The 219,352-nt window shown below is 62.4% G+C and carries 238 protein-coding genes, 1 tRNA gene and 3 riboswitches (1 of these 242 cut by a window edge); of the genes, 126 read left to right on the top strand and 113 right to left on the bottom strand.

The window, feature by feature from the left end; translation table 11 throughout:
• The first annotated feature begins 44 nt into the window (after nucleotides 1-44).
• The 8 genes from IEV58_RS06290 (at nucleotide 45) to IEV58_RS06255 (ending at nucleotide 4,256) form a co-directional block, all read left to right on the top strand.
• Nucleotides 45-121, top strand: a tRNA-Pro gene (locus tag IEV58_RS06290).
• 119 nt (nucleotides 122-240) lie between these two features.
• On the top strand, nucleotides 241-738 hold the full coding sequence (locus tag IEV58_RS06285; RefSeq protein ID WP_188408803.1) for a DNA N-6-adenine-methyltransferase: 498 nt from the start codon (nucleotides 241-243) through the stop codon (nucleotides 736-738).
• A complete protein-coding gene (locus IEV58_RS06280; RefSeq protein WP_188408802.1) occupies nucleotides 731-1,462 on the top strand; it encodes a hypothetical protein in 732 nt (243 codons plus the stop codon). The genes IEV58_RS06285 and IEV58_RS06280 overlap by 8 nt, the downstream gene beginning before the upstream one ends.
• A 218-nt stretch (nucleotides 1,463-1,680) precedes the next feature.
• Complete coding sequence (locus IEV58_RS06275; protein WP_188408801.1) at nucleotides 1,681-2,034, top strand: hypothetical protein; 354 nt, start codon at nucleotides 1,681-1,683, stop codon at nucleotides 2,032-2,034.
• Nucleotides 2,027-2,278, top strand: a complete 252-nt coding sequence (locus tag IEV58_RS06270) for a hypothetical protein (RefSeq protein ID WP_188408800.1) — start codon at nucleotides 2,027-2,029, stop codon at nucleotides 2,276-2,278. The genes IEV58_RS06275 and IEV58_RS06270 overlap by 8 nt, the downstream gene beginning before the upstream one ends.
• A 189-nt stretch (nucleotides 2,279-2,467) precedes the next feature.
• Nucleotides 2,468-3,037, top strand: coding sequence for a hypothetical protein (locus tag IEV58_RS06265; RefSeq protein WP_188408799.1), 570 nt, complete (start codon nucleotides 2,468-2,470; stop codon nucleotides 3,035-3,037).
• Nucleotides 3,037-3,204 (top strand): hypothetical protein, encoded by a 168-nt coding sequence (locus tag IEV58_RS06260; RefSeq protein ID WP_188408798.1) that lies wholly within the window; start codon nucleotides 3,037-3,039, stop codon nucleotides 3,202-3,204. Before IEV58_RS06265 ends, IEV58_RS06260 begins: the two co-directional genes overlap by 1 nt.
• A complete protein-coding gene (locus IEV58_RS06255) occupies nucleotides 3,201-4,256 on the top strand; it encodes a hypothetical protein (protein ID WP_188408797.1) in 1,056 nt (351 codons plus the stop codon). Before IEV58_RS06260 ends, IEV58_RS06255 begins: the two co-directional genes overlap by 4 nt.
• On the opposite strand, the gene IEV58_RS06250 is transcribed toward IEV58_RS06255, so the two are convergent.
• Entirely contained in the window at nucleotides 4,225-4,464 is a 240-nt protein-coding gene (locus IEV58_RS06250) for a DUF982 domain-containing protein (protein ID WP_188408796.1), read from the bottom strand. The two genes, IEV58_RS06255 and IEV58_RS06250, sit on opposite strands and share 32 nt — an antisense overlap.
• Before the next feature lie 86 nt (nucleotides 4,465-4,550).
• On the opposite strand from IEV58_RS06250, the gene IEV58_RS06245 reads away from it, so the two are divergent.
• Both IEV58_RS06245 and IEV58_RS06235 read left to right on the top strand, forming a co-directional pair.
• Entirely contained in the window at nucleotides 4,551-4,838 is a 288-nt protein-coding gene (locus tag IEV58_RS06245) for a hypothetical protein (RefSeq protein WP_188408795.1), read from the top strand.
• Between the two features lie 298 nt (nucleotides 4,839-5,136).
• Nucleotides 5,137-5,511, top strand: coding sequence for a thermonuclease family protein (locus IEV58_RS06235; RefSeq protein WP_188408793.1), 375 nt, complete (start codon nucleotides 5,137-5,139; stop codon nucleotides 5,509-5,511).
• Here IEV58_RS06235 and IEV58_RS06230 read toward each other — a convergent pair.
• From IEV58_RS06230 to IEV58_RS06045, 38 genes are all read right to left on the bottom strand, one after another.
• Complete coding sequence (locus tag IEV58_RS06230; protein WP_188408792.1) at nucleotides 5,499-6,005, bottom strand: hypothetical protein; 507 nt, start codon at nucleotides 6,003-6,005, stop codon at nucleotides 5,499-5,501. The genes IEV58_RS06235 and IEV58_RS06230 overlap by 13 nt on opposite strands.
• A gap of 172 nt (nucleotides 6,006-6,177) precedes the next feature.
• Complete coding sequence (locus tag IEV58_RS06225; protein ID WP_188408791.1) at nucleotides 6,178-6,468, bottom strand: hypothetical protein; 291 nt, start codon at nucleotides 6,466-6,468, stop codon at nucleotides 6,178-6,180.
• Entirely contained in the window at nucleotides 6,468-6,719 is a 252-nt protein-coding gene (locus IEV58_RS06220) for a hypothetical protein (RefSeq protein WP_188408790.1), read from the bottom strand. The genes IEV58_RS06225 and IEV58_RS06220 overlap by 1 nt, the downstream gene beginning before the upstream one ends.
• A 120-nt stretch (nucleotides 6,720-6,839) precedes the next feature.
• A complete protein-coding gene (locus IEV58_RS06215; RefSeq protein WP_188408789.1) occupies nucleotides 6,840-7,097 on the bottom strand; it encodes a hypothetical protein in 258 nt (85 codons plus the stop codon).
• On the bottom strand, nucleotides 7,094-7,936 hold the full coding sequence (locus IEV58_RS06210; RefSeq protein ID WP_188408788.1) for a glycoside hydrolase family 19 protein: 843 nt from the start codon (nucleotides 7,934-7,936) through the stop codon (nucleotides 7,094-7,096). Before IEV58_RS06210 ends, IEV58_RS06215 begins: the two co-directional genes overlap by 4 nt.
• A 64-nt stretch (nucleotides 7,937-8,000) precedes the next feature.
• Nucleotides 8,001-8,579 (bottom strand): formyltransferase family protein, encoded by a 579-nt coding sequence (locus tag IEV58_RS06205; protein WP_188408787.1) that lies wholly within the window; start codon nucleotides 8,577-8,579, stop codon nucleotides 8,001-8,003.
• A gap of 29 nt (nucleotides 8,580-8,608) precedes the next feature.
• A complete protein-coding gene (locus tag IEV58_RS06200) occupies nucleotides 8,609-9,085 on the bottom strand; it encodes a hypothetical protein (protein ID WP_188408786.1) in 477 nt (158 codons plus the stop codon).
• 6 nt (nucleotides 9,086-9,091) lie between these two features.
• Nucleotides 9,092-9,568 carry a hypothetical protein gene (locus IEV58_RS06195; RefSeq protein ID WP_188408785.1) on the bottom strand — a complete coding sequence of 159 codons (477 nt, stop codon included), beginning with the start codon at nucleotides 9,566-9,568 and terminating at the stop codon, nucleotides 9,092-9,094.
• On the bottom strand, nucleotides 9,568-10,836 hold the full coding sequence (locus IEV58_RS06190; protein WP_188408784.1) for a hypothetical protein: 1,269 nt from the start codon (nucleotides 10,834-10,836) through the stop codon (nucleotides 9,568-9,570). The genes IEV58_RS06195 and IEV58_RS06190 overlap by 1 nt, the downstream gene beginning before the upstream one ends.
• A complete protein-coding gene (locus IEV58_RS06185; RefSeq protein WP_188408783.1) occupies nucleotides 10,833-11,174 on the bottom strand; it encodes a hypothetical protein in 342 nt (113 codons plus the stop codon). The genes IEV58_RS06190 and IEV58_RS06185 overlap by 4 nt, the downstream gene beginning before the upstream one ends.
• Nucleotides 11,171-11,998, bottom strand: a complete 828-nt coding sequence (locus IEV58_RS06180; RefSeq protein ID WP_188408782.1) for a hypothetical protein — start codon at nucleotides 11,996-11,998, stop codon at nucleotides 11,171-11,173. The genes IEV58_RS06185 and IEV58_RS06180 overlap by 4 nt, the downstream gene beginning before the upstream one ends.
• A 2-nt stretch (nucleotides 11,999-12,000) precedes the next feature.
• Nucleotides 12,001-12,609 (bottom strand): hypothetical protein, encoded by a 609-nt coding sequence (locus IEV58_RS06175; protein ID WP_188408781.1) that lies wholly within the window; start codon nucleotides 12,607-12,609, stop codon nucleotides 12,001-12,003.
• A gap of 610 nt (nucleotides 12,610-13,219) precedes the next feature.
• Nucleotides 13,220-14,902 carry a hypothetical protein gene (locus tag IEV58_RS06170; RefSeq protein WP_188408780.1) on the bottom strand — a complete coding sequence of 561 codons (1,683 nt, stop codon included), beginning with the start codon at nucleotides 14,900-14,902 and terminating at the stop codon, nucleotides 13,220-13,222.
• Nucleotides 14,899-16,593 (bottom strand): hypothetical protein, encoded by a 1,695-nt coding sequence (locus IEV58_RS06165; protein ID WP_188408779.1) that lies wholly within the window; start codon nucleotides 16,591-16,593, stop codon nucleotides 14,899-14,901. Before IEV58_RS06165 ends, IEV58_RS06170 begins: the two co-directional genes overlap by 4 nt.
• The gene (locus tag IEV58_RS06160) at nucleotides 16,593-17,303 is read right to left on the bottom strand and encodes a hypothetical protein (protein ID WP_188408778.1); all 711 of its coding nucleotides are present in this window, start codon (nucleotides 17,301-17,303) and stop codon (nucleotides 16,593-16,595) included. Before IEV58_RS06160 ends, IEV58_RS06165 begins: the two co-directional genes overlap by 1 nt.
• A 180-nt stretch (nucleotides 17,304-17,483) precedes the next feature.
• On the bottom strand, nucleotides 17,484-18,929 hold the full coding sequence (locus IEV58_RS06155; protein ID WP_188408777.1) for a packaged DNA stabilization protein: 1,446 nt from the start codon (nucleotides 18,927-18,929) through the stop codon (nucleotides 17,484-17,486).
• Nucleotides 18,917-19,282 carry a hypothetical protein gene (locus IEV58_RS06150; protein ID WP_188408776.1) on the bottom strand — a complete coding sequence of 122 codons (366 nt, stop codon included), beginning with the start codon at nucleotides 19,280-19,282 and terminating at the stop codon, nucleotides 18,917-18,919. Before IEV58_RS06150 ends, IEV58_RS06155 begins: the two co-directional genes overlap by 13 nt.
• A 4-nt stretch (nucleotides 19,283-19,286) precedes the next feature.
• A complete protein-coding gene (locus IEV58_RS06145) occupies nucleotides 19,287-19,616 on the bottom strand; it encodes a hypothetical protein (protein WP_188408775.1) in 330 nt (109 codons plus the stop codon).
• Between the two features lie 69 nt (nucleotides 19,617-19,685).
• On the bottom strand, nucleotides 19,686-20,924 hold the full coding sequence (locus IEV58_RS06140) for a P22 phage major capsid protein family protein (protein WP_188408774.1): 1,239 nt from the start codon (nucleotides 20,922-20,924) through the stop codon (nucleotides 19,686-19,688).
• Nucleotides 20,925-20,950: 26 nt separating this feature from the next.
• Nucleotides 20,951-21,772, bottom strand: coding sequence for a hypothetical protein (locus IEV58_RS06135; protein ID WP_188408773.1), 822 nt, complete (start codon nucleotides 21,770-21,772; stop codon nucleotides 20,951-20,953).
• An 84-nt stretch (nucleotides 21,773-21,856) separates the two neighbouring features.
• Nucleotides 21,857-23,734 (bottom strand): hypothetical protein, encoded by a 1,878-nt coding sequence (locus IEV58_RS06130; RefSeq protein ID WP_188408772.1) that lies wholly within the window; start codon nucleotides 23,732-23,734, stop codon nucleotides 21,857-21,859.
• Complete coding sequence (locus tag IEV58_RS06125) at nucleotides 23,734-24,000, bottom strand: spike base protein, RCAP_Rcc01079 family (RefSeq protein WP_188408771.1); 267 nt, start codon at nucleotides 23,998-24,000, stop codon at nucleotides 23,734-23,736. The genes IEV58_RS06130 and IEV58_RS06125 overlap by 1 nt, the downstream gene beginning before the upstream one ends.
• Before the next feature lie 12 nt (nucleotides 24,001-24,012).
• Entirely contained in the window at nucleotides 24,013-26,112 is a 2,100-nt protein-coding gene (locus tag IEV58_RS06120; protein ID WP_229729209.1) for a portal protein, read from the bottom strand.
• Entirely contained in the window at nucleotides 26,112-27,341 is a 1,230-nt protein-coding gene (locus IEV58_RS06115; RefSeq protein ID WP_229729255.1) for a PBSX family phage terminase large subunit, read from the bottom strand. Before IEV58_RS06115 ends, IEV58_RS06120 begins: the two co-directional genes overlap by 1 nt.
• Before the next feature lie 20 nt (nucleotides 27,342-27,361).
• A complete protein-coding gene (locus IEV58_RS06110) occupies nucleotides 27,362-27,733 on the bottom strand; it encodes a hypothetical protein (protein ID WP_188408768.1) in 372 nt (123 codons plus the stop codon).
• A 221-nt stretch (nucleotides 27,734-27,954) separates the two neighbouring features.
• On the bottom strand, nucleotides 27,955-28,152 hold the full coding sequence (locus IEV58_RS06105) for a hypothetical protein (RefSeq protein WP_188408767.1): 198 nt from the start codon (nucleotides 28,150-28,152) through the stop codon (nucleotides 27,955-27,957).
• Between the two features lies 1 nt (nucleotide 28,153).
• Complete coding sequence (locus IEV58_RS06100) at nucleotides 28,154-28,414, bottom strand: hypothetical protein (RefSeq protein WP_188408766.1); 261 nt, start codon at nucleotides 28,412-28,414, stop codon at nucleotides 28,154-28,156.
• A 567-nt stretch (nucleotides 28,415-28,981) separates the two neighbouring features.
• Nucleotides 28,982-29,551, bottom strand: a complete 570-nt coding sequence (locus IEV58_RS06095) for a hypothetical protein (protein ID WP_188408765.1) — start codon at nucleotides 29,549-29,551, stop codon at nucleotides 28,982-28,984.
• A complete protein-coding gene (locus IEV58_RS06090) occupies nucleotides 29,544-29,966 on the bottom strand; it encodes a hypothetical protein (RefSeq protein ID WP_188408764.1) in 423 nt (140 codons plus the stop codon). The genes IEV58_RS06095 and IEV58_RS06090 overlap by 8 nt, the downstream gene beginning before the upstream one ends.
• Nucleotides 29,963-30,814: a DNA cytosine methyltransferase gene (locus tag IEV58_RS06085; protein WP_188408763.1), complete on the bottom strand. Its 852-nt coding sequence runs from the start codon at nucleotides 30,812-30,814 to the stop codon at nucleotides 29,963-29,965. The genes IEV58_RS06090 and IEV58_RS06085 overlap by 4 nt, the downstream gene beginning before the upstream one ends.
• 10 nt (nucleotides 30,815-30,824) lie before the next feature.
• Nucleotides 30,825-32,642 carry an AAA family ATPase gene (locus IEV58_RS06080; protein ID WP_188408762.1) on the bottom strand — a complete coding sequence of 606 codons (1,818 nt, stop codon included), beginning with the start codon at nucleotides 32,640-32,642 and terminating at the stop codon, nucleotides 30,825-30,827.
• Nucleotides 32,642-33,352 (bottom strand): hypothetical protein, encoded by a 711-nt coding sequence (locus IEV58_RS06075; RefSeq protein WP_188408761.1) that lies wholly within the window; start codon nucleotides 33,350-33,352, stop codon nucleotides 32,642-32,644. The genes IEV58_RS06080 and IEV58_RS06075 overlap by 1 nt, the downstream gene beginning before the upstream one ends.
• Before the next feature lie 3 nt (nucleotides 33,353-33,355).
• Nucleotides 33,356-33,580 (bottom strand): hypothetical protein, encoded by a 225-nt coding sequence (locus IEV58_RS06070; protein ID WP_188408760.1) that lies wholly within the window; start codon nucleotides 33,578-33,580, stop codon nucleotides 33,356-33,358.
• Entirely contained in the window at nucleotides 33,577-33,918 is a 342-nt protein-coding gene (locus IEV58_RS06065) for a RusA family crossover junction endodeoxyribonuclease (protein ID WP_188408759.1), read from the bottom strand. The genes IEV58_RS06070 and IEV58_RS06065 overlap by 4 nt, the downstream gene beginning before the upstream one ends.
• Nucleotides 33,915-34,463 carry a helix-turn-helix domain-containing protein gene (locus tag IEV58_RS06060; RefSeq protein ID WP_188408758.1) on the bottom strand — a complete coding sequence of 183 codons (549 nt, stop codon included), beginning with the start codon at nucleotides 34,461-34,463 and terminating at the stop codon, nucleotides 33,915-33,917. Before IEV58_RS06060 ends, IEV58_RS06065 begins: the two co-directional genes overlap by 4 nt.
• A gap of 24 nt (nucleotides 34,464-34,487) precedes the next feature.
• A complete protein-coding gene (locus IEV58_RS06055) occupies nucleotides 34,488-34,874 on the bottom strand; it encodes a hypothetical protein (RefSeq protein ID WP_229729208.1) in 387 nt (128 codons plus the stop codon).
• A 297-nt stretch (nucleotides 34,875-35,171) separates the two neighbouring features.
• Nucleotides 35,172-35,357 carry a hypothetical protein gene (locus tag IEV58_RS06050; RefSeq protein ID WP_188408756.1) on the bottom strand — a complete coding sequence of 62 codons (186 nt, stop codon included), beginning with the start codon at nucleotides 35,355-35,357 and terminating at the stop codon, nucleotides 35,172-35,174.
• Nucleotides 35,354-35,551, bottom strand: coding sequence for a hypothetical protein (locus tag IEV58_RS06045; RefSeq protein WP_188408755.1), 198 nt, complete (start codon nucleotides 35,549-35,551; stop codon nucleotides 35,354-35,356). Before IEV58_RS06045 ends, IEV58_RS06050 begins: the two co-directional genes overlap by 4 nt.
• Nucleotides 35,552-35,638: 87 nt before the next feature.
• Between IEV58_RS06045 and IEV58_RS06040 the strand changes: the two genes are divergently transcribed.
• From IEV58_RS06040 to IEV58_RS05940, 21 genes are all read left to right on the top strand, one after another.
• A complete protein-coding gene (locus IEV58_RS06040; RefSeq protein WP_188408754.1) occupies nucleotides 35,639-36,379 on the top strand; it encodes a S24 family peptidase in 741 nt (246 codons plus the stop codon).
• The gene (locus IEV58_RS06035) at nucleotides 36,379-36,858 is read left to right on the top strand and encodes a hypothetical protein (protein WP_188408753.1); all 480 of its coding nucleotides are present in this window, start codon (nucleotides 36,379-36,381) and stop codon (nucleotides 36,856-36,858) included. The genes IEV58_RS06040 and IEV58_RS06035 overlap by 1 nt, the downstream gene beginning before the upstream one ends.
• 404 nt (nucleotides 36,859-37,262) lie before the next feature.
• Nucleotides 37,263-37,691, top strand: a complete 429-nt coding sequence (locus IEV58_RS06030) for a hypothetical protein (protein WP_188408752.1) — start codon at nucleotides 37,263-37,265, stop codon at nucleotides 37,689-37,691.
• 4 nt (nucleotides 37,692-37,695) lie between these two features.
• Nucleotides 37,696-37,956, top strand: a complete 261-nt coding sequence (locus IEV58_RS06025; protein ID WP_188408751.1) for an XkdD/Y8K6 family phage-associated protein — start codon at nucleotides 37,696-37,698, stop codon at nucleotides 37,954-37,956.
• A gap of 111 nt (nucleotides 37,957-38,067) precedes the next feature.
• Nucleotides 38,068-38,778 (top strand): ERF family protein, encoded by a 711-nt coding sequence (locus IEV58_RS06020; RefSeq protein ID WP_188408750.1) that lies wholly within the window; start codon nucleotides 38,068-38,070, stop codon nucleotides 38,776-38,778.
• The gene (locus IEV58_RS06015) at nucleotides 38,778-39,410 is read left to right on the top strand and encodes a lambda exonuclease family protein (protein ID WP_188408749.1); all 633 of its coding nucleotides are present in this window, start codon (nucleotides 38,778-38,780) and stop codon (nucleotides 39,408-39,410) included. The genes IEV58_RS06020 and IEV58_RS06015 overlap by 1 nt, the downstream gene beginning before the upstream one ends.
• 3 nt (nucleotides 39,411-39,413) lie before the next feature.
• The gene (locus tag IEV58_RS06010; protein WP_188408748.1) at nucleotides 39,414-39,812 is read left to right on the top strand and encodes a recombination protein NinB; all 399 of its coding nucleotides are present in this window, start codon (nucleotides 39,414-39,416) and stop codon (nucleotides 39,810-39,812) included.
• On the top strand, nucleotides 39,809-39,970 hold the full coding sequence (locus tag IEV58_RS06005) for a hypothetical protein (RefSeq protein WP_188408747.1): 162 nt from the start codon (nucleotides 39,809-39,811) through the stop codon (nucleotides 39,968-39,970). The genes IEV58_RS06010 and IEV58_RS06005 overlap by 4 nt, the downstream gene beginning before the upstream one ends.
• Nucleotides 39,967-40,137 carry a hypothetical protein gene (locus IEV58_RS06000; RefSeq protein ID WP_188408746.1) on the top strand — a complete coding sequence of 57 codons (171 nt, stop codon included), beginning with the start codon at nucleotides 39,967-39,969 and terminating at the stop codon, nucleotides 40,135-40,137. Before IEV58_RS06005 ends, IEV58_RS06000 begins: the two co-directional genes overlap by 4 nt.
• Complete coding sequence (locus tag IEV58_RS05995; RefSeq protein WP_188408745.1) at nucleotides 40,134-40,466, top strand: HNH endonuclease; 333 nt, start codon at nucleotides 40,134-40,136, stop codon at nucleotides 40,464-40,466. Before IEV58_RS06000 ends, IEV58_RS05995 begins: the two co-directional genes overlap by 4 nt.
• Before the next feature lie 4 nt (nucleotides 40,467-40,470).
• Nucleotides 40,471-40,983, top strand: coding sequence for a hypothetical protein (locus IEV58_RS05990; RefSeq protein WP_188408744.1), 513 nt, complete (start codon nucleotides 40,471-40,473; stop codon nucleotides 40,981-40,983).
• Nucleotides 40,984-41,138: 155 nt separating this feature from the next.
• Complete coding sequence (locus IEV58_RS05985; RefSeq protein WP_188408743.1) at nucleotides 41,139-41,456, top strand: hypothetical protein; 318 nt, start codon at nucleotides 41,139-41,141, stop codon at nucleotides 41,454-41,456.
• Nucleotides 41,457-41,459: 3 nt separating this feature from the next.
• Complete coding sequence (locus IEV58_RS05980; protein ID WP_188408742.1) at nucleotides 41,460-41,606, top strand: hypothetical protein; 147 nt, start codon at nucleotides 41,460-41,462, stop codon at nucleotides 41,604-41,606.
• Between the two features lie 206 nt (nucleotides 41,607-41,812).
• Complete coding sequence (locus tag IEV58_RS05975) at nucleotides 41,813-42,994, top strand: tyrosine-type recombinase/integrase (protein ID WP_229729207.1); 1,182 nt, start codon at nucleotides 41,813-41,815, stop codon at nucleotides 42,992-42,994.
• A gap of 626 nt (nucleotides 42,995-43,620) precedes the next feature.
• The gene (locus tag IEV58_RS05970) at nucleotides 43,621-43,785 is read left to right on the top strand and encodes a hypothetical protein (protein ID WP_188408741.1); all 165 of its coding nucleotides are present in this window, start codon (nucleotides 43,621-43,623) and stop codon (nucleotides 43,783-43,785) included.
• A 115-nt stretch (nucleotides 43,786-43,900) separates the two neighbouring features.
• On the top strand, nucleotides 43,901-44,830 hold the full coding sequence (locus IEV58_RS05965) for a SctD/MshK family protein (protein WP_188408740.1): 930 nt from the start codon (nucleotides 43,901-43,903) through the stop codon (nucleotides 44,828-44,830).
• A 56-nt stretch (nucleotides 44,831-44,886) separates the two neighbouring features.
• Nucleotides 44,887-45,252 (top strand): hypothetical protein, encoded by a 366-nt coding sequence (locus tag IEV58_RS05960; protein ID WP_188408739.1) that lies wholly within the window; start codon nucleotides 44,887-44,889, stop codon nucleotides 45,250-45,252.
• Nucleotides 45,249-45,590, top strand: a complete 342-nt coding sequence (locus tag IEV58_RS05955; protein WP_188408738.1) for a tetratricopeptide repeat protein — start codon at nucleotides 45,249-45,251, stop codon at nucleotides 45,588-45,590. The genes IEV58_RS05960 and IEV58_RS05955 overlap by 4 nt, the downstream gene beginning before the upstream one ends.
• Entirely contained in the window at nucleotides 45,587-47,689 is a 2,103-nt protein-coding gene (sctV, locus tag IEV58_RS05950; protein ID WP_188408737.1) for a type III secretion system export apparatus subunit SctV, read from the top strand. The genes IEV58_RS05955 and sctV overlap by 4 nt, the downstream gene beginning before the upstream one ends.
• 227 nt (nucleotides 47,690-47,916) lie before the next feature.
• The gene (locus tag IEV58_RS05945; RefSeq protein WP_188408736.1) at nucleotides 47,917-49,128 is read left to right on the top strand and encodes a type II and III secretion system protein family protein; all 1,212 of its coding nucleotides are present in this window, start codon (nucleotides 47,917-47,919) and stop codon (nucleotides 49,126-49,128) included.
• Between the two features lie 26 nt (nucleotides 49,129-49,154).
• On the top strand, nucleotides 49,155-49,547 hold the full coding sequence (locus IEV58_RS05940) for a hypothetical protein (RefSeq protein WP_188408735.1): 393 nt from the start codon (nucleotides 49,155-49,157) through the stop codon (nucleotides 49,545-49,547).
• Here IEV58_RS05940 and IEV58_RS05935 read toward each other — a convergent pair.
• Entirely contained in the window at nucleotides 49,525-50,313 is a 789-nt protein-coding gene (locus tag IEV58_RS05935; protein ID WP_188408734.1) for a tetratricopeptide repeat protein, read from the bottom strand. The two genes, IEV58_RS05940 and IEV58_RS05935, sit on opposite strands and share 23 nt — an antisense overlap.
• Nucleotides 50,314-50,445: 132 nt before the next feature.
• On the opposite strand from IEV58_RS05935, the gene IEV58_RS05930 reads away from it, so the two are divergent.
• The 16 genes from IEV58_RS05930 to IEV58_RS05855 all read left to right on the top strand — a co-directional run bounded on the left by IEV58_RS05930 (nucleotide 50,446) and on the right by IEV58_RS05855 (nucleotide 61,795).
• Entirely contained in the window at nucleotides 50,446-51,492 is a 1,047-nt protein-coding gene (locus tag IEV58_RS05930; RefSeq protein WP_188408733.1) for an EscU/YscU/HrcU family type III secretion system export apparatus switch protein, read from the top strand.
• 228 nt (nucleotides 51,493-51,720) lie between these two features.
• Nucleotides 51,721-52,296 carry a type III secretion protein gene (locus tag IEV58_RS05925; RefSeq protein ID WP_188408732.1) on the top strand — a complete coding sequence of 192 codons (576 nt, stop codon included), beginning with the start codon at nucleotides 51,721-51,723 and terminating at the stop codon, nucleotides 52,294-52,296.
• Nucleotides 52,297-52,329: 33 nt separating this feature from the next.
• On the top strand, nucleotides 52,330-52,494 hold the full coding sequence (locus IEV58_RS05920) for a hypothetical protein (protein WP_188408731.1): 165 nt from the start codon (nucleotides 52,330-52,332) through the stop codon (nucleotides 52,492-52,494).
• A 34-nt stretch (nucleotides 52,495-52,528) separates the two neighbouring features.
• A complete protein-coding gene (locus tag IEV58_RS05915) occupies nucleotides 52,529-53,257 on the top strand; it encodes a hypothetical protein (protein WP_188408730.1) in 729 nt (242 codons plus the stop codon).
• A 40-nt stretch (nucleotides 53,258-53,297) separates the two neighbouring features.
• Complete coding sequence (gene sctJ / locus IEV58_RS05910) at nucleotides 53,298-54,062, top strand: type III secretion system inner membrane ring lipoprotein SctJ (protein WP_188408729.1); 765 nt, start codon at nucleotides 53,298-53,300, stop codon at nucleotides 54,060-54,062.
• Nucleotides 54,059-54,682: a SctK family type III secretion system sorting platform protein gene (locus tag IEV58_RS05905; protein WP_188408728.1), complete on the top strand. Its 624-nt coding sequence runs from the start codon at nucleotides 54,059-54,061 to the stop codon at nucleotides 54,680-54,682. The genes sctJ and IEV58_RS05905 overlap by 4 nt, the downstream gene beginning before the upstream one ends.
• 12 nt (nucleotides 54,683-54,694) lie before the next feature.
• Complete coding sequence (gene sctL / locus IEV58_RS05900) at nucleotides 54,695-55,396, top strand: type III secretion system stator protein SctL (protein WP_188408727.1); 702 nt, start codon at nucleotides 54,695-54,697, stop codon at nucleotides 55,394-55,396.
• Nucleotides 55,393-56,742, top strand: a complete 1,350-nt coding sequence (locus tag IEV58_RS05895; protein ID WP_188408726.1) for a FliI/YscN family ATPase — start codon at nucleotides 55,393-55,395, stop codon at nucleotides 56,740-56,742. The genes sctL and IEV58_RS05895 overlap by 4 nt, the downstream gene beginning before the upstream one ends.
• The gene (gene sctO, locus IEV58_RS05890; RefSeq protein WP_188408725.1) at nucleotides 56,739-57,233 is read left to right on the top strand and encodes a type III secretion system stalk subunit SctO; all 495 of its coding nucleotides are present in this window, start codon (nucleotides 56,739-56,741) and stop codon (nucleotides 57,231-57,233) included. The genes IEV58_RS05895 and sctO overlap by 4 nt, the downstream gene beginning before the upstream one ends.
• Before the next feature lie 89 nt (nucleotides 57,234-57,322).
• Nucleotides 57,323-58,339: a type III secretion system cytoplasmic ring protein SctQ gene (gene sctQ, locus IEV58_RS05885; RefSeq protein ID WP_188408724.1), complete on the top strand. Its 1,017-nt coding sequence runs from the start codon at nucleotides 57,323-57,325 to the stop codon at nucleotides 58,337-58,339.
• A complete protein-coding gene (gene sctR / locus IEV58_RS05880) occupies nucleotides 58,329-58,985 on the top strand; it encodes a type III secretion system export apparatus subunit SctR (protein WP_229729205.1) in 657 nt (218 codons plus the stop codon). Before sctQ ends, sctR begins: the two co-directional genes overlap by 11 nt.
• Nucleotides 58,986-59,021: 36 nt before the next feature.
• Nucleotides 59,022-59,291, top strand: a complete 270-nt coding sequence (locus tag IEV58_RS05875; RefSeq protein ID WP_188408723.1) for an EscS/YscS/HrcS family type III secretion system export apparatus protein — start codon at nucleotides 59,022-59,024, stop codon at nucleotides 59,289-59,291.
• Between the two features lie 13 nt (nucleotides 59,292-59,304).
• Nucleotides 59,305-60,120: a type III secretion system export apparatus subunit SctT gene (gene sctT, locus IEV58_RS05870; protein ID WP_188408722.1), complete on the top strand. Its 816-nt coding sequence runs from the start codon at nucleotides 59,305-59,307 to the stop codon at nucleotides 60,118-60,120.
• 138 nt (nucleotides 60,121-60,258) lie between these two features.
• On the top strand, nucleotides 60,259-60,537 hold the full coding sequence (locus tag IEV58_RS05865; protein WP_188408721.1) for a hypothetical protein: 279 nt from the start codon (nucleotides 60,259-60,261) through the stop codon (nucleotides 60,535-60,537).
• Nucleotides 60,538-60,605: 68 nt separating this feature from the next.
• Nucleotides 60,606-60,797 carry a hypothetical protein gene (locus IEV58_RS05860; RefSeq protein WP_188408720.1) on the top strand — a complete coding sequence of 64 codons (192 nt, stop codon included), beginning with the start codon at nucleotides 60,606-60,608 and terminating at the stop codon, nucleotides 60,795-60,797.
• Between the two features lie 89 nt (nucleotides 60,798-60,886).
• The gene (locus tag IEV58_RS05855; RefSeq protein WP_188408719.1) at nucleotides 60,887-61,795 is read left to right on the top strand and encodes an MBL fold metallo-hydrolase; all 909 of its coding nucleotides are present in this window, start codon (nucleotides 60,887-60,889) and stop codon (nucleotides 61,793-61,795) included.
• 3 nt (nucleotides 61,796-61,798) lie between these two features.
• Here the strand turns inward: IEV58_RS05855 and IEV58_RS05850 are convergent, their stop codons facing one another.
• Genes IEV58_RS05850 through IEV58_RS05840 form a run of 3 tightly spaced genes read right to left on the bottom strand, consistent with a single transcriptional unit; the run spans nucleotide 61,799 to nucleotide 64,767 of the window.
• Nucleotides 61,799-62,560, bottom strand: a complete 762-nt coding sequence (locus IEV58_RS05850) for a DUF1499 domain-containing protein (RefSeq protein WP_188408718.1) — start codon at nucleotides 62,558-62,560, stop codon at nucleotides 61,799-61,801.
• Nucleotides 62,560-63,654: a M48 family metallopeptidase gene (locus tag IEV58_RS05845; protein WP_188408717.1), complete on the bottom strand. Its 1,095-nt coding sequence runs from the start codon at nucleotides 63,652-63,654 to the stop codon at nucleotides 62,560-62,562. Before IEV58_RS05845 ends, IEV58_RS05850 begins: the two co-directional genes overlap by 1 nt.
• A gap of 3 nt (nucleotides 63,655-63,657) precedes the next feature.
• Nucleotides 63,658-64,767 (bottom strand): YjgN family protein, encoded by a 1,110-nt coding sequence (locus tag IEV58_RS05840; RefSeq protein ID WP_268235564.1) that lies wholly within the window; start codon nucleotides 64,765-64,767, stop codon nucleotides 63,658-63,660.
• A 207-nt stretch (nucleotides 64,768-64,974) separates the two neighbouring features.
• Between IEV58_RS05840 and IEV58_RS05835 the strand changes: the two genes are divergently transcribed.
• On the top strand, nucleotides 64,975-66,333 hold the full coding sequence (locus tag IEV58_RS05835) for an aspartate aminotransferase family protein (protein WP_188408715.1): 1,359 nt from the start codon (nucleotides 64,975-64,977) through the stop codon (nucleotides 66,331-66,333).
• A 33-nt stretch (nucleotides 66,334-66,366) separates the two neighbouring features.
• On the opposite strand, the gene IEV58_RS05830 is transcribed toward IEV58_RS05835, so the two are convergent.
• Nucleotides 66,367-66,957 carry a L,D-transpeptidase gene (locus IEV58_RS05830; protein ID WP_229729204.1) on the bottom strand — a complete coding sequence of 197 codons (591 nt, stop codon included), beginning with the start codon at nucleotides 66,955-66,957 and terminating at the stop codon, nucleotides 66,367-66,369.
• A gap of 92 nt (nucleotides 66,958-67,049) precedes the next feature.
• On the opposite strand from IEV58_RS05830, the gene IEV58_RS05825 reads away from it, so the two are divergent.
• The 6 genes from IEV58_RS05825 (at nucleotide 67,050) to IEV58_RS05800 (ending at nucleotide 75,678) form a co-directional block, all read left to right on the top strand.
• Nucleotides 67,050-67,946: a metallophosphoesterase gene (locus IEV58_RS05825; RefSeq protein WP_188408714.1), complete on the top strand. Its 897-nt coding sequence runs from the start codon at nucleotides 67,050-67,052 to the stop codon at nucleotides 67,944-67,946.
• An 89-nt stretch (nucleotides 67,947-68,035) separates the two neighbouring features.
• Nucleotides 68,036-69,961, top strand: coding sequence for a 1-deoxy-D-xylulose-5-phosphate synthase (dxs, locus tag IEV58_RS05820; protein WP_188408713.1), 1,926 nt, complete (start codon nucleotides 68,036-68,038; stop codon nucleotides 69,959-69,961).
• Between the two features lie 148 nt (nucleotides 69,962-70,109).
• Complete coding sequence (locus IEV58_RS05815) at nucleotides 70,110-71,135, top strand: TadE/TadG family type IV pilus assembly protein (protein WP_188408712.1); 1,026 nt, start codon at nucleotides 70,110-70,112, stop codon at nucleotides 71,133-71,135.
• 105 nt (nucleotides 71,136-71,240) lie between these two features.
• Nucleotides 71,241-71,984: a TlyA family RNA methyltransferase gene (locus IEV58_RS05810; RefSeq protein WP_188408711.1), complete on the top strand. Its 744-nt coding sequence runs from the start codon at nucleotides 71,241-71,243 to the stop codon at nucleotides 71,982-71,984.
• On the top strand, nucleotides 71,965-73,227 hold the full coding sequence (locus IEV58_RS05805; protein ID WP_229729203.1) for a class I SAM-dependent RNA methyltransferase: 1,263 nt from the start codon (nucleotides 71,965-71,967) through the stop codon (nucleotides 73,225-73,227). Before IEV58_RS05810 ends, IEV58_RS05805 begins: the two co-directional genes overlap by 20 nt.
• Nucleotides 73,228-73,338: 111 nt before the next feature.
• Nucleotides 73,339-75,678 carry a putative bifunctional diguanylate cyclase/phosphodiesterase gene (locus tag IEV58_RS05800; protein WP_188408709.1) on the top strand — a complete coding sequence of 780 codons (2,340 nt, stop codon included), beginning with the start codon at nucleotides 73,339-73,341 and terminating at the stop codon, nucleotides 75,676-75,678.
• An 8-nt stretch (nucleotides 75,679-75,686) separates the two neighbouring features.
• On the opposite strand, the gene IEV58_RS05795 is transcribed toward IEV58_RS05800, so the two are convergent.
• From IEV58_RS05795 to IEV58_RS05780, 4 genes are all read right to left on the bottom strand, one after another.
• Nucleotides 75,687-76,259 carry a histidine phosphatase family protein gene (locus IEV58_RS05795; protein WP_188408708.1) on the bottom strand — a complete coding sequence of 191 codons (573 nt, stop codon included), beginning with the start codon at nucleotides 76,257-76,259 and terminating at the stop codon, nucleotides 75,687-75,689.
• A gap of 4 nt (nucleotides 76,260-76,263) precedes the next feature.
• Nucleotides 76,264-77,088: an enoyl-ACP reductase FabI gene (gene fabI / locus IEV58_RS05790; protein ID WP_188408707.1), complete on the bottom strand. Its 825-nt coding sequence runs from the start codon at nucleotides 77,086-77,088 to the stop codon at nucleotides 76,264-76,266.
• 142 nt (nucleotides 77,089-77,230) lie between these two features.
• Nucleotides 77,231-78,199, bottom strand: coding sequence for a DnaJ C-terminal domain-containing protein (locus IEV58_RS05785; protein ID WP_188408706.1), 969 nt, complete (start codon nucleotides 78,197-78,199; stop codon nucleotides 77,231-77,233).
• A gap of 78 nt (nucleotides 78,200-78,277) precedes the next feature.
• On the bottom strand, nucleotides 78,278-78,751 hold the full coding sequence (locus tag IEV58_RS05780) for an RT0821/Lpp0805 family surface protein (protein ID WP_188408705.1): 474 nt from the start codon (nucleotides 78,749-78,751) through the stop codon (nucleotides 78,278-78,280).
• Nucleotides 78,752-78,865: 114 nt separating this feature from the next.
• Here IEV58_RS05780 and pdxH point away from each other — a divergent pair, with 114 nt between their 5' ends.
• Nucleotides 78,866-79,504, top strand: a complete 639-nt coding sequence (pdxH, locus tag IEV58_RS05775; RefSeq protein ID WP_188408704.1) for a pyridoxamine 5'-phosphate oxidase — start codon at nucleotides 78,866-78,868, stop codon at nucleotides 79,502-79,504.
• Between the two features lie 12 nt (nucleotides 79,505-79,516).
• On the top strand, nucleotides 79,517-80,251 hold the full coding sequence (locus IEV58_RS05770; RefSeq protein ID WP_188408703.1) for an SDR family NAD(P)-dependent oxidoreductase: 735 nt from the start codon (nucleotides 79,517-79,519) through the stop codon (nucleotides 80,249-80,251).
• A 9-nt stretch (nucleotides 80,252-80,260) separates the two neighbouring features.
• On the opposite strand, the gene IEV58_RS05765 is transcribed toward IEV58_RS05770, so the two are convergent.
• The 6 genes from IEV58_RS05765 to IEV58_RS05740 are packed head-to-tail and all read right to left on the bottom strand — an operon-like array spanning nucleotide 80,261 to nucleotide 86,344.
• Nucleotides 80,261-81,241 (bottom strand): magnesium transporter CorA family protein, encoded by a 981-nt coding sequence (locus IEV58_RS05765; protein ID WP_188408702.1) that lies wholly within the window; start codon nucleotides 81,239-81,241, stop codon nucleotides 80,261-80,263.
• Nucleotides 81,242-81,244: 3 nt separating this feature from the next.
• Nucleotides 81,245-81,493, bottom strand: coding sequence for an exodeoxyribonuclease VII small subunit (locus tag IEV58_RS05760; protein WP_188408701.1), 249 nt, complete (start codon nucleotides 81,491-81,493; stop codon nucleotides 81,245-81,247).
• Between the two features lie 19 nt (nucleotides 81,494-81,512).
• A complete protein-coding gene (locus IEV58_RS05755; protein WP_188408700.1) occupies nucleotides 81,513-82,442 on the bottom strand; it encodes a histone deacetylase family protein in 930 nt (309 codons plus the stop codon).
• Between the two features lie 60 nt (nucleotides 82,443-82,502).
• The gene (locus IEV58_RS05750; protein ID WP_188408699.1) at nucleotides 82,503-83,663 is read right to left on the bottom strand and encodes a sensor histidine kinase; all 1,161 of its coding nucleotides are present in this window, start codon (nucleotides 83,661-83,663) and stop codon (nucleotides 82,503-82,505) included.
• A 27-nt stretch (nucleotides 83,664-83,690) separates the two neighbouring features.
• On the bottom strand, nucleotides 83,691-84,551 hold the full coding sequence (locus IEV58_RS05745) for an SDR family oxidoreductase (RefSeq protein ID WP_188408698.1): 861 nt from the start codon (nucleotides 84,549-84,551) through the stop codon (nucleotides 83,691-83,693).
• A gap of 20 nt (nucleotides 84,552-84,571) precedes the next feature.
• Nucleotides 84,572-86,344, bottom strand: a complete 1,773-nt coding sequence (locus IEV58_RS05740) for an acyl-CoA dehydrogenase family protein (RefSeq protein ID WP_188408697.1) — start codon at nucleotides 86,342-86,344, stop codon at nucleotides 84,572-84,574.
• A 146-nt stretch (nucleotides 86,345-86,490) separates the two neighbouring features.
• Here IEV58_RS05740 and IEV58_RS05735 point away from each other — a divergent pair, with 146 nt between their 5' ends.
• From IEV58_RS05735 to IEV58_RS05670, 14 genes are all read left to right on the top strand, one after another.
• Nucleotides 86,491-87,453: an L-threonylcarbamoyladenylate synthase gene (locus tag IEV58_RS05735; protein WP_188409104.1), complete on the top strand. Its 963-nt coding sequence runs from the start codon at nucleotides 86,491-86,493 to the stop codon at nucleotides 87,451-87,453.
• 26 nt (nucleotides 87,454-87,479) lie between these two features.
• A complete protein-coding gene (locus IEV58_RS05730) occupies nucleotides 87,480-88,886 on the top strand; it encodes an FAD-binding oxidoreductase (protein ID WP_188408696.1) in 1,407 nt (468 codons plus the stop codon).
• A 114-nt stretch (nucleotides 88,887-89,000) separates the two neighbouring features.
• A complete protein-coding gene (locus IEV58_RS05725) occupies nucleotides 89,001-89,513 on the top strand; it encodes a hypothetical protein (RefSeq protein WP_188408695.1) in 513 nt (170 codons plus the stop codon).
• Between the two features lie 57 nt (nucleotides 89,514-89,570).
• Nucleotides 89,571-89,954 (top strand): TIGR02301 family protein, encoded by a 384-nt coding sequence (locus tag IEV58_RS05720; RefSeq protein WP_188409103.1) that lies wholly within the window; start codon nucleotides 89,571-89,573, stop codon nucleotides 89,952-89,954.
• A 91-nt stretch (nucleotides 89,955-90,045) separates the two neighbouring features.
• On the top strand, nucleotides 90,046-90,306 hold the full coding sequence (locus IEV58_RS05715; RefSeq protein ID WP_188408694.1) for a hypothetical protein: 261 nt from the start codon (nucleotides 90,046-90,048) through the stop codon (nucleotides 90,304-90,306).
• 57 nt (nucleotides 90,307-90,363) lie between these two features.
• Nucleotides 90,364-90,972, top strand: coding sequence for a hypothetical protein (locus IEV58_RS05710; RefSeq protein ID WP_188408693.1), 609 nt, complete (start codon nucleotides 90,364-90,366; stop codon nucleotides 90,970-90,972).
• Nucleotides 90,973-91,022: 50 nt separating this feature from the next.
• Nucleotides 91,023-91,487, top strand: a complete 465-nt coding sequence (locus IEV58_RS05705) for a CoA-binding protein (protein WP_188408692.1) — start codon at nucleotides 91,023-91,025, stop codon at nucleotides 91,485-91,487.
• An 84-nt stretch (nucleotides 91,488-91,571) separates the two neighbouring features.
• Nucleotides 91,572-92,408 carry a CAF17-like 4Fe-4S cluster assembly/insertion protein YgfZ gene (gene ygfZ / locus IEV58_RS05700; protein ID WP_188408691.1) on the top strand — a complete coding sequence of 279 codons (837 nt, stop codon included), beginning with the start codon at nucleotides 91,572-91,574 and terminating at the stop codon, nucleotides 92,406-92,408.
• Nucleotides 92,405-93,010: a DNA-3-methyladenine glycosylase I gene (locus tag IEV58_RS05695; protein ID WP_188408690.1), complete on the top strand. Its 606-nt coding sequence runs from the start codon at nucleotides 92,405-92,407 to the stop codon at nucleotides 93,008-93,010. Before ygfZ ends, IEV58_RS05695 begins: the two co-directional genes overlap by 4 nt.
• Nucleotides 93,010-93,609, top strand: coding sequence for a YfbR-like 5'-deoxynucleotidase (locus IEV58_RS05690; RefSeq protein WP_188408689.1), 600 nt, complete (start codon nucleotides 93,010-93,012; stop codon nucleotides 93,607-93,609). Before IEV58_RS05695 ends, IEV58_RS05690 begins: the two co-directional genes overlap by 1 nt.
• A 73-nt stretch (nucleotides 93,610-93,682) precedes the next feature.
• The gene (locus IEV58_RS05685) at nucleotides 93,683-94,639 is read left to right on the top strand and encodes an NUDIX hydrolase (protein ID WP_188408688.1); all 957 of its coding nucleotides are present in this window, start codon (nucleotides 93,683-93,685) and stop codon (nucleotides 94,637-94,639) included.
• Between the two features lie 72 nt (nucleotides 94,640-94,711).
• Nucleotides 94,712-97,363 carry a DUF2339 domain-containing protein gene (locus IEV58_RS05680; protein ID WP_188408687.1) on the top strand — a complete coding sequence of 884 codons (2,652 nt, stop codon included), beginning with the start codon at nucleotides 94,712-94,714 and terminating at the stop codon, nucleotides 97,361-97,363.
• 68 nt (nucleotides 97,364-97,431) lie between these two features.
• Nucleotides 97,432-98,403 (top strand): D-2-hydroxyacid dehydrogenase family protein, encoded by a 972-nt coding sequence (locus IEV58_RS05675; RefSeq protein WP_188408686.1) that lies wholly within the window; start codon nucleotides 97,432-97,434, stop codon nucleotides 98,401-98,403.
• A gap of 92 nt (nucleotides 98,404-98,495) precedes the next feature.
• The gene (locus IEV58_RS05670) at nucleotides 98,496-99,383 is read left to right on the top strand and encodes a LysR family transcriptional regulator (protein ID WP_188409102.1); all 888 of its coding nucleotides are present in this window, start codon (nucleotides 98,496-98,498) and stop codon (nucleotides 99,381-99,383) included.
• Between the two features lie 2 nt (nucleotides 99,384-99,385).
• On the opposite strand, the gene IEV58_RS05665 is transcribed toward IEV58_RS05670, so the two are convergent.
• The 10 genes from IEV58_RS05665 to IEV58_RS05620 form a co-directional block, all read right to left on the bottom strand.
• Nucleotides 99,386-100,420, bottom strand: coding sequence for a cell wall hydrolase (locus IEV58_RS05665; RefSeq protein WP_229729202.1), 1,035 nt, complete (start codon nucleotides 100,418-100,420; stop codon nucleotides 99,386-99,388).
• A gap of 187 nt (nucleotides 100,421-100,607) precedes the next feature.
• Complete coding sequence (locus tag IEV58_RS05660; protein ID WP_229729201.1) at nucleotides 100,608-101,312, bottom strand: EF-hand domain-containing protein; 705 nt, start codon at nucleotides 101,310-101,312, stop codon at nucleotides 100,608-100,610.
• An 11-nt stretch (nucleotides 101,313-101,323) separates the two neighbouring features.
• A complete protein-coding gene (ppdK, locus tag IEV58_RS05655; RefSeq protein ID WP_188408683.1) occupies nucleotides 101,324-104,002 on the bottom strand; it encodes a pyruvate, phosphate dikinase in 2,679 nt (892 codons plus the stop codon).
• A gap of 142 nt (nucleotides 104,003-104,144) precedes the next feature.
• Nucleotides 104,145-104,462: a hypothetical protein gene (locus IEV58_RS05650; protein ID WP_188408682.1), complete on the bottom strand. Its 318-nt coding sequence runs from the start codon at nucleotides 104,460-104,462 to the stop codon at nucleotides 104,145-104,147.
• A 60-nt stretch (nucleotides 104,463-104,522) separates the two neighbouring features.
• Nucleotides 104,523-104,672 (bottom strand): hypothetical protein, encoded by a 150-nt coding sequence (locus IEV58_RS05645; protein WP_188408681.1) that lies wholly within the window; start codon nucleotides 104,670-104,672, stop codon nucleotides 104,523-104,525.
• A gap of 15 nt (nucleotides 104,673-104,687) precedes the next feature.
• Nucleotides 104,688-104,825: a DUF3096 domain-containing protein gene (locus tag IEV58_RS05640; RefSeq protein ID WP_188408680.1), complete on the bottom strand. Its 138-nt coding sequence runs from the start codon at nucleotides 104,823-104,825 to the stop codon at nucleotides 104,688-104,690.
• Nucleotides 104,826-104,932: 107 nt separating this feature from the next.
• On the bottom strand, nucleotides 104,933-107,008 hold the full coding sequence (glyS, locus tag IEV58_RS05635; protein ID WP_188408679.1) for a glycine--tRNA ligase subunit beta: 2,076 nt from the start codon (nucleotides 107,006-107,008) through the stop codon (nucleotides 104,933-104,935).
• Nucleotides 107,008-107,931 carry a glycine--tRNA ligase subunit alpha gene (locus tag IEV58_RS05630; RefSeq protein WP_188408678.1) on the bottom strand — a complete coding sequence of 308 codons (924 nt, stop codon included), beginning with the start codon at nucleotides 107,929-107,931 and terminating at the stop codon, nucleotides 107,008-107,010. Before IEV58_RS05630 ends, glyS begins: the two co-directional genes overlap by 1 nt.
• 95 nt (nucleotides 107,932-108,026) lie before the next feature.
• Nucleotides 108,027-108,230 carry a hypothetical protein gene (locus tag IEV58_RS05625; protein ID WP_188408677.1) on the bottom strand — a complete coding sequence of 68 codons (204 nt, stop codon included), beginning with the start codon at nucleotides 108,228-108,230 and terminating at the stop codon, nucleotides 108,027-108,029.
• A 21-nt stretch (nucleotides 108,231-108,251) separates the two neighbouring features.
• Nucleotides 108,252-109,127 carry a S49 family peptidase gene (locus IEV58_RS05620; RefSeq protein WP_188408676.1) on the bottom strand — a complete coding sequence of 292 codons (876 nt, stop codon included), beginning with the start codon at nucleotides 109,125-109,127 and terminating at the stop codon, nucleotides 108,252-108,254.
• 89 nt (nucleotides 109,128-109,216) lie between these two features.
• Here IEV58_RS05620 and IEV58_RS05615 point away from each other — a divergent pair, with 89 nt between their 5' ends.
• Nucleotides 109,217-110,995 (top strand): SLC13 family permease, encoded by a 1,779-nt coding sequence (locus IEV58_RS05615; protein ID WP_188408675.1) that lies wholly within the window; start codon nucleotides 109,217-109,219, stop codon nucleotides 110,993-110,995.
• A gap of 7 nt (nucleotides 110,996-111,002) precedes the next feature.
• Here the strand turns inward: IEV58_RS05615 and IEV58_RS05610 are convergent, their stop codons facing one another.
• Nucleotides 111,003-112,088 carry a 2'-deoxycytidine 5'-triphosphate deaminase gene (locus IEV58_RS05610; RefSeq protein WP_188409101.1) on the bottom strand — a complete coding sequence of 362 codons (1,086 nt, stop codon included), beginning with the start codon at nucleotides 112,086-112,088 and terminating at the stop codon, nucleotides 111,003-111,005.
• 195 nt (nucleotides 112,089-112,283) lie between these two features.
• Nucleotides 112,284-112,361: riboswitch (SAM riboswitch) on the top strand.
• Nucleotides 112,362-112,404: 43 nt separating this feature from the next.
• On the opposite strand from IEV58_RS05610, the gene metZ reads away from it, so the two are divergent.
• From metZ to IEV58_RS05595, 3 genes are all read left to right on the top strand, one after another.
• On the top strand, nucleotides 112,405-113,595 hold the full coding sequence (gene metZ / locus IEV58_RS05605; protein ID WP_188408674.1) for an O-succinylhomoserine sulfhydrylase: 1,191 nt from the start codon (nucleotides 112,405-112,407) through the stop codon (nucleotides 113,593-113,595).
• A gap of 73 nt (nucleotides 113,596-113,668) precedes the next feature.
• On the top strand, nucleotides 113,669-114,061 hold the full coding sequence (gene apaG / locus IEV58_RS05600) for a Co2+/Mg2+ efflux facilitator ApaG/CorD (protein ID WP_188409100.1): 393 nt from the start codon (nucleotides 113,669-113,671) through the stop codon (nucleotides 114,059-114,061).
• A 6-nt stretch (nucleotides 114,062-114,067) separates the two neighbouring features.
• Entirely contained in the window at nucleotides 114,068-115,519 is a 1,452-nt protein-coding gene (locus tag IEV58_RS05595; protein ID WP_188408673.1) for a TrkH family potassium uptake protein, read from the top strand.
• 2 nt (nucleotides 115,520-115,521) lie between these two features.
• Here the strand turns inward: IEV58_RS05595 and IEV58_RS05590 are convergent, their stop codons facing one another.
• The gene (locus IEV58_RS05590; protein WP_268235563.1) at nucleotides 115,522-117,300 is read right to left on the bottom strand and encodes a TadE/TadG family type IV pilus assembly protein; all 1,779 of its coding nucleotides are present in this window, start codon (nucleotides 117,298-117,300) and stop codon (nucleotides 115,522-115,524) included.
• 184 nt (nucleotides 117,301-117,484) lie between these two features.
• Between IEV58_RS05590 and IEV58_RS05585 the strand changes: the two genes are divergently transcribed.
• Entirely contained in the window at nucleotides 117,485-117,775 is a 291-nt protein-coding gene (locus tag IEV58_RS05585) for a hypothetical protein (protein ID WP_188408671.1), read from the top strand.
• Here the strand turns inward: IEV58_RS05585 and IEV58_RS05580 are convergent.
• The gene (locus IEV58_RS05580) at nucleotides 117,760-118,542 is read right to left on the bottom strand and encodes a tRNA1(Val) (adenine(37)-N6)-methyltransferase (RefSeq protein WP_188408670.1); all 783 of its coding nucleotides are present in this window, start codon (nucleotides 118,540-118,542) and stop codon (nucleotides 117,760-117,762) included. The two genes, IEV58_RS05585 and IEV58_RS05580, sit on opposite strands and share 16 nt — an antisense overlap.
• Nucleotides 118,529-118,759 carry a putative signal transducing protein gene (locus tag IEV58_RS05575; RefSeq protein ID WP_188408669.1) on the bottom strand — a complete coding sequence of 77 codons (231 nt, stop codon included), beginning with the start codon at nucleotides 118,757-118,759 and terminating at the stop codon, nucleotides 118,529-118,531. The genes IEV58_RS05580 and IEV58_RS05575 overlap by 14 nt, the downstream gene beginning before the upstream one ends.
• A gap of 185 nt (nucleotides 118,760-118,944) precedes the next feature.
• Between IEV58_RS05575 and IEV58_RS05570 the strand changes: the two genes are divergently transcribed.
• Nucleotides 118,945-119,880 carry a polyprenyl synthetase family protein gene (locus IEV58_RS05570; RefSeq protein ID WP_229729252.1) on the top strand — a complete coding sequence of 312 codons (936 nt, stop codon included), beginning with the start codon at nucleotides 118,945-118,947 and terminating at the stop codon, nucleotides 119,878-119,880.
• Between the two features lie 5 nt (nucleotides 119,881-119,885).
• Here the strand turns inward: IEV58_RS05570 and IEV58_RS05565 are convergent, their stop codons facing one another.
• The 3 genes from IEV58_RS05565 to IEV58_RS05555 form a co-directional block, all read right to left on the bottom strand.
• A complete protein-coding gene (locus IEV58_RS05565; protein ID WP_188408667.1) occupies nucleotides 119,886-120,764 on the bottom strand; it encodes a 4-(cytidine 5'-diphospho)-2-C-methyl-D-erythritol kinase in 879 nt (292 codons plus the stop codon).
• A 17-nt stretch (nucleotides 120,765-120,781) separates the two neighbouring features.
• The gene (locus IEV58_RS05560) at nucleotides 120,782-122,746 is read right to left on the bottom strand and encodes a tetratricopeptide repeat protein (protein ID WP_188408666.1); all 1,965 of its coding nucleotides are present in this window, start codon (nucleotides 122,744-122,746) and stop codon (nucleotides 120,782-120,784) included.
• Nucleotides 122,747-122,848: 102 nt separating this feature from the next.
• Nucleotides 122,849-124,534, bottom strand: coding sequence for an electron transfer flavoprotein-ubiquinone oxidoreductase (locus IEV58_RS05555; protein ID WP_188408665.1), 1,686 nt, complete (start codon nucleotides 124,532-124,534; stop codon nucleotides 122,849-122,851).
• A gap of 284 nt (nucleotides 124,535-124,818) precedes the next feature.
• Between IEV58_RS05555 and IEV58_RS05550 the strand changes: the two genes are divergently transcribed.
• From IEV58_RS05550 to IEV58_RS05540, 3 genes are read left to right on the top strand one after another with little or no spacing between them, the layout of a single operon-like run.
• Nucleotides 124,819-125,976, top strand: coding sequence for an acyltransferase family protein (locus tag IEV58_RS05550; RefSeq protein ID WP_188408664.1), 1,158 nt, complete (start codon nucleotides 124,819-124,821; stop codon nucleotides 125,974-125,976).
• 58 nt (nucleotides 125,977-126,034) lie between these two features.
• Nucleotides 126,035-126,850, top strand: coding sequence for a uracil-DNA glycosylase (locus IEV58_RS05545; RefSeq protein ID WP_188408663.1), 816 nt, complete (start codon nucleotides 126,035-126,037; stop codon nucleotides 126,848-126,850).
• On the top strand, nucleotides 126,850-127,773 hold the full coding sequence (locus tag IEV58_RS05540; protein ID WP_188408662.1) for an NAD-dependent epimerase/dehydratase family protein: 924 nt from the start codon (nucleotides 126,850-126,852) through the stop codon (nucleotides 127,771-127,773). The genes IEV58_RS05545 and IEV58_RS05540 overlap by 1 nt, the downstream gene beginning before the upstream one ends.
• Here the strand turns inward: IEV58_RS05540 and IEV58_RS05535 are convergent.
• Nucleotides 127,770-128,990: an O-antigen ligase family protein gene (locus IEV58_RS05535; RefSeq protein WP_188408661.1), complete on the bottom strand. Its 1,221-nt coding sequence runs from the start codon at nucleotides 128,988-128,990 to the stop codon at nucleotides 127,770-127,772. The genes IEV58_RS05540 and IEV58_RS05535 overlap by 4 nt on opposite strands.
• 194 nt (nucleotides 128,991-129,184) lie before the next feature.
• Here IEV58_RS05535 and IEV58_RS05530 point away from each other — a divergent pair, with 194 nt between their 5' ends.
• From IEV58_RS05530 to IEV58_RS05515, 4 genes are read left to right on the top strand one after another with little or no spacing between them, the layout of a single operon-like run.
• Nucleotides 129,185-131,134: a polysaccharide biosynthesis protein gene (locus tag IEV58_RS05530; protein WP_229729199.1), complete on the top strand. Its 1,950-nt coding sequence runs from the start codon at nucleotides 129,185-129,187 to the stop codon at nucleotides 131,132-131,134.
• A 38-nt stretch (nucleotides 131,135-131,172) separates the two neighbouring features.
• Nucleotides 131,173-132,537 carry an MBOAT family O-acyltransferase gene (locus IEV58_RS05525; RefSeq protein ID WP_188408660.1) on the top strand — a complete coding sequence of 455 codons (1,365 nt, stop codon included), beginning with the start codon at nucleotides 131,173-131,175 and terminating at the stop codon, nucleotides 132,535-132,537.
• 24 nt (nucleotides 132,538-132,561) lie between these two features.
• Entirely contained in the window at nucleotides 132,562-133,716 is a 1,155-nt protein-coding gene (locus IEV58_RS05520; protein WP_188408659.1) for an SGNH/GDSL hydrolase family protein, read from the top strand.
• A complete protein-coding gene (locus tag IEV58_RS05515; RefSeq protein ID WP_188408658.1) occupies nucleotides 133,713-134,762 on the top strand; it encodes an MraY family glycosyltransferase in 1,050 nt (349 codons plus the stop codon). The genes IEV58_RS05520 and IEV58_RS05515 overlap by 4 nt, the downstream gene beginning before the upstream one ends.
• Nucleotides 134,763-134,776: 14 nt before the next feature.
• Here IEV58_RS05515 and IEV58_RS05510 read toward each other — a convergent pair whose 3' ends face one another.
• From IEV58_RS05510 to IEV58_RS05480, 7 genes are all read right to left on the bottom strand, one after another.
• Nucleotides 134,777-134,974 carry a hypothetical protein gene (locus tag IEV58_RS05510; RefSeq protein ID WP_188408657.1) on the bottom strand — a complete coding sequence of 66 codons (198 nt, stop codon included), beginning with the start codon at nucleotides 134,972-134,974 and terminating at the stop codon, nucleotides 134,777-134,779.
• Nucleotides 134,971-135,516, bottom strand: a complete 546-nt coding sequence (locus IEV58_RS05505; protein ID WP_188408656.1) for a superoxide dismutase family protein — start codon at nucleotides 135,514-135,516, stop codon at nucleotides 134,971-134,973. The genes IEV58_RS05510 and IEV58_RS05505 overlap by 4 nt, the downstream gene beginning before the upstream one ends.
• A gap of 65 nt (nucleotides 135,517-135,581) precedes the next feature.
• Nucleotides 135,582-136,166: a hypothetical protein gene (locus tag IEV58_RS05500; protein ID WP_188408655.1), complete on the bottom strand. Its 585-nt coding sequence runs from the start codon at nucleotides 136,164-136,166 to the stop codon at nucleotides 135,582-135,584.
• A gap of 8 nt (nucleotides 136,167-136,174) precedes the next feature.
• On the bottom strand, nucleotides 136,175-137,077 hold the full coding sequence (gene ppk2, locus IEV58_RS05495; RefSeq protein ID WP_188408654.1) for a polyphosphate kinase 2: 903 nt from the start codon (nucleotides 137,075-137,077) through the stop codon (nucleotides 136,175-136,177).
• A 511-nt stretch (nucleotides 137,078-137,588) separates the two neighbouring features.
• Entirely contained in the window at nucleotides 137,589-139,463 is a 1,875-nt protein-coding gene (gene asnB / locus IEV58_RS05490) for an asparagine synthase (glutamine-hydrolyzing) (RefSeq protein ID WP_188408653.1), read from the bottom strand.
• A 15-nt stretch (nucleotides 139,464-139,478) separates the two neighbouring features.
• Nucleotides 139,479-140,486, bottom strand: a complete 1,008-nt coding sequence (locus IEV58_RS05485) for an SDR family NAD(P)-dependent oxidoreductase (protein WP_188408652.1) — start codon at nucleotides 140,484-140,486, stop codon at nucleotides 139,479-139,481.
• A 41-nt stretch (nucleotides 140,487-140,527) separates the two neighbouring features.
• Nucleotides 140,528-141,466, bottom strand: a complete 939-nt coding sequence (locus IEV58_RS05480; RefSeq protein ID WP_188408651.1) for an aldo/keto reductase — start codon at nucleotides 141,464-141,466, stop codon at nucleotides 140,528-140,530.
• Nucleotides 141,467-141,615: 149 nt separating this feature from the next.
• On the opposite strand from IEV58_RS05480, the gene IEV58_RS05475 reads away from it, so the two are divergent.
• The 26 genes from IEV58_RS05475 to IEV58_RS05350 are packed head-to-tail and all read left to right on the top strand — an operon-like array spanning nucleotide 141,616 to nucleotide 169,144.
• Nucleotides 141,616-142,758 (top strand): DegT/DnrJ/EryC1/StrS family aminotransferase, encoded by a 1,143-nt coding sequence (locus IEV58_RS05475; RefSeq protein WP_188408650.1) that lies wholly within the window; start codon nucleotides 141,616-141,618, stop codon nucleotides 142,756-142,758.
• Complete coding sequence (locus IEV58_RS05470) at nucleotides 142,758-143,327, top strand: PglD-related sugar-binding protein (protein ID WP_188408649.1); 570 nt, start codon at nucleotides 142,758-142,760, stop codon at nucleotides 143,325-143,327. The genes IEV58_RS05475 and IEV58_RS05470 overlap by 1 nt, the downstream gene beginning before the upstream one ends.
• A 7-nt stretch (nucleotides 143,328-143,334) precedes the next feature.
• Complete coding sequence (locus IEV58_RS05465) at nucleotides 143,335-144,372, top strand: N-acetylneuraminate synthase family protein (protein ID WP_188408648.1); 1,038 nt, start codon at nucleotides 143,335-143,337, stop codon at nucleotides 144,370-144,372.
• Nucleotides 144,369-145,046 (top strand): acylneuraminate cytidylyltransferase family protein, encoded by a 678-nt coding sequence (locus IEV58_RS05460; protein WP_188408647.1) that lies wholly within the window; start codon nucleotides 144,369-144,371, stop codon nucleotides 145,044-145,046. The genes IEV58_RS05465 and IEV58_RS05460 overlap by 4 nt, the downstream gene beginning before the upstream one ends.
• Nucleotides 145,043-145,948, top strand: a complete 906-nt coding sequence (locus IEV58_RS05455; protein WP_188408646.1) for a glycosyltransferase family protein — start codon at nucleotides 145,043-145,045, stop codon at nucleotides 145,946-145,948. Before IEV58_RS05460 ends, IEV58_RS05455 begins: the two co-directional genes overlap by 4 nt.
• On the top strand, nucleotides 145,945-146,574 hold the full coding sequence (locus IEV58_RS05450; protein WP_188408645.1) for a class I SAM-dependent methyltransferase: 630 nt from the start codon (nucleotides 145,945-145,947) through the stop codon (nucleotides 146,572-146,574). Before IEV58_RS05455 ends, IEV58_RS05450 begins: the two co-directional genes overlap by 4 nt.
• A 19-nt stretch (nucleotides 146,575-146,593) precedes the next feature.
• On the top strand, nucleotides 146,594-148,084 hold the full coding sequence (locus IEV58_RS05445) for a hypothetical protein (protein ID WP_188408644.1): 1,491 nt from the start codon (nucleotides 146,594-146,596) through the stop codon (nucleotides 148,082-148,084).
• On the top strand, nucleotides 148,081-149,142 hold the full coding sequence (locus tag IEV58_RS05440) for a sugar phosphate nucleotidyltransferase (RefSeq protein ID WP_188408643.1): 1,062 nt from the start codon (nucleotides 148,081-148,083) through the stop codon (nucleotides 149,140-149,142). Before IEV58_RS05445 ends, IEV58_RS05440 begins: the two co-directional genes overlap by 4 nt.
• Nucleotides 149,139-150,977, top strand: a complete 1,839-nt coding sequence (locus IEV58_RS05435; RefSeq protein WP_188408642.1) for an ABC transporter ATP-binding protein — start codon at nucleotides 149,139-149,141, stop codon at nucleotides 150,975-150,977. Before IEV58_RS05440 ends, IEV58_RS05435 begins: the two co-directional genes overlap by 4 nt.
• 8 nt (nucleotides 150,978-150,985) lie before the next feature.
• Nucleotides 150,986-152,005: a UDP-N-acetylglucosamine 4,6-dehydratase (inverting) gene (pseB, locus tag IEV58_RS05430; protein WP_188408641.1), complete on the top strand. Its 1,020-nt coding sequence runs from the start codon at nucleotides 150,986-150,988 to the stop codon at nucleotides 152,003-152,005.
• Between the two features lie 11 nt (nucleotides 152,006-152,016).
• Nucleotides 152,017-153,204, top strand: a complete 1,188-nt coding sequence (gene pseC, locus IEV58_RS05425) for a UDP-4-amino-4,6-dideoxy-N-acetyl-beta-L-altrosamine transaminase (RefSeq protein WP_188408640.1) — start codon at nucleotides 152,017-152,019, stop codon at nucleotides 153,202-153,204.
• On the top strand, nucleotides 153,201-154,202 hold the full coding sequence (locus IEV58_RS05420) for a methionyl-tRNA formyltransferase (protein ID WP_188408639.1): 1,002 nt from the start codon (nucleotides 153,201-153,203) through the stop codon (nucleotides 154,200-154,202). The genes pseC and IEV58_RS05420 overlap by 4 nt, the downstream gene beginning before the upstream one ends.
• A complete protein-coding gene (gene pseG, locus IEV58_RS05415) occupies nucleotides 154,199-155,239 on the top strand; it encodes a UDP-2,4-diacetamido-2,4,6-trideoxy-beta-L-altropyranose hydrolase (RefSeq protein ID WP_188408638.1) in 1,041 nt (346 codons plus the stop codon). The genes IEV58_RS05420 and pseG overlap by 4 nt, the downstream gene beginning before the upstream one ends.
• Nucleotides 155,236-157,101, top strand: a complete 1,866-nt coding sequence (locus IEV58_RS05410) for a hypothetical protein (protein ID WP_188408637.1) — start codon at nucleotides 155,236-155,238, stop codon at nucleotides 157,099-157,101. The genes pseG and IEV58_RS05410 overlap by 4 nt, the downstream gene beginning before the upstream one ends.
• Entirely contained in the window at nucleotides 157,098-158,120 is a 1,023-nt protein-coding gene (locus tag IEV58_RS05405) for an N-acetylneuraminate synthase family protein (RefSeq protein ID WP_188408636.1), read from the top strand. Before IEV58_RS05410 ends, IEV58_RS05405 begins: the two co-directional genes overlap by 4 nt.
• Entirely contained in the window at nucleotides 158,117-159,145 is a 1,029-nt protein-coding gene (locus IEV58_RS05400; protein ID WP_188408635.1) for an ATP-grasp domain-containing protein, read from the top strand. Before IEV58_RS05405 ends, IEV58_RS05400 begins: the two co-directional genes overlap by 4 nt.
• Nucleotides 159,142-161,190: an aminotransferase class III-fold pyridoxal phosphate-dependent enzyme gene (locus IEV58_RS05395; protein WP_188408634.1), complete on the top strand. Its 2,049-nt coding sequence runs from the start codon at nucleotides 159,142-159,144 to the stop codon at nucleotides 161,188-161,190. Before IEV58_RS05400 ends, IEV58_RS05395 begins: the two co-directional genes overlap by 4 nt.
• Nucleotides 161,187-161,660: a GNAT family N-acetyltransferase gene (locus IEV58_RS05390; protein WP_188408633.1), complete on the top strand. Its 474-nt coding sequence runs from the start codon at nucleotides 161,187-161,189 to the stop codon at nucleotides 161,658-161,660. The genes IEV58_RS05395 and IEV58_RS05390 overlap by 4 nt, the downstream gene beginning before the upstream one ends.
• Nucleotides 161,657-162,334 carry a PIG-L deacetylase family protein gene (locus tag IEV58_RS05385; protein ID WP_229729198.1) on the top strand — a complete coding sequence of 226 codons (678 nt, stop codon included), beginning with the start codon at nucleotides 161,657-161,659 and terminating at the stop codon, nucleotides 162,332-162,334. The genes IEV58_RS05390 and IEV58_RS05385 overlap by 4 nt, the downstream gene beginning before the upstream one ends.
• A gap of 3 nt (nucleotides 162,335-162,337) precedes the next feature.
• Nucleotides 162,338-163,996, top strand: a complete 1,659-nt coding sequence (locus tag IEV58_RS05380; protein ID WP_188408632.1) for an asparagine synthase-related protein — start codon at nucleotides 162,338-162,340, stop codon at nucleotides 163,994-163,996.
• Nucleotides 163,993-164,715 (top strand): polysaccharide deacetylase family protein, encoded by a 723-nt coding sequence (locus IEV58_RS05375; protein ID WP_188408631.1) that lies wholly within the window; start codon nucleotides 163,993-163,995, stop codon nucleotides 164,713-164,715. The genes IEV58_RS05380 and IEV58_RS05375 overlap by 4 nt, the downstream gene beginning before the upstream one ends.
• Nucleotides 164,694-165,143 carry a GNAT family N-acetyltransferase gene (locus tag IEV58_RS05370; protein WP_188408630.1) on the top strand — a complete coding sequence of 150 codons (450 nt, stop codon included), beginning with the start codon at nucleotides 164,694-164,696 and terminating at the stop codon, nucleotides 165,141-165,143. Before IEV58_RS05375 ends, IEV58_RS05370 begins: the two co-directional genes overlap by 22 nt.
• The gene (locus IEV58_RS05365) at nucleotides 165,140-165,832 is read left to right on the top strand and encodes a WbqC family protein (protein WP_188408629.1); all 693 of its coding nucleotides are present in this window, start codon (nucleotides 165,140-165,142) and stop codon (nucleotides 165,830-165,832) included. Before IEV58_RS05370 ends, IEV58_RS05365 begins: the two co-directional genes overlap by 4 nt.
• An 8-nt stretch (nucleotides 165,833-165,840) precedes the next feature.
• The gene (locus IEV58_RS05360; RefSeq protein ID WP_188408628.1) at nucleotides 165,841-166,980 is read left to right on the top strand and encodes a glycosyltransferase family 4 protein; all 1,140 of its coding nucleotides are present in this window, start codon (nucleotides 165,841-165,843) and stop codon (nucleotides 166,978-166,980) included.
• A complete protein-coding gene (locus IEV58_RS05355) occupies nucleotides 166,980-168,071 on the top strand; it encodes a glycosyltransferase (protein WP_229729250.1) in 1,092 nt (363 codons plus the stop codon). Before IEV58_RS05360 ends, IEV58_RS05355 begins: the two co-directional genes overlap by 1 nt.
• Nucleotides 168,068-169,144, top strand: coding sequence for a glycosyltransferase (locus IEV58_RS05350; protein WP_188408626.1), 1,077 nt, complete (start codon nucleotides 168,068-168,070; stop codon nucleotides 169,142-169,144). Before IEV58_RS05355 ends, IEV58_RS05350 begins: the two co-directional genes overlap by 4 nt.
• A 73-nt stretch (nucleotides 169,145-169,217) precedes the next feature.
• Here IEV58_RS05350 and IEV58_RS05345 read toward each other — a convergent pair whose 3' ends face one another.
• On the bottom strand, nucleotides 169,218-169,937 hold the full coding sequence (locus IEV58_RS05345) for a TerC family protein (protein WP_188408625.1): 720 nt from the start codon (nucleotides 169,935-169,937) through the stop codon (nucleotides 169,218-169,220).
• A gap of 434 nt (nucleotides 169,938-170,371) precedes the next feature.
• Here IEV58_RS05345 and IEV58_RS05340 point away from each other — a divergent pair, with 434 nt between their 5' ends.
• On the top strand, nucleotides 170,372-171,427 hold the full coding sequence (locus tag IEV58_RS05340) for an ABC transporter substrate-binding protein (RefSeq protein ID WP_188408624.1): 1,056 nt from the start codon (nucleotides 170,372-170,374) through the stop codon (nucleotides 171,425-171,427).
• A gap of 44 nt (nucleotides 171,428-171,471) precedes the next feature.
• On the opposite strand, the gene IEV58_RS05335 is transcribed toward IEV58_RS05340, so the two are convergent.
• A complete protein-coding gene (locus IEV58_RS05335) occupies nucleotides 171,472-172,344 on the bottom strand; it encodes a D-alanyl-D-alanine carboxypeptidase family protein (RefSeq protein WP_229729197.1) in 873 nt (290 codons plus the stop codon).
• A gap of 183 nt (nucleotides 172,345-172,527) precedes the next feature.
• Here IEV58_RS05335 and IEV58_RS05330 point away from each other — a divergent pair, with 183 nt between their 5' ends.
• Nucleotides 172,528-174,036: a helicase HerA domain-containing protein gene (locus tag IEV58_RS05330; RefSeq protein ID WP_188408623.1), complete on the top strand. Its 1,509-nt coding sequence runs from the start codon at nucleotides 172,528-172,530 to the stop codon at nucleotides 174,034-174,036.
• 10 nt (nucleotides 174,037-174,046) lie between these two features.
• On the opposite strand, the gene IEV58_RS05325 is transcribed toward IEV58_RS05330, so the two are convergent.
• The 9 genes from IEV58_RS05325 to IEV58_RS05285 all read right to left on the bottom strand — a co-directional run bounded on the left by IEV58_RS05325 (nucleotide 174,047) and on the right by IEV58_RS05285 (nucleotide 181,271).
• The gene (locus IEV58_RS05325) at nucleotides 174,047-174,982 is read right to left on the bottom strand and encodes a ring-cleaving dioxygenase (RefSeq protein WP_188408622.1); all 936 of its coding nucleotides are present in this window, start codon (nucleotides 174,980-174,982) and stop codon (nucleotides 174,047-174,049) included.
• Nucleotides 174,983-175,035: 53 nt separating this feature from the next.
• Nucleotides 175,036-175,656: an alpha/beta hydrolase gene (locus tag IEV58_RS05320; protein ID WP_188408621.1), complete on the bottom strand. Its 621-nt coding sequence runs from the start codon at nucleotides 175,654-175,656 to the stop codon at nucleotides 175,036-175,038.
• A gap of 136 nt (nucleotides 175,657-175,792) precedes the next feature.
• Nucleotides 175,793-176,311: a hypothetical protein gene (locus tag IEV58_RS05315; protein WP_188408620.1), complete on the bottom strand. Its 519-nt coding sequence runs from the start codon at nucleotides 176,309-176,311 to the stop codon at nucleotides 175,793-175,795.
• A 123-nt stretch (nucleotides 176,312-176,434) separates the two neighbouring features.
• Nucleotides 176,435-177,418, bottom strand: coding sequence for a DUF808 domain-containing protein (locus IEV58_RS05310; RefSeq protein ID WP_188408619.1), 984 nt, complete (start codon nucleotides 177,416-177,418; stop codon nucleotides 176,435-176,437).
• Between the two features lie 13 nt (nucleotides 177,419-177,431).
• Nucleotides 177,432-178,553 (bottom strand): DegT/DnrJ/EryC1/StrS family aminotransferase, encoded by a 1,122-nt coding sequence (locus IEV58_RS05305; protein ID WP_188408618.1) that lies wholly within the window; start codon nucleotides 178,551-178,553, stop codon nucleotides 177,432-177,434.
• Complete coding sequence (locus IEV58_RS05300; protein ID WP_188408617.1) at nucleotides 178,550-179,143, bottom strand: acyltransferase; 594 nt, start codon at nucleotides 179,141-179,143, stop codon at nucleotides 178,550-178,552. The genes IEV58_RS05305 and IEV58_RS05300 overlap by 4 nt, the downstream gene beginning before the upstream one ends.
• On the bottom strand, nucleotides 179,140-180,090 hold the full coding sequence (locus IEV58_RS05295) for a Gfo/Idh/MocA family oxidoreductase (protein WP_229729196.1): 951 nt from the start codon (nucleotides 180,088-180,090) through the stop codon (nucleotides 179,140-179,142). The genes IEV58_RS05300 and IEV58_RS05295 overlap by 4 nt, the downstream gene beginning before the upstream one ends.
• Nucleotides 180,091-180,111: 21 nt before the next feature.
• A complete protein-coding gene (nusG, locus tag IEV58_RS05290; RefSeq protein WP_188408616.1) occupies nucleotides 180,112-180,618 on the bottom strand; it encodes a transcription termination/antitermination protein NusG in 507 nt (168 codons plus the stop codon).
• Nucleotides 180,615-181,271 (bottom strand): winged helix-turn-helix transcriptional regulator, encoded by a 657-nt coding sequence (locus IEV58_RS05285; RefSeq protein WP_188408615.1) that lies wholly within the window; start codon nucleotides 181,269-181,271, stop codon nucleotides 180,615-180,617. Before IEV58_RS05285 ends, nusG begins: the two co-directional genes overlap by 4 nt.
• A gap of 83 nt (nucleotides 181,272-181,354) precedes the next feature.
• Between IEV58_RS05285 and IEV58_RS05280 the strand changes: the two genes are divergently transcribed.
• Both IEV58_RS05280 and IEV58_RS05275 read left to right on the top strand, forming a co-directional pair.
• Nucleotides 181,355-182,515, top strand: coding sequence for a glycosyltransferase family 4 protein (locus IEV58_RS05280; RefSeq protein WP_188408614.1), 1,161 nt, complete (start codon nucleotides 181,355-181,357; stop codon nucleotides 182,513-182,515).
• A 37-nt stretch (nucleotides 182,516-182,552) separates the two neighbouring features.
• A complete protein-coding gene (locus IEV58_RS05275; protein WP_188408613.1) occupies nucleotides 182,553-183,833 on the top strand; it encodes a nucleotide sugar dehydrogenase in 1,281 nt (426 codons plus the stop codon).
• Nucleotides 183,834-183,870: 37 nt separating this feature from the next.
• Here the strand turns inward: IEV58_RS05275 and IEV58_RS05270 are convergent, their stop codons facing one another.
• Complete coding sequence (locus IEV58_RS05270; protein WP_188408612.1) at nucleotides 183,871-186,288, bottom strand: membrane-bound PQQ-dependent dehydrogenase, glucose/quinate/shikimate family; 2,418 nt, start codon at nucleotides 186,286-186,288, stop codon at nucleotides 183,871-183,873.
• Nucleotides 186,289-186,593: 305 nt separating this feature from the next.
• Nucleotides 186,594-187,142, bottom strand: a complete 549-nt coding sequence (locus IEV58_RS05265; protein WP_188408611.1) for a regulatory protein RecX — start codon at nucleotides 187,140-187,142, stop codon at nucleotides 186,594-186,596.
• Between the two features lie 100 nt (nucleotides 187,143-187,242).
• Between IEV58_RS05265 and ypfJ the strand changes: the two genes are divergently transcribed.
• Nucleotides 187,243-188,112, top strand: coding sequence for a KPN_02809 family neutral zinc metallopeptidase (gene ypfJ / locus IEV58_RS05260; RefSeq protein WP_188408610.1), 870 nt, complete (start codon nucleotides 187,243-187,245; stop codon nucleotides 188,110-188,112).
• 3 nt (nucleotides 188,113-188,115) lie between these two features.
• On the opposite strand, the gene IEV58_RS05255 is transcribed toward ypfJ, so the two are convergent.
• Nucleotides 188,116-188,556: a Crp/Fnr family transcriptional regulator gene (locus tag IEV58_RS05255; RefSeq protein ID WP_188408609.1), complete on the bottom strand. Its 441-nt coding sequence runs from the start codon at nucleotides 188,554-188,556 to the stop codon at nucleotides 188,116-188,118.
• Nucleotides 188,557-188,652: 96 nt separating this feature from the next.
• Between IEV58_RS05255 and moaB the strand changes: the two genes are divergently transcribed.
• The 4 genes from moaB to rnhB all read left to right on the top strand — a co-directional run bounded on the left by moaB (nucleotide 188,653) and on the right by rnhB (nucleotide 191,616).
• Entirely contained in the window at nucleotides 188,653-189,192 is a 540-nt protein-coding gene (gene moaB / locus IEV58_RS05250) for a molybdenum cofactor biosynthesis protein B (RefSeq protein WP_188408608.1), read from the top strand.
• A 122-nt stretch (nucleotides 189,193-189,314) separates the two neighbouring features.
• Complete coding sequence (locus IEV58_RS05245) at nucleotides 189,315-190,424, top strand: PA0069 family radical SAM protein (RefSeq protein WP_188408607.1); 1,110 nt, start codon at nucleotides 189,315-189,317, stop codon at nucleotides 190,422-190,424.
• A 14-nt stretch (nucleotides 190,425-190,438) separates the two neighbouring features.
• Nucleotides 190,439-190,894, top strand: coding sequence for a VOC family protein (locus IEV58_RS05240; RefSeq protein ID WP_188408606.1), 456 nt, complete (start codon nucleotides 190,439-190,441; stop codon nucleotides 190,892-190,894).
• Nucleotides 190,895-190,977: 83 nt separating this feature from the next.
• On the top strand, nucleotides 190,978-191,616 hold the full coding sequence (gene rnhB / locus IEV58_RS05235) for a ribonuclease HII (protein WP_188408605.1): 639 nt from the start codon (nucleotides 190,978-190,980) through the stop codon (nucleotides 191,614-191,616).
• A 47-nt stretch (nucleotides 191,617-191,663) separates the two neighbouring features.
• On the opposite strand, the gene IEV58_RS05230 is transcribed toward rnhB, so the two are convergent.
• The 8 genes from IEV58_RS05230 to IEV58_RS05195 all read right to left on the bottom strand — a co-directional run bounded on the left by IEV58_RS05230 (nucleotide 191,664) and on the right by IEV58_RS05195 (nucleotide 199,183).
• Nucleotides 191,664-192,149, bottom strand: coding sequence for a F0F1 ATP synthase subunit B family protein (locus tag IEV58_RS05230; protein WP_188408604.1), 486 nt, complete (start codon nucleotides 192,147-192,149; stop codon nucleotides 191,664-191,666).
• Between the two features lie 11 nt (nucleotides 192,150-192,160).
• Nucleotides 192,161-192,766, bottom strand: coding sequence for a F0F1 ATP synthase subunit B (locus IEV58_RS05225; RefSeq protein ID WP_188408603.1), 606 nt, complete (start codon nucleotides 192,764-192,766; stop codon nucleotides 192,161-192,163).
• Nucleotides 192,767-192,815: 49 nt separating this feature from the next.
• Nucleotides 192,816-193,043, bottom strand: coding sequence for a F0F1 ATP synthase subunit C (locus IEV58_RS05220; RefSeq protein WP_131003327.1), 228 nt, complete (start codon nucleotides 193,041-193,043; stop codon nucleotides 192,816-192,818).
• Between the two features lie 50 nt (nucleotides 193,044-193,093).
• A complete protein-coding gene (locus tag IEV58_RS05215; protein WP_188408602.1) occupies nucleotides 193,094-193,843 on the bottom strand; it encodes a F0F1 ATP synthase subunit A in 750 nt (249 codons plus the stop codon).
• A gap of 9 nt (nucleotides 193,844-193,852) precedes the next feature.
• Nucleotides 193,853-194,251 carry an AtpZ/AtpI family protein gene (locus tag IEV58_RS05210; protein ID WP_188408601.1) on the bottom strand — a complete coding sequence of 133 codons (399 nt, stop codon included), beginning with the start codon at nucleotides 194,249-194,251 and terminating at the stop codon, nucleotides 193,853-193,855.
• A gap of 135 nt (nucleotides 194,252-194,386) precedes the next feature.
• The gene (locus tag IEV58_RS05205; RefSeq protein WP_188408600.1) at nucleotides 194,387-197,791 is read right to left on the bottom strand and encodes a chromosome segregation SMC family protein; all 3,405 of its coding nucleotides are present in this window, start codon (nucleotides 197,789-197,791) and stop codon (nucleotides 194,387-194,389) included.
• Between the two features lie 123 nt (nucleotides 197,792-197,914).
• Nucleotides 197,915-198,574 carry a DsbA family protein gene (locus IEV58_RS05200; RefSeq protein ID WP_188408599.1) on the bottom strand — a complete coding sequence of 220 codons (660 nt, stop codon included), beginning with the start codon at nucleotides 198,572-198,574 and terminating at the stop codon, nucleotides 197,915-197,917.
• Between the two features lie 90 nt (nucleotides 198,575-198,664).
• Complete coding sequence (locus IEV58_RS05195) at nucleotides 198,665-199,183, bottom strand: DUF721 domain-containing protein (RefSeq protein WP_188408598.1); 519 nt, start codon at nucleotides 199,181-199,183, stop codon at nucleotides 198,665-198,667.
• A 137-nt stretch (nucleotides 199,184-199,320) separates the two neighbouring features.
• Here IEV58_RS05195 and mutY point away from each other — a divergent pair, with 137 nt between their 5' ends.
• The gene (gene mutY / locus IEV58_RS05190) at nucleotides 199,321-200,382 is read left to right on the top strand and encodes an A/G-specific adenine glycosylase (RefSeq protein ID WP_188408597.1); all 1,062 of its coding nucleotides are present in this window, start codon (nucleotides 199,321-199,323) and stop codon (nucleotides 200,380-200,382) included.
• An 86-nt stretch (nucleotides 200,383-200,468) separates the two neighbouring features.
• Here the strand turns inward: mutY and IEV58_RS05185 are convergent, their stop codons facing one another.
• Complete coding sequence (locus IEV58_RS05185) at nucleotides 200,469-201,596, bottom strand: site-specific DNA-methyltransferase (protein WP_308790899.1); 1,128 nt, start codon at nucleotides 201,594-201,596, stop codon at nucleotides 200,469-200,471.
• 464 nt (nucleotides 201,597-202,060) lie between these two features.
• Here IEV58_RS05185 and IEV58_RS05180 point away from each other — a divergent pair, with 464 nt between their 5' ends.
• Together IEV58_RS05180 and IEV58_RS05175 are read left to right on the top strand one after the other, a co-directional pair.
• Complete coding sequence (locus IEV58_RS05180) at nucleotides 202,061-202,648, top strand: HPF/RaiA family ribosome-associated protein (protein ID WP_188408595.1); 588 nt, start codon at nucleotides 202,061-202,063, stop codon at nucleotides 202,646-202,648.
• Nucleotides 202,645-202,836, top strand: coding sequence for a hypothetical protein (locus tag IEV58_RS05175; RefSeq protein ID WP_188408594.1), 192 nt, complete (start codon nucleotides 202,645-202,647; stop codon nucleotides 202,834-202,836). The genes IEV58_RS05180 and IEV58_RS05175 overlap by 4 nt, the downstream gene beginning before the upstream one ends.
• 6 nt (nucleotides 202,837-202,842) lie before the next feature.
• Here the strand turns inward: IEV58_RS05175 and gcvPB are convergent, their stop codons facing one another.
• The 5 genes from gcvPB to IEV58_RS05150 all read right to left on the bottom strand — a co-directional run bounded on the left by gcvPB (nucleotide 202,843) and on the right by IEV58_RS05150 (nucleotide 208,251).
• A complete protein-coding gene (gene gcvPB / locus IEV58_RS05170) occupies nucleotides 202,843-204,420 on the bottom strand; it encodes an aminomethyl-transferring glycine dehydrogenase subunit GcvPB (protein WP_188408593.1) in 1,578 nt (525 codons plus the stop codon).
• On the bottom strand, nucleotides 204,417-205,763 hold the full coding sequence (gene gcvPA / locus IEV58_RS05165; protein ID WP_188408592.1) for an aminomethyl-transferring glycine dehydrogenase subunit GcvPA: 1,347 nt from the start codon (nucleotides 205,761-205,763) through the stop codon (nucleotides 204,417-204,419). Before gcvPA ends, gcvPB begins: the two co-directional genes overlap by 4 nt.
• A gap of 70 nt (nucleotides 205,764-205,833) precedes the next feature.
• Entirely contained in the window at nucleotides 205,834-206,205 is a 372-nt protein-coding gene (gcvH, locus tag IEV58_RS05160; protein ID WP_188408591.1) for a glycine cleavage system protein GcvH, read from the bottom strand.
• An 18-nt stretch (nucleotides 206,206-206,223) separates the two neighbouring features.
• Nucleotides 206,224-207,354, bottom strand: coding sequence for a glycine cleavage system aminomethyltransferase GcvT (gene gcvT / locus IEV58_RS05155; protein ID WP_188408590.1), 1,131 nt, complete (start codon nucleotides 207,352-207,354; stop codon nucleotides 206,224-206,226).
• Nucleotides 207,355-207,410: 56 nt separating this feature from the next.
• Nucleotides 207,411-207,510, bottom strand: a riboswitch (glycine riboswitch).
• Between the two features lies 1 nt (nucleotide 207,511).
• Nucleotides 207,512-207,604: riboswitch (glycine riboswitch) on the bottom strand.
• A 35-nt stretch (nucleotides 207,605-207,639) separates the two neighbouring features.
• Nucleotides 207,640-208,251: a hypothetical protein gene (locus IEV58_RS05150; protein ID WP_188408589.1), complete on the bottom strand. Its 612-nt coding sequence runs from the start codon at nucleotides 208,249-208,251 to the stop codon at nucleotides 207,640-207,642.
• Between the two features lie 92 nt (nucleotides 208,252-208,343).
• Between IEV58_RS05150 and ispH the strand changes: the two genes are divergently transcribed.
• From ispH to rnhA, 3 genes are read left to right on the top strand one after another with little or no spacing between them, the layout of a single operon-like run.
• Nucleotides 208,344-209,309: a 4-hydroxy-3-methylbut-2-enyl diphosphate reductase gene (ispH, locus tag IEV58_RS05145; RefSeq protein WP_188408588.1), complete on the top strand. Its 966-nt coding sequence runs from the start codon at nucleotides 208,344-208,346 to the stop codon at nucleotides 209,307-209,309.
• Between the two features lie 5 nt (nucleotides 209,310-209,314).
• A complete protein-coding gene (locus IEV58_RS05140; RefSeq protein ID WP_188408587.1) occupies nucleotides 209,315-210,280 on the top strand; it encodes a homoserine kinase in 966 nt (321 codons plus the stop codon).
• Nucleotides 210,277-210,735 carry a ribonuclease HI gene (rnhA, locus tag IEV58_RS05135; protein WP_188408586.1) on the top strand — a complete coding sequence of 153 codons (459 nt, stop codon included), beginning with the start codon at nucleotides 210,277-210,279 and terminating at the stop codon, nucleotides 210,733-210,735. Before IEV58_RS05140 ends, rnhA begins: the two co-directional genes overlap by 4 nt.
• Nucleotides 210,736-210,743: 8 nt before the next feature.
• On the opposite strand, the gene IEV58_RS05130 is transcribed toward rnhA, so the two are convergent.
• Both IEV58_RS05130 and IEV58_RS05125 read right to left on the bottom strand, forming a co-directional pair.
• Complete coding sequence (locus IEV58_RS05130; protein ID WP_188408585.1) at nucleotides 210,744-211,232, bottom strand: peroxiredoxin; 489 nt, start codon at nucleotides 211,230-211,232, stop codon at nucleotides 210,744-210,746.
• A 43-nt stretch (nucleotides 211,233-211,275) separates the two neighbouring features.
• A complete protein-coding gene (locus IEV58_RS05125; protein ID WP_188408584.1) occupies nucleotides 211,276-212,076 on the bottom strand; it encodes a protein-disulfide reductase DsbD domain-containing protein in 801 nt (266 codons plus the stop codon).
• A gap of 108 nt (nucleotides 212,077-212,184) precedes the next feature.
• Here IEV58_RS05125 and IEV58_RS05120 point away from each other — a divergent pair, with 108 nt between their 5' ends.
• Entirely contained in the window at nucleotides 212,185-212,802 is a 618-nt protein-coding gene (locus IEV58_RS05120; RefSeq protein ID WP_188408583.1) for a YqgE/AlgH family protein, read from the top strand.
• 27 nt (nucleotides 212,803-212,829) lie between these two features.
• Here IEV58_RS05120 and IEV58_RS05115 read toward each other — a convergent pair whose 3' ends face one another.
• The 4 genes from IEV58_RS05115 to thrC all read right to left on the bottom strand — a co-directional run bounded on the left by IEV58_RS05115 (nucleotide 212,830) and on the right by thrC (nucleotide 219,187).
• Nucleotides 212,830-215,757 carry an EAL domain-containing protein gene (locus IEV58_RS05115; RefSeq protein ID WP_188408582.1) on the bottom strand — a complete coding sequence of 976 codons (2,928 nt, stop codon included), beginning with the start codon at nucleotides 215,755-215,757 and terminating at the stop codon, nucleotides 212,830-212,832.
• A 144-nt stretch (nucleotides 215,758-215,901) separates the two neighbouring features.
• On the bottom strand, nucleotides 215,902-216,489 hold the full coding sequence (locus IEV58_RS05110) for a GNAT family N-acetyltransferase (protein WP_188408581.1): 588 nt from the start codon (nucleotides 216,487-216,489) through the stop codon (nucleotides 215,902-215,904).
• A 17-nt stretch (nucleotides 216,490-216,506) separates the two neighbouring features.
• Nucleotides 216,507-217,772 carry a M16 family metallopeptidase gene (locus IEV58_RS05105; RefSeq protein WP_188408580.1) on the bottom strand — a complete coding sequence of 422 codons (1,266 nt, stop codon included), beginning with the start codon at nucleotides 217,770-217,772 and terminating at the stop codon, nucleotides 216,507-216,509.
• Nucleotides 217,769-219,187, bottom strand: coding sequence for a threonine synthase (thrC, locus tag IEV58_RS05100; RefSeq protein ID WP_188408579.1), 1,419 nt, complete (start codon nucleotides 219,185-219,187; stop codon nucleotides 217,769-217,771). Before thrC ends, IEV58_RS05105 begins: the two co-directional genes overlap by 4 nt.
• A 126-nt stretch (nucleotides 219,188-219,313) precedes the next feature.
• Between thrC and IEV58_RS05095 the strand changes: the two genes are divergently transcribed.
• Nucleotides 219,314-219,352, top strand: the 5' portion of a protein-coding gene (locus tag IEV58_RS05095; protein WP_188408578.1) for an aldo/keto reductase. It continues 909 nt past the right edge of the window; 39 of the gene's 948 nt are visible here — the first part of the coding sequence; it begins with the start codon at nucleotides 219,314-219,316; its stop codon lies beyond the right edge, outside the window.

The raw sequence follows: 219,352 nt of genomic DNA, 5'->3' as shown, positions 1-219,352 counted from the left end.
TTGCCGGTTCAAATCGCCATCGCTATAAGCACGGGCACTGGTGACGGAGTGTAGCGCAGCCTGGTAGCGCACCTCGTTCGGGACGAGGGGGTCGTAGGTTCAAATCCTATCACTCCGACCAGTCAGAATTCAGCGAAACCCGGCGCTGACTTTTCCACCGAAAATCTTGCACCGAATACTTCACCGAAAGGTTCGGATGCAACCGCCCTTCCTTCCGCACCCGTGATGGGAGCGTAGGCGATGGGGTATTGGGACAAGCCCGGCGCTTCCGATGAATGGTACACGCCGCCGCACATCTTCCAGGCTCTCGGGTGCCGGTTCGATCTGGACCCTGCCAATGCTGCCATTGGCGGGGCACATGTGCCTTGCGCGATGAACTACAGCGCCGACGGCCTCGATAAGCCTTGGCATGGCTTTGTCTGGCTCAATCCTCCATTCGGAGGGCGCAACGGCATCGTGCCGTGGCTCAACAAGTTCTTCGAGCACGGCAACGGCATTGCCCTGACGCCGGATCGCACGTCAGCACCATGGTTCTGGGATGCTTGGCACAAGGCCGAGTTGGCGCTGTTCACGCGCAAGATCCGGTTCATTCGTCCGGATGGCTCAGAAGGCAAGTCACCGTCGAACGGCACCGCGCTTTTCGCTGTCGGGCACGAGGGCTGCGAAGCTCTCCGGCGCGCCTTTGCTGCTGGTCTCGGCATCCTCGCCACCCCCACCCCCGGAGGCTCCAATGACTGAGAGCCAGGTGAAGTGGACGCGGTGGGCCGTCGAGCGGCCGGCTGACACCAAGGCTAAGTATCGGTGGCGGATTGAGCCTAGAGAGATACTTGGCATGCTGCTTCGTCCTGAATGGACGGACAAGCTCGCGCTCTGCGGCATGGGTTACGCCGACGCTGAGTGGTGGCCCTCGTTTTCGGATTGGAACGGATACCGGCGGTCGGTTCACCCGACACTTGAGTGGCGTCTGACAGAGGATGACGAAACGGACACCTATTGGGGCGGTCTGGAGCTTCTTCCGTCTCCGTTCACGGGCAAGCCTCCCGTGGTATCGGCATCTACGCGTTACATTGGTGCGCCAGAGTATTTGGTCGAAAGCCTCAGTCTATCGAGTTTCATGGTCAAGTCGCATGGTTGGAGAGATGCCGCCGCCATGCAGCGGGCCTGGAACACCCGCTCTGCCCTTCTCCCCACCACCCGCGACACGGAGGGCCAGATGTGGCGCTCGATTGATACCGCACCTGAGGATGAGCACGTCATCCTTGCGACGACTGGCGATCACGTTGGTGAAGCTCTGATGCTGATCGACAAGGACACCGGCCAGCAGAAATGGACTTGGGCTGGTGGCCCTGTTTCTAAGTTCCACATCCCGCTCGGCTGGCAGCCGATGCCTTCCGCCATCACGAAGCCTGTTCCTAGCGATAATCGCGCTGGCGGCTTCGATGGACCGACAGGAGCCGATTAAATGGCGATACCAAAAGACGTTATAGGTCGTCTCCCCAAGGCCGAAATACTATGGGTGCGGTGGAATACATGGTCACATTACACGCGCTGGTATGTCGCCCGGTTCAGGCTGGCGAATGCTGTCCGCTACGATATCGGGCCAATCACTATACTTCATCGCGCGCCGTGGCTTGAGGAGTCGGCTCGCAGCCTTCACCCGCATTTATTTGAGGGCGCGCTATGAGCATCACAACCACAACTCGCAGCGCCAGCGTTGACGAGATCGCGGCGGAAATGGATCGGCGTGGTCGTGTCATCGAAGAATTGGAGGCGAAGCTCACCACCCGCGACAGCCTCTTGGATGACATGGCGAAGGCGTTGGCTCTGCATAAGGCTTGGGCTGATAACGAGCGAGACGGGCCTAACTACGGCGGCCTAACGCGCGACAGCCACCCTGATGGCGAGCGGATATGGCGTCAATGGTGGGATGGCAACCTCGATCTCTGCGATCGTGCAAATCGCGCGACTGACGCAGCCCTCACCCGCTACAAGAACGAGGTGTCCGGCACCTCTCAAGGAGGCTCACATGACTGAGCTGACAGAGGGGGAGAAGGTCAAGCTGACGGCGGCGCAGAAGCGATACGGGGAGCGTCTGGTAGAGCATGGATTCGTCGAGCACCAAACAGGTTTTGGAACGTCTCAGTCTAACCGCTGCGGTTGGGCGCTCGTAAATCTCGGCCTGGCCGAATTTGATTGGGGCCCGAAAGGCAGCTTCCTTCAAACGCAAGGCTTTGTTCCGACCGAAGCCGGCCGCCGTGCTCTCTCAGGGGAGGCGTGAATGGAGCCAACCAAGCCAAAATCGCTTCTAACCGCACTTCCTGGATACCCTTGGCTGCCTTGCCCGATCTGCGTTGCCGAGGGCTTCGACGGCGTTGGTAGCTGCGATCATGCCGTCTCAGAAAGAGCCATGAGGGCGCACCCGACCTTGGTCCTGCCCAAGCCCGAGCAACGTGAAGGGGAGGCGTGAATGGAGAAGGTGACGGACATTGTTTCTGACGCCGAAATCGAGCGGGTTCACGGTGGCAACTTCGGTTCAATGACCAAGCGCGAAGTGGTCGATGAGGGAGTGCTGCAACACGCTTTCGGCTACTCCACCGGATACACCATGACGTGCATCCTCCTTGGGCATCGGCTCATCTGCCATACCGCTCCCGGAATGGGCAGCCGGGGCCTTACGCGGAAGGGCTTCCGCTATCTGCGCGCGATGAAAGCCGGAACGCCACTCCAGGCCATCCTCGATCTTTTCAAGGAGCCCCCAGCCATGACCATGGAAAAGGCCGTGGAGGCGGCCATGGCCAAACTGTTCGAGTTCGGACGCGTCGACAAGTTCTCGATGCATGCAGCCCTCACCGCCGCTCTCCCCGCCCTCATCAGTGATGCGAAGGCCGAGGCGTGGGAGGAAGCGGCGAACCGTATTCGGTTACATCGGAACCTCCTGAACGCGCAGTTCGAAGTCATCGATATCAGCCGCGAGGATGCGGTCTATCGGATTTGCGAAGACGCCATCCGCGCCCTCGCAACCAAGGAGCAAGGCTGATGGGTGACGGCCACGACAAGCTCGATCCTAACTGGCTGGCGGTCGAACTCGCCAGCGTTGTCGAAGACATAGCCAACTGGTCGCCGGGACTGCGCGAGAGCTACGAGAGCCTTTTCGGTCCGCTCGACCTCGACGCCCGCGCCCTCAACAAGGAACAGACATCATGACACTAGAACGTGCAGCGAAGCTTGAGAGGCTCGATATCATATCGGCGGTTCGCGAAGCGCTTCTGACCAGCGGCCTGTCCCAAGAGAGCGTCATCATTGCGGATGAAGCGGCAACTCGCGCCATCACCGCCTACCTATCCGCCTCCAAGCCTGCCGGGGACGTGGAGGCGCTCCCTGACCGCGAAGAGATCATTTTCAAAGCTGTTGGCCTGTGCAACCGGATACCCGGCGCAACGCATTGGAACGCTGCTGAGTTTGCCTACGACGCTATTGCCGCCGCCCTCGCCTCACAAGCAGTGTCTGAGCCATCGCCTCGCGTGGACGTGAGGAAGGAATGCGAGACCTGTACCGGGACCGGCGTCGTGGAAAATACGCGGGCCTATTCGGGAAGCAACGGTGGCTTTGACCCTTGCCCTGATTGCTCATCGCCTCGCGCGGATGATACGCAAGCGCATCGTGTGAATGCGGAGGTAGCGGGGCTGGTGGAGTTGGAAAGGGAAGTCAGGTCTTGGCTTCTACCCGGCATCCAAATCAGTGGCGCTTTGCGGAGCACATTGGAGGATGTTGCCGCCGCACTCTCACGCCTCGCAGCGCAAGAGCCGTTCATGTGGGTTCGTCATATCGCCGACATAGGACCAAAGGCGTATTTTCAATGCTGGAAGGACGACTTCGGCGCATTTCCCCTCTTCGCCCAACCACAGCCCGCGCTGGACGTGGAAAAGATCACCAGGGAACGGGATGAGTGGAAACAATGGGCCGAAGACTGGCACAGCATCTCGGAAGCAATTTGCACGATACTGGGGCTCGGTCAGCCAGACGCGGAGGATGTGGTAAGTCTCGTTCGCGGCAAGTTCGAAGCCGCCGAAGCCAAAGTGGAGAGGCTGGAGAAGGCGTTGGAGGCTAAAAGCTCGGCATTGCGGATGGCAGAAGGCGCGCTCCGGCACAGCCAGCCCAAGCACAAGCTCGACCCTCAGGCCAAAGAGAACCACGCTCGCGCCCTAAAGGACGTGCAGTCCTCCCTCACCGCCTCGGCCTCGGATCATCAGCAATGAACACGCCTGACGCTTTGGCGGCATGCACCAGGGCGAGCCTCGCAAGTTCAGGAGGCTCTTTCCCTTCCAACACCTCGCGGCAGATCAGTTCCGCCGCTTGCCGCTCGTCCGTCTGCTCGCCGGGCCATTCGTCGGTGAGGAAACGCAACGCTCTTACTGTATCGGCGATGACCAGATATCGGCCGATCTGGCGGGTCTGTAACGTCACGTCTCTGAATGGCTTTGTGTCCATTCAGGTGAGTCTAGGATTCGGGTTAGGATAGGGAATGGGACGCGAACTCAGGAGCAAGAAGGATGGGTGAGGAGGCACTGCGCCGGGAAAACGAGCGCCTGTGGCGGCAGATCATCGCCTTCAACGACGCTTTGATTGATTTGCCAGAAGTCCCGCCCGTTGCCGTTCTCGATCTTCTCTCCGATGCAGGTGCGCGAGGGCATATGCTTCAACCGCCGAAGAACTTTGGCGCGGCGGGCAAGATGATGCAGCGGCAATACGGGCTTGATGCGATCCCGCCGAACAGCGAATGCGAAGCTGGCGCAGGCTATTGGAAGCATCTTCGAGAGCGCCTGCTACGTCCCGATTGACTCTCTCCCCGCCATGAGAACAAATATGGAACATGGCAGGGATAGAGAAAACACGAATGAAGCGGGTCTACATCGTCAAGCAGGGCGATACTCTCAGAAGCATCGCATCTGATCTTCTTGGGGATTCCGCGCGGTCGAAGGAAATTTATGAGGCCAATAAGAGGGCTATCGAGGCAGACTTGGACCACCGCCGAAGGCACGCTAACAAGCTGGTGCGAAGCGTTTTGCCCCGAATGTCGGCAGGGTATTGGGTTGGACCTGGAACGGTGTTGGAGATCCCCGAGAAATGAGAACATGCATGGTAGTGACCCTGGCATGCATGCTGGCGTCACCGGCGCTCGCCCTGGAAGGGATCGTCACCCACATCCGCGACGGCGACACGTTCGTGCTTGAACAGCAGCCAGTACGCATCTGCGGCATTCAGGCCCCGGAAAGCCACCACAGGGCAGGACCGGCATCAAGCCGCGCCCTCTATCGCATGATCATGGGCAAGCGCGTGAGGTGCATCCCGGTCAGCCAAGGAAGCGTCTGCGATGGTCGCTCACCGAAGCGCAGCCGGGACCGTATCAATGCGCAATGCTTCATCGGCGGGAAGGATATCGCCGCTGAGATGGTACGGCTAGGTCAGGCGAAGGATTGGGCTCGGTTCTCCGGCGGGTATTATCGCCAGTAGCCCGACAGATCGGGCAGCGGCGGCACATCAGGAGCTGCCGAGGCCACGACGTAGCCCGCCAGAAACAGCATGACGCCCGCTAGAACCGTGAACCAGAAGCGACGGCGCGGAAGGGCTGACAACGCATCCTGCGGGCTCGAACACACAAGATAGAACCCGCACGCCTGCAATGCCTGATGGATAGGCCAGACCTGATATTGCGTCCACAACGGAGGACGGCCGGCCATGTTGAAGACGAGGCTGTAGAAGCTCGCGAAAGTCGCTCCTGCCGCGATCAGAAACAGCCCCAGGACTGCACGCCGCGCAGGGTCTATCTTGCCTTCCTTGACGACGCGGAAAGCGCCCTCCGACCACAACACAGCGGCAGCGGCGGCAAAGATCGCCATGGGGGAGGCCATCATAGCCCGGAACAGATCGGGCGGGATAAGAAGGCTCAGCACGACATAAGCGAAGATGAGCACTGACGCCCCGAGGAAGATCGGGTTATTCATCATCGCCGGACACTCCGAAACTGTATGGCTTCCGCCATCATGTTGATGCGGTCTTCAGCGGCCTTGCGCGCCTTGTCGTTCACAGCGGACGCAGCTTCTCGATATTCACGGCTCAGCCGTTCGGCCTCGTCCTTGGGGCTCTTCTTTGGCGATGAAAACCAGTCCCGAAGACCCATCATCGTCTGCGCCCCAAATCGCGGAGGGCATCGTCCATATCGCGCAGGCGGCCTTCGATTTCGCGCAAGCGCCCGTCCTGGCTGTCCAGCTTCAGGTTGTTCACCGTCATTTGCAGATCCAGCGATTTGAGCGTTTCGGTTCCGGCCTTCAGGTCTGTGATGCGCGCTTCCTGTGTCTTGTTCGATCCACGCCATAGGGCCACCACGCACGCGAGCAGGATCAGGATGGCGGCGCCAAGGAGCCCTTGGTCTAGGAATTGTGCTGCTGCCTTTCCCGCCAGTGCCTCCATCAGCGGTCACACCGCGCCTGGTGCGTCAGCCACTCCCCCCCCTTCCCGTGGCAAAGGTCTATAGCGTCCTCGGCTCGCCGTGCCGCTGCATAGGCGGTCTTGTTCTCGTCCGCCGTCTTGATCGCGCCTGCCTTGAAGCCTTCCCGATAGACCGCACGACGCTCTTCTAGGGATTCGCCGCGAGGCACACAGGCGATGACCAGACCGCACAGAAAGGTTGCCGCCACTCCGATGATGATAAGCGGCCTCATGGCTTCCACCCGCAGACTTTTGAGCCTTGCTGATTATGAGCGAGGATCTGAGCGACCAAGCCATCGGAGACATGATCAACATCGTCAGCCGTTGGGCGGATTGGCCTCCACCCGTCGCAGCTACTGCTTGCCGTCTGACACCCAGCCACGAAGACGCTCACGGCGCTGATCAGGAGAAAGGCGCGAAATCTCATCATCGGTTTTCACCCGTGTGCGGAGGTTTTCGAGGGACTGCTGGATTTGCTTGGCGGCTTCGGCATTCTTGCCCGCGGCGAAGATGCGCCACACGGCAACGGCGACGACCGCCGCGATGAGAAGGCCAGAAGCGACATACCGCCCGACAGTCGATCCGGTCAGCCAAGCGATGATCGCCGTCATATCGCGTGGCTCCGCTTGATCTCGATCCGGCCGGAAGCCACCAGCCAGACACCGACGCCGATCACCAGCACGAGCGGGATCATGATGGCCGCCAGGGAGAAGGCATTATCGACCTGCGTCAGGGCGCCCGCCCCTGCCGTCGCCACACCCCCGGCCATGGTCCACAGGGAGCCTGACCGAGAGGGTTTCACGTCATCGGGCTGCGCCAGCCCCGGAGAAACATCAGTTGGCTGCGGCGTGCTTGTTTCTGCGGCTTTGAGTGCGCCAAGGAACTGCTCGTAATAGCCGGCGATCAGCTTGGCCTTGTCGGTGCCGTTGATGATCTTCCTGGCACCCACGGGATTGGTCACAGCGGAGGGGCCAAAATAATCCGACAGCTTCTTGCCGGTGAACCATCCCTCAATCATGCCATCGTGCAGGATCTTGGATGCAATGTCCGGCTCCATGGCCCGATCCGGTTTCTTGATCAGGTCAACGCCGACGACCTGGGACGCCCGCTGATAATTGGCGCGCCCCGTGAGCTGCACATAGCCCCGCCCCGCGTATTTGGCCCCATCGCCGGGCGTCAGGTTGCCAAGCTCTTTGGCCTTCGCCGGCCGCTGGCCTTTAATGTCATACATCCGTGTGAAATAGGCGGTCCCACCGCGCTCCTTGATCGGCTGCATCGTCGCTGCCGTCTCATGGAACGCTGTCGCCATGGCATAGGCGGTGTATTCCATCGGCTCGTTCTCGAAGGCATCAAGAATAACCTCGACGCCTTCAACCTGCGCCTGTGTGAGCTTCCCGCCGAACGGAGCACGGCGGAGATAGGTGAACAGCGTCGTTCGGTTGATGCCCATTTGGCAGGCTCCATGAATCAAAAAACCGCCCGGAAGCGGATGTTGTGGCAAAGAAAAACCCGCCTCAGAGGGCGGGTTGTGCTGTCTTGAAGTGGGCTTCAAACCCCTTGAACGCTCGTCGTCGTCTTTGAACTTCGTCCGGCGGAAGGCCCGCGAAATCGAACATGGCCAGCATGTGCGATCTGGCTCGCTTAATCGGTCCCCATTGCATGCCTGTGGGAGCTAGCTCACCGCGCGCCATGGCTGGCGCAAGATCCGCGAACAGCTTGGCAATCGTCCTTTCGCCCACGGCCCGGTAATCATCGGGTGTGGCTCCGGCTGGCACATCTTCCAGCAGCGTTCCGACGATAGGCCCGTCATCTACCAGGGCCGTCATGACATGCGCAGTGGCCCCGAACTGAGTGGCACCCTCATAAGCGGCCCAATGGTGCGGATCTCGACCTGGAAAGCTGGGAGACGCGCCGTGGAGGTTATAGGCTCTCTTATATCGTGCCAGCACGTCGGGCGGGACAATTACGCCCGTCCCGTAGGCGATCAGACATTCTCCGCCAGTCAGGTCTTTGATGCCCTCCACAAGCTGCGCAGAAGGGAGTGCGGCATGAATGACGGCCCGGTGTTTGGGCTTGGACAGGACAGTTACCATTCTCCAATCATAACAGGCTGACAGAAACTTCAAGCGGTGATCTGCGCTGCCGCCGTGAAGAGATCATCGACTTCTTGGTCGGATAACCCGAGGGTTGCAGCCATGCTGGCGATTGTCGGACTGTCACGGCGAAATTCAACCGCGTATTCCCAGGCGTCCTGGGTTTGCTCATCGGCTGAGTTTATGGCCGTTTCTACGGCATCTAGAAGGCCTGCGAGGCGCAGGGCAGAGCGAGCCTGGAAAGCAGACACGCAGTCCGGCGCCGGTGCGTCGGCAAGATCCAAAACCTGCTCCGGGCCGTCTTCCCCCATGACGAAGGTGTAGCCAGTCACGATCTTGCCATCTGGCACTTTGGCTGGAGAGACGCGCCAAACATTGATGGCCTCCAATTCGTCGTCGGGCCATAGTTCAGTTATCATCCATGGATGCCGCGCGCCGCTAGACGTGATGGTGCTGCCCGGCTGAATCTCGACAAGTGAGCCGGCCTGATTCTGAACGATGAACATGGCGCCTCACGGAATGAAATGAATACGGAGGATTGGGTTCTTCATCGTCGTGTCTGTGTCCTCGGTCCATCCAGTCGTATTGCCTGACTGATCTCCAACTTTGCGGCCGTTTGCGACCTGTATGGTTGGGGAGTTAACTGAAATTCCAGAGGATGAAACATAGACGCCCGGATAGTAGGTGTCTGAGGACCCTACGAGATAGGGCGCAGTCAACTCAAAACGCTGCCAGCCTGCCCCCGCATGGGAAAATGCTTGGCTCAGCATAATCTCATACTGCCCGGCGGCCACTCGACGGGCGATCTTGAGAGAACCTGTTGTTGCGGCACTCGCATAAACGCTGATCGCCAAGATCTGTGCATTGTTCGGGATCGACCAGCCACGGCTGAAGGTGGTGAAGTTGACGTTGTTGCCAGCCTGCGGTGTGTAACCTCCGTCTAGCTCCCTCTCCAACATTGTGTGGATGGGCATGATTCCCGGCAGCATCAGGCTACTGCCTTGAGGATTCCGGTGATCACGGCGACCGTGGACGACCTGAAGAACCCTACAATGTAATCTTGCGCGTTTGCTGCGGTGGACAGAGCCGGCAGCACCGCTCCCGGTGCTTTCCAGTTGGTGCCATAGGAGATCGTCCGGCTGCCCGTGGCGTCCTGCTTGATCGCGATGATGAAGACCTGCCCCGGCTTACCGTTGGAGGGGTTTGCCAGCGTGAAATTGCCCGTCACCGGGTCGACGGATTTGTTGAAGTTGCCCGTTCCGAAATCGAGCGTGATGGTTGCGGCATAGGCTACGGCTTCAAAGTCCGCCTCGGTCCACACGACATCGGTGGTCAGGATGCGATCAGGCGTGTTCCCGATCCACTGGACTGCTGTCGCCTCTTTGGCCGTAAGCCCAGCCGGCGTAACGGCTCTTGTTGTGTCCGTGCCGGTCTGCACCTCCGCATTGGTCGCCAGTTCAACAACGCCCGTCGCTGAGGTCGTCGCGGGCTGCTTCAGAGCGGTGAAAGCGTCCGGTGCGGACGTAGCTCCAGTGCCACCGTTGGCGATATTCAGTGTGCCGGCTAGCTCGATGGTGCCTGTCGATGTGATCGGCCCGCCGCTCGTGGTTAGGCCCGTCGTGCCGCCTGAGACATCGACGCTGCTCACGTCGCCAGAGCCGGGAGGCCCCTGCGGTCCTTCTGGCCCTTCTGGCCCAGCACGTAACGTGAAATCAAGGATCGCATCGCCCGCCGTGCCGACATTCACGACAGCGGCTTGCCCCTCGTAATCGACGTCGGTGACCGTGCCAATGGAAACCGTTGCTGTCTGCCCGATGCCTACGGGATACCATGCGATCGCGAGAATATCGCCATCTTCAAAGTCCGCGCCACGGGCGATGAGGCTCACCGGAACCTTGCGGTAGGTTGCGCCAGACGTGACGGTGCTCGTTACCTGCACCCGCAGCCATTTGGCGGGATTGGTGGTGTCCTGAAGATGAAGTTGACCCCGGTTATCGGTGTTGCCCGTGTCATCGAGGCCGTCCCATATGGCCGAAACGACGGCACCGCTTTCCTCCAGGTCATCGAAATAAAGATACGCGATCGCGGCGAGGTTGGTGGTGTTCGCCGCCACATGAGAGCCGCCTGGATCCGCGTCCGTGACAGCCGCGGCGTTCCATATCTGGCTGATCGTTGCGGCCCGGCCCGGCACGCCGGCTGCTCCGGGCAAGCCACGACGACCCGTGGAGAAAGACAGGCGCAGATTATGAACGCTCATCGCGGGCCCTCGAAAATGGGAAGATCGCCCTCGTAGGGCTGGCTGGTGTCGGCGCCGTCCTTGAAGACGATGGCGAGGCGATAATTGCCCGGTTGAAGGCAGGCCAAGGCGTCGGCGCGGATGGTGATAGAGAACTCGCCATTTTCGGGAACCTCCTTCACCACGCGGCCATCAGAGGTTGATGCCTGAACCCTGGCGCATCCCAGATGATCCGAGAGGGTGACGAAGATCTGGCTATCGGTAATGTCGAGCGGCGTGCCGTCATCATTCGCAGCATCAACCGTCATGATGAAATCGGCGCGGTTCGACTGAGGAGGGAGCGGGCCGAACTGCGTCATGACGCATTCACGCTGTCGACGTAGCCGCTGCATGAGAGGATAGATGCAATGGTGCTGCTCGTCGGTACGTTGGAAGCGTAGTACAGATTGCCGTCTTCTATAGGGAAATCGAATGGCACAGCGTTGACGCCATAGCTTGTGCCGCCTGATCCTGACACAATGCACGGTGGATAATTCACCCCGGTATCTGCCGAACCGTAGCCGCTGTTGGGGGCGACCACACCGGCCTGGTTGGTGGAGAACGCCATCACGCGCAACGTTCCAAGAACCCTCTGCGCAGTTGTGGGGATAACCCCAGACAGTGAAATAGTTGAGAAGGTTGGTGTTGCGATGCTGCCTTGGGCACCGCTCGTGAGCTGCCTCATCAGTCCGAACCGGGCGACATTCCCGCGCTGTACATATTTGGAGAAGTTGCCAGATGCGTCGGTTTTCGCGGCTCCGACCCGAAGAAGATGGGTGTACCCACTCGGCAGCGTTGGTGCCGTAGGCGAAAGGCTGGACAGCCCTGCAACATCCTGCCCATCCCCCCAGATCAGAAAGTGGTGATACCAGGTGTTGCTGGCCCTGGCGCCCTCGTCCAGGCCGTTGACGCCGGTTGTGGTCGTGTTGATGGTTAGATCAACCCCTGAGAACAGGGCACTGAGGCCAGAGGTTGCCGTTGGTGCATCCCCCAGCAAAACGGCATAATCCGCCACGATATCGACGCTCGTGTTTGGCGTGCTGGCATTGTTGCGGACGACAAGACCTTTAGCTGCGGGAAGCAACGCCATCGTGTCCCGGAAGGTCTGCAAGTCAATCACATGGTCGGGTAGTATCTTAGGCATGATCAGACCTTCACATAGATGGGGCCGATGGCGCTGTAGTCCGGCAACGTAAGAGGCTTGTTGGCGCTCCAGTCAGCATCCGCCGTGGCGCCACGCCCGCCGATCACCTCAAGGGGCGTTTCGTCTGCCGATGAATTGTTCCAAAGGAACTTGTAAAGAGCCTCATAGGAAGCATTGGCACGATCAGCGCCGGAGCTTGCCGAGCCGATAGTGGAGCCGTCCAGCAGGACGCGGCCGACAATGGTTGCGGTCGAGTAGACCAGAACGATATCACCGGTCGCCAGCAGCGCCCCATCAGGGATATCTCCGCCACCTCCGCCGCTATCCGTTCCCTCCTGATCCGTGTAGATGATCGGATAGTCTTCCAGAACGACGCCGTTGCTGTCCTCGACACGAAGACGATAGGTATCGTTCTCCGCGAGATAGATCGCCGGAACCACGCCATAAGCGTCCGCAAGGACAGGATGGGTATGAGGAACCGTCAGCGCGTCGTCGGTATAGACGGCCTTTGGCGTTCCAGTATTGGCAAGGAAGAACGACAACCGAGCACCGGGGACATACTGCCCCTGCTTGGTGATCTGTGTTCCTGCCCTGGGGAAGAGATAGGCCATGGCGGCTCCATAGAAAAAGCCCCGGTTCTGGCCGGGGCTCGACTCTTATTTCTAAGGCTGATGTGATGTTCCCCTAACTAGCTGGGGAAGAATCAAATGGACGAGATTGAAGAACAGGCGAAGACCATCTGTGCAGAAAGAGCACGCCGTCTTGGCCCAGTAGACCACCAAGGAAACCCTTGGATCTGGACGCGAGAGCTAGTCGATGAATTGACTAGAATACGGCTGGAGCTGACCGCTCTTCGGCAAGAACGCCAGAAGGGCTGACTGCCCAATCCTCGACAATCCTCGCCGCCATCTGCAAGACTCTGCGTCCGGAATCGCGGTCATAGGCGAGTTCGGACGCTATTTTAAGGGCCTTCTGGCGTTCGCTCTGTGATATTAGATGGGCGATACCTTCCATGATATGCTCCTGTTTTTGGGGGGATGAATGCAGGCTCTTCACTACATCGCTCAGATTGCGATCTTTATCGGGTCCTCGTATTTCTATTACCGAGACATGCTCGATAATGGGTATCCGGCAGATGGCATGACCGCCGGCGCCTCCTTTATGGGCGCCACCCTCACCGTTCTGGCCTTTGCGACCGCCACTATGTGGATCAGCCGAGGACTATCGGCGCTCTCGCGTCGTCGTGGGGAGCGTCACGAGATTCCGCGTAAGGTCCTCAAGCGATAGTGGTGCAGCCTGGTTCTGGAGGACCTGATTGCCGAGATATTGGCGTCCGAGGTTTGACAGTGCGCCGCGCCCCACAGCCCATGGGATAGCCGCGCCAGCCAATGCGCCGGCAACGTACCCAGGACCACCGGCAATATGCCCGCCAACGCCTGCACCTGCGACTGACGCAAGCGTTGTTCCAAGGTTCTGCGCCCGCGTCCTCACCGAGGTGCCGCTGTCCGCCAGCGGCTTCATGACGACGGTTCCCGCTCGCGCCAACTCATTGAAATCACCCTTGCCGCGAGCGTAGTTGCGCTTGTTCCCCTTTGCCGCCGCAGCGCGTAGGGCCTGCGGGGTGATTAGGCCTTCCGCCGCTTGGGCACCCGCGCGAGATACGGCGTCCTCAATGACGCTCAGGTTGGCATACTCCCGCCGCGCTTCGCGCCACGCGCCCATGTCCTGCCGGTTCGTTCGGTAAATCGAGCGCTCCATTCCATCATCCAGCGCATCGCGGACCTTTCGGAGTGCTTGGGACAGGCTGGGATCCGACATTTTGAGAGCCTGAACATCCTTGGTGAGATCAGACCGAAGGCTCTGGTAGAAAGCGCCAGGGATGCCCTGTCCGTTGTTGGCTGCCGTGGATGCCGCAGTGACGATATCATTCAGGGTTTCGCTCACCACGGGTGACTGACGGCTCGCCGCGACCTTCTTCCCATACTCCTGCAGCGAGTCCGCAAGCTGTTTGGACAGCTTGTTGTCCACGAGCAACTGGTTACGGGCGGAAAGGTCCGCGAACTTCTGCCCGACAGCGGTAAAGGCGGCATCGATCACCTCAGGCGTGGCGCGCGGGGCATTGATCCCAGCCCTTTTCAACGCCGCTTGCGTGAATTGCTCTGCCTGCCTCTCCATGAAGTTTGCGCCAGCGGACCCGCCTAACTCGCTTTCGATGGCCTGAAGATTGCGGCTTCCCGTGCGCTGTCCCGCCGTTACTTCCACGCCCTCTTTGGCGAGCGTATTGACCATTGCCTCCCGTGCCGGGGACGATGGCGCGGGCGTAATTGCCCGAGATCCTGCCGCAGCCGTGACACCTCCGGCAATCCCCCCGAGGAAGCGCGCCCACGGTTCAAGATCAGTGCCTTTGGTCAGTTGCCCTGCCGTCTCGGACCCGATGGCAGGCGCGGCGACCTGAGTGACCGCCCTGCCGGCAAGGCTCGTGCCTCCACCAAGAAGGCCGGGGGCGAACTCGCCGACTGTACGGGCGTACTCGCCCACCGTGGTTTCAGGCTTGTGCAGGGTGGCGTCCATGGTCTGTCGGGCGCTGTCCTGAATACCTGTCAAAGCTTGGGTGACTGGCGAAGCCTGCTCAAGGAGCGCTTTTGTTTCGGGCGTGACAATGCCGACCGCCTCTCCTGCGCGATCGATCTGACGCTGCAAGAACCGCCCCGCCGTCACCGGAAGCATGGCGAATTCCGCAGCGCCTCGCACGAGACCAGAGCCGAACGACTGGGCCACGTCCTGCCCGGTGCTGGTTTCCTGCGGGCCGCCGAACTGCTTGCGCATCACGCCTGTGATCGTGGCATTGTCCGTTCCGTCCGGGAACTCGACAACCGTTCCGTCAGGACCCTCTACCTCGATCATTCAAGCGCTCCCGTTGCGGGATTGTATCGCAGCCTCTTCGGCGCCTGCTGTGACTGTGCCGCTGGCTGCTGCCCGGCGCGCTGCTGGGCTCTTGCTTTGCTTGCCTGAACGATGTCTCGCAGCTCTTTGAGCGCTGCGCGGTAGTCCTCTGCGCGCTGCGAGGTGCTGAGGCGGCCAATTGCCTGAGTAGCCTTCTGGCCTTCAACTTCCGTGATTTGACCGCCACCCTTCAAGCTCTCGAATGCCTGTAGGAACGCCTGCCCTTCCAGCATACGGGCGCGCTCGCCAAACCGATAAGCCTCAGTGCCGGGAACTGCCTGCCGCCAGGACATGATACCTGTGGCGCTCGACAATGCTGGGTCGTTCAACACACCGTCGATGGTGGAGATCATGTTGTCAGCGGTTGCTAAAGTGCTCGGGAGATTGGCCGTAGCCTCGCCTTCGGCCTTGCCCTCAGCCTTAGCCCGCTCCGCACCCGCGAGATCCTTTTGAACCTGCCCGATGGGCTGCCGCGATATGGGATCGAGGAGAACGAAATGCGTTCCCGCATCGAGCCGGATCGGCTCTTTGGACAGCGTGACCCCTTCCGGGAGCTGCGTCTGAACCGCGGTTCCATCGGCGCCGAGCTGCAGAAGAACAGGATTTCCGTTCGCATCCACCCCATATTGTGGATTGAGGCCACGATTGACATTGCCACCATTTGCGCCGGCGCTATGAGCAACCGTCACTGAGCCATCCCGGCCAATGCGCAAAAGGTCATTGCCCACCACCTTGTAATCAGCCTGGCCGCCGCGCATGTCCTTGAGGATTCCCATCGCCATGGCACGTCCGGATGGACCCATGTTGCCGAGCTCAATCAGTTGTTCACGGGTGACGCGGGGAGCCTGAGCGGCGATCTCCATGACCTGGGTGTTTGAAACCGGAGAGGCCGTGGTCATGCTGCTTGCGTTTGGGTCGATGCCAAGCAAGCGCGCCGCCTTCTGTCTATGGCCCGCCATCTGCTGGTTGACCTTATCGGCCACAGTCCCAGGAGCCCCGCCATTGTTCGCATCGGAGGCGTTGTACCGACCTACCCTGCCGGCATTGATGGCACTGTAGATATCGAGGAGTCCCATCCCGGGCTTTACGCCAGTCGCATCAAGATAACGCCCGATGGCACCATTTGCGCCGAGCTGGCTGTCAACTGGGTTGCTCCAGTCAACACCGTATTGTTTCGCTTGAGGTTCACCAAACTGAATGAACCCTCGATGCCTACCATACTGAGTGGTAGGGCCCGCTTTGGTTGGGTCGAAGGTGCCGCCTGTCTCATACGAAATGGCTGTAGCCATATCCAGAGGATCGAGCCCACGAGACTGGGCAAGTTCCATGATCCCCCTGGCGATGGCCGAATTGCTGACCATCTGCCCCCCTTGCGGCTGCGCAAAGGCCGCGTGGGCCGTGTTAACGCGCTGCTGCGGCGTGGGCGTTTCGGTGGTCAGTGACGCGGGGACAGCCGTTCCGAGATCTGCCAGCGGCGATGTCGAGATCGCTTGCTGCTCTGGGAGGAAGTAGTCCACGCCCTTGGCGAAGGCATTGCGGGCTTGGCGTTCATCTCGCCATCCTTTGATGCTCCCGCCCAGGGTTGCCCCGAGGTTCGCCAGTGGGCTGAAGTCAACGGCGGGAGGTCCGAAGTTGGGAACGCTTATGTTCATCACCGACCCCCAAAAGCGCCGGTCGGAGAAAACATGCCAGCGCCGCCCTGGCCTCCGAACATTCCCATAGCCAGATTGCCCAGCCCGGTCAGCGCGCTCATGCCGAAGTTAAGGCGGTTCGCCGCTGCCTGCTGACCTGCCATGAGACCTGCAGCACCTGCCTGGCCGACGCCTTGCGCAACCTGGAGATCCTGATTGCCCTTCTGAAGCGCGATATTGGCTCCGAGACCGGCAAGACCCGTATCAAGCCCGGCCTGCTGTCCGGCGACTTGCGCACCCATTGAGGTCAGGCCTGACATCCGGTTGAGCCAGTCGTCATATTCCTGATCAGCGATGCCCTGTGATCGATCAGCAAGAGCGATCATTGCGTTCCCGCTGTTCAGCATCCCGCCCGCACTTGCGGCTCGTGCTCCCGCCTTTGCGGCTGCGTCCTGCGCGAACTCGTACCCCGGCCCGGTCTGAAACGCGGCTACTGCCCTCTCGTTGCCACCAGGGCCATTAAGCCCCATGGCATCGCCGTAGATCCCCGCCGCCTGCGTTCCAAGCCCAGCAAAGGGCGAAAACCGCTCTTGGGCATCCCCATAAAGCCCCTCGGCCGTGGAGTAGGCATCATCGAGATACTTCCGGGCGCTGTTCCCGGCTGTGCCAAGCTCTGCGGCAAGGAAGTTGGCCGCCTTACGACCCGCCGTGCCAGAAAATGGAGATGCCATGTCAGGACGTCCTTTAAGGAGTAGGTTCTTCTTCAGGTGGCGGCGTCAGCGCAGCGACGGCCGCCTGCAGCTCACGGATGCGACGCTCAACGCTCGCGATGTACTTCAGAAACTCCGGCGTCTGCCTTCCTTCGCTATCGACAATGGAGGCGGAGGAATGAGGAGGAACGGAATCGAACATCACGCACCCAATTCAACTGGATCGGTCACGCCGCCGAAGACGCTGAAATAAACCGGGTCGGCATTCGCAAGGCGCCAGACGCGGCCCTTGCCCTTGGTCTTCCCGCACATCGCGACCATGACGCGCCTGGAGTATTCGCCTTGCTTTCCGATGGAGACGCGACGGGGCGGATTGAATGTGTTGCCGCCATCGTCAGACCAAGACACATCCATGATGGGGTTGGTCTCGATAGGGACTTGCCCGCCGGCCATTCCCTGCCCGGTTCCGATGTCGAAGTGCGCGCTCGGGAACAGCAGGTTTGACGGGAACGAGTGCTGAGGGGCGCTCTCGACAACGCCGACGATCTGCTCGCCATCCTCGGAGAAGACGGCATCGTTCACGAAATAGAGCTTGTCGCCATAGGCATCGCCCACGATCCAGCCATCAAATGCCTTGGCGCTCTGCGATGCCCGCCAGCGCGGCAGACCATAGCTGTGCCGCTCATGCCATTTCTGCGTGGTCAGGTTGAATTGGAAGGTCCAGTCCGGCGACGAAAGCGACCAGATGGCATGCGGTCCATGCGAGAACACCGCCGCCTCAAGTGTCGCCTTATCGCCCACCCTCTCGATAAGACGCGATAGAAACGGCGGCGAGATCCGAACCGGCGTGTTTCCATTCAGGATGTAGACGTTGTTATCGTCTGCGACCCAGATAAGTTCGTTCGTCCATCCGTTCTCATATCCGGCGACCGCATAGGGTCCCGCGAGACCACGAGGGATGACAGGACCGGCAGAGAACGGGAAGCCTTCGGGATTACCCGTGTTCTGATAGAACTGGATGGAGTTCTGCCCCATGAGGGCGAGGCGATCCCCAATGAACACCCCACGCAACAGGCCGTCCGGCCGCGCGTCGGCGGTCGTGAAATCAAGAGCATTCACCGTCACATCGTTGATGCCCGACGCGAAGCAGCGGCCGTCGCGAATGGTCCAGAAGAAGAACCCCGCCCCGTAAGTCACCGAATTTGTTTGCGGCAGGTTCTCCGGGTTCAGTTCCGTGACACTCGTAAGCGTCAATTGGTAGTCGCCAGACTCGCAGGTCAGGACCACATCAGGCGTTGGAGCCTTGTTGTTCCGCGAGATGAACACCTTGTCGGTGCCGGGGACAATCCCTTCAATTTCCGGCGCCCCGCCGTCAAGGATCGTGATGGAGTAGCCGCCGTCCGCCGAGACGATATAGATCGCCTTCTGGCCGAACACGCCAAATAGCCCGCCGTTCACCTCCAGAAGCCCCCGGCAAGGCCCATGCCCCGTTGCAAGGGCCCTCAGAAGGCCAGGAACGCGCCTCCGCAGCCACGACCAGCGGGCGCCCTCCTGAAGCTTCTCCGCATACATATTGATGAGGCGGCCGGCGCTCTCGTGCGGGCGCTCACCCGGCGCTGTCTCGATGGGGAAGATTATATCCGCCATCGGCAGTTCCCCCACCAGGGTTCAATGGTGAGATTCCGCTTGCCGGACTTGGCGCGCGCCGCACGGCGCAAGGCGGCCTCGGAACCGTCTTTCGTGACGCCCTTGGCCGCCAGAACCGTCAGCGGCATGGAGAACGGAGCCGCCGCATTGATCGCGATGCGCTGCGCCAGGGGGATGAACACCGCGTCATCAAAGCTTTCGGTGCTCGCCAGGGAAATCACGTTATCGGTGTTGAGGGTGGCAATGGTCGGGTTGATCTGCTCCTCAATGGCCTCACTCTCTTCAGCCGACAGGGTGCCCGCGCCGAACATCAACTCGTAAACATGCTTGATCAACTCGGTGCGGGTTTTCATGGGGTCAGCCCTCGGCCTTGATCAGGCGGATTGCATCTGGCTTGTTCTTCGGCGTCTCGCCGGTGCGGCCGATGCAGAGCTTCTTGAGGGCAAACCAGGGCAGGTCTTCCCACTTCTCGGGAAGTTCCGCCGTGTTCTCATCGATGCGAGGCGGCACGCGGTCAGGGTCGATATCCTCGCCCCGTTCCTTGGTCGCCTTCTCGTCCTTGGTGTCGTAGTGCGCCGGGCTGTCTGCATAGCCCGCCGGCAGCTTCTCGCCTTCCTTCAGGTGGAACAGCTTGGCTGTCCCGTCCTTGGCATAGCCATAGGTCGGCGTGGTCTTTTCCTGTGCCATGTCGGGGTTTCCTTCTGTGGCTGGATTAAAAAAGGGGCAGCAGATGCCGCCCCTTCGCTAATTCTCCACTCAGGCCGTGCCGCTAAGGCGGGTAGCCAGACGCCGGTCAATGGTCTTCTTGCCGTAGAGGATATCCAGGCGCCACGAGGACACATCGTTCACGCCGTCATAGACAGGGATGACGCGAACATTGAGACCCTTGTAGCTCTGCCGGCCCACATCGACCGCGCCCGGAGGCGAGACGAGCGGAACGGCAACCATTGCGAAGGCGTTCTTGTGGAACACCATGTTCTGACGATAGCCGGTCGATGCAGTGCCCATGAAGGTGAGCGCGGCATTGTCAGCCGGAGCGGCAGAAACGTTCTGGAATGCACCAGAGGCGACGATCGCGGGCGCAATCGTAATCGTCGCATTGCCCGAGCCATCAGAAGACGCGGCATTGACCACCGTGAACTTCTTCAGGAAGGGCAGAACCGCCTTGGTGACCGGGTTCACGTCATAGACGCCGTTGATGGTGAACACATCACCGGCATTGACGCGAGCGGCCGCAGCAGCCGTCCAGCCATCGGTCACGAGCGTCTGAACGCCTGTGTCCTTCACGCTGGCGTAGGTCACATCCTGATCCGCGCCGTTTACCAACGGAGTGCCACCAAGCGGGCCGACAACATGCGTCGGGACGTTCTGCGACATGTAGGTGTCGACGTCACCGATCATGCCGATGGCGCCACGGCGGTATGCCTGACCGTTGATGCTGTTGTTGAACAGCGCGGTCTGCGATCCAGCGAGTGCCCAGTGATCCGAAGGCGACAGGACGGAGTTGCGCGAGTCCTGCGGAACCGCGATTTCGTCCAGTCGCTCAGGACCCTTGGAGAAGTCGCTGAAGCTGTCGATGGTCTGGCCCGGCGTGCCGACCCAGTTGGGGACGTCCTTGTAAAGGGACATCAGATCCACATCGACCGCATTTGCCAACTGGATCATAGCCGGCCGGATCACGCGCTCGGACAGTTCACCGATGTTCAGGGTCAGTTCCTGCGAGGTGAACTTGAAGTCAACGCCCTTGCGCTGGTCGATGGTGAGGGAGGTCTTGCCTTCCGTGACATCCTGCGCCGCGAGAACGGCGCCATCACGAACGGTGAAGTCCGCGGGTTTGCGAATGGTGATGGTATCACCGATCTCGTACCCGTTGATCTTCTTCTCAAATTCATCCTCGTAGCCCCGGTAGACGAGCTTGCCCATCACCAGTTCGTTTTCGAGAATGCGCACCGCAGCCTTGGCCACGATGGAGGCGGTAAGCGTGGTATTCGCCATGGTCTGTCAACCTTGAATGGCGGCAGTCACCCGTAGGTTTTCTTCAGCCAGGCATCCAGGTCGGACTCGGGGCTCTTGGGAGCCGCGCCGCCTTTCAGACTGGTGCCGGGGGGTGGTGCCTTGGTTTGCTTGTTCGGGGTTGGCAAAGACAGGCGGGACTCAAGGCGACCGATTTCCCGCGCAGCGGCGCGTTCGGTCATGCCGTTCAGTTCGCGAACCTTCTCGGGATGCTTTGCGAGGTAGTACGTGAGGTGCGGGCCCTTATCGCTCTCGACAATCAAGAGCTTCACGGCATTCGACACCTCGCCTTTGAAAGAGGTTACAACCGCGTCGTAATCCTTGAGATGCTGGCGCACCTCTTTTTCGCGGTCGCTGTATTCTTCTCCGAGCTGGCGGTAATGCTCCTGCTGACGGGCGTGGATTTCGCGTTGCGCTTCCTTTGCCCGATCTTCGGCCGCCGCTTTCCGCATCTCGTAGACCGTCTTGGCCCGCTCATATGCGAAAAAGTCGTCTTTGAAGTCCTCTTCCTTCGGCTCCGGCCCAATGTCGACTGAGATCCCGCTGTCCTGGCCGCCAGCACTTGTTGAGCGCCGGTCAAGCTCTGCGCGGAGTTCCGCAATCTGACGCTTCAGGCGCTCCGTTCCAGAACGGCGGCGCTTGGGGCGGTCATCTTCCTCGTCTGCATCGTCGTCGGCTCGGTCTTCTGAACCTTCGTCCTCTGTCTTCGTTTTCGCCTCGCCCTCGCCTTCTTCAATCTCGGCTTCGGGTTTGGCGTCAGACTGTTCGCTTTCGGCCGGCGCTCCATTGGCGTCCTGCACGTCGGTCTGGATGTCATCCTCGTCTGTCATGTTTGGTCCATGAAAAAAGCCGCCTCAGTGGGCGGCTGCTCATCATCGCGGCTGGCACCTCGTGCGCCTGCCTGCGTGAAGCTCCTAAAGGACGGCTAGAACGTCCATCTGCCAGCTGGTGAAGTCGGTGTGGCCAGACACGCGCTGGAAAATCGCAACCATGTCGGCGGTCGCGCCCTTCGGGCACACGGGACGCGCGGCTCGGGCGGAATTGGTTCCGGTGTTCACCAGCTCGGTGGCCGTGAACGTCACGCCGTCAGCACTGTCGTACCGCTCCAGCTTGCCCGACCCGTCGGTGTACCGAGCGAGATAGACGCGGATGCCGTCATGCGGCTCCTGTGCGAAGTCAAAGCCGGGGAAATAGGTCGGGTTGTTCGTCGGGCTGAAGCTCGGCGTTGCCGCCACCACGTCGCTTTCAGTCCAGCCGCCCTCGCCTTCGAGGGAAACCTTGTACATCGGACTGCTGTTGTCGGCCGTGACGAAATCGCAGATACCAATGGCCTTGCCATCCGCACGCACTGAAAGCAGGCGCTGGGAATGTCCTGACTCTGGCGTGCGGACCAGTTCACACTCAGTGTCATCCAGCACTGGCGTGTTCGGCAGATCATCGTAGATGTTGCCGAGCACCGTCCCGGAAACCAGCACATCGCCATTGGTCAGGTCGAGATAGAACCGCTTGATCAGGTTGCTGCTGTTGGATGGATGCTGCTGGGTGTAATAGGTGACCACGCCGCTTTCGTCGGCCTCGGCTGGATAGATGTACCAGTTGCCGATACCGCTGCTGGCGCTGACGCCTTCGAATATGCGCTTGCGCCGCGTCCAGGTGTCGCCATCGTCGTCCGAGGTGAAAACATCCCAGTACCGATTGCTGCCGCCCTGCATGACGAAGAACAGGCGGCCGGCCCATTGGTGGAACTGGTCATAAGTTACATCAGCCAGCGCCGAAACTTCCACTTCCGCGCCGAGGTCGCCCACTTGGTTCGTGGCTGACCGACGGAAACGGGACACTCCATCCTCGCCGTGGCCGTTGTAGCCGGTAATCAGGCGACCATCGGGGAGGAAGTCGACCCAGCCGGTGGAGTGGTCATCGAGACCATAGACGCCGGCAGTCAGCCGGAACACGTCCTCCACGATTCCGCGCTGATCCATCTGGACGATGAACTGCGAGCCGGGCTCTCGATAGCTGATGCCGACGAAATAGGTTTTGCCGAGCCGCGTGATGGCCTGCGGGCGGTTCCACCATGAATAGCCCAAGCCCTTCACATGGCCGTACCCGGAAAGCATCTCGACTTCGACGTTGCTCAACTCGCGCTCGGTCCAGATCACGATGCGGTCAATGCTGCCGTTCCATGGGCGCAGGCCATCGAAGCGGTTGCCGAGGGTGAAACGGGTCATGGTCGCCAGCCCGCCCGCTGTATCGGTCTTCAGGTTGTCTATCGTCGGACCCGACACGCCAACGCTTGCCGCGAAGTCGTTAGCCTTGAACCGCGCCGCCACGTTGATCTGCATGCTCGCGAAGGCCGTGCCGTTGGGGTCGAGCGTGGCAACCGTAGAGCCGCCTGTGGTCACCGCAGTGCGGATCTTGGAGACGCTGTGCCGGCCGATGTAGACGAAGTTATCGGTCTCGGAGGTGTTGCCGTCGTCGGCACTGAACAGAAACTCCAGCGTCGAGATGGAAGCAGACGAGCTCGCCACACCGGTGCCTCGGACGCAGAAGCTTGTCATCCCGGCCGGCGCGGCAACGTTATAGCCGCCGCCTGTAACAGGCGTGAGGACACCCGCCGTTTCCGCCTCCGCCAGCGTATAGTTCACACCATCCAGGCGAACGCGGTCGTTCTGCGGGTCGAAATCCAGAAAGGCATTCGGCGTCCACCACTGGCTGATTGGCTCGGGATCAGGCGCCGCCCCTCCTCCACCATGCGCTCGCGTCACTGAGTTGAGTGCAAGGCAGGCCGTCAGCATCAGACTTCCTGCACCGTGCCGTAACACATACCGACGATGGCCGTTGCCGTGGTGCCCGTCGCAAGCACCTTCCGGCACTGGATCGGCAGAATGGACCCCGCCAGAACGCCCACAAACGTCACCACGTCGCGGTTCTGAGTTTCCACGGACACGTCACCCGCACCACCGATGTAAAGCGCCGCCGGACGACGCACGAACACGGCGGTATCGCTCGGGGTCACCTCAAAGGCACCCTGCGCCGTCACCGGCTCAAAAGGCTGTGGCATGGTCTGGCGTCCTTACTGAACGGATTGGGGTTGTGCGGACTGCATGGCGCTCGCCATCTGCCGCCGCTTGATGTCGAGATCCAAAAGCTTGATCTCGTATTCCACGTCTGCAATGCGCTGCTTCTGCGCGAGCTCTTGCTCCCGCGCAGCGATGTCCATCTGATCGCGCTGGGCATCCACCTGCGCTTTCATCATCTGGACTTGCATATCCAACTGCGTCTTCTGCGCGTCTGCTTCGGCCTTGGCAGCTGCGGCGACTGCGGCCGGGTCTTGCTGTGGCTGTGCAGCCGCCATCGCCTGTTGCGCGGCCTGCATGGCCTTCGGGTCGCCCGATTCCTGAGCCTCCTCCGCCTGAATGGGCGGGGGCAACATGTGCCGAACACGCTTGGCGAGTTGGTCGGCGTTCGGCCAATCCTGATTCTTCGCCATGATGTCCATGATGAGCGGCGCAACAGCCGGATTCGCCTGCATGAACGTCTGCATCCCTTCGCGCGCTTCCTCGCGCCGTGTCGAGAACGCCGGGCCTGTCTTCAGAACCACGTCATAGGAACCGATCGTCACGTCATTGAGGACGCGTGACACCTCCCCATCAATGGCCTGTCCTTCAGGCTGATTGATCTGCACCTGATCAATCTTGCCGTCCTCGCCAAGGATGCGGATCGTGCGGGCCGTGTCGTAGATCTTCGGGATCAGGTCCACGAGAATTTCGCCGGTATAGCGCACCGCCCGGTTGAAGTTGTCGATGTAGACGAACGAGCCTACATCGCCCTCGCGCTGCCGTGCTTCAATCGCCCTTCCGCTGGTCTCATTGCTCCTGGCGCCGAGCGAGGCGTCATAGATGCCGATAACCGACTTCATATCGTCGGAGGCGCGGAGAAGCCCTTGCTCAAGCCCCTGCGAGCTTACCGGAGGCGTCGTGCGCGAAGGCTGCTGACCACCGTTCGCCGGGTCCGGGGTGTACGGAAGATATGGCTGATTGGCGCTGTTGGCGTTCGCCCATTCGGATTCGAAGTTCTCAAAGTTCTTCTCAGTCCCGACAAATGGCGCCTTGGGCTGAAGCGCCACAATCTCGGTCTGCGCGGCGGCATAATAGTTGTACATGCGCTGCGGGTCTTTGGCGTAGCGCACCTTGCCATGGCGATAGCGGTCGCGGCCGATGCGAACTTCCTGACCGATGACGGGCACAATCGGGATATGCCTGCCAATCCAGTCTTCAGGCCCCTCGAGGACCTCCTTTGCCGTCAGGAGATAGCGGACCACCTTCGTTCCGGGGCGCTCTTCAACCCGCGCCGTCGTGTCCATCTGCATTATGTATTCTAGAGCCCTGCCACGGTCGTCCTTGTCCAGCGAGGTCAGGTCGTTGATGTCACCGTTCGAGCGGAGCACCAGAAGCCGCTTGATCGGCTTCTTCACCCAATACTCTGCAACCCTCACGTGATCGTCGCTGCACCATCCCTCCGGCACGCCTTCACCGAAGTCGACGGCGGAAGCATCGGGATACTGCTCTTCGAACGCCTCGCGGCTCATGTCGACGGGGACAAAGCACCATTTGGCGTCCTCGCGCGTCGGCTGGATCGCGTCAGGGTCCCAAATGACCGAAACGCCGTCCTCAATTCCCTCAATCAACAGCTCTTGTTCGAACGTGCTGTCGCTGGCGTACTCATGCTTCACGCGCCAGTGGCCAATACCGCATGCCACCTGACTGTCGGCGGCCGCGAAGTATGCCGCCTCTGATGAACGACGCCCTTCCACATAGCGGATGAGGCCTGCGAAAATATCGGCAGTCTCTTCGTCCGCCTGATCGTCAACCGGAACGATCTGGATCGCCGGACGCATCAGGCGCATATCGCCGGTAACCTGATTCAGGAACTCCGGTATTTTGTTGATGGTGAGGACGGGGCGCCCTTCTGCCTCCCTCATCTTCAGGGCTCGTTCATCCCACTGGTCGGAATGCGTGCGAGCGGCGCGAAACTTTAGATCCTCGTATGCCTCTTCGATGTTCGTCTGTTCGCGCTCATAGCCACGGTCATAGCGCTTCATGGCCTCGCGCACGATGTCGTCCCCGCCGTCCTTTGTCTTGGACTCGGGCTTATCGTTTACGGCATCGTTCATCAGGCACCCATCCAGCCGCCAGCGCGAACAAGCGCGGCTTTCTTCTTCTTGGCGGTCTTTGGCTCTTCCATCGCCACGGCGAAGTATCGAAAGGCGTCCGCCCCGTGCGAGGCTTCATCGTGAAGCGGATTCTTGCTGTATTGCTGCGTGTCAGGGTCCACGTCGTAGCGATAGCGACGCAGACAGGTCAGACCGTCTGCCGTCTTCTCTTCATCAAACCAGCATCGCCCGAAGACAGTGCGCGCGGCGTTGATGCCGTCGGCCACCCCGATCTTCGGAACGATGGACACCTTCCGTCCAATATCGCGCATCTGCTGTTCAATCGTGCGCTTGGCCCCGAGCTGCTCGTTCTGCGCGTCGTGCGGCAAGTGATCCTCGCCGTAGACGTATCCCCGCCCCTGCAGGATGCCGAGGTAATGATCCAGCGCGTAGCCTCTGTTCTCGTAATAATCGACCACGCGAAACTCGAAGCCGACCACCTGAATGAACCAGATGCTCGTCTTGTCGGCGCGGCCCAAGTCCCAAAAGGTATGAACCGGCACCCCAGGCACATAAGGCACGCGGCCAATGCGCCCTTGCTCTGTCGCTGCCCGGATCTCGTTCGCGTAAATCGCGCCATCGAGGACCTGCTTGCAGTGGCCTTCCCACACCGTCAGATAGGCGTCATGGTCTCGCTGCTTCAGGTCTTCCATTTCCTGCTGTAGAACTTCAGGGAACCATGGATTGTCGGACCAGTTGAGCTTTTCGACCTTCGCGCCGGTTGGGGGCGACAGGACAAACCTCTTATAAGTCTCGTCGCTGTCCAGTTCCGGGTTGAACGACACCCAGATTTCCGACCCCGGCTTGCGGATCGTCGGTATCAGCTTATCCCACGATGTCTTGGAGACGTTCGCCGCCTCCTCCACCCATGCGATATCGATGCCTTCCTTGGACTTGATGTTGTCGACGTTGTGCTTCAGTCCGGCGAAGATGAAGAGCGTCCCGTTGCGCCCTCTGATCTCCGTCTGAAGCACCTCGTAGAATTCGTTCAGCCCTAGAGCGTCGATCTGGTCCTTCAGGAGCTGATGCACGCTTTCCTGAATGGACTTCTGGATCTCACGAGCGCAGAGCACCCGCAGCGGGTCCATGGCACCGAGCACCAGAAGCGCCCGAGCTATTCCCCAACTCTTCGCGCCTCCGCGTCCCCCGTAGAGGATTTTGTATCGAGCCGCATCGAACAAGAACTGCATCTTGTCCGGGAATTCGATGTTCATCCCCCTGGCTTGACGAACGTAACTTGCAGGCTGTGGTTGATCGGGCCGCCGCCGTCGCCTGTCAGTTCCTGCTGAACCTTGTCTTTCCACTCTTCTGGAGCAGCATTCTTCAGTGCGAAGATGTGAGCTGTAACCTTCGGGCCGGTCTCGCCGTCTATCAGCGTTTTCTCAAGTTTCGCCGTGCGAGTTGCTTGTCCGATCTTTACCGCTTCCGAAAATTCTTCATGTACCGCCATCCATTCATTGATGGTCGACCTTGCGCACCTGATGTGGCCGGCGAAGGCTGTCAGCGAAAAGCCTTGCGACATGAAGTCAACGACCTCTTCGCAATATCTCGGGTCATAGGTGGTTGGCCTGCCTGCTGGCATTCACCCCACTCCCAACAGAACCGCGCCATATCCTAGAGCCATGCCTGTAGCTGCTATGGTGAGGACGACAGCGAGAAGAGCGAAGACTTGGTGTCGCGTCATCTCATGCCTCTATGAGGAGAAGGGTTAGGCGAACAGAAGCCAGCCAAGGAACAGACCCACGGCGAGAATGCCCGCCGCGTAGAATGCCAGCGCCAACTTGAATGCTCCCTCGAACTCCATCAGGAGCGAGCCGGAAGAACCAGGCCCATTGCCTTCAGGCGGTCGCGGGCAATAGCCTCGCGGTCCTGCTTGCGGGCGCGCTCCTCAAGATCCGCCACACGGCGCTCAAGGTCAGCATGATCCGGCGTCGGCAGAGCCGGGATGTCTCGCAGCATGGGCGCAATCGGCATGTGCGGGGCGTAGTCGTGCGCTGGCATATCAACCACCCATCGATTTGGTGATGAAGGTGTAGCCTTCTTCGAAAGGCTCAGCGGGAGAGAACGACTTGTAGCCGTCCTTGTAGACGACATAGTAGCCGCCAGCTTCTGGCTTGTGCCGCTCGATGAATTCAGCACCAACGTCCAGAGGCGCATAGCCGCTCTTCTCGAACGTGAGCGTCGTTCCGTCGACAGATGCGATCTTCAGCGCCCACACTTCCTTGTGCGAACGATACCGCGGCATTTCCGATGAAGCGCTCATCCGTCTCTCCATAAAGAAAAGCCCCGGCAGGGAGCCGAGGCGGCAGGTTTGGTTTGTTTCAACGGGTCACTGCCATCCGCATTGCCGACGCTGGCCTTAGTGCGCGCGCCGCAGTTCAAGCCGAGCGGGGCATATGCCGTATCGTTCTGCCCTATTTGCCAGCTCGCTGGCTTGAACTGAATCGGTGTGGGAACGAGCGGGTATCCCCGCCCTTCTCAAGCAGCCGCTCTTCGTGCCGAGCCGCATAGACTGCCTGCCGCACACCGAACTGATAGATGCGGACTAGACCACTCGCTTCCCACCCCGGCTTGCCGATCAGGGTAGCGGTCAATCGGCCGTAGCCTCCCGCATTTTCCCAATCAGCTCACGGGCCTAAGCCTTGTCCGTCTGCCGCGTCTAACTGGTTGCGGGCGCTGAGTTGAACAGCCTGCATCGGCGTATGAGACCGAGGAGCGCACCGGCGCTCTTACCCGCCAGAATCAAAAGCGCCCGCAACATCTGGTGTCCGGGCGCAAGAATCGATTATTGAGTTACGGACATCACGATATTGCGCTTCGCGCAAACCTGTCAAGCGGCTTTTTTCTGCCCGTCAATGAAATGTCGTTTCAGAGCATTGAGCGCTATGCGAAGATCGCCCACAAGCGGCCAGTGTTCGACGTTGCGCACCACCAAAACATCAAGGGCGGCGATCGGAGCGGGCGTCCTTCCTGTCACTTGGAGATCCGCCAGAGCCTCGCGCATGGCCGCATATTGCTGCTTTGCCGATCTCACGAAGGCTTCCCAATCTCCATTGCCCTCGCCTTCCGGCCGTGGCTGATTGAAGTTCTGTGGCGCCCCTGTGGCCCGGTGCCAGGCGTCGAGCGTTTCCAGATAGAGTTGCGCCGCCCTATACTGCTCCATGCTGATGCCGCCCCCGATAACCCCAAGTTGAGCAAGCCTGCCGACGAACGTTCCCAAAAGCGGGTCTCTGGCCTTGTCCCAATCAACCCCATGATGCCGCATACGTGCCGTCACTGCCGTCTCCAAAGCTGATTGTTCCGTTTCTGCTGCTGACCACTTCCGGCACACTTTGCCGCTCGCCTCGCGGGGCGCATTAACCTTTCTCGGCCGCCCTCCCTTTCTCTTTCGCTTATGCATGGGGAGAACCTTTCCGGCTCATCAGCTCGGCAATCGCCTTTTCGGTCAACGCCAGCCGCTCGGCGCATCGCTCGTAACGGTAATTTCGCATGTTCCATACGCCGTCAGTCTTCTTAGCCCTGTCGCGGAACTTCTTGGCCTCATGGGTGAGATCGAGTTGATCGACGCGGGCGAGTTTGAGAATGGACAGCACGTCCAATTCCCCCTCTCCCCTCTCCACAGGCTCATAGGTGGCGAGGAAGTCCCGCACCTTTTTCTCGACCTCCGTGAGCTGGGCGAAAGCCTGAAGGCTCGTTGTGTTCTTGATGGCGTCGGGGCTGATGACCATTGCGAGCGCCGACTGAACCTCGGTCAGCAGTGCGTGGATGTCGGCCTCTACTTCTACTCGCTTGCGTTGATAGCGTTGGATGGTCATGCGGCTATGCTCCGTTGATCTGCTGCGAGGATGGCGCGGCCTATAAGCTCGGGGATCTGGGGGACGACAGTGTTTCCGAAGCGGTGGGCCGCGGCAGTAGCCAGTCCTGCGGGTAGCCCATCATCCAGGCTGCGAAGCGATGACAGCTTTTCGATCCAGCCTTCAGGCCAAGCGCGTTCAGGGTCGTGTACAACCCGTCCCCGCTCGTCAACGAAGATCCAACCTGATTGTAGTTCCCGTTCACGGTGATGGTGGGCAACAATCGCCGCAGCTTCGCCCGAGCGTGTGAACCGCCGTCCAAGATAGAGCTTGTGCCGCCTGTTCTCTTGGAAGCCGCTACCGGCGTGGGTAGCAATGATCCAGACTCTTTCTCGGACGTGCGGGGCACCAAGTCCGGAAGCCGGTATAACGTGCCACTCGATATCGTACCCGAGCGCGGCCAGCTGCCCGAAAACGTGTCGCGCCCAAGCTCCCCCGTCTCCAGTAAGCAGGTCTGCGCTGTTCTCCAGGATGATGAAGCTGGGTCGTAGCTCGCCAGCCAGTCGAATGATCTCTGAAAAAAGGCCTGTCCGCTCTCCTGCGATGCCTGCCCGCTTTCCAGCAGCGGAGATATCTTGGCAAGGGAAGCCACCCGTGATGACATCAATATCTCCCACATCCGCGGCCGTTATTCTCCGCACGTCGTCGTAGACCGGCACGCCTGGCCAAATGCTGCGCAGGTCGGCTTGTCGGTCCGGGTTGATCTCGCAGAAGGCGACCGTCTTGAAGCCACCGGTCCGTTCAAGACCCAAGGTGAACCCGCCAATGCCGCTGAAGAGGTCGAGAACGCGGTACGGTGTCCTTGTCATCTCTGCTTCCTCAAGCTGCCTGGGTGTCTGCGTCGGGGATGTATTTCTTCGGCCAGATGCCGCGATCCGGGCCGGAGGCGTAGCGGTAGCTGGCCTGGTCGAACCAAAGTCCGATCTTGCCTTCAAAGTCGCCGTTGCGTTGCTTGGCGATGTTCATCATCACGCCGGGTTTTTCCTCGATCTCTTTGCGCTCATCTTCCGACTGAGCTTTGCCGAGGGCTTCCTCGCGCTTCCGGTCGCGCCAGACGGTGACGATGTTGAAAGCGTTGGCGCCGATCTCCATCGCGCCCTTGATGTCTTCCGTTTCTGGTGCGCCGCCGCGGTCTTTCTCGCCCTTCCGGCTATGCGCGACGAGATGGACGTGGACGTTGTGGCGGATGGCCCAATCCACGATGGCGAACATCGCCTTTTCTTGGCCGGTGTAGTCGTCGCCGGCGATGCCAAGGCGCATGAGGCTATCGATCACGAATTGGTCGCATCCGTACTTGGCGCGGGCATAGTCGAAGACCTCGAGCAAACCTTCCACGCCGGACTTGCCGACGCGCTCATAGATGAGAAGCCCCTGGTCGAGCCAACGTAGCGAGCTGCGGATATAGGGTGCAGTCGGGCGGTCAACGCCTACGGCTTGCTTGACCATGCGTTTCAGAAGCTGGTCGGCCCGCATCTCGAGCGAGGACAGGCAAACCCGGCTTCCCTGGGCCACGAAGTCAACGATGCAGTGTGAAAGGATCTGAGACTTGCCGGCGCCGCTCGAGCCCGACCACAGCGTCACTTCGGCAGGGCGAAACAACAGCTTGCCCTCGAGCTTCCTGTATGGCGTGGCATAGCCGACGTGATCTTCAGGTGCCGGCCAGAACAGGTGGATTACCTGATCCGTGAAATGGCTGGCATTGCGTAGACCTTCGGGATCAAGGGTGCTGGCTGTTTCGATGCAGTGCTTGATCCCCTCTGCCGTGACGCCTTCCGTTCGGCACTTGTTGATGTCCTTGTGCGGGAGATGGACGCGAACGCAGCGATGCCGGCCGAGCCTTGAGGCGATTTCTTCGGCGGCGTCCTCGCCTGGCTGATCCATATCCGTGCTGATGTAGATCCTCTCAAAGCGCGCCAGCCGGTCGAAGTCGTTTTCGATCCACTGCTGCTTCGCGCCCTTCCCGCCTCCGAACGGCACCGACATTGCCGGATAGCCGTAGGCAGCCCATGACAGCGCATCGATCTCACCCTCGCAGATAACCACTTCTCGAGCCGTGTCCGGGATCGCCTGCCAGCCGAACAGGATGGGCTCGCAGTCTCGAGCGGTCGGCATCGGCTTTGCCCCATCTTCGGCCTTCCGTGCCTTGGCGAGCGCCAGGACGCCATCCGGCAGGAGGAACGGGAAGATGATCTCGTTGCCGCGCTGAGAGACTTTGTAAGCCGCCAGGATCGCTGCCGGGATATCCCGGGTGATTGTGAGATAATCGAGAACGTGACCATCCGAGAGCCGTTCGCACTTCGGCTTCTCAGGTCGCACATAGGCGCGGTCTGGCTGGCGGTATGGTTCCGGCCGGCTGATGCCGAGCCAGTCCCGAGCAGCGTCCAGCGCCTGGGGAAGCGTCATGCCTCGTGTAGCGCACCACAGGTCCAGAAGATCGCCGCCCTGGCTGGCGCTGAAGTCGGACCAGACGCCGGCCTTGGTGCCCGACAGATGAACCTTGAGGCTCTGTCCCTTCTCGCCGTTGACTGATCCGCACTCCCACTCGGGGCCGTTCTTCCGGCCGTTCGGCAGAAGCATTTCGGCCACGGCCTGGGCTCGGTCTGCGAGGCGGCGCTTGATTTCGGTGATGTCGGCCATCAGACCTGAACCCCTGCCCAAACGTCGTCTTGCTCGAACGAGCGCGGCTTCACTGCGGCTTCGATCCATGACATCGGATCTGCCGGCCGAAGAGCAGCGGCGCGGCGAAGCGTGTTCAGGAGGGCGGCGGCGTCGTCGTTGGTGGCCTTCAGCCATTTGCCGACAAGGGTTCGGCTCGGCCCCTCTGGCTTTCCCGTCAGCTCACGGACGATCAAAAGCCCGTCACGGAAAAGGGCCGTCCTCGCGTCGAGAGGCAAAACGACCTTCGGCGCATCGCCGCCTGAAGCGTTAGCTTCAGAACCTTCCTTCTCTGTATTCCCTTCTGTGCTCTGAGTTCTGTATTCAGTCGCGACACCTCGACGATCATTCGACGAACATTCGTCATTTGGGGCCGGAAATTTGGGCTTCTGTCGTCGATCAATCTTTTGATGATGCCAGCCAGTTACAAGAAAATACTGTTTGTTCTCAACGGTGTAGTAGCGAAGGAGCCCGTTACGCTCTAACTCGTCCAGCATCTCGCGGATATCGGATGCCGAGAAGTTGTCGCCCGGAAACACCAGAGCCTTAATCTGGATCGGGGACAGAGGATGCCGCCCATGATCGTCGACGAAGTTCCACAATCCCACGAACAGTAGTCGAGCATTCGTCGAACACTCCATGACCTGCTCATTGGACCAAAACTCGGGCTTGATGCTTCTGATGCGAGCCATTGCTTATCCTGCCTTCCTGGCGGACTGAATTTCGTTCTGAATGGATGAGAGGATGCGGCAGGTTTCATCCTGTCCGACCGCACCGAGCAGCACATAGCTTGCGGAGGAAATCGCGGCCTCCAGAGAGCCGACAGCAACCATCTTGTGGTCTTCGGCATAGACCTGCCGGAGCATTTCAGTGATGGCCTGAGACCCGCGCCTAATGTCCGAAACAGCGAGGTGGGTCATGACACCGCCCCAACTGTCACGCGGCATCCTTCCGGCGCCTCGCCCCATGCGATATGGATCCGCTCAGCCAGGCTGTCGTCTTGGATAACCCCATGCTCAACAAGAAGGTCTTCCACGGCCTTCAGCAGGTTTCCGATATCGCGCTTGCGGTTGTCCTTGCGCTGCACGACCAGCGCCAAGGCGAACTTGCCCTCGACCCTCCCCGGCTTCTGAGACTTGAGCATCCAACCGGCGACGTTGGCCCATTCGGCATATCGTTCCGTCTTGACGCGCCCCTTCTGAGCGTTTCGGAACAGATTGTTGACCGAAGGAGGAAATGGCAGATCAACGGTGATCATCCGCGCCACCATGCGCGGTCTACCGCGTCCGGTTCGACTTCGCCGGCATCGATGCGCTTCTGATGAACCTTGATCGCATGCATGATTGTGGTGTGGTCACGGCCTAGAACCCGGCCGATCCTACACAGTGACCATTGGGTGCTTTCCTTCAGCCACCAGCACAGATGTTGCCGCGCTTTGGGCGAATTACCCTTGCGGCTTGGTCCAACAACATCGCGCTCAGGCACGTCATACAGCGCCGAAAGCTGAAGGATTTTGAGATTGATCTTCTGTTTCTGCGTGGCCGTGGGATCCGGACAGGCGAGCTGCATGCGCAGTTCCTGTTCCCGAAGAATCCGCTTCCGGTTTTCCTCCTGCATACGAGCCAGTTCTTCCAGTCGGGCCTTCTCGCGTGCTTCCTTTTCAGCCTCCTCGGCTGCCGCCCTGATGGCGCGACGTTGCGCCTGAGACAGCAGCCGATCACGCGGGACAACTGGAGACGGCGGGCGCGGCCTACGGTATCCGGTAGGAACAAGCTCGTGTGGTAGGATCTGCAACGCCGTCATTGTTCGGTGTCCTTCCGTGTATCGTCAGGGATTGCCGAGGGCCGCACGCGCCTTTTCAAGGTGCGCAATAGCCTCCGCCATTTCGCGGCTGCCACAGCCCACGCCAATTTGCCTAAGTGTCTGAATTTCATGCTCTAAGCGCCTCACCTCGCTTGAAAGCTCGTCAATCAAGGCCAAGCGAATGCGCTCATAGAGCCCGCGCCCTATGTCGTTCAGCCTGCCCTTCCGCAGATTTTCGAGAGTGCCCGGCATCGCACCAACGCGACGGGCGATTGCTGCCCTAGCCTGGGCGATAGGCTGACCGGTGCGCTGTGAGGCGCGCCGCTCAAGTTCTCCAGTCCAATGACTGGCTTCGTTCAAGGACATATCGGTAATGGACAATTTATCCCCCAGCGTAGGACGCATGGTCATTGGCTCCTGTGGTTGAGTTGATCTCGACCACAGGAGGATTTGAGGAATGGAAACGATTGGCGCGGCAAGCAGACGGGCAGTCATTCAAGCGCGCGCCAGAATGTTGGGCTTGAGAGTTATTGAAGGGGGCGCGGAACGGGGCATCGGGGAGGTGCGCAATCCCCGTTCCGCTACTCCGGCGTTGGGGGCCGCCGAAGAGAAACAGCCCCCGGTCATTTCTTCCCTGCGCAGACCGGGGACGCGCAGATGCGGCTCGGGGAAAGAAGCGAAACCCGGCCGGAAGCTCGATTGAGGCGCTCATGCGTCACCACGCAGAGCAGCTTCGAGATATTCATTTGTGATGAGTTCTTCGCCACGGACCTTGCAGCTAACGCGGGTGCGTGGCTTTGGCTTTGCCGTGGCACCACGGATGAAACTCCATGTGCACAGGCTGATGATGAACCATGCGGCTAGGCCGTACCAAAGGAGATCGTAGCCGGTCATGCTGCCACCGCCTCATCTGCCGCTAGAGCGGCTTCGATCCGTTGGAGAGTGCGAATGCTGATCGTGCCGCCTGCTCGAAGCCGCGCCACGAGCTTGCCGTCATTGACGGCCTTTCTTCCGAAGGTCGTTTCGGAAATCTTGCGCGCCCTGCAGTGGGCTTTAATGCGCTTGAGAAGGTCGGCTGTTGTGATCATGAGCCCACTTTAATGGGCAGTAGCCCATCATGTCAATGGGCAATAACCCACTCGCCTTCTTTTGCAGGAGTGGGCAATGTCCCACTCATGAGCGAAGACGAACGATTCAAGCGAACCCTCGAGACCGAGATGGAGGCGAAAGGCTTCAATATGAAGTCATTGTCGCTCGCCGCCGGCTTGGGCGACACGTTTGTTCGCGACGTTCTGAGGCGAGACAGAAAGCCATCGCTCGAGGCGGTGCAGAAGCTGGCGAAGGTGCTTGGGCGATCCGTGGACTATCTTACGAATGCCGGACGGGAGGTTGTTCCTCCAGGGAAAGAATTTCCCGAAGATCCGGTATTTGACGAAGGTATTTCCGACGCAGCCGCGCGCAAAGAGCGCCGCCAGCTACAGCCAGGCGAAGTTGTAGAGCGTGATGTGGTTGGCGGCCTAGGTGCCGGCGGATACGGTCAGGTGATCTTGGTCGACGGCAAGCAGGTGGATGCAGGCCGCGCCATCTGGCAATTTCCGGTCGACTATCTGCGGACCGAGCTGCGGGCGCGCGAAAGCGACGTTGATATCGTCGCAGTCGACGGCGACAGCATGGCCCCTACCCTACTCCCAGGCGACAGGGTGATGATCAATCGTTCACAGACTGCACCGTCTGATGGGCTCTATGCCATCGACAATGGCGTGGGGATCGTCATCAAGCGTCTTGAGGTCGTGATGGGAAGCGACCCGCTACAGATAGCGGTGCTGTCAGACAATCCTAACCACAGAGCACAGAACATTTTGGCCGACGATCTACGCGTGATCGGGCGCGTGATCATGCGTGTCACGAGGATGTGATGGGTTTCGTCGCATCGTACGGTCCAGGCGATAAAGTAAAATTCGAGCGGGCGAACAACGGCAGAGAATACGTAACGCGAGTTGCCATCGGCTTCGATGATGATGTGCTATCTACCGTGTCTGTCGTATCGGCGCTCTCGATCCTGGGCGGTGGGAATTATGAATTCGTCTTTTGGATAGCGGAAGCCACAGACGGGGTGGATCGGTCGCATTGGAACGGCGCACAGACGAAACTGCTATTGCCGGATCGAGAGGCGCGCAACCTTGCTCTCTTCGCTGCCTGCGGATCGGTGGAGGTGCTATTACAAGACGCAAAGCCAGACGTTATCTATCAGAACACACACGGCTCTTACATGCCGGTCACAGCGCTCGTTAAACACGAGATGCTAAACGATCAATTTAGAAAGAACGGATATGTCGTAGACGCTCCTACTGAGCGACATGGTCGCCTATCATGGCGAATGGAACGTGTGACATAAATAGACGTTGCACCTTTCATACAGGCGTATCACAATAAGAAACACTCGGAGACGTATCGTGGCTCACAGATTGCAGGACGAACAGGTGGACGCAATGATGCGTGACGCCGCCGACCGCATGGAGGCGACGGCGCAACGGCTCATGAGAATTCCCTTGATACGAGAAATGGTGCATGGGGCAGCTCCCGGTCAGCCGCAAGCGCCTGAATTTCGTTTGGAGCCTTCTCAGATGAAGGTGGTCTGCCGCTAACACGAAGACCTTTGGTCTACCCCCCAACCCCGCTCCGGCGGGGTTTTTTGTTGCCCGGATAAATGGGCTATAAAATAAATGGGCTCTTGCCCACTTTTAGGTTGACGTGATGGGCTAATGCCCACTATGGTTATCTCAACACCGGAGATGACCAATGACCTCCACACCCGCAATCGACTTCATCAATCACAAGCCCTCCAAAGAGCGGGCAATGGACCGCGCTCTTTCCGCCATCAATCAGATGGGACAGCGACGCGATGCCGAGATCAACGCGCTTCGGTTGCGCCATCTCGCGGGAGCTTTCGGAGACCGCAAGAAGCAGATCAGGGCCCTGCTCGACGGCCATCACTACATGATCTCCGCGCTTCTCAACTATCGCTTTCATGGCAAGGAAGAACTGACTTCTGACGCCTGCTTGGCACATATCCGGCTGCGCATCCGCAACGCCGTTGAAGCCCGCCGGATCGCCCATTGGACCTACGACCGCAATAAGGAAATCGCGCTTCGGAACGCTTATGACGCGGTTCGGCTGATGCGCTTCTCTGCCCGCTCGCGGTCTCTCAACCTTGTAGATGCGGAATAGGACGATGAGCACTACACAGCACACGCCCGTCTGGACTTTCGAGGATGAGACTACCAGCAGTGGCCCGATGTTCAGCGTCTACGATGAGAATGACTCGCGCCTGACTGACCCATATGTCCGCGAGGATCAAGCCCGCCTGATCGCCGCCGCGCCTCGGATGCTGAAGGCACTCAAGGAAGCAGTCGAGATCATCGAGAACCAGTCCCTCTACGACGCGACACCGCTGCGGGATCTGATTGATGAGGCGGAGGCCAGCAATGACTGACGCTCTCCACACTCTCCGTCACTTCGCATCGCCAGCCTTTTACTTCTGGCTCTTTGCAGCCACGGCTTTCGTCCCGACTGGCTTCTACCTCTCAAACATTCTGGTGCCCTCATGAGCAACGCTGTCACGAAGCATGAAGTCGCCGCCTCTCAGGCGCCCGTCGCTCGTTCCATCGATCACATGGAACTGATAAGCCGCGCTGCCGACAGCGGCAACCTTGAGCTTGTCGAGCGCATGATGGACTTGCGCGACAGGTTCGAGAAGGCAGAGGCGCGCAAGGATTTTGACGAGGCCATTGCCAACGCGAAGGCTGAGATTCCCGCTATCATCCGCAACCGCGAGGGCCACAACAAGAAGAAGTATGCCGACTTTGCCGCCATCGCATCAACCATTGATCCGATCCTTGGCAAGTATGGCCTTTCCTATCGCTTCCGCACCTCGCAGACCGACCGCATCAGCGTGACGTGCATCCTGTCGCACAAGGCAGGGCACAGCGAGGAAACAACGCTTTCCGGGCCTGCGGACACGAGCGGCAACAAGAACGCCATTCAGGCCATCGGATCAACGCTGACGTACCTGCAACGCTACACGCTGGTTCAGATGCTGGGCCTTGCTGCCGCCGAGGATGATGATGGCAAGGCAGTGAAGGATGCCGAGACCATCAGTGACGAGCAGGAACTGGCCCTGCGTGACCTGATGCAGGAAGTCGCAGCCGACGAAAAGCGCTTCATGGCCTACGCCAAGATTGAACGCCTTTCTGACCTGCCGGCCAGGGACTTCGACGCCGCTGTTCGCATGCTCAACGCGAAGAGGGCCAAGTGATGGACCAGCGCACCGACGAATGGGATCAGGCGCGGCTTGGCAAGGTCACGGCATCGCGTGTTGCTGATGTCGTCGCTAGGACAAAGAGCGGCTACAGCGCCTCCCGCGCCAACTATATGGCGCAGCTCATCTGCGAGCGCCTGACCGGCGTAAAGGCCGAAACCTTCAACAGCCGGGAGATGCAGTGGGGCACCGACACCGAGGCCGAAGCCCGTTCCGCATATTGCTTCTATCGCGATGCGGATATTGAGGAAGTCGGCTTTGTCGATCATCCCCGCATTGCGGAGACAGGCGCGAGCCCCGACGGCTTGGTCGGTGACGATGGCTTGGTTGAGATCAAGTGCCCGAACACCTCCACCCACATCGAGACGCTTCTAGGCCAGAAGGTGCCGGAGAAGTACGTCACGCAGATGCAGTGGCAGATGGCCTGCACGGGCCGCGCGTGGTGCGATTTCGTATCCTACGATCCGCGGATGCCTGCCGATATGCGGTTGTTCGTGCAGCGTGTGCATCGGGACGAAGAGCGCATCGCGGAATTAGAGCGCGAGGTCACGGAGTTTCTGTCTGAACTGGATGGAAAGATCGCCGCGCTTCGCCACGCCTATGCGCCACCCTTGATGGCAGCGGGGTGAGACATGGGACGCGCAACCGTCGTACTCACCAGCCAAGCTGACAAGCAGAAGGCCGCGCAGTGGGTCATGAAAGCCCCGTGGAACACGCGCGTCACCTTCGCGGCCTCTAAGCGGTCCCTCCCGCAGAATGACCGCATGTGGGCGATGCTCACCGATATCGCCAGCCAGATGACCTATCACGGCATCAAGCTCGCGCCGGATGATTGGAAGCTGCTGTTCCTCGACGCTCTCAAGCGTGAGGTTCGCATGGTGCCGAACCTTGAAGGGAACGGTTTTGTCTCTCTCGGCCGGTCCTCATCGGATCTGTCGAAGCAGGAAATGTCAGACCTGATCGAAGTGATCTTCGCCTGGGGCGCAAACAACGGCGTCGTTTTCCACGACGATCAAGCGAGGGCGGCATGACCCAGACCGGCTATTTCGTCCTCAAGGTCATCACGGCCTGCCCTCCCTCACCCGGAGAGATGCCCGAGTTCATCGAGAGCAACAAAGAGGTTCTGTCTTCTCTCCTACAGGATGAGAAGCGGGTGGTTTGGGATGCGATGAATGGGAGGCGGGGATGAGGCGCTTCGTCGTCGGCGTTCTGCAAGGTCTACCTATCGGCGTATTCTTCGGGCTGCTCGCCCTCGAAAGGGGCTTCTGGTGTTCGGCGGCTTATGCCTTCGCGCTTTGCTGTGTCGTCGGTCTTCTGATCCTCGCCATGGACTTGAAGCTGTGGAGGCAGGGATGAGCCGCCGCGAGTTCTCAAACCCCACCAAGCGCGATGCAGCCGCACGGGCGAACGGCCACTGCGAAGAATGCGGCATGCGTCTGCGCTTCGGTGAGTTCCACTATGACCACATCCTACCGTGTGCCCTAGGCGGTGAAGCGACCTTGGAGAACTGCCAGGTTCTTTGCCACCCCTGCCACAAGCACAAGACATCAAAGCAGGACGTGCCGCAAATCGCGAAGATGAAGCGGCAGCGGGACGCCGCACGCGGGATCCGACGCAACAAGCAGAAGATCAAAGGCTGGCAGAAGTTCGACGGCACGCCCGTCCGGGCGAGCAGGGAAAGGTGAGGCCATGCCCAACAAAAGGCCCTTCAGGTTTCCGAAGGATGGAAGCTACGTGACCTACATCGGGATGAAGGCGAGGTGCTACCAGCCTTCGCATAAGGACTTTCACAACTATGGCGGCCGCGGAATACAGGTCTGCGACAGGTGGCGGTTCGGCGTGCCGGGGCAATACGGCTTTGACTGCTTCATGGATGATATGGGCGCCAGGCCCGAGGGCTGCACGCTAGATCGCATTGACCAGAATGGCAATTACACTCCCGAGAACTGCCGGTGGGCGACGACCAAGGAACAGTCCTTCAATCGCAGGAATAACCGCCGCGAGATGGTCGGCGGAAGGAATGTCCTGTTGGCCGAGGCTGCAATGTCCCATGGCCTTTCACCTCGCATAGTGGCCGCAAGGATCGACAGATACGGGATGTCGATTGAAGACGCCCTGACACGCCCTCTACGGCCTCGCGGCAATGCGATCTCGGGCAAGAAGTCAGCCCGCCGCGCCGCTCTCACAGGAGAAGACAGATGACTATGGTGGAGCGCATGTGGGAGCGTCAGAAGGCGCTGTACCGAGCCATCCTTGAGGCGCTTGACCGCCCTCTCACGCCTGACGAGGTAAAGTGGCTGGCTTGGTACAAAAAGCAGAAGAGCTCCGACGCCGCTCTCTCAGAAGGGAGAGAATAGATGTTCGGCAGTCGCAAAGGCCAAGAAGATGTGGCCCGGCACATGATGGCGAATGATCTGCACAAGCGGGCCAAGGATCTGGACGCTCGAGAGGATAAGATCAAAGCGCTCGAGAATTCGCTCGAGGACATTCTGCGGCAGCGCGGGAGAGACCTTGATGCAGCCATCGAAGCCTTAAACCGCCTGCGTGACTTGGTTCGCCGGGCACTGCGAGACGCTGGGTCTCCAGAGGTCGCTGTCTTTGTTGACAACGAAATCTACGGATACCTGACCGGTCGGAAAGCTCCCGCGTCCCCCACCCCACCGGAAAAGGAATAGGCCATGCGCAAGCTCTGGATCATTCCTGAAAAGCTTCTGTTCGGCGCGGCCATTCCGTTTCTGCTGGGATTACCAGTTGGTGTCGCGCTCCTAGAGTTGTCTCGATCATGCGAGGCCCGGCGCAACCCTCTGACCTTCGGAAAGGAATAGGCCATGGGAGCGAGGGCATATGACGAGACCCGAGTGACTATGGACACGCCGCTGCGGCTGACCGAAGCTGTGGAGTTGGCATTTCCCACCGGCGGTATGACCGTTAGCGGCCTTCGCAATGAGATTCGCCGTGGTCGCCTCATGGTCGAGGTCATCGCCGGCAAGCAGTTCACCACGCTCCGCGCCATTGAAGAGATGAGAACGATATGCCGCGCCAACGCGTCACCAAAGGCCCCAGGCTCTGGCTCCAGCCCGAGCGCCGGCACAAGAACGGCAGCATCGAGCGCGCCGTCTATGTCGTCCTCGACGACGGAATCAAACGCAGCACTGGATGCGGCCCGGATCGCCGTGGAGAGGCTGAAGAAGCCCTCGCCCGCTACATCGCGGAAAAGCGCCTCAAAGACCGCCCCCGCGACCGTAGTGCATCTGAGGTCATGATGGCTGACGTGCTCGCCATCTATGCCAGCGACGTGGCTCCAAACCACGCCCGCCCGCATGAGACCGGCGCGCGCATTGGCGAATTGCTGAAGTGGTGGGGCGATAAGCGCCTTTCCGATGTGACGCGCTCGACCTGCCAGCAGTACGCGGCGCACCGGGGCAATTCCTCCGCACGGCGCGAGCTGGAAGACATGCGCGCGGCCATCACCTATCACCGCCGTGAGGGTCTGTGCCGTGAAGTGGTCGAAGTGACCCTGCCGCGGAAGGCTGAAGCTCGCCGCAACTGGCTGACGCGCTCCGAGGTGGCAAAGCTGCTATGGACGGCCTGGCGCTATAAGGAAGTGCAGCAGGGCGCGGCGACGCGCCGCTACCGGCGCCGGCATGTCGCTCGCTTCATCCTGATTGCCCTTTATACCGGAACGCGCCCAGGTGCCGTATGCCGCTCATCGTTTGATAGCGCGCTCGACAATTTCGGCTGGATCGATATCGAGCGCCGCCTTTTCTACCGCCGCCCCGTTGCCGCCACCGAGACGAACAAGCGCCGCCCCCCTGTGCCGCTGCCCGATCGGTTGATGGCCCACCTGCGCCGATGGGAGCGCATGGGCATGATTCATCCTGTGGATTTCAACGGGGAGCCGGTGCGAGAGGTGAAGATCGCATTTCGCCGCAACGCGCAAGATGCGAAGGTGAAGGCCACTCCGCACACCCTACGCCATACGGCCGCAACATGGCTGATGCAGGCCGGTACCGATCCTTGGGAAGCTGCTGGCTACCTGGGGATGAGCCTGGAGACCCTGCTGCAGACCTACGGCCATCACCATCCGGATTATATGGCGGGCGCCAAGCGCAACCTGTCCCACCGAAAAGATACCGAAAAGATGGGCGGGACCAAACGTGAACATGCGGAATCCAACGTGACGAAGATTGCTCATTATGGAGGGAAGCGATGAGGTACACCATCGTTCGGGACGAGGGGGTCGTAGGTTCAAATCCTATCACTCCGACCAGTTTCTCCCCCTCAGGATGACACACGAGGGCAGCAGATCGCTGTTCCCGTCTCAATCGGGAATGCATCAATTGCTGCTGCAGTGATACTTTCTGCTATACTCTTCGCACGTGCAGCATAACCGAAGCATCCAGACGTGCGGTGCGGAATATCTCTACAATTTGCATTCCCGACCTATTAATGCCTATAATATTGGACATATCTGGAGGCGCTGACCTCCACAGCGGCACACCGAAGTATGACCTTCAATAAGAGGTCAAATTTCTCATGCCCCTCCCCCTCTCTTCATGAACCATTTTTGTTAGCGTTATAATTTTGTAATATAAACGCAATTAGACCGGCCGCGCCTCCAAGACTAATCGCCCCTGCCCCTTGACATTCTAGATAAATATCCATTTTGTTGCTATCGCAACTTCCTTCAATATTAACCTTTACAGGCGGTTGATCAAGTTATCGGCTATTGAAAGCTTTACGAAAAAAGAAAGTAACGGTACGTTAGGGATATTCGGAGCCGACCTGATGACGAAGTGATCGGCGGCCTCTTCGAACGACCAACTGAGGAGCAGACCAATGACCGATACAGGTGGAACCAGTGACGCCCAGGCCCGCGTTGACGCAGCGGCCGCGCGCATGGAAGAGCTGATGGCTTGGGCCATGGAAGTGAACGTTCAGTTTGCCGAAGCGCAGGTTCCGTACAAGACGGGCAGCACCATCGCGCAGAGCACGAGGGCGTAATCCGCCCTTCAACACGAAAACAATTCGCTTCTCTGTCGCCCGCGCCTGCCTTGCTACTCATCGCATGGCGCGGGCGTTCCTATTTCAAAATCAGTTTTATTGAATGCGGGGCAATATGAACAGGATTCTCACCTGGCTTTCGCCGGACACGGGCGATTCATCTCCGACGCTGGATATCGTCTCAGGCCTGCATCGGGGCACTTCCATCGATCTGAAGGGCAAGAGTTATCGCATTGGATCCGCGCCGGATTCGGACATCATTCTGCGCGACGAGGGCGTCGCCGCGGATCATGCCCGCATCCGGATTGACGGCAATGCCGTTCATGTTGAGACGCAGAGCCACGAGGTGGAACTCGGCAACGGACTTGTGCTCACGGCGCAGCAGGGCGCACGCCTGCGCCTACCCATAACAATGTCCATAGGACAGGCACAGCTGCGGCTGTCGCGAGACGGCGCCTCGGAGCCAACGATCGGGCAGATGGCATCACGCCTCGCCGTTCCGGTGGCGGCCGCCATCCTGATCCCCGCGCTTCTGATCGTCGGCATCGCGTCGCGGCCAGATGTGGAGTCCGCCGCCGTCTCGCCCCGCACAGCCGAGGTTCAGCGCCTGTCCGCCGAAAGCGCGCCCGATAACATCTCGAACACCGTTCAGGCCGAAGAAACCATCGTTCCGAACCTGCAGAAGCGGATCCAGACCGCCGGCCTCGAGGGCATCAAGCTGGCTCCAAGCGGCAATGACATTGTAGCTACCGGTTCCATCGCCCCTGACAAGCATGGGGTTTGGATCGATGTCATGACCTGGTTCGATCGCTCGTATGGCGGCAAGGCCAGCCTCGTCTCCATGGTCGAGACGAACCGCCGCCCAGCGCGCCCACCGGTGTCGGTCCAGGCCGTCTGGTACGGCAACAATCCCTATATGATCGCCAGTGACGGCAAGCGCTATTACGAGGGTGCATCCCTCAACAGCGGCTGGTCCGTACGCTCGATCGCCAAGGATCGCATCATCCTTGCCAAGGGCTCCGAAGAGTTTCGGCTGACCTATTAACTCCACCTAAGCTCTCATTAGGGCAGAGTATCCGTATCGCTCAACGGGGGTTGGACATGAATGATCAGGTTCTGGGGCCACTTCGACTTGATGTCGTCTTATCGGATGCCATCGCACGATCGTCGGAACTGCACCCCGCCTTTCAGGAATTCGAGGCTCTTCTCCGCACGAGCCGGGGCGAGGCTTCCGAAGTCCCCCAATCCCTGAAAGCTGAGATCGTCGATTACGTCATGCCCCGCGTCTCGGATGCGAGCATCTTTCACGGCGGCAAATTCACTTCGCTTCTGAAGGACATCTCCGAAGGCGTCGATGACAGCCTTTTTGGCGAGGAGATGAGCGCCAAGATCCGTGGCGTGATCAATGAGGAGCTCAATCGCTACTGGGCGATCCAGGACCAGCGACACGAGGGAGCGCGGTGGTGAACGAGCGTTCCCAGGACGGCGTCCAGCTTTTGCACTCGCTCGGCTATATGTACGGCGAATTCGGCCATACGCAGCGCGCGATCGTGCTCCTGCTGCTGGCCTCTCATCTTGATCCAGACAATCCGCAGATCCTGCGCACGCTCGCCAATGTCTATCTGCGCGACAACGCCGCCGATAACGCGCTCGGCGTCATCGAGCAGCTGGAAAAAATAGACACTGATCTGACGACCCTCACCCTTTTGAAGAGCAAGGCATTGTGGCTGCGAGGCGAAGCCGAGCAGGCCCGTCATATATTTCGCGATTTTGTTGATTTGCGCGACCATAAGGTTCCAGCATGATCAAGCTCAGCAGTATTCAGAATACGCTTATCGCCGCCTCCCGCCGAAGCGACATCGTCGTCGCCGCCTTTATCATGGTGGCGATCGTGATGATGATCATCCCGCTTCCGACGTTCGTGATCGACTTGATGATCACGCTGAACGTGTCGGCGAGCGTCGTGATCCTGCTGGTGACCTTCTATGTGGCGCGGCCGATCGACTTCTCCGCCCTGCCATCGGTGCTGCTGATCACGACTCTGTTCCGGCTCGCACTATCGATCTCAACGACACGTCTTATTCTGCTCGACGCCAATGCCGGCGACATCATCGCCTCGCTCGGTAATTTCGTCATCGGCGGCAACATCGCCGTCGGTATCGTGATCTTCCTCATCATTTCCGTGGCGCAGTTCATCGTCATCGCCAAGGGCGCCGAGCGCGTCGCGGAAGTGGCGGCGCGCTTCAGCCTGGACGGCATGCCGGGCAAGCAGATGAGCATCGATAACGATCTGCGCAACGGCGACATCACCCAGGCCGAGGCGCGCAATCTGCGCCGCCTCCTGGAAAAGGAGAGCCAGCTCTACGGCGCCATGGATGGCGCCATGAAGTTCGTGAAGGGTGACGCCATCGCCACCCTGATCATCATCGTCATCAATATGATCGGTGGTCTCGCGATCGGCATGGCGCAGCGGGACATGAGTTTCGCCGATGCCGGTCACACCTATACCCTGCTGACCATCGGCGAAGGCCTGATCGCACAGATTCCAGCACTCATTATCTGCGTTGCCGCCGGCACCATCGTGACGCGCGTATCCTCCGCCGAATCGCTGGACCTCGGCTCCGACATCTCGGCCCAGACGCTGAAGGACCCTCGCGTCCTGGGTATCGCCGCTTTCCTCATCTTCGCCCTGGGCTTCATCCCTGGGTTCCCGACCGCGATTTTCCTCACATTGGCCGCGCTTCTCGGCGTTGGCGCCTTCCTGCTCCGTCGACGGATAATCCGTGCCGAGGCGGAATCGAAGGCTGCCATCAGCGACGTCGCGGTGGTGGAGGCAAAGCCCGAGCGTTCGCGCCACCAGGTCCAGATCTACATGGGCGAAAATCTGGCAGCGGCGGTGCCACAAAATCTGTTCCAGGAACATGCCAATCTCGTACGGCAGGACTTCTACAATGATCTTGGCGTGCAGCCGCCAGCCATCGAGATCCGCAGCGCAACCAATGTTGGCGAAGATCAGTTGCGCATCGACCTTGCGGCGGTGCCGGTGGTGGCCGTGGACATCCCATCCGATCGCGTCCTTCTCCGCGATGACCAGATGCATCTCGATCTTCTGACCGTCCCTTATGAGGAGGGAGCGGAAATCGCAGGCCTGTCCAAGACCATCTGGATCGAGAAAAGCTATCGCGGCGAGTTGGAGCGCGCCGGCATCGGCTTTCTCGATACCCATGAGATCATTGGCCTGTGTCTTGCGCATATGCTGCGGCGTTACGCGGCCAATTTCATCGGCATCCAGGAGACCCGGGACCTCATCGGCACGATGGAGCAGACCTATAGCGAGTTGGTCAAAGAGGCGCAGCAGGCCGTTCCGCTTCAGAAGATCGCCGATGTCCTGCGCCGCCTGGTGGAAGAGCAGGTCTCAATCCGTCACCTGCGAATCATCCTGGAAGCATTGGCTGAAAGCGCCGGCGAAAAGGACGTCGCGGTTATCACCGAACGCGTCCGCACCGCCATGAAGCGGCAGATCAGCTTCCGCTGGGCCAATGCCAATCGCGTCATCCCGGCTTTCACACTGGAACGCCGTGTGGAGGATCTGCTGCGAACCGACCGCCCGGTTCCTGGCGGCAGCACGTCGCCGCAAGCGGAAACCAATTCGGTGCGGCCAATCATCGAGCAGATCCGGGCGGCAATTGCCGACACCGCTCCCGAAGTCAAGCCGGTGATTCTGACGACGCCGGACGCACGCCGCAACGTCCGGAACGTGCTGGCCCGCAACGATATCGATCTGGCGGTCCTGTCCTATCAGGAGCTGGCGCCGGAGTTTAACATCCAGACCATCAGCACGATTCAGGCTGCGGCTCCGACGACTGGTTCCGAGGCCAGAACACCTGCCCCGGAAACCGTTTAGCGTCCCTCATTAATCCGGCGTTAAGCCTAACAAGCTCTTATGAGCGTGTGGTTATGGCGGCTAGGGGGACGTCTGTGAGCGTATTCGTAAGGCTCTCTGCTTCATGCAGGCGTGGCCGCACCGTCGGGCGAAGGAGCAATTCCGTTCGAAGCGGAATCGCGGCTGTCGCCTTCCTCCTCTCCGGATTTGCATTGGTGCTGCCCGCGTGGTCAGCACCACTTGAGATTTTGCCAGGCTCGTCCACCGAGATTGAGCTTCCCGTCAGCCAGGGGCGCATCCTCAAGTTCGATGAACCCGTGGAATCCGTTGTTCTTTCAGATCCCGCCATTGCCGATCTCAAGGTGGTGTCGGACGATGTGATCTATATCTACGGCACCAAGGTCGGCACCACCGATCTTGTCGCCATGACGGCTGACAAACGCATCAAGACGGCGCTGAAGCTTCACGTCAAAATCGATACCGCCACCACGGAAGAAGCCAGCAACGAGCTACGACTGACCGCCAACCCCGACATCACCTTCTTCGGAAGTCGTCCGGTGGTGCGTGGAACGGCCGCGAACATCGATCAGGCAATCGACCTCGACAATGTCGCTCAGGCTCATGCCACAGCCGAGGAACCCGCGCTCAATGCAGGAGCCTTCCAAGGCTCGCAGCAGGTCAACATCCGCGTCCGTTTTGCGGAGGTGTCGCGCAACGGCCTGGAGTCCCTTGGGATCAACTGGAGCGCGGTCGCAGGTGTCGGCAATTTCTCGTTCGGTGTTTTGAGAAACAACCCCTTCCCCAGCGAAGAGGGCGGGATACGCGCGCGCTTCAAAACCGGCAGCGTCAACATCGATGTCCTGGTGGATGCCCTCAAGCGGAGGGGAATCCTTTCCGTATTGGCCGAGCCGAACCTGACGGCGGTGACGGGACAGACAGCAAGCTTCCTGGCCGGCGGCGAGATTCCAGTGCCGGTGCCGCAGGGGGATGAACGCATCACCATCGATTACAAGCCCTTCGGGGTTTCCCTCCTTTTCACGCCGACCATGATGAAGGGCAATCGCATCGGCCTGCGCATCCGTCCCGAGGTCAGCACGTTGTCGTCGACCGGCGCCGTCATGCTCAACGGCTTTGCCATGCCAGCCTTCAACATCCGGCGCGCGGACACGACGGTGGAGGCGGCCAGCGGCCAGACCTTTGCCATCGCCGGTCTCTTTCAACGCAACATGTCGCAGGAGCTTTCCAAGTTCCCGATCCTCGGCGATGTGCCGGTCCTCGGAAGCCTCTTCAATTCAAAGCGCTATCAGCGCGACGAGACCGAGCTTGTCATCCTGATCACCCCTTATCTGGTGGAGCCGGTGTCCGATAAATCGCTCTCAACGCCTCTGGAAGAAGCGGCACTGGCCGGTTCCGCTCCGGCGCCCAGGACATCGAAAGCCTATGGATTGGTCGTGAAATGAACCGTCAACCCAGCTCAGCGCCAGCCATGAACCGCGTCCTCAGATCTCCAGCCGTGCTCGCCGCAATCGGCCTTGCCCTGGCGGGATGCGTGAGCCCCGACGAATTCCCCCCCTACTCGCCGCGCTACAGCTACGCGGAAGTCCCGGGGCCCGATGGCCGCCCTGTTACGACCCTGATGCCCGATAGCTGCGCCTGGTCAGCCGAAGCGGAGGCTTTCGGCGTGCTGCCTCCGGGATGCGCCAACGCTTACAACCTGCAGCGGATGGTCGAGAGCGAGCGGGATCTTGTCTATGGCCGCCGGATGGGGCCCGCCCCGGCACAGTCGGCCACCCGCGCCCAGCGCGAGTACCTTGAGGGCAAGGTCCGCTCCTCAGAGGAGCCGCGTACGCAGGATATCACCCCGCAAACAGCACGCTGAGCGCCTTTCCGCGCTGGCTGGCATCCGCTGTGCCGCGAATATTGCGCGCGCCGCTCAATACAGCCTGAACATCACTTTTTGGCATGGACTCTGGCAGCACGCCCCGCGCTGCGTCTTCCTTGCCTGCAACGGCGAGAATCAACGCGTAATTGGCCTTATGACGCGTTTGAACGGTTGGAGCCTTGACGATCCGTTCCATCAGCTCGATGGCCTCGTCGTGGCGACCGGCCAGAGCCATGGCAAGCGCGAGATTGGTGCCGGTGTCGATGTCTTCCCGGGATTCCAGCGCCTTCCTGTATGACAGGATTGCCTTGTCGAACAGGCCGGCCTGTGTCTGCGCGACGCCGAGGCGATTATACTGCGATGCCGTGCGAGCCACTTCGGCCGCCCTATCAAGGCTCGCCGTTCCCGCGGCGACGTCACCGCTCGCCACCTGAACGTTGCCCAACCCGATCAGTGCGTCGGCGGCCGGCTTTTGAGGGGACAGCGAAATCGCCTTTTGGTAGGCTGCTCCCGCCGCCGTGTAACGCCTGTTCCGGGCATGCAGATCGCCAATCTTCACCAGAACACCGGGGTCGTCCGGAGCCAGTTCGCTGGCGCGCATGTAGACCGCCAATGCCGTTACATCATCACCCTTCCGCTCGATATCCTGCGCAATACCGATCACGCTCTGCGCTTCTGGGGTAGCCGAGGGGGGCTGGGTTTGAGTGCACGCCGCAAGAAGGGCAGAACAAACGGGAATGACCAGGCGGCGGGGCATGATCATGTTAACTTCAACTCCAGAAAGTCTTCGTAAAAAGCAATATTTCGCGAATCGATACCGGTGCCCAATATTGCCACAGCAGGATCAACCGGGATATTTTTAAACTCCTGATCCTGTGTGCAACGGTAGACTGCGTTGGAAAATTCATCGGAAGAACGGTCACTACCGGCCTCGAAGCGCAAACTTCGGGAAGCGCGCAAAAAGGGCCAGGTGGCACACAGTACCGAATTCATAACCGCCGCTCACATCGTGATCGGGCTTCTCTTCATCTATGTTTTCTGGGGCAGCGTCTATGAACGGATGCTCCGCTTCTTCGATGCCGCGCCGACATTTTATCTCCGGCCGTTCGATGAAGGGCTCCTGATGGGCCTCGATATGTTTCGGACTGTATTGCTCTACATGGCGGTGCCGCTCTTCCTGGTGGTCGTCGGCATCTTCATTATCAGCGGTTTCGTCAGCACGTTCGGCCCCGTTTTTTCAACCGAGCCTCTAAAGCCCCAGTTCCAGCGTCTCAATCCGGCGGAGGGCTTCAAGCGCATCTTCTCCTTGCGCAACCTGACCGATTTTATGAAGAGCCTGATCAAGGTCGTCGCGCTGACAGCCGCCTTCATTATCCTCATTTACACCAGCATCAACACCCTCGTCCGCTTGCCCGTCTGCGGAGAGGACTGCCTGGGCCCGGTCTTCTTCGACGTGTTGCTTCCCATTGCGATCGTCGGCATCATCGCCTTTCTGATCGTAGGCGGCATCGACCTTCTGGTGCAACGCGCCCTGTTTCTGCGTGAAATGCGCATGACCCGCACGGAGATGAAACAGGAGACAAAGAACCAGGACGGCAACCCGCTGATCCGCCGCGAGCAGCGGCGCCTGCGCAACAAGGCTGCCGCCGACGGAAAGGTCTGGCGCGGGCTGCAGCATGCGACCGTCGTCATCATGGGGGATGAACGTGTGATCGGCATTCGCTACAAGGCGGGCCAGACCCCCATTCCAGTCGTGGTTTCCCTCTCCCCCGAAGGCGCATTGCCGTCTCCGGGGGACATTCGCGCGCAGACCCAGGCACCGCTAGTTCGCAACCCCAACCTCGCCCGCCGCCTGGCGCAAGGCCATCGTCCGGGCGAAAGGATCAATCGCAACGTTTTCACCGAAGTTGCTGAGATTCTCGTCCGTCAGGGTCAAGTCTAATATTTAGGCGATATTCACAGCACTGTCACAAGTCGAGGCATTGGTGCTGTTCCATTTGACCTTACGCCGTAACTTTCCCGCATCCTCTTAAGGTTAAAGTTCCTCATATTAACGCTTTTATAAGAGACCCCTGAACCGGCGTTGACAGCGGAGGGCACCAAGCATTTAAATGGCATTTGAAGAATATCAGATGAGCTAATTTAGTTCGATATTTAAAGGTTCAGCCGGATGCCTGCTTATAAAGCCACATTTGCTGTACGCGGACTGTTAGTTGCATCCGCATTTACATTACTGGCGGGCGGCAGTGCTATCGCCGCTGAACCCAAATGGTCACCGGAGCCTTACAGCTTCGTCGTTGTCGACCAGAACGTCCGGGACACGCTTCTCGAGTTCGGACGCAACAACGACATCCCGGTGCGGTTGACCGACGGCGTGCGTGGCCGCATCCGCGGAAGCATTTCAGGCCTGAGCCCACGAGATTTCCTGGAGCGTGTCACCAAGGATCATGGACTTGTCTGGTATTTTGACGGCGCCCTGCTGCACATCAGCGCCGCTTCAGAAGTTTCGACGCAGGTTTTCGCACCGGTGCCGCCGTCTCCGGATCGCGCCATGGAAAAGCTTCAAGCCAGCAATATCCTTGATGACAAATTCTCGGTTCGCCCGGCGGCTGACGGCGTTTCGCTCGCGGTCACAGGGCCTCCCGCGTTTCGGGCGGCGGTAATCCAGGCGACCACCACCACAATCAATGTCGTGCAGAAACCGCTTTCAGTTCGCGTTTTCCGTGGTGGAAAAGCGAACTCCTGACCAGAAAGACCACTCACCGAGGGAGACGACACAATGGCAGAGATCCCGCCCGTAGATACAGGCGAAGTGACCACAACCAATGAAGACGAAGCTTTCGACGAGGTCATCGCGGGTGCGATGTCCAGCTTCGCCACCACCCTGATGTTCCCACTTATCCAGAAGACGACCGAAGACATCAGAGAGAATTCGAACGAGTAATCATTGCCGGCTCGGCCGCAATGGGGGCATTATCATGGAACTTCCTATTCAGAATCTGACGAATATTTCACCTCCGCTGGACAAATCTGCGATGGATGCAGCCGCATTCGCCGGCGCGGGAGATATCAACAAAGATCTGTTTGAAACGCCCTCACCGGCCGGGGCCGGCGAAGTCCGCTTGGCTCAATCGGAGCCCCTCGGCCAGAGCGTTCCCGGTGGAGACACCCTCCGGACGGACAGCCAGGATCGCTTCGCGAACGGCTATGCCATGCCCCGCCGGGCCGAAGGCGGCGATGGCTACGAACAGAATATCTACGAATTCAACAATGCCCAGGCGTCGGGCGAAATGCGTGATCCGGAAGCGGCACGCATGTCCAACCCGGCCGAGCTGATCACGGAATCCTTTCAGTCGATCAGCTACTTCATCGACCGCGATATGAAGACACAACACCGGCTGATGCAGTCGCAGGGGCATGACGTCTCGGACATGCCGGCCAGCAATCCATTCATCGTATCCAATACTTCATTTACCAATGTTTCCCTTCCCACGAACTCGGACAGTCAAGGCAGCCGCGATTTCAACACGGATGCTTCGGTCACTTCAGGAAATAATAACTCGCCGACCGGTATGGTCGACGAGCAACTGAGAGGTCTGGCGAGTTTTATGGGAGATGTCATGCTGTTTTCTTATCAGGCGACCCTGATAAGCAAGGTTTCGCAAAGCTTTTCTTCATCAGTCAGCACATTGATGCGCGGTCAGTAATAATCATCGCGTAGAATTTGGTGCAGGGGGCACTATCGCAATGTCTAGGATTTCGTACCCGCGTGTCGCGGCAGCGCTTCTTGTTGGCTTTTTTCTGAGCGCCTGCAAGGTCGATCTCTACACCAATCTCGATGAACGTCAGGCCAATGAGATGACGTCTGTCCTGATGGAGAACGGCATTTCAGCATCTCGCGCTGCCGGTCAGGGCGAGAGCATCACCATCCAGGTCGAGGAAACCCAGTTCGCGCAGGCGGTGGAGATCCTGAAGCAGGCCGGCCTGCCCCGGCAAGAGTTCGCCTCGCTCGGCACTGTCTTCCAGCAGGACGGGCTTGTGGCTTCTCCGATGCAGGAACGGGCGCAGATGATCTACGCGCTCAGCCAGGAACTGTCGCAGACGGTATCGGATATCGACGGTGTCGTGTCGGCCCGCGTGCACCTTGTGCTGCCCGAGAACGATCCGCTGAAGCAGAACCTCATGCCCTCCTCGGCATCGATTTTCATTCGCCATCACGCCAGCGCCCCGATCCAGGATCTGGTGCCGCAGATCAAGATGCTGGTGGCCAACGGCGTGGCCGGGCTCTCCTATGACAAGGTCTCGACCATCCTGGTGCCCGTGACCACTGCCTATGACGCGCCTGCCAAGGGCGCGGGTCTCGCCGGCAGCAGCGGGTCCTTCTTCGGGTCGGGCCTCATCCTCTATATCACGCTCGGGGTCCTGATCGTGGCCGGGGCCTTGATCGGGCTGACGGTTTGGCAGCGCCGCCAGCGCGTTTACCCGCTCCAGGACGCCGCGGGGGCAAAATGAACATCGCGGTCCGCACCCCCGGCACAGCAGAGATGGACTGGTCCGTCTTCATGTCGGCCCCGGTCACCTACATTCATCCACAGCGGTTTTCCGCCTGCTTCGGAGAGACGATTGGTGCCAAAGGGTGCGAGAGGATGATCGCAACGCCAAGGCTGGCGAAGCGGCTGTCGGACCTCATCACCAATGCCTACAATCTCGGTCCTGCCGAAGCACCGGCTTCCGAAGAGGATTTGCTCATTGCGCTCATGCCAGGAGAGAGGCTTGAGCAGCTTGCCCGGAGAGCCGGCGCTATTTTCTGGGGCAACACGCTTGGCAACGTGGTCTTGTCGCAGGATGTCGCGGGTTTCTCCAAGAGCCTTGGCGATGATCAATGGATGCTGGCCCTGCATAACCGTGATCTTGCGGGCCCGGCTCAACCCTTCGACAGTGTCGAGAAGGCCTGTGCCAGCCTGGCCGACGACGGTTGGAAATGCCTCTCCGCCTGGTGCAGCAGCCAGACGCCTGGCGTGGGTCGCCGGGTTCGGCTGAAACTTGCTCCTCATGAACATCTCGACGCCACCTCGGAAGAGCCGATCGCCAGCCTGGGACCGGCCATCATCCGACGCGCGGCCGCTGTTTGACGAGGTATGTCCATGTCCCAGCCAGAATATAAGATCACCAAGGTTCCTTCTGGACCCGGCCGCAATGTGATTCCCGCCTCCGAGGCCGCCGTGTGGAAAGACGGCTATGCCTTCCTTGCCGCTGCCAAGTCACGGGTGCGCGAGAACATCCGGAATGCCCGGCGCGAGGCGCGGAGCATGCGGGAACAGGGCTATCGCGAAGGGCGCGACAGCGGCATCGCCGCATCGACCAAGCTGCTGATCCAGACCACCCGCCAGGTCAATGCCCATGTGAAGTCTGCCGAAGGTGAGATGGTCAAGCTTGCCTTGTCCATTGTGCATCAGATCTTGGGCGAGTTTGACGCCAGTGAGGTGGTGGGCCGTGCGGCCGTCAACGCCTTAAGCGCCTTTTCCTCTGAAAAGCTCGTGCGGGTGACGGTCCACCCCGAACGTGAAGGGGGCGTGCGCGAGGTTATCGGAAAGCTCGAGCATGACAATCTCCCCGATGCGATCATGGTGGTTGCGGACCCCTCCCTCGGCCTCGACGACTGTCTGGTCTCGACGGATGTCGCGACCATCAACGCGGGTGTTTCGGCTCAACTGAAAGCCATCGCGGCAGCCTTTGAGAAGGCCCAGGCCGAAGAGATCGAGGATATCGCGCTGCCGGATGAGCGAGAGCCCCGCATGTCGCCGGCGGGCGACGTGGACGAAGCCTTCGAAGGAGAACCTTCATGAACGCTCCGTCGCCGCCCGATCTCGGCCACAAGCTGTCCCGCCTCCTGCCCCGGCTTCAGGAAAGCGCACGGGCGACGGATACGCGGCCGATCAAGGGCCGTGTGCAGCGCGTTCTGGGCGTTATCGTCTATGCGACGGTTCCCAATGTGCGGATCGGTGAAATGTGCCGCCTCGTCAATCCCGATGGCAGCGAGATCATGGCCGAGGTAATCGGCCTGATGGACCATATGACGATCCTGACGCCGATCGGCGATATGATCGGGCTTTCAACCTCGACCGAGGTCATTCCCAGCGGATCGGAATTCCGCATCCCCGTGGGCGACGGTCTTCTCGGCCGTGTTATCAGCCCGCTTGGGGAAAACCTCGACAGCGAGCCTTGGCCGCCGAAGAACATCGAGACGACCTATCCCATCCATGCGGCTCCGCCGCAGCCTTTGAAGCGCACTCTGATCTCGAAGCCCATGCAGTTCGGCATAAGGGCGCTCGACGGTCTGCTGACCTGCGCCAAGGGGCAGCGCGTGGGCATCTTCGGCGCTCCCGGCGTCGGCAAGTCGACGCTGCTGTCACAGATCGTGAAGGGAGCCGATGCCGATGTGATCGTCATCGGCATGATCGGCGAGCGCGGCCGCGAAACGCGCGAATTTCTCGACAAACAGCTGTCGTCAGCCGAGCGGGCGAAGTCGGTGGCGGTGGTCGCGACCTCCGATCGGCCGGCCATGGAACGCGTCAAGGCGGCCCATGTTGCAACAGCGGTCGCTGAATACTTCCGCGACAAGGGCAAGAATGTCCTTCTCATCATGGACAGCGTGACCCGGTTCGCTCGCGCTCAGCGCGAAATTGGGCTAGCGGCGGGCGAGCCGCCGACGCGGCGTGGTTTTCCGCCTTCCCTTTTTGCCGCGCTGCCGCGTCTTCTGGAGCGCAGCGGCACCTCGGACAAGGGCTCGATCACGGGCATCTACACCGTCCTCACGGAGGGCGACGGCACATTCGACCCGGTGGCGGAGGAGGTCCAGTCGATCCTGGATGGCCATGTGATCCTTTCCATGGACCTGGCGCAGCGCAATCACTTTCCGGCCATCGACGTCCTGCGCAGCCGCAGCCGTCTCATGGACGCCGTGATCTCGCCCAAGCACGGCACGGCCGCCGCCAAGATCCGTGAATTGATGGCGCGTTATGAGGAAGTGGAACTCCTCATCAAGGTCGGCGAATACCGCAAGGGCACCGACGCGGCCACGGATGAAGCCATCGCAAAGATCGACAAGATCAACGCCTTTCTTCGGCAGCCGCTGTCGGAGCGTGACACCATGCCGAGCGCGGTCACCAAACTGGAGGCGCTCTGCAAATGAAAGAGCACCGTACCGTGAAGGCGCTTCTGGCCTTGCGCAAGCTGCATGAGACGCGGGCAGCCGAGCGCGTGGTAGCCAGCGAGGCCGCACTGCGCGCGGCCGAGCGGGATGCGGTGGATACACGCGTGCAGCACAAGGACTACATGACCTCATTGCAGGAGCATGAGCGCGATATTCTAGGCTCGATCCACTCGAAGGTCATGTCCCCTCATGAGCTGGAGAACATCCAGGACTCGCTGGATGCCTTCAAAGCCCAGGGCAACACCTTGGCGAAAAAGGTCGCCAAGGCGCAGTCCTCGATGCGTTCCCGCTCCAATGAACTCCGTGCCGCCCAGGAACATCTCAAGCAGAAGCAACGAGAACATCTGAAGCTTGAGACCTATGATCAGGAATTGGATGCTGCGGACGAAATTCGCGACCTAATTATTACCGAGAATGATGATGCCGACCGCGCCCAGACGGGCAAGCAATACCAACTTAAACCAATTTAAATCAAAGACCGATATCTTCTGTTGTCATTGTATAGCGTTGGATTTTTGACGTGACAAACGAGCCCATCCGATCAGAGCAAGCCGCCACGATGCTCAAAATCCGGAGCATTCCGGCGGGCCAGGTGGCGATACAGAACGCCTTTCATGGCAGCAGGCCGCCGCTCACCTTCACGGTCGATGGCTTGAAGGGCCAGATGTCGTTCCAGAGCAAGGCGCTCGGCGAAGGCGATGAGCCTGATGTGGTCCTTGGACTGACGTTCGGAGACGAGCCGGGCTGGATAGCGTTCGGGCGTCCGGTGTTCTCGTCGCTTATCGAGCGGTTCGACGAGCAGTTAGCCTCGCATCCCACCGCTCACGCGGCCCTTGCACTGGAGACGCTGTTCGCCTCCAGCCTCGACGCACTGGAAGAGAAGGCTGGCCGGCCGATCCTGTTGACCTCTGTCTTGAAAGATATTCCCGACGAGGAGGCCGTGATCGTCGACTTCAACGTCGATATCGAACATCTCGGCTCATCACGTGGATCAATCGGACTGTCGACCGCTGGGGCGCGGCTTTTGGCGACGATGATCGATGGTCAACCCACGAGCCGGCACGGCGGAAGTGACCTTTATTTCCCCGTCGCCGTCTGTCTTGCTGCAAGCCGCCTGAGCGTGGACGAACTTACAGCCCTGCAAGCGGGCGATGTGATCCTGGTCGAGAACATCGCCGAGAGCTCCGCCAAGCCGCTCGTCGTGGTTGGCGATCACCTCATTTTTCCTGCCTCGTTTGGCCCACGCGGCCTCAAGATTGAAGGGGCGGCTACGCGCGCCCGCGGATCAGCCCTGGAGTGGTGCATGGAACAGCAACCCGAATCCTCGAGCCAAAACGCCTCCGACAAGACCGAGATCGGCGATCTTCCGGTGAAGGTCACCTTTGAGATCGGACGGCTTGAACTGACCTTAGCTGAAGTCCAGCGCCTGGGCTCCGGATCGGTTCTGCCGCTTGGCAAACCTGTCGATCAGGCGGTCGACATCGTGGCCAACGGCCGCAAGATCGGGCGCGGCTCAATCGTCTCGATCGGCGACAGCATCGGCGTTGAAGTGACGAGGATCTTCAGTGGGCGGTGATCAGACCATCAATTTTACCGGCCTCATCCTCCTAACGTCAGCGCTGGCGTTAGTACCGTTTCTCGTCGTGACGATGACGGCCTTCCTCAAGCTTTCGGTGGTTCTGATCATCATCCGGAACGCGCTTGGCATCCAGCAGGCGCCGCCAAACCTCGTCATCTATGCCATCGCCTTCATCCTGACCGTTTATGTGTCCGCGCCCATCCTGACGGACATACAGAACAGGCTGGTCGCGCAGCCGATATCGCTGGAATCCGTCGATGGCTGGATGGCGGCGGCCGAACAGGTGAAAGAGCCCGTGCAGGCGCACCTCGCCCGCTATGCCGAACCGCGCCACCGATCCTTCTTTGCACAGGCCACCGCAAGCATCTGGCCGGCTGAAGCCCATGAAAATGTCTCGGAAGACGATTTCGTGATCCTGCTTCCGTCCTTCATCGCGTCGGAACTCACACGCGCCTTCGAAATAGGCTTCCTGCTCTATCTACCCTTCCTCGTCATCGACCTCGTGGTGTCGAACGTGTTGATGGCCATGGGCATGATGATGGTGCAGCCCACGCTGATCTCCATTCCGCTGAAGCTTCTCCTGTTCGTCAGCATCGATGGCTGGACCCGCCTGATGCAGGGACTGGTTCTCAGCTATGGATAGTTTCCCGAGCTCCCGCTCCCACAGAGGTGCTGAACGTTGATCCGGGATGTCATCTTTGCCAGCGTCAATAACGCCTTGCTGACCGTGCTCTATATTTCCGGGCCGGTGCTGCTTGTGGCTGTCGCGATCGGCTTCACCATCGGCCTTCTGCAGGCAGTGACGCAAATCCAAGACCAGACGTTGCCCCAGGCCGTGAAGCTTCTAACGGTCCTTTTGCTCATCATCACATTTGGCGCGGTGATGGCTCAGCTCGTGTCTCAGCAAGCAACGGTCCTGTTCACTGATTTTCCCAAGATGACGCGCTGACGCCGGGCGAGACATGCAGATCGATCTGCCCCGCGAACTTCTGAACCAGCTGGAGGACTACATCCTAGTGCTGGGCTTTGCCATGGCCCGTTTCATCGGTTTCGTGTCCATCATGCCGATCTTTACACGGATGGGCATCGACATGCTGCTGCGCGGCGGCATCGCTCTGGGGTTTGCCATTCCCGTCGTGCCTTACGTTTTCGCCACCATGGAGCAGGGCCACCTCCCCGGCGGAATGATGGTTGGCATGCTCATCATGAAAGAAGTTGCGATCGGGGTGGTGCTCGGCATCATCTTCGGCATTCCCATCTGGGCGGCGGAAACGGCAGGCGAAGTCATGGATCTTCAGCGCGGCGCCAGTTCCGCGCAGCTGTTCGACCCGCTGTTTCTCAGCGAACTCAACATCACCGGCACCTTTCTGTCGATCATCATGGTGGCGCTGTTCTTCACCAGCGGCGCTTTCATGATGATGCTTGGTGGCGTCTACGACAGCTATGCGCTTTGGCCGATCGACCAGTTGTGGCCGTTGCTGGACACCTCTTCGGCAAACATCGCCCTGAACCTGCTCGACAGGTTGTTCAGCATGGCCATCATTCTGGCTGGGCCGATCATCATCACCCTGCTCATCACCGACATTTCGCTGGCCTTCGTGTCGCGCGCCGCTCCCTCGCTTCAGGTCTTCGATCTGTCGCTGAGCGTGAAGAATGCCGTCTTCGTCATCCTCATGGTCGCCTATTGCGCCTTCATGATCGAGTACATGAACGGCAACACGGCATTCCTCCTGGAGATCCCTGATTTCCTCGAGAATATGACGGTCAACAAAGGCTGACGGCGGCCCGGGCTATCACATTGCCTTGCAGGGGCTGGCACAAATGCGTCATTGGGGTGTAATCTGACCTGCATAAAAAATGCCCGGACGGGCCAAAAAAGTACAAGCAGTGATGCATCAACAGGGAGGTATGCCGCCATGCAATCGGTCCTGCCCAGTCAGCCAAGCAATGCGCTCTACGCGTCGATTGTCGGCACTGTCGCCGCCACGCTCGATCGCCGTTTGACCGTCAGCGAAATCGCTGAGCGATTGCACCAGGAACCACGCGTCGTCGGCTCCTGCATCGCGCTCCACCGCTACATGCGCGGCAAAGCCGATGGCCCGATCACGGACGTCGTGCTCGCCTTTCCCGTGACGGACGAACTGTCCGTTCCCGGTGAAAATGACGAGATCGACGAGGCATCTCTCGGCTTGTAGCGCCTGGAACAAAATGAGCGTCGAGACGTTGTGATCTCGGCGCTGAGGGGCGTTCAGGGAGAGACGCCATGAATAACCAGAATAAAGGCGGTGGTTACAAAAACACCGACGAACAGAACCGTCAGCAAAACCAAAACAAAAGCGGTCAGCAGAACCAGCAAAGCCAGCAGAATCAACAAAATCAGGATCCCAATCGCCAGCAGGGCGGTATGGGTCGCGGTCAACAGGATCAGAACCGGTCGCCAAACCAACAGCGCTGATAACAGCGCATGCTCATATTCAGGCCCGCCTCATTCCTGAGGCGGGCTTTTTTGCCTTTCAAGCGCGGCTGATCTAACTGTCGGGCGTCATGTCCACGCCTCTTGCACTCGACCACACCTTCGACGATCGCTACGGAATACTGACCGATGTCGCTCCCGGCATTCGTCGTGTGCTGGCACCCAACCCCGGGCCTTTCACGTTCAACGGAACCGCAACGCACATCGTCGGCCGAGGCCGTGTTGCCGTGATCGATCCCGGTCCCAATGACGACAGGCATCTCAATGCTCTGCTGGCGGCCCTGAAAGGCGAGACCGTCAGTCATATATTCCTGACCCACACCCATCGCGATCACTCCGGCGGCCTTCAAGCCCTGGCCGAAGCGACCGGCGCGATGGTGGCGGGATGCCGGCCCCTCAGCCTGTCCAGCTACAGTGCGGCAAACACCGGGACGGTGGAGGCCGGACATGAGCCGACCTACCAACCCGATCACGTGCTGTCGGACGGGGAGAGTGTGCGTGGGCAGGATTGGTCGATCATGGCTATCGCCACACCCGGGCACGCGTCCAACCATCTTGCTTTCGCTCTTGATGGCACCGGCATTCTCTTTCCGGGCGATCACGTCATGGGCTGGTCCACGACCGTGATCGCGCCTCCTGACGGCTCGTTGAGCGATTACATGCGATCGATGGACCGACTGCTGGCGCGCGATGACAGGCTGTTCCTGCCTGCTCACGGTGCTCCTGTCACCGCGCCGCGCCGGCTGATGCGGGCGTTGAAGTCTCATCGGCGGACGCGGGAGGGATCGATCAGGGCACGCTTGGCGGCCGGCGACCGGACCATCGCGCAAATCGTCGAGGCGACCTATCCAGGGCTCGATCCACGCCTGAAGCGCGCGGCCGGGCTATCGGTGCTGGCGCACCTTATCGACCTCGTCGACCGCGGGCTGGTCATCAGTGATAGCGCTCCTCACCTGGACGGCCTGTTCGAGCCTGCCTGAAGGTCAACGCGTGGCAGCCAGAAGCTCGGTCATATAGCCGCGAACGATATGCGCGTTGGCGCCGAAATCCCGTGACCCAAATCTCGACGCCGAACGCATGTCGACGCGGCTGCCGCGCGTCTGAGGCTGGATGCGCACGGCGATATCGCTTTTCAACCCGAGCAGAGGCGATGATGCCACGGCCTCGATCTGTGACAGGCCGCCCTCTCCCGGCTTCTCACCGGCGATAACGCGCCAGCCTCGATCCCGCATCAGCTGCAGCGCGATGGCGTGCGTTTCCTCCGGTGGCAGATCCGTTGTGACAGGCACGATCTCCGGGTAGGCAGCCAACTGATCGAGGGCGACGCTTTCTCCGCCGTAGACGAGCGAGTTCTCCCCCAGCTGCCGCTCAAGCACCGCACCCCTGAACGCGGGAGGGTTCGCAACATCCGTGGTGACATCGGCGATGGCCGGGTAAGACAATCCGTCGGCGATTGTATAGAGGGGATAGGCAAGCAGAGCCGCCCCGATCACGAGCCCGATGCAGGCCAGCCGGCCACCGCGGTATCCGTTGACCCAGATGGAACCGAAGCTGACGAAGGCCAGAAGGACGGCCAGGAGCGCCAGCAGGAGGCCCGACGCTACCGCCGCAACGGCGGGAATGGTCTCGACCTGCCCGGAGCGGGCGACCAGCACGGCGATGGCGGTGACCGGGATGGCGAAGAGAGCGATGAGACGCGACAGGACCGCGGCACGAGACAGCGGTTCCTCCTCATAGCCGCGCATCAGTCATCTCCGCAGATCTCCTTCAAAGCCGCCCATTCATCCTCCGTCAGAATGGGCTGATTCTCGCCAGCTGTGGCCGCCCGCTCGATCGCCTCCAGCCTTTCGCTACTGACGGGATGGCTGGACAGGATGGCGAAACGCTCATCGCTGCTGCTGCGCGCCTCACGGCGGAAAAAGTCGGCCAATCCGGCCGGGCTGACACTCGTGCTGGTCATCAGGTTAAGCGCAAAGGCATCCGCCTGCCGCTCGGTTTCGCGCGAATGGGCACTTTCGGCAAGCACCTGCGCACCCACGGCGAGTGCGCCGCCGCCCGTGAGATCACCGAATACCGTGCCAAAGAGGAAAGAGGTGCCGGTGGTTTCGATAACCCGGCGCGTTCCGTCCCGCGCCGCGATGTGGCCGATTTCATGGGCAAGCACCCCGGCTACTTCCTCCGGTGTTTCAGCCTCATCGATGAAGCCCTGCATGAGATAGACATAGCCGCCCGAGGTGGCGAAGGCATTGACCATGTTGTTGCGGACCACAGCCACCTTGAGCGGGAACGGCAGGTTTGCCGACCCTTCCAGCCGGGCAACAAGCTTGTCGAGGGCTTGGCGTCCTGCAGCACCCTCAGGACCAGCACCGCAATCTCCGCCCTCACCTTCTTCCAGCAGCCTGCGGATGTTGCCATCAACTGACCGGCCAAGCGCCTCATCAACAGACAACGGCAAGGCGGGCACGATGATCCCTGCAGCGAGCGGGATGCCGAAGAGCCCGGTGAAGGCGAGCGAGATGATGGCCGCACCGCTCCAGAGAGCAATGCGACGCGCTGACCGGCTGTCTCGTACACGGCGGGACGAAAAGTCGGCGGCCTGCCTGATGGCTGAGGACAACTCCTCATCGGCAACTTCGAGCCGCGCCAGTTCCGGGCCATCGGCATGACGCAGCCGCAGCATTCCGGCATCGTCGGATATCACCTCCACCTTTGACCAAGGCCAGTCGGCTATGAGGGCATCCGCAACGCCTCGAAGACGCAGATGCTCCGGCCCTACCTCGATGCCGATCGCCTGCCGGGCGCTGGTTTCACCATCGAAGAAAACAGCAGCGCCGCGCACGCTTCAAATGCCTCCGACATCCAGTGCGTCCAGAAGACCCTCGCCGAAGGCTGTCGCCTGCTCCCCGAGCGCACGCACGGAGTTCAGATCCTCGAGGCCTTCGATGTTCAGGCTTTCCCACTGCCGCTGCCACACCGCACGGGCTACCAGAAGCTGGTAGAGCACGCCGAGACCCACGAAATAGATGATGTAGCCGACACCCGTGGCGATCGCTGTCAGCGCCTCGCTTTCCAGGAATGTGAAAACTCCAATGGGAAGTCCGACGAGGATGCCGAGCCCGACAAGGCTGAGACCGTACAGCACATAGGGTCCGTAGAAGGCATCGCCGGGCAGTTCCGAATGTGCGCGCGCATCTCCAAAGCGGATGTTATCGGCCCACCAACGGAAGCTGGCCGCCCAGAACCACGGCAGCAGGAGGAAGCCGGCAATAAGTAACCAAGTGACAGCGTTGTCAAAAATGATAAATATAGAAATAAAAATTTCTTTCGGCTCGTGAAAGGTCATCATCCAGCTATTTGAGTAGTAACTATACCTTGCAATAGCTGCAGCTGGCCCAATGACGATAAGCCAGAACTGCCAGGTCTGCGCATAGAAGCTCCTGCCCGTCCCTGAAAATGTGGCTTGCCGGTTGCCATACCAGGTGTTGTTGACCTTAAACCGCTCCAGGCTCGCGCGCGCGAAAGGATACAGCAAGCCCACGCTCAGGATAACAGCGATTGTCCAGCCGGAAGACAGGACGGCATAACGCCAGGCTGATCCGGTCTGATGGAAACGAAGACCGCGCCAGGCGGTGCGAGTCAGCCGGTAACGCCGAGATCGATAGACGGCGTACTGGCCAAGAAATGCGGTCGCCGGCAGGAAAACCACGTAGATGAAAGGACTTTCGAGTATGATCGGAAGCACCGCAATCGCTAGATAGAGCGGAAGGAGAACCGCCATTGCGATCAGGAAGCCAATGAAGAGCTCCTTGCCCGTTCCGGTATACTCAAGCGCGTCGCCTTTGACGCTTGTCCGACCCCAGAGAAACTTGCGGATGTTTGTGGTGTACCAGAACCGATAGATACCAAGGGTGACGATCTGCAGCAGACCGCCCCGGATCAGCATGCCGGCCATATCCCCAACCGGTGCGTGAACCTCTGGCCTTACAATTTCCCCGCGTGACCAAGGTGCATGGCCACCATCCCCAACGTCCATCGCACACCCCCCGTGCACACAATTCCCATTGAAAGCTGTGCCTCGAAAGTTGAGCGGACACAAGAAGCTTGACGGTGTCGCAGCGCCGGCTTGGCTGCTAGGCTCGGCACTTCACTGGAGTTGATCATGCTGAGCAATCTGCAAACACGCGACGTCGAGACGCTTCTCCACCCCTACACCAACCTGGCGACGTTCCGGGACACCGGTCCGCTGATCCTGGAGCGGGGCGAAGGCGTCTTCGTCTATGACACCGACGGCAAGCCTTACCTCGAGGGCATGTCAGGTCTCTGGTGCACATCGCTCGGGTTCAACAATCGCGAACTCGTGGAAGCCGCGGCGGAGCAGATGGGCAAGCTTCCCTTCTCGCATCTCTTCGGCGGCAAGAGCCACGACCCGGCCATCGAGCTTGCGGAAAAGCTGAAGGAACTGGCGCCCGGGATGGCGAAGGCCTTCTTCTGCTCGTCAGGCTCCGAGGCCAACGATACCCAGATCAAGATGATCTGGTACATGAACAACGCGCTCGGCCAGCCGCAGAAGAAAAAGATCATCAGCCGCCAGAAGGCCTACCATGGCGTCACGGTGGCGTCGGCCAGCCTCACGGGCCTGCCGGCAAACCACCTCGACTTCGACCTGCCCCTGCCCGGGATCCTCCATACCTCCTGCCCGCATCATTATCGCTTTGCACGTGAGCATGAGAGCGAGGAGGAATTCGCGACGCGGCTTGCAGAAGAGCTCGACGCACTGATTCAGGCAGAAGGGCCGGACACGGTGGCCGCCTTCATCGCCGAGCCCGTCATGGGCGCCGGCGGGGTGATCGTGCCGCCCGCTACCTATTTCGCGCGCATCCAGGAGGTGCTGGAGCGCTATGACGTCAGGCTGATCGCCGACGAGGTCATCTGCGGCTTCGGCCGCCTCGGCACCTGGTTCGGCTCCGAGATGCTCGGCATGCGGCCGCACTCGATTTCGGTCGCCAAGGCGCTGTCCTCGGCCTACCTGCCCATTGGCGCGGTGCTCGTCGACGACGCTATGGACGATGCCCTGACCGAGCAGAGCCGCAAGCTCGGCACCTTCGGCCATGGCACGACCTACTCCGGCCATCCCGTCACCGCAGCCGTGGCCTTGAAGACGCTGGAGATCTACCAGCGCGACGGGATCCTGGAAAAGGTCAGGGCGATTATTCCGACCTTCCAGAAGCGGCTGAGGGCGTTGTCCGAGCACCCGCTGGTGGGGGAAGCCCGTGGCATGGGTCTTGTGGGTGCGGTCGAACTGGTTGCCGACAAGGCAAGCAAGCGATCGTTCGATCCCAAGCGCATGACCGCGGCCAAGGCCGTGTCGTTCGCCCAGGAGCAGGGATTGATCGTCCGCGCCGTTGCCAACGACACCGTTACGATCTGCCCGCCCCTGATCATCTCCGATGAAGAGCTTGAAATGCTGTTCGACCGGCTTGAGAAGGCGCTCGATCGAACAGCGGCATTGCGTGACTGATGGAACAGCGCCGGTGGCGCCGTTCCCTCCCGGTTACTTCACCACCACACGCGTGCCTGGACCAACACGGCTGTAGAGGTCGATCACATCCTCATTGACCATGCGGATGCAGCCAGAGGACATGGCCCGGCCGATGGTATGCGGCTCGTTGGTGCCGTGGATCCGGTAAAGGCTGTCGCGGCCGCCCTTGTGCAGATAGAGCGCCCGGGCTCCGAGCGGATTGTTGATGCCGCCGGGCATATGAGCCGGTAGTCCCGGTTGCCGCTTGCGCATGGCGGGCGGCGGCGTCCAGCCCGGCCATTCGGCCTTGCGCCCGATGGAGGCGCTGCCCTTCCAGGCGAAGCCTTCACGCCCCACACCGACGCCATAGCGCAGGGCTTTGCCGCCGGGCTGCACGAGATAGAGGAAGCGCTCGGAGGTATCTATGACGATGGTGCCGGGCTTCTGGCCTGTCGGATCCTTCACGGTTGTGCGGCGATATTTCGGATCAACGCCCGCCGGCAGCGGCGCCGCTGCGAAACCCAATGCCTGCCCCGGCATGCCGCCTGAGGTGGTGCATCCTGCCACCAGCAAGCCCGCCCCCATCAAAAGCGCACCCAAGCGCATCAACTTCAATATAGCCATACGTTCGTCTCCAGCCCCAGCGACGGCAGCGCCGCAGTCGTTGCGCATGTTAGTGACTGAGCGTTAACATCGTACCTCCATAGCTACCGCGCATGGAACAGCCTCCTCCCTCCCGGCTCATCACCCGCCGCCGCCTGATCACAGCCGGGGGCGGCCTCCTGGTGGGGGGGACGGCGGGCCTGTCCTATGCGGCCTACATCGAGCCGGCGGTACGACTCGTGGTGACGGATTATCATTTGACGCCGCCGGGATGGCCAGACGACTTTCCCCTGACCATTGCGGTTGTTTCCGATGTTCATGCCGGCGGCCCCAATATGCCACTCGCCCGCATTGAAGCGATGGTGGACCTCGTCAACAGCCTGAACGCGGATCTGATCGTCCATCTGGGGGATCACGAAGCCACCCATCCGTTCATCACCGAGCACGTTCCACCAGATGCCTGGGCGGGTGCCCTGAAGCGGCTGGCTGCGCCGCTGGGCTTCTATTCGATCCTGGGCAACCATGACTGGTGGTTCAATCGGGACGCGGTGCGCGCCGCTGTTCTGCGGGCTGGCATTCCCATTCTGGAAAACGACGCCCTTCATCTTGAGAAAGATGGTCGCAAGTTCTGGCTGGGTGGGATCGGTGACCAGATCGCCTATTATATCGCGCCCTACACCTTCCGCGGCGTCGACGATCTTCCCGGCACGATCGCGAAAATGACAACGGACGATCCAGCCATCCTGCTGATCCATGAGCCGGACATATTCGTCCGGGTTCCCACCCGCATCAGCCTTACGCTGGCCGGCCACACCCATGGCGGCCAGATCAATATCAAAGGTCTGCCCAATCCCTTCGTGCCGTCACAATATGGCGACAGGTTCCGCTATGGGCACATCGTGGAAGAGGGACGACATATGATCGTCTCGGGCGGCCTGGGGACCTCTAAAGTTCCCGTCCGCTTCGGCGTTCCGCCGGAAATCGTAATGGTGACCCTCGGCCGGCACTGACTTTCGGCTCTATGCCTTGCGGCGATCTGTGGTTTGCCCCACCTCAAGGGTTGGTGTAACGCTCGGCCGGCTAAAGTGGAGGATGAAGGGTGAGACAGACGTCGAAGACGCCGCTGCTCGATGCCGCGACCGTGCCGGACGAGCTGCGCAAGCTGCCGGAAACCGACCTGCGCCAACTCGCCGATGAGTTGCGCGCGGAAACCGTCGACGCCGTCTCCGTCACCGGCGGTCACCTCGGTGCTGGCCTTGGTGTCGTTGAACTGACTGTTGCCCTTCACTATGTCTTCGACACGCCGCGCGACCGGCTCATCTGGGACGTGGGTCACCAGGCCTATCCCCACAAGATTCTCACCGGCCGGCGTGATCGCATCCGCACGCTTCGCCAGGGCGGTGGTCTGTCCGGCTTCACTCGCCGCAGCGAGAGCGAATACGACCCGTTCGGCGCCGCGCATTCGTCGACCTCCATCTCCGCCGGCCTCGGCATGGCCGTCGCGCGGGATATCGCCGAGGCCGACAATCATGTGGTCTGCGTCATCGGCGACGGCGCCATGTCGGCCGGCATGGCCTATGAGGCCATGAACAACGCCGGCGCCCTCGGCTCGCGTCTTGTGGTCATTCTCAACGACAACGACATGTCGATCGCGCCTCCGGTGGGCGCCATGTCCGGCTATCTCGCGCGTCTTGTCTCGGGTCGCACCTATCTGACGCTGCGCGAAATCGGCAAGGGCCTTGTCAAACGGATGCCCAAGTTCGTGGAACGGGGCGCGCAACGCGCAGAAGAATATGCGCGCGGCATGGCCATGGGCGGCACGCTGTTCGAGGAACTGGGCTTCTATTACGTCGGCCCCATCGATGGTCATAATCTCGACCACCTGCTGCCGGTGCTGCGCAATGTCCGCAATGCGCCTGTCGGGCCCATCCTGGTGCATGTGGTGACGCAGAAGGGCAAGGGCTATGCGCCCGCCGAAGCCTCCGATGACAAATACCACGGCGTCAGCAAGTTCGACGTGGCGACCGGGGCGCAGGCCAAGGCCAAATCAAATGCGCCGAGCTACACAGGCGTCTTCGCGCGGAGCCTCATTCACGAAGCGGAGAAAGATGATCGTGTGGTCGCCATCACAGCCGCCATGCCGTCAGGCACCGGCCTCGATGTTTTCGGCAAGCGCTTTCCCGACCGCACATTCGATGTCGGTATCGCCGAGCAGCATGCCGTAACCTTCGCGGCGGGCCTCGCCACCGAAGGACTGAAGCCATTCTGCGCGATCTATTCGACATTCCTGCAGCGTGCTTACGATCAGGTGGTTCATGACGTCGCTATCCAGAAGCTGCCGGTGCGCTTTGCACTGGATCGGGCCGGCCTCGTCGGTGCCGATGGCGCGACCCATGCCGGCGCCTACGATATCGCCTACCTGAGCTGTCTGCCGGATTTCGTCATCATGGCGGCTGCCGATGAAGCGGAGCTCGCCGCCATGGTCGCCACTCAGATCACCATCGACGATCGGCCATCCGCGCTTCGGTATCCCCGCGGCGAGGGGGTCGGCGTTACCATCCCGGAGGACCCCGCTCCGCTGGCCATCGGCAAGGGGCGGATTGTACGAGAGGGATCAACCATCGCGCTCCTGTCTCTCGGGCCTCGGCTTGCGGAATGTATGGCCGCGGCGGACGAACTCGCAGCGCATGGCCTGTCCACCACGGTTGTCGACGCACGGTTCGCCAAACCGCTCGATCGGGACCTGATCCTCAGGCTCGCCCGCGAACATGAGGTGCTGGTCACGGTCGAGGAGGGGTCGATGGGCGGGTTCGGCGCTCACGTTCTGCAGCTCTTGGCCACCGAGGGGGCCCTCGATGCCGGACTGAAGATCCGGACGTTGGCCCTGCCTGACCGATTCATCGATCACGACACGCCGGCACGTCAATACATGGAAGCCGGCGTGGACCGCGCCGCTATCTGCACGACGGTTTTCACGGCGCTCGGCATCGATCGGTCCGAAGGCCGGAAAGCCCGCTTTGTCTAAGAAACATTCGACGTCGCGCCGGGGCGAAGAACGAATTTTATACTTCCCGTTATATAATTTTTAATGGTGAATTGGCGACATTATATTCAAAAGCCCGCACCTGAATTACAGTAACTTCACGAATACTGGATTTAGGGGCTGTGTGGCGATGGGCTGGGCAGGCGATGTCACGGCGGTTGGTAGTCGGGTGGCCAAGGAAGGCCGTCGGCTGTTCCGCCATCATGATGGCGGCAGCATTGCCGTCATCTTTGCTCTTGTGGCGATACCACTGATTGCTTTCATGGGAGTTGCCCTGGACTACGCGCGTGCAAGCAGCATGCGCACGTCCATGCAGGAATATTCCGATGCGGCGGCATTGACGGCCGCCGTCGACAAGACAAATAACGCGTGGAACAGCTTGAACGAGGTGCTTTCCCAGTTCAGGGAACAGCATCCGGACGATTTCACATCCTTCTCGATCATCACGCGCTGGACCTCGGCTGATGAATTCGAGATCGCCATGTCCGCAACCATGCGGACCATGATCCTGAACGCCTTGCCAGGCTTTGGAGGCGACATACCGGTCAGCATCCGGTCAGTGGCGAAGATTCTCCCCAAACCGGTCAAGAAGCCCGAGGTCCTGTTCCTGGATGGAGATGCGGCGGACTACAATAGAATTTACGTTTACTGTTTCGACAAGAACAAGAAGAACGAGCCTGACAAAGGACGCCGGGACCTGACCGCCATCTCCGACAACGCAGGCACGGTCTATAACTACACGATGCCTGGATGCACCGGGGACGAGACCCTGAGCGTCATGCTTCACAATGTGGCCTGGGCGAAAAACAACAGAGCCGCCTGGGAAGGTCCGCGAGATCTTTATCGGTACTATTCGGACACCGTCATCGAAGACGGAATTCAAAAGTATGACTTCGGCGGGTCCAAGATCCTCGAGGCCATCGTGTGTGACACGTTGGCTCAATGCAAGCCAAAGAACCAGGGTGGCATCATACCGACTGGCTCCAACCGCACGCCCAAACCTCTGGATAAGGAGTGCGACGAAGACAAATACATCTACTACGGTTGGGAAGATCGGCCACCGCCGCGGGATGGTTCCGACAGCGACTACAACGACATCCGCATTATATTTCAATGCCCTCAGAATCCGGAATTCATGGTCGTTCTCTATCGTTAGCCTCTTCGTCCGGCTTTAACGCGACATCTCGGCGTCTTTCCGGAGAAGCACGTCACCCTTACATAACCTGCGTCGAATGATCTGCCGGAGCGACGCAGGAAATCCATGGCATCTTCCCCGCCGCGCGAAAGGCTGGACCGCGCCCTTGTCAGCGGAGGCCACTTCAGCAGCCGCGCCAAAGCGCAGGCCGCGATCGCGGCTGGCGGCGTTACGGTCAACGGACAGACCGTCACCGATGCTGCACGTCTGATATCTCCGGATGCCGTTGTCACCGCCGCTCCGGCACATCCCTGGGTGTCGCGGGGCGGCGTGAAGCTGGCGGCGGCTCTTGATCATTTCGCTGTAGATGTCGCCGGGCGTCACTGCCTGGATGTCGGTGCCTCCACAGGTGGTTTTACGCAGGTCCTGCTTGAAAGAGGCGCCTATCATGTCACGGCGGTGGACGTCGGCCGCGATCAATTCGACGTCTCCCTGCGCGGCGAAGCTCGTGTGACGTTGCGGGAAAGTGTCGACGCCCGCGATCTGGCGCCTGATCAGTTTCCGGAGCCGCCCTCGCTCATCGTGGCGGACGTGAGCTTCATTTCCCTGACCAAAGCACTGCCAGCGGCACTCCAGCTTGCCACTGCGGATGCCGTTCTGATCGCTCTGGTGAAACCGCAGTTCGAAGTCGGGCGCTCGGGTCTTGCCAGGGGCGGGATCGTTCGTGATGGGGCCCTTCGCGCCAAAGCCGTGGAAGATGTCAGTACGTGGCTGTCGGATCGAGGTTGGGTAGCGCGCCCAGCGCTCGCTTCCCCCATTCGCGGGGGTGATGGCAATGAGGAGTATCTGCTTGCCGCAGACCGCACCTGATCGGGTCACCATTGAACGGCTTGGGTCACGCGGCGAAGGCCTCGCCTTCGCGGACGCCGGCACCTTGCGCGTTCCTCACGCCCTGCCGGGAGAAGTGGTGGATGTAGCGGCTGATGTGGAGGCGGGTCGCGCGAGGCTTCTGCAGGTGGTCGATCCCTCACCTCATCGGATCGCTCCGTTCTGCCCGCTGTTCGGGAGTTGTGGCGGATGCTCGACCCAGCATATGTCTCCCGGCTTCTACCTCGCCTGGAAAACAGAACAGGTGAGACAGGTCCTTCAGGCGGCAGGCATCACCACCGAGATTGATCCTTGCATCGATGCGCATGGCGCCGGACGCCGCCGTGTCACACTGCACGCGCGGCGCGGTAACAGCGAGAGGATCACCGTCGGCTTTGCCGAAATGCGCAGCCATGCGCTCGTGCCGATCGAGCATTGCCCCATACTCGTGCCGTCGCTGAACGCAGCACTGCCTTCCCTGCGGTCGATCGCACTCAGTCTTGCATCGAGCGGCAAGCCCCTTGACCTTGCCGCCACCTCAACGCAAAGCGGCATCGATCTGGATATCCGGGGGCTGGGGTCTTTTACGGAAGGCCAGCGCCTCAAGCTCATCGATCTTGCCGCGCATCACGACCTTGCACGCCTTTCCGTGCATGGCCAGGTCGTGGTGGAGCGGCGGGCGCCGGTCATCCAGTTCGGCCGCGCCTCGGTGCAGCCGCCCGCCGGCGGCTTCCTCCAGGCGACTGAGGCGGGCGAGGAGGCCTTGGCTGCCTTGGTTGTGAGGGCGGTGGGCAAATCCTCGCGGATCGCCGATCTCTTCTCTGGCTGCGGCACCTTCGCGCTCAGACTGGCTGAGCGTGCGAGCGTGCATGCCGTCGAGGGCGACAAGGCGGCGAGCGCGGCCCTCGATCATGCGCGGCGGCACGCTCAGGGTCTGAAGCGAGTCACGGTTGAAACCCGTGACCTGTTCCGCCGACCCCTGCACAGAGGTGAGCTCGCTGGCTTCGACGCCGTGGTGTTCGACCCTCCTCGAGCCGGCGCCGAGGCACAGGCGCGGCAGCTGGCCGCCAGCAACGTCCCCGTCCTCGTGTCGGTATCCTGCTCGCCCTCCACGCTTGCTCGGGACCTGCAGATACTTACCGCCGGTGGGTATACCGTGACGCGCATCACACCTGTTGATCAGTTTTGCCATAGCGCGCATGTAGAAGTGGTCGCGACGCTAGCCAAGAAACGCAATTTACCCTGACTATTAAGCGTTCTTCCACGGACCTCGAAGATGATGGCCATCGGTCGACATCACTAGGGGCAGTGAGGATCCGTGCCAGTTTCAGATATCAGCCTAGCGCCGCATGCGGCCATGGCATCACTCCTCCTTGTCGTGATCGGGTTGCTGACTTCGTTGACCGCCTTCGGCCTCCTACAGCGGGGCGGGCGGTCCTCACGCTTCCGGATGAGAGCCAATGCGGCAGCGGCGGCGGTGCTGGGCTGCGGCATGTGGAGCATGCAGTTCATCGGCACGGCAGGAGTGAACGGCCTTTTCGGAGCGGAATTTGAACCGATCCTGAATATCGGCACTTTCGTTGTCATCGCGCTGCTCGCCTTCGGCGCGTTCCAGGTGGTTGTACGCGCAAGCGTGCCGCTCGTGTGGGTTACTGTTGGGGCGGCGCTCGGCATCGGCCTTTCGGCTGGACAGCAATTGCTGATGTCGGGATCCGTGCTGCCCGTGGGCTTTTCCCTGACCGGCAGTTCCATGATCCTTGCCTTTGGGGGAGCCGCGGTGCTCGGTGCCGCCTCGACTTACCTCTTTCGCCGGTTGAGCGGCCAACGCGGCGTCCTGGGCGGGGCGATCACCATGACGCTCGCCTTGACGTATATCACCTCGGGAATCGCGCTTGACTATCAAGCCGCCTTTGCCTGGGCCTCGATACCGGTCGCTGGTCCTCAGGACATGCCGTCGGCTTTTTTCGTCACCACGGGCGTGGTGATCGCATTCAGTCTTGCACTGCTGTTCGGCAACCGGCGGCGACGGAAGGCCTCGGCAGAGATGGACCGCATGCGCGCGCTGGCGAATGTGGCGTTCGAGGGTATCGTGGTCTGCAAGGACGCCTTGATCGTCCACGCCAATCTCAGCTTTGCCTCACTGATCGGCCGCCCGCACGACGATCTCACCGGAATCAAATTTACCAGCCTGCTCACCGATCCGTCGTGCCTGACGGACTTGGAAAGGGAAGGCACACATCGGATCGAAGCGGAAATTTCCGGCGCTGGCGGCAGCCAGGCCGCCGAGATTTTCATGCGCGACGTCATGCTTCACGACAGCAAGCATCGTGTTTACGCGATCCGGGATATTCGCGAGCGAAAACTGTCCGAAGCGCGCATCCAGTTCCTGGCGCACCACGACCCCGTCACCGGCCTCCCGAACCGGACGCAGTTCCTGGATCGCCTTGAGCAGGAGATAAACCGTTCAAGCCGCTCCAATGGCGAATTCGCCGTAATCTGCCTCGATCTCGACCGCTTCAAGGAGGTGAATGACACCTTCGGCCATGCCGCCGGCGACCAGCTTCTCCGCCTGGCCGCCGAGAGGTTGAGGCGTGTGTTCCGCACCTACGATGTCGTCGGCCGTATCGGCGGTGACGAATTCGTCATCATGCAATGCGCCGCGACCCAGCCGGATTCAGCCATCACCGCCTCGCGCCGCGTCATCGCGGCCTTCGCGGAACCCTTTGATCTGGATGGTTTGAAGATCACCGTTGGTGCCAGCGCCGGCATCGCCATCTATCCCTCAGACGCGGAAGACGCGGAAGGCCTCCTGACCCGCGCCGACTTGGCGCTCTACCGCGCGAAGAACAGCGGGCGGGGCACGTTCCGGATATTCGAGCCGGGCATGGACGAACAGCTCCGGGAGCGCCGGCTTCTCGCGACGGACCTGCGGTCCGCGGTCATTAATGATGACATCGTGCTGCATTATCAGCCGATCGTGCGGCTCGAGGATGGTAAGGTGACCGGCTTTGAGGCCCTGCCACGTTGGAAACACCATCTGCGCGGCTGGATCAACCCCACGGTGTTTCTGCCCCTGGCCGAGGAGATCGGCCTCATGCCGGCTCTTGGCCGACGGGTCATGCACCGAGCCTGCGCCGAAGCGGCGAGCTGGCCCAATCCTCTCGGCATCTCGGTCAATCTCGCCCCGACACAGCTTCATGGAGCTCTCGTTTCGCTTGTCAGTGAAACGCTTGCCGAGACTGGTCTCTCACCGGCACGGCTTGAGATCGACGTTGCCGAGCAAACGCTGCAGCAGCGGCACGCCAGCAACAGCGGAACGCTGACCGCCCTGAAAATGCTCGGCGTGAGGATCGCCGTGGACCACTTCGGAACCGGCGCAACATCGCTGTCCGGCCTGCGCAGTTGCCCCATCGACCGGATCAAGATGGATTCAAGCTTTGTGGCCAATATGGCGGGTGATCCTGACAATATGGCGCTGGTGCGCGCCATATCGAGTCTTGGTCGGGCGCTGGATATCGAAGTCAGCGCTTCCGGGTGCGACACCTACGAGCAGATTGAGCTCTTGAAGCAGGAAGGCTGCCTTGAAGCACAGGGGGATATTTTCGGCGCCCCCATGCCCATCATCGCCTTCGCGCGCATGACCGGGCACTACCAAGCCGAAGATGAACCACGTCAGCGGCAGGTCGCTGTGGGTTGAGGCCGCCCCTACAGCCAGTGGTAAGTGTCATCGTCGAATACCAGGGCGCGGCCCTGCTGAATATCAAGCAGTGGCGCCAGCGTGACCTCGACCCTGCCAAGAACCGCCAGCAGCACCCGCGCGACGCCGCCATGGCTGACGATAACCGTGCTGTCCCTGATCGTGCCAAGCCACGGCTCCAATCGTTCCTGAAGCATGGCATAGCTTTCGCCGTTGGGCGGGACGAAACCCCATTTGTCGAACTCGCGCGCGGTGGCGCCTTTCTCATCGCGCGCCCGAACTTCCGGCCAGGTCAAGCCCTCCCAGTCGCCGAAGGTCAGTTCCGCCAGGCGCGGTTCAACACGATAGCCTGATGCTGGAAGGCCCATGGCCTCGCGCATCAGTTCCATGGTGTGGCGTGTGCGCAGAAGCGGGCTGGAAATGAAGTCCGCGTCTGCCCATGAGCCATCCTGCCGCAGGATATGCCCGACGCCTTCCGCCTGGGCACGACCGCGCCCGTTAAGGGGAATATCCTGCTGGCCCTGAAGCCGCCCTTCGGCGTTCCAGTCGGTTTCGCCATGGCGAACGACGCAAAGCCGCATTCGTTCAGTCGTTCTTGGCGGCCAGCGTGAGATCAGGCGCCTCGGGGTTCTTCATGCCGACGACATGATAACCGGAGTCGACGTGGTGAATCTCGCCCGTGACGCCGCGCCCGAGGTCGGACAGAAGATAAAGCGCGCTATCGCCCACTTCTTCGATGGTCACAGTCCGCCGCAGCGGAGCGTTGAGTTCGTTCCACTTCAGGATGTAACGGAAGTCGCCGATGCCGGAAGCGGCCAGCGTCTTTATCGGGCCCGCGGATACGGCATTGACGCGGATCCCTTGGGGTCCGAGGTCTGCGGCCAGATAACGGACGCTTGCCTCCAGCGCGGCCTTGGCGACACCCATGACGTTGTAATGCGGCATCCACTTTTCCGCGCCGTAATAGGTCAGCGTCAGGATCGATCCGCCTGAGCCCATCAGCTTTTCCGCCCGCTGAGCCACCGCCGTCAGCGAATAGCAGGAGATGAAAAGCGTCTTGTTGAAGTTGTCAGCCGAGGTGTCGATATAACGGCCGTCCAGTTCATCCTTGTCGGAAAACGCGATGGCGTGGACCAGAAAATCGATGTTGCCCCACTGTTCCTGGATGTTGGCGAAGACGGCATCGAGGGAGGCACTGTCCGTCACATCGCAATGGCCGGCCAGAATGGCGTTGAGTTCGGCGGCGAGAGGTTCGACGCGCTTCTTCAGCGCATCGCCCTGGTAGGTCAGCGCGAGCTCGGCACCCTGCGCGGCGCAGGCCTTGGCAATGCCATAGGCAATCGACCGGTTGTTGGCGACACCCATCACCAGGCCGCGTTTCCCGGCCATCAAACCTTTCGCCTCGGTCATGGGTACTCCTCGCAAACCGGTCCGCAGATAAGAATGTTTCTCATTGCACAGGGCGAGGTCTGGCTTCAAGCGCTGCGGCCTGTCCTGACGGCCGCAGCGGTATTTTCATTTTGATAACCTTAACTTCCGGCGATCACGCGGATCACTGCCCCGGATCGTACGGAGCGCCTTCCCGCATTCGTTTGGCCAAGGCTTCCAGCTCCGCATCGTGACGATCCGGCAGCGTGATGCGCAACGTGACCAGCAAATCCCCGGTCGCGCCATCGCGTATGATGCCCTTGCCCTTCAGCCTCAGCGTGCGCGTTCCCGTTGTGCGCGCCGGAATCTTGAGCTCGACCGACCCATCAAGCGTCGGCACGACGACCTTTCCACCCAGCACGGCGTCATAAAGGGTGACAGGCACGTCCACCCGGACGTTCAGCCCCTCTGCCCGAAAGCGGGTATCCGGGGCAACCTTGACCGCAACCAAAGCGTCACCGGCCGGCCCACCGTAGGGATTGGGACCACCCTGCCCTTTGAGGCGGATCGTCTTGCCCTCGGTGATGCCCGCCGGCACCGTCACATCCACGGTTTTTCCGTTGGGCAGCGTGACACGGGTCTTTCCGCCCCGCGCCCAGGTCTGGAACGGCACCGTCACGTCCAGCGTGACATCCGCCTTGCGAGCCGCCGGGCCTTCGGCGGTGAAGCCGCGTGCCGCACCTGCGCCACCGAAGATGTCGGCTATGATGTCTTCCGGATTGACGCCGGGGCCCGCGCTCCGGCCGCTTTTGGAGAAGCCGCCGCCCGGGCCGAACCCGAAGGCCTCGAAGATGCTGTCGGTCCCGCCCGCAGCACCCGAGCGCCGCTGCCGGCTGCCGCCGAACCCATCAAATCCGCGAAACTGAGGCCGGCCTTCAGCGTCGATCTCGCCGCGATCGAAGGCGCCTCGTTTTTCCTGATCATTCAGAAAATCATAGGCCGAAGTAAGCTCGGCAAAGCGCTCCTGAGCCTTCGGATCATCTGGATTGCGATCCGGATGCAGGGTCTTCGCCAGCCTTCGATAGGCTTTCTTGATGTCCGCATCGCCCGCGGACTTGTCTATGCCGAGAACGGTGTAGGGGTTTCTAGTCAAAGCCGTATACCTTTCGGGCACCGCGAGCGGCGCACGGCCATCATGTGGGGCATCTGTTGCTGAAATGCAACGGGGGAATTACAGCGCTGCCGTTGCCGTCGGCGACTGCACCTCAGCCACGTCCCACTGGCCACCCGGCGTCTGGCAGGCCTTGCCCTCGACGGTGTCTTCCTGTGAGCTGGAGATGCGTGTGGCGAAAAATCTGCGGCACATGAGGCCGTCGCGCGCCTCCATGGGCGAGGCCGGGCGGAAGCTGCCGCGCGAGCCGGTTTCCGGGTTGGCCCACAGGACCGGCGGGCCATCAATGGCGCCTGTCAAAGCAAGGCCAAGAGCACCGCGAGCATAGAGCCAGTCGGAAGGGGTGAGGCCGATGGATGCGGCACCGGGCATCATGACAGGGGATGCGGTGATGGTCGGGGCAGTCTCAATGGCGGCGGGCGAAGCAAGAGGTGTGCTCGTCACCGGTTGAACGGGAGCGGACTGGGCGGGCGGAATACTCGCAGTCGTGACAGGTTCGGACGCCTCGTCATCGCCGAAGACCTTGAAGCTCATGCTGCATGCACCGGAGCCGAGGCCGGCCGCGACCACAAGGCCGAAACGAACAGCTGCCGCTAGGCTGCAACGATGTATATAAGGGAGCTTCCTCACCACACACGGTCCCCAAAGATGCCCCAGACGACTGCCAGTGGACACGAAAATGGGTTAACGTCCAGTGACTTTACGCTGGAACGTGATCCCTTTGCCCTGTTTTCCGCATGGATGGGCGAGGCTGCCGCCAGCGAGCCGAGCGATCCAAACGCGATGACCCTGGCGACGGTCGATCAGGACGGCCTGCCCAACGCGCGAATCGTCCTTTTGAAGGGGTTCGACACCCATGGATTCGTCTTCTACACCAATACCGAAAGCGCCAAGGGCCGGGAGCTTCTGGCCGTTCCGAAAGCCGCGCTCGTGTTTCACTGGAAATCGCTGACGCGGCAGGTCCGCATCAGAGGCACTGTGTCCATGGTCGATGACGCGGAAGCCGACGCCTATTATGCCAGCCGCCCGCGTGGCAGCCGCATCAGCGCCTGGGCCTCACAGCAATCCCGCCCGCTTGAAAGTCGTGAGCGCTTCATCGCTGACATCGCGGCGGTGGAAGCACGATATGGCGAAGGTGAGATCACCCGCCCCTCTCACTGGACCGGTTTTCGCCTCGCGCCCCTCTTCATCGAGTTCTGGCACGACCGGCCATTCCGCCGGCACGATCGCATCGTTTTCCAGCGTGACCCGTCCGGCGGCTGGACGACGACGCGGCTTTATCCCTGAGGCTCCTCATTCATGACCGAACGTAAAACCCTGCTTCTGACCGGCGCCAGCCGCGGCATCGGCCATGCGACCGTCAAGCGGTTCTCGGCAGCCGGCTGGCGCGTCATCACCTGTTCGCGTCATGCCTTCCCCGAGGAATGCCCCTGGGCCATGGGTCCGGAAGATCATATCCAGGTGGATCTAGCAGATCCGGCAAACACGATGGAAGCCATCGAAGAGACCCGGCGCCGGCTCGATGGCGGGCTGCTCCATGCGCTCGTGAATAACGCCGGCATTTCGCCGAAAGGGGCCGGAGGCAGCAGGCTCGGCACCATCGAGACGAGCCTCGATGATTGGAAGAAGGTGTTCCAGGTCAATTTCTTCGCCCCGATCATGCTGGCTCGCGGTCTGCTGGCTGAACTCAAGGCCACCAAGGGATCCGTGGTCAATGTGACATCGATCGCGGGAAGCCGCGTGCATCCGTTCGCGGGTGCTGCGTATGGAACCTCAAAAGCGGCCCTTTTCGCCCTCACCCGGGAGATGGCCGCGGACTTCGGTCCTCTCGGCGTCCGCGTCAATGCAATCGCACCTGGAGAGATCGACACCGCGATCCTGTCGCCGGGCACAGAAAAGATCGTGGAGCAGATCCCGCTGCGCCGCCTCGGAACAACCGACGAGGTAGCCAAGACCATCTACTTCCTGTGCACCGAGCAGTCCTCCTATCTCAACGGAGCGGAGATACACATCAACGGTGGTCAGCACGTCTGACGGGAGCCGTCACAGCCATCTGCGCCATTTGAAGAAAACGTACGGCAGAATGGCGGAGATCACCATGATGATGAGCGCCATGGGATAGCCGAAGGGCCAATCCAGCTCAGGCATGTGCCGGAAATTCATGCCGTAGATCGAAGCGACCAGCGTCGGCGGCATCATCACCACGGCAACCACCGAAAACAGCTTGATGATGTCGTTCTGCTCGACAGAGACCATGCCGACGAGCGCATCGAGCAGGAAGGTCACCTTGTTGCCGAGGAAAGCGGCATAGTCGTTGATGGACTGCACGTCGCGCTGGAGGGTGCGCAGTTGCGCCTGCGCTTCCTTGCTGGGTTTCAGCCCCTCGATCTCCGCCGACAGGAATGTCGCCACGCGCGATATGGTAGCAAGGCTTTCCCGGGCCTTGGAGAGAAGATCATCCTTGCGCCCGAGCGACTTCAGAACAGCTTGGTAGCTTTTCTTGCGTGACACACGCGCGGCGTCGCGGTCGAAGATGCGGCTGGATACGCCGTCAATGTCAGCGCCCACCTTCTCCATCACATCGGCCGTGCGATCCACTGCCGCCTCCAGAATGCCGATGAGCACACCCTCGCTGGTGTTGGGAGCCTCACCTTCGCCCTTGCAGGCGCGGTGGGAGAACATGGCGAAGGATCGCGGCTCGTCGTAACGCACCGTGACGAGGTGCTTGCCCGCCAGAATGAAGGTGGTTGGGGTGGTGAACGGCCGCTCCGTCTCGGACTGACAGATCAGGAGCGCCGTCATGTAGCGCGCCCTGTTCTCCACATAGAGCCGGCTGGAGGCTTCGATCTCGGACATCTCCTCCCGGGTGGGAACGGAGACGCCCACCGCCCTCTCTACCAGCTTGTCTTCCTCCAGAGTTGGCAGGAGCAAGTCGAGCCAAACGGCGTTTTCCGGCAGTTCCTGATCGGCCGTCACCTCCAGCCGCTTCAATCCGGTCGCGGTGGCGGCGTAGGCGGTCAGCATGGGCTAGTCCGCATCGAGCGGAGCGGTGCCGAGCGCCGCTCCGTCAGGGCCCTGGGTGATTTTCTCCACCCGCGCCTCGGCGTTCTTCAGCAGGGCTTCGCACTGGCGTTTCAACGCTTCGCCGCGTTCATAGAGAGCGATCGACTGATCAAGCGCCACATTACCGCGCTCAAGATCGGACACGATCTTCTCCAGTTCGGCCAGAGCCTGTTCGAAGGGCATTGCGGTGATGTCCTGTGGATTATCGGCCACCGGTAATTCTCCCTACATGTCAGCCTTGCATCAGAGCCGCCACATGAGCGGCAGCGGAACGTGCCAGACCGTCAAGGTCGTAGCCGCCTTCGAGCACGGAAACAACCCGTCCGCCACCATGCCGGTCGGCAAGTTCCATCAGCCGCATCGTCGCCCAACCAAAATCGTCTTCGGTGAACTGCAAGCCTCCCAGCGGATCCCGTTCGTGCGCATCGAAACCGGCTGAAATGATGATGATGTCGGGCCGGAAACTATCAATCGCCGGCAGAATTTTGCCTTCCATGCCGGCCCGGAACTCCGCGCCGCCGTCGCCTGATTTCAACGGGACATTGACGATGGTTCCGGCCTCCCCCTTCTCCTCGGAAGCTCCCGTGCCTGGGTAGAGCGGCATCTGATGCGTCGACGTGAAGAGCACGCTCTCATCGCTCCAGAAGATGTCCTGCGTGCCGTTGCCGTGATGGACATCGAAATCCATGATGGCAACCCTCTGCGCGCCGTGCGCGTTCTGAGCATGGCGCGCGGCGATGGCCGCATTGTTGAAGAAGCAGAAGCCCATGGCACGCTGGCGTTCGGCATGATGGCCGGGCGGCCGGATGGCGCAGAAGGCGTTGCGGGCAGAGCCCTCCATGACCCGGTCCACGGCAAGCCGCGCGGCTCCAACGCCGCGCAGTGCCGCTTCCCAGGTACCGGGGGACATCACGGTGTCACCGTCGATGGCGATCATGCCTTCGCGGGGCCGTGCGTCATCCAGCGTGGCGGCATAGGCCTCGGTGTGAACGCTGGTGACTACCGACAAAGGCGCCAGCGGTGCTTCGACGCGCTCGAGCCCGGAAAATTTCCCGTCGGAAAGGGCCGCGGCGACGGCGCGCAGACGATCCGGCCTCTCGGGATGTCCGAGCGAGGGTTTGTGATCGAGACAGGCTTCGTGGGTGACGAGAAGAGTGGCCATGGCTTCATCAACGCACGGCAAAGCGAGAAATGTCCATGCGCCGGCAGGCCTCGTTCAGCATCACGAGGGCTCAAGGGCGAAGCGGATCGTGAAGCAGGTACCGGGATGCCCCGGCTCATGGCTCAAAGTGCCGCCCAGCCGCGCCACCAGCGTTGAGAGCACCTTCATGCCGAGACCGGCTCCCGAATCAGGTTCGAACCCGGCGGGAAGACCGCTGCCCTGGTCGCGAACGATAAGAGTTCCCGTTGGTCCATCGACGGCAAAGACCACGGAAACCGTCCCTCCCCGGCCTTCGGAATAGGCGTGCTTGAAGGCGTTGGAAACCAGTTCGCTCGCCGCCAGCCCCAGCGGCATGACCTGATCGGGGCTCAGCGAAATGTCGTCGGAAGAAACAGTCACTGCGTCGATGAATGCAGGTCGTGTTTCGGCCAGTCGGGCGCCGAGCCCTTCGAGAAAAACCTTTACCGGAATTCTGTCGGCCTGGCCGCTGCGGTGCAGTTGATCATGAACGCCGGCGATCGCGAGCACTCGGCCGAGAGCCTCCGAAAGCTGCGCCTTGACGGCCGGATCAGACGATTTGCGGGACTGCATGGCAAGGAAGCTTCCGACCATCTGCAGCGAGTTCTTGACGCGATGATCCACCTCCTGCCGGAGGACCTCGTTCTGACTTAGGAGATTCTGCTGGTCCAGCAGCGTGTTTGCCAGAGATGCGGTCACTTCGCGCTCGATCTTCAGCACGCGGCGCAAGCTCAAATGCGCCGTGACCTGCCGCGCCATGACGCGAAGCAGCTTGCGCTGCGCCTCCGTCAGTTCGCGCGGCGTATAGTCAAGCACGCAGATGGTGCCAAGCGGCAGCCCGTCGTCAGATTCAAGCACCGCGCCAGCATAAAATCGCGGTTGTGAAATACCTGCTGCGAAAAGAGGACCGGAGAAACGCGGATCATCCAGCAGGTCCCGCACTTCCAGGAAGTCGGGCTCAAGAATGGTGTGGGCGCAGATAGAATGCTCCCGGCTTGTCTCACGGATGCCCATTCCAATGGAGGCCTTGAACCATTGGCGGTCGGCATCGATGAGGCTCACAAGCGCGATCGGTGTCTCGCAGAAGGCGGCGACGACCTCCACGATTTCATCAAACTCCCGCTCTGGCGGGGTGTCGAGAATCTCGAGACGTCGCAATGCATCGAGCCGCAGGCTTTCGTCGGGATGCTCCGGTATCTTCACGATGTATGGCCGCCTTGCGCCGGTCGATCAGCGGATGGGAGCAAGGCTTGCGGGCGCCGGAATGCTGTCGGGAACGAAGAAGTCCACCTGAAGCGGCTGTGTCGGATCAACGCGATACTGATCAAAGTCCGTCGTCCCCTCGGCGGCAAGGAAGGTGTCGTCGATGATGAAATTGCCCGTAAAGGTTGTCGAGGGCTTTGTGAAGATATGGTAGGCGGCATCCGCAAGGATCTGCGGGGTGCGTGACGCGCGGGCCAGAGCTTCGCCGCCGAGAAGGTTGCGCACGGCCGAAGTGTCTATGGTGGTCCGAGGCCACAGTGCGTTCACCGCAATGCCTTGCCCCCGCAGTTCACCCGCAAGCCCCAGCACCACCAGGCTCATGCCGAATTTTGCCATGGAATAGGCGAGGTGAGGCGCGAACCACTTCTCCTTCATATCAAGGGGCGGCGAGAGCGTCAGAATGTGGGGGTTGGCGCTTTTCGCGAGATGAGGGATTGCAAGCTTCGATACCAGAAAGGTCGCCCGGGCGTTGACCTGATGCATGAGGTCGAAGCGCTTCATGTCGATCTTCGAGGTTGGGCTGAGATTGATGGCGCTGGCGTTGTTCAGCAGCAGATCGATACCACCGAAAGTTGCGACGGCCTGTGCCATGGCCGCTTCGACGCTGGCATCATCCCTGACGTCGACCACCAGCGGAAGTGCCTTGCCGCCGGCGGCTTCGATCTCCTCGGCCGCGGTATAGATCGTACCCGGCAGCTTGGGGTGCGGCTCCGCAGTCTTGGCGGCGATGACCACATTGGCGCCATCGGCGGCGCAGCGCTTGGCAATGGCGAGGCCGATGCCGCGCGATCCGCCGGTGACGAAGAGTGTTCTGCCTTGAAGGGACATCGGGGATCTCCGGCGTTGGATCAGATATCGGTCAGCGCGGCGTCCGCGCCTGCGCCGGTCACGGCCGCAGCACCATTGGTGATGGCAACCGCGAGGCCGGCAGCTCCGACCGCGAGATGCTCGGCGAAGAAGCGGGCGATGGCGAGATGGGCCGCGCCGCCCCCCTCTCCTCGCCCCGCCGCCAAGGCTCCCTGCCCCAATGCGCAACCGCCGGCGGCAAGGCCGAAGAGACGCAGGTAGGCGGTAGCGCCGACAAGGCGCTCCTCATCCATGCGCTCGGCCGCCAGCATCCATTCGGTGGCCGTGCCCAGGGCGGTAACGGCAGCATCGAGCCGTTCACCCGCGCGGCCGAAGCCGGGAGCATTGGCGGCACGGATCTCGTCGACCGAGGCCTTGAGGCTATCGATGAAATCCCGGACACAGCGCCCGCCGGACTGCGGCAGCTTGCGCCCCACAAGATCAATGGCCTGAATGCCGTTGGTCCCCTCATAGATCTGGGCTATCCGGGCATCCCGGTAGAACTGGGCAGCGCCTGTTTCCTCGATGAAGCCCATACCGCCATGGACCTGGACGCCGAGCGAGGCGACTTCGGTACCGATGTCGGTCGAAAACGCCTTGGCGACCGGCGTCAGCAGATTGGCAAGCTCCTGCGCGGTCCGTCGTTCGGCCTCGCTCCCGGCAAGGTGGGCGCGATCCAGTGCTGTCGCGGTGCGGTAGCAGATGGCACGGGCCGCGGCGGTCCACGCGCGCATGGCCATCAGCATATGCTTCACGTCGGGATGGCTCACGATCGGGACCATATCAGGGTCTGACGGCAGACGGCCCTGCGTTCTTTCGTGCGCATAGCGCAGAGCCTTCTGGCGTGCCGCCTCGGCTATGGCGACGCCCTGCAGACCCACGCCCAGACGGGCGTTGTTCATCATGGTGAACATGCAGGCGAGGCCTTTGTTTTCCTCCCCCACGAGAAAGCCGGTCGCCCCGCCGTGGTCGCCGTAGACCATGGTGCAGGTGGGCGAGCCGTGGATGCCCATCTTATGTTCGATGGAGTGGCACCTGAGATCGTTGGCGGCTCCCAGCGATCCATCCTCGTTGACGAGAATCTTCGGCACCAGGAACAGCGAGATGCCCCTGGTGCCCTGGGGCGCATCGGGCAGTCGGGCCAGCACCATGTGGATGATGTTCCCGGCCAGGTCGTGCTCGCCGAAGGTGATGAAGATCTTTTGCCCGGTGATGCGATAGCTGCCGTCGCCGGCGCGTTTGGCCCTGGTGCGCAGGGCGGCGAGATCGGATCCCGCCTGAGGCTCCGTCAGATTCATCGTGCCGGTCCATTCGCCGGAAACGATCTTCTCAAGATAAAGGCGTTTCAGGGTTTCCGAACCGTGGACATGCAGCGCCTCGATGGCGCCCTGGGTGAGCATGGGCGCCAGGCTGAAGGCCATGTTGGCGGAGGCCCACATCTCGCTCGTCGCCGCCCATAGGGCGACGGGGAGCCCCTGGCCGCCGATCTCCTCCGGCGCCATCACGCCATTCCAGCCCGCCTCGCACCAGCGGCGGTACAGGTCCGGCCAGCCCTCCGGGGTGATGACCCTGCCGTCGGACAAGCGCGATCCGGTCACATCCCCCTGGTGGTTGCCGGGCGCGAGTTCCTCGCTGGCGAAACGCCCGGCCTCTTCCAGCACCGCCTTGACCAGATCGTCGGACAGTTCGCCATGAAGCCCCTCGGCAATGTTGCGATCGAGACCCGCGACCTGCAGAGCAAAGGCGATATCGGCAACCGGCGCGCGATAGGTCATGCACATCCCTCCCCCACGGTTCGACACGCGTTGACCGCGTGTTCGCTGCCGCGTAGTGCTTTGCGCGGAACTCTAGGGCCTAACCCGTGGCAGTCAAAGACGAAATCCATACGCTTGCCGATCAGCGCCGCAATACCGAGCGGCTCATGGCCGATGACGCCGGCGTCAGCCGAGCGGCGGAGCTGCTCTCTCACGGCGGCCTCGTGTCTTTTCCGACGGAGACGGTCTACGGCCTCGGAGCCGACGCCACCGATGCGACTGCGGTTGCACAGATCTTCGCGGCCAAGGAGCGGCCGAGTTTCAATCCGTTGATCGTGCATGTGCCTGATGTCGCCGCGGCACAGAAGCTGGGCCGGTTCGATGATCAGGCGCTTCTTCTGGCCCGGACCTTCTGGCCGGGGCCCTTCACGCTCGTGGTTCCCGCACTGCCGGACAGTCCGGTCGCCGCCCTTACCTCAGCGGGACTGGACAGCATAGCCCTGCGCGTTCCCTCCCATCCGGTGGCGCGGCGGATCCTGGCGATGTCCGGCAAGCCGATTGCAGCCCCCTCGGCGAATCGCTCCGGACGCATCAGCCCCACCACAGCGGCCCATGTGCTGGCCGACCTGGACGGGCGTCTCGATGCGGTTCTCGATGGCGGCGCCACCAACGTCGGAGTGGAATCCACCATCGTGGCCTGCCACGGTGAAGACATCCGCCTGCTGCGCCCGGGAGGCATTCCGCGCGAGGCGGTGGAGGCCCTGCTTGGGCATAAGCTGATTTCCGTGGCGGATACCGGCGACGCGGCGCCGCGGGCACCCGGCATGCTCGCCTCACATTATGCGCCGGCCGCCGGCGTCCGCCTCGACGCAGTTGATGTCCGACCTGGCGAGGCCTGGCTGGGCTTCGGGGGCTTGCAGCCTGGCGGTGCGGAGCCGGTCATGAGCCGGAACCTGAGCGCCGAAGCCGATCTTGTTGCCGCAGCGGCCGCTCTGTTTTCAGCACTTCACGCGCTCGATGCGTCCGGTGCCCGTAGCATCGCGGTTGCCCCCATCCCCAAAACCGGCCTCGGCGAGGCCATCAACGACCGGCTGTCGCGCGCCGCCGCGCCGCGTCCGGGAAAGGCCTGAGCCAGGTCGCCACGAGGAGAATTCACATGTCCGATCCACTGTTGCCGCGCCTGGCTGAGATCGTTGGTGACAAGAATATTCTGACCGAAGCCGGCGCTGCGGAGAGCTATCTCACCGAGGAACGCGGCCTCTATCGCGGCAAGGCTGTGGCCGTCGTCCGCCCCGCATCCGTCGAAGAGGTTGCAAGCGTGGTCGCGCTTTGCGCCGAGGCCAAGGTGCCGGTTGTGCCGCAGGGCGGCAATACTGGTCTCGTGGGCGGCGGTGTGCCCGATGAAACAGGGCGAGCCGTGGTCGTGTCGCTGAACCGCATGACCTCGGTGCGCGAGGTGGACATCGACACCGGCACGATGACAGTGGACGCGGGCGTCACGCTGCAGGCAGCGCAAGAGAAAGCTGCCGAGCATGACCGGCTGTTCCCGCTCAGCCTCGCCTCCGAAGGAAGCTGCACCGTCGGCGGCAACATCGCCACCAATGCCGGCGGCACGGCGGTGGTCGCCTATGGAAACATGCGCGACCTGGTGCTGGGCCTTGAGGTGGTGCTCGCGGACGGGCGGATCTGGAATGGTCTCCGCAAGCTGAAGAAGGACAACACCGGCTATGACATGAAGCAGCTGTTCATCGGCGCCGAAGGCACGCTTGGCATCATCACCGGCGCTGTTCTGAAGCTTGCGCCCGCAAACCGCAGCGTGGAAACGGCCTTCATCGGCCTTAATTCTCCCGAGCAGGCATTGGCCCTCTTTCGCAGGGCGCAGGCAACGGCCGGGTCGGCCCTGATCGCCTGCGAACTGATGCCGCGCATCGGCATCGACTTCGTTCTCGCGCATGGTTCGGGCGTGCGCGATCCCCTCTCCGGCTCCCATGCCTGGTATGTGCTGCTGGAGCTCGCCTCTCCGGCCGAGCAGAGCCTGCGGGAGACCATGGAAGCCATTCTGGAGGGCGCCATCGAGGCCGGCGACATCGAGGATGCCGCTCTGTCGGAAACGCTCGACCAGCGCGCCGTGTTCTGGAAGCTGCGTCATCTCCTGTCGGAGGTGCAGAAGCACGAAGGCGGCTCCATCAAGCATGATGTTTCGGTGCCCATCGGGCAGATGCCCGCCTTCGTGGGCGATGCCACCGCCGCCGCGGAAGGTGTCGTGCCGGGCTGCCGGCCGGTCCCCTTCGGCCACATGGGCGACGGCAACATCCACTTCAACGTCAGCCAACCCGTCGGGGACGACAAGCAGGCCTATCTCGCACGATGGGGCGAGATGAACGAGGCCGTGCATGCGGTCGTTACCCGCTACAGCGGATCCATTTCCGCGGAACACGGCATTGGCCGTCTCAAGCGCGGGCTCCTCGCCGAGATCAAGGCGCCGGTGGAACTGGACATGATGCGTCGTGTCAAATCGGCGCTTGATCCGAACGGGGTCTTCAATCCAGGCGTGGTGATCTGAAAGCCATCATGGCGTCATTGGAAAGGCGGTTATCGGCGCATTTTCCGACGTCGTTAACGGCGAAGCAACGCGCTGCCCTGAAACTGGCGAAAGTCGTTTCCAGGCTTTCAATCCATGCCCTCAGCCCTTGCCGTCACACCGGAAAATCTCGATGCGTCGACCGAGGATTATGCGCGGGCGCTGCGGGCGGCCAACATCAACCCGCACACAGGGCTGGCAACAGACTACCTCAATCATTTCAATGAAGTGGTCATGCTCCTGGACCTTCTCCCCTCCGTGCCGGAGTTGAGGGACGAGGTCCTGGCCTGGCGGCCGGCCGATTACAAAGCCCACTTCCAGCAGACGGGCTTCCGGGAAAAGGAACTGGCCATCGAAGCCTACGACCTTTCGCCCCCCTGCCATCGCGAACCGTTTGACGAGACCATCTCGTGCCTGACGGACCAGATCCTGGATGTGCAAGCCGTTCTGCTTAGCCGCACTCCTGAAGAGGCGGCGGGTCACATCACGGCTGCCCGCGACGAGATTCTCTCGTCCATAGCGAGAGCTAGCGCGATCGTGAACAGCGGCGCCGTCGTCCAAACAGAGGTAGAAGCGACGCAGGACGCGATCGATTCCCTGTTTGACTGATTCGCACGAGTGCCACTGTGCTAAGCCCTTTACATTGCCATGATGGACGATGACGAAATGCAGCTGCGCCGGTGGATCATCTTTGCAGTTCTTGCCGCCCTGCTTGCCGCGCCCTCACCTGTCCGTGCGCAGAGCGCCACCCCGCCCTACGAGGCGGACATCCTGAAACTCTCGGAAATTCTTGGGGCCTTGCATTATCTGCGCACCCTATGCGGCGCGGAGGATGGCCCCGCCTGGCGCGAACGCATGCAGGCTTTGATAAAGGCGGAGAACTGCGCGCCTGACCGCTGCGAGCGCCTCGCCGGCGCGTTCAATGCCGGCTATCAGGGCTTTTCTCGCAACCACAAGGTCTGCACCCCTTCCGCCAAGGCCGCCACGCAACGTTTCCTTGCCGAGGGCTCGCGCCTTGCCGACGGCATAAACGCCAGAAACGCCAATTGATCGCATTCTGTTAACTCATTCTTCAGATGGGGTGTTAACGCAGCGGAAAAGCGTGTTAAGAAGTCGGTGAGATTTACGGGAGCCTCAGTCCTTGCCGACCAGCACAACCGACACTGACGATCGCACTGTCTTCGAAGAAGAGCGCCGCGCCGCTCTCGATCATCTTGACGATGCTTGGGAAGAGGCCGCGACTGAAGGTATCGCGCCGGAATGCGTGGCTCACGCAGCCTTGTTTCGCTCTTTGGCCGAATTTGTGGCGTCCTACGGCGAAGAGGCAACCGCTGCTTTTGCGGAACGTTTGCCCGATCGCATCAAGCGCGGGGAATTCACGCTCGAGCGCTCGATGCACTGATGCATTGAGAGAGGTTCGACGCGGGTCATCATGCGCTTTTGGTTTCCTTCAAGAGACATGACGCGCGTCGTGTTCCCGCTGCTCGTTGCCGGATTTCTCGCGCAGGCAGCCATGGCTGCACCCAATCCAAAAACCGAGAGTGCAGAGCCCTCCAAGGTTGAGACCGAAACGGAGGGATCTTCCGATTCGGGCGCTATCGCACTTCCCGATATCCAGTACGATCCTGGCTTGTTGCCTGAGCGGGTGCGCGCCATGCGCGACCGCATCCTTGAAGCCGCCAAGTCCGGCGATCCGGAAGCACTGCGTCCGGTGATCGAATCCAATGAAATGCCGCCGTCATTCAGCTTCGGCGACGAGCCTGATCCCATCAAAGGCATCATTGAGCAGTCGGTGGACGGCAAAGGCCGCGAGATCCTAGCGATTCTGGCGGAGATCATGGAGGCCGGCTATGTCCATGCCGATGTCGGCACGCCCCAGGAAATGTACATCTGGCCCTATTTCGCACGCTATCCGCTCGACAAGCTGAGCCCGCCACAACTGGTGGAGGTCTTCCGCATCGTGACCGCGGCTGAATACGAGGAAATGCTCAACTTCGGTGCCTATAACTTCTACCGTGTCGGCATCGGCACCGACGGCACTTGGCATTTCTTCATCGCAGGCGACTGACCGGAACAGCATTCCACCCTCCTTCGTTGCCTGTCCATGAGGAGAAGATCATGAACAAGGCCTACGAAGACACGGGTTCGCCTTCGGACGCGTTCATTCGCGATCTTCTCCTGCACACGCGCCGGATCGCCATTGTCGGTGCCAGCACCGAGCCGTGGCGGCCAAGTTTCTCGATCGCGGGCTACCTCAAGCGCAACGGCTATGACATCGTGCCGATAAATCCCTTCGAGATCGGCAACACGCTCCACGGGGAAAGCTTCCACGGAAGTTTGCGCGACCTGCCGGAGGCGGTGGATCTCGTGAACGTATTCCGGCGGTCGGATGCGCTGGAAGGTGTGGTGGACGAAGCCATCGAGGCCGGCGCACCCGCCGTCTGGGGACAGATCGGCGTCATGGATATCGAGGCTGCCCGCAAGGCGCGGTCCGCCGGTTTGGCGATGATCATGAACCGCTGCATCAGCGTGGACCATTCGCGGCTCGGTATCGCCGATCTGCGCCGCCAAGAGAGCGGCTGACGTCTCGCACCTCATCACAGTACAGCTTGAGCCTTTTGCCCCGGCAGCCTATGTCACCAGTACTGGCGCAAGCAAAGGACGATCATGCCAACCGCACATCTGGACGATCGGGGGATCATCAAGGTCTCGGGCGAGGATGCCGAAGCCTTCCTCCAAGGCATCATCACCTGTGACATGAAACGCCTTGCTCCCGCCCGTTTCGGAGCACTGCTGACGCCGCAGGGCAAGATCCTGTTCGACTTCATCATATTGCGCGAGAAAGATCATTTTCTGTTGGATGCGACGGCCGCCACCGTCGCGGATTTCGTCAAACGGCTATCGTTCTACAAACTACGGGCGAAAGTGACGATCGAGGATGTGTCGGCCAGGCACGGGGTGCTGGCCGGCTGGGACATACCGCCCGCCCCGCAGGCCTTTCCCGATCCGCGCGCGGCATCGCTCGGCTGGCGGGCCATATTGCCGATCGACGAGGCCAAAGCCGGGGCAACCACCACCTCCGACGCCTATCACACCCGCCGCATTGCGTGCGGTGTGCCGGAAAGCGGGCGCGACTTCATCGCTGCCGAGACCTTTCCCCATGAGGCGGACATGGATCAGCTTGACGGTGTCGACTTCGACAAGGGCTGTTTTATCGGCCAGGAAGTCGTGGCGCGCATGCAGCACAGGGGAACGGCCCGAACGCGCGCCGTGCCGATCATCTTCACCGAAAGCACCGTGCCGAGTGACAGCGCTGTCACGGCGGGCGGAAAACCCGCCGGCCATCTCGGCTCCACGGCGGCGGGACGCGGCATCGCAGTGCTGCGGCTCGATCGTGTTGCCGACGCTCTTGCCGAGGGCAGTCCGCTGCTTGCGGGCGGCATAGCCATTCGGCTGGAAAAACCGGATTGGGCGCGCTTCGCTTTTCCGGGAGAGGATGCATGAGCCGGGAGGCCGTTCTCCATGACGACGGCCGCTATCGCTGTCCCTGGCCAGGGCGCGATCCGCTCTACGTGGCCTATCACGACACCGAATGGGGCGTTCCGGAATACGACAGCCGGGCGCTGTTCGAGAAACTGATCCTCGACGGCTTCCAGGCAGGGCTGTCCTGGATCACCATTCTGCGCAAACGCGAGAACTTCCGGCAGGCGTTCGATCAGTTCGATCCGCAGGCCATTGCCCGTTATGACGCGGCACGGGTCGAGACCCTGATGCTGGATGCGGGCATCATCCGAAATCGGGCAAAGATCGCCGGCACCGTGAAGTCAGCTCAGATGTGGCTCGACATGGAGGAGCGCGGTGAGAGCTTCTCCGAATTGATCTGGAGTTTCGTCGGCGGACAGCCGGTGCAGAGCAACCTCCGCAGCATGGCGGATGCGCCCACGCAGAGTGACGCGTCAATGGCAATGTCCAAGGAACTGAAGCGCCGCGGCTTCACCTTTTGCGGCCCGACCATCACCTATGCCTTCATGCAGGCCACCGGGCTGGTCAATGATCACCTCGTGGACTGCTTCCGCCACGCGGAATGCGCCGCCATGGCCAAGTGATGGCGCGCAGCGCAAAGCCGCCCCGCGCCTGGCAGCGCATGCTGTCGGGCCGCCGGCTCGACCTCCTCGATCCCTCGCCGCTGGACATCGAAATCGAGGACATCGCGCATGGACTCGCGCGGGTGCCGCGCTGGAACGGGCAAACGGAGGGCGCGCATATCTTTTCGGTTGCGCAGCATTCCGTCCTCGTCGAACAGATCGCGCGGACACTTGAGCCGGACCTGAACCGCGAGGTGGCACTGGCGGTGCTGCTGCACGACGCGGCGGAATATGTCATCGGCGACATGATCAGCCCCTTCAAGGCCATCATCGGCGACAGCTACAAGGAGGTTGAAAAGCGGCTGATGGCTGCCGTGCATCTGCGGTTCGGGCTTGCCAAGCCGACCGCCGCCATCACCAAGCTGATCAAGCAAGCTGACAGTGCCTGTGCCTATATGGAGGCGACACAGCTGGCAGGTTTCAAGCATGAGGAAGCCCGCAGCTTCTTCGGCCGCCCGCAGGGCATACCGGCTGGTCTCGAGCTCAAGCCCTGGCCCGCCGATGAGGCGAAAGCACGTTTCCTGCAGCGCTTTCGGGACCTGACGAACGACGCCGGGTGAGCAGCGGGAGCATGCCCGTAACGGTCGAGCGAATGTGCTATGTTGGCGGTGCCCCGCCAGCCTCCGAGGTGCAATGACTACGACGAACATCGAGATCAATCTGACCGCGGCGATCGTTGCTCCGGAGGCGGTGTCTCCCACCTGCCTCGTCGTCCGGGAAGGCTCCGACAAGGCGCTGACCATGCTGCCATCAGGTCCGTTCGATCCGGTCGCGCATCGCACCTTCGAGGCCGGACTGCGCACCTGGGTGGCCGAACAGGCTGGCCTTCAGCTTGGTTACGCCGAGCAGCTTTACACCTTCGGAGATCGTGGCCGTCATGCGCGCGCCAGCGATACGGCGCCTCACGTCGTCTCGGTGGGCTATCTGGCGCTGACGCAGCGCCCCGATCAAAATCCAAGCGGATCGAGCTTTCGCAATTGGTATGGGTTCTTTCCATGGGAGGACTGGCGGCAGGGCCGCCCGGAAATGCTCGATGATGTCATCCTGCCGGCACTGACCAACTGGGCCGAAGACGCACCGGAAGCGGCGACCGGGCGCGGCCTCAGCCGGATGGCGCGTTTCAAGCTGGCTTTTGGTCTGGACGGCTTTCCCTGGGATGAGGAAAAGGTGCTCGACCGCTACGAGCTGCTCTACAGCGCGGGTCTTTTGAACGAAGCCCGCAGGGATGGGCGCGAGGAAGCGCTGCGGCGGGCGGTCCTGCCTGTACTCGGCGCGTCCATGCAATTCGATCACCGCCGCATCCTGGCGACCGCTATGGGCAGGCTGCGGTCCAAGCTCAAGTATAGGCCCGTCATCTTCGAGTTGATGTCGGAAGCCTTCACGCTCACCGACCTTCAGCGCATGGTGGAGGGCATCGCCGGCCGCCACCTCCATAAACAAAACTTCCGCCGACTTGTGGAAGCAACCCAGCTGGTCGAGCCGACCGGCGAACGGGCAGCAGCGACGGGCGGCCGCCCGGCACAGCTCTATCGCTTCCGCCGGGCCGTTCTGGCCGAGCGCCCCGCGCCGGGGTTGCGTTTCGGGGCATAGCTTGCCGCCACCGTTGTTTGCCGAGCTTGCCCGTACGGGTAAGCTTCCAGCGAATCGGCGAAAGCACATGTGATGGATGATATCGGCATAGGCACTCTCATCTTGGTGGCACTCGCAACGCCGGTGCTTGCCATCGCCGGTTTCATCATCGCTCTGGTGCAGCGTTCCGAGGTGCGCCGCCTCACCGCTCAGGTCAGGGTACTTGATGCGAGGATCGCCGCGCTGAAGGCACCGCCGGCACCGGCTGTGGCCGAACCGGCACCTCCCGCGCCGGTGCAGGAAGCCAAGCCTTCCGAAAAACCGGCTCCGGATGCCACCGCCAAACCTCAACCTGTCCCGTCCGCGGCGAAAGCTAAGTCCGGGCTTGAAGAAGCGCTCGGTGCTCGTGTTGCCGTCTGGATCGGCGGTCTCGCGCTCATGCTCGGCGGCATCTTCCTTGTGCGCTATTCCATTGATCAGGGGCTTTTCGGCCCGGCCGCAAGGGTGGTGGCGGGCATGCTGTTTGCCCTCCTTCTGCTGGCAGCGGGGGAATGGCTGCGGCGGAACGAGCGGACCTCTCGCGTGGGCGGGATTCCCGCGGCCCATGTGCCCGGGGTCCTGACCGCCGCCGGCACCACCACGGCCTTCGCGACGGTCTACGCGGCCTATGCGCTCTATGGCTTCCTGCCGCCTGCACTCGCCTTTATCGTGCTTGCTCTCGTCGCGACGGGGACCATGCTCGCGGCAGCCTTGCACGGCCCTATGCTGGCGGGGCTGGGCCTGATTGCTGCCACGGCCCTCCCGGCGCTCGTCTCCACGGATGAGCCCAGCGCCTGGGGGCTCTTCACGCACCTTGTTTTCGTCAGCGCCTCGGCCTTCGGCGTCGCAAGGATCCGCAGCTGGCAGTGGCTCATGGTGGCGGCAAGCTCCGCCTCCTTTGCCTGGGCGGCAGTCTACGTCGCCGCCGCAGGCGATGCGGGTTCGGCACCGGCACTGGCCGCCTTCACCGCCGCCTTTCTGGCTCTCGTGGGGCTCTATCATGCGACGGCACCCCTGCGCGATGAGGATGCCGCCCGCATCGACTGGGCCTCCAACGCCGTGGCGGCTGCCTTCGGCCTCCTTGCCATAGCTGTCGCGGTGATCGAAGACCATCGGACCGCCTCGCTCGTTCTCATGGTGTTGCTGATCGCAGGTGAGTTGGCGCTGGCGATATGGCGGCGCCGATTGGCGCTGCTCCTTCCGGCAGCCGCCATCACGGGCGCGCTTGCCATCTTCACGTTCAATCTTGCTTCCTGGCTTCTGACCGACCCGACCACGGCCTTTCCTTTCCCGGGCGAGGCTGCGGCACTGCCGAGCCGCATCGGCTCGCTCCTTTCCCTATCGGCCATTCTTGGCGGCATGATCGGGGGCGTCGGCCTGGCGCTCGCCTGGCGGCAACCTGAACAGCCGCTCTGGATCACCGGCGCCCGGGCGGGGGGTGCCGTTGCCGCACCGCTGGCCGTGCTGGCGGTGACCTACTGGAAGGTCGCCGCGTTCACGCCGGACCTGCGCTTCGCCGCAGTCGCCATCGCTGTTGCCGGTGGCTTTGCCTTTCTCACGGAGCGTTTTGCACGACGCGAGGCGGCATATGCCATGCTGGCTGCCGCAACGGCGGCGACGGCCACGGGCACTGTTGCCGCGATCGGGCTTGCCCTTGCGACCAGCCTGCGGGAGGGCTTCCTTACCGTCAGTCTCGCGGTGCTCGCAGCCGGAATCGCCTGGGTCCACGGCTCCCGACGGATCGCTGCCCTGCCTATCCTCGCCATGACGGTGGGGGTGGTGGTGCTGCTGCGCACCGGACTGGATCCGCTGATGGTCAGCCAGGGGATCGGCACCACTCCCATCTTCAACGGTCTTCTGTGGGCCTATGGCCTTCCTGCTGCAGCCTTCGCTACCACCGCCTGGCTTTTCGGACGTCAGGGCCAGAGCCGGGCCACAGGGCTGTTCGAGGGTCTGGCCCTGCTTTACGCGTCGCTGCTCTTTGCCTTCCAGATCCGTCATTTCTCCACCGGCGGTGACCTGCGCTCGGCCTCGGCCTCGCTCGGTGAAGTGGGGCTTCAGGTCATGACGGGTTGCCTGATCGCAGTGGCCGCCCAGCGCCTGTCGCTGAGCCGTCCGGGCTCCGTGCTGCGCGTCGGCTCCATGGCGCTCGGCGCATTATCCATGGCCGGCGGCCTCTTCGGCCTCCTTCTCGCGGTCAATCCGATGTTCACGCGGGACAGTATCGGGAACGGCCTTATCTTCAATGAGCTTATCCCGGGCTATCTGTTACCGGCGCTCGCCGCAGGAGCGCTCAGCCTTCACAGCCACGGCCGCAGACCGAAGTGGTATGTGCTCGCCGCCGGCGTGCTGGCCGGTCTTCTCGTGTTCGCCCTCATCTCGCTGGAGGTGCGCGCGGCCTACCACCGGCCGATCCTCTCCGTCGGCACGATGTCCGCCGGTGAGTCTTATGCCTATTCCGTCGTATGGCTCGTCTATGGCGTGCTCATCCTGATCGCCGGTGCCCTGACCGGCCTCCGCGAACTCCGCTTGGGTTCGGCAGCTGTCATCACGCTGACTGTCCTCAAGGTCTTCCTCTTCGACATGAACGGACTTGAGGGCGTGTTGCGGGCTCTCTCCTTCATGGGTCTTGGGCTGGCGCTGGTCGGCATAGGGCTCCTCTATCAACGCCTGCTCTTCCCGCCACGCGCCCCCGTGCCCGAATAATCGTCTATTGTAAACAGTGTTGGACGGCAGTAAGACCACCCGAAACAGCTGCCACAGGGAGAAGCTTCATGCGTATCGCGGTGCTCGACGACTATCAAGGCCTCACCCACAGCATTGTCGATTGGTCGAGGGTGCCGGATGTCACGATCGTTCCGTTCACCGACCATGTGCATGACGAGGATCAGCTGGTCGCGCGCCTGCAGGATTTTGACGGCGTCATGCGCATCCGCGAGCGAACGGAATTTCCGCGCCGGGTTCTGGAGCGTCTCCCGAAACTGAAGCTGCTGCTGGCCACCGGCATGCGCAACAAGCTCTCCATCGATCTTGATGCCGCCAAGGAGCTGGGCATCACGGTCACCACAACGGAGGCGATCCATTCCACCACCGTCGAAGTGACCTGGGCATTGATCCTCTCGCTCATGCGCCACCTGCCGCAGGAAACCGCCTCGCTCCGCGCCGGCGGTTGGCAGATCGGCCTTGGCCGCAGCTGCGTTGGCAAGACGCTGGCGGTTCTGGGCCTCGGCAACATGGGAACCCCCGTTGCCCAGATCGGCAAGCTCTTGGGCATGGAGGTCATTGCCTGGAGCCCGAACCTGACGCCGGAGCGGACGGCACCTTACGGTATCGAATGTGTTTCGAAGGCCGATCTCTTCTCACGCGCCGACGTACTGACGATCCACATTCCGCTGGCGGACGCCACGCGCAACATCGTCTCCGCCGAAGACATCGGGCGCATGAAGGAGACAGCCTATCTCATCAACACCTCCCGTCCTGCGCTCGTTGACCAGACCGCTCTGGTGACCGCTCTGAAGGAACGCAAGATCGGTGGCGCCGGCCTCGACGTCTTCCCGGTGGAGCCGCTGCCCAAGGATGATCCCTTCCGCCACCTGCCAAACGTGGTTGCGACCCCTCACATCGGCTTCGTGGTGGAACAGAACTACAAGCTCTTCTACGAACAGTCGTTGGAGAACCTGGAGGCCTTCCTGAAGGGCAAGCCGATCCGGCTTATCGGCGGTGCCGACGCACCGCCGAACCTATGAAGGCGTAGGCTGGTTCTCCTGCCCGCACGACAAATGCCCCGACATCATGTATCTCGTTGCAGGTACGCAATTGTCGGGGCTTTGCCGTGCTGATGTGGGATGACTTCCGTCTGGTCAAGGCGATCGCCGATCGGCGGACATTGGCGGGAGCCGCCGATACGCTGGCGATCAACACATCCACCGTGTTCCGCAGGCTCGGCGCCCTGGAAGAGCGGCTCGGCACCAAGCTCTTCGAGAGGGGTCGTGTCGGCTATGCGCTGACGCCCTCGGGCGAGGAGATGGTGGGGCTTGCCTCGCGCATGGCTGACGATGTGGCATCCTTTGAACGCCGCATCGCCGGCCGCGACCTGAAACCGTCGGGTGAGCTCCGGATCACCACCAACGACAGCTTCATCATCCATATGCTGACGCCGATCTTCGCGCGCTTCAGGGAAGCCTTTCCCGATATCCGGCTTGAGATCATCGTCGGCAACCAGAGCCTTAACCTGTCGCGGCGCGATGCCGATATCGCGATCCGGGCGACCGCCCATCCCACGGAAACGCTCGTCGGCCGCCGTATCGCCAGCGTCGCCTGGACCATCTATGGCCGAAAAGGTGATGAACACCCGAGGGAGCGGGATGAATTTCGCGGCCTTCCCTGGGTCGGCTTCAGCGACAGCCTGCCGGTGAGCGCCAACGGTGCGCTTGCCGACCTGACCGGCCAGGAAGCCGTTTATCGCCTGAACACGGTGCTGGGGCTCAGCCATGCGATTGCGGCCGGTATGGGGATTGGCTCCCTTCCCTGCTTCATTGGCGATGCCGAACCGACGCTCGAGCGTCTCGCAGAACCTCAGGACGATAGCAGCGGCGCCGGACTGTGGCTTCTCACCCACGCGGATCTGAAAGCCAGCGCACGAGTGCGCGCCTTCCTGGACTTCGCAGGCGCGGAACTGATGGCATTGAAACCCCTGATCGAAGGTCGCCGCGCTCAGGCGGATTAGTGTCAGCCTTCGTCCGTGCCCCAGCGCAGCTCACGATAGAAGATGTGCTTGCCGATCTTCTCCAGCTTGTCCATGTCCCAGGTCCAATGCGGACGGACATAGGTCGCGTGATAATGCGTGGCGGAGCCGATCTCCGGCAGGAAATAATCGGTGCCGACGACCTCTTCGGAAATCTCTTCCGCTCTGGCCCACGCAACACGGTTCGTCACCCGATCGCGAATGCCATCGCAGGCAAAGGAGAACTGGCAGCGGTTGCGCAGATGCTTGTTCTCATAGACGACGCCGCAGACAGTGTCCGGATAATAGCCGGAACGGACGCGGTTCATCACCACCTGCGCCACCGCATACTGGCCCTTCTCCGGCTCCCCACGGGCTTCGAAGTAGATGGCCTCGGCCATGCACTTGCGCTCACGTGCCATCTCTTTCTCGGAGGCCACGGGGCGTGGCTTGATCGAGGTCGTGACCTCGCCTGAGGGATGCTGTTCGCGAACCGCCAGGCTGATGCCTCCGATGGGCGCCTCTCGGGCGTTGAGCGCTAATTCTTCCGCCAAAGCCGCCTTCGCGACGTCCAGGGGCGAGGCCGTGCCCGCCGGTTCAACCAGATCAAGAGCCGAGAGATCGGGTGTCGAGCCATCCTTCGATGGTTTGATGTTCAGCTTGGCCAGTACGGCCGCGGTCGCCGGCTTTTCCGTCCGCGGCAGGCTCAAACGATCCGCTTTGGAGATGTCGTTGGACGCCTGACGTGGCCGATAGGTGATTTCACTGCCGACGGTGAAGCCGCGCGCGGTGGCAAGCCCTGGTGCCATTCCTCCCGGTGCGCCCGACCACCCCATATCGAAGGAATCGAGCATGCCAGGAACGGCAAGGTCCGGCTGCACGGCCAGAAGATGCAGGCGCCAACGCGGGGTGCTGCCGGCTTCGATCTGGGCGAGCGCTCCTGCATCCTGCAAGGCGATAACGGAGGAAGAGGTGAAAAGACCGGCGCCGGCCAAAAGAGCGGCGATCGACCACTGCCAAACGAGACGTCGTTTACGCATGACGCAACTCCACTGGACGCTACCGACAGGACCGTGACCGTCCTGCAACAGCATCCAAGGATGCGATCTTAACCTTTATGGAGGTTTAACTGGTATGGTTAACGAATTCCTTTAACATCAGTCTTCGTAACGACAAACAAAAACGCGCGCCGAAGCGCGCGTTGTCATCCGGCATTGGAACGAGATTTCATGCGGCGGTGCTCATGGTCGACGCCACCGATGCGGAACTCAGCGCCGTCGAGGTCTTCTCACCCATCGCCTGGTAAACGCGGGAGACGAGCGCCGACTTCATGTCGCTGAGGAAGCTTCCCGTGTTCGCCGCCTCGCCATCGGTTTGATTCACGGCGCCCAACAGACGCTCTGTCATGGAGACCATGCCGTCCTTGTTGGTATCGAGCGCATCATAGCTGCCGCTTTTCTTGTCCTCGGACTTCGACGCGCGCGCCCCTTCCTCCTGCGCGGAGAGCATAGCGGAGCGAACGCCATCGGCCAGTTTGTCGAGATAGGAGGTCAGTTCCTCCTTGTTCAGCGATCCATCGCGATCGGCATCGATGTCGCCGAAGAGCTTGGCGATGCTGTTGTCGCTCATGCTCATTCCCGGCACGCCTTGCAGGCCTGCGGCAAATTCTGCCGAAGACAGGCTACCGTTCTGATCCCCGTCGGCCTTGCCGACAATGCGGTCCGCGATGTCAGCGGGTGACGACATCCGCTTCAGAAGACTGCTGTAATCTGAGGATCCGATCGAGGTCATCGCGGCACGCTCCATTGAATGATCAGCGCTGCGGCAATCCTCCGCTTTGGCGGAGCGCCGCAATTTATCTGTCAATGAGAAGCAAAAGGCGGGCCAAGATGTCTCTTCTGAAAAGAAGGTGCCGGGCTTGCCGCCCGGCACCTTTCCGCCCCTCAGGCCTGTCCGGCGGGCTTTGCCTTGAGAGCTGCCTGCGCGGCGGCGAGGCGGGCGATCGGCACGCGGAACGGCGAGCAGGACACGTAATCGAGCCCCACTTCCTCACAGAAGGCGACCGAGTCGGGATCACCACCGTGCTCACCGCAGATTCCGAGCTTGATGGACTGCCGTGTTGTTCGCCCCCGCTCGACGGCGATGCTCACCAGTTCGCCCACACCGTCGCGGTCGAGGCTGGCGAAGGGATCCGCCGGAAGAATGCCTTTGGCCACATAGGTGCCGAGGAAGCTGGCTGCATCGTCGCGGCTGATTCCGAGTGTCGTCTGCGTCAGATCGTTGGTGCCAAAGGAGAAGAACTCGGCCGTCTCAGCAATCTCAGCGGCCCGCAGAGCCGCGCGTGGCAGTTCGATCATGGTGCCGACCACATAGGTGATGGGAACGCCGCCTTCCGCGATCACCGCTTCCGCCATGGCGTCGATGCGCGCTTTGACGATGTCCAACTCGGCCTTGGTGGCGACCAGCGGCACCATGATCTCCGGCGTCACCGGTGAGCCCGTCTTCTTGCCGGCCTCCGCCGCCGCTTCGAAAATGGCGCGAGCCTGCATCTCCGCGATCTCGGGATAGGCGATGGCAAGGCGGCAGCCTCGGAAGCCGAGCATGGGATTGAACTCATGAAGTTCCGATGCGCGCTGGCGCAGCTTTTCCACAGAGGCACCCATGGAGGCGGCGACTTCGGATATTTCAGCATCGGTTTTCGGCAGGAACTCATGCAACGGCGGATCGAGCAGGCGGATCGTCACCGGCAGCCCGCCCATGATCTCGAAGAGCTCGACGAAATCCTGACGCTGCATGGGAAGGAGCTTGGCAAGCGCCGCGCGGCGTCCGGCCTCGTCATCGGCCAGGATCATTTCCCGCACCGCCAAGATCCGGCCTGCATCAAAGAACATATGCTCGGTGCGGCAGAGGCCGATGCCCTCAGCGCCATAGCGCCGCGCCGTCCGGGCATCCGCAGGTGTTTCCGCGTTGGTGCGCACCTTCATGCGACGCACCTTGTCGGCCCATCCCATCAGCGTGCCGAACTCACCGGCGAGCTCCGGCTCGATCATCTTGACCTCGCCTTTCAACACCTGCCCGGCGGAGCCGTCGATGGTGATGATATCGCCCGTGGTGAAGCTTTCGCTGCCAACGGTCAAAGTACGTGCCTTTTCATCGACGCGGATACCGCCCGCGCCGGACACGCAAGGCTTGCCCATGCCGCGCGCCACCACAGCGGCATGGCTGGTCATGCCGCCACGGGTGGTCAGAATGCCCTGCGCAGCATGCATGCCGTGAATGTCCTCGGGGCTGGTTTCAACGCGCACCAGAATGACCTTATGGCCCTCGCCCGAGCGCTTTTCGGCCTCCTCGGAAGAGAACACGATCTCGCCCACGGCGGCACCTGGAGAAGCCGGAAGACCGGTGGCGATGACGTCCCGCGCGACTTTCGGATCGATGGTGGGATGAAGAAGTTGGTCGAGGGCTGCTGGCTCGACGCGACCGACTGCCTCTTCCTCCGTGATCAGCCCCTCGCCGGCCAGTTCCACCGCGATCCGAAGCGCGGCCTTGGCCGTGCGCTTTCCGGAACGCGTCTGCAGCATCCACAACTTGCCGCGTTCGACCGTGAATTCGAGGTCCTGCATGTCCCGATAGTGGCTCTCCAGACGGTTCGCGGTCTGGACGAGTTCGGCAAAGACCTCCGGCATCACCGTTTCCAGGGACGGCTTTGATGATCCTGCATTCTTGCGGGCGGCTTCGGTGATGTCCTGTGGGGTGCGGATGCCGGCGACCACATCCTCACCCTGCGCGTTGACCAGGAACTCGCCATAGAGCTCTTTCGCGCCGGTCGAGGGATTGCGGGTGAAGGCGACGCCGGTGGCGGATGTGTCGCCCAAGTTGCCGAACACCATGGCTTGGACATTGACGGCGGTGCCCCAGCTCTCCGGAATATTGTGCAGGCGGCGGTAGGTGTTGGCGCGCTGGTTCATCCAGGAGGAGAAAACCGCGCCGATGGCGCCCCAGAGCTGCTCTTTCGGATCCTGCGGAAAGGGCTTGCCCAGGGCCCTTGCGACCAGATCCTTATAGCGCTCGACGACATTTGCCAGGGCGTCTGCGTCCAGATCGGTATCCTGCAGAGCTCCCTGCTCCTCCTTCACCCGCTCGAATACTTCCTCAAAATCCTGGTGGTCGAGTTCCAGCACCACATCCGCGTACATCTGGATGAAACGACGGTAGCTGTCGAAGGCGAAGCGCCTGTTGCCGGAGGAGGATGCTACCGCTTCCACAGTGACATCGTTGAGGCCGAGGTTAAGCACCGTGTCCATCATGCCCGGCATGGATGCGCGGGCGCCGGAGCGCACGGAGACAAGCAAGGGATTTTCAGCATCACCAAAGACGCGGCCGGTCAGGGCGGCGACATGGTCCAGCGCCGCATCGACCTGGGCGGCCAGTTCGCCCGGATATTGGCGGTCGTTGGCATAATAGTGGGAGCAGACTTCGGTGGTGACGGTAAAGCCCGGCGGAACCGGCAGGCCAAGGCTCGCCATTTCAGCGAGATTGGCGCCCTTGCCGCCAAGAAGATTGCGCATATCGGCGCGGCCTTCCGCCGCTCCGTCCCCGAAGGTATAGACCCACTTGGCCATGGTCCGAATATTCCTTTTCAGGTGAAGCTTTTGCCCCTTTGCGTCGTCTCATGGCGACGGCGCGAATGCAAGACAGGCGTCTTGCTCACATAAAAAAGGCTGGCCCGGAACACCGAGCCAGCCTCTTTTTGAAACCCCTCGCTTACTGTGCGGGGGCAGGAGCCGGAGCACCGCCAGCGGGCGGGCTGCTCGGCTCGGTTGGAGCCGTAGGTGCGGCGGACGGCGCCGTGGAAGGCGCAGTCGAGGGTGCCGGCTCCGTTACGGCTGGAGCGTCAGTGCCAGCGCGGCCTTCCTCGGCCGTATCAGGGCCAGAAAAGGCAAAGGCCAACACGGCGACGGCGACGACAAGGGCGCCGAGTATGAGATACATCGAAGAGAAGCCGGAACTGCGCTCCACAGGCGGCGTCGTCCTCTGATTGTAGGGGTCCGTCGTCGGACCGGGGCGGTTCAGATCGTCCATTGCTTCCTCCTTGGGTCGAGCATTTGCATCACCAACGCGTGAACGATGATTTGGTTTCACTCACGATCCCGGCGTGGAAATTGCCGGATTGACTTTGATCTCAACGCCTTGCTGTTTCGGGCTGTTCTCATAGAACAGATAGGCAAGCACACCGACCGCCACGAGAAGGCCGCCAATGATGAAGTACGCGAAGTTCCCCTGAGAGGGCATATCAGATCCTCCAGGTCAGGCCGTGAGGCCGATGATGCCGATGACAATGAGGTAAAAGGCGACGATGTAATTCAGCAGGCGCGGCATGATCAGGATCAAGATTCCGGCGATCAAGGCTACGATCGGCTGAATGGCGATAATGTCGAGTGTCACGAGATAGGGTCTCCGGTATCCGCTCGATATGAAGCGATTGGCCGAAGAACGCACTCAGCCCCGTGAGGTTCCACAGGACTGAAACGTTAATAATTTGATATGCCGCGTTAACCTTCGATGCGGGAGAAATCGGCGATGCGCCGGGTGGCCGCACGCAGGCTGGCGAGCAGTCGCAGTCGGTTCAGCCGGAGCTTCACATCGTCGGCGTTCACCGTGACCGTGTCGAAGAAATCGTCGACCGGGACCCGAAGCCGCGAAAGCGCTTTCATGGCCGCGGTGAAATCTTCCTTCTCGACCGCCACCGCCACATCCGCGGAAACCTTTTCAATTGCGGCGTGGAGGCCCTTCTCCGCTTCTTCGGTCAGGAAGTTGGGGTTGACGGATTTGTCGAAAGTACCCTCGCCGTCCTTCTTCTCCTCGGCTTTGAGGATGTTGGCGGCGCGGCGATAACCCGCGAGCAGATTGCGGCCGTCGTCGGTGTCGAGGAACTTGCCCAGGGCGTCGATACGGCGTGCGATCAGCACCAGATCGTCCTGATTGCCCAGGCCGAACACCGCATCCACAAGATCATGGCGGGCGCCCTGCTCACGCAGCTGCACCTTCAGGCGATCGGCGAAGAAGGCGATGAGATCGGCAAGCTTGTCGGCCGCGCCGTCAGCGCCTCCGAAGACCGGCGTCAGTTGCCGGGCGAGCGGCACGCGCAGATTGTTCTCCAGAACGATGCGGATGACCCCCAGTGCGGCGCGCCGCAGAGCGTAGGGATCCTTTGAACCGGTCGGCTTCTCGTCAATGGTCCAGAAGCCGACGAGGGTGTCGATCTTATCGGCGAGCGCCACGGCAATGGACACCGGCTCACGGGGTACGCGGTCTCCCGGACCCTGGGGTTTGTAGTGATCTTCCGATGCCTTGGCGACCGCCATGGGATAGCGTTCCAGCGAGAGAAGATAGCGGCCGACGAGACCCTGCAGCTCCGGAAACTCGCCCACGGTCTCGGTGACGAGATCGGCCTTGGCAAGCTTGGCCGCGGTTTCCGCCTCGGCCGGATCGGCGCCCACCAGCGGCGCAAGCTCACGCGCCAACCGGGCGATGCGCTCCACGCGCTGGCCCTGAGTACCTAGCTTTTCGTGGAAGGTGATGCTGTCGAGCTTCTTCGCCCGCTCCTCCAGCTTCACCTTCCGGTCGGTGGCCCAGAAGAAGCGGGCGTCCGACAGGCGGGCACGCACGACCCGCTGGTTTCCCGCGACGATGGCAGCGCCGCCGTCCTTTGCCTCGATGTTGGAGACGAGCAGGAAACGGTTCGCCAGTTCGCCGGTCTTGGGATCACGCAGCACGAAGCACTTCTGGTTGACGCGGATGGTGGTACGGATCACTTCGTCGGGGACCTTCAGAAAGTCCTCATCAAAAGACCCCATCAGCACCACTGGCCATTCCACCAGGCCCGCCACCTCGTCGAGCAGAGCGGCATCCTCCACCAGTTCCAGCCCCGCGGCGAAGGCAAGCGCCTTGGCGTCGGTCAGGATCATATCCTTCCGCCGCTCGGGATCGAGGACGACCTTGGATATGTCCAGCTTGGCCACATAGTCCTCGAAGCGCCGCACCTGGATCGCGCCCGGTGCAAGGAACCGGTGTCCATAGGTCGTGTCACCGGAGGCGATGCCGTCGATCTCGAACCGGACGATCTCCGGATCCTCATGAAGGGAGCCGAACAGACAGAGGATCGATTGCAACGGCCGCACCCAGCGCAGCTCGCTGGTGCCTGAGCGCATGGACTTCGGCCAGGGGAACGCGCGGATGATGCCGGGCATCATGTCCGCCACCACCTCCTGCGTCGTGCGGCCCGGCTTTTCGGTGACGGCGATGTAGAAATCACCCTTCGGGTCCTGCTGTATCCTCGCTTCCTCCATGGAGGAGAGGCCGGCGGCTTTCAGAAAACCCGCAAGCGCCTGCTCCGGCGCGCCGACACGAGGGCCCTTGCGCTCCTCCCGCCGGTCCGGCTGGCGGGCAGGAAGGCCGTGCACCGTCAGCGCCAGGCGGCGCGGCGTTGCGAAGGCCTTGGCGCCCTCATAGGGAAGCCCCGCGTCAACCAGGGCATTGGTGACCAGGCGCTGCAGATCGTCCGCCGCCTTCGCCTGCATGCGGGCAGGAATTTCCTCGGAGAAGAGTTCGATCAGAAGATCAGGCATCAGGCGGCTCCTCCGCCGGCTGTCTTGAGCCAGGCGGCGCCGCAGGCCTTGGCAAGTTCACGCACCCGCAGAATGTAGCTCTGCCGCTCCGTCACGGAGATCACGCCCCGGGCGTCGAGCAGGTTGAAGACATGGCTGGCCTTGATGCACTGGTCATAGGCCGGCATCACCATGAGGTGCCGCTCGCCCGCCTCGCCCTTCTCCAGGAGCGACGTGCATTCGGCTTCGGCATCCCTGAAGTGCTGCAGCAGCATGGCCGTATCGGCATGCTCGAAGTTGTGCCGGGAGTATTCCTCTTCCGCCTGCTTGAAGACGTCGCCATAGGTGACCTTCTCGTCACCGTCGCGGCCGTTGAAATTGAGGTCGAAGCCGTTGTCGGTGCCCTGCAGATACATGGCCAGACGCTCGAGGCCGTAAGTGAGCTCACCGGAGACAGGGCTGCATTCGATGCCAGCCACCTGCTGGAAGTAGGTGAACTGGGAGACCTCCATGCCGTCGCACCAGCATTCCCAGCCAAGGCCCCAGGCGCCCAGCGTCGGGCTTTCCCAGTCATCTTCCACAAAGCGGATGTCATGCAGCAGCGGGTCGATGCCGATCGCCTTCAGCGAGGCGAGATAGAGCTCCTGCAGGTTGGACGGGTTCGGCTTCAGGATGACCTGGAACTGGTAGTAGTGCTGAAAGCGGTTTGGATTTTCGCCGTAGCGACCATCCTTCGGCCGTCGGGACGGCTGCACATAGGCCGCCTTCCAGGGCTTCGGGCCGAGGGCGCGTAAGGTCGTGCCGGGGTGGAAGGTGCCGGCACCCACTTCCATGTCATAGGGCTGCAGCAGCACGCAGCCCTGCTCCGCCCAGAAGCGTTGCAATGTCAGGATCAGGCCCTGGAACGAGCGTGTCGGGCTCAGCGGATCGGCGGGAGCGGGCATTCAAACATCCGGGAAAATCAAGCGCGCGCGAACCTATCGGCGCGCCTGACAAGGGTCAAGGCGGCGGATAGAAACGCCGGTGCTGTTCCCGAATTTTATGCGTTCCTCTCCGGATCGGGCCGCCACTGGCCACTTTGCGGGTCGCGGCGCAGCATGGGCGCGTTCTTGTCCGGCAGGGTACCGTTCGCCTCGTCGCGATCATCGAGCTTGCGGGTGATGCGGTTCATCTCCCGCCGGCCAAAGGTGAGGATGGCGAGACCTAGAGCTGCGAGACCGACGGCAGGAAGAAGCGGCAACATACTTCACACTCCCCGTGACGTTCAGAGACCAAACCGGGACCACAGCGCCCGCGCCTCAAGCGAGGTCAGGACTTCGTCGGCCAATCCCGCTCCGAGCCCTCCGTCCCGCGGCGTCATCCGCCGCAACATGAGGCCGCGTGAGGCGCCGATGAGTTTCAGCACCACATCGTCGCCATAGCGTTCCCGCATGACGGTGCGCAGCTCACCCAACCGATCGACGATGCCGAGATCGAGCCCCTGCCGCCCGGTCCAGAAGGCACCGGAAAAGAGCAGGCCATCGACGCCGTCCAGAGCTCCAGACCGGCGCTCCTTGACGAGGGCGATGAAGTCCTCGTGCACGTCCTTCTGGATCGTCTTCAGGCGCTCGACATCCTCCGCCTTCTCGGGCTGGAACGGATCGAGGATCACCTTGCTCTGGCCGGAAGTGTGGACCCGCCGCTCAACGCCCAGCTTGTCGATCAGACCGGTGAAGCCGAAGCCTGCCGACACAACGCCGATCGAGCCGACGATGGAGGATGGATCAGCGATGATCTCGTCGCCCGCGCAGGCGATCATATAGCCGCCGGATGCAGCCACATCTTCCACGAAGACGGTGACCTTGCGCCCGTGCTGCTGGGCGAGCGAGCGGATGCGGCGGTGGATCAGGTGCGACTGCACCGGCGCGCCACCCGGAGAATTGACGATGATGGCGACTTCTTTCGCGCGCTTGATGGCGAAGGCCTTCTCCAGCAGCGGCGCGGCCGAGGCAAGCGTGAGCGCCGGCTTCAACGGCGTGCCCATGCCGATCGCGCCGGTGAGCCTCACGACCGGAACAACCGGAACGCCCGGCCGCATGTGTTTGGGGAGCACCGGCGAAAGCCAGCGCGCGAAATCGTCGCGGAGTGATGTGTCAGCCATGAGACCTAGATAAACAGCCCAACTGCGCGCTTCAATGTGGAACGATTCTCTTCTGTTCCGCGCTATCGATTGATCGACGGGGATTTTTCATGACATTCGAGCAGTGGGCCGCCTTTGCCATTCTCGCCGGCTCCCTGGTGCTCTTCGTCTGGGATCGCATCCGCTACGACATCGTGGCGCTTATTGCACTGATGGCTGTCATCGCCTGCGGCCTGGTGCCGATGGACGAGGCCTTCCTCGGCTTTGCCCATCCCGCCACCATCACGGTCGCGGCCGTGCTGATCATCAGTCGGGGCATGCAGAACGCCGGCATCGTCGACGTGGCGACCCAGGTCACAGCGCCCTTTTCCGGCAAGCCCATCCAACAGCTCCTCGTCCAGACGCTGATGGTCACCTTCCTCTCTGCGTTCATGAACAACGTCGGCGCGCTGGCACTCATGTTGCCGGTCGCCCTGCGCAACTGCTACCGCGACGGCTATCCGCCTGCCTGGTCGCTGATGCCTCTGGCCTTCGGTTCGGTGCTGGGCGGCCTGATCACGCTCATCGGCACCCCGCCGAACATCATCATTTCCGGCTTCCGCGAGCGTGCCGTTGGCGAGCCTTTCGCGATGTTCGATTTCGCTCCCGTCGGCATCCCGGTGGCGATCGCCGGCGTCATCTATCTTGCCTTCATCGGATGGCGTCTTGTCCCGAAGAACCGGCGGGGATCGTCAGAAAGCCAGAACCTCTTCGACATTGCCGATTACCTGACCGAGGTGGAGGTTCTGGAAGGATCGAATGTCATCGACATGCGGGTTCAGGAAGTCGAAGCGCTGTTTGAAAACGATGTGACGGTTGTCAGCATCCTGCGCGGCGGCGGCAGCCGTCTCGCGCCCGGGGGTTACGCCAAGGTGCAGCAGGGCGACGTCCTTGTCCTGGAGGGAGCCCCCGACAGCCTGAAGAAGATCATCGACACGAGCGGCCTCGCGCTTTCAGCGGACGTCGAGATCGACACTCAGGACCTCTCGTCGGACGAGACAGCCCTTGTGGAGGCAATCGTGGCACGGCGCTCGCGCCTGATCGGAAGCTCTGCGGGTTCCTTGCGCATGCGCACCACCTTCGGCGTCAATATGCTCGCTGTCGCACGCGAAGGCCGGCGCCTTGACGACCGGTTGCGAGACGTGCGCTTCCGTTTCGGAGACATCCTCCTGCTTCAAGGCCCGGCGCAAACCATGACCGAGACCTTGAGCGAGATGGGCTGTCTTCCGCTGAAGGAACGAAGTGTCGGTATCGGGCGCCCGCGGCGCCTGGCGCTCGCCAGCGGCATCTTCTTCATCGCCGTCGCCGCTCTTGTTGCCGATCTGGTGCCGGCTCATATCGGCTTTACGGCAGCGGCCCTCGCTCTCGTCCTCACCAATATCGTCGCTCCCGACGAAGCTTATGAAGCGATCGACTGGCCGGTGATCATCCTGCTTGGCGCCTTCGGCCCGGTCGGAACGGCCATGGAGGCGACCGGCAGCGCGGAGCTCGTCGCGGGCTGGATCACGGCAGCGACAGGCGGTCTGGCGCCGGTCTGGACCCTGACGCTCCTCATGGTGGTGACCATGTGGCTGTCCGACATCCTCAACAACAACGCCACTGCCTTCATCATGGCGCCCATCGCTCTCGGCATCGCGCAGGGTCTTGGGGTCAATCCCGATCCGTTCCTGATGGCGATCGCCATCGGCGCCTCCTGCGCCTTTCTCACCCCGATCGGGCATCAGTCGAGCACGCTCGTCTGGGAGCCGGGCGGCTATAAGTTCCTCGACTTCACCATCGTGGGGCTGCCGCTGGAGGCCATCTGTGTGGCGGTTTCCGTGCCGCTGATCCTGCTGTTCTGGCCCTTCTGAGTTCGCGCTAATCCGCGCGGAAGTGCTTGGACAGCTTCAGCTTCTGGGCCTGATAATTGGAGCCCAGGGTTTCACCATAGAGCGTCTCGGAGGGGGCGTTCAGCCGCTCATAGACCAGGCGGCCGACGGTCTGCCCATGCTCGACGATGAAGGGCACTTCGTGGCTTCGCACTTCCAGCACCGCGCGTGAGCCATGCCCCCCCGAAGCGGTATGGCCGAAGCCGGGGTCGAAGAAACCGGCGTAATGCACGCGGAACTCACCAACGAGGGGGTCGAAAGGCACCATCTCAGCCGCATAGCCTGGCGGCACGTGAACAGCTTCGTTGGAGGCGAGGATATAAAATTCGCCAGGATCCAGAACCAGCTGCCGCTTCTTGACGTGGACGGCTTCCCAGAAATCGTCGACCGCATAGCCGGCGACCCGGTCGACATCGATGACGCCGGTGTGTCGCTTGGCGCGATAGCCGACGAGGCCATCGGGGCCCAGGCCGGCGAGGTCGATGGTGACAGAAATGCCGTCGCGCAGGTCGGGCTCGTTGGTGTCGACCAGCCGATCGCTGGCCTGTAGTGCGGCCGTCTCTTCCGCCGTGAGAATGGCATGGCCCTGCCGAAAACGCAGCTGCGTCAGCCGCGAGCCGGTCCGGACAAGCACCGGGAAGGTGCGCGGGCTGACCTCCGCCCAGAGTGCGCCCGTGTAGCCGTCGGGAACGCTGTCGAAGGCGCGGCCGCCGTCAGCGATGACGCGGGTGAAGACATCAAGCCGTCCCGTCGAGCTTTTGGGGTTGGTCAGGGCCGCCAGGCCATGCGGCAGGTCCAGATGCTCCAGGAGTGGCACCAGATAGACGCAGCCCGTTTCCAGCACCGCGCCTTCGGTCAGATCGATCTCGTGGAGCTTCAGATCGTCAACGCGGCTTTCAACGGTGCGGCCCTGTCCGGGCAGGAAGCTGGCGCGCATGCGATAGGCTCGGGTACCAAGGCGCAGGTCCAGGCTGGCAGGCTGGATCTGGCGATCCGCCAGCGGCCGTTCGAGGCGGATGACGCCGTCATCCACCAGTTTCGCGATCGCCTGTCCCGGCAGAATGCCGTCTGTCATGTCCGCCACGTTCGTTTGTCCTCTGGTTCCTCTAGCGGATCGGCGGCGGAAGGCCAAGCAGCCGCGGCCGTGCTCGTGAACTGCCACGACCAGAAGCTGCCGCCATCCACTATTTTCGGAAGGCCGCCTGGCCCGAGGAAAGCGTCGTCAGCAGGACCGTCCTTGACGACAGCCAATTTGTTCTTTTAAAGGAACGCAAGACATCGTGGTGATTTGGCCGGCCGGCTTGCAGCCACGTAAAACAATTCGCTAAAAGGTCGTGCGCGGGTGAGGATGTCAGGCCTCGCGAACGGCCGGACTTTCAGGACGTTGCCCCGTGACCAAAACCTCTCTTCCCGACAGTGCCCGCCCCGCCACCCGCGCCGTTCATGGCGGCGGAGACCGTTCTCATTTCGGTGAACTCTCCGAGGCGCTCTTTCTGACCTCAAGCTTCACCTATGACACCATGGAAGCCTCCGTCGCGCGTTTCGCGGGCGAAAACCCCGGGTTCACCTACACACGAACCGGCAATCCGACCATCGCCATGTTCGAAGAGCGCATGGCACTGCTGGAAGGTGCACCGGCGGCCCGCGCCACGGCGACCGGCATGGCCGCGGTCAATGCGGCCTTCCTCAGCCTTCTCAAGGCCGGCGATCACGTCATTTCCGCCCGCCAGATCTTCGGCTCGTGTCGCTGGCTGGTGCGAGAGTTGCTTCCCAAGCTCGGCATCGCCGTCACCATGGTCGATCTTACCGACATCGGCGCCTGGCGCGCCGCGGTGAGGCCGGAAACCCGGCTGCTGTTTCTGGAGACCCCCGCCAATCCGACGCTGGAGATCGCCGATCTCTCGGTCTTGTCCAAGATCGCGAAGGAGGCCGATGCGCTGCTTGTGGCCGATAATGCGCTGGCCAGTCCCGCCGTCCAGAACCCCTACCGCCTCGGGGCAGACGTCGTGACCTATTCCGCCACCAAGCACATCGACGGCCATGGCCGCTGTCTCGGCGGCATCATCCTCAGCGACGAGAAGCGCATCAATGACCTGATTGCCCCTTTCCTGCGGCACAGTGGTGGCTCGCTGAGCCCGTTCAACGCCTGGGTGCTGCTGAAGAGCCTGGAAAGCATCTCGCTGCGGGTGGAGCGTCAGGCCTCAACGGCGCTGCGGATCGCGCAGGAACTCAAGAAACATCCAAAGGTCAAACGGGTCGCATATCCCGGACTTCCCGATCATCCGCAAGCCGAGGTCGTCAAGCGCCAGATGGCCAGTGGCGGAACGGTTCTGGCGCTCGAACTCGCCGATCAGGCGCAGTCGTTCCGCTTTGCCAACGGGCTGAAGGTGATCCGGATCTCCAACAACTTCGGTGATGCCAAGAGCATCGTGACCCATCCCTTTTCCACCACACACCAGCATGTGCCGGCGGAGGAGAAGCCGCAGCTCGGTATCACGCCCGGTCTTCTGCGCATGTCGGCGGGCCTTGAAGACCCCGATGATCTCGTCGAGGACGTGTTGCAGGCCCTCGAAACCGTTTAACCGTTCGGCGGTTGACCGGTTGGCACGCACATCGCAAGGTGCAGGCCGCGCGTGACAGGCGAGGCCTTTGACCATGTATTATGCGACGACACGCGGGATCGAGGTGCTTGTAACACCGCGTTATCTGCCGCAGCGCTCGAAACCACGCGAGCAGCAATATGCCTTCTCCTACACCATCATCATTTCCAACCGCAGCAAGCGGACGGTGCAGCTTCTCACACGGCACTGGCGCGTCACCGACGAGACGGGCCAGACGCGTGAGGTGCATGGTGATGGGGTCGTTGGCGAACAACCGGTTCTGGCGCCGGGTGAAACCTTCGAGTACACCAGCGGCGTTCCCCTGCCCACTCCCACTGGCATGATGTTCGGCACCTATGGCATGCGCTCCGATAAGGGCGAAGAGTTCCACATCGAAATTCCCGCGTTCTCGCTGGATGCGGACGGCGCTCGACGCGTCGTGAACTGACGTCCAGTGATCGATCTTCGCCCCATCAACGCCATCCTGGGTTTGTTCGTGACGCTTCTCGGCGCCATGATGCTGCTGCCGGCGCTTGTCGATCTTCTTGCCGGTTCCGACGACTGGTCGGTCTTCGCCGCCTCGTCCGCCGTATCCATCTTCATTGGCGTCGCGCTTTATTCTTCGGGTCGGACAAAGGAGCCGCCGAAGCTCAACGTGCGCCAGGCCTTCCTCCTGACGACACTGTCGTGGAGCGTGCTGGCGCTGTTTGCGTCACTTCCCTTCATGTGGTCTCAGCTTAACCTGAGCTTTGGCGGCGCCGTCTTCGAGGCCATGTCCGGACTGACCACCACCGGCAGTAGTGTCATCACGGGCCTCGACGCGCTTCCGCCGGGACTGCTGCTCTGGCGTGCCCTGCTGCACTTTTACGGCGGCATAGGCATCATCGTCATCGCACTGGCGGTCCTGCCCATGTTGCGCGTCGGCGGAATGCAGCTCTTCCGGACTGAATCGTCCGACAAGTCCGAGAAGATGTTCCCGGCCGCGGCCCAGATCGCCGCGTCGACGTTCGGGATCTATGCCGGGCTCAATCTCCTTTGCATTGTCGCTTATACACTGGCCGGTATGACGGCATTCGACGCCGTGCTGCACGGCATGTCCACGGTGGCGACCGGCGGCTTTTCAAGTCACGATGCATCGCTCGGCTACTATGACAGCCCCACGATCGAGTGGATTGCCACGCTGTTCATGATTTCAGGAGCGCTGCCCTTCGCGCTTTATATACAGGTGCTCCGAGGGCGGCCGGCGCAGCTCACCCGTAACCCAGAAGTCCGGCTCTTTCTGATCATCGTTGCGGTCGTCGCCGTGCTTCTGGTGATCTATCAGGAACGCAGTGGTATCGCACACGGTCAGACCGCTGTCCGTCACGCCATCTTCCATGTGGTCAACCTCATGTCGACCACGGGCTTCGCGATCGTCGACTATTCCGCCTGGGGAGCCTTTTCCGACGCGCTCTTTTTCTGCGTCATGTTTCTAGGCGGCTGCATGGGCTCGACCGCCGGCGGGTTCAAGATGTTCCGCCTCATCGTTGTCGCCAAGACGACGCTTCAGCAGTTCATGCAGATGCTTTATCCCAATGGTATCTTCCCGCTAACCTATGACCGCCGGCCCATGGGCGACGACGTATCATCATCGGTCTTCGCTTTCTCAATGCTTTACGTGGCAGTGTTTATCTTTGTCGCGGTCACGCTTGCAGCGTCCGGTCTTGATTTCATCACCGCTTTGTCCGCGTCGATTTCGGCATTGGGCAACGTGGGTCCCGGTCTTGGTCCGCTGGTCGGCCCCGCCGGCAACTTCTCCACCATCGGAGAGGGCAACCTCTGGCTGCTGTCCTTCACCATGCTGGTGGGGCGGCTGGAGCTCTTCACCGTGCTGGTGCTCGTGCTGCCCCGCTTCTGGCGGTCATAACATCAGCGCGTCAGCCGGAGATTTGCGAGATCCTTGGCGATCTTGGCAAAGGCCGGTTCAAGGCTGCCGCTGCGGCCCACCTCGAACGTATGCTCACTGTCCGTCGCACAGTTGCGCAGCAGCTGGCGGCTATATGCGTCGTTCACTCCGAGCGCGATGACATAGATTTCAATGCCCGCGTTCTTCGCGTTGGTGCAGGCGAGAGACATGCGGTCATCGAGAAATGCATTTGCCGCGTCGACGTTCGTGTCGTTGGGAATGCGCCCGTAGCGTAGCGAACCATAGGAGGAGTAGTGCGTACCGAAGGGTGAAACGTCCTCTCGAATGAGACCATTATTGCCATCGCTGAGCAGCACCATGATCTTATCGATGTCTCCATAAGGAGCACCTTCAGTAAAAGGCGCCCCCGGAGACAGGACACGCATACCCCACGCCACACCCTCCGCCGTATTGGTGCCGGAGCCCTCATAATATTGAAGGCTGCTGATGCGCGCGCTGATCTGATCATAATCGTTGGTCAGTGGCAGGACTGGGTCCGGGCATGCCCTATTGGGACCTTTCATGTAGGGCGGCGTCTCGTCGATGTTGAGCGTCTTTCCAGGACGGTATTTTTCGATCGAATAGGCTCTGCCCCATCGGTGAGTTTGGAGATTCGAGTCCGCCGGATAAGGCGTATCGATCAGATAGTTGTTGGACACCTCGGGATCCGGCGAGCTGTCGAGATCGGGGCCGTCGGGCCAGAAGTAGGCAGGCCAGAGCGTATCGGGGTTGGAAGCAGAGGGCGGCGTGTCGTTGACATCGAGGGGCTCGGGACGTGCCTCGACGCAGCCCTTCCAGGGCACTCCAATCAACTCGAAAAGGTGTGTGTTGCTGATCTTCTTTGGATTGACCCAGTCGCAGGGCTCATAGAACACGAACTTGTAGGGAGCCGCGGGGTGAGCCTGGGCTTGAGATACCTGAAAGATGCCGGCGAGCCGGTCCAAGGCTTCCTGCCACGGCGATCCTTCAAGCCAGCCATTGTCGTTATCTCCGCCGCCACCGACCACCTCGCCATCGTCCAATGATGGGCACTCAGGGACGGCTTTCCTCGCGACATAGATGTTGCGAAGGTTGATCGCGTTGTATTTCGCGTCCCCCTCGGTGTCGATCCAGTTCATGTAGCCCGATGGCGTGCCGATGTTCACGGCGCCGACGAAAGGCACGAGCGCGATCTTTGCGGCGCTGCTCGACCCGTTGGATGTCAACTTATCGACGAAGTTCTGCGCCGCGCTGCGCAGGTCCGCCATGTTGTCGATCATGGAATCGGTCACATCCAGGGCGAGCGCGACTTCGACCGGCTTCGCGCTCGAGGCGATCACAGCGGCTTTCGCGCCGACATCGATGGTATCGATGTTGATCACGCGCAGCAGGTTGGTCTCGACCGTCGCCTTCGCCGAGGCCTCGATACCATCTCCGATCAGCGCCACATCGATCGCCAGCGTGTCGGTGATCTCCTGCGGCAAACCCGCTGTCATGAGAAAGGCGCGCAACCGTTGTTTGATGGCTTCCTTCAGAGCGGCGTCGTCGCTCGTTCCGAACTCGCTCGTGTTCGTTGCTGCGGAAAGAAGCCCGCCATCGAGTGAAGCCTGCAAATTCGTCCGCACGCGGCTGGCGTTTGTATAGTCGACGGCAAATCCCATGGCCGCCACCAATACAACAGCCACCAGGGCCGAAATAATTGCAATATTACCCCGCTCGTCGGCTGCAAGGCGCCTGGCTGTTCTCCGAAGACAAGATTGCATCGACACAAACCTCTTCCTGCGACCGCCTTATCAAGGCATGGAATTGTTAAAACTCCCCCTTTGCAGGGATATGACGCCGCAGTTCTGCCCGGATGCTGAACCGAATCTGAACGTGACACTCACGGGCAGTTCAGCCACCAGGGCCCATGATCTTTTCCAAAGCTTGAGTTTGGAGAGGTACGTCATGTTACGCAGGTTGGTTCTCATCGCCGCCGCGGTCGTAAGCCTCGGCATCGGCGGCTCCATCGCGTCGGCGGTCCCAGCCGCGGCGCAGGGCTTCTACTTCGGCTTCCATGATGGTCCTGGCTATCGCCACCATGGACCCCGGCACCGGCATTGGCGGCACGGCCCACCGCCGCGTTATTACCACGGCCGGCGGCACCGCCCGCGGAATTGCGAGCGTGTTCGGGTGCGCTTCTTCGATGGCTACAGCTGGCGGGTGCGCACGGAACGCCGCTGCTATCGCGGCTGGTAACGGCTAGGTCGTAGGCGCCGTTGCCTACGCGGCGCGGGCCAGCTCCGCTCAAATGCCGCGCCCTGATGGATGGCGCGCGCCTCCGGCGTAAATAGGTTTTCCATCGTGTTCAAAATCAAGGGCCGCTCCAGCACGAGCGGCCCTTTCGCATTTTTGACGCCAGCGATGATGACACGTGAGGCGCTGGCATTCGCATGGGGCTGCACCGGCGCGACCACCAGGCTGCCGAAGCCTGCCATGGCCGTCAGGATACCAGCGAGCGCGTCAGCCCGATGGATCAGGGTGAGGACGCCCCCCGGCCTCAGAACGCGATGAGCGGTCTCGATCCACGCTTCTACCAAGCCTTCCTCTCCGATACGCGCCCGAGCCGTGCGGGGGTCCGGCGATCTCTTGGCGGCCGGCGGGTAGAATGGCGGGTTCATGGCAACGTGATCAAAACTGCCGGGGGCGAGATTCGCGGTTTCGACATTGGCTTCCACGACATCGGCCAGGACATGGTTGGCGGAAACATTCTGCCGCGCCAGCTCGGCAAGGAAGCCATCAATCTCCACGAGGGTCAGCCTGCAATCGGGGCAACGTGCAGCCACCATGAGACCGACGCTGCCGACGCCGGCGCCGAAATCAGCGATGGTCTGACCGCTGTCCGCCTGTACCGCAGCCGCAAGCAAGACGGCATCGGTGCCGGCACGATGTCCGCGCGCAGGCTGGCGCACCAGGAGGCGCCCATTCAGCAGGCGATCTTCCGTCGTCAGTTCACGGTCGGTCATCGCGCAGCTCATGGCCAAGACCGTGATCGCGCAGGAGACGGCGCGCCTTCAAATTATGATCCTCATCGACAAGAAGCCGGCGCGGGATCGCCCCGATTGATCCATCAAGCACGCTCATGTGGCCATCCAGCAGCAGGTATTCTATCCCCGCCTCCTGGAGCAGGGACTGGACGTAGGAAAGAAGGACGACGTCGTTGGTGCGGATCAATTCGTGCATAAAGCTTTCCCTGCGGCGATCGGCTTCTTGTGGACGGCTTGCCGTGACCGCCCCATATTCTCTACTGTCCGCACGGGTTTAAACCAAAGGAAAGCCTCTACGTGGGTGTTGTTCTGCCGTTGGATGAACCACGACCGGAGCGGTCGTCGGGCATCGAGAAGCTGAGCGGGCTCGTCGCCGCTAACATGCAGCGCGTTAACGCGCTGATTCTCAGCCGCGTTGGATCCGACGTCGAGATGATTCCGGAGGTCGCCAATCACCTCATTTCGTCCGGTGGAAAGCGAATCCGCCCCATGCTGACGCTCGCCGGCGGCATGCTCTCGGACTATGAAGGCGACGGGGATGTGAAACTGGCCGCCGCCGTGGAGTTCATGCACACGGCAACCCTGCTCCACGACGATGTGGTTGACGAAAGCGACATGCGCCGCGGCAAGAATGCCGCGCGCCTGGTGTGGGGCAACGCCGCCAGCGTGCTGGTGGGAGACTTCCTTCTCGGCCAGGCCTTCAAGATGATGGTCGAAGTCGGTTCGCTTGAATCGCTGGACATTCTGGCGACGGCGGCCGCGGTCATCGCCGAAGGCGAGGTGCTTCAACTTTCCACGGCCAAGAACACCGCCACCAGCGAAGATGATTACCTGGCCGTGGTGCGTGCGAAAACGGCGGAACTGTTCGCCGCCGCCTGCGAGGTCGGGCCGGCAATGGCAGGGCGCCCGAAAGCGGAACGTGCCGCCTGCCGCTCCTATGGCATGAATTTGGGGATCGCCTTCCAGCTGATCGATGACGCGCTCGATTACGGCGGCTCGGAAGCCAAGCTGGGCAAGAAGGTCGGCGACGATTTCCGCGAGGGCAAGATCACGCTGCCCATCGTTCTCGCCTTCCGTCGTGGCGATGACGAGGAACGAGCCTTCTGGACGCGGGCGCTCGTGGAAGGTGGCGCCGTTGACGGCGATCTCGAACGCGCCCTGCAGATCCTGACCCACCACGAGGCTCTCCGCGACACACTGCTGCGGGCGCGGCACTATGGTTCAATGGCTCGTGACGCGCTCGGTCTCTTCCCGCCATCACCCATCAAGGCGGCTCTTCTGGAGACGGTCGATTTCGTCGTTGAACGCGCCCATTAGCGAGCTCAGCGCAGCATCGTCGTCGTGACCCACCAGCCCGCATGTTCGGCAGCCATCCGGCCGGTTGCCGCCGCGGCAGCAGCCTCGCTGCCGTAGAGCGCGAAGACGGTGGCCCCGGAACCGGACATCCGGACCAGATCAGCGCCTTCGGTGGCCGTCAGAGCGTCGATCACCTCCTCGATGGCAGGTGCGAGGCCAATCGCCGGCGGCTCCAGATCATTTGCCGCGCCTGCAAGGTATGAGAGTGCTGCCGCGTAATCGGCGCCGCTGGGCAATTCCGAGGCATGACCACCAGCGACGCTCTCCCCTGGCCGTAAGCCGAGCTTTCCGAAAACCGCCGGCGTCGATAGGGCCAGGCGAGGGTTGACCAGCACGGCAGGCAGCGGCGGAAGGACCATGGCCGGCCCCAGGTTTTCTCCCCTGCCGCGCATGATCCGCGCCTTCCGCTCGATGCAGACCGGCACGTCCGATCCGATCGCCTCCCCGGCCTCCCGCAGGCGTGGGTCATCGAGGGTCAGTTCATTGAGCCTCGCGAGGAGGCGCAGCGCCGCGGCCGCATCGGATGATCCGCCACCCAATCCCGCCGCAACCGGCAGGTTCTTGTGAAGCGAAAAGACACCGCCGCGCAGTCCGGGAATGCGCGTCTTAAGCTCGCGATGAGCCTTGAGGATAAGGTTCTCGGTGGCGTCGCCGAGGAGACCGGCATGGCTCCCCGCCACGTCCAGCCTCGTCTCATGACCTGGCGAAAGCCAGACTTCGTCTCCCACATCGGCGAAGGCGACGAGACTTTCCAAATCGTGGAAGCCATCGTTCCGGCGGCCAAGGACGCGCAGGGTGAGATTGACCTTCGCGGGGGCCTCCTCCCGCAGGCGTTGGTCCGGCATTCGAACGTTTCCCGCGCTCAGCGTTCCGGAAGTTTAAGGACCTGGCCGGGGATCAACCTGTTGGGGTTGCGCTGGAGCGTCTCGTTCGCCCGGATAAGCTCGGGATAGCGGTTGCCGTCTCCTAAAATTTCCTCGGAGATGATCCAGAGCGTGTCGCCGGGCCGCACCGTGAAGGTTCCCTCTGCGACCACGGGGGTCGCCGTCGGGACAGCCTGTGTGGCGGCCATGGTGTCCTTCGGCTCGGCATCCTCGCCGGCGCGCTCTTCGGCACGTTTCCTCTCAAGCTCCGTTTCGACCGGCTCCAGTCCTTCGGCAAGCTTGCGCTCGATCAGCGCCAGCTTCTCCTCGTCGGGCTTCAGATCCCGGGCGTGAGCCCATTGAAATCGCGCTTCCAGCTTCCGTCCGACCTTCCAGTAGGCGTCGCCGAGGTGATCGTTGATTTCCCACGACTGCGGACGCAGGTCGATCGCCCGTTCCAGCTCGGTCACCGCATCCTCGTAGCGGCCGAGGCGGTAATAAGCCCAACCCAAGCTGTCGACGATGTCTCCATCGTTAGGGCGCAGTTCCACGGCGGACCGGATGAGCTCCAGGCCCTTGTCCACATTGATGTGCCGGTCGACCCAGGAATAGCCCAGATAGTTCAGCACTGTCGCCTGTTCGCTCGACAGTTCGACCGCCTTCTCCAGGTCCGCTTGCGCTTTGTTCCATTGCTTCGCCCCGTCGTAGGCAACAGCGCGCGCGAAGAACAGCGACCAGTGCTGCGGCTTCGGCTCGTCCAATGTGGCGATGGCGCGGGTATAGACCTTGGCGGCCTCGGCATATTTCTTGTCGCGATGAAGCAGCCCACCGAGCGCAACATAGGCATCGAGATCGTTGGGCGCACGATAGATCAGCGTTTCGAGCTGGGCCCGCGCTTCCTTCATCTTCTCCAACGCGGCGAGGTTGACCGCGACACGCACTTCGGCATCGCGCTTATAAACGGATTTCACCGGCAGCCGTTGGTAGGCATCAATGGCCATCTGCGTCTGCCCGATCGTTTCGGACAGATCCGCGAGGGTCAGCAGAGCCAGTTCATGATCGGGCACCAAATAAAGCGCCAGCTGCAGATAGACCTGTGAGATCTCGGCCGATTCACTGCGGTTCGCGAGACGGCCGAAGCTGAAAAGCACCTCCGCGATCCCGTCACGCGCGCTGCGCACGGCCGGCCCGGGAATCTTGCCGCTTTCCAGATCCGCCAGAGCCGCACCGGATCTTGGATCATTCGGGAAAGCCTGCAGCACCGCCGTATAAATAGATTTTGCCTCATCGACGCGCTTGGCGCGCGCCAGCCAGCGTGCATAGGCGTCGGCGACGAGGAAGGTGTTGGGATCAACCTGATAGGCCGCTTCCAGACGCTTGCCTGCCTCGTCATTGAGGCCTGCCGCATCCGCCATGAGGCCCGAATGCAGGTCGCGCAGGTAGTCGGTCAATTCATTGCCGGAGAGCTTATTGAAAGTCTCCAGCGCCTTGCTGGCGTCGCCGGAAGCGTACCAAGCCCATCCGGTTACCAGCGTCGCGGCCACATCCGGCGTCGCGGCGTTGAGCGCCGGCTCCAGGTACCGCCGCGCCGATTCCAACTGACGTGTCTTGATTGCCTTGATCGCCAGCGCGAGCTGAGCCACCCGGTTGCTCGGATCGGACGCGGAAACACGCCTTGCCAGGTTGGTGGCCTGATCTATTTCACCCGCGGCAAGGGTTGAGCGAAACGTGCGGTCCAGCAGTTCCGCGTTCTTCGGGTCGGCACGCAAGGCGGCCTGGAGGAAAGTCGCCGCGGCGTCCGCATCGCGCTGGATGGCGGCATAGCGGCCGGCGAGATAGTTGCCGGCGGCGGAACCGTCCTGCGCGAGCGCGATGACGTCATCAATACTCGTCGGAGCCGCGGATGCGACCGCCGGGCCGAACGCGATGATAAAGGCAGCCGTTCGGATTATTCGACGCGACACGTTTCCCGCCCTCCAGGATATGACCGGCGCACGATCAGCCGGCTTTCCTGCACCATGGCTCCTCGCTGCGGCGAGGACAAGGCATAGATCGTGGCAAAGAGGTCACATGTTCGCGTAGTTCGGCCCACCTCCGCCTTCCGGCGCTACCCATGTGATGTTGGCGTTCGGATCCTTGATGTCGCAGGTTTTGCAGTGAACGCAGTTCTGCGCATTGATCACGAAGCGGGCATCGGCTCCGGGCTCTTCGACCCACTCATAGACGCCGGCCGGGCAGTACCGCTGAGACGGGCCGGCATAAACGTCATGTTCCGAATTCTTCTGCAGCGCCATGTCCGCCACCTTCAGATGCGGCGGCTGGTCCTCCTCGTGATTCGTCGAGGAGAGGAAGACCGACGACAGCTTGTCGAAAGTGATGACGCCATCAGGTTTCGGATAGGCGATCCGGGCGCATTCGGACGCGGGTTTGAGGGTCTGCCAGTCAGGCTTGCCGTGCTTCAAGGTGCCGAAAAAGGAGAACTTCGCAAGAGCGTTGGTCCACATGTCGAGGCCACCCAACATGACGCCGATGCGCGTGCCGAATTTCGACCAAAGCGGCTTCACATTACGGACGGGGAACAGATCCTTCCCGACCGCGGACTCGCGCCAGCTGTTCTCGTAGGCATCCAGCGTATCGTGGCTTCGGCCGGCGGCCAGCGCATCGAAAACATTGTTGGCGGCGAGCATGCCGGTGGCGATCGCATTGTGGCTGCCCTTGATGCGCGGCACATTGATGAAGCCAGCGGCACAGCCGATCAACGCCCCACCGGGGAAGACCAGCTTCGGCACCGACTGCCATCCGCCTTCCGTGATGGCGCGGGCGCCATAGGAGATTCGTTTGCCTCCCTCGAAGGTGTCGCGCAGCGCCGGGTGCAGCTTCATGCGCTGGAATTCGTCGAATGGCGAGAGGTAAGGATTTTGATAGTTGAGGTGGACCACGAAACCAACGGCAACAAGGTTGTCGCCGAAGTGGTAGAGGAATGAACCTCCGCCGGTCGCGTCGTCCAAAGGCCATCCCATGGAGTGCTGCACGAGACCCGGCTTGTGCTTCTCCGGCGCCACCTGCCACAGTTCCTTCAGGCCGATGCCGAACTTCTGCGGTTCCCGGCCCTCATCCAGCGTGAACTGTTTGATGAGCTGCTTGGAGAGCTGGCCACGCGCGCCTTCGGCGAACAGCGTGTATTTCGCCCGCAGCTCCATACCGCGCGTGTAGGCGGCATTGGGCTGCCCGTCGCGGCCGACGCCCATATCGCCGGTGGCAACGCCGATGACGTTGCCGGTGGAATCATAAAGCACTTCATTGGCGGCAAAGCCTGGATAGATCTCGACCCCCAGGGCCTCCGCGCGGGTGGCGAGCCATTTGCAGACGTTGGAGAGCGAGCCGATGAAACAGCTGTGGTTCGACATGAACTTCGGCATCAGCCCGGTGGGCAATCCGAAAGAGCCCGTCTCGGTCAGATAGAGGAAACGATCGTCGGTCACCTCGGTTGTGAGCGGACGATCATCCGCCTCACGCCAATCCGGAAGCAGGGCATCGAGCCCCGAGGGATCGATGACGGCGCCGGAGAGAATGTGGGCGCCCACTTCCGAGCCCTTCTCGACCACCACCACCGAAAGATCGGTTCCAGCCTCCTCGGCGCGTTGACGGAGCCGGATCGCAGCAGCGAGACCGGCAGGGCCCGCGCCTACGATCACCACATCGAAATCCATGCCCTCGCGTTCGGGAAGTTCAGTGGCGGTCGTGTCGCTCATGATTTCCTCTGCTTTTCATCCGCCGGCCATAGGCCGCAGATTGGAATTCTTCTCAACTATGCTTCTGGGATATCCGACGCCAATCGGCAAGTCCGAGACATCCAGATCATCTGTATACAATTGCATACCGTCGCTGCCAAACCAAAAAGTCACCAATGGTCACAAAATCGCCCGCTGGCGCCCTATCCTTCCGCACTCGACGTCCACGGGGGTGAACGTTCTCGCGTGGCCTGATTGACCGATCTTTCGGCCGTTCATTTTGCACGCCGGTTACATCTCATTCGATGGCTTCCTCTCCCCCTGCATCGTCATCCCGCCTATCCGACACAAGCCGACTGCCCGCTCTTGATTCCCTTCGCGGCGTATTTGCGCTGATCGTCGTCCTCCATCACTTCATCCTGGCCCTGGTGCCAGGATCGGCCAGCCTGCTCGCAATGCTGAGGGAAACCCCCGCCGCCGCCTTCATGGCGGGCCGTGCGCCAGTGATCGTCTTTTTCGTGCTGAGCGGCTTTGTCCTGATGCTGCCCTTCGCGCGCGGCCGGCACCAGACCTATGGAATTTATGCCCTGCGGCGCCTCACCCGCATCTACATCCCCTTCGCCTGCTCCATCCTTCTGGCAGCAATGCTCTACAAGCTGTCATCACCCGGTGAGATCGAGGCTCTCACCGCCTGGTTCAACGAAGCGTCATGGGACACGGCTCCCCAGCCCATCATCCTCCTCAAGCATCTCGCCATGACCGGCCGATGGGAGGATATGCGGCTCAATCCGGTAATGTGGAGCCTGGTTCACGAGCTGCGCATCTCGCTGGTCTTCCCCCTCATAGCTGCGCTCGCCCTGCGTTCGCAGACCGCTGCACTCACCGTTGCCTGTGCTTTCTACGTCATCGGGTTTCATGGCGCCTTGATCGTAGAAGGCAACATCACGACCTCGCTGCTCGACACGCTGCGCTTTTCGGCCTTCTTCATCATTGGCGCCATCATGGCGCTGCGCCTGCCAGCGCTCGTGGCCTGGGCCTCTGGCTTGAGCCGCATCGGTTTCGCCGCCTCGCTCGGAGGCGCCATGTGCCTATTCTCCCTGAAGCCGGGTTTCATGACCGAGATGCTGTTTGCCGGCGCCGCCGTAGGGGTCATCGCACTCGCGGCCGGAGCGTCGCCCGCCAGGAACCTGCTGAACTGTGCTCCATTGCGGTGGCTGGGCCGCGTGTCCTACACGCTTTACCTCGTCCACATGCCGGTCATGCTGGCGATCTTTCATCTGGCCGACGGTCACCTGGGGCTGGCGCCGACGACGGCCATTGCCGCCGCCAGTGTCTTGCTGGCCAGCGAGCTGTTCTACCGGCTGTTCGAGAAGCCGAGCCATCTGTTGGCAAGAGCCTTCTCTGGCACCAAGACAGCGAATCCGGCACTTCAATCGGCGCCGGAACCGGCGCGGGATCTGTGACATCCGGCGACACCTGCAAAAGATCTGCAACCTTGCAGGATCGTGCTAGAAAACGACCATGACCAACGCTGATCCACCGCTTCTGGACACCGAAGAGGCTTTCCGCCTCCTTGAGTGGTATCAGGCCATGGGCGTGGATATCGCCATCGGCGAAGAAGGGCGTGACCGCTTCGCCGAGTTACCGGCAAAACGGCTCGCGGCACCATCTGTCGCTTCGCCTCCGCTCATTCCGGTCACCGCGGTACCGGCCGAAAGCAATGTTCTGGCCGCCTCGGCGGAGGAAAATGTCATGGCTGCGCGAGCCGCTGCGACAAAGGCGCAGAGCCTCGATGAGCTACGGGCTCTTCTGGAGGCCTTCGACGGCTGTGCGCTGAAGATGACGGCAACCCGGCTCGTCTTTTCCGACGGAGCGCCGGGTGCGCGCCTGATGCTGATAGGTGAAGCTCCCGGCCGCGACGAGGATCGCGAGGGCCGCCCTTTCGTTGGGCGCTCGGGACAGTTGCTCGACAAGATGCTCGCCGCCATCGGCCTCGATCGCGCAGCGGTTTACATCGCCAATGTGGTGCCGTGGCGGCCACCCGGAAACCGCACACCGACCCCGCAGGAGACCCAGATCTGCCTGCCCTTCATCCAGCGTCAGATCGAACTTGCGGAACCCGACGTCGTGGTTTTTCTCGGCGGTTCCGCGGCCCAGTCGATGCTGAGGACCTCCGAGGGCATCTTGCGGCTGCGCGGACGCTGGCACGACTATGCGGTGGGCGGAAGCAACATCAGGGCCATGGCGACCCTGCATCCGGCTTTCCTGCTGCGCAGCCCTCTGCAGAAACGGCTTGCCTGGCGAGACTTCCTTGCCATCAAGAAGGCCCTTGCCTGATGCGCGTTCTTGTCACCGGCGCCACCGGTTTCGTCGGACAGGGCCTTGTGCCGGCGCTTATTGCCGCCGGGCATAGTGTGCGGGTCGCCTTGCGAGAACCCGGACCTTTGCCCCCCGGCGTCGAAGCGGCAGTGATCGGCGATCTATCGCGCCCCATCAATCGCTCCTTCATGCTGGAAGGCACAGACGCCGTGGTTCATGCCGCAGGTATTGCTCATCAGGGGCCGGATGTGCCGGAAGAGCTTTACCGGCGCGTCAACACCGAGGCCACCGTGGAAATCGCCAAGGCGGCCGCGCGCGCTGGCGTCAGACGCTTCGTCTTTCTCTCTTCGATCCGAGCCCAGAGCGGCCCCTCCTCCGAGGAGATCCTGACAGAGGACATCTCTTCGGGACCAACCGATCCCTACGGCCGCTCCAAACAGGCTGCCGAACAGGCACTTTCAGAGATCGACGTGCCGAGTGTCATCCTTCGCCCGGTTCTCATCCACGGACCAGGCGTCCGTTACAATATGGCGGCGCTGATGAAGCTTGCCGCGTCGCCCTGGCCGCTCCCTCTCAGCAGCCTCACTGCCAAGCGCTCCATCGTCGCGCGCGATCATCTCGCGGATGCGGTCCTGCTTGCGCTGCGCAGCGATAAAATGGCGGGAGAGACCTACATCGTCGCCGATCCAGAGCCGCTGACCGTTGGCGAAATGATCGCATCGCTCCGGCGGGGGCTGGGCAAACCTGCCTTGCTGTTCGGTGTTCCTGCCGGCCTGTTGTCCGCTGCGGCCACCCTTGCCAATCGCCAGGAGCAGATCGAGCGTTTGATGTCGCCGCTCGTTGCCCGGCCTGACAAGCTGCTCGCAGCAGGATGGCAGCCGCGTCTTTCCGCAGCCGAGGCTCTGGCGAAGACGGCGGGTTCGAAGCCGATGGCCGCTTAGGCGGCTTCCGGCTCGACGGCGCGCTCAACCCCCACGGACGCGGCCACGTCAGCACGTTCGATGCTCCGCCACCAGATAAAGAGGATGCCGATCAGGCTGATCCACCAGGCCTGCCACGCTCCATGGCTGATGCAGGCGATCGCGAAGACAGCGGCAAAGGTGGCGGACGCATAGGGTTTCAGGTGCATCGGGAGACGTTCCATACGGAACAGGAGAACCGTAAGCAAAGCCGCGAAGATCAGTACTCCTGTCAGACCAAGCTCAAACCAGATCTGCAGCGGAGCATTATGCGGATGCCCATACTTCAAAAGCTCGATTGCCTCGGCTGACAACCCCCGTTCGGCACTCGAATTGATGGTGAAACGGCTTGCTTCGATGCCAAAACCGAAAATCGGATGTTCCCGGCCAATGTCGGCATAGATGCGCCAGATCTCCCCGCGGACTTCGGAGCTGGCGCTACTCATTTTTTCATGGAGCGCCTGCGGGATGATGCTGTTCGCCTGAGGAGCCAGCAGGGGCATCGCCAAAGACACCAGGATCGCGCCGACCCCGACGATCCGAACCGCCGCAACCGGAAAGCACAGAGCCGCACCCAGGACAGCGAGGGCCACAAAAATACCCAGCACAGATGCACCGCTGTCCGACTGGATCGACGTCACGACGACGAGAACCACGAGGGGTAACCACAACATCCGCGAGCCAAGCATCCTGGCGTAAAGGATGGCGATCGGCGTCAGTACCACCACCGTGACGACCACGCGGTTGAGGCGGAACGCTCCTTCCGGCGGTTGCCCCAGCAGCGTAAGAATGCCGCCGTTGGTCATCAATTCGATCAACAGCAAGACCGATGCGACCGTCAGGCTGATCATCAACGTGCGGGTGGCCGCTCCGGGCTTGAAATCCGGCGCAGCGCAGAGGGCGAAAAGGATAAGAACGGCGTTTCCTGTGAGCTGCAGCGCATAGCCAACAGCAAAAGCCTGATCCGGGGCCCAGGTCGTCGAGATCCAGATAACCACCAGCCCCGCCATGACGAGCGCGGCGACGGGCGAGGTCACGGACTGCCGGATCCGGCGCCAGAGCAGCACCCCTCCGCCTTCCGACACACGAGCGGCGATGGACGCCAGAGTGAACAGCACCAGCATCAGGGGTGATGAGCGTGTGGATAAGACCGCCACAACCGGGGTTGCCCCCAGCAGGATCAGGGCCAAGCGATCCATTTTTGGGGCAAGCTGAGGCGCAATCATGGATCGCAGGGGCATGGGTAACCGTTTGAGACGTGATTCTGCAACTCGGGAGATCCGTGGTTAGCCGTAACTTCCGTGATTTTCCATATCTTCCGGGCGTTTCTCGTTTTACAGCCGAAGCTTGTCGCGTGTAGAGGATAGGGTCACCGCCAGGCAGAGGCTTATTGTTGAAACCGTCGTCTACCCAGCTCAAGCGCGGCCTTGCTGCCCTGCATGACGTCGCCATGGCGGCCATCGCCTTCTTCCTGGCCATGCTGTTCCGATATGGAACGGACAACCTGCCGCCGCTCAGCGACCTTACCATTCCGACCGCGACCTTCGCGATGGTGGCCGCGGTGGTCTTCCGCATTTTCGGCCTCGGCCGCGGGATCTGGCGGTTTGCTTCGCTCACCGACCTTCGCGCCATTGTGGTGGCGACGACGACCACTGTCTTCGTCTTTCTTGTCGCCATGTTCCTCATCAACAGGCTGACCTTCATTCCGCGATCGGTCCCGGCGATCACATGGTTCGTGTTGATCGTGCTGCTCGCGGGTCCCCGCCTTGCCTACCGCGTGGTGCGCGACGGCGGCCTTTCCTCCCTGACGGGCCTCGTATCCGGCAAAGCACGTGAAAAGCAGGTGCGCCTCCTGATCATCGGAACGGCGCTGGAGGCGGACCGTGTCATGCGCCGTTTCGGCCTTGAGGGCGGTGAGCGCTATCAGGTCGTCGGGATTGTTGATTCCAAGGGCAAGACCAAGGGGCGCAGCGTCAGAGGCGTACCACTGCTGGGCAGCGTCGCCCAACTGGACGGGGTCCTCAAGGATCTGGCGCAGCGGGGCCTCAAACCCAATGCTTTCGTCATCACTGCCCCGCGTGAGAGCCGCGAGCAACTCCAGGCGGTGGCGGCTATCGCGGCACCACGAGGCATTGCCATCACCCGCGTTGCCGAGACACCGCAGCTGCTCGGCGGCCCGCCCAGCCTTGAAGCCATCACCCTGGATGATCTCCTGGGGCGTGCGCCGGTCAAGCTCGACCTCGCCAGGATGCGCGAGTTGGTGGAGGGACGCACCGTCATGGTCACGGGTGCGGGAGGCAGTATCGGTTCGGAAATCACCCGCCAGGTGGCAGCCTATGCTCCGCGCCGGCTGCTCCTGGTCGACAACGGCGAGTTCAACCTCTATCGGATAGACCGCGAGGTTGCCGAACTTCTGCCTTCCCTCGATCGCGCTGCCATTATCGCCGACGTAAGGGACCGGGAGACCATCTTCCGGCTGATCGGACTGGAAAGGCCTGACATCATCTTTCACGCGGCGGCGCTGAAGCATGTGCCGCTGGTGGAGGCGAACGTACCGGAAGGCGTGCTGACGAATGTGGTCGGCACGCGCAATGTCGCCGATGCAGCCGTGGCAGCCGGCGCACAAGCCATGGTGATGATCTCGACGGACAAGGCTATTCGACCGACGAGCGTCATGGGCGCCACCAAACGCGTGGCGGAAATCCATTGCCAGGCGCTCGATGTCGATCCCGGGCAGACGACGCGCTTCATCACCGTGCGCTTCGGAAATGTTCTTGGCTCCACGGGATCGGTCGTGCCGCTGTTCGAGCACCAGATCCGCGCGGGCGGGCCGGTCACCGTCACGCATCCGGAGATGCGGCGCTATTTCATGACCATCCGGGAGGCGACCGAGCTCGTGCTGCAGGCCGCTGCTCATGGCCTTGCCACCGAGACCGATCGCGGCCGCATCTTCGTTCTCGACATGGGGGAACCGGTCAAGATCGTCGATCTCGCCCGCACGATGATTGCGCTTGCAGGCCGCCGGCCCGACATCGACATCGCCATCGAGTTCACCGGCCTCAGACCTGGCGAGAAGCTGTTTGAAGAACTGTTTGATCGGGACGAGGCGACGGAGGCCACCGCAACAGAAGGCGTCTTCGTGGCATCGCCGCGTCTGACCGATCGCGCAGCTATCTCCCGGGCCATCGACCGCATCGAACAGGCCGCGCGCGCCGGCGACGGACCAGTCATCCGCGCACTGCTGCAGGATGTCGTTCCAGAAATGCTTGTTCCTGACGTTCAGACGCAGCCGCTTCCTTCCCAACGTCTTCCGGAAGCGGAAGCGAGCCACCGGCTGCACTGAGCTAACGCTCGCTCATCTACTCCTAGGAACCGGCAGACGTGAGTTACGATACCTTTTACTTCGCTGCGTTTCTTGCCGTCACTTTCTGCCTATTTCAGCTCCTTCCGTGGAAGGGTTGGGTGCTGCTTGTTGCCAGCGCCGTTTTCTATTCCGTGGCAGGCCTTCACGATTCCCTGCTCGCTGCGGCTATCATTCTGGCGAACTACGGCTTTCAATTCGCCGTAATTCAGCGCAAGGCATTTCTGTGGCCCGTTCTTGCGGTTAACTTCGGTTGCCTGGCCTATTTTAAATACCGGGCCTTTTTCGCTCACGCTGCGGGGTTGGACCTCTTTTCAGGTGGAATTATTATTCCGCTGGGTATCTCATTCTATATCTTTCAGCTTTCCGCATTTGTCATCGACCTCGCGCACGGAAAGGCAGAGCCCTTTCGCTCCCTTGCGAAGTTCACGCTGTTCAAGCTTTTTTTTGGACAGTTGGTGGCGGGACCCATCATGCGGTGGTCCCGGTTTGGGCCGCAGATTGATCGCCTTTTCGACAAAGGGCGCGCGCGGCCCCAGTTGATCTCACTCGGTCTTGGTCTCTGTGTGCTTGGCCTTTTCAAGAAAATCATCCTGGCAGATTCACTGGCTCCGATTGTCGACAGCATATTCAGCCAGGGTCCTTCGGACCCGGCGACGGCCTGGCTCGGCGCTTGGCTGTTCGGATTTCAGATCTATCTCGATTTTTCGGCCTATTCCGAAATGGCGCTCGGCCTCGGCTTTCTCTTCGGGCTGCGGTTAGCGATCAACTTTCGGCAGCCCTATCTCGTCCGGAATCCGCTTCAGTTTTGGCGCCACTGGCACATCACTTTGTCCCGATGGATCCAAGACTATCTTTACATCCCACTTGGCGGTCGCAGTGGGTCACCACTGCGCCAGGGTGCCGTGCTCGTGCTCGTCATGTCTCTTGCTGGTCTTTGGCACGGGCCCAACTGGACTTTCATAGCCTGGGGACTCGGTTGGGCGCTACTCACCGTCACCTGGCGGTTTGGTGGGTCGCTCCTTGCTCGGCTTGGCCCATTCGAATGGGCGCTCACCCTGGCCCTCGTTATGATCCTATGGGTCTTCTTCCGAGCCAGCGACCTCCGTGAGGCCGTGTTGTTCATCGCCACCATGTTCGGCGGTGCGCCTTCGGGCGATTACACGTTGCCGTCGGCCTACTTTGATCGCCTCCTGATCCTCACAGGGGCGTCAGGTCTCCTCGCTCTTCATGCCGGTGAGCGCTGGCTCTTTTCGGCAGCACAGGTGCGTCGCATGATCCGCTTCGATGGACCTTTCCTTCGCGCCCTCCTTCTCGGCCTCGCCCTTCTTCTCGTGATGGTCCCAAAGACCGCCGGCAATCCCTTTATCTATTTCCGGTTCTAGGACATGAGAACTTTACTGCGCACCATGTTTTTGACCTCGCTGGGCCTGGCCACAGCGGTCCTGATCATGGAAGCGATGTTTCAGATGTTCTTCGTGACGCCGCTGTGGAATGTGCTGCCCATGCCGGAGGTCTCACTTTATGGTCCCGATGCCCCGACAGGCTATGCACATCGTCCCGGCACCAGCGGCATCTGGATGACCGAGAACCGCTCACACGTGACCATTTCGGCGCAAGGGCTTCGTGACCGCGACCGTCCCGCAGTTCCAAACGGCCCGCGCATCGTTGTGGTTGGCAACTCCATGATTGAAGCTACCCAGGTTGCTCAAGGCGAAACAGCCGTCGCCGTGGCGGAGAAAAGCCTTCAGCGGCATACCCCTGGTATCGAGGTGCTAAACCTGGGGCTTGCCGGGGCAACACCTGCCGTCGAAATCGCGCGCCTTTTCTCGCGAGGCACGAAGCTTCGCGCTGATCTCGCACTCGTGGTCGTTCCTCTGGGAGACTTGCTGTCAGCCGCATCACGGGACGATTCAGGCTTCACAGCCTATCGGCAACAGGTGGACGGCAGTTATGGATTATCCTACGGCTTTCGCGAGGGGCGTGGCTTTCGCTTTCGCACGTCGGCTGCGGGCGATGCGATGTATGCAGCTCTTGATCACTCTTTCATTGCGACGCTGTTGAACAACCGCAAGAATATCGGGTTCTTCGCAGAATTTCCCAGCCGCCCACAGGCGCCGTCAGGTGATGCCCGGCCGCAATCGACTTGCCAAGGGGCGAACCTAAACGCGCAAGCCCGTCTCTGGCTGACAAATGAGCCGGCCGATGCAGCGGGTGTGCGGGACGCTTTCATCCGCGACCTCGCTGCTTTCCAAAAGAGCGGAACCACCGTGATCGTTCTTGTCCAAGGTCTGAATCCGCGATGCGAGTTAAACCAGCGCCAGAAAGTCATGGCGCGAATCATCCAACGTTTCGCGGAAGCCGGCCTCGATGCCACAGATCTGGATGCAGAGATCGTTCGACGGGTAGGCGCCAGCAATATCTATGCCCTGCATGGTTTCGCGAGCTCGCTTGGGCGCGGTCATCTCAATGTTGACGGCAACAAAGTCTACGGTGCGATCTTTGCCGATGTTATCCGCAGGAGCTTGAGCAGGATGGGCTCTCCGGCAGAGCCGAGGACATGATGATCGAACTTTCAGGCTATCATCTACCGCTACTGGTTATTCTCGTCGGTTCCCTCGTCGCGGCGACAATCGGGACGGGCGTGGCCCTCACTTGGCTGCGCTCAACAGCACTGTTCGATGTGCCGAACGACCGAAGCTCGCACCGAACTCCGACGCTCCGTGGCGGCGGTATCGGCTTTGTTCCGGTTATTGTTATCGGCTGGCTCCTCGTACCGGCTTTTGCGCCCGTCGGGCCATCGCTGCTGGTCATCTGCGCCGTGGCCGCCATGGCCGTCCTCGGCTTTCTCGACGACCGGAAAAGTCTCAAAAGGCGGATTCGCCTCGGCGTTCAGATCGCTGCAACGGGTGCGCTGATCCTGTCGGTGCCGGACGAAGCCTTCGTCTTTCGCGGCGGTTTTCCCTTTCTCCTTGACCGGCTCATCGCATGGATTTCGCTGGTCTGGTTCGTCAACCTCTTCAACTTCATGGACGGCATCGACGGCATCGCGGCCACGGAGGCCGCAATGGTCTCGGGAGGCCTTGCCGCGCTCACTCTTGTTGCGCCCCATTCCGGCATTCCCGCCCGTGAAGCCGTGGTGGTGGCGGGCGCGGCTCTCGGCTTCCTCGTCTTCAACCGGCCCCCGGCCAAGCTTTTCATGGGGGATGTGGGAAGTCTCGCGCTCGGTCTCGCGCTCGGCTATCTCCTGTTGACCACGGCCGTCATCGGTTATCTGGCGCCGGCTGTCATCCTGCCGATGTACTTCCTGGCGGACGCCAGCCTGACACTCTTTTCACGCCTTTTCCGCCGCGCGAAGATCGGCGATGCCCATCGCGAGCATGCCTACCAGCGCGCGGTCGACGGTGGGACATCGCACCTCAGCGTGGTTCTGCAGGTCGCCGTGGGCAACCTCGGGCTCGCGGGCTGCGCCTTCTACTCGCTGTATCATCCCTGGAGCGCCTTCGTTCTGGCGGCAGCCATATCGCTCGGCCTTATCATGCTGCTGCGTGCGCAGGGGCCTGCGAAGGCGGAATTGGAAGCTGACGCCAAATTTCCGCGGGAGCGTTAGAACACCGCCCGGTTTCAACCATCGTTGGAAGAGCTCAGGTCCTTGGGCAGCAGTCCCTCGTCACGATGCCCGCTCAATGCGCTGATCGCCTGGCCAATCAGGTCGCGGGCCTGCTGATGCGTGCCGGGTGACAAATGCGCCAGCGCCTGTTCGAGCAGATCCTTCGCCGTTCCGGCCTGATCAGTCTGCGCGGGAGAGACCATGATCTTCACTCCGCTTTCTTGATGACAGCGCAGGCGATCCGATCACCCGCGGCTCCTGATGGCTGGCTGCTGTAATCATCGGGATCGGCATGGAGCACCAGGGCGGATCCATCTGCGTCGAACAGCGATGAAGCGCCGTCGAGAAGCGTGACATTGGCATTGATGATATGCGCCTGAAGCTCGCCGTCCGCGCCTACGAATTGATTGAGCATGTCTCCGGCATGAGGACCGCGGGACGATTCATATCCGTGCGTCTGATCGCCCGGCGTGAAATGGGCGCCGGCTGACTCAAACTTGCTCGCGGTGTCGCAGTTGCCGGTCTGATGGATATGAAAGGCATGCTCGCCCTCCGGTATTCCGGAAACCGACATCTGGATGACGACCCCACCTTTGGTTTCCATCAGTTCCGCCTGGCCAATGCTTTTGCCATCCAGGTTGATGAATTCGGCGCTCGCCTTGCCCGTCGTGACGGCCGAATCCGGTGCGGGCGTCTGCCCCCAGGCCGCAGTCGCCATCATGATGAAACCGGTCGTGGCAAGAAAGCGCCGCATCTCTGTCTCCTGTCGGTAAATCCGCCTCTAGGCTCAACCCGCTTGCCGGCCGGCCAGTTCCGGCGTCAACGACCAAACCCAGGAATGGGAAGATCACCGAGCCCCGAGGCCTTGATCGTCGGAAGGCCCGGGGGCGGATCGAGGTCGGCCGCGTTCTGAGGTCCTCTCTGCAAGGCAGTGACCTGCATGGCCGGCCCTTCTCCCTCTCCGCCTGCCCACAGTGGAATGCCGTCCGCGGTCATGCAGGCAACACCCGGCCGTTGCGTCTTGGGATCGATGAACCGCCACCTTTCACAGGCCTCACCAATCAAGGACGTGTCCGGACCGATATGCTCGGCACCGACGCTGTTGATGTCGGGCAGCCCGATCTCATGCAGGTCGACGTCGAGGGCCATTTTCATGCCCTGCATGTCGATCACCAGAATGGCGGTTCCGGCGAGCATGTTGATATAGGCCGTGGTCATGCCTGCGGGGCCGTTGGAATCCACCCGCATCTTGCCGTCCTGATAGTGAAACTCACCCGTCATGCCCTGAGGCAGAGTGACGGCGGCATGAAACGGCGTACGGGGAGGATAAGGTGGACGCTGCTGCCCCGAGGCGTGAACGACCATCAGGAACGTTGCGACAGCGCCGAGCATCATGCGGATCATTGATTGCCTCACGGGGTGTGGCCTGCCGCGCGATAGGCTGCGGCATCAAAGGCGATCTTTGGATCCGGCGCCTTGCCGTCGAAAGGCGCCTGACCCGCTACCGTGAGGACGTGCCGCAGGCATGCGATGCGCAGGCGTCGCTTATCGTTGGCGCGCACGACGGTCCAAGGCGCCTCCGCAGTGTGGGTCGCGTCAAACATGGCCTCCGCGGCCTCGGTGTAGGCCTCCCATTTGGGAAGGCCGGCGTAGTCGATGGGGGACAGCTTCCATTGCTTCAACGGGTCGTGGCGGCGCGCGTGGAGCCGTGTCAATTGCATCTCCCGGCCGACCGTGAGCCAAAACTTGATCAGGATGATCCCGGATTCGATCAACATCGCTTCAAAGCGGGGAGCTTCATGAAAAAAGCGCCTTGTATCCGCAGGCTTGCAGAAGCCCATCACCGGCTCGACTACCGCGCGGTTGTACCAGGAGCGATCGAACAGAACGATCTCGCCGCTTGTCGGGAGATGGCTGACATAGCGCTGGAAATACCATTGCCCCCGCTCCACGTCGCTGGGTTTTGGGAGCGCGACCACACGTGCCGAGCGCGGGTTCAGATGTTGGGTGAATCGGCTGATCGTTCCTCCCTTGCCCGCTGAATCCCGTCCTTCGAACACGACGACAAGACGGCGGCCGCTGCTGTGCAGCTGCGCCTGCAGCTTCAGCAGATCAATCTGCAGCCGGCGCAGCTCTTTCTCATAGGGCTTTCGCTTCATGGCCGGATAGGGAAAGCCTCCGCTGCGAAAGGCCCGTTTTTCGATGGCTTTTGGGAGGGGCTGGGCATCGAGGTCAACGGCGGCGCCGTCGACAACCACTTCGATGCCGGAGGTATCGTGGACGCTGTCCTGAATGCTGTCTGACTTCTGAGCCATGGGTCTGCCTGAGATCATGGCAGCACTCTATCCCGAGGACGGGCGGCGGTCACCTGTATAGCGGTCTAGATGGGAGGAGAGATCGGCGGTGCTTCCGCTCCGTGGGGGCATCGGAATATGCGTCCGCACCGCCGAGGTCCAACAGGAACCCAAATCCCTGTATGGTTCACAAGTGTTCTAATATTCTTCTTTTAAACGCAACCCTGTTTTTTAGACTGCAGACATAAGACAAAAGTATCATGGCACCTAACCCATTGGTATCCCTCAAAAATCATTGTTTCTAAAGAAACTAATCACTTTCGCGTTAGGGTTAAAGATTGCTTTTTGAGGAAGAAGAAAACGAGCCAGTAACCTTCAGCGTCCCAATGTGGCACGACCGGAGGCGGCGACATTAACGCCTGGAGGCAGGACGGGACGTCTTTGAAGGCCATTCTGGCTGTCGGGGGCAAAGCCAGGCGACGAAGAGACCAGGCAGCCTCGATAGTTGCCATCAACGCCGAAACAGCCGAGTTCAGAGCGGCTGTTGCTGGCGGTGCATCCATTGCCATAGGGACAGCAACACCCAGACACGCTCGGCGGTATCCCGGCGCTTGGCCTGAAGGTCGGATAGCCATTGCCGGCCAAGATCGCTTTCCTCCAGCCCCATGAAGGCAAGAGCGGAGGGCGTGACGGCTTCTTCCGCCATCTCGCGCAGTGGCCCCAGCAGCCATTGCGCCACCGGAATTTCAAAGCCCTTCTTCGGGCGTGCCAAAACACCGGCCGGCAACCGATCGGCGAATGCGTCCCGCAGCACCGCCTTGCCACGTCCTGGCGCCACCTTGGCCTCAGGCGGAAAGGCAAGCGCTGCTTCAACCAGCCGGTGGTCCAGAAGGGGCGAACGCACCTCCAAGGCATTGGCCATGCCCATGCGATCCACCTTAGGCAGCATATCCCCCGGCAGCACGATATTGAGGTCGGCATAAAGGGTCTTGTCTATGCTGCTCGCGGCGCCCGACTCCCTCTGCCAGCGCGCGACGAGGTCGGCCACATCGTAAGCCGGAGATCCCGCCAGTCCGGCGACCTCCGCCTCATCAAGGGCCCGGATCCACTGCGCCTGCCGCTGGGCATCGGAAAAGGAGGCCGCGGCGGCAAAGCGGCGCAGACGACGCAGACGTTCGCTGAGCCAGCTGTCCTTGCTCTCCGGCATCAGGTCGATCAGCCCTTTGGCCCCGCGGCGCAGGCCCAGCGGCAGGGCGCTCCAGCGCCCGGCGTAGAGTTCTCCCTGATGGCGGCGATAGCCGCCGAAGACCTCGTCGCCACCATCGCCCGAGAGCGCCACGGTTGCATGCCTCCGGATCTCCCGCGACACGATGTAGGCCGGCACAGCAGAGCTGTCGCCAAAGGGCTCATCGAGTCCGTCGAACACGCGATCGATGGCCCCGATGGCCTCGGCAGCGTCGACGGCGATCTCCACATGCTCGGTGCCGAGGTGCCGCGCCGTCTCCCGCGCCTGAGGGCGCTCCTCATAATAGGCCGCCACACCTTCGAAGCCGACGGTGAAGGTGCGCACACCAGGTCCCGCCGCTGCGGCCACGACGGCGGAATCAATGCCGCCGGACAAAAAGGCGCCAAGCGGCACATCCGCCACCATACGTGCCTGTACCGCCTCCTCCACGAGGTGGCGGATATAGGGCGCGCGGTCCTGTGGCGCGAGCCGCGCGGCGATGTCATCAGGCTTTGCCTGATACCAGCGGCGGCTCACGGCTCCGTCGCGGTCGATGCGCACGACATGACCTGGCGCAACCTTGGCGACGCCCTTGAGGATGGAGAGGGGCTCGGGAACATATTTCAGCGACAGATAGGCGGAGAGAGCTTCAGGATCGATCTCTCCGCGCGTGCCCATCAATTGCTGCAGGGCACGAAGATCCGAAGCAAAGACCACACCATCGGGAGTTTTGCTCCAAAGCAAGGGCTTCTTGCCGAAGCGGTCACGCGCCAGCCACAGCTGCCGTTCCCCGGCATCCCAGATCGCGAAGGCGAACATGCCGTCGAGCCGCAACAGGAGATCGGGCCCGTACTGGCACCAGCCCGCGAGGATGACCTCCGTGTCGGTGTCGGAGGAAAATCGCTCGCCGCGCTCCTCAAGCTGCTGCCTGAGGTCGCGATAATTGTAGATCATGCCATTGAAGCTGACGGCCAGACCGCCTCGCAGCATGGGCTGGCGGCCGGCCTCGGACAGATCGACGATGGACAGCCGGCGATGACCAAGCATGCAGCGCGCATCCGACCAGGTGCCGCTGCCGTCGGGGCCGCGATGGGAAAGTCGTTGCAGCGCGGCGTCAAGGCGCGGTGCCAGGGTGTCGCCATCGAGTCCCGCGGGATCAACGACGCCAGCAATCCCACACATGGCTTTCCCTCCGGCCTATCTCATATAGCCGATATCGCGGCGGGTCTGCCCGGAGGTGATGCGCTCTTTCCACCACGCCACGGTTTGCGCAAGACCTTCCTCCAACGACACCTGTGGCGCCCATCCGGCCGCCCGCAGGATCTTGCGGTTGTCTGCCAGAAGCTCCCAGACCTCAGAACTGCCCGGCCGCCTGCGGCTTGCCTCGATCTCGACCGGCTTGTTCGATCCCGTGATGGCGATGATGGCATCAAGCGTTTCCTGAATGGAGACGAACCGTCCGGTGCCGCCGTTGTAGGCCTCGCCATAGGCCAGATCATCCGCTGCCGCCAACGCAAGAAAGGCCGCGGCTGTGTCGCTGACGAAGGTGAAATCGCGCTTCGGCGACAGGTCGCCCACCCGGATCACGTCGCACGCGGGATCGACAACCTGACGGATCAGCGATGATATTACCGCACGTTCGCTCTGGCGCGGACCGAAGGTGTTGAACGGGCGAAGCGTCACCACCGGCAGGTCGAAGGAACGAGCGAAAGCCTCCGCCATCATATCGGCGCCGATCTTGGATGCCGAATATGGTGACTGGCCCTGCAGCGGATGGCTTTCATCCATTGGCGTTGTGCGTGCCGATCCATAGACCTCGCTTGTCGAGGTATGCACCACACGCGCCAGCCCATGGGCGCGGGCGGCCTCAAGCACATTGAGCGTACCCGTCACGTTTGTAGCCACGTAGGATTCTGGCGCTTCATAGGAATAGGGGATGGCGATCAAAGCCGCGAGGTGCAGGCAGATCTCCTGCCCCTTGAGCAACCGCATGACGAAGCCCGCATCACGGACGTCTCCGCGTACGATGTTGACACCATCACGCACATCCGCTGGCAAGTCGTCCAGCCAGCCATTGCTGTCGAAGGAGTTGTAGAGGGCAAGAGCGGTCACCTGCGCACCGGCGGCAACCAGCTGCGCCGTGACGTGAGAACCGATGAAGCCGTCGGCACCCGTCACGACAATCTTCTTTCCCTGGTAGCGCACGCGTCATCCTCTCCTTGGCTCGACGGCCGATGTGAAGGCCTCTAACGGGGCCATTGCGATGGATCAAGCACCGATCTCGGCAGGTCCTCGCCAAGTTCATTGAGGCGCTGTCGCTGTTCCGCGCTGAGCGGAGGGCGTGTCATAGCCTCTAAATGGGAGGCCAACTGATCGCCTCGTTCCACGCCCACCACGATGTATGACACACCTTGCAGCTCACGCAGGAACAGCAGAAGAAGATGAGCGATCGGGATCTGCCATCGCAGGGCCAAGCCGTCCAGCTCGCGGATCACTGCAGCCAATGGCGCGAGATGAGGCGGCAATCGATCCGGCGGCATCAGCAGCGCACCCTGCAGGAACACCGAGCGGGCGAAGACCTCCGTTCCCCTTTCGGAAGCCGCTGTCAGAACTCCAGAGTTGACCGCGCGGGTGTCGACCGCGCTGAGCGGCAGCTGCAGTCCTGCGAGATCTCGCACAGCCATGACCTGCAAAGCCTCTTCCGCCGTATAGAACGAGCCGCCGATAGCTGTAATCTCACCTCTGTCCACGGCGGCTTGGAGTTCGTCGGAGACCAGAGGGTCAAGCAGATCGGTGCCACGATGCGCCATAACCATTTGGAGCCGCCCCACACCAAGCATGCGCCGCGACAGGTTGAGATTGTCGCGGATAGAGCCGCGGCGCTCGTCGTCCGATCCCGCCTGCACGGCAGGAAGCTTGGTGATGATGACAGGAGACGCTCCCGGGCGGCTTCTCAACCAGCTACCGATGCGCGCTTCAGCTTCACCATAGACTCTTGCAGTGTCGAACGCGGTGATACCTGCGGCGTAAGCGGCATCGAGGACCTGAAAAGCGCCCGCTTCATCAGGCATGCCATCGCTGTTGGCGACTCCATAAGGCAGCCCAAGCTGGACAGTGCCCAACGCGAGAGCCGCACGCCTCGGCTCGCTTTCAGGCGCGGAGAGCATCATGATCGAGAAAAGCATCCCTGTTTCGAGTGGCATGTTCATAGCATGAACATGCATCTTGACCAGCCAAACAAACCGGGTGTACGCCACTTTCCTGAAGACGTGTCGCGCAGTGGGATGGCTGGATTTCACCCGCTGTGCGGTAGCTATTGCGCACCCCCTCCTCTATGACATCCCATCACCCAACGCGCATTCCGCTTTCCGTCCCCGACCTTCGCGGCCGGGAACTGGAACTTCTGACACGGTGCATCGAGGACAACTGGGTGTCGTCGGCCGGACCTGAAGTTCTGGCACTCGAGCAGTCTCTGGCGCAGCTTACCGGCCGGCGCTTCGCCGTGGCCACCGTCAATGGCACCGCCGCCATCCACCTGGCGCTTCTCAGCGTGGGGATTTTGCCCGGTGACAAGGTGATCGTGCCGGACTGGACCTTCGCGGCGACAGCCAATGCGGTGGCTCATGCAGGCGCCATCCCCGTGTTCGTGGACGTCAACCCAACCGATTGGGCGCTATCGCCGGATCTGGTGCGGCAGGCCTTGTCCGATGACGCGACGATCAAGGCTGTCATTGCCGTCGATCCCGTGGGCCATGCGGCGGATATGGACGCTCTCGCCGCCATCTGTGCCACTGCAGGCGTGCCGCTTATCGAGGATGCTGCGGGTGCAATCGGCGCCTCCTACAAGGGGCGCCCCTGTGGATCCTTCGGGTCCGTTTCAACCTTTTCGTTCAACGGAAACAAGACAGTGACCGCCGGCGGCGGTGGCATGGTGCTGACGGATGATGAGGAGGTCGCCCGCCGTGTGCGCCACCGCTCCACCCAGGCGCGCCCCGGTACGGACTACATTCATGATGCGGTCGGCTATAATTATCGCATGACCAATCTGAACGCGGCCGTTGGCCTTGCTCAAATGGAACGGCTGTCCGAAATGGTGGCGAGCAAACGTGCCATCGCCGGGCGCTATGACGAGGCCTTGCGGGACCGCACCGATATGGCCGCCATGCCGCGGCCCGACCATTCGGAGAGCTCCTGCTGGCTTTACAATGTCCGGGTCGCGGACGAAGCGGGTGCCCATGCGCTGGTTTCGACGCTGGCTCAGGAAGGCATCGAGAGCCGGATATTCTGGCGTTCCCTGTCGGCCCAGGCGCCGTGGGCTGGATGCAGGACCTATCTGAGCGGCCTTTCGCACTCGCTTTCCGGCGTTGTGGTGTCGCTGCCCTGCTCCTCCTCACTGACGGACGAGCAGCAGAGCCGGGTTCTGAACGCGATTGCCCTTTGGCAGGGCGCTCCAATCACCCGAGAAAAAGCGGCGTGATGCGCGTCTGCCTGGTCGGCGCGGGTGGCCATGCCAAGGTTGTGACTGACGGGCTCAGAGAAGCTGGACACACTGTGGCCGTCTACTGCGATCCGCAGAAGGCGGATTGGCTGGACGCGGAATGGATCGAGAAGGACAGTGATCTTCAGTCTGTCGCCGACCTTCCATTCGTGCTTGGCCTCGGCGGCGTAACGCCTGACGGGCTGCTCAAGCGGGTCACATTTTTCGAGAAGCTGGCGCAGGGTCGCGAAATGCCGGCGATCATTCATCCCCGAGCCATGGTTTCGCCGAGCGCGACCGTAGAAGACGGCGCCCACATCATGCCAGGTGCGATCATCAATGCCGAAGCACACATCGGCCGCTTCACGATCATAAACAGCGGCGCCATCGTCGAGCATGATTCCGTCATCGAAGCTGGAGCGCATATCGCTCCCGGGGCAATCGTTCTCGGCGGCGGTTACGTTGGCGCCTACGCGATGATTGGTGCCGGGGCTGTTGTTCTACCTCAACAGGCGGTCAGGGCACATGGTTTTGTACGCGCGGCAAGCCTGGCACCGCGCACCTCATGAGAGGAAAATGATGTTTTCCCATGGAATGCGTCCCTATGTGATTGCCGAGATCGGGGCCAATCACAATGGGGACCTCGACCTGGCGCGGAAGATGATTCTGGCGGCCAAGGAGATCGGCTGCGACGCCGCTAAGTTCCAGAGCTGGGATGAGGGCCTGTTCGCCAAGGTAGTCTACGAGGAGAACAAATTCCTCGGCGACGACTACCGCGAGCGCAAGGATTATACTCTCAAGGAGATCATGGCGGAGTTCAAGGTCCATCGCGAGGCGATGAGCGAGCTCGCGGGCTTCTGCAAGGAAATCGGCATCGACTTCTGCAGCACGCCGTTCACGCCGGAACAAGTGGATGATCTCGTCGCCTTTGGTGCGCCCTTCATCAAGATCGCCTCCATGGACCTCGTGTCCGACTATCTCCTGCGGCACGCCGCCGGCACGGGTCTGCCGGTGATCGTCTCCACCGGCTTCAGCACGCTGGAGGAAATCGACCACGCGGTGCGCACGCTCGAGGAGGCCAAGGCCTCGGAGATCGTGATCCTGCATTGCCTAGGACTCTATCCGCCGCCGGATGAGGCGGTGAATCTCCTCAACATGGACATGCTGCGGGAGGCCTTCGATTATCCCGTCGGCTTTTCCGACCATACGCTCGGGCCGGAGATCGCGATCGGCTCCTTTGCGCGCGGTGCGGTGGTGCTGGAAAAACACTTCACGCTCGACAAGACCATGTTCGGCTGGGATCACAAGATCTCCGCCGACATGCCGGAAATGGAGGCCATCTGCCGGGGCCGCGATCGCGTCCATGCCGCGCTCGGCAGGCCGAGGCGCACATTGACCGACGCCGAGGTTTCCCGCAGGGCCGAGTTCCGCCGCTCCATCGTCGCCGCGCGCGACGTGAAGAAGGGCGAGCGGCTGACGGCGGACGATCTCGACTACAAGCGGCCCGGCCGCGGCATCGCGCCCAACATGGATCACCTCATCGTGGGCCGCACGGCAACGCGCGACATCGCCGCCGATGAGCTTCTGTCCTGGCAGGACCTTTCCGCGCAATGATCGCCGTCGTTCCCGCGCGCGGCGGTTCCAAAGGTTTGCCCCGAAAGAACGTGCTGCCGCTGGCTGGCCTGCCGCTGATCGTGCACAGCCTGCGCTGCGCGCTGGCCGCGCGCGAGATCAGCCGCGTGGTGGTCTCGACGGACGACGAGGAGATCGCCGCCGTGGCGCGCTCGGTCGAGGGGGTCGAGGTGCCCTTCATGCGGCCGGCGCATCTTGCCACCGACAGCGCTTCGGCCATTGACGTCCATCTCCATGCGGCGGAGGCGCTGGGCACCTCCGAACTCTGCGTGCTGCTTCCAACCGCTCCGCTCCGGCGGGCTGAGGACGTGGACGCTTCGGTGCGCCTGTTCCGGGAGCGGAAGGCCGAGGCCGTGCTGTCGGTCACCGCGGCCAAGCCCGCCGCCTGGCAGCAGGCGCTTGCCCCGGACGGACGGCTGAGCCCCCCGCCCGGCCTCGCCTCCAGCATCGACAATCGCCAGGGCTATGGCGAGGTCGTCATCCCCAACGGCGCGGTCTACGTGCTCGATATGGAGGCCCTGGCTCGCAGCCGGACCTACTTCGGCTCCAGGAGCTTCGGCCATGTCATGCCGGCCAGCCGCTCCATCGACATCGACGGGCCGGACGACCTCCTGATGGCTGAAGCGCTTCTGGCCCACCGGGAGGCGGCCGCGTGAAGATCGTGATCGCCACCTGTGTCTATGAGGCGGCGCGGCCCTATCTCCGCGCCTTCATGGATGGCGCCCGCGCCGCGTCGCAGGGACATGAGGCGGCGCTCGTCGCGGTGCTGGACGGGCTGGCCGATCCCGAGTCCTCTCTCGCGCCCCTCGCAGGGATCATGCCCGTAAGGCTGGTTCCCTCGGAGGCAGGCGGCAGCGACGAGGCCTCGCGGCTGAGTGCAGTCCGCGCGGCCATGCTGAAGGCGGCGGACGCCAGCGATGCCGATGCCGTGGTGTTCTGCGATGCCGATGACGTGCTCACGCCGCCGGCACTCGCGCTGCACGAGGCCGCGCTTTCCAGAGCGGATATTTCGGTGGGTGATCTCCAGCCGATCGACGATCGCGGGCAGCGGTTCGCCGCCCCCATGCTCGGCGCCGCGTTGCCGGATGTGATCTCCCCCGCCACGCTCGCCGAAACCAATGTTTGCGGCTTCTCCAACACCGCGGTGCGGCGCGGGACCCTGAGGAGCGTGACACAACAGCCCATGCCCCCGGTGATCGCGGCCGACTGGTGGACCTTCGCGGCATTGCTGGATGCCGGGTACAGCGCGTGCCGCGCGGATGGCGTGGTCGCGTTCTACCGGCAGCATGCTGGCAACATCCTCGGCGCCGGCGGCGCTTCCGATATCGCCGGCGCGCGCCGCCGCCTGAGGATCGTCGCCGATCATCACCGCGCGCGCGGTGAGCTTGAGCGCGCCAATGTCGCTGAGCGTCTTGCGGCGGACCCGGATCGTCTCGCCGATTTCATTCGGCGAATGCCATCCCCTGCCTCCGGCCCCTGGCATGCAGATGCGGCGGCCTGGTGCCGTCTTGCTATGAATGACGAAGTTCTTCCGCAGCGCACAGGACAGGTGCCATGAACACGAAGCCCGAAGCGGATATCCGCGACAGCTATGAACGGCAGGCCGGCTCCTACACGGCACTCTTCCAAAATCCCGAGCACGTGGAACACAAGCAGGCGGTCGGCGCCAAGCTTGCTGCTGTACTTGACGGGTTCAAACCCGAAACGCTGTTGGATGCCGGGATCGGCGAGGCGTCGACGATCATCCCGACGCTGAAGGCGATGCAACGAAAACCGCGCCTCTTGGGCTTCGACATCGCCCAATCGCGTACCGATTGGGCGAACAAGAACCTGATTGCCGCCGGCATCGAAGCCTCGCTGTTCGTCGGCAGCCTGCGCAGCATTGAACTTCAGGACAAATCGGTGGATGTGAGCGTGACATTCCATGCTATCGAGCCCAATCGCGGAGCCGAAGAGGTCATCCTGCGCGAATTGCTTCGGGTATCGAAGACAGCGCTCGTCATGGTCGAACCGAGCTATGAACTGGGAGACGAAGCGCAGCGGGCTCGCATGGACAAATTCGGCTACGTGCGCGGCCTTCCCGACACTCTGGACCGTATCGGCGCGAATTATACGGTGGAGCCGTGGCAGTTAGACATCAATCCAATGAACAAAGCTGCGCTGATCATCGTCCGGATGCCGTGAGAACGACGATTTCATCGCTATGACAACGCATCCGCCCAAGACGATCGGTCTCCTGTTCCAGCCGATCTACCGCTATTGGCAGCTCGCGCTCGCGCGGCAGCTCAAGGAGCGCTACGGCGCGACCATCCACGGCTATTGCGCCACCGATCAGGAGGTCACGTTCTACCGAGAGAACGCCGGTGATCTTCTCGCCTCGATTAAGAACATAGAGACAGACTTTCGTCATCCGGAGGCCGTGAAGGATGAAGCCGCCCTCTATGCGCGGGCACGGCACTGGGAGGGCATCCTCGGCTGTACCTTCGGCCTCCTGACCGTCAGCAACCGCCATTACGGCCGCGGCTATTCCCTGGCCGGCACCGGACATCCCCGCTCGCGCATGTCCGAGCAGGGCCGGACAGCGGACGTGATCGCGGGCTACGTCGCCTCCGCCGAGGCCTGGGACCACGAGTTCCGCACGCGCGGGTTCGACCTTGTCATCAACGGTACGCCGGTGACGGCGCGGCTCGCGCGCCACTACGGCGTTCCCTATCGAACCATGCTGAACTCGCGCATCGAAGACCTGTTCTACTGGGCTGATGACGAATTCTACTGGTCCTCGCGGGTGGAGCCGGCCTGGAAGGCGCTGCGCGCCGGTGGCGAACGACGCGAGCCCGTTGTGATCACCCGGACCCACAATGTCATCGAGGCCTATCGCGAGCGCTTCAAGAAGGACACCTCGATCCTGCGCCTCGCGCGCCGCCTCGGCTATCTCACCCTCCAGCGCGGCTGGCATCACTGGAAAGGCTACGAGAAGGCGCGGGGCTACTACCTTTCGGAAAACCTGAAATATGTGACGAGGGAGTGGATCGACGCCCGCCGCATGACCGGCCGGGAGACGGCCAAACTCGACAGCCTGCGCGGCAAGCCATTCGTTTTCTTCCCGCTCCATACCGAGCCGGAGAGTTCGGTCGGCCAGATGTCACCGGAATTCTTCTTCCAGCACGCGGCCATCGCCGCCCTGGCGCGCGATCTTCCCGCCGGCATCACGCTTGCGGTGAAGGAAAACATCGCCGGCGTCGGACGGCGCCCACGCGACTTCTACCGTGCGGTGGCGGACCTCAAGAATGTCGTCTGGCTCGACATGATGGAATACGGCTTGGAGGTGGTGCGCGAAGCCAAGGCGGTGGCGACCATCACCGGCACGGCGGGCATGGAGGCGGCCATCATGGGCATCCCTGTCATCACCTTTGGCCTGCACAACAACTACAACTTCCTGCCCCATGTGCATGTGGCGGAGAGCCTGAAGGACCTCTCGCCCCTCCTCGCCGACATCATCGCGGAGCGCTATGACCGTGATCGGGCCCAGCAGGACGGCGCCCTTTTCCAGGAGGCCGTGCGCATGACGTCTTTCAGCATGGGCTCCTACAACTACAAGAACCTGAAGAACTTCGACCTTTCCATGGTCGAGGCCGGGCTGCAGGCACTGCTCGGCAGCCTTGAACCTGCCGCTCCGGCTGTTGCCCCCGCATGAAGCGCATACGCGACATAGAACCTTTTCTCGTCGGCGCGGAGGTTCCGCTGCGCGAGGCGCTGGAACGTCTCAATCGCACGTCCCTGCTGTGCCAGATCGTGGTGGACCGCTCGAGCCGTCTCGCCGGCACGCTGACCGATGGCGACGTCCGCCGCGCCATCCTTCGCGGCGTCGGCCTCGAGGCCCAGGTCATCGAGGCGGCCAATCTTCATCCGATCACCGCGCGCCTGGATCACCTTGCCGAAGATGCGGAGCGGTTGTCGCAGGTGCGCGGTCTTCACGTCTTCGTACCGGCCGTGGACGGCGACGGCGTGCCTCGCGAGATCTGGGCGGCGACGCGCGGCAACGAGGACGGGCTCACGGCGCTCGTCATGGCGGGCGGCAAGGGCACGCGCCTTGGCGCGCTGACCCAGTCCAAGCCGAAGCCGCTGGTGGAGGCCGGCGGCAAGCCGATCCTGGAACATGTGCTCTCGCGCCTGGAGGCTGCCGGCGCGACCGACATCCACATCTCGGTGAACTACCTCGGCGAGCAGATCGAAGCCTACTGCGCCGCGCGCCAAAGTCGCGCGAGCCTGCACATGCTGTGGGAGGATCAGCCCTTCGGCACGGCCGGGGCGCTGTCCCTGCTGCCAACCTCGGTCGACATGCCGCTCCTTGTGGTCAATGGCGACGTCGTCACGGACATTGACTTCCGGGCGCTCGCCAACTTCTTCGAAGCCCAGCGCCTTTCGGCCTGCATCGCCGTCGCTCACCACGAGATCATGATCCCCTATGGCGTGGTGGACGCGGACGAAAGCGGCGCCTTCCGCGGCATTCAGGAAAAGCCCGTGGTCAAGAGCTTCGTGGCGGCCGGCATCTACATGCTCCACCCCCTGGTCTATCGCCTCGCGAAGCCGAACCAGAGGCTCGACATGCCCAACCTCCTCAACGAGGCGCGCACCGCCGGCCTCAAGGTCGGGGTCTTCCCGATCCATGAATACTGGCGCGACGTCGGTCAGCCGGCGGACCTGGCGGGCGCCGATGCCGATCTCCGTGCCCAGACGGAGGGCGCGGCGTGAACCCGCTTGTGCTCATCCGGTCCGGACGCGACCTCGGCCTGCCGTTGAGCCGCGTCGCGATCCTCATCGCGCTGTCGATGGTGACGGCGGCCTGCGAGGTGGTGGCAATCGTGCTCATGGTGCCGATCTTCCAGTACATCCAGAGCGGCGGGGATGTGACGCAGCTTGCGGAGGGCTCGCGCGTCTGGCGGGAGCTCGCGCGGTTCCACGACATGCTGGGCCTGCCGCTCGGCCTCGTCTCGCTGCTGGCCATGAGCTTCAGCTTCATCCTGTTCCGGCAGGTGCTGACCTTCGCCTACAACGCGGTGCTGTCGCTGTCGAAGACCATGCTGGCGCGCTCGATCCGCACCCAGCTCTTTAACAGCTTCCTCAGGGTCTCGCTCTCGGACCAGGAGAAGGCCTCCTCCGGAGGCGTTATCAACACCTTCACCACCATGACCGATGGCGCCTCCATGACGCTGTTCCAAGTGGTGCATCTCGTGACGCTAACGATGCTGTTCGTCGTCTACGGCGCGCTGATGTTCTCCTTCGCCTGGCAAATGACCACGGCGACTCTGGTGTTGATCGCGATCGCCGGCCTTGCGCTCCGAGGCTACATGCGGCGCACGCGCACGGCGGGCTCGGCCTATTCCAAGGCCAACGAGGCGCTCGGCGCCTTCCTCGGCGAGAGGCTACGCCTCCTGCGTCTCATCCGCCTCAGCCATATGGAGCCGGCCGAACAGGCCGCCATGGATCGGCTGACGGCGGAGCAGCGGAAGCAGATGGTGCGCGTCGACCTTCTGGGGGCGAGGTTGGGGCTTCTGGTGGAGCCAGTGGTCATCGGCGTCGCCTTCACCTTCCTCTATGTGGGCTACAGCCGCTTTGGCCTCAGCCTCGAGCAGTTGGGATTGTTCCTCCTGATCCTCCTGCGCCTGACGCCGCTCGGTCGCGATTTCCTCAACGCACGGCAGAGGGTCACCGCGTTCCGGCCGATGTTCGAAGTGGTGACGGACACGCTCGCCGCCTGGCGAGCGCAGGCCGAGCCCCTGACCGGAAGCCGCCCCTTCGAGGGGGTGCGCCATAGCATCGTCTATTCGGGCGTGGTCTTCTCCTATGGAGAGGACAGCACGGTGCCGGCGCTGCAGGGCGTCGACCTCACCATCCCGGCGCAGGGCTTTATCGCGCTCGTAGGGCCCTCCGGGTCGGGCAAGTCGACCCTGGTCGATCTGCTGCCGCGCCTCAGGCTGCCGCAGTCAGGAACGATCCGCATCGACGGGACCGACATCAACGACTTCGACGTGAGGTCTCTGCGCGGCGGCATCGCCTATCAGCCGCAGTCGGCCCAGATCTTCGACGTGACCGTGGCGGAGCATCTGCGCTACGGCAAGCCGGACGCGTCCGAGGCGGACATCCGCGAGGCCCTTGATATGGCCGGCGCGGCGGAATTCGTGCGGCGCCTTCCGGGGGGCATCCACACCCGGCTCGGCGAGAGCGGCGTGTCACTCTCCGGAGGCCAACGCCAACGGCTCGACCTTGCTCGTGCGCTCATCAAGAAAGCGCCGATCCTGATCCTGGACGAGCCCACGGCCGCGCTCGACGCGGAGGCGGAGGAGGCCTTCCGCCAGTCGCTGATCCGTGTGCGTGACGCGCGCGTCTCCACCGTCATCCTCATCGGGCACCGGCTCTCCACCGTGGTCATGGCCGACCGGATCGCGGTGCTCCAGGCAGGTCGTGTCACCGAGACCGGCACCCATGCAGAACTTCTCGCCCTCGGTGGCTGGTATGCCCGCGCCTGGGCGATCCAGCGGCCAGACGACCAGGCGCTCGCCGCCGTCACATCCCATTCCAAGGCATAAGGACCGTCATGCTGCGCACCTTCACCGAGCCGGCCATCGACCTCACCGGCAAGACGATCCTCGTCACCGGCGGCACCGGCTCCTTCGGCAAGCACTTCATCCGTGAGGTGCTGGAGAACCATCGCCCACGCAAGGTGATCGTGTTCTCGCGCGACGAATACCGCCAGTCCGTGATGATGGCCGAGCTGCCCATGGAGCGCTACCCGGCCATGCGCTACTTCATCGGCGATGTGCGGGACGCCGACCGGCTGGAAATGGCCATGCGCGAGGTGGACATTGTGGTCCATGCGGCGGCGATCAAGCATGTCACCATCGCCGAATACAATCCGCTGGAGTGCATCCGCACCAACGTCAATGGCGCGGAGAACGTGGTGAAGGCGGCGCTGCGCTGCGGCGTCGACAAGGTCATCGCGCTGTCCACGGACAAGGCGGCCAATCCGGTCAATCTCTATGGCGCCTCGAAGCTCGCCTCCGACAAGATCTTCGTCGCCGCCAATGCACTTGCCGGCAACCTTCGCACCCGTTTCTCGGTGGTGCGCTACGGCAATGTGGTGGGCTCGCGCGGCAGCGTCGTGCCCTTCTTCGAGAAGCTGATCGCGGAGGGCGCGCGGGAGCTGCCGATCACCGATCCGCGCATGACGCGATTCTGGATTACCCTGCAGCAGGGCGTCGCCTTCGTGATGTCGTCGCTGGCCATGATGAAGGGCGGCGAGATCTTCGTGCCCAAGATCCCCTCGATGAAGATGGTAGATCTCGCCAAGGCCATGGCGCCGAACCTGCCGCAGACGGTGATCGGCATCCGTCCGGGCGAGAAGCTGCACGAGGTCATGATCACCGAGGACGATTCCCGCACCACGATCTCGCTTCCCGACCGCTATGTGATCGAGCCCTCCTTCGACGAGCACCGCATGGGGCGCCGCATCCCGGCCGCGCAGTTGGTCCCGGATCGTTTCTCCTATTCGTCCGACACCAATGACGAATGGGCCGATACCAAGCTCCTGAAGACGATGTTGTCCGCGCCGCGCTGACGGGAAACGCCATGTCTTCCTTCCTGCCTTACGGACGCCAACTGATCGAGGATGACGACATCGCCGCGGTGGCGGAGGTGCTGCGCGGCGACTGGCTGACCACCGGCCCCTCAGTGACGCGCTTCGAGGAGGCGCTGGCCGCCAGGGTCGGCGCTCCGCATGCGGTCAGTTGCTCTTCGGCGACTGCGGGGCTGCATCTTGCCTGCATGGCGGCAGGCATCGGGCCGGGCGATACCGCGGTGGTGCCCGCTGTGACCTTCGTCGCCACCGCCAATGCGGTGCGCTACGTTGGTGGCGAGGTCATGTTCGCCGACGTCGACCCGGACACAGGCCTGATGCGTCCGGACGATCTGACCCGGGCGCTTGCCCGCGCCGGCGGTGCCGTGAAGGCCGTGCTGCCGGTGCATATGGCGGGGCAGTGCGAGGATATGACCGCGATCTCGCGGATCACCCGCGAGGCGGGTGCGGTGCTGATCGAGGACGCCTGCCATGCCCTCGGCGCAACCGCGGGCAATGCGCCGATCGGTGCCTGCGCGCAGTCGGACATGAGCGTGTTCTCGTTCCATCCGGTAAAGACGCTGGCTATGGGCGAAGGCGGAGCGGTGACGACGCGCGATCCTGTCCTTGCCGAGAGGCTGGCGCGGTTCCGCAGCCACGGGCTCGTGCGTGACCTCGCCCGCATGGAGAACCTGGGCCTCGCCAGTGCCGCCGATGGCTCGGCCAATCCCTGGTACTACGAGATGCCGGAGCCGGGCTTCAACTACCGCGCCTCCGACATCCAGTGCGCGCTCGGGCTGTCGCAGCTGGGCAAGCTCGACCGCTTCGTGGAGGCGCGGAGGCGCCTCGCCGATCATTACGAGGCGCAGCTGGCGCCGCTCGCGCCCATGGTCCGCCCGCTGCGGCGCACGGGCTTCTCAAACCCCGCCTGGCATCTTCAGGTGGTGCTGATCGACTTTCAAGGCATTGGCATGGACCGGGCCGCTCTGATGCGCGCGCTTCATGCGCAGGGCATCGGCAGCCAAGTCCATTATCTGCCGGTCGCCCGCCAGCCCTATTACGAGCGGCTTTACGGCAAGCCGGAGCTACCGGGAGCGGATGCCTATTATGCACGCTGCCTGTCTCTGCCGCTCTTCGCGGGCATGACAGAGGCCCACGTGGAGCGTGTGGTGGCGACGCTCCAGAAGGAAATCGAGAATTGACATCCGATCCGTTCAGGCAGGCCTTCATCTTTGGAACCGGCGAACTGGCTCTCTCCACAGCGCGGTTTTGTGCCTCCCGCGGACTGACGTGCCACGTTTTCATCGGCCCACGGCAGACATCGCTTACGGATGCCAATCAAACTTCTTACGTCGACCTTCTATCGGATTACACCAAGGATATCGTTGTAACCGACATCCTATCCGATCAATACGACCGCATAAGACAGACCCTGATCGGAAGATCTTTTGCCTTTTCCTTTGGCAGCCCATTTCTAATCAAGAAAGTGTTGCTGGATATATTTGATCAAGAATTTTATAATATGCACAATACCTCCCTTCCGGAATGGCGGGGAGGCGCAAGTTATTCGTGGATGATCTTGTCCGGTGCCCGGAAAGGAGCGACGACCATTCACCGGATCGACGAAGGTATCGATACAGGCTCGATCGTCGCACAGTCCGCGTATGATTTTCCTCTCGATTGCCGGCTACCACGCGACTATGCGGATCATGCGCGACGGCAGGCCGAGCCGGTTTTGCTAAAGTTTCTCGACGATCTTCTCAGTGGCAGGCCGGTCTTGGATCAGCCTCAAGATGAATCACGGGCGACCTATTTCCCGCGTCTGCATACTGAAACCCAATCTTACATCGATTGGCGATGGTCCGGCGAAAACATAGAGACATTCATTCGGGCATTTTCGCATCCCTATGATGGAGCGCGGACACTGAGCTCGGGTCAAATCGCCCGGATTTTCGATTGCAGGTTCGAGTCTGGTGAGAAGTCGCATCCCTTCGCGAATGGCATCATCATCCGCTCATGCGGTGACGAATTCGTCGTGTGTGTTTCCGATGGAATCCTGAGGATTCAAAAGCAGGACTGCGTGTGCGACAAGCCATTGGCTGTAGGTGATCGGTTCTACACGCCGGACGGCTATCTTGAGCAGGCCCTGTTATCTCGGCCCATCTACAACCCGTCCGGCCTGAAGTGGACCGGCGCATGAAGCGAACCGCCGTCATTCGCGCCGACGCCGGACCCGGCATCGGCGGTGGCCATGTGGGGCGGTGCCTGGCACTGGCCGAGGCGCTGGCAGCGCGCGGCTGGTCTCTCGCCTTCGCCTGCCGCGCCGGCACGGCGGAAAGCGCGCCCGCGCTCGCCGCCTCGGGGTTCCGCATCATGCTGCTCGACGGTCCGGAGACCGCGGAGGCACAGGCGATCGCGGCAGCGCTCGACGGCGACTGCGATCTCCTGGTGGTAGACCACTACGGCCGCGATGCCGTCTTTGAGCAGGCCTGCCGGACCTTCACATCCGTGGTGGCCGTGATCGACGACGTGCCGGGCCAACGCCCGCATCACGCCGACATCCTTCTCGACGGCGGGCTCGGCCGCGCGGCGCAGGACTGGCTGGATCAGGGCGGGGTCCACGCGGTTCTGGCGGGCGGTGATTACACGCTGATCCGCCCGGAGATCGCGGCGCGGCGGGAGGCATCCCTTACCCGGCGCGCAGAGCCGCGGCTCGGCCGCATCCTGATCAGCTTCGGCATGGTGGATGGGTCCAATGCCACCGTCCCGGCGCTGAAGGCTGCGCGCGAGGCCTTTCCCGGCGCGCACATCGAGGTCGTGATCGGGCCGGCCGCGTACCATGGTGCCGCCGTGCGCGGGGCCGCCGAACGGTGCGGCGCCGAGTTGTTGGTCGCGCCGGCGGACTATGCCGATCGGCTCGCGTCGGCCGATCTCGCCATCGGCGCGGGCGGCGTGTCCGCGCTTGAGCGCGCCTGCCTTGGCGTACCGAGCGTCACGGTCGAGACGGCGGAGAACCAGCGGCCGGGGATCACCGCTCTCGCCGAGGAGGGCGCCGTGATCTTCGCCGGCACCGCGGCGGCGCTTGCTTCAGGCTGGCCGGCGGGCAGCCTCGACCCTAGCCCGGAGCAGCTGGCGGAACTCACGCGGCGCTCCGCGGCTCTGATCGACGGAGGGGGAGCCGCGCGCGCCGCGGAGGCTTTGATCGCCTATGTGAAGGCTGCCGGTGACGCATCATGAAGCTCGCGCTGATCGACACGCTGGCCGCATTCCGGTGGGCACGGGACAATGGTTATGACGTCATCGTCACCGACAACCCCATGCTCGCCCGCGATCCGGCGGCCGAAGGCCGGGTGCTCGATGGCGATGCCGCTGTCTCGCAGGATGAGGCCAACCGCTTCGGACGCGAGACCATCGCGCTTGCCGAACGTATCGACGAGGCCCTGCGCGCAGGCGGAGTGCCGGCCGCACTGGGCCTGCCGGCGGAAGCCCTGCGCCTTGCCGGCGCCTCCAGCCGCGTTATCTCCACGATCGTCTATCGCGGGCTCGTCGCCGCGCGTGCGGTGGCGACGCACAGGCCCGAGGCAATCGGCATCGGCTTCACCGATCAGCCCATGACCGGCTCGGACGGCATTGCGCTTTCCCGTCTTCATGTCCCAGCAGTCAGTCTGTCGGAAGAGGGCTTCTTTGGTGCTCTGCCTGTTACGCTCCAGTCCTTCCCGGAGCCGGGATCCCGCTCCGAGGCGGATGTGCCGCAAGACATCCTCCGCCGCTCCATGCATCTGCCGCTGAGCTTCCTTCTTCTCGAGGCCGCGCAGCGCCTGAAGCTGACGCGGGGCCGGCGGGACATCTTCGTGCTGAGCGAGAATGAGGCCCTTCGGGAAGCCCTGCCCCATCTGGCGTTCTCAGGTGCGCGGCTGAGGCGGTTGGGCAAGCCCAAGCTGCCGCCATCGATCGGCCTGCCGCCGGCCGAGCTGCCGATAATGGTTGCAAAGGAAATCAGCAGCAGTATCTCCGGTCTGGGGCTCTTCGACATGGCGCAGGCGGAGGCGATGGCGCGCATTCTTACGCTCTGGTGCGCCCGCGCGGTCGCCCGCGTTGCCGCGGACTGGCCGCACATCAGGAAGCAGATGGCCGGCATGCTTGCCGGGCAGGCGCAGCCGATCGTGCTCACCAACGGCCTTTTCGGACCGCGCGGAACTCTTACCTATGCCGCGCTCAAGGCCGCCGGCGCGACGGTTGTCGATTTCGAGCATGGCGTCACGACAGGCTTGTCGGCCCATTCACAGGCCAAGATCAACTTCTCCGAAGCCGCGACCAGCGATGTGGTGCTGTGCGCGAGCCAAACGGCGGCCAAGGCCTTCGCGGAGGCACGTGGCGCCGCCGCCACACGGATCGAACCGATCGGCCTCGCTGACCAGACGCGGCGGCTGTTCCGGCCGCGGCTGCAGCGGCGCCTGTCGAGGCAGGCGCTTGGCCTCGCGTCGCAGGAGACGGTGATTTTCCACGTCAGCACCTGGATCTATCAGGGCAATCTGCGCGCCGGTTTCGGCATGCCGACCGAGCGCTTCGTGGAGACGCTCGAGCGACGGCTGGTGGAGGACGTCTATGGCACGCTTCCGCACAAGGTCGTCTTCAAGCCCTACCCGACGGAGCGGCTGGCGCATCATCCGCCGCTGGAGGCGAGGCTGAAGCTGGCGACCAATGTCAGCCTCTCTCCGCCTGAAGACCTTCGTTATCTCCGTGCCGCGGCCGATGTGCTCGTGACCGGCGTGCCGACCTCAACCCTCGGCTGGATCGTGGGTGCCGATGTGCCGGTTGTCTGGTTGGGGTCGCGCCAGGTGCTGCCCCTCATCTCGCCCGAGCAGGACGAGGAGGTCTCGCGCTCCTTCCTCACCGTGGACATCGACCGCGAGGATTGGCCGGAACGCCTGCGCGAGTTGCTGGCGCGGCCGCTCGGTGAGATCCGCGAGGCCTGGGCGGCCAAGCGCCAGCATCGCGACGCCTTCTACCGGCGCGCGATCACGGGACCCGAAGGCTCCGGCGGACGGCGCGCCGCGGCGATCATCCGCGAGCTGATGAGAGAGAAATCAACATCATGACCACGCCGCATATCACCATCGCCGGCCGCCGCATCGGCGCGGGCGAGCCTGCCTTCGTCATCGCCGAGGTCGGCATCAACCACGGCGGCAGCGAGGAGGTGGCGGCGCAGATGATCCGCGCGGCCGCGCAGGCCGGCGCCGATGCGGTAAAGCTGCAGACCGTCGATGCGGACGAGAGTTACGCGCCCGGTACCGCCTCCTACGCCGAGTTCAAGGGCAAGGAGCTGACGCTCGAGGCCCACGTCAGGCTGAAGGCTCTTGCTGATAGCCTCGGCCTGATCCTCTTCACCACGCCAGCGGATCCTCCCAGCCTCCAGCTCTCCATCGCCGCGGGCTTCCCGGCGATCAAGATTTCCTCGGGTCTTTCCACCAATCTGCCGCTGATCCGGCGCTGCGCCGCCACGAGGGCGCCGCTGATCCTGTCGACCGGCATGGCGGAGATCGCGGACATCGACGCGGCGCTCGCGGCCATCGAGGAGGGCGGCGGCCGCGAGGTCGCGATCCTGCAGTGCACCTCGCTTTATCCCGCGCCGGCGGAGGTCTTGAACCTCACGGCCATGGCCGCGCTGGCGGAGCGTTATGCCCGGCCCGTGGGTTATTCAGACCATCATGACGGCACGCTCGCCGTGCTCGCGGCCGTGGCGCTCGGAGCGAGTGTCATCGAGAAGCATTTCACCCTCGACCGCACAACGCCCGGTGCCGACCACGCGCTCTCGCTGGAGCCTGAGCCCTTCGCCCGCATGGTGGCCGATATCCGCGCGGTGGAGGCCATGCGCGGCGATGGGGTGAAGCGGCCGACCGAGGAGGAACAGCGCCTCAAGGCGCAGCGCCACCGTTGCCTCACCGCGCGGCGCCACCTCAAGGCCGGGCATGTGCTTGATGAGGACGACATCGGCCTAATGCGCCCGCTGCCGGGACAGGCAGGACTGGCTCCGGCGGCCTTCGACGCCACGGTGGGTCGGCGCCTTGCCCGTGACGTGGCGCGGCACCAACCGCTTCAGGAGATCGATTTCGCATGAGCTTCACGATCGCCCTTACGGCGACGGGCGGCGGGCTTTCGGCCGCCACCGTGACCCTCCTGAAGCAGTCCAGGCGGCACGAGGTGCGGGTACTGGCGCTTAATGCCGGACCTCTGCCGGTGGCCGGCCGCCTTGCCGACGCCTATGCGCAGGTGCCGCGCGGCGATGATCCTGCCTATGTGGCCGAGGTGGTGAAGGTTCTGACGCGGGAGCAGGTCGATCTTCTCCTGCCCTGCTCCGATGAAGAGGCCCTGGCGCTGGCGCGTGCGCGCGACGCCGTGGAAGCCACCGGCACCCGTCTCGCCTGCGCCGACGCCGCCACCCTCGAACTCGTCAGCGACAAGCCGCGCTGCTTCACCTGGCTGCGCGAACAGGGGTTCGAGGTGCCCGACTGGAAGCTCTGTTCGACCGCGGAGGAGCTTGAGGCCGCCTATGAGCACTTTGGCCGCCGCTCCTTTGCGGCCAAACCCGCGCGCGGGCGCGGCAATCGCGGCGTCTACATCGTGCGCGATGACATGATCGGCGTCCGCGCCTCCGTCTCCGGACGCGAACTCCACATGGATGGCGAGACCTTCTTCCGGGACCATGCGACCAAGCTGCCGAACCTCCTGCCGATCCTCGTCTGCGAGCGGCTGGAGGAGCCCTGCTACGACATCGATGTTCTATCTTGGCAGGGCAAGGTGCTGCGCACCGTGCCGCGCCGCCGCCTCAACCCGGAGGGCATGCCCTTCCTCGGCAATGTGATCGAGCTCGACGCGAGGCTCCATGCCCTTGCCGGCAGGCTCGCGGAGGCGCTTGGCCTCTCCTGGCTCTATGACTTCGACGTCATGACCCGTGCCGACGGCACGCCTGTGGTGATCGAGGTCAACCCACGCCCCTCCGGCAGCATGGCGGCCTCGGTAGCGGCCGGCCTGCCGCTTCTGGATGACCTCATCTCGGTGGCGAAGGGCGAGGCGCTGCCGGACTGGCCGCATCTCCAGTCCGCCACCATACTCCCTATGACCTCGCTCGTGGTGCTGCCATGACCACCGTCGCCATCGTCCAGGCGCGCATGACCTCGACGCGTCTGCCCGGCAAGGTCATGGAAGATCTCGGCGGAAAGCCTCTCGTCGCCTGGACCCTCGAGGCGGCGCGCCGGGCGGAGACCATCGACGCAGTCTGGCTTGCCACCAGCGACGGTTCAAGCGACGATGCCCTCGCCGCCTGGGCCGAAGGCGCGGGCTGGCCATTGTTCCGCGGCTCCGAACAGGATGTGCTCGGCCGCTACATGGGCGCGGGCGAAGCCGCCGGCGCCGATGTCGTTGTGCGCCTGACCGCCGACTGTCCCTTCCTCGCGCCCGAGGTGATCGACGCCGTGGTGCGACGCCTTCTGGATAGCGGCGCCGACTATGCCTCCAATACCACCGAGCGGCGCTATCCCGACGGGCTCGATGCCGAAGCCTTCACGCGCGCGGCGCTGGAGCGCGCCCATGCGGAGGCGAAGGAGCCCTTCCTGCGCGAGCATGTGACGCCCTATATCCACGGTCTTCGACGCGATCGCCTGCCCTGGGGGAACTTCACGGTGGCGGCGCTGGACGCGAGAGGACCCGACTTCAGCCACCTGCGCTTCACGGTGGACGAACCCGGCGATCTCGCCTTTGCACGCGCCGTGGTGGCCGAGCTTGGCACCAGCTTCGGCTGGATGGATGTGGTGGCGCTCCTCACCCGCAAACCCGACCTGATGCGGCTCAACGCAGGGCACGGCGCCAACGAAGGCGCGCTGCGCCAGCTGACCGAGATGACGGGGCGCCGCTTCGACCGCTCCAACCAGCTCTTCGCGCGCGCACTGGACTCCATTCCCCTGGCCAGCCAGACCTTTTCCAAATCTCACCAGCAGTGGGTGCGGGGGGTGACGCCGCTGTTCATCGAGCGGGGCAAGGGCGCGCGCATCTGGGATGTCGACGGCAATTCCTACATCGATTACGTGCTCGGGCTCCTGCCGATCATCCTCGGCTATGGCGATCCCGACGTGGACACGGCCATTCGCGAGCAGTTGGACAAGGGCATCGTCTTCCCGCTGGCGACGACCCTGGAGGCTGATCTCGCCGAACGCCTGATCCGCCTGATCCCTTCCGCCGAGATGGTGCGCTTCGGCAAGAACGGGTCGGACGCCACCTCCGCCGCGGTGCGGCTTGCCCGCGCCCATACCGGCCGCGACCGGGTGCTGCTGGCCGGCTATCACGGCTGGCACGACTGGTACATCGGCACCACCACGCGCGACCTCGGCGTGCCCGCGGCGGTGAAGGCCCTGTCCGGCACCTTTCCCTTCAACGACGCCGATGCGCTGGAGCGCGCGCTGACGGCGGATCCGGACGGCGTGGCCGCGGTGGTGCTGGAGCCTTCCGGCGCGACGCCGCCGGCGCCGGGGTTCCTGGAGAGAATCCGGGAGCTGACGCAACGCTTTGGGGTCATTCTCGTTTTCGACGAGATCGTCACCGGCTTCCGGGTCGGCCTTGGCGGCGCCCAGGCCCGCTATGGCGTGACGCCGGACCTCTCCGCCTTCGGCAAGGCCATGGGCAATGGCATGCCCATCTCGGCCGTGGTGGGCCGGCGCGACATCATGCGCGGCATGGAGGATATCTTCTTCTCCGGCACCTTCGGCGGCGAGGCGCTGTCGCTGGCAGCCTCGATCGCGACCATCGACAAGCTGGAACGCGAGGACGTGCCGGCGCGACTGTCGCGGCTCGGCACGCGGCTGCGCGACACCTTCAACACGGTCGCGGCCGAAACCGGGCTTGGCGACGTGGTGGCCATGACGGGCGAAGGCTGGTGGCCGCGCGTCGCCTGGAAAAGCGCGCCGGTGGAGCAGAAGCTGCTGATAAGCCTGTTCCGTCAGGAGGTGGTGGCCCATGGCCTTCTCATGGGTGCGAGCTTCAACCTCTGCCTCGCCCATGACTCTCATCTGGTTGAGCGAGAATCGGAAAAGGCGCTGCGCGGCGCTCTTGCCGCTCTGCGCGACCATCTCGACGCGCACGACCCGGCCGCACGCCTCCGCGGCGAGATGTTTCAGCCCACCTTCTCGGTTCGATGAACGCCATCACCTTGCGCCCCGTCACCATGGCCGATGCGGATCTCCTGCTCGGATGGGTCAACGCGCCGGAGACGCTGGCGCAGAAGCGGCTGACGAGCGCACCGATAGACCGGCAGAGCCATGTGGACTGGCTGGCACGGCGGCTGGCTGATCCTGCCACGGCCATGCATATCATCGTCGATGGCGGGCGGCCTCTTGGTCAGGTGCGCCTGCAGACGGAGGACGGCGTCGCGCTCGTTGACATCTACGTCGCGCCCGAGGCGCGCCGCGACGGCGTCGCTGCCACCGCCATTTCCCAATTGCTGACGGACCTGCCACCGGGCTTTGCCAGGACCGCGCGCGCCGAGGTGCGCGCGGATAACCTCGCCTCGCGCCGCCTGTTCGCGCGGCTAGGCTTTACCGAGGTGGATTGCTCAGACAGCTTCGTCACTTACGAGCACCGCCTGCCCTTCAAGGAAAACCCGAGATGATGACCGAGAGCGCCGCCGTTGTGGTGGCCCATCCCGACGACGAGGTGCTGGCCTGCGGCGGCACCATAGCGAAGCTGGCGGCGCGGGGGGTGCCAGTCCATGTGCTGATCCTCGCCACCGGCCTTGCCGCGCGCGGCGCGCCCGACAAGGCGGCGCTGGAGACGCTCCGCGGCCATGCCAGCAGGGCCATAACAGGCGTGCTCGGATGCGCCTCGGTGTCGTTCGCCGATTTCCCCGACAACCGGATGGACAGCGTGCCGCTGCTTGATGTGGTCAAGCGCGTTGAGGAATTCCTTGGAGAAACCGGCGCCGACACCGTCTTCACCCATCATCCCGGTGACGTGAACATCGACCATGGCGTCACCGCCCATGCGACGCTCACCGCCACGCGGCCCCTGCCTGGCTCCCCTATTCGCCGCGTCTGGGCGGGCGAAGTGATCTCCTCCAGCGAATGGGGCTTTCCGGAGCGGCGTTTCGTGCCGAATGCCTGGGTCGATATCTCCGATACGCTGGACGCGAAAATCGCAGCCATGGACGCCTATATCGGTGAACTCAGAGATTTTCCGCATCCGCGCTCACTGGAAGCCCTGAAGGCGCTCGGCCTGCTGCGCGGCTCAGAGATCGGAGTCGCGGCGGCCGAGGCGTTCCAAATCCTGCGGCAGATCGAGCGCTAAACCATGGAAGCGGCCGCCACCCAGGCTTTCTCCCATGCGGTAACACTTGGGCCCGACTGGGGCTGGTCCAGCCACCGGATCGGAGTCGCGGTGGCACACGTCAGGGGTTATGTCTTTGACGGATCCCGTACATTGTCGGGCGAGGAGGCGGCGCGTCATGCGGTACCGGCCATCCTCGCGGCGCCGGACGACGCGGCACTGATTGAGGTGCTGAAGCGGCTCTCCGGTCACTTCGCACTCGTCGTCGAACTGCCGCAGCGTATCATCGCAACCGTCGATCGGATCCGATCGATCCCGCTGATGTTCGGAGCCAAGGACGGCAGCATTTACATTGATGATCGCGGCCAGCGGCTCAGGGAACGGCTCGGTCTCGCTGCATCCGATATCGCCCCTGAACAGGCCCTTGCCTGCGCCATGTCCGGATATGCTGTCGGGGCGCAGACGCTTTATCGGGGTCTTCAGCAGCTTCGCGCGGGCGAAGCCCTCTGCCTGGATGCGGGGGGTGCCAGGACCCTGCGCTGGTTTATCTATGATGCCTGGAACACGGATGATGTCTCTGAGCCGGAGAAGCGTCTGTCGGAACTGCACCGGTTTCTCATGGAGCGTCTGGCTGCCTCAGCGGCAGGCCGCACCATCGCAGTCCCTCTTTCGGCTGGATATGATTCGCGCTTCATCGCGTCCGGCCTCAAGGCGGTGGGCTACTCACACGTTCGACTGTTTTCCTATGGCCGGCCGGGCAATCACGAGGCGCTAACGGCCAAAGCCATCGCAGAGCGTCTGGACTACCCATGGACCTTCATTCCCTTCACCACAGCGAGCCAGAAAGCGATGTTTGCCGATCCCTCTCACGAGGTGGCGCTTTGGCAGTTGGGCGATACGTGCGGCGGGATTCCTTTTGAACAGGACTGGACCGCCATAAAGCACTTGAAAGATCATAAAGTCGTTCCCGCTGACGCGCTCATCGTCAACGGACAATCAGGCGATTTCATCACCGGCAATCACGTTCTCGCGCCGTCGGTGAATGAAACGACACCTCAGCGAGCGCTCGAAGCCTATGTGAAGAAGCATTATCGGCTGTGGCGGCACCTTGCGGCGGGCTCGAACGAGGCCGTGATCAAGTCCCTGCTCGATGCTGAAATAAAGGGTGCAGGAGCGGATCTTGATCGGGATGCGTTGCATGGCGTCTTCGAGATGCTCGAGTATCAGGACCGGCAGGCAAAATATGTTGTGTCAGGTCAGCGGACCTATGAGGCCTTCGGTTTCCAGTGGCGCCTTCCGCTGTGGGACGACGACTATGTGCAGTTCTGGAGGCGCATGCCGTTGAAGCACAAGCTGCGGCAGAACCTTTACCGGCGGGTGCTGGAGCAAGACAATTGGGGTGGCGTCTGGAGCGGCATTCCGGTGAACGCCAAAACCATCACCCCGAGCTGGATCAGGCCATTGCGCTTGATGGCCAAAGCCGGTGCGGCTCCGTTTGGCCGCGATCATTGGCATGACACAGAGCGGCGGCTGTTTGGCTGGTGGATGGACCCCCTGAGGACGTCAGCGGTTGTGCCCTACTCACGCGCAGTGCGTGAAACGCGCGGCCCTCGACATGCTGTCTCGTTCATAGCTGAGCGATATCTGGCGCAGCATGGGCTCTCGCTTGAGGCGTTGGCATGACCTATCCCGCCTTCACGCTTGACGGTTATGCCGAGACCATCCGCGGCCTCACTGATCGCGGCTACCGAGTGACGGGATTTCAGGATGCTGTACCGACCGAGCGGCACCTCATCCTACGTCATGATATCGACCAGTCCATCCCGCGCGCCCGGCGCATGGCGGAACGTGAAGCTGCCGAGGGCTGGTGCGCAACCTATTTCGTCCTGCTGCGGACGGAGATGTACAATCCCTGGTCGCGCCAAGCGACAGAAGACCTCAGAGCAATGCGGCAGCTTGGCCATGAGATAGGTCTTCATCTGGATGCCAGCTGCTATGCCGATGCCGAAGCGATGGAACACGGCGCGGAGGCGGAGTGCCGTGCGCTCGAGAATATCATCGAAGCTCCAGTATCGCTGATCAGTTTCCATCGGCCGGCGAAAAGCTTGCTAGGCGGAGATCGACGTATCGCCGGACGGCTCCACACCTACATGGATCGCTTCACCCGCGACATGGGCTACTCCTCCGACAGCCGAGGCGCGTGGCGCCATGGTCACCCATGGCAGCATGAGGCTGTCCTGCAATCTCGGGCGCTGCAACTTCTCACGCATTCCGTCTGGTGGGTGGGTTCAGAACCGCAGGAGCCGCATCAAAGGCTAGCTGATGTTCTGGACGAGCATGTCGAACGCCTCGACCGTGACCTGGCGATCAACAACGACGTTTGGTCCGGCCGCTCAACGTGAGTCATAGTATCGCGGTTCTGACTCGCACAGCTTTCGAGAGCGCGCCTGACGCCTTCGTCAAAATCGCGCGGGATGTTCCAGGCGAGTATTGGCGCCGAGAACACTTTGAAGTCGACCTGCCAAAGAAATGGGAGTTATCGCGGGCGGTGTGGCAGGAGAAATCCCTCATCGGCTACGCGATCGTCTCATCGAAGGCGCCCAAGCGGGCACATCTTCATCATTTCATGGTGGATGGGGGCTGGCGTGGGCGTGGAATTGGAAGCGAGCTTCTAACTCAGGTGTTGGAGGCGGCGCGAGCCGCCGGACATGACCATATCACACTGAAGGTACTGGCCGGCGTTCCGGCCCGCCGCCTTTATGAACGAAGCGGCTTTGTCCCGTGCGGGGAGGAAAACGGCTATCTCGTTTATCGACGAGGCTTGCCGTGACCATCGTCGGCATCCATCAGCCCAATCATCTTCCTTGGCTTGGCTACTTCGCGAAGATCGCGCGGTCCGACATCTTTGTCTTCTTGGACGACGCCCAATATCCCAAGGGGAGCTATGTCAACCGGGTGAAGATTGCGGAGTCCGACACTCCGGCTTGGCTCACGGTCCCGGTTCGGGTCTCACTGGGTGACAACATCTCGTCCGTGGTGCCCTCGCGTGCCAACTGGCACACAGCGCATCGTGATCGCCTGCTCCAATGCTACCGAAAAGCCACGTTTTTTCGTGAAACTTGGCCTGAGGTCGAGACCTGGTTGGCGGAAACACCGTCATCCACTCTTGCTCAAGCCAATGTCTTCCTGATCGAGCGCATCGCGTTCCGGCTCGGTCTGACAAGGCAGTTTCGTTTCAGTTCGGAGCTTGCTCTTCCGCCTGCCGCCTCCGACGAAAGGCTTGCCGAGATCGTTCACTCCCTGGCTCCCGGAGGGGTTTACCTGTCCGGTTCAGGCGGCGCGAATTATCAATCAGCTGAGACCTTTCAGAGATATGGCCTGACGCTTCAATACAGCAGTTTTCAGCCGCAATCCTACGACCGAAGCGGCAATCCCTTCCTTGCCGGCTTGTCGGTGCTCGACGCCATCTTTCATTGCGGTTGGGACGCCACGGCGCGCCTTGTCACGGCATCCCGATGAAGCAACCCTTGCGCATCTTGTGCCTCGACATCGAGGGCGGGCATGGGGGTTCTTCGCGAAGCCTCTACGAGGCGATCGCAGCGCTCGATCGCAGCGTCATCTCGCCGGAGGTTTGGTGTCGCCGGCCAGGACCCATCCTCGACCGATACAGGTCAATCGACGTTCCGGTGCGGCTCGAGCATTCCCTGCCCAAAGTCAGCGCCCTGCCGCGCCTGTCTCGCAACCTCTTCGTCATGGCGGTCTATTGCAAAGATTTTGTTCGGTCGGGCACTGCGCGCAGGCGACTTCAGAAAGCCGTAACTGAGCGCTTCGACGTCGTCCATTTCAACCACGAGGCGTTTGCGGGACTTGCCCTCTGGCTGCGGCGGCAGGCGGACGTTCCTGCCGTCATGCACCTGCGCACCAACTTGACCGACAGTTTTTTCGCTCGCGCGCAGCAATGGGCGATCTCACGGGCCGTGGATCAGCGCGTTTTCATTACACCGAATGAGGAAGCGAGTTACCGGCGCCTCGGCGGACGTGGTGCCGGGCGGGTAATCTTCAATCCGGCGCCATTGCGAGATGATGCTGACCCCCTCCCCGAGATCCCTCGTGATGAAAAGCTGAATGTCGCCTCGCTGAGTAATTTCTCGCTTGGCCGAGGCACCGATCGTCTGGTCGACATCGCGCGCGAGCTCGGCACGGCATCGCCCGTGCGATTCATCATGGCCGGGGATTGCGGCTCCGGACCTGACGGGCTGCCCGCGCGAGCTGCAAACGCAGGCGTTGCCAACAGCTTTCTGTTTCTCGGCCATGTGCCCCAGCCGGAACGGGTTCTTGCGGCGTCGGATCTTCTCATCAAGCCCACGCGTGAGGCGAATCCGTGGGGCAGGGACATACTGGAGGCCATGGCGCAGGGTAAACCGGTCCTCACCTGCGGCCAGGACCAGACGTTCGTAGAGACTGGCGTGACCGGCATCCTGATGGAACAGTTCGATGCGGGCATCGCGGCCGATCACCTGCGGACCCTTGCGAGCGATCGGGCCAAGGTTAAACAGCTCGGCCAAGCAGCACGGCCGCGCATCGCGGCGCTCTGTGATCCGCGCAGACAGGCTGCGGCGCTGGCCGATGTCTGGATCGAGGCTGCCCAAAAGAAGCGCGGCGCGTGATGCCTGCCAAGGTCATCTTCGTTCTGCCGGATCTCGCCGGTGGCGGGGCGCAGCGGGTGATGCTGACGCTGTCGAGTGCGTTGGATCCCACCCGATATACACCCTCATTGCTCGTCGTTGGCGGCCAAGGGCCACTGTCCCCGGCCGTGCCCCGCGATCTTCCCGTCACCTATGGTCATCACAGCCGGATCAGGAGCGCCCTGCCCTGGATGCTTGGACAGATCCGCGCATCGCGGCCTGCGGCCATCGTCTCAACCCTGGCCTATGTCAATCTCGCTCTGCTCGCCGCCAAACCCCTTCTGCCGCGCAACACGCGGTTGATCGTGCGTGAGGCCAATAGGCCGGAGGCGACCATCGCCGCCATGCCTCGCCTTCTGCCCGCCAAGCAGCTTTACCGCTGGCTCTATCCGCGGGCGGACGCCGTTATCGCGCAAACCGCCGAAATCGCAGCTGCGCTGGAACGGCTCGTGCCCAGAATTGGTGCCCGGCTGTCGCTGCTGCCGAACCCTGTGGCCGTGGAGGAGCTGCGACGTCGGGCCATGCACCCCGAGCGCCAGGCAGGCAGCGGGCTTCAATTGGTGGCGGCGGGGCGCCTGACGCGGCAGAAGGGTTTTGACCGCCTGATCCACCTGATGATGCAATTGCCCGCCGACACGCGGCTGGATATCCTTGGGGATGGCCCGCTTCGGAGCGAGCTTTCGGAAATGATTCAAGCCGCTCAGCTTCAGGAGCGTGTCACGCTCCCTGGCTTTACCAGCACTGTCGCCGCTCACCTCGCCGGAGCCGACGCCTTGGTGATGACGTCGCTCTGGGAGGGCTTGCCGAATGTGGCACTGGAAGCCCTTGCCGTTGGCACTCCGGTCATCGGCACGCCCCAGAGCGGTCTCGCCGAGCTGGCTGCGGAGATTCCCGACGCGGTACAAGTCGCCGACCATGATGACGACTTCACTGCTTATCTAGGCCGGCTTCAGCCGACGCGTGCGCCTGTGGAGAAGCCACGACCTTCACTGCTTCCAGAACGCTATACCGCTTCCATGGTGGCAGCCGGTTTCGAGACGCTTCTCAGCGATGCGCTGAACCGGCGCCCATGACATCGGTTCTGCACGTCATCTCCGGGTTGGGCGTGGGCGGCGCTGAAGGCATGCTGCACCAGGCCGCTTCTCGCCTGGCTGCGAAGGGCCATCGGCAGCATGTCGTCAGTCTGACAGGCCGCGGGCCGGTTGCCGATCTCATCGAAGAAGCGGGTGTTCCTGTGACCTGCTTCGACCTGCGGAGCATCGGCGGCAAGCTTTCCACCCTGCCAAAGCTGGTCAAGCTTGTGCGGGCGGTCAAACCGGAGATCATCCAAGGTTGGATGTATCACGGCGACCTCGGCGCCACCTTTGCTCACTTGCTGTCCGGCAGCCGCGGCTCGCGCCGACTTTCATGGGGCATTCGCTGCTCGAACATGGATATGGAGCGGAACGCAGCTGTCATCGGCCTTTGCGCTCGGCTTTCGCCACGCGCCGATGTCATCGTCGCAAACTCTGGGGTCGGCGCTCAGACACATCTGCAGCGGGGATACAGACCAAAGCGTCTCGAGATCATCCCCAATGGCGTCGACACAGTCGGCTATTGCCCAAACCTGCAGCGCCGGTCAGAGGTGCGTGCAAACCTCGGGATCGATCCCTCCGTGCGACTAGCGGTTCATGTCGCCCGGGTCGATCCCATGAAGGACCATGCCTCGTTCCTTGCAGCCATGCACAGCTTGCCTCAAGTCACCGGTATTCTGATCGGCGCGGGAACCCGGGATCTCGATCTGCCGCCGAATGTCCTCGCGCTGGGGCGGCGCATGGACGTGCCCGCCCTCCTTCCGGCCGCCGATATCATCGTGTCGAGTTCGGCATTCGGCGAGGGCTTTTCCAATGCGCTTGCGGAGGGGATGAGCTGCGGTCTGGTGCCTGTTGCGACGGATGTCGGCGATGCTCGCATGATCGTCGGTGACAGCGGCGTCGTCGTTCCGCCCTCAGATCCTGTCGCTCTTGCACGTGCGATCGATGAGGTTGCCGGGCTCAACGGCTACACGCTCGCCCGGCGCGGCGCGGCTGCACGCGCCCGCGTGGTTACGGAGTTCTCGATCGAGAAGACCGTTACCCGCTTCGAGGCGCTTTACGGATCACTCTAGCCGGTACGCGCACCACTCAACGAAAAAGGCGCCGCTGAGCGGCGCCTTTTTTATTTGACCGTTCGTGAGGCTCTTACTGAGCGGGCGCAGCCGGTGACGGAGCGGCATCAGGCGCCGGTACCGTCACTTCTGCTGGCGAACCGTTCCAGACACCCCACAACTCCATGCCGCCGCGATAGATCATGTCGAGCGAGACGTAGAGGATCACGAGCAGACCGACGTAGGCAATCCAGCGGTGCTTCTGCAGCAGGCGGGCGATGAAGGAGGCGGCGATGCCCATGAGCGCGATGGAGAGGACGAGACCGAAGACCAGGACCCACGGATGATCGCGGGCAGCGCCGGCGACCGCCAGCACGTTGTCGAGCGACATGGTGAGATCGGCAACGATGATCTGCCAGGCCGCCTGGGCGAAGGTCTTGCGCGGCGCGGAACCCGCGACCGTGCCATCGTCATTGAGATCGGCATCGGCGAGGGCTTCCTCGGCGAGATGCTGCTCGTGCTCGTGGCCCGCGCGCAGCTCTCGCCACATCTTCCAGCAGACCCAAAGCAGCAGGATGCCACCGGCGAACAGCAGGCCAACAATAGCAAGAAGCTGCGTCGTGATGGCGGCAAAGCCGATACGCATCACCGTGGCGGCGATGATGCCGACCAGAATCGCCTTGTTCCGCTGATCCTTGGGTAGGCCGGCGGCGGCGAGACCAATGACGATGGCATTGTCGCCGGCCAGAACCAGATCGATCATGATGACCGAGGCTAGCGCAGTTAGAGCTTCTGGCGTCAAAAATTCAAACATGAAGAGCCTTTCCGGACGTTACGAGAGAACCGCTCTCCATCACGCTTTTTCACAATCCGCTGCCCGGTTTTCTCCAGGCAGTCCAGACATAAGGCGAGAAAGGCAGACGAGACTTCGAGCCGCTCAATTGAATGCCCAGTCCGACATCGCAGCCGTCGGTTTTCCGCAAGCTGCCAGAGGGGCCCGGTCTGGTGTGGGTTCCATCTAGCATTCTGACGCGAAAAATCAACGTCACATCGAAACGAAGCGGGTTCATCACAGGCGCCGCACACCGCTCAATTGTTGACAGTCTTCTGTTTGACGCACCATCATCGGCGTCGTCGCTGGAAAACTGCGGCGACGCGGCCCCGCGGGAATGAGCCCGCTGCCGCGCAGGTTTCAAGAAAAGCAAGGGCGCGAAGCGCCGATCAGGAAACGTTTCATGGAGATCAAATATGCGAAAACTACTGCGCAGCCTGCGGCTGCCGCTACGATGTCTTGGGCTGGTGCTGGGCGCCGGCTGCCTTCTTTATACCGGCGCCGTCCAGGCGCAATCGTGGGATGAGATTGTCGCTGCCGCGAAGAAAGAGGGCAAAGTCGTCTTCTACAACAACCTCCAGCCCAATGGCGTGGAGCCGTTGCTGCAGAAGTTCCGTGAGCGCTATCCGGAAATCCAGACGGAGCAGATCCGTCTCGGCAGCAACCCGCTGATCGAACGTTTCTCGACGGAGTTCAACGCCGGGCGCCACCTCGTCGACGTGGTCATCACCTTCCCTGATGAGCGCGTGTTTGAAGGCATCAAGAAAGGCTGGGCCACCAAATGGACCCCGCCTGAATTTTCCGCCTTCGATCCCGCCCTCAACCGCGACGACATGCTCTACACCCTGCTCAACGCGCGCGAGGCAATCATCTGGAACAAGAACCTGGTGCCACCGGGTGAGGAACCCAAGGAATGGGCCGATCTGTTCGATCCCAAATGGAAGGGCAAGCTCGGCATGAACCCGCCCTGGCGGTCATTGTCGATCCAGCAGATCGTCGCCTTCTGGGAGGACCGGCTGAAGCTCGGCGACACCGCGCAGAAAATGAAGGACCTCGACGTCCGCTTCTTCGAAGGATCGGGCGGGGTCATCCAGGCTGTCATCCGCGGAGATGTCGCGGTGGCCGAGATCAATGACCCTCCGCTCAATCCCCTGCTTGCCGATGGAGCACCGATCGGATTCGTCTATCCTGAGTCAGGCACGACATTGTCGGCGAGCACGGCCTTCGTAGCGGGCAACGCACCACATCCCAATGCCGCGAAGGTCTTCATGAACTGGCTGATGACGCTGGAGGGGCAGACCTATCTCCAGGAGTATTGCGGCCTGCCCGTTACCCGCAAGGATGCGCCGCCCATGTCGCACGTACCCTCAACGGCCAAGCTCTCCAATGTGGTTGACGGGCTTGAGCTTCTGACGCCGGAATCACAGCGCAAGCAGGTCGATCACTGGCGGACTGTGTTCGGGGTCAAATAAAACCGCTGGCCTGACGGCGCGATCGCATCGTCAGGCCAACCTCTTCAAAAATATTGCTCCATCAGCGACGCCACCTCGAGATCGCGGGCTCGTTGGCTGTCGCCCCCCATCACCACCACAATCAACTGACGGCCTCCGCGCCGTGCCGAGGCGACGATGTTGTAGCCTGCAAGACGGATATATCCCGTCTTGATGCCATCAACCCCCGGCACGGTGCCCAGAAGCTTGTTGGTCGCTTCATAGCGTTTGCCGCCATAGACGAATTCGCGTGTCCGGAAGGCTGATGCATATTGCGGGAATCGCATTTTCAAGGCGCGGCCGAGAATGGCCATATCCCGTGCGGTGGTCACCTGGTTCGGATCGGGCAGCCCCGATGCATTGACAAAGCGGGTTCGGGTCATACCAAGCTGACGTGCCTTCTGGGTCATGCGCGAGGCGAAGAGGCCCTCGGACCCGGCAAGATGCTCGGCCATGACCACGGCGACATCGTTGGCCGACTTGACCGCGAGCGCTGTAACGGCATCGCGCACGGTGATCATCGACCCCGCTTTCAATCCAAGACGGGCCGGTGGTCGCGATGCCGCTTCAGGCGACACGACCATGGCATCGCCCAGCGACAGTTTTCCGGCTGCGATGTCCTCGAACGCCATGTAGAGCACCATCATCTTGGTCAGCGATGCCGGATAGCGCAACGCTTCGGCATTGACTTCATGAAGAACGGCGCCAGAGCCGGCGTCCACGACAAGGACGGAATGGCCACGCTCCTCGGCGGCCCCAAGAATGGGTGCGATCGGCGCAAGAACCGGCGTTGCGGCTTGAACTTCGGGCCGGGGGGACGACTGGCATGCCGCCAGCGCCATGGCGATCAGCCCCGCCGCGGCAATGCGGGGCAAGCGGCGTACCTTGTGACTGAACACGCAGAACTCCGATGAGGAACCGAGGCTGAATATCGCTTGCTGTTATGGCTTGGCTTTGACGATTTTGCCACCGGCGAAGTGGCCGCCAGGGCCAGGATAGCTGTGGACTGAGGGCACAGGGGCGGAGCGGCAGGTGTGCCGCCATGGTAAAAGCCGCGCCATGTGCCGACGCGGACCAACTTCATGACCACGGGAATCGACATGGGGCAGACCCCAGGCGGCCCGTCGGCCTTCATGGATCTTGCCGAGCTGCTGGCCACCCGGTTGCTGGTTCAGGGAAACTCCGGTTCCGGGAAGTCCCACCTTCTGCGGCGCCTGCTGGAGCAGAGCGCGCCCCTTGTACAGCAGGCGGTGATTGATCCGGAAGGTGACTTCGTCAGCCTGGCGGATCAGTTCGGCCATGTGGTGATCGACGCGACCTGCGGTGAGGCGGACCTCCAGAGAATCGCGCTGCGCGTGCGCCAACACCGGGTTTCGGTGGTGCTGAACCTGGAAGAGCTTGATCAGGACGAGCAGCTGCGCGCCACCGCCGCCTTTCTCGGCGGGTTGTTCGATGTCGATCGCAGCCTCTGGTATCCCATGCTGGTGGTGGTCGATGAGGCGCAGCTTTTCGCTCCCGTCATGGCGGGCGAGGCCTCGGAGGAAGCGCGGCGCCTGTCGCTGGGGGCGATGACAAACCTGATGTGCCGCGGCCGCAAACGCGGCCTTGCCGGTGTCATCGCGACCCAGCGGTTGGCGAAGCTGGCCAAGAATGTGGCGGCGGAAGCCTCCAACTTCCTGATGGGCCGCACCTTCCTCGACATCGACATGGCGCGCGCCGCAGACCTTCTCGGCATGGACAGGCGCCAGGCCGAAATGTTCCGGGATCTGGAGCGTGGGCAGTTCGTTGGCCTCGGACCGGCATTGTCGAAGCGCCCCTTGCGCATTGTCATCGGATCGGTCTCCTCGTCCGATCGCGGCGGGGCGCCCAAGCTTCTGCCGCTGCCGGAGCAACTTCCGGAGGATGCAAGCAAGCTCATCTTTACGCCGGGCGAAAATGAACCCGCGCTGGTGACGGCACCGCGTGCCGCCCGGCCACGGGCTGCGGCAGGCGAGGTCTTCCGGCAGCTTGAAGCTTATACCCCCGCGCCCATGGCGGATGTGGAACCCGAAGTGCCGTTGTCGCCGGAGGAGCGCGAAGCCGCCATGGCCGAGATCCTGCAGGAGTTGCTCGCCGATCCGGAGTCCCGCGCACGGCCCAACGCCGTGCTCTATCAGGACTTCACCGTGCGCTGCCGGATGCGCCGCATGGGACGCGGCGAGATCAGCCCCGATGACTTCAGGCGCCGTCTCGCCGTTGCCCGAGCTGGTGCGACCGAGGATATCCTGGCGAGTGACGTCTGGGACAATGCGGTGGCCTCCTCCGCCGCATTGCCCGAGGACCTCCAGGGACTGTTCCTGTTCATTGCCCGTACGGCCATCGCAGGCGCGCCCTGCCCTTCGGACGCGGAGTTGGCCGAGGTCTATGGCACACAGTCACCCAGTCGCGTGCGGCGGCTTCTCGATTATATCGAGGAGCGTGGCGTTCTGGTGTGCCACACGGATTTTCGCGGACAGCGCGTTCTCGCGCTTCCAAGCCTGGGGGTGGAGACCGCGCCTGGCTATGCCCAGCGGCCCGGTCTTGGCCGCGCCGCTGGAATGAAGTCAGCTTAGCCAGCTTCCGTCAGAGCGGCTTCAGGCCCGCCTCGATCTCGGCGCGGCGGTGCTCCAGGAAGGGCGGCAGCGCCAGGGTCTCACCCAGTGTTTCCATCGTCTCGGAATCGCTGGCAAAGCCCGGGCCGTCGGTCGCGATTTCAAAAAGAATGCCGTTCGGCTCCCTGAAGTAGAGGCTCCGGAAATAGAAGCGGTCAACCGGGCCACTGCTGGGCAGGCGGATGCTGCGCAAGCGGTCCGTCCAGGCTTCATAGTCGGCGTCCGGGATACGGAAGGCGACATGGTGCACCCCGCCCGCCCCTTGCTGCGCCTGGGGCAGATCGGGTTCAACGGCCACATGGAGCTCTGCCGCGGCACCGCCCGATCCCATCTCGTAGACGACCACCTCGGCACCTTCCTGAGCATAGCTGCGCACCCGCCGCATGTTCATGACCCGCGTCAGGACCGTTTCCGTCGGCCCGAGGTCAGGCACGCTGATGGTGATCGGCCCGAGACCCCGGATCTGACGATCGGCCGGCACCGGACTGCCGTGCCAGGGATGCGCCTCGCCGTCGCCGCCGTCGACCAGCGTCAGGCGCTGGCCTTCGAAATCCTCGAAGTCCAGCACGGTACGCCCGTCCCGCTCGGTTATGCCGTGGTGACGGACACCAGCCTCGGTAAGGCGTTTCTCCCAATAGGCCAGTGTACCCTCGCCCGCGACGCGCAGTGCCGTGCGGGAAATCGACCGCGTGCCGCGGCTCTCGCGTTCCACTGGCCAATCAAAGAAGGTGATGTCCGAACCGGGTGATGCCAGACCGTCGGCGTAGAACAGATGATAGGCGCTGACGTCGTCCTGGTTCACGGTCTTCTTGACCAGGCGAAGGCCGAGGACCTTGGTGTAGAACGCGTGGTTGCCGGGCGCGTCCGCCGTGACGGCGGTCAGATGATGAATTCCAATGAGCTGCATGTCATGTCTCCCGATCAGGAAGGCAGGCGCCCTCCGATGTGGGGGTTGAGTGTTCAAAGATCGGCAAGCCAGGCCTTGGCCATGTCTACGTCCGGCTGGCTGAGATTATGCCCGGTTGGGACCACCTGATGGCGAACCTGCGCGCCGCGCTCGCTGAGACTGGCGGCAAGGAGAGAGGCATCCGCCGCCGGAATAAGCGGGTCCAAGGCTCCCGATGACAGGAACACCGGCTTAGCCGAAAGATCCGTCTGGGGCGGTTCGGCGAAGGGCGACATGGCCCTGAACAGCACTGCTCCGGCCAAGACGTCCGACCGCAGCAACAGCAGAGCGGCTGCTATATTGGCGCCATTGGAGAACCCGAGCGCAACGGGAGGGGCAAGTTCGTAGGCTTCGCGCGCCTCATTGATGAAGTCCGCGAGCTGATGGGTGCGATGGCGAAGGTCCTCTTCGTCGAAAACGCCTTCTGCCAGACGCCTGAAGAAGCGCGGCATTCCGTTTTCAAGCACCTTGCCGCGAGGCGAGAGAAGGGCCGATCCTGGTGCTACGAAGCGACCGAGATCGACCAGGTCGTTTTCATCACCGCCCGTGCCGTGAAGGAGCAGCACCGGCGGCCTCGTCGCATCGGTTGCAGGTTCGAAACGATGGGTGAAAGACAAGAGAGACTGGACGGCCATGGTTCATCTCCGGGGGCGAAAGCCCGCCTTTGTGATGGGTTCAGCCACAGATAGGGGACGGGGAGATGAATACTACCGCACCGCCATTGCATGAGCGCAATGACGGCGTGGCGGATCTGCACCGAGGCCGCTGCAGCTAGCCCCGGCGCAGCCGCACGTCGGTTGTTTTCTCAACGGGGCCGCCGGGCCGCAGATTGTCCATGAGTGTAATGGCCATCTGACCGTTACCGCTGTTCCTGATGGTCAGAGTGGCTTTTCGGTCGCCATGGAGCGGCCGTGGCCATGTCACCGTCATCACAACGGCATCACCGCGCCGCCTGCCGCTGACCTTTGCCGGTCCCACACGCGCCCCGGTGTAGGTGCCGGTATAGAGTTTGGTGCGTGGGTTATAGCGGATGTTCGCGGCAAATGGCCTGCTGACAATAACCGCGGCGCGGCAGGAACCATCGATCGTGATGCTTCGCTGCGCGCTGTTGCCGCTCATACTGCAACGAATGTTCCAGGGGCTGTCGTCCTGCGGACGTTTCGCGCTGCCGGAACCGGACCAAGAGCCATCGAAGCGATTGATATAGTCTTCTTCGGCCGCTTTTAACGGAATCGCCGCCACGGACACAGCGGCAGCCGCGAAGACAGCAAAAAGGGAATGCGTCTGCATGCCGATCTCCTCTGGCCGGAGTTATTACTTGTTCTTGATGGCAACGCGGCTGAGAGCTCGGAAGTTTCATCGAAACGTCATGTCATTGTCGCAATAGCGAATGGCGGAAGACCTCGCCTGCGATCACGCACGCAGAGACTTTAACTGCTTCCAACCGGGAGCCAGCAAGTAGCCCGTGATGGGGATCAATAGAGCCCCGACCAAAAGCCCGACAATTCCCGATCCGGCGGCGGACACCAACCAACCGAAGAAGCCGCCCATTATGGGGGCAGCGCTGGCGGTCGCCGCCGAGGCATCGTGGATGGCATGGGCGATGCCCGCCATTCCATAGACTTCAAGCGTGTGGACGATGATGCCTCCGCCCACCCAGATCATGGCCGCAGTTCCGACCACCGCGAGAACCTTCAGGACGATGGGCATTCCCAGAACGAGCGCCCGGCCAAGCTGCCGCACCAGCGCACCAAAGCCCGTCTGTGAAGGATTGCGCGCCAGAGCGACGCCGGCATCATCGGCTTTGACGATCGCGGCCACCGCTCCATAGACCGCGATGGTGATGCAGAGGCCCACCAGCGCGAGCACCGTGGCCTGTGTCCAGAATCCTCCCTCCGGCACGGCCGCCAGTGTAATGGCCATGATTTCAGCGGAGAGGATAAAATCGGTCTTGATCGCGCTGGCGATGCGCTGATCCTCGACCGTCTGCGGATTGAGGGCAACGGTGCCGATCTCGGCCTCGTGCTCATGCGCCTTATGCGGAAAAAGCGCCTCGTAGACCTTTTCCGTCCCCTCATAGCAGAGATACGCGCCACCCAAGGCGAGAAGTGGCGTGATGGCCCAGGGAGCAAAAAAGCTCAGCGCCAGCGCGCCCGGCAAAAGGAAAAGCAGCTTGTTCTTGAGTGAACCGAGTGCGATCCGCCACACGATCGGCAGCTCACGCTCCGCGGCGAAACCCACGAGATAGCGAGGCGTTACCGCCGCATCGTCAATGACCACGCCGGCAGCCTTGGCACCGGCCTTGGCAGCCTGGCCAGCGACATCATCGAGTGAGGCCGCCGCAACCTTGGCCAAGGCCGCGACGTCGTCCAGAAGGGCGAGCAGTCCGACGCTCATGGGGATGTCTCCGTCAGGTGTTGCAGGCGCTGATGAGAACCTCCGACACCCGGCCTATGGCGTCGTCGTCGAGGTAGGGATGCATGGGAAGGCTCAGAACGTCTGCGGCGAGACGCTCACTGTTGGGAACACCGCCAGGCGCGACGGGATAGTGCCGGTAGCCGGTCTGCTGATTGAGGGGAATGGGATAGTAGACCATCGTCGGAATACCTGCCGCCTTGCATGCCGCTTGAACCTGGTCGCGGCGGGGAACGCGGACGGTATATTGCGCCCACACCGAGGTTACCCCCTCCGGAACGGGCGGCACTGCCACATGTCCATCAAGCAGTTCGGAGTAGCGCTTGGCGACACGGTTGCGGGCGATGATCTCCTCATCGAAAATCTTCATCTTTTCCAGCAGTACGGCTGCCTGCAGGGTGTCGAGCCGTGCGTTCAACCCGATGCGGACATTATCGTATTTATGCGTTCCCTGCCCGTGCACCCGAATGGATTTCAACGTTGCCGCCAGTTCGGCATCGGATGTGAGGATGGCGCCGCCATCGCCGTAACAGCCGAGGGGTTTTGAGGGAAAAAAACTAAGCCCCGTCGCATCCCCGAAGGTTCCGACCTTTTGCCCCTCGCGCGCCGCTCCATAGGACTGGGCCGCGTCGGCAAGCACTTTCATCTCGTTTTCGCGGGCGATCGCATCGATCGCGGCATAGTCGGCGGGAAGACCATAAAGATCGACTGGAATGACAGCCTTCGGACGCAGCCCCAGGTTCTGCGCCTCAGCAACGGCTGCTTTGAGGCTGTCGGGGTCGAGGGTGAAGCTGTCTTCATCCACATCCACGAAAATCGGCGTTGCTCCGACCCAGGCCACAACCTCTGCCGTCGCGACGAAGGTGAAGGCGGGGACGAAAACGGCATCGCCAGCACCTATGCCCCAGGCCATCAAGACCATGCCCAGCGCATCCGTCCCGTTGGCGCAGGAAATGGCCGAACTCGCGCCCGAGGCCGCACACAGCTGCCCCTCCAGGGCCGCAACTTCAGGACCCATGATGAAGGCACCGTGATCGAGCACGCGCGCGATCGCTACATCGAGCGCCGGCCGAAGACGTGCCTGCTGCGCGCCGAGATCAATGAAGGCCATGGTCATGCGGCGATCTCCAACCCATGGGCCGTCTCACGGTAGCGGGAGCCATCGCGCGGGCAGGTTAGATCAGCGCCCAGTTTTTCGCCTGCGCGGCTCATCCAGCCGATGCGGCGCGCCGGAACCCCGGCCATGAGAGCATGTGGTGGCACATCTCCGGTTACCACCGCCCCCGCGGCGATGAAGGCATAGGCGCCGATCTCGTGGCCGCAGACGATGGTGGCATTGGCGCCGATCGTCACGCCGCGGCGGAGCAGGCTCTTTCGGAATTCGGTCTTGCGTTCCACGGCTGCGCGAGGGTTTAGCACATTCGTGAAGACGGCGCTGGGGCCGCAAAAGACATCGTCCTCCAATTCCACCCCTTCATAAAGCGAGACATTGTTCTGGATCTTGCAGCCGTTCCCTATCCGCACGCGCGGCCCGATCATCACGTTCTGGCCGATGGAACAACGCTCGCCGATGCTGACGTGCCCAAGGATGTGACTGAAGTGCCAGATCCGTGTCCCTGCACCAATGGTGACGGGATCATCGACATAGGCGCTCTCATGAATAAGTGCGCCCGGAAACCGAGGGTCCTCGCGCAGCTCCGGGTTCATGCAGCATGCCGCCCGGCCATGGGGTGGCGCTCATCCATGTCAGGCTTCACATCCATGGTACGAAGGGCTGAGACAATCTCGATGGAGGGGCGCACCTCGTCGAGACCGAAGCCCTCCCCCTTCAGGATCGACTGATAGCTCAGCGTATGAAGATCGGTGAAGCCGCCGGAAAATTCGATCTCTTCGCCGTCGACGGTGATGGAACGGAAGGTGCTCTGTGCTTCCGGAAGGCCCTGTGGAAGATCGTGGCGATCCACAGACAGGAACCAGCGGACCCGCGCACGCTCCAGTTCCAGATAGCCCGCCATCCGTTCGGCGGAGCGCAAATGAAGGGTGTTGCGGGTGACCTTGCCGAAGATGAAGCCCAGCATGTCGAAGAAGTGCACGCCGATGTTGGTGGCGACACCTCCTGATTTCCCGTCATCACCCTTCCAGGAAATGTGATACCAGCGCCCCCGCGATGTGATGTAGCTGAGGTCCACATCGTGGATGCGGTCCGGCTCGGCCTGGACTTTCTCCCGCAGCGCCAGGATCGCAGGATGCAGGCGCAGTTGCAGGATGGTGTTTATGCGATGTCCGCTGCCCGCCTCCACTTCCGCCAACCCGTCGATGTTCCAGGGGTTCAGCACCAGCGGCTTTTCGCAGATCACATCCGCGCCGGAGCGAAGCGCAAAGCGGGCATGAGCGTCGTGCAGATAGTTGGGCGAGCAGATGCTCATATATTCAATGCCGTCGCCTCGCCGGCGCAGTTTATCGATGTGGCGGTCGAAGCGTTCGAACTCGGTGAAGAAATGTGCGTCCGGAAAATAGCTGTCGATGATCCCGACGGAATCATTGGGATCAAAGGCGACGCGCATATTTCCGCCGACAGCCTTGATGGCCTTCATGTGACGCGGCGCGATGTAACCGCCGGCACCGATCAATGCAAAGGATGGGATTGTGCTCATGGCCGGCCTATCATTTTCAGATCATCCTGCAGCTTCGATGGTATCGGAATCCGCCGTCACTCGAACCTTGCGGCCGAGAAGATCGAGCAGCACCGTCACACGGTCGCGATCGCTCATGCCTTCATAGAGCCCGATCTGTTCGGCGAAAGCGCCATCCGTGAGACGGACGGGCTGACCCGGCGTGAACGTCGGCCGCGCCAGGAGGGCGATGAAACCCTCCTCGTTCTGCCGCTTCAACAGCCCTTCCACCACGCCGGAGGGCACCGGCGCGGGACGATCGCCGTGACATACCAGCCTCGCCACACCCACCGTGGAATGCACCGCCCGCCATCGATCAGCTTCGGTGTCGAAAGCGACGAAGAGATAGCTTGGGAACAGCGGCCGTGGAACCAGGTCGATGCGGCGCGCATGGCGGCGCTTCTTCTGATAACGCGGCAGGTAGGGCGTGAACCCCTGGCGTTTCAGATGCGACGCTGCAAGTTCCTCGGAGTTGGGGCGCGTTTGCACCACATACCAGCTTGCTGTCATGCCACGCCCTTTCTTCCTTCCGGTAGAACGCGCGCGATGGCTCTTTCAAGGAGCTGCGGCACCAGCACCCGCTCGACGCCGACCTCTTCAACAGCCTTGTTATAGCTTTCCTGAGGGTTCAGAAAATCGGTCAATATGGCAGCATGAATGAGATGCGGCGCAGCGGAGAGCTCCCGAACCACGGGCACCCCCAGAAGACGCTCCTTCTTCGCCTGCGGATCAACGACAGCGGTGATTTTCACTCCCTTCTCGACAGCGCAGATCACCGTGATTTCCGCCAGGTCCGACGAGCCAACCGCAGCGATGCTGGTCCAGCCGTGATTTGCGGCTTCGTGCAAGACGGCCTCGCAATCCCGCCGGGCCTTCCGGAAGAAATCAAAGGAATAGGACAGATAGGAGGCCGTCAGCCGCGACTTTTCGGCGAAACCCTGAGGGGTCAGGTAATAGGCAAAGCGCCGTTTCGGCACCTGCTGCACCTTGATGAGCCCCTTCTTCACACAGCGCTTGAGGTAGGCATTGACCAATCCCAGCGCGACGTCCAGCTCCTGGGCAAGGGAGCGCTGCGTCACCGCGTCATCGCGCTCCACGGCCTCGAGAAGACCGAGTATAAGCGCCGCTTCATCGTCTCCGGGGATAGCGCGTTTGGATTGCATCGTGTCTCTTGTCCGGTGCCATCTAGCAGCTACAGCGTTCATCGCGTGAACGTCAAGCTTTGGGAGACTTTCTGTTGCATGGGATGATGGGATCCGGCGCGGGACGCGTCCTGCTCTATGTCGTGACCGAGGACTGGTACTTCATGTCCCATCGGTTGCCGATGGCACGCGCCGCACGCGATGCGGGATGGGATGTGCATGTGGCCGCCCGCGTGATCGACCATGGCACCGCCATCGAGGCCGAAGGATTCACGCTTCACCCTCTCGTCTGGCAACGTGCATCGCTTTCACCGCTGGCGCTGGGGCAGAATGTCCTGGCGCTGCGGCGGCTCTATGGTCAGCTCAAGCCGCAGATCATTCATCATGTGGCGCTGAAGCCGACGGTGATCGGCGGCCTCGCCAGCATCGGGCTGATACCGGAGCCGACCTGCGTCAACAGCCTCGCGGGCTTCGGCTTCGTCTTCACCTCCAAGCGCCCTTTGGCGCGACTGCTGAAGGTGCCGGTGCGCCTCGCCCTCGGGTTTCTTCTCAACCGGCAGAAGACGGTCAACATCGTCCAGAACCCCGATGATTACACGGCCTTGCAGGACATGGACGTTTCCGTCAGCCGCATCGAACTCATTCCCGGGTCCGGCGTGGACGTCGAAGTTCTACGGCCCAAGCCAGAGCCGGAGCCGCCCATCCGCATAGGTTTCGTAGGCCGCCTGCTCGAGGACAAGGGCGTGCGGACGCTGATCAAGGCGCACTTGCTGCTGCGCACGCATGGTCTCGAGCCGGAGCTGCACCTCGCGGGAACCCCTGATCCGGCCAATCCGACCTCGATTTCCCAGTCGGAGCTCAATTCCTGGAGCAAGGAGCGCGGCGTCACCCTGTGCGGCCACGTGGCCGATATCGGAAAGTTCTGGGCGGGCTGCCACATCGCCGTGCTGCCCTCGCGCCGGGAAGGCATGCCCAAAAGCCTGTTGGAAGCAGCTGCCTGCGGCCGTCCGATCGTCGCGACCGATGTGCCCGGCTGCCGCGAGGTGGCCCGGCCCGGCGTCAATGCCCTTCTGGTGCCGATGGATGACCCACAGGCGCTGGCCGATGCCCTCGCCCGCCTGTGCGGCGACAAGGGCCTGAGGGCAGCTCTCGGCATGGGCGGGCGCCGGCTCGTGGAGGAGAATTTCTCCTCCGAACGGATTGGGGCCGCGACGGTCGCACTCTATCAGCGCGCCACCCTTGTAAGCCGCTGGATGAACGCCTAGACAGCTACCCGTCCTTATCTGATCCGCAAGGCGCCCCTTGTCCCATTCCCGCACTCTTGCCGTCATTGGTCTCGGTTACGTCGGCCTTCCGGTGGCCGTGGCCTTTGGCCGGGCGGGCAATCAGGTCATCGGCTTCGACATCGACCCGGGCAGGATCGGGGAGCTTCAGGCTGGCGTGGATCGAACCCGCGAAGTGGATCATTCCGATCTTTCGCACCCTTCCCTGACCTTTACGTCCGATGAAGCGGATCTGGCACACGCCAACTTCTTCATCGTGACGGTGCCGACGCCGATCGACGAGGCCCGCCGGCCCGATCTTTCCATCGTTCGGGCGGCATCGCGCACGGTGGGGCGGCAGCTCAAGAAGGGCGATATCGTCGTCTATGAATCCACCGTCTATCCCGGCGCCACGGAAGAGGATTGCGTGCCGGTGCTGGAGGACGCATCGGGGCTCACCTGTGGTCGCGACTTCACCGTTGGCTATTCGCCTGAGCGCATCAACCCGGGAGACAAGGCGCATCGCTTCGAAACCATCACCAAGGTGGTCGCGGGGCAGGACGCCGCGACCCGCGATGTGATCGCGGCGGTCTACGGCTCGGTGGTCACCGCCGGCATCCATGTCGCGCCGTCGATACGGGCTGCCGAGGCGGCCAAGGTGATCGAGAACACGCAGCGGGATCTCAACATCGCGCTGATGAATGAGCTTTCCGCGATCTGCGAGAAGCTCGGCATCGATACCCATGACGTGCTCACAGCCGCCGCCACGAAGTGGAACTTCCTTCCCTTCACGCCCGGCCTCGTCGGCGGCCACTGCATCGGGGTTGATCCCTATTACCTCACGCACCGCGCCGAAAAAGCCGGCTATCATCCGGAAGTCATCCTTGCCGGCCGCCGCATCAACGACGGCGTCGGCGAGCGGGTGGCGCGGGCCTGTGTCCAGCTTCTGCTCAAGCGGGGTGGCGGAACGCATGTCGCGGTGCTCGGCCTCACCTTCAAGGAAGACGTTCCCGACATCCGCAACACCCGGGTCATCGATATCGTGCGGGAGCTGGAAGCCTTCGGCATCGAGACGCGCGTGGCCGATCCCATGGCAGACCCCGAAGAGGTCCGCCATGAATATGGCCTCACCCTCTATTCGATCGATGATCTGAAGGATGCGTCCGCTGTCATCCTGGCCGTACCGCATCGCGCCTATGCCGGACAGGGTTGGCCGCTGGTGACCTCGCTTCTAAAGGGTGGAAGCGGGCCGGTTCTCGACATCAAGGCGCGGCTGCCGCGTGCGGAGATGCCCCAGGGTATCGATCTCTGGCGTCTATAACGAGACGCCGCTGTTCGCGGCGCCTCGCCGAGCGGTGTCACTCCAGAGTGTAGGCGATCACGCTGTCGCCCGGCGTCGTACCGATCGAGCCATGGCCGCCTGCGGCGAGCACCACATATTGCTTGCCGTCGCTGCCGCGGTAGGTCATCGGCGTTGCCTGCCCGCCCGCGGGAAGGCGCGCCTCCCACAGTTTTTCGCCGGTTCTCATGTCGTAGGCACGCAGGTAATTGTCGAGCGTCGCGGCCGTGAAGGACACACCGCCCGCCGTGGTCAGCGTGCCGCCGTGAGCGATGATGCCCATGGGGAAGGGAATCGGCCAGGTGAAGCCCATGATCTTCTGGTCCCGCACCGTTCCGTTGCGGCGCATCCAGGCTGTCTTGCCCGTCGTCAGATCGACGCCGGCCATGAGGCCCCACGGCGGCGTCTGGCAGGGCAGGCCGATCCCTGAGCGGAACTGGGAAATGCCCACGGCATAGGGTCCGCCGAGGTTCTCGTTGAGAGGCCGCGTGCCCTCCTCCGTCAGCAAGCGGTCGTCGGTATCGCCCTCAGGCCGCGGCAGCACGTCATAGAGGTGCGACAGGCGGATCGGCGTCGCGATCAGCCACTTGTTGACCGGGTCGACCGCCACGCTGCCCCAGTTGAAGACGCCGATGTTGCCGGGATAGACCAGCGAGCCACCTATGGTGGGCGGCGTGAAGGGATTGCCGTCGTAGCGGCGCTTGTTGAATTCGACGCGGCAGAGCAACTGGTCGACGGGCGTCACGCCCCACATGTCGCTTTCGGTGAGCGGGGGCGGCGTGAAGTTCAGTGAGGAAACCGGCTGCACCGGCGACGGCTTTTCGTTGGGAACATCCGTCTCGGTCGAGACCTGCATCTCGCTGACCGGAAGCACCGGCTTCCCGTCCTGGCGATTGAGGACGAAGAGATTGCCGCCCTTGGTGGGCAGGATCACGGCGGGAATGGTCTGACCGTTCATCGGCAGGTCGATCAGCGTCGGCTGTGACGGATTATCCCGGTCCCAGAGATCATGGTAGGACGACTGGAACTTCCAGCGCAGCTGCCCCGTCGCGATGTCGAGCGCAACAAGCGCGTCCACGAACTGCTCATCCTGCTCGGTGCGGTTCCGGCCGAACTGGTCGGGTGCCTTGTTGCCGAAGGGAATGTAGACGAGCCCCAGATCCTCATCGGCACTGAAGGTGGTCCAGGCCACCGGAGAGTTGGCCTCATAGGTCTGACCCGGCGCTAAAGGCGCTGTCTCATTGGGTTTCTGAGCGTCGAACTTCCAGACGATGGCGCCGGTCCGGGCATCGAAGGCACGGATCACGCCGGAGGTGTTGTTCTCATAATAGTTGTCGGCGACGGAGCCTCCCAGAATGATCAACCCGCTGCGGGCGACCAGAGGCGCGGAGGTCTGCATATAGGTCGCCTCGCGAACCTCCGGCATATTCTCCAGAAGGTTCACATAGCCGCCCTGGCCAAAGCCCTGGCAGAGCTGGCCGGTGTCGGCGCTGATCGCGACCATCCGGGCATCGACGGTCGTGGCGATGATGCGGCGGGCGCAGTCATCGGCCGCCGGAGCAGGAGCCGGCGCTAGCGCACCAGCGGGAACCGCGGGCGCGCTGTTGGCCAAAGCCTCATCGAAATAGGACACGCCACGGCAGGTCTGATGCTGGTAGATCGCATTGGGTTTCAAACCAGGATCGAACTTCCATTTGAGCTCACCCGTCACCGGGTCGAGAGCTTCGACGATGTTGTGCGGTGTGCAATAGTAAAGCGTGTCGTTGACCTTCAGGGGCGTCGCTTCGAACGTGTATTCGGAGGCGTCATCCGGGCCCTTGAGATCGCCAGTGTGATGCTCCCAGGCGACCTTCAGGTTTTTGACGTTGTCGACCTTGATGTCGGACAGTGAGGAATAGCGCTGGCCGGCGTTGGTGCCGCCGTAGGCGGTCCATTCCTCTGCGGGAAAAGCCTCGCCTCCGGGCGCCGTCGCGGGTGCCCCCGCCGTCTGGGCGGGCAGCTCACCCTCGACAATAACCGGGTCATGGAACCAGGCGCCAACCGCCAGCACCGCGATGACCGCCACCGTCGCGCGGAGCAGTGCCGGGCTGCTGGAGGGGTTCCTGCCGCGCTCGATATCGGCGTTCCGCAGGTTACGGACGACGAAGGGCAGCGCCATCCAGAGGCCGATGAAGGTGATCAGCGCGCCGCGCGGAATCCACTGCCATTTGTCGAAGCCGACCTCCCATAGCGTCCAGATGAAGGTGACGACGAGCAGACCCGCATAGACCGCGAGGGCCGACTGGCGGCGGCGCAGCAGGAGATAGGCTGAGAGCAGCAAACCCGCTCCCATCAGGATGTAAAAGAGGCTTCCCCCCACCACGGCGAGCCAGATGCCACCGGCCAGAATAACTGCCCCCAAAAGGGCGACGACGAGGCCTGTTATCACAGCGGCCATTTCCGTTTCTCCTTCACAAGGATCATTTCCCGGAACTTCACTGCAGTGAGAGAAATGATCGATTCAACCGGCGCCCCACGGGGGTGCCGCAGCCACTGAAGGCAACCGAGGCGAGCGGATCCACGTGCATCCTCTGCCGAGGCGTGCCGTCTTGGGACAGGGACAATGGTCCATATCCTCGCGGTGACATGATGATGTGGATCCGCATGCAGAAGGGCATGGGGTTCGTCCGACGGTGGGCTGACCAATAGATAAGGCGACAGGAGATGAGGTAAAGCTCTTTCGGTGAAGCAATGGTGATATCGTTACTCCTCCGGTAAGGCCTCACCGTACAGGATCGCTTCTGCTTCTTCGATGGACATACGAGCCGTTCGAAAGGCGAGATCCGATGAAAAGCCGCCGCGAGCGAAGGCGGCGACATCCTTCATGACGGCATCTTCCGCGGACCGAAGACGCCAGGGACCGAGCCGGCGGCGCTTGGCGAAGCGGACGGCGGACAGCGCGTCATCAATCACCGAGGCGGCATCGGTCACGATGGATTCGGCGACACCCTTGACCTGCAGCATCCGCGACAGGTTACGGCGGGATTGGCCCCTCCTCGCCGCGACGGCCGCTTTCGTTTCGGCATAGGCAACGTCATCGATCAGCCGCTGCTCGCGGCAGAAGGCGACCACCTTGTCCACCATCGCGCGGATATCCGCTTCCTCCGCACCCGCGATGCGGCGCTGCGCGCGGCGGGTCAGGACACGCCGGAGGTTTTCTTCGCTGGAGATGCGCTGGGCGAGGAAATGAAGCGCGGAATTGCGCAGCCAGACTTCCCGGCGTTCGGGTGAAAGTGGTTTGGGCTCTTTCATCTCCTTCCCCTACCACAGGGCTGTACCCAGTTTACAAACCGTATCGCGAAAGCTTCAGTCGGGCTAAGATCATAGAAGGCTTATGCTGAGGGAGACCACCATGCGCTGGGGTGACTTGAGACGCAGCAGCAATGTCGAAGATCGGCGCGGCATGCGTATGCCCGGTGGCCGTGGCGGGGGGCTTGGTATCGGCACCATTCTCGTGCTGGGAATCGTTGGCTACGCGCTTGGCATCGATCCGCGCATATTGATCGGCGGCGCCGAAATGCTCCAAGGCGGCGGTTCCGGCTACGAACAGCAGGCCCCGGGCCGCGAGGGCGCGCCTGATGACGAGACAGGTCAGTTCATCTCAGCCGTCCTTGGCAGCAGCGAAGACATCTGGGGACAGATCTTTTCCGAAAGCGGCGGCGAATATCGCGAACCACGTCTTGTGGTCTTCAGCGGCGCCACCCAATCCGCCTGCGGCCTCGGGCAGTCGGCCATGGGGCCTTTTTACTGTCCGGGCGACCAGCGGATCTATCTCGACACCTCCTTCTTCCAGGAGCTCGCACAACGCTTCCGCGCGCCGGGCGAATTTGCCAATGCCTATGTGATCGCTCATGAGATCGGTCATCATGTGCAGAACCTCATCGGCATCCTGCCGCGCGTGAACGCGCAGCGGCAAAGCCTGCCGCAGGCACAGGCCAATGCTCTTTCCGTGCGCGTCGAACTGCAGGCGGACTGCTTTGCCGGCGTCTGGGCCCATCACGCCGAACAGCGCTTCAAGATCCTGGAGGAAGGGGACGTGGAGGCCGCACTCAATGCGGCTTCCGCCATCGGCGACGACAAGCTGCAGCGTCAATCGCAGGGCATGGTGGTTCCCGACAGCTTCACCCACGGCTCATCGGCGCAGCGGGTACAGTGGTTCCGGACCGGCCTTCAGTCCGGGTCGCTCAGATCCTGCGATACGTTTTCGGCCAATCCTTCCTGAGGGTCAGCTGCGCGCCGCGGTCAAGGTTGCGTGCACATCGAGCCGTTCAGACCACAGATGGATGTCCTTGAGGATGGCCCGCGCCAGGGCCGGGTCTTCCTGCACGAGGCTGAGCAGCGTGTCGCGCGGAACGAATATCATGGTGGTCGGTTTGTCGGCGAAGACATCGGCCGGCGCGATGGTATCCAGGGCGGTGATGCCCGAGAGCCAGGTGCCCGCCGTCGATTCGGTCCAGATCAAAGGTTCCGCGGTGCCGGTCACGAAACGTCGCGAGGTCCATTGTCCTTCGACGAGAAAGATGAAGTGCGCCGTCACCTCGCTCCGGGCGAGGATCGTGTCCCCGGCGGCGAAATCCTTGAGGGTGCCGCCCTGCAGGATCGCGCTGCGTGTCGAGGCCTTGAGTTGAGCGAAAAATGGTATGAGAGCCAGACGTTCAGGGGTCATCTATCACCGCTACGCTTACGTGGAGGAGAACATGGCCTCTATGATCGGGTATCGCAAGCACGGGCGAGCCGGAATGGCCGGGGTGGAGAGGGATAGATGACGCAGGACACGAAGGATTTCATCCCCCTGCGTATCGCAGTGCTGACAGTTTCCGACACCCGAAGCCTGGAGGATGATCGGTCCGGCAGCATTCTCGCCGAACGGCTTACGCTTGCAGGCCATGAGCTGGCGGATCGGCGCATCGTGGCGGACAGCGTGGCGGAGATCCGCCGATGCGTGTTCGGCTGGATCGCGAGGCCCGAGGTGGACGTCATCGTGACCACCGGGGGCACGGGATTTACGGGGCGTGACGTCACGCCGGAGGCCATCGAGCCGCTCCTGGAAAAGCGGATGGATGGCTTTGCCAGCCTGTTCCAGCAGCTTTCCTTTGATAAAATCGGCACCTCAACGATCCAATCGCGAGCAACAGGCGGCGTCGCCGGCGGCACCTTCATCTTCATTCTGCCCGGCTCCCCCGGTGCGTGCCGTGATGCCTGGGACGGTATTCTCGCAGCTCAACTCGATCATCGTCACAGGCCGTGCAACTTCGTCGAAATCGCTCCGCGGCTCGATGAAGGCATGCGCCGCAGAGGCTGAACCTTCCTCTCCCTGATTCTGCAACGAAACGTCGATGAACCTCTTCAGCCTCCGGGCGTTGGTTCTATAGGACATACTGCTTTGTTCTTGTTTTGTTCCGTCCGCCGTCTTATATTCGAGTCATGGATCAGCTTCAGCCCGACCCTCTCGGTACTTCCATCAAGGACATCGCACCTCCCCGGCGGCGAGGCCGAGGAGCGCTGACCAATGCCGTGGGCCGTTTTGAGTCCCAGACGCGGGATCTTGTCGATGACGGCTGGGAAAGTCTCGGAGATCTGCCGAAGTTCGAGACGGAGATCCGCTATGAAACCGCACGCCACATCATCACGCGCAACGATTCTCCCGATATCGGGTTCGACCGCTCCATCAATCCGTACCGCGGATGTGAGCACGGGTGCGTTTATTGTTTTGCGCGGCCATCCCACGCCTATCTTGGCCTGTCTCCCGGCCTTGATTTTGAAAGCAAGCTGACGGCCAAGACCAATGCGGCACATGTGCTGCGGCAGGAGTTGGCCCGGGAGAACTACACGCCAAAGACGATCGCGCTCGGCGCCAACACCGATCCCTATCAACCGATCGAACGGGAGCTGCGCATCACCCGCAATGTGCTGGAGGTTTTGGCAGACACGCAGCACCCGGTCGGTGTCGTCACCAAATCATCTCTTGTCCAGCGCGACATCGATCTTCTCGCTCCCATGGCGGAGAAGGGACTTGCCCGGGTCGCCATGTCGGTGACCACGCTGGATGCCGATTTCGCACGGAAGCTGGAGCCGCGTGCAACGACGCCGCAGAAGCGGATCGAAACGATCCGCAAGCTGTCGGAAGCGGGCATCCCGACGACAGTGCTGGTCGCGCCCATCATCCCGACGCTCAATGAGGACGAGATCGAGCGCATCCTCGATGCCGCTCATGCCGCCGGCGCCCGTTCGGCGGGCTATGTACTGCTGCGGCTGCCGCATGAGATCAAAGACCTCTTCCAGGAGTGGCTTCTGGAACATCGGCCTGACCGCTTTCATCGTGTGATGAACACCATCCGGCAGATGCATGGCGGCAAGCTTTATGACTCCACCTGGGGCAAACGGCAGACCGGTGACGGGGTCTACGCCTGGACGATCGGCCGCCGGTTTGAAATCGCGACGCGCCGGCTTGGCTTTGAAGGACGCGGCGCGAAGCTGAGGACCGATCTGTTTCTGAGGCCTTCCCGGCCCGGGCAGCAACTTAATCTCTTCTGATGGCAGAACGTGAGATGAGCAGGACAAAAGAGACATTTGAACCCCGCATCAGCCTGATCACGCTTGGTGTCAGGGATGTCGAGGCTTCGGCCCAGTTTTACGAACGCATGGGATTTGAGCGCTCGAAATCATCGAGCACGGATTCCGTCGTATTCATCCCTCTGCGAGGCATCGTGCTCGGCCTCTTCTCGCGCACGGCTCTTGCGGAAGACGCCGGTCTTGACGCAAGCCCGCCGACGCCCTTCGGCGGCATTACCATCGCGTACAATACGCGCTCCGAAGAGGAGGTGGACCGGCTTTTCGAGCTGATGGTCAGCGTCGGCGGCAAGCCCCTCAAGGCGCCGCAGAAGGTCTTCTGGGGCGGCTATTCCTGCTATGTGGCAGATCCCGACGGGCACCCTTGGGAGATCGCCTTCAATCCACATTGGGAGGTAAGCCCGGATGGTGCCATGCGGCTTCCGGCCGGTTGATTTGAGTCGTTTGGCCCCATGGATGTGGAAGCTGGAAGAGGCTAACAAGGTGACATGTTTCGTTTTGGCGATTCTCGTCACCGATGACCTTACCGCTCTTTCCCGATGATCTCGTCGGCGCCTCCGGCCATGTCGCCGGTCTTGATGAGGTAGGGCGCGGACCTCTTGCAGGTCCGGTGGTCACGGCTGCGGTCATTCTTGATCCGGATCAGGTGCCGAACGGGCTTGCCGATTCCAAGGTTTTGACGCGCGAGCGGCGCGAAGAGCTCTATACGGAAATCATGGCCACGGCGTGCGTCAGCGTCGCCATGGCAAAGCCCGAAACCATCGACCGCCTCAACATTCGCGGGGCCACGCTCGACGCCATGAGGCGCGCCGTGTTGGGGCTGGCGCTGCGCCCGGCGCTGGTTCTGGTGGACGGCCGGGACATCCCCCCCTATCTACCCTGCCCTGCACAGGCCATCATTGGCGGGGATGCGACGGTGGCCTCGATCGCCGCTGCTTCGATCATCGCCAAGGTCACACGCGACCGACTGATGGCGCGGCTCGGCATTCATCACCCGGCCTATGGTTTCGAACGCCACGTCGGCTATTCCACCCCGGAGCATCGTCAGGCCCTCACCCTCGTCGGCGTCACAGTGCATCACCGGCGGTCGTTCGCGCCGGTGAGAGAGCTTCTGATGGTGGCCGAAATCTCTCCCGCGGAAGATCAGCTCGCATAAAAAAAGCCGCGCTGGTGCGCGGCTCTTATTGGCGTTTGAGGCAGGCTTCAGTTCAGCTTGGCTCTGACCTCGGCAATGCCGTTATCCAGAAGATCGCTTGCGACCTTGCCCTTCACCGAGCCGGTGAAGATACGTCCGGCGGCGGCGACAGCCGCGTCCGCGGCCGCAGCCTTCACTTCCGCCACCGCCTGGGCCTCTGCCTGGGAGATTTTCTCTTCCGCACTCTTGGTGCGACGAGCAACATATTCCTCAGCCTTCGCCTTGGCCTCCTTGGCCAGCCGTTCAGCCTCGACCTTGGCCGCGGTGACGATGGCCTCGGCCTCCTCTTCGGCCTGGCGGCGCTTGCGCTGGTATTCGGCCAGTAGCTTGTGCGCGTCCTCGCGCAGTCGCTTGGCTTCTTCCAGCTCCTGCGCGATGCGCTCGGCGCGTGTGTCCAGCATCGACGCCACCTTCTTGTGGACGCCGAGGCCCAACAGAACAGCGACAAAGACGATGAAGCCGATGGCAACCCAAAGCTCAGGAGTGTTCGCCATTACAAGTCTCCTCAGCGGGCCAGCGCGGCATCAACCGCACCCGCAACCTCATCAGCCGTCGGCGTCGTGCCGGTCAGCTGAGCAACGATAGCGCCCGCGGCATCGATGGCGATGCTGCGGACATTACCGAGCGCCGCCTGCTTCGTTTCGGTGATGCGGGCTTCGGCCACCTTTAGCTTTTCGTCCAGAGCTGCCTCGATCTCCTTGCGCGACGCCTCGGCCGCGGCTGCGGTCTTGGCATGGTTCTCGGCGGCGATGGCCTGAGCCTTGGCGCGTGCTTGCGCCAGGGCCTGCTCGTAGGCAGCGATGGCTTCCTGTGTCTCATCCTGAAGCTTCTGCGCTTCGGCGAGGTCGGACGCGATGCGGTCGCGGCGAACCTCGAGGATGGAGCCGACACGTGGCAGAGCCACTTTCGCCATCAGGAAGTAGAGCGCGCCGAAGGTCAGCGCGAGCCACAGAATCTGGGAGGCGAAGGTTTCGCTTTCGAACGGCGGGAAGGATCCGCCGTGGGCGCTATCCTGGAGCTCAGACGTTGCCGCCCGCTCCTCGGCTGCGATGGGAGGCACAGCCGGGTCGCCTTGAGCAAGAATGATCGCCTGGGTTTTGACGTCGGACATGGATCCCAAACCGGTTCAAGAAGGGCCGGCGCCGAGGCGCCGATCCAGATCAGACGGCGAACAGGAGGAGAAGCGCGACGAGCAGCGAGAAGATGCCCAGAGCTTCCGTCACCGCGAAGCCGAAGATCAGACGGGCGAACTGGCCATCGGCAGCCGAGGGGTTGCGCAGTGCGCCAGCGAGGTAGCTGGAGAAGATGTTGGCAACGCCGATTGCGGCGCCGCCCATGCCGAGAGTGGCAAGACCTGCACCAAGGAACTTTGCGGCTTCAGCTTCCATGATTGATTACTCCTGTAGGATTTTTAGTGAAGAGGTTGACGTTGAATTGCTCAGTGGCCGGGATGGATCGCGTCGTTGAGGTAAAGGCAGGTCAACAGCGTGAACACATAGGCCTGGATGAAGGCGACGAAGATTTCAAAGCCAGTGAGCGCGACCACGAGAGCAAAAGGCAAAACCGCACCGGCAGCTCCGAGGGCACCCATGCTGCCCAGCCCCGCCACGAAGCCCGCGAAGACCTTCAGCGTGATGTGGCCGGCCAGCATATTGGCGAAGAGACGAACGGAGAGGCTGATCGGGCGCGACAGGAAGGAGATCACTTCGATGGCGATCACCAGCGGCAGCAGCACGCCGGGAATGCCATGCGGTACGAAGAGCTTGAGGAACTTCAGTCCGTTTTTCCAGAAGCCATAGACGATCACGGTGAGGATAACGATCGCCGCCAGGCCGAAGGTGACGATGATGTGGCTCGTCACGGTGAAGGCATAAGGGAGCATGCCGAAGAGATTCGCCACCAGGACGAACATGAACAGCGAGAAGATCAGCGGGAAAAACCGCATGCCGTCATTGCCGGCGGATTGTCGTACGGTCAAGGCGACGAATTCGTAGGAGAGCTCGGCAAGCGACTGCCAGCGCCCCGGGATCAGGGTGCGGCCCTGTGTGGTGAGCACGAGGAAGAGGAAGACCGTCGCAACGGTCGCGACCATGAAAGCGGCTGAATTGGTGAACGCAATGGGAACGCCACCGATTTCGCCCAGCGGGACGAGATTCTTGATCTCAAACTGATGTATCGGATCCGCCATATGGCCTCTTCACTCGTCCTTGCTGCTCTTGGATCCGCCATCCGGAGATGCCGTCCCCCCAAGCCCCTGTCCAGCCAGCCCGGCGGCGCGCATGACGTTCAGCACACCGGCCACGAAGCCGAGAAGTACACACACAATCAGCCCCCAGGGCGATGTCTCGAACCAATAGTCGATCATCCACCCGAGGCCGCCGCCGGCAACCACTCCCGCGATGAACTCCGAGGACAGCCTCAGCGCCACCGCAAAACCGCGATTGTCGGTCGCCCGGCGGTCGTTCTTCGAAGTCTCGACCTTCTGCTTCGAGCGCGCACGATCAAGCGCTGCGTCGATGCTTCTGAGCCTCTCGGAAAGATCGCCCGAACCTGAATTCGAGGATGCCTGGGTCTCGTCGCGGTCACCGTTGGACATGGCCAGCTGACGCTCCAAACACAGGCTGCATACCCTTCAAATTCGGCGGCACCATAGTGATGGCAAGAATCTGAGTCAAGGCGGCCTTACCAGATATTAACCCGCTCATTTTTGAACGAATCGCGCGACCCGGCCTTAAACGGCCTCACGCAGTTGCTCGGCGGCCTCAAGATCGACTGAAACTAATTGGCTCACGCCCCGTTCCGCCATGGTGACACCGAACAGCCGGGCCATATGGCTCATGGTGACGGGGTTGTGCGTCACAATCATAAAACGCGTCGCGGTATCATGGCTCATCACCTTCAGAAGGTGACAGAATCTTTCCACATTGGCGTCGTCGAGCGGTGCGTCGACCTCATCGAGCACGCAGATCGGCGCAGGGTTGGTCAGGAAAATTGCGAAAATCAAGGCGAGAGCGGTCAGCGTCTGCTCCCCGCCCGAGAGCAGCGACAGGGTCTGCGACTTCTTGCCTGGGGGCCGCGCCATGATCTCCAGCCCCGCCTGAAGCGGGTCGTCGGATTCCACGAGGGTGAGATGCGCCTCACCGCCACCGAAGAGGGTCACGAAGAGCCGCTCGAAATGGGCGTTGACCTCAGTGAAGGCGGCATCAAGCCGTTCCCGGCCTTCACGATTCAGCGTCTGGATCGCCTGCCGCAGCTGACGGATCGCCTCATTGAGATCGTCGCGCTCATGGGACAGCGAATCATAGGTCATCTGGACCTCGACAAGCTCGTCCTCGGCCCGCAGATTCACAGCACCGAGACGTTCCCTGTCGCGCTTCAGGCTGTCGAGCTCGGCCATGAGATCATCAAGGGCGGTTTCGCTCTCGGGCACCCCCGCGGGACCTCGGCCCAGCGTTTCGCGAAGCCTTGCCTCCGCCTCCCCGACCCGTACCTTCATGGCATCATGGCGGGCTTCAGCTCGCGCCAGCGCTTCACGCGCCTGCGAGAGTGACGACAGGGCTGCCCGTGCGACCCGCTCCGCCTCGATCCGCAGGGCTTCGGCCCGGCTCAGGCGGTCGCTGGCCTCCCGCGCTTCCTGTTCCGCCGTATCAAATGTCGCGAGAAGCGCCCGGCGGCGCGCTCCAAGATCATCAGGCAGTGACACCAGGCGCGTGCGCTCCGTGTCATGTTCCGCCTTGCGTGCGGCAAGGGTGTCAAGATGGGCTGTGGCATCAGCCTGCCGGGCTTGCCAGGCGCGGCGCTCGGCCGTGATGCTGGCGCGCCGCGCCTGTCTTTGTGTCCGCTCGCGGGCGATGGATTGTCGCGCCGCGTTGAGATCCGCCGCAAGGGAACGGGCCTTCTCCGCCTCCTGGCGAGCACCCTCCACCTCGCTCGCTTCAGCCTCAGGCAACTTCCGGCGGCGCTCGGCCACATCAGCGCGACGCTTTTCCGCTTCCGCCAGATCCTGCTGCAGGCGCTCAATCGTAGCAGCGATACCGGCAAGGCTTGCCGTGCGTTCGGCCACTGAACGCTCTGCCGCGGCGCGCTGCGTGCGGAGCGCATCGGCTCTCTGCCGCGCCAGTTGCGCGAGGCGCGCGGCCTGCTTCTCTTTCTCCTGCGCCTCGCTCAGGACCTGGCGGACCTTCTCCGCATCCCGACGCCGGGCCTCCGCCTGTTGCCGCGCGTTGAGGACGTGGCCCTCAACCTCTGCGAGGCGGTTGCGCTCGGCCAGCTTCAGAGCTGCCCGAGATGGTGCGGTGGAAGCGGCGGTGAAGCCGTCCCAGCGCCAGAGGTCCCCCTCAAAGCTGACGAGCGATTGTCCCGGCGCCAACGCGTCCTGGAGCCCAGCCCCATCCTCCTGGCGCACGACGGCGATGAAGGCGAGACGACGGGCAAGTTCGGCTGGCGCCTTTACACGGCCGGCGATCGGTATCGCGCCTTGAGGAAACTCAACCGCCGCAAGCGGCGGCAATGCCCGCCAGCGGTCCTTCGGCGCATCCAGCGCTTCCGCCAGAGCCGCACCGAGCGCCGTTTCCCAGCCCGGTTCGACGGTCAGCTCATTCAGCAGCGGCGCGCCATCGCCGCTCGAACCGGCCGCGACCAGACGCGCCAGCGTATCGCGCTCCACCTCATAGCGCCGCAGTTCGGCCTCGGCTTCCTTCAATGGAGCGGCCGCGGCGAGCTCTGCATCCCGCGCGCGCTGGAGTTCCGCATCGGCGTCCTGCCGCGTAGCCTCCGCCTGCGCCAGCGCCGCATCGGCCTGCTCGGCCTCACCGGCCAATGCCGTGATGGGATCCTGCGCCTGCTCGCGCTCCAGGCTTTCCATCAGCCGCCGGTTCTTGTCGATCTCAAGCGTGAGACGTTCCGCCCGATCGGTCGCATCACGCTCTGCCCTCACCAGCGCGTCCTGTGCGGCGCGGCGCTCGGCCGCGGCCAAGGCGCGATCGGACAGGGTTTTCTCCGCAGCCACGCGTGCCCGTTCGGCCTCCTGCCAGCGCGTCTCTGCGACAGCCTCGGCTGCCGCGCCGTCCGTGTCATCGCCCAGGGCCGCTTCCTCCCCCGCGAGGCGTTCCAAGCTGGCGGCGGCGTCTTGGAGAAGCGCCTCACCACGGGCCATATCCCCGGCGATGGCGCCGAGTTGACGCTCGACCTCCACCAGCCGGCTGGCCGCCTGCTTCTCCTCCCGGTCGAGATCGTTGATGGCGTGGCGAATGCGTTCAACCGCGGCGATGCTGCCGGCGGCGGTCTCACGCAAGGGTGGAACCGCATGGGCCGCAACCCCTTCCGCCCGCGCCGCTTCACCCTGATGTCGGAGTTCCTCGGCAACGAGCCGCTCAGCCTCCTCCACCGCCCGCCGGGCATCACCGGCGTCTGCCACGGCGGCCGCATAGGCCCGCTCCAGCACGACGGCCTCCAGCCGGCGGATTTCCGCGGAGATCTGGCGATAGCGGCCGGCATGGCGGGCCTGCCGCTTGAGGCTTTCGATCTGTACGGTCAGCCGCCCGACCACATCTTCCACCCTCAGGAGATTCTGTTCGGCCGACCGCAGCCTGAGCTCCGCTTCGTGACGGCGCACATGAAGGCCGGCGATTCCAGCTGCCTCCTCCAATACGCGGCGGCGGGCTTCCGGCTTCGCGTTGATGATTTCGCCCACCTGGCCCTGGCGCACAAGCGAGGGCGAGCGCGCTCCGGTCGAGGCATCGGCGAAGAGGATCTGCACGTCGCGAGCGCGCACCTCGCGCCCGTTGATCCGATAGGAGGAGCCTTTCCCGCGCTCGACACGGCGAGCGACTTCCAGCGTTTCTTCCGCCGTCCAGGGCTGCGGCGCCTCATGAGCCGAATTATCAAGGGTCAGGCCGACTTCAGCGACATTCCGCGCCGGGCGCTCCTTTGAGCCCGCGAAAATGACGTCATCCATCTCAGCGGCGCGGAGCGTCTTGTGCGAACTCTCGCCCATGACCCAGCGCAGCCCTTCGACCAGATTGGACTTGCCACACCCATTGGGCCCGACGATGCCCGTCAGGCCCGGCTCGATGAGAAAGTCGGACTGATCAACGAAGGACTTGAAGCCGTGAAGACGAAGGCGTGTCAGCTTCATGCGGCGATGAGGCCCAGTCTAATGCGGCGCACCAATCCCGCGCCGGATCATGCGCCACCCGCGGCGCATGTCTCGGTCTCAAAATCGGGCTTCAGCCTGGAAATGCCAAGCCTTCGATCCGATTCAGCTGGGGAGAAGCGGCTGAAGGATCTTCTCCAGCTCCTCGATGCTCATGGCGCCACGCTGGATCTTGCCGTTGATGAAGAAGGTAGGCGTCGATTCGACCCCATATTTCTCCGATGCCCGCTGGCGCACGGCCTGCACCTGGTCCAGAAGCTCCTGATTGCCGAGACAGGCTTCCAGGCTTTCCTGGGTGAAGCCCACCTGCTTGGCAAAGGTGGTCAGCCAAGCGAACGGCTCGGAGGCGTTGAACAGGGCCTTCTGCTGGTTGAAGAAGGCGTCGACGATGGGGAAGTACTGGTCGCCCTCGGCGCAGCGCGCCAGCATGAATCCCGCGGCGGCGAAATTGTCGAGCGGGAACTCTCGGAAGATGAAGCGCACCTTGCCAGTGTCGATGTATTTCGACTTGAGCACCGGATAGACCGTGGCGTGGAAGTCACCACAATGGGAGCAGGTGAGCGAGGCATATTCAACGATCGTGACCGGCGCATTGGCATCGCCCAACGCCTTGTCCGGAAGCGGTCCCTCAGCCATCAGGTCTTCGACGGACGGAGACTGCGCGGCCGCAGGATTGATCACGGACAGACCCGTGACGTGCGCGAGGCCAGCGACGATCGCCAGTCCGGCAGCTGCGTTCAAAAATTCACGGCGGGTGGCGCGCACTGGATCTTCCTTCTGTCGCTCAGGTTCAGCACGAGGCTAGCGTTAGCCTATTTGCGATCCTGAAATCATGGCAAGAGTGGGGACGCAAGGTCACTTGCGAGTGATCTTTGCGCTTTCCCGCATGGTCACCGCCTCGCCCAGGCGCCGCAGGGCATCTCCCAGCCGCTCGTCAGCCACATCACCAACCATGGCCGCCACATGGGCCTTGGTGGCGGCATCCGCCTGCAGCGGCGCCTTGGGAGGCTTTGCGCGCTCGATCGGTCCCTGGCGGAAACGAAGCTGGCCGACGCAGGCCCAGCCGAAATAGCGGTTGACGCGTTCGATCACAATGGCAGCGCTGTGCTGCAGCTCCAGCACAAAGGCGCTCTCCACCCGCACCAGAAGGACCGCTTGCGGGCGCGGCGCGCCAGGGTTGCTCGCCGGACCACGTGGCGGCCATTGCAGCTTGATGGGCTGACAGTAGCCGGCAAGCTGCGGCCCGACGATGGCGGGCCAGTTGCTGATGATATCGGCATTGGCGAAGCCCTGCGCCGCGAGGGCGTCGCTCATGCAGCCGGGGATCAGCTCGGCGAGGGTCTTCGTCTTTCTGCGGGTGGGCGGCTGGCTCATGGGCGGTAAGATTACACTTTGCTCCGCCGATCGTCATTGGCTCCCTCGCGTCACGATGTCCGCCTTCCCGCAGGGCCCTTGTCGCGACCAAGCGCTCCTGCCATGTCAGGGGTGCCGTGTCCTGGAGAGATTTTTCATTGCCTGGAGCTGCCCCGCTGAACCGCCCGGAGGCCGGGGCGCTACTTGCCTGGTACGACCGCCACCGGCGGCGCCTGCCCTGGCGCGCGCTGCCGGGTGAGAAAGCCGACCCCTACCGTGTCTGGCTTTCCGAGATCATGCTGCAGCAGACGACGACGGTTGCCGCCGCGCCCTACTTCCTGCGCTTCCTCACCCGCTTTCCTGATGTCGCGGCCCTGGCCGGGGCGCCGGTGGAGGAGGTTCTGAAGCTCTGGGCAGGTCTTGGCTATTACGCCCGTGCGCGAAATCTGCACGCCTGCGCCAAGGCCGTGATGGACCGGCATCACGGGATCTTCCCCTCCAGCGAGGCTGAGCTTCTAACCCTTCCCGGCATCGGCCCCTACACGGCCGCTGCCGTCGCCGCCATCGCCTTCGACCTCAAGGCGACACCCATGGACGGCAACTGGGAGCGTGTCGTGGCGCGGCTTTTTGCCGTGGAGGAGCCCCTTCCAGGATCAAAGCCGCGCCTCAGGACATTGTCGGGAACGCTGACGCCGGACGAACGGCCGGGAGATTTTGCGCAGGCCGTCATGGATCTCGGCGCAACGATTTGCACGCCGAAGAGGCCCGCCTGCGTGCTCTGCCCCTGGGCCACGGCCTGCGAGGCGCGTGCGAAAGGCATTCAGGACAGCCTTCCCCGGAAAGCAGCCAAACCCGCAAAGCCGGAACGCTTCGGCGCCGCCTTCTGGGCGAGGCGCCCGGACGGGGCCATCCTGCTGCGCCGCCGGCCCCCGAAGGGGCTCCTCGGCGGAATGACGGAACTGCCGACCACGCCCTGGGGGCCACGACTGGATCGGGACACTGTTCTCACACAGGCGCCGTTTCCGGCCGATTGGCGGATCAGGACCGGCGTCGTCACCCATGTGTTCAGCCATTTCGCGCTGACGCTGGAGGTCTTTGCCGCCGATCTGCCGCAGACGGCGGTGGCGCCCGAAGGAGCCTGGTGGGCTGCACCGGCTTCGATCGACAGTGAAGCCCTGCCCAGCGTCTTCCGCAAGGCCGTGGAGCTTGCGAGGAGATAGGCTGTTCCCGCGGCGACGGTCGTACTGGAGGACAAACCGCCCGCCGCCGCGGGACCCGCTTCTGGGGTCAAGCGCCGTCCTGGCGCTCAGGCCCCCGCGTGTGCCAGTTCGCGCCGGATGACCGCGCGAAGTTCGTCAATGGGCTTGAGGCCCTTATCCGTTTTCACATGCCAGAAGGTCCAGCCGTTGCAGGCTTGCGCATCCTGCGCCAAGGCTCCGATGCGGTGGATGGAGCCCACCACCGAGCCCCAGGCCAGAGTGCCGTCGGCACGGACCATGGCCTCGATACGGCCCTTGGCATCGCGCAGCATCGCGCCGGGCTGCACCAGACCACGTGTCACCACTTCCGCGAAGGCGACGCGCGGCGCTTCCCGCTTGGATGGAGCGGCCGCGATAGCGCCCTCCGGCAGAGGCTCAACAGCATCGATCCGCGCCTGCGCCGCCGCCGCATAGGTGCGGTCGCGCTCGATCCCGATCCACCGGCGGCCAAGGCGTTTGGCGACAGCGCCGGTGGTGCCGGAACCGAAGAAGGGATCAAGCACCACATCGCCAGGCTTGGAGGCTGACAGAAGCACGCGCGACAGCAGCGCTTCGGGCTTCTGCGTCGGATGAACCTTCCGGCCATCCTCGTCCTTCAAGCGCTCCTCGCCGGTGCAGATGGGGAAGAGCCAATCCGACCTCAGTTGAAGATCTTCATTGCCGCCCTTCAAGGCTTCATAGTTGAAGGTATAGCCCTTCGCATCCGGCCCGCGAGCCGCCCAGATCATGGTCTCATGCGCGTTGGTGAAGCGCCGCCCGCGGAAGTTCGGCATGGGGTTGGTCTTGCGCCAGACGACGTCATTGAGGATCCAGAAGCCGAGATCCTGCAGGATCGTGCCGACACGGAAGATGTTGTGATAGGAGCCGATCACCCACAGCGTCGCGCTGGGCTTCATGGCCCGCCGCGCGGCGAGAAGCCAGGCGCGTGTGAAATTGTCGTAGGCTTCGAAACTCTCGAACTGGTCCCAGGCATCATCCACGGCGTCAACGACGCTAAGATCGGGACGTTGCAGTTCGTTCTGAAGCTGAAGGTTATAGGGCGGATCGGCGAAGACGAGATCGACGGAGGCCGGCGGCAGGTCTGACAGCGCCGCGATGCAGTCACCAATTATGAGCTGGCCAGACGCATTCTGTATCGATGCGGAAGGAGCCGGAGCACGCACAACCTGAGACACCAACATCCTCCCGCATATGCACAATCAGCACGAAACGGAGGATGGACCGTTAACGTAAATAACGCGCTAAAGATTAGGGTTAACAACTGCTTACGGTTGTTTTTACTGTCGGGAGTCGAAATGCGTGCCGAAAGAAGCGGGCCCTTGCTCACTGATTTCCGCCGGCCGAGCTCCCTTGTTGGCCGGCAGATTTCCCGCAACCACCTGACCTCCTCACATTCCTTCACGATCGCGTTTTTGGGCGCACAGCCACAACCTAAGGATCCCCTGCGGCGATCTTAAATGACGGGATACTTCAGGTTCTGTTTCAGAAGCATCGCGTGAATCGATTCCGCATGCTCCGGTAAGCTGCTGATCTGGTTGTGCATTCCGCGCGGACTTGAAGTGATGAACCCGCCTGGGAACCATCCGAGGTCCGGCAGACGTTGATCCCTCAGGGGTTCACGTCAGAGGAGCGATTTGCCATGCAGATTCCCATCGAGATCGCGTTTCACCAGATCGAATCGTCGGAATGGGTGAAGAAGGAGATCGAGGCACGGGTCGCCCGCCTGGAGGAGATCTATCCGAGGCTGATCACGGCGCGGGTCCGCATCGACAAAATGGCCCACTCGTCAGGTTCCGCGACGCCGCCGGTGGTACGAATCGAACTCAGCGTTCCCGGTCACAAGGACATTGTCGTCGCTCACGAGCCCGATCATTTGACCAAGAAATACCAGAACCCGGATATGCGGCAGGCTTTGAACGAATCCTTCAGCATCGCCGAACGGCGCTTGCTGGATTTCAAACAGAAGCAGCAGGGCCGCACCAAGACCCACGTCAACGACACCTCCAGCCAGCTTCTGGCCCAGGTCGCCGAGATGCATCCGGAGGAGGACTACGGCTTCCTGATGACCTCGTCGGGCGCCCTGCTCTACTTCCACCGCAACAGCCTGCTCGGCGGCAATTTCGAAGATCTGAAACGCGGCGATAGCGTTCACTATGTCGAGGAGGATGGCGACACCGGCCCGACCGCGAGCAAGGTGCGTCCGGCAGCGGGAGCGTCCCCGTCATGAAGCGCTCCCATGCTGTGATCCTGGCCGTCGTCATCCTGCTCGGCGGCGGATGGTTCGTCTACAACACCTATGTCGGCAGCACCGGCGACGGTGACCTGTCCGGCCAGGATGAAACGGTTCGCGACGTGCCGGCCAATAACCCCGGCCAGCGCGAGCAGCCCGGGGCCTTGCCCAACAACAGCCGGTAGACGGGTCTACTCGGCCGCTTCCGCCGCCATGGGCTCAGGAGCCTGCCAGCGCAATTTCGGCTGACGGGCGGCGCGGGTCTCGTCAAGGCGGCGGCGCGGCGCGTAGCGCGGTGCTTCCTTGAACCGCGCGGTATCCCCCGCCTTTGCCGCCATGGCGAGATCCCGCATGGCGGCGATGAAGAAATCGAGGCTCGCGCGCGACTCGCTCTCCGTCGGTTCGATCAGCATGGCACCATGAACCACGAGCGGGAAATAGACCGTCATGGGATGGAAACCCTCGTCGATCATGGCCTTGGCGATGTCGAGCGTGGTGATGCCGGTGCCCTCGAGGAAACTGTCGTCGAATAGGATCTCATGCATGCATGGGCGGTCGCCCGCAGGCGCCGAGTAAAGGTCCTGCAGGCAGGCGCGGATGTAATTGGCATTGAGCACAGCGTCTTCGGAGGCCTGCCTCAGGCCGTCGGCGCCATGGCTCAGCATATAGCTCAGCGCCCGCACATACATGCCCATCTGGCCATGGAAGGCCGTCATGCGGCCAAGGCTTTCCGCGGCGCCTCCTTCCGCATGTTCGAGCAAGGCGACATTCCCGCCATCCGACACTACCAAAGGCCGCGGCGCGTAAGCGGCAAGGCGCTCGGACAGCACCACCGGTCCCGCACCCGGGCCACCGCCACCATGGGGTGTCGAGAAGGTTTTGTGCAGGTTGATGTGCATGGCGTCGACGCCGAGATCACCGACCTTGGCCTTGCCGACGATGGCGTTGAAGTTGGCACCATCGGCATAGAAGTAAGCGCCGGCATCATGGATCGCTTTGGCGATCTCCACCACATCGCGCTCGAACAGGCCGCAGGTGTTGGGATTGGTCAGCATGATCGCCGCGACATCGGGACCGACGCGCTTCCTCACCTCCTCCGGATCGACAGTTCCATCGGCGCGTGCCGGAACGGGCTTCACCTCAAAGCCGATCAGCGCGGCAGTGGCGGGATTGGTGCCATGGGCGCTATCGGGCACGAGCACCACCTTGCGGTGTTCTTCGCCACGGGCCTCGAGCGCCGCCTTGATGGCCATCATGCCGCACAGTTCGCCATGGGCACCTGCCTTGGGGCTCATGGCAACGGCTTGCATTCCGGTGAGCTCGATCAACCAGCGCGACAGCTCTGAGATAAGCTCGATAGCGCCTGGCACCGTTGACTGCGGCTGCAGCGGATGCACATCGCCGAAGCCCGGCAGACGCGCCATTTTCTCGTTGAGGCGCGGGTTGTGCTTCATGGTGCACGAGCCCAAGGGAAAAATGCCGTTGTCGATGGAATAATTGTGCCGGGAGAGGCGCACGTAATGCCGAACCGCCTCAGGCTCGGCAAGGCCGGGGAGGTTGATGGGGGCTTTGCGTTCATGCCTGCCGAGGCGCTTTGCCACCTTCGGCGGCTCGGGAAGATCGACGCCGGTGACCTCCGGACGGCCGATCTCGAACAGCAGCGCCTCCTCGATGCGCAAGGCGCGATTGCCGGTGAAGGTCTTGTGGTCCTGGTGGACCTCGTGGATTTCGGGGGCGGTCGCGCCACGGCCTTCGCGGTTCATGCTCATGCGAGCACCTCCTTCAGTGCGGCCGCATAGGCGGCGCGATCGTCGTCCGTGTTGATCTCGGTGGACGCGACGAGGATCAGGTTTTCCAGTTCCGGCCTGCCGGGCTCAAGGCGGGATACCGGTACGCCGCCGAGCACGCCCTTTTCCGCCAGCTTCTCGATCACCTCAGCCGCATTGCCCGGCACCTTGAGCGTGAACTCGTTGAAAAAGGCCTCGGTCAGCACTTCGACACCCGGCACCTGTTCAAGAGCGTCCGCCAGCAGGACCGCATTGGCATGGCAGGTCTCGGCGGTGCGGCGCAGGCCCTTTTCGCCCAGAAGCGAAAGGTGGATGGTGAAGGCGAGACAGCAGAGACCGGAATTGGTGCAGATGTTCGACGTGGCCTTGTCGCGGCGGATGTGCTGCTCGCGGGTCGACAGCGTCAGCACATAGCCGCGCTTGCCCTCGGCATCGACGGTTTCCCCGCAGAGGCGTCCCGGCATCTGGCGGATGAACTTTTCGCGGGTGGCGAAGAGGCCGACATAGGGGCCGCCGAAGGTCAGCGGATTGCCGATGGACTGGCCCTCGCCGACCACGATGTCGGCACCCTGCGCGCCGGGCGACTCCACGAGGCCGAGCGACATGGCCTCGGTGAAAACCGTCACCAGCAGCGCGCCGTGGGCATGAGCCTTTTCCGCGATGGGCCGCAGGTCTCGCAGATTGCCGTAGACATCGGGCGATTGCACCACGACACAGGAGGTCTCGTCGTCAATTTGGCCGAGTATGTCCTCCTCACCGCGCACGTCGGCCGGCATGGCCTTGATGCTGTCGCCTGCGAAACGGCCGAGCGTTTCCACGACGTCGCGGTAGTGCGGGTGCAGCCCGCCCGACAGCACCGCCTTGCGGCGCTTGGTGACGCGGTGCGCCATCAGCACCGCTTCGCCGGTGCCAGTGGAGCCGTCGTACATGGAGGCATTGGCGACCTCCATGCCCGTCAGAAGCGCCACCTGCGTCTGGAACTCGTAAAGATACTGCAGCGTGCCCTGGGCGATCTCGGGCTGATAGGGCGTGTAGGAGGTCAGGAACTCCGAGCGCTGAATCAGGTGATCCACCGAGGCGGGAACATGATGCTTATAGGCACCGGCACCGACGAAGAAGGGCACGGAGGATGCCGAGACATTCCTGCCGGCCATGCGGCCCAGAATGCGCTCGACCTCCATCTCGCCCTTCGCACGCGGCAGATCGGGAAGCTCGGTCTGCCGCACCTTGGCGGGGATGTCGGCAAACAGCGCGTCGATGGAGGAGGCGCCGACCCGGCGCAACATGTCTGTGCGATCGTCCGGTGTCAGAGGCAGATAACGCATTGGGCTCTCTCAGTGAGGGTCAGGCCCTCAGATGATCATTTCAAACAGAACGGATGGCGACGGGAGATGGTCACTCGCCGACGTGGCTTTTGTAGGCAGCCTCATCCATCAGCCCCTCCAGTTCCGAGGCATCGGACAGTCTGATCTTCAAGAACCAGCCCTTCCCGAGCGGGTCTTCGTTGACGAGCGCCGGGGTGCCTTCCAGCTCGCTGTTGATCTCGACCACTTCGCCGCTGACCGGGGCGTAGACCTCGCTGGCGGCCTTCACGCTTTCCACGACGGCCGCCTCGCCGCCCTTGGTCACCTTCTTGCCCGCGGCGGGAAGCTCGACATAGACGACATCTCCCAGCTGGCTTTGCGCGAAGTCCGTTATGCCGACGACGGCGACATCGCCTTCGACGCGGACATATTCATGATCTTTGGTGTAGCGAAGTGTCGACATGCTCGGTGTTCCTGATGCTCAGCGTTTGTAATGGTGCGGGACGAAGGGCATCGGCGCGATCGTTGCCGGCCGCGGCTCGCCGCGCACGATAAGATTGACGGAGGCGCCCACTTGAGCGTGCGGCGCATCGACATAGCCCATGGCCACGGGACCATCCGCGCTGGGGCCGAAGCCGCCGGAGGTGACGCGTCCGATCGGTTCACCCCCCGCGCTTTGAATTTCGCAGCCCTCGCGAGCGGGCGCCTTGCCGGTCGGACGCAGCCCAATGCGCTTGCGGGCGGGCCCGTTCTCCAGATCGCGGAGAATGATATCGGCGCCGGGAAATCCGCCTTCGAGCCGACGCCGTTTCTGGATCGCCCAGCCAAGATCCGCCTCGACAGGATTGACGGAGGCGTCGATGTCATGTCCGTGCAGGCATAACCCCGCCTCAAGCCGCAGGCTGTCGCGCGCGCCAAGACCGATCGCCCGCACCTCAGGCTCACCCAGCAGAGTGTTCCAGAGTTTTTCCGCGCCCCGGGCCGCCACCGAAATCTCAAAACCGTCCTCGCCGGTGTAACCGGAGCGCGAGACCTCCACCGGAATGCCTTGGACATCAAAGCTGCCGCAGCGCATGAACGCGAGATCACGTGCGGCCGGGCAGAAGCGGGAGAAGACATCGACGGCTTCAGGCCCCTGAAGGGCCAGCAGGGCAAGGTCATCCGCCGGCCGCAGTTCCACGCCCGCCGGAAGCCGCTGGGAGATATGGTCCCAATCCGCGCTCTTGTTGGACGCATTGACCACGAGCACGATCTGGCCATCCAGATCCGGCGAGGCCGGCCGCGACACCATCAGGTCATCGAGGATGCCGGCTTCACCCGACAGGAGAAGGGAATACCGCTGCTGGCCGGGCGCGAGATTGAGGATATCGGAGGGAACCAGAGCCTCCAGAGCGCGCGCCGTCGTTTCATGGTCGGGGCCGACAAGGCGGCCCTGCCCCATGTGCGAAACGTCAAAGAGGCCCGCGTGCTCGCGCGTCCAGAGATGCTCCCCCAGAACGCCAAGTGCATATTGCACCGGCATGAGATAGCCCGCGAAGGGCACCATCCGCGCGCCCAGCGCCTTATGGGCTTCGGTCAGCGGCGTGGTCTTCAGGTCGGCGGAAACATCCATCGATCAGGTTCCGGTCAGAGACAAACGCACATACGGGACCTCGTCCCGCACGTACCCCCTCTGTCGCTGAACCTGAGAGATTCACGTGACGCTTTTAACGTCGCCGCTTACTCCGTCGGTGAGCCGGGACCTTCATCCCGGCTGCTTTCCAGAGTGTTCTTCGCACGCGGTCCATTTTGCCTGAGCGTTTCCGGGGCGGTTGCGCCTTCGGCGCCGGCCTTGTCAGGCCGGTCTCTCCCGCGTGCATCTGCGAACGACGCTATCTTTCCCGCACCTGCCCGAGAGTCAACTGCCGCGGCCCATATTCCGGCGTTGTGCACCCTGAGAATCGAAACCAACAAGGATGCGATAGCCGCGCAAGCCGCCTTCAGGTACCGGCAGCGTCAGGCCCTCCTCAACATGGCTGAAGGTCTGATGCGTCTGGCCCGACGGCAGGGTCGCCCGCACCCGCGTGAGATTGGAGTAAACGGGGTTATCCTTGCGATCGACCAGGACGACGCGGATCGGCACGTCGACGCTGGCGCCGCCGCCGCCCTTGGGACCTGCGATCACGCGGCCCTGGACACCGACGCGGATGGAGACCTCAGCGCCCAGATCAACACATTCGCGTGCCGTCTCGCCAACGGAGACCTGATAACGCAGCGCCATCGGGTCCCCTTCAGCGCCGGCATAGGACGACATGGCGGCGGTCCCTGGAAGCACCGAGACCGGCGGGCAATAGAGATCTTTCCTTGCCTCCGTCGGAGGCGGCGCGGGGGGCGGGTTCGCTTCGTTCAGAAACACCAGGTTGGTGAGGGTCTGGCCCATGGAAGGACCGCCGTCTCCCGTGGAACCACAGCCTGCCAGTGCCAGTGTGGCCAGAAGCCCGAGCGCCATGGATGCACGCCTGTTCGCCATTTCCTGTTCCCCTTGCGCAGATCGTGCCCCTATAAGGCACCTCGGCCTTCTCTTGACAAGGCGGGGGGCGCCGTCCAACTCATCCAAGAGCCATGACCGAACCGACCAAGCCTCCTCTTCGTGTCCTCCTTTGTGCGCCGCGCGGCTTTTGCGCCGGCGTGGTCCGCGCCATCGATGCGGTGGAGCAGGCTCTCAAGCTCTATGGCCCGCCCGTCTATGTGAGGCACGAAATCGTCCACAATAAATATGTGGTTGAGGGCCTGAAGGCGAAGGGCGCCATCTTCGTGGCCGAGCTCGACGAAGTTCCCTCGGCGGATCGCCCCGTCATCTTTTCAGCCCATGGCGTTGCCAAAAGCGTGCCGAGCGCGGCCGAGCAGCGGAACCTGTTCTGGATCGACGCAACCTGCCCCCTTGTGACCAAGGTGCATCGGGAGGCGGAAATCCATCACAAGCGCGGCCGCGAGATCGTGCTGGTCGGCCACGCCGGGCACCCGGAAGTGATCGGCACCATGGGGCAGCTGCCGGAAGGCGCCGTTTCGCTGATCGAAACCGTGGAAGATGTCGCCACTTTCATCCCGCGCGATCCGCAGAACCTTGCCTATGTGACGCAGACGACGCTGTCGGTCGATGACACCGCGGACATCGTCGCGGCGTTGCGCGAGCGGTTTCCCGCTATCACCGGGCCACACAAGGAAGACATCTGCTATGCCACCACCAACCGGCAGGAGGCGGTGAAGCGGGTTGCTCCTGACTGCGACGGGCTGATTGTGGTCGGCTCGCCCAATTCATCCAATTCACAGCGCTTGCGCGAGGTGGCCGAGCGCGCCGGCTGCCCGGTTGCGCGTCTGGTGCCGCGGGCCGCCGATATCGACTGGTCGGTCTTCACCGGACTGTCCACCCTTGGGATCACGGCTGGTGCCTCGGCACCTGAAGTGCTGGTGGAAGAGATCATCGACGCCTTTGCCGAACGCTATGCCGTTGCCGTGGAAACGGTCTCTACCGCGGATGAAAGCGTGTTCTTCCCCCTGCCGCGCGCCCTGCGCGGCGCTGCCGCATAACGTTCATGGCCGTTTACACCGAAGTTTCCGACGACGAACTCGCGCGCTTCATCGTGCCCTATGGCATCGGAGAAGTCCTGTCCTACAAGGGCATCGCCGAAGGCGTGGAGAACAGCAATTTCCTGCTGCGCACCACCGAGGGCACCTTCATCCTCACGCTCTACGAGAAGCGGGTGAACGCGGCCGACCTACCCTTCTTCCTCGGGTTGATGGAACATCTGGCGGCACGCGGAATCACCTGTCCGCTTCCGGTGAAGAACACGGCGGGCGAAGCGCTCGGCACGCTCTGCGGCCGACCCGCCGCCATCATCACCTTCCTTGAGGGCATGTGGACGCGACGACCGCAGGTGGTGCATTGCGCCGAGCTTGGCCGGGCGCTCGCCGGCTTTCATGCCGCCGGCCAGGATTTTCCGCTGAAGCGGGCCAATGCCTTGTCGGTCTCGGGGTGGCGGCCGCTGGCGGAGCAGGCGGGCAGCCGGGCGGACGATGTTATGCCGGGGCTGGCGCGGGAGATCGTCGATGAACTCGATTTTATCGAGCAGGCCTGGCCTCACGGCTTGCCTCAAGGCGTGATCCACGCCGATCTTTTCCCTGACAATGTCTTCTTCCTGGGGCAGAAGCTCTCCGGGCTGATCGACTTCTATTTTGCCTGCAACGACACGCTTGCCTATGACCTCGCCATCTGCCTCAACGCCTGGTGCTTTGAGCCTGATGGTGCTTTCAACACGACGAAGGCCCGGGCGCTGCTCTCGGCCTATCATGCGGCGCGGCCATTGTCGGAGGCCGAATGCCAAGCCCTGCCACTGCTGCTGCGGGGCAGTGCCTTGCGCTTCCTTCTGACACGGCTGGTGGATTGGCTAGCGGTGCCGCCGGGCGCCTTGGTCAAGCCGAAGGATCCGCTGGAATATTGGAAGAAGCTGCGCTTCCACCGCTCCGTCACCGACATCAGCGCCTACGGGTGGACACCATGAGCGAGGGCCGCGTGCAGATCTGGACCGACGGTGCCTGTTCCGGCAACCCCGGGCCCGGCGGTTGGGGCGCCATCCTGGTGTTCAACGGCGTCGAGAAGGAACTTTCCGGAGGCGAAGCGCCGACGACCAACAACCGCATGGAGCTCTTCGCCGCCATCGCCGCGCTGGAGGCATTGAAGCGTCCCTGCGCGGTCGATCTTCACACGGATTCCCAATATCTGCGTGACGGCGTGATGAAATGGGTCAAGGGCTGGAAACGCAACGGCTGGAAGACCGCTGACAAGAAGCCGGTCAAGAACCAGGACCTCTGGATGAAGCTGGATGCCGCAATCAACGTCCATGACGTGACCTGGCACTGGGTGCGCGGCCATGCTGGCAATGAAATGAATGAGCGTGCCGATGAACTGGCACGCTCAGGCATGGCGCCGTTTAAGGCGCTCGCCAAATCATCTTGAACGAGCTGTCAGCCGAGGGCTGACAGTACCTGTTCCGCCGAAGCGCTTTCGACTTTACCCGGCGTCTCGTCCAATCCGAGGTGCGTGACGGCGCCGTCCTCGACCACCATGGCGTAGCGCTTTGAGCGCAGTCCGAGGCCGCGTTCGCTGAGATCCATACTGAGCCCCAGAGCCTTGGCGAAGGCTCCTGATCCGTCTGCCAGGAACTCGATGCTGCCCTTGCCGCCGCAGGCCTCAGCCCAGGCATTCATGACGAAGACGTCATTGACCGCGGTCACCGCTATGGCATCGACGCCTTTAGCCTTGATGGCGTCCGCATTATTCACGAAGCCCGGCATGTGATTGCGATGGCAGGTCGGCGTGAAAGCGCCGGGAACGGCGAAGAGCACGACCTTGCGGCCAGAGAAAATATCGTTCGTGGTCTTCGGTGCGGGACCGTCCGCCGTCATCACGGTGAAAGTCGCGTCGGGAAGGCGGTCGCCGATCTTGATCGTCATGGAAAAGCCCGTGGATGAGTGCCGTTGTTGTGTGCGATCGGTTTTAAGGCGACGACGTCCTGGCGTCGAGCACGATTTCGGATGCCGTCTCTCCCGAAACCGCCACAAGCGACAGGGATGCGCCTGCCGGGGCCTTGTTGGTCTTGACGTAAAACAGGCGGCGCCCCTCGGCATCCTCTTTCTTGAATATCGGCAAAGGCGGTGACCAGCGACCATCGCCATGGGCGAAAAGATCGGCCTCTCCATCGCCCCTCACCGCGATGATCAGGGCACCGTTGTCGGCGCGATTCACGGAAACGGAGGGAACATCTGAGCTATCGAGAGTTGCCTTTCTCGGCAGCCTCTTCAGCGATTTTTCAATGTTCGCGGCCGTGTAGCGGTCGACGGCATCCTGCGGGCCCCGCTGCAGGTGAACCTGACCGTGAGCGGGAACACAGAGTTTTTCGCAGACGGCGTAGTCCATGGACAGCGCAAGCCGAACGGGTCTGGCCGGATCCTCTGGGATCAGCCGCACCGGCAGCACCACGCTCCGGTCGTAGCCCACTGTCCAGCTATCGCCTTCCTTGAAGCGCTTGGGTGCCGGGAAAAGAACGTCCGCCTTTTTCAGATTTTCCGATCCGGCCCAGTCGAAGCGTGGCGGGATGCCGCTTTCACCAGGTTCACGCCAGTACGTCTTCCAGCCCGGTTGGAGGCGGATTTCAATGCCGACGATGCTGCTGCCGTCAGCCTCCGGTGCCCGACCCGAGATAAGGCGGATAGCCGATGAACCATCGCCCGCCCAGGCGGAGGTGGTTTCAGCCCGGGCAACTCCGGTGATGGCCAAAAAGGCCGCGATGAGCAACATGCCACGAATCATGAGGTGTTCATGTAGTCGCATCGCGCCCAGGCGGCCAGCCACATCGACGTGAGGCCCCTCTTTCCGATTTCCTCCAGGAGGACTACATTTTCGCTTATGGAGATTTTGGGGTCGCATCGCGATAACACGGCTGCATCAGGCTATCTCGACGGGCAGATCATCGTCGCGATGCCGACCATGGGTGATGAGCGCTTCATCAGGAGCGTGATCTATATCTGCGCCCATTCATCCGATGGAGCGATGGGCATCATCCTGAACAAACCCGCGTCGCACATCGGCTTCAAGGAACTGCTGATCCAGCTGGAGATCGTGCCTGAAGGCGATCGCATCGCGCTGCCGCCGCGCGCAGAGACGGTCTCGATCGTCAAGGGCGGCCCGGTGGAGACGGGACGCGGCTTCGTTCTGCACACCTCCGACTACATGATCGAGAACTCGACGCTGCCCATCGACAACGGCATCTGCCTGACGGCGACGCTCGATATCCTGAAGGCCATCGCCAGCGGCCAGGGGCCGGATCAGGCCGTGCTGGCGCTGGGATATGCTGGTTGGGCGCCGGGGCAGCTCGAAGCCGAGATCCAGCAGAACGGCTGGCTGCACTGCCCGGCTGATCCGGAACTCATCTTCGACGGGCTTGCCAACACGAAGTACGAACGTGCCCTGGCAAAGATCGGTGTGGTGCCCGGTATGCTGTCCGACGAAGCCGGCCACGCCTGACCTGCCAGCCATTTCACAGGTGACCTGTCAGGCGCGCAGCGCGCCAAAGACGATCTTGCTTGCCGAGGAGACCGCCGAGGTTTCCGTGGCGATGCCGAGCAGCCGTTCGGCCTGCTCCACGTTCATGGGCTCGCCGAAGGCATAGCCTTGGGCATAGGGGCAGCCGAGGTGGAACAGTTCCACCGCATCGGAATCGGTTTCCGCACCTTCCGCCACGATGTCGAGTTCCAGGTCCTTGCCCATCTGGATGATCGAGCGCAGCAGCGCCGAGCGCTGGCCACGGGCTTGCGGCCGCACGAAACTTTTGTCGATCTTCAACGTGTCGAAGGGGAAACGCTGCAGGTAGGCAAGGCTTGAGTGGCCGGTGCCGAAATCATCCAGCGCGAGGCCGACGCCGAGATCGCGCAGCTTTTCCAGGATGCGTTCGGCGTGCTCCGGATTTTCCATCACCACGCTTTCGGTGATTTCCAGCTTCAGCGAATTGTGGGCGACAAGCGCGCGCGAGATCACGCTTTTGACGTCCTGGACGAGGTCCTGACGGACGAACTGCTTGGCAGAGACGTTCACGGTCATGAACAGCGGCGGATCGACCGGCAGGCGGCGCTGCCACAGCGACAACTGCCGGGCGGCGCGCTCGAGAGCGAACTGGCCGAAGTCGACGATGAGACCCGTTTCTTCCGCGATGGAGATGAACTCGGCCGGAGGCCGGCGGCCATAGCGTGAATGGTTCCAGCGCAGCAGTGCCTCAAAGCCGGCAATGGTGCGGTCTTCCAGGCGCACCACCGGCTGATAAACGAGCTGGATCTCGTCACGTTCAAGCGCCCGGCGCAGCTCTCCCTCGACGAGAAGATGATCCGTCCGCGCCGTCCGCATCGTCGGCTTGAAGATCTCGATGTGGTCGCCACCGAGGCGCTTGGCGTGCATCATGGCGACTTCGGCATTGCGCACGAGATCATCGCGGTTGATCGTCGTTTTCGGCTCGGTCAGCGCAAGACCGATCGAGGCGGTCAAGACGATGTCCCGTCCGCCGAAGGAAATCGGGGTGCGGATCGCCTTCACCAGCTGGTCGGCAAGGTCGGTGATGCGATCGGGCTTGTTCTCCGACAGGAGCAAAATGCCAAACTGATCGCCGCTGATCCGCGCCAGCGTATCGACCTGCTTCAGATGGCGGCCGAGCCTGCGGATGATGGTGAGGAGAATGGTGTCGCCCACAGTGAGGCCGACCGCCTCGTTGACGCGCTTATAGCCGTCGATATCAATGATCAGGACCGTGGGCCTGAGGTCGCCATCCTTCCGGGCAAAGGCAAGCGCGCCGGAGATGCGATCAAGGAAGAGTTCCCGATTGGGCAGGCCGGTGAGATTGTCGTGCACCGCGTTGTGCAGCAGGCGCTCTTCGGCGGTCCGCGACTCCGTCACGTCAAGCAGCGTGCCGACGCACCGGGTGACCTCGCCATGGATGGCAACCACAGGGCGGGCCCGCAGCAGCATCCAATGGTAATGGCCGTCTTGCGCGCGGAATCGGAAGGTCTCCGACAGCCGCCCCCGCCGCTCGGCCACAACCGAATCAAGCGCGGCACGAAAGCGATCGCGGTCGAAGGGATGGAGAATATCCAGCCAGGCGGCGGCCGCGGTTTGCAGCGAGCCCGGTTTCATGCCGAGTGTGTGTTCAAATTCGGGGCTGATGCTGATGCGATCGGCGGAGACATCCCAGTCCCAGACCACATCGCCCGAGCCTGTGATGGCGAGCGCCCGGCGCTCAAGGTCAGATCCAAGGCCCGCCGCCAGCCCCGCTCCCGCGAAAGCATGCTGCATGACGGTGAAGCCAATCAAGAGCACGATGAGCACGATACCACCAACCAATGCGGGAGCGACCACGTCATTGGCCAGGATGCCGGAAACCGCGAGGCCGCCGGCCGCCACCCAGGCGACCATGAAGAGCCAGGTGGGGATCAGCATGACTGCGCGGTCGAAACCGTGCAGCGCCAGCCAGACAACGACGCCGAAGCCCAGCACCGCGACCGCCGCCAGGGAGATGCGGGCGATGCCAGCGGCGATCTCCGGATCGAACAGCGCGATGCCGACGAGGGCGAGCATGCCGATGAACCAGGCCGCCGCGATATGGACAAAGCGCACATGCCATCGATTGAGATTGAGATAGCCGACCAGGAAGACGATCAGGGTCGCCGCGAGAAGCGCTTCGGCGCCCGCGCGATAGATGCCGTCGGTGGCGGCCCTCAGATCGAGGATCTTGTGCCAGAAGCCGAAATCGATGGAGAGCCAGAGCAGAACGGCCCAGGCGAGTGCCGCCGCGGCGGGGAACATGAGGCTGCCCTTGACCACCACGACGATGGTCAGAATCAACGCCAGAAGGCCGGCGATGCCGAGCACGATGCCCTTGTAGAGCGTCAGATTGTTGACGCTGTCCTTATAGGCGTCGGGCTGCCACAGGTAGAGCTGCGGCAGGCTGTTGCCGGCAAGCTCGAGGACGAAGGTGACGGTCGAGCCGGGATCCAGCGTCACACGGAAGATGTCGGCGTCGCGCGAGGCTTCGCGCTCGGGGCGGAAGCCCTGGCTGGCGGTGACGGCGGCAATCCGCTCAGACCCGAGATCAGGCCAGATCACGCCGGAGCCCACCAGCCGGTAATGCGGCGCAACCAGAAGCCGGTCGATCTGTTCGTCGGAATTGTTGGTGAGGGCCAGAACCAGCCAGTTGGAGTCGCTGCCCGGAGTGCGGCTTCGCACTTCGATCCGCCGCACGATGCCGTCGGCTCCCGGCGCGGTCGACACCTGTACCCGGTCAGTCGCCGTGTCATAACGCTCGGCCACTCGCGTCAGATCGATGGCCGGAACGTCCTGCGGAACGAGAACAGCCGTCAACGCGGAAGCTGGACTTCCCGCGCATGCAAGAATCAGAACCACGAGGAGCACCGGCAGGGCGGCGCGCAGGTTACGCAACGTAAAAAACCTCCCCGTGTGGCTTTGCCGACACGATGAACGCAGTGGTAACCCTACCTGTCAGGCTTCGCAAGGCACGTTCGCTCCGTGAAGTGGCATCATCCCCGTCTCTTTCCCGGGGCCAAGGCTTCGTCGAAAACGCCGTTATCCTTGCGGATCGTCCGCCAGCAGGCCGTAGAGGATATGATCCTGCCAGCGGCCGTTGATGCAGAGGTAGCGGCGCGCAATGCCTTCGCGCTTGAATCCGACCTTTTCGAGGAGACGGATGGAAGATGCGTTGGAGGGCAGGCAGGCTGCCTCCAGGCGGTGCAGGCCGAGATGGCCGAAGACGAAGGGAAGGCATGCCCGCACACCTTCCGTCATTAGACCCTTTCCCGCGTGAGGCGAGCCCATCCAGTAACCGAGTGTCGTGGCCTGGACGACCCCGCGGCGAACGTTGGAGAAAGTGAGCCCGCCAAGCAGAACATCATCGGACTGACGGAAGAGGAAAAACGGATAGGCGCTGTCTTCGCGGATCTCGTCGCCGTAGCGGCGCAGGCGGCGGCGAAAGGATGGCCGGGTCAGATCATCCGCCGGCCACAGCGGCTCCCAAGGCTGCAGGAAACTGCGGCTCGCGGCTCTCAGTTCGGCCCATTGGTCGAAATCCCCGAGCTGCGGCATGCGAAGATAAAGCCCGCCTCGATAAAGCACGGGAAGCATCGGGCTTGAGGGAAAGGTTCGGAACAGGGCCAAACCGCAACCCTCCCCGATCAAGCCGCCTGAGCGCCAACGCGTTGGGCGAGACGATCCACGCTGGCGAGACCAGCGATGGGACCAACCGCGGCAAGCGCCATGGGGCCCTGGAGCGCGGCGAGCGCGGCGTGACGGACATCTTCCACCGTCGTCGCCTCGAGCCTTTCCAGGATGTCGGCGGCTTCCAGCGGCTGGCCGAAGGCGAACATGTGACGTGTCATCTGCTCAATGCGGCTGCTCGGCTGCTCCAGCGAGACGGTCAGCCCCATGCGCATCTGCGCCTTCGCGCGAATGACCTCCCGCTCGGTCAGCGTGGCGGCAGTCTCTGCCATCTCGTCCAGCGTCACCGACATGAGCTCGGCAAGGCTATTCTCCCCGGTGCCCGCGTAGACGCCGAACATTCCGGTGTCCGCGTAGGACCAGTGGAAGGCATAAACGGAATAGGCAAGACCGCGCTTCTCACGCACTTCCTGGAAGAGGCGCGAGGACATGCCCCCGCCGAGAATATTGGCATAGATCTGGATGGCATAGGTCGCGGGATCAACCAGTGCGCGGCCGGGAAACACGAGCGCGACATGCGCCTGCTCCAGATCGCGATCGATCCGCCGCTCGCCGCCCTTGAAAAGCGCCGGGTCCTTCATGGCGGGCTTACCCTGCCCCAGGGCCAGATGATCTTCAGCCAGTTTCACGATATGGGCATGGTCCACCGCGCCGGCGGCCGCCACCACCGCCTGCGGCGCGCAGTAATGCGCCTCGCGGAAGCTGATCAGGTCCTGCCGTTTCAGCGCCTTGACTGTTCCGGGCGTGCCAAGGATCGAGCGGCCGAGCGCCTGATCGGGAAAGGCGGCTTCCTGGACAAGATCGAAGATGAGGTCGTCGGGCGTGTCGTCCACCGCGCTTATCTCCTGCACGATGACGCCCTTTTCACGGCGTACCTCGGCGGGATCAAATATCGGATCGGCGACGATGTCCGACAAGATATCCATGGCGAGCGGCACGTCGCCTTCCAGTACGCGCGCGTAATAGGCGGTCTGTTCGACACCGGTGGCGGCATTGAGATCGCCGCCGACCTGCTCGATCTCCTCGGCGATATCCTTCGCGCTGCGCCGCGAGGTGCCCTTGAACGCCATATGTTCAAGGAAATGCGCGAGGCCATGCTCCCTTGGCTGTTCGGAGCGCACACCGGCGCCGAAAGCCACCGACAGCGAGGCCGTGCGAATAGCCGGCATCCTCTCGGTGACGACCGCCGTACCGTTGGACAGGCGGGAGATCTCGACGCTCATGCCGCGTTCTCTCTCGCCGCGCGGGCGCGCGCCGATACGAAGGCCTGTATGGCGCCAAGATCGTTGGAGACAACATCCATGCGCTCCGGGCCGGACAGGCGATCGGCCACCGCGGGCGGAAGCGCCGGGCGCTCGCCGCAGGCGGCTTCCACCGCATCGGGGAACTTGGCCGGATGGGCCGTGCCGAGCACCACCATGGGAACAGACGGATCGCCGGCCTGTCGCTCCGCCACCGAAACGGCGACGGCCGTATGCGGATCGAGCATATAGCCCGCCTCACGGCGCACTCGGGCTATGGTCTCAGCGACCTGTGCTTCGCCGGTTCGGCCAGCATCGAACTCGGAACGAATGTGGGTCAGCGCCCCGGTTCCAAGGGTGAAAGCCTTTGACTGGGCAAGACTTGCCATGTGGCGGCGCAGGCTTTCCGTATCGCGGCCTTCCGCCTCAAACAGCAGGCGTTCGAAGTTCGAGGAGATCTGGATGTCCATGGAGGGCGACGAGGTGGGGGCAACGCCCCGCATCTCGTAACGGCCGGTCTCCAGCGTACGGGCGAGGATGTCGTTGGAGTTGGTGGCGACGACCAGACGCTCCACCGGCAGGCCCATCTTCTTCGCCACCCAGCCGGCCAGGATGTCACCGAAGTTGCCGGTCGGCACGGTAAAGGAAACGGGGCGGTGCGGCGCGCCGAGGGCGGCCGCGGCGGTGAAGTAATAGACCACCTGAGCCAGGATGCGGGCCCAGTTGATGGAATTAACCGCGCCCAGCGCCAGGCGGTCGCGAAAGCGATGATCGTTGAACATCGCCTTCACCAGGGCCTGGCAGTCGTCGAAGTCCCCCTCAACCGCGACCGCGTGCACGTTGGGCGCATCGACGGTCGTCATCTGCCGGCGCTGCACGTCGCTGACACGGCCATGGGGGAACAGCACGAAGACGTCCACGCGCTCGGAGTTCTTGAAGGCATCGATGGCCGCGCCGCCGGTGTCACCGGAGGTGGCCGCGACGATGGTGGCACGGGCGCCACGCTCGGCAAGCGCCTTGTCCATCAGCTTGGCCAGAAGCTGCATGGCGACGTCTTTGAACGCGAGCGTTGGGCCATGGAACAGCTCAAGAACAAAGGTGTTCGGCGCAATCTGGACCAGGGGCGCAAGGGCCGGATGACTGAAGCCGGCATAGGCCTCGGCAAGAAGGCCTGGAAGCGCTTCCTTCAGAAACTGATCGCCGATGTAGGGCAGCATCACGCGCTCGGCGACGTCCTGATAGGGCGCGCCGGCAAAACCGGCGATCGTCGCAGCATCCAGGGCCGGCCAGCTTTGCGGGACATAAAGACCACCGTCACGAGCAAGGCCCGCCAGCATGACGTCGGCGAAGCCGAGAACAGGCGCCTCACCGCGCGTGGAAAGATAGGAAAACGTCATCGTTTGTTCCGTGAAATATCGCGGCGCACCCTAGTTCCGGTGGCCTTCCGACGCAAGGATGCGCCTTGCCCTCTGGGGCCCCGGTCCCATCTACATCCTTTAGCCTTACCTCTTGGAGATAGCTTCATGGACATGCGCACGCTCGGCTCTTCCGGTCTTCAGATT

It is taken from the genome of Agaricicola taiwanensis (assembly GCF_014635245.1).
Classification (GTDB): Bacteria; Pseudomonadota; Alphaproteobacteria; order Rhizobiales; family Methylopilaceae; genus Agaricicola; species Agaricicola taiwanensis.
This window is presented reverse-complemented; position numbering and strand designations above follow the sequence as displayed.

What these genes read in the sequence shown, in the direction of transcription:
- IEV58_RS06285 (WP_188408803.1), top strand. Translation starts at nt 241, where the DNA reads ATGGGGTATTGGGACAAGCCCGGCGCTTCCGATGAATGGTACACGCCG.
- IEV58_RS06280 (WP_188408802.1), top strand. Translation starts at nt 731, where the DNA reads ATGACTGAGAGCCAGGTGAAGTGGACGCGGTGGGCCGTCGAGCGGCCG.
- IEV58_RS06275 (WP_188408801.1), top strand. Translation starts at nt 1,681, where the DNA reads ATGAGCATCACAACCACAACTCGCAGCGCCAGCGTTGACGAGATCGCG.
- IEV58_RS06270 (WP_188408800.1), top strand. Translation starts at nt 2,027, where the DNA reads ATGACTGAGCTGACAGAGGGGGAGAAGGTCAAGCTGACGGCGGCGCAG.
- IEV58_RS06265 (WP_188408799.1), top strand. Translation starts at nt 2,468, where the DNA reads ATGGAGAAGGTGACGGACATTGTTTCTGACGCCGAAATCGAGCGGGTT.
- IEV58_RS06260 (WP_188408798.1), top strand. Translation starts at nt 3,037, where the DNA reads ATGGGTGACGGCCACGACAAGCTCGATCCTAACTGGCTGGCGGTCGAA.
- IEV58_RS06255 (WP_188408797.1), top strand. Translation starts at nt 3,201, where the DNA reads ATGACACTAGAACGTGCAGCGAAGCTTGAGAGGCTCGATATCATATCG.
- IEV58_RS06245 (WP_188408795.1), top strand. Translation starts at nt 4,551, where the DNA reads ATGGGTGAGGAGGCACTGCGCCGGGAAAACGAGCGCCTGTGGCGGCAG.
- IEV58_RS06235 (WP_188408793.1), top strand. Translation starts at nt 5,137, where the DNA reads ATGGTAGTGACCCTGGCATGCATGCTGGCGTCACCGGCGCTCGCCCTG.
- IEV58_RS06230 (WP_188408792.1), bottom strand. Translation starts at nt 6,005, where the DNA reads ATGATGAATAACCCGATCTTCCTCGGGGCGTCAGTGCTCATCTTCGCT.
- IEV58_RS06225 (WP_188408791.1), bottom strand. Translation starts at nt 6,468, where the DNA reads ATGGAGGCACTGGCGGGAAAGGCAGCAGCACAATTCCTAGACCAAGGG.
- IEV58_RS06220 (WP_188408790.1), bottom strand. Translation starts at nt 6,719, where the DNA reads ATGAGGCCGCTTATCATCATCGGAGTGGCGGCAACCTTTCTGTGCGGT.
- IEV58_RS06215 (WP_188408789.1), bottom strand. Translation starts at nt 7,097, where the DNA reads ATGACGGCGATCATCGCTTGGCTGACCGGATCGACTGTCGGGCGGTAT.
- IEV58_RS06210 (WP_188408788.1), bottom strand. Translation starts at nt 7,936, where the DNA reads ATGGGCATCAACCGAACGACGCTGTTCACCTATCTCCGCCGTGCTCCG.
- IEV58_RS06205 (WP_188408787.1), bottom strand. Translation starts at nt 8,579, where the DNA reads ATGGTAACTGTCCTGTCCAAGCCCAAACACCGGGCCGTCATTCATGCC.
- IEV58_RS06200 (WP_188408786.1), bottom strand. Translation starts at nt 9,085, where the DNA reads ATGTTCATCGTTCAGAATCAGGCCGGCTCACTTGTCGAGATTCAGCCG.
- IEV58_RS06195 (WP_188408785.1), bottom strand. Translation starts at nt 9,568, where the DNA reads ATGCTGCCGGGAATCATGCCCATCCACACAATGTTGGAGAGGGAGCTA.
- IEV58_RS06190 (WP_188408784.1), bottom strand. Translation starts at nt 10,836, where the DNA reads ATGAGCGTTCATAATCTGCGCCTGTCTTTCTCCACGGGTCGTCGTGGC.
- IEV58_RS06185 (WP_188408783.1), bottom strand. Translation starts at nt 11,174, where the DNA reads ATGACGCAGTTCGGCCCGCTCCCTCCTCAGTCGAACCGCGCCGATTTC.
- IEV58_RS06180 (WP_188408782.1), bottom strand. Translation starts at nt 11,998, where the DNA reads ATGCCTAAGATACTACCCGACCATGTGATTGACTTGCAGACCTTCCGG.
- IEV58_RS06175 (WP_188408781.1), bottom strand. Translation starts at nt 12,609, where the DNA reads ATGGCCTATCTCTTCCCCAGGGCAGGAACACAGATCACCAAGCAGGGG.
- IEV58_RS06170 (WP_188408780.1), bottom strand. Translation starts at nt 14,902, where the DNA reads ATGATCGAGGTAGAGGGTCCTGACGGAACGGTTGTCGAGTTCCCGGAC.
- IEV58_RS06165 (WP_188408779.1), bottom strand. Translation starts at nt 16,593, where the DNA reads ATGAACATAAGCGTTCCCAACTTCGGACCTCCCGCCGTTGACTTCAGC.
- IEV58_RS06160 (WP_188408778.1), bottom strand. Translation starts at nt 17,303, where the DNA reads ATGGCATCTCCATTTTCTGGCACGGCGGGTCGTAAGGCGGCCAACTTC.
- IEV58_RS06155 (WP_188408777.1), bottom strand. Translation starts at nt 18,929, where the DNA reads ATGGCGGATATAATCTTCCCCATCGAGACAGCGCCGGGTGAGCGCCCG.
- IEV58_RS06150 (WP_188408776.1), bottom strand. Translation starts at nt 19,282, where the DNA reads ATGAAAACCCGCACCGAGTTGATCAAGCATGTTTACGAGTTGATGTTC.
- IEV58_RS06145 (WP_188408775.1), bottom strand. Translation starts at nt 19,616, where the DNA reads ATGGCACAGGAAAAGACCACGCCGACCTATGGCTATGCCAAGGACGGG.
- IEV58_RS06140 (WP_188408774.1), bottom strand. Translation starts at nt 20,924, where the DNA reads ATGGCGAATACCACGCTTACCGCCTCCATCGTGGCCAAGGCTGCGGTG.
- IEV58_RS06135 (WP_188408773.1), bottom strand. Translation starts at nt 21,772, where the DNA reads ATGACAGACGAGGATGACATCCAGACCGACGTGCAGGACGCCAATGGA.
- IEV58_RS06130 (WP_188408772.1), bottom strand. Translation starts at nt 23,734, where the DNA reads ATGCTGACGGCCTGCCTTGCACTCAACTCAGTGACGCGAGCGCATGGT.
- IEV58_RS06125 (WP_188408771.1), bottom strand. Translation starts at nt 24,000, where the DNA reads ATGCCACAGCCTTTTGAGCCGGTGACGGCGCAGGGTGCCTTTGAGGTG.
- IEV58_RS06120 (WP_229729209.1), bottom strand. Translation starts at nt 26,112, where the DNA reads ATGAACGATGCCGTAAACGATAAGCCCGAGTCCAAGACAAAGGACGGC.
- IEV58_RS06115 (WP_229729255.1), bottom strand. Translation starts at nt 27,341, where the DNA reads ATGCAGTTCTTGTTCGATGCGGCTCGATACAAAATCCTCTACGGGGGA.
- IEV58_RS06110 (WP_188408768.1), bottom strand. Translation starts at nt 27,733, where the DNA reads ATGCCAGCAGGCAGGCCAACCACCTATGACCCGAGATATTGCGAAGAG.
- IEV58_RS06105 (WP_188408767.1), bottom strand. Translation starts at nt 28,152, where the DNA reads ATGCCAGCGCACGACTACGCCCCGCACATGCCGATTGCGCCCATGCTG.
- IEV58_RS06100 (WP_188408766.1), bottom strand. Translation starts at nt 28,414, where the DNA reads ATGAGCGCTTCATCGGAAATGCCGCGGTATCGTTCGCACAAGGAAGTG.
- IEV58_RS06095 (WP_188408765.1), bottom strand. Translation starts at nt 29,551, where the DNA reads ATGCATAAGCGAAAGAGAAAGGGAGGGCGGCCGAGAAAGGTTAATGCG.
- IEV58_RS06090 (WP_188408764.1), bottom strand. Translation starts at nt 29,966, where the DNA reads ATGACCATCCAACGCTATCAACGCAAGCGAGTAGAAGTAGAGGCCGAC.
- IEV58_RS06085 (WP_188408763.1), bottom strand. Translation starts at nt 30,814, where the DNA reads ATGACAAGGACACCGTACCGCGTTCTCGACCTCTTCAGCGGCATTGGC.
- IEV58_RS06080 (WP_188408762.1), bottom strand. Translation starts at nt 32,642, where the DNA reads ATGGCCGACATCACCGAAATCAAGCGCCGCCTCGCAGACCGAGCCCAG.
- IEV58_RS06075 (WP_188408761.1), bottom strand. Translation starts at nt 33,352, where the DNA reads ATGGCTCGCATCAGAAGCATCAAGCCCGAGTTTTGGTCCAATGAGCAG.
- IEV58_RS06070 (WP_188408760.1), bottom strand. Translation starts at nt 33,580, where the DNA reads ATGACCCACCTCGCTGTTTCGGACATTAGGCGCGGGTCTCAGGCCATC.
- IEV58_RS06065 (WP_188408759.1), bottom strand. Translation starts at nt 33,918, where the DNA reads ATGATCACCGTTGATCTGCCATTTCCTCCTTCGGTCAACAATCTGTTC.
- IEV58_RS06060 (WP_188408758.1), bottom strand. Translation starts at nt 34,463, where the DNA reads ATGACGGCGTTGCAGATCCTACCACACGAGCTTGTTCCTACCGGATAC.
- IEV58_RS06055 (WP_229729208.1), bottom strand. Translation starts at nt 34,874, where the DNA reads ATGACCATGCGTCCTACGCTGGGGGATAAATTGTCCATTACCGATATG.
- IEV58_RS06050 (WP_188408756.1), bottom strand. Translation starts at nt 35,357, where the DNA reads ATGACCGGCTACGATCTCCTTTGGTACGGCCTAGCCGCATGGTTCATC.
- IEV58_RS06045 (WP_188408755.1), bottom strand. Translation starts at nt 35,551, where the DNA reads ATGATCACAACAGCCGACCTTCTCAAGCGCATTAAAGCCCACTGCAGG.
- IEV58_RS06040 (WP_188408754.1), top strand. Translation starts at nt 35,639, where the DNA reads ATGAGCGAAGACGAACGATTCAAGCGAACCCTCGAGACCGAGATGGAG.
- IEV58_RS06035 (WP_188408753.1), top strand. Translation starts at nt 36,379, where the DNA reads ATGGGTTTCGTCGCATCGTACGGTCCAGGCGATAAAGTAAAATTCGAG.
- IEV58_RS06030 (WP_188408752.1), top strand. Translation starts at nt 37,263, where the DNA reads ATGACCTCCACACCCGCAATCGACTTCATCAATCACAAGCCCTCCAAA.
- IEV58_RS06025 (WP_188408751.1), top strand. Translation starts at nt 37,696, where the DNA reads ATGAGCACTACACAGCACACGCCCGTCTGGACTTTCGAGGATGAGACT.
- IEV58_RS06020 (WP_188408750.1), top strand. Translation starts at nt 38,068, where the DNA reads ATGAGCAACGCTGTCACGAAGCATGAAGTCGCCGCCTCTCAGGCGCCC.
- IEV58_RS06015 (WP_188408749.1), top strand. Translation starts at nt 38,778, where the DNA reads ATGGACCAGCGCACCGACGAATGGGATCAGGCGCGGCTTGGCAAGGTC.
- IEV58_RS06010 (WP_188408748.1), top strand. Translation starts at nt 39,414, where the DNA reads ATGGGACGCGCAACCGTCGTACTCACCAGCCAAGCTGACAAGCAGAAG.
- IEV58_RS06005 (WP_188408747.1), top strand. Translation starts at nt 39,809, where the DNA reads ATGACCCAGACCGGCTATTTCGTCCTCAAGGTCATCACGGCCTGCCCT.
- IEV58_RS06000 (WP_188408746.1), top strand. Translation starts at nt 39,967, where the DNA reads ATGAGGCGCTTCGTCGTCGGCGTTCTGCAAGGTCTACCTATCGGCGTA.
- IEV58_RS05995 (WP_188408745.1), top strand. Translation starts at nt 40,134, where the DNA reads ATGAGCCGCCGCGAGTTCTCAAACCCCACCAAGCGCGATGCAGCCGCA.
- IEV58_RS05990 (WP_188408744.1), top strand. Translation starts at nt 40,471, where the DNA reads ATGCCCAACAAAAGGCCCTTCAGGTTTCCGAAGGATGGAAGCTACGTG.
- IEV58_RS05985 (WP_188408743.1), top strand. Translation starts at nt 41,139, where the DNA reads ATGTTCGGCAGTCGCAAAGGCCAAGAAGATGTGGCCCGGCACATGATG.
- IEV58_RS05980 (WP_188408742.1), top strand. Translation starts at nt 41,460, where the DNA reads ATGCGCAAGCTCTGGATCATTCCTGAAAAGCTTCTGTTCGGCGCGGCC.
- IEV58_RS05975 (WP_229729207.1), top strand. Translation starts at nt 41,813, where the DNA reads ATGCCGCGCCAACGCGTCACCAAAGGCCCCAGGCTCTGGCTCCAGCCC.
- IEV58_RS05970 (WP_188408741.1), top strand. Translation starts at nt 43,621, where the DNA reads ATGACCGATACAGGTGGAACCAGTGACGCCCAGGCCCGCGTTGACGCA.
- IEV58_RS05965 (WP_188408740.1), top strand. Translation starts at nt 43,901, where the DNA reads ATGAACAGGATTCTCACCTGGCTTTCGCCGGACACGGGCGATTCATCT.
- IEV58_RS05960 (WP_188408739.1), top strand. Translation starts at nt 44,887, where the DNA reads ATGAATGATCAGGTTCTGGGGCCACTTCGACTTGATGTCGTCTTATCG.
- sctV (WP_188408737.1), top strand. Translation starts at nt 45,587, where the DNA reads ATGATCAAGCTCAGCAGTATTCAGAATACGCTTATCGCCGCCTCCCGC.
- IEV58_RS05940 (WP_188408735.1), top strand. Translation starts at nt 49,155, where the DNA reads ATGAACCGCGTCCTCAGATCTCCAGCCGTGCTCGCCGCAATCGGCCTT.
- IEV58_RS05935 (WP_188408734.1), bottom strand. Translation starts at nt 50,313, where the DNA reads ATGATCATGCCCCGCCGCCTGGTCATTCCCGTTTGTTCTGCCCTTCTT.
- IEV58_RS05925 (WP_188408732.1), top strand. Translation starts at nt 51,721, where the DNA reads ATGCCTGCTTATAAAGCCACATTTGCTGTACGCGGACTGTTAGTTGCA.
- IEV58_RS05920 (WP_188408731.1), top strand. Translation starts at nt 52,330, where the DNA reads ATGGCAGAGATCCCGCCCGTAGATACAGGCGAAGTGACCACAACCAAT.
- IEV58_RS05915 (WP_188408730.1), top strand. Translation starts at nt 52,529, where the DNA reads ATGGAACTTCCTATTCAGAATCTGACGAATATTTCACCTCCGCTGGAC.
- sctJ (WP_188408729.1), top strand. Translation starts at nt 53,298, where the DNA reads ATGTCTAGGATTTCGTACCCGCGTGTCGCGGCAGCGCTTCTTGTTGGC.
- IEV58_RS05905 (WP_188408728.1), top strand. Translation starts at nt 54,059, where the DNA reads ATGAACATCGCGGTCCGCACCCCCGGCACAGCAGAGATGGACTGGTCC.
- sctL (WP_188408727.1), top strand. Translation starts at nt 54,695, where the DNA reads ATGTCCCAGCCAGAATATAAGATCACCAAGGTTCCTTCTGGACCCGGC.
- IEV58_RS05895 (WP_188408726.1), top strand. Translation starts at nt 55,393, where the DNA reads ATGAACGCTCCGTCGCCGCCCGATCTCGGCCACAAGCTGTCCCGCCTC.
- sctO (WP_188408725.1), top strand. Translation starts at nt 56,739, where the DNA reads ATGAAAGAGCACCGTACCGTGAAGGCGCTTCTGGCCTTGCGCAAGCTG.
- sctQ (WP_188408724.1), top strand. Translation starts at nt 57,323, where the DNA reads ATGCTCAAAATCCGGAGCATTCCGGCGGGCCAGGTGGCGATACAGAAC.
- sctT (WP_188408722.1), top strand. Translation starts at nt 59,305, where the DNA reads ATGCAGATCGATCTGCCCCGCGAACTTCTGAACCAGCTGGAGGACTAC.
- IEV58_RS05865 (WP_188408721.1), top strand. Translation starts at nt 60,259, where the DNA reads ATGCAATCGGTCCTGCCCAGTCAGCCAAGCAATGCGCTCTACGCGTCG.
- IEV58_RS05860 (WP_188408720.1), top strand. Translation starts at nt 60,606, where the DNA reads ATGAATAACCAGAATAAAGGCGGTGGTTACAAAAACACCGACGAACAG.
- IEV58_RS05855 (WP_188408719.1), top strand. Translation starts at nt 60,887, where the DNA reads ATGTCCACGCCTCTTGCACTCGACCACACCTTCGACGATCGCTACGGA.
- IEV58_RS05850 (WP_188408718.1), bottom strand. Translation starts at nt 62,560, where the DNA reads ATGCGCGGCTATGAGGAGGAACCGCTGTCTCGTGCCGCGGTCCTGTCG.
- IEV58_RS05840 (WP_268235564.1), bottom strand. Translation starts at nt 64,767, where the DNA reads ATGGCCGGCATGCTGATCCGGGGCGGTCTGCTGCAGATCGTCACCCTT.
- IEV58_RS05835 (WP_188408715.1), top strand. Translation starts at nt 64,975, where the DNA reads ATGCTGAGCAATCTGCAAACACGCGACGTCGAGACGCTTCTCCACCCC.
- IEV58_RS05830 (WP_229729204.1), bottom strand. Translation starts at nt 66,957, where the DNA reads ATGGCTATATTGAAGTTGATGCGCTTGGGTGCGCTTTTGATGGGGGCG.
- IEV58_RS05825 (WP_188408714.1), top strand. Translation starts at nt 67,050, where the DNA reads ATGGAACAGCCTCCTCCCTCCCGGCTCATCACCCGCCGCCGCCTGATC.
- IEV58_RS05815 (WP_188408712.1), top strand. Translation starts at nt 70,110, where the DNA reads ATGGGCTGGGCAGGCGATGTCACGGCGGTTGGTAGTCGGGTGGCCAAG.
- IEV58_RS05810 (WP_188408711.1), top strand. Translation starts at nt 71,241, where the DNA reads ATGGCATCTTCCCCGCCGCGCGAAAGGCTGGACCGCGCCCTTGTCAGC.
- IEV58_RS05800 (WP_188408709.1), top strand. Translation starts at nt 73,339, where the DNA reads ATGGCATCACTCCTCCTTGTCGTGATCGGGTTGCTGACTTCGTTGACC.
- IEV58_RS05795 (WP_188408708.1), bottom strand. Translation starts at nt 76,259, where the DNA reads ATGCGGCTTTGCGTCGTTCGCCATGGCGAAACCGACTGGAACGCCGAA.
- fabI (WP_188408707.1), bottom strand. Translation starts at nt 77,088, where the DNA reads ATGACCGAGGCGAAAGGTTTGATGGCCGGGAAACGCGGCCTGGTGATG.
- IEV58_RS05780 (WP_188408705.1), bottom strand. Translation starts at nt 78,751, where the DNA reads ATGAGCTTCAAGGTCTTCGGCGATGACGAGGCGTCCGAACCTGTCACG.
- pdxH (WP_188408704.1), top strand. Translation starts at nt 78,866, where the DNA reads ATGCCCCAGACGACTGCCAGTGGACACGAAAATGGGTTAACGTCCAGT.
- IEV58_RS05770 (WP_188408703.1), top strand. Translation starts at nt 79,517, where the DNA reads ATGACCGAACGTAAAACCCTGCTTCTGACCGGCGCCAGCCGCGGCATC.
- IEV58_RS05765 (WP_188408702.1), bottom strand. Translation starts at nt 81,241, where the DNA reads ATGCTGACCGCCTACGCCGCCACCGCGACCGGATTGAAGCGGCTGGAG.
- IEV58_RS05755 (WP_188408700.1), bottom strand. Translation starts at nt 82,442, where the DNA reads ATGGCCACTCTTCTCGTCACCCACGAAGCCTGTCTCGATCACAAACCC.
- IEV58_RS05745 (WP_188408698.1), bottom strand. Translation starts at nt 84,551, where the DNA reads ATGTCCCTTCAAGGCAGAACACTCTTCGTCACCGGCGGATCGCGCGGC.
- IEV58_RS05740 (WP_188408697.1), bottom strand. Translation starts at nt 86,344, where the DNA reads ATGACCTATCGCGCGCCGGTTGCCGATATCGCCTTTGCTCTGCAGGTC.
- IEV58_RS05735 (WP_188409104.1), top strand. Translation starts at nt 86,491, where the DNA reads ATGGCCGATGACGCCGGCGTCAGCCGAGCGGCGGAGCTGCTCTCTCAC.
- IEV58_RS05730 (WP_188408696.1), top strand. Translation starts at nt 87,480, where the DNA reads ATGTCCGATCCACTGTTGCCGCGCCTGGCTGAGATCGTTGGTGACAAG.
- IEV58_RS05725 (WP_188408695.1), top strand. Translation starts at nt 89,001, where the DNA reads ATGCCCTCAGCCCTTGCCGTCACACCGGAAAATCTCGATGCGTCGACC.
- IEV58_RS05720 (WP_188409103.1), top strand. Translation starts at nt 89,571, where the DNA reads ATGCAGCTGCGCCGGTGGATCATCTTTGCAGTTCTTGCCGCCCTGCTT.
- IEV58_RS05710 (WP_188408693.1), top strand. Translation starts at nt 90,364, where the DNA reads ATGACGCGCGTCGTGTTCCCGCTGCTCGTTGCCGGATTTCTCGCGCAG.
- IEV58_RS05705 (WP_188408692.1), top strand. Translation starts at nt 91,023, where the DNA reads ATGAACAAGGCCTACGAAGACACGGGTTCGCCTTCGGACGCGTTCATT.
- ygfZ (WP_188408691.1), top strand. Translation starts at nt 91,572, where the DNA reads ATGCCAACCGCACATCTGGACGATCGGGGGATCATCAAGGTCTCGGGC.
- IEV58_RS05695 (WP_188408690.1), top strand. Translation starts at nt 92,405, where the DNA reads ATGAGCCGGGAGGCCGTTCTCCATGACGACGGCCGCTATCGCTGTCCC.
- IEV58_RS05690 (WP_188408689.1), top strand. Translation starts at nt 93,010, where the DNA reads ATGGCGCGCAGCGCAAAGCCGCCCCGCGCCTGGCAGCGCATGCTGTCG.
- IEV58_RS05685 (WP_188408688.1), top strand. Translation starts at nt 93,683, where the DNA reads ATGACTACGACGAACATCGAGATCAATCTGACCGCGGCGATCGTTGCT.
- IEV58_RS05680 (WP_188408687.1), top strand. Translation starts at nt 94,712, where the DNA reads ATGGATGATATCGGCATAGGCACTCTCATCTTGGTGGCACTCGCAACG.
- IEV58_RS05675 (WP_188408686.1), top strand. Translation starts at nt 97,432, where the DNA reads ATGCGTATCGCGGTGCTCGACGACTATCAAGGCCTCACCCACAGCATT.
- IEV58_RS05670 (WP_188409102.1), top strand. Translation starts at nt 98,496, where the DNA reads ATGTGGGATGACTTCCGTCTGGTCAAGGCGATCGCCGATCGGCGGACA.
- IEV58_RS05665 (WP_229729202.1), bottom strand. Translation starts at nt 100,420, where the DNA reads ATGCGTAAACGACGTCTCGTTTGGCAGTGGTCGATCGCCGCTCTTTTG.
- ppdK (WP_188408683.1), bottom strand. Translation starts at nt 104,002, where the DNA reads ATGGCCAAGTGGGTCTATACCTTCGGGGACGGAGCGGCGGAAGGCCGC.
- IEV58_RS05650 (WP_188408682.1), bottom strand. Translation starts at nt 104,462, where the DNA reads ATGGACGATCTGAACCGCCCCGGTCCGACGACGGACCCCTACAATCAG.
- IEV58_RS05645 (WP_188408681.1), bottom strand. Translation starts at nt 104,672, where the DNA reads ATGCCCTCTCAGGGGAACTTCGCGTACTTCATCATTGGCGGCCTTCTC.
- glyS (WP_188408679.1), bottom strand. Translation starts at nt 107,008, where the DNA reads ATGCCTGATCTTCTGATCGAACTCTTCTCCGAGGAAATTCCTGCCCGC.
- IEV58_RS05630 (WP_188408678.1), bottom strand. Translation starts at nt 107,931, where the DNA reads ATGCCCGCTCCCGCCGATCCGCTGAGCCCGACACGCTCGTTCCAGGGC.
- IEV58_RS05625 (WP_188408677.1), bottom strand. Translation starts at nt 108,230, where the DNA reads ATGTTGCCGCTTCTTCCTGCCGTCGGTCTCGCAGCTCTAGGTCTCGCC.
- IEV58_RS05620 (WP_188408676.1), bottom strand. Translation starts at nt 109,127, where the DNA reads ATGGCTGACACATCACTCCGCGACGATTTCGCGCGCTGGCTTTCGCCG.
- IEV58_RS05615 (WP_188408675.1), top strand. Translation starts at nt 109,217, where the DNA reads ATGACATTCGAGCAGTGGGCCGCCTTTGCCATTCTCGCCGGCTCCCTG.
- IEV58_RS05610 (WP_188409101.1), bottom strand. Translation starts at nt 112,088, where the DNA reads ATGACAGACGGCATTCTGCCGGGACAGGCGATCGCGAAACTGGTGGAT.
- apaG (WP_188409100.1), top strand. Translation starts at nt 113,669, where the DNA reads ATGTATTATGCGACGACACGCGGGATCGAGGTGCTTGTAACACCGCGT.
- IEV58_RS05590 (WP_268235563.1), bottom strand. Translation starts at nt 117,300, where the DNA reads ATGCAATCTTGTCTTCGGAGAACAGCCAGGCGCCTTGCAGCCGACGAG.
- IEV58_RS05585 (WP_188408671.1), top strand. Translation starts at nt 117,485, where the DNA reads ATGTTACGCAGGTTGGTTCTCATCGCCGCCGCGGTCGTAAGCCTCGGC.
- IEV58_RS05580 (WP_188408670.1), bottom strand. Translation starts at nt 118,542, where the DNA reads ATGACCGACCGTGAACTGACGACGGAAGATCGCCTGCTGAATGGGCGC.
- IEV58_RS05575 (WP_188408669.1), bottom strand. Translation starts at nt 118,759, where the DNA reads ATGCACGAATTGATCCGCACCAACGACGTCGTCCTTCTTTCCTACGTC.
- IEV58_RS05570 (WP_229729252.1), top strand. Translation starts at nt 118,945, where the DNA reads ATGCAGCGCGTTAACGCGCTGATTCTCAGCCGCGTTGGATCCGACGTC.
- IEV58_RS05565 (WP_188408667.1), bottom strand. Translation starts at nt 120,764, where the DNA reads ATGCCGGACCAACGCCTGCGGGAGGAGGCCCCCGCGAAGGTCAATCTC.
- IEV58_RS05555 (WP_188408665.1), bottom strand. Translation starts at nt 124,534, where the DNA reads ATGAGCGACACGACCGCCACTGAACTTCCCGAACGCGAGGGCATGGAT.
- IEV58_RS05550 (WP_188408664.1), top strand. Translation starts at nt 124,819, where the DNA reads ATGGCTTCCTCTCCCCCTGCATCGTCATCCCGCCTATCCGACACAAGC.
- IEV58_RS05545 (WP_188408663.1), top strand. Translation starts at nt 126,035, where the DNA reads ATGACCAACGCTGATCCACCGCTTCTGGACACCGAAGAGGCTTTCCGC.
- IEV58_RS05540 (WP_188408662.1), top strand. Translation starts at nt 126,850, where the DNA reads ATGCGCGTTCTTGTCACCGGCGCCACCGGTTTCGTCGGACAGGGCCTT.
- IEV58_RS05535 (WP_188408661.1), bottom strand. Translation starts at nt 128,990, where the DNA reads ATGGATCGCTTGGCCCTGATCCTGCTGGGGGCAACCCCGGTTGTGGCG.
- IEV58_RS05520 (WP_188408659.1), top strand. Translation starts at nt 132,562, where the DNA reads ATGTTTTTGACCTCGCTGGGCCTGGCCACAGCGGTCCTGATCATGGAA.
- IEV58_RS05515 (WP_188408658.1), top strand. Translation starts at nt 133,713, where the DNA reads ATGATGATCGAACTTTCAGGCTATCATCTACCGCTACTGGTTATTCTC.
- IEV58_RS05505 (WP_188408656.1), bottom strand. Translation starts at nt 135,516, where the DNA reads ATGCGGCGCTTTCTTGCCACGACCGGTTTCATCATGATGGCGACTGCG.
- IEV58_RS05500 (WP_188408655.1), bottom strand. Translation starts at nt 136,166, where the DNA reads ATGATCCGCATGATGCTCGGCGCTGTCGCAACGTTCCTGATGGTCGTT.
- ppk2 (WP_188408654.1), bottom strand. Translation starts at nt 137,077, where the DNA reads ATGGCTCAGAAGTCAGACAGCATTCAGGACAGCGTCCACGATACCTCC.
- asnB (WP_188408653.1), bottom strand. Translation starts at nt 139,463, where the DNA reads ATGTGTGGGATTGCTGGCGTCGTTGATCCCGCGGGACTCGATGGCGAC.
- IEV58_RS05480 (WP_188408651.1), bottom strand. Translation starts at nt 141,466, where the DNA reads ATGCTTTTCTCGATCATGATGCTCTCCGCGCCTGAAAGCGAGCCGAGG.
- IEV58_RS05475 (WP_188408650.1), top strand. Translation starts at nt 141,616, where the DNA reads ATGACATCCCATCACCCAACGCGCATTCCGCTTTCCGTCCCCGACCTT.
- IEV58_RS05470 (WP_188408649.1), top strand. Translation starts at nt 142,758, where the DNA reads ATGCGCGTCTGCCTGGTCGGCGCGGGTGGCCATGCCAAGGTTGTGACT.
- IEV58_RS05465 (WP_188408648.1), top strand. Translation starts at nt 143,335, where the DNA reads ATGATGTTTTCCCATGGAATGCGTCCCTATGTGATTGCCGAGATCGGG.
- IEV58_RS05460 (WP_188408647.1), top strand. Translation starts at nt 144,369, where the DNA reads ATGATCGCCGTCGTTCCCGCGCGCGGCGGTTCCAAAGGTTTGCCCCGA.
- IEV58_RS05450 (WP_188408645.1), top strand. Translation starts at nt 145,945, where the DNA reads ATGAACACGAAGCCCGAAGCGGATATCCGCGACAGCTATGAACGGCAG.
- IEV58_RS05445 (WP_188408644.1), top strand. Translation starts at nt 146,594, where the DNA reads ATGACAACGCATCCGCCCAAGACGATCGGTCTCCTGTTCCAGCCGATC.
- IEV58_RS05440 (WP_188408643.1), top strand. Translation starts at nt 148,081, where the DNA reads ATGAAGCGCATACGCGACATAGAACCTTTTCTCGTCGGCGCGGAGGTT.
- pseB (WP_188408641.1), top strand. Translation starts at nt 150,986, where the DNA reads ATGCTGCGCACCTTCACCGAGCCGGCCATCGACCTCACCGGCAAGACG.
- pseC (WP_188408640.1), top strand. Translation starts at nt 152,017, where the DNA reads ATGTCTTCCTTCCTGCCTTACGGACGCCAACTGATCGAGGATGACGAC.
- pseG (WP_188408638.1), top strand. Translation starts at nt 154,199, where the DNA reads ATGAAGCGAACCGCCGTCATTCGCGCCGACGCCGGACCCGGCATCGGC.
- IEV58_RS05410 (WP_188408637.1), top strand. Translation starts at nt 155,236, where the DNA reads ATGAAGCTCGCGCTGATCGACACGCTGGCCGCATTCCGGTGGGCACGG.
- IEV58_RS05405 (WP_188408636.1), top strand. Translation starts at nt 157,098, where the DNA reads ATGACCACGCCGCATATCACCATCGCCGGCCGCCGCATCGGCGCGGGC.
- IEV58_RS05400 (WP_188408635.1), top strand. Translation starts at nt 158,117, where the DNA reads ATGAGCTTCACGATCGCCCTTACGGCGACGGGCGGCGGGCTTTCGGCC.
- IEV58_RS05395 (WP_188408634.1), top strand. Translation starts at nt 159,142, where the DNA reads ATGACCACCGTCGCCATCGTCCAGGCGCGCATGACCTCGACGCGTCTG.
- IEV58_RS05390 (WP_188408633.1), top strand. Translation starts at nt 161,187, where the DNA reads ATGAACGCCATCACCTTGCGCCCCGTCACCATGGCCGATGCGGATCTC.
- IEV58_RS05385 (WP_229729198.1), top strand. Translation starts at nt 161,657, where the DNA reads ATGATGACCGAGAGCGCCGCCGTTGTGGTGGCCCATCCCGACGACGAG.
- IEV58_RS05380 (WP_188408632.1), top strand. Translation starts at nt 162,338, where the DNA reads ATGGAAGCGGCCGCCACCCAGGCTTTCTCCCATGCGGTAACACTTGGG.
- IEV58_RS05375 (WP_188408631.1), top strand. Translation starts at nt 163,993, where the DNA reads ATGACCTATCCCGCCTTCACGCTTGACGGTTATGCCGAGACCATCCGC.
- IEV58_RS05355 (WP_229729250.1), top strand. Translation starts at nt 166,980, where the DNA reads ATGCCTGCCAAGGTCATCTTCGTTCTGCCGGATCTCGCCGGTGGCGGG.
- IEV58_RS05350 (WP_188408626.1), top strand. Translation starts at nt 168,068, where the DNA reads ATGACATCGGTTCTGCACGTCATCTCCGGGTTGGGCGTGGGCGGCGCT.
- IEV58_RS05345 (WP_188408625.1), bottom strand. Translation starts at nt 169,937, where the DNA reads ATGTTTGAATTTTTGACGCCAGAAGCTCTAACTGCGCTAGCCTCGGTC.
- IEV58_RS05340 (WP_188408624.1), top strand. Translation starts at nt 170,372, where the DNA reads ATGCGAAAACTACTGCGCAGCCTGCGGCTGCCGCTACGATGTCTTGGG.
- IEV58_RS05330 (WP_188408623.1), top strand. Translation starts at nt 172,528, where the DNA reads ATGACCACGGGAATCGACATGGGGCAGACCCCAGGCGGCCCGTCGGCC.
- IEV58_RS05325 (WP_188408622.1), bottom strand. Translation starts at nt 174,982, where the DNA reads ATGCAGCTCATTGGAATTCATCATCTGACCGCCGTCACGGCGGACGCG.
- IEV58_RS05320 (WP_188408621.1), bottom strand. Translation starts at nt 175,656, where the DNA reads ATGGCCGTCCAGTCTCTCTTGTCTTTCACCCATCGTTTCGAACCTGCA.
- IEV58_RS05315 (WP_188408620.1), bottom strand. Translation starts at nt 176,311, where the DNA reads ATGCAGACGCATTCCCTTTTTGCTGTCTTCGCGGCTGCCGCTGTGTCC.
- IEV58_RS05310 (WP_188408619.1), bottom strand. Translation starts at nt 177,418, where the DNA reads ATGAGCGTCGGACTGCTCGCCCTTCTGGACGACGTCGCGGCCTTGGCC.
- IEV58_RS05305 (WP_188408618.1), bottom strand. Translation starts at nt 178,553, where the DNA reads ATGACCATGGCCTTCATTGATCTCGGCGCGCAGCAGGCACGTCTTCGG.
- IEV58_RS05300 (WP_188408617.1), bottom strand. Translation starts at nt 179,143, where the DNA reads ATGAACCCGGAGCTGCGCGAGGACCCTCGGTTTCCGGGCGCACTTATT.
- IEV58_RS05295 (WP_229729196.1), bottom strand. Translation starts at nt 180,090, where the DNA reads ATGAGCACAATCCCATCCTTTGCATTGATCGGTGCCGGCGGTTACATC.
- nusG (WP_188408616.1), bottom strand. Translation starts at nt 180,618, where the DNA reads ATGACAGCAAGCTGGTATGTGGTGCAAACGCGCCCCAACTCCGAGGAA.
- IEV58_RS05285 (WP_188408615.1), bottom strand. Translation starts at nt 181,271, where the DNA reads ATGCAATCCAAACGCGCTATCCCCGGAGACGATGAAGCGGCGCTTATA.
- IEV58_RS05280 (WP_188408614.1), top strand. Translation starts at nt 181,355, where the DNA reads ATGATGGGATCCGGCGCGGGACGCGTCCTGCTCTATGTCGTGACCGAG.
- IEV58_RS05270 (WP_188408612.1), bottom strand. Translation starts at nt 186,288, where the DNA reads ATGGCCGCTGTGATAACAGGCCTCGTCGTCGCCCTTTTGGGGGCAGTT.
- IEV58_RS05265 (WP_188408611.1), bottom strand. Translation starts at nt 187,142, where the DNA reads ATGAAAGAGCCCAAACCACTTTCACCCGAACGCCGGGAAGTCTGGCTG.
- ypfJ (WP_188408610.1), top strand. Translation starts at nt 187,243, where the DNA reads ATGCGCTGGGGTGACTTGAGACGCAGCAGCAATGTCGAAGATCGGCGC.
- IEV58_RS05255 (WP_188408609.1), bottom strand. Translation starts at nt 188,556, where the DNA reads ATGACCCCTGAACGTCTGGCTCTCATACCATTTTTCGCTCAACTCAAG.
- moaB (WP_188408608.1), top strand. Translation starts at nt 188,653, where the DNA reads ATGACGCAGGACACGAAGGATTTCATCCCCCTGCGTATCGCAGTGCTG.
- IEV58_RS05245 (WP_188408607.1), top strand. Translation starts at nt 189,315, where the DNA reads ATGGATCAGCTTCAGCCCGACCCTCTCGGTACTTCCATCAAGGACATC.
- IEV58_RS05240 (WP_188408606.1), top strand. Translation starts at nt 190,439, where the DNA reads ATGAGCAGGACAAAAGAGACATTTGAACCCCGCATCAGCCTGATCACG.
- rnhB (WP_188408605.1), top strand. Translation starts at nt 190,978, where the DNA reads ATGACCTTACCGCTCTTTCCCGATGATCTCGTCGGCGCCTCCGGCCAT.
- IEV58_RS05230 (WP_188408604.1), bottom strand. Translation starts at nt 192,149, where the DNA reads ATGGCGAACACTCCTGAGCTTTGGGTTGCCATCGGCTTCATCGTCTTT.
- IEV58_RS05225 (WP_188408603.1), bottom strand. Translation starts at nt 192,766, where the DNA reads ATGTCCGACGTCAAAACCCAGGCGATCATTCTTGCTCAAGGCGACCCG.
- IEV58_RS05220 (WP_131003327.1), bottom strand. Translation starts at nt 193,043, where the DNA reads ATGGAAGCTGAAGCCGCAAAGTTCCTTGGTGCAGGTCTTGCCACTCTC.
- IEV58_RS05215 (WP_188408602.1), bottom strand. Translation starts at nt 193,843, where the DNA reads ATGGCGGATCCGATACATCAGTTTGAGATCAAGAATCTCGTCCCGCTG.
- IEV58_RS05210 (WP_188408601.1), bottom strand. Translation starts at nt 194,251, where the DNA reads ATGTCCAACGGTGACCGCGACGAGACCCAGGCATCCTCGAATTCAGGT.
- IEV58_RS05205 (WP_188408600.1), bottom strand. Translation starts at nt 197,791, where the DNA reads ATGAAGCTGACACGCCTTCGTCTTCACGGCTTCAAGTCCTTCGTTGAT.
- IEV58_RS05195 (WP_188408598.1), bottom strand. Translation starts at nt 199,183, where the DNA reads ATGAGCCAGCCGCCCACCCGCAGAAAGACGAAGACCCTCGCCGAGCTG.
- IEV58_RS05180 (WP_188408595.1), top strand. Translation starts at nt 202,061, where the DNA reads ATGCAGATTCCCATCGAGATCGCGTTTCACCAGATCGAATCGTCGGAA.
- IEV58_RS05175 (WP_188408594.1), top strand. Translation starts at nt 202,645, where the DNA reads ATGAAGCGCTCCCATGCTGTGATCCTGGCCGTCGTCATCCTGCTCGGC.
- gcvPB (WP_188408593.1), bottom strand. Translation starts at nt 204,420, where the DNA reads ATGAGCATGAACCGCGAAGGCCGTGGCGCGACCGCCCCCGAAATCCAC.
- gcvPA (WP_188408592.1), bottom strand. Translation starts at nt 205,763, where the DNA reads ATGCGTTATCTGCCTCTGACACCGGACGATCGCACAGACATGTTGCGC.
- gcvH (WP_188408591.1), bottom strand. Translation starts at nt 206,205, where the DNA reads ATGTCGACACTTCGCTACACCAAAGATCATGAATATGTCCGCGTCGAA.
- gcvT (WP_188408590.1), bottom strand. Translation starts at nt 207,354, where the DNA reads ATGGATGTTTCCGCCGACCTGAAGACCACGCCGCTGACCGAAGCCCAT.
- IEV58_RS05150 (WP_188408589.1), bottom strand. Translation starts at nt 208,251, where the DNA reads ATGGCGAACAGGCGTGCATCCATGGCGCTCGGGCTTCTGGCCACACTG.
- ispH (WP_188408588.1), top strand. Translation starts at nt 208,344, where the DNA reads ATGACCGAACCGACCAAGCCTCCTCTTCGTGTCCTCCTTTGTGCGCCG.
- IEV58_RS05140 (WP_188408587.1), top strand. Translation starts at nt 209,315, where the DNA reads ATGGCCGTTTACACCGAAGTTTCCGACGACGAACTCGCGCGCTTCATC.
- rnhA (WP_188408586.1), top strand. Translation starts at nt 210,277, where the DNA reads ATGAGCGAGGGCCGCGTGCAGATCTGGACCGACGGTGCCTGTTCCGGC.
- IEV58_RS05130 (WP_188408585.1), bottom strand. Translation starts at nt 211,232, where the DNA reads ATGACGATCAAGATCGGCGACCGCCTTCCCGACGCGACTTTCACCGTG.
- IEV58_RS05125 (WP_188408584.1), bottom strand. Translation starts at nt 212,076, where the DNA reads ATGTTGCTCATCGCGGCCTTTTTGGCCATCACCGGAGTTGCCCGGGCT.
- IEV58_RS05120 (WP_188408583.1), top strand. Translation starts at nt 212,185, where the DNA reads ATGGAGATTTTGGGGTCGCATCGCGATAACACGGCTGCATCAGGCTAT.
- IEV58_RS05105 (WP_188408580.1), bottom strand. Translation starts at nt 217,772, where the DNA reads ATGAGCGTCGAGATCTCCCGCCTGTCCAACGGTACGGCGGTCGTCACC.
- thrC (WP_188408579.1), bottom strand. Translation starts at nt 219,187, where the DNA reads ATGACGTTTTCCTATCTTTCCACGCGCGGTGAGGCGCCTGTTCTCGGC.